Genomic DNA, 230,686 nt, shown 5'->3' on the forward strand with positions numbered 1-230,686 from the left:
AGCTTTTTTGCTACGCTAAAGAAAGAGAAGCTGTACAAGATCCGCACGGAGCGCTATCCGATGGCCGCGATGAAATCGATCATCTTCCGATATATTATGGTCTACTACAACAGGCGACGGATCTATACCTCTAATCCAGGTGGCTGGCCCCCCGCCATTTATCGCGAAAGAATGCTGTCAATGGCAGCGTAGAAACGAGATTTCTCTATGAGTGTGTTTTCAAACTGCACTTTTGTTGACAACTCCAATCTCCGATGAGGTCGAATGCTTTATTCCTAGCCTGCTCGTATGTTTTAACACTAGGGAGAATAACCTCACCGCACTTCGAGTTATGCACCCAAATCCCAAGGTCACTCACAAAATACGTATGGAACTCATCCACAGTCATGTTGTAAACCGTGACGTTCTTATGCTCCAGTTCGATACTCTCTACCTTGAGTGTATTGCCATCACTCTGAACAAGCAAGTCCCCGACTTTGAGGTCCTTAACGAATGTCCATCCCTTGCCTTCCACATAGAACGGATGGTTATAGGTCGATTCAATCGTCTGACCACCCACCTGGATGTTGTAAATCTCATCCGTCTCATGGTTAAACGTAGCCGTAACCTCTTTGTACGCTACCTCGCCAGTCTCTTCATTCTTCGAGAGAACCTTATCTCCGACTTGGATATCTTCGATATTCTTCTCCCCTTCGTTAGTTAGAACCTTGATTCAGGGAATAAAGAAGGTGGCCACTGTATTCAGCTACCACCATTGTATCATTAGCTTGCCGCTCGTTCAGGTATAGCGTCAAGTCGGTATTCGGTTTTGTTCTTCAACATGCTGTATAGAATGGTAACAAGTCTTCTCATAATGCAGATGATTGCCTGCTTCTTCTTTTTGCCTTCGCCCAATCGTTTCTCGTAGTATTCACGGAAGATAGGATTGAGCGGCTTACTTGAAGTTCTAGCGGTATGCACTTGCCTTACTGCTAGCCCCCACAGAATCTTGTTCAACACTCGATTTCCTTGCCGTTGGTTACGGTCTTTACCTCTGCCGCCGCTGCTCATTTGGCTTGGTGTAAGCCCTGCATACTTGGCTAACTTGTCAGCACTCGTAAAACGGCTTATGTCTCCGATTTCAGCCACGATAGCCGAAGCTGTAACGTCATCAATACCAGTGAAGGTATTCAGCTTGAAGTCTAGCTTCTGCATGATGTGACGGATGTTGTCCTCCACATCGTTCATCTCACGTTGAACGTCACGAATTTGGTTTACATGACTACGGACAAGGAAATCACGATACTCCTGTCCGTTCCGCTTCGTATTTCCATCAGCTTGAACACTCTCAAGGATAAGAGCAGCTTTCTTAGTCGAACATACATTGCGGCTGTTCTTCCGTAAGAACTCCGCCAATGCTTCTATGGTCACGCCCTCCAATAGATACGGTGAAGGGTACTCATGCCATACAGCTAGTGCTGTTTGACCATCCACTTCACAGAAGAACTTGCTGTAGCTTGGATAGTTATAGCTTAACTGCGTGTGAAGTTGATTTTTGAGCATGACAAGCGTATCACGCAAGCTGTACCGCCGCATGACTAGCTGCTTTAGAATCCAGTAATCATCTTGTGGGTGGGCATTCGGCAACCTGTCCAGTTCATCCAGTAACAGCTTGGCAATGTTCTCTGCATCCCAACTGTCATGCTTCTCTGTCATTGCATAGCTTTTACGCTTCCAGTTAGATAGAGCGGCATTAACCTCTTTGACAAGGAAATGATTCTCAACAAGGTAAGCGGCTAACTATGCCAGTCCGATTACGCCTTAGAGAAATCCTAGAACAGCGGAACATTAGTCAACGGGAACTTGCACGAAGAATGAATATCCGCTCAAGCACAGTAAGCCACCTTTGCTCCGATAAGGTTAATGCAGCTTACTTCGATACATTGGAGCAAATTTGCAAAACACTCGACATTCAGCTTCATGAACTCATAGTCATGGAGGATGAGTAATACTAAAGTGCAACTGGTACTTTGCTCACCACGCCGCCCAGTATGGCACAAGGTATCGTTATGACATCCTCCCATTGCTCTTCCGCCACTCTATCGAAATCCAATGTAGGACGTTGCCGCACTTGCTTCTCGATTTCCCTGCGGTAATACCCCGTTACTTGTTTCTGTTCCAGTTCGCCGCTCATCAATCCATTGACTCTTTGTTGCAGTTTCGGTTTCATCCGCTCAAGTCCAACGACTTGGGAACACAGATAAAGCCTATTGAATTGGGGCGGAAACTGGACTAGAACGCTCATCGGGATTTTCTCATCAGGCTTATACACGATTTCAAACCTCGTTAATTCGCCTTCAATTCTCACTCCTTGCCTTTGCAGCAATTCAACCTTCTTGTCATACACTCGGCAGTATCCTGCTACTTGCCGCTGATGACTTTTATTGGAGTAAAACGTCCCCTTCCTTTTCTTCATGTTCCGCCCAGTCAACGATAGGACGAACAATTCAGATAAGAGCAACGGGATGTCGAACGCTACATCAGAGCGAACATAAAGAATCTCTGTTGCATGATTCCCAATCACTGAAATCCATGACTGGAAGTGAACCAAAGAGTCAGGAGGACATTCTAGCCGAAGCGTATGCTTCCTTGCCATTCGAGCATAAACTAACTGATACGAAAGATACGCCCAATGCTTCCCCTCCCTGACTCGTACACGGTACTTAAATCCCTTGTCCTTAACATAAAACGCAGCGTTGTAGTAATCACAAAGCCGTTGACGAAGTGGATTGAAGAACGTCCAATGCACGTTCGTAAAGTCCACTACTATACGGTCAATCGAAACCTTTACTTCTTCCATGCTTAGCCCCCTGCGGAAATTTTTTAACGAATTTCCGTCTATAATTAGAGGGCAAGGCGGCTAGCCTTCACGTTGCCTTACCTGTATATGTAAACTGCTCGTCAGCAGGGTTCTTTCTTTCGCCGTAACAATCGCTGTAAAGGTCAGTTCCGTTGCGGACAATATCAAAATCCCACATTTTCCGCCGCTACTATGAATTGTCGTGCTATCCATCCAAAAAGATTCGACTTCTGACCTTTCCACCCTCTTTATCGGGACAGGGTATTGTACAGTTGCGGCTCATATTAGAAAAACCGCAAGAGAGCGAAGATAATAAAATACAGGTCAATCATGGTAGTATCTGACCATAATCAACCTGTTTGATGTAACGGTATAGCGTTATTTAGGTAACATTTGTCAAGCTAAGTGTGCGTACAAAGAGATTGCGGAATTTCTTGTACTGATCTTACGAGGGTTATACCTTATTTGATTCAGCCGCCCGATTCATTCGGCACTGGGTGGGGGCTAAAAGAAAGACCTTGAGGAATGGAAACCTCAAGGCAACAAGTGAACTTATATCATGTATTTCAATTCGTCAACACTCAAGTTATTAATAATAAAACCCGAGAGAAAATCTTGCTCATCTAGCAACACATCTAACACATCATTTACCTTCAATTTATTTTGAATTTTACTTTTGGCTAAACATACACACAGATTTAATTCTAAAATAAAGATGTTTACTCCAACAGACTCATCATAGTAATATTCATGCTTCTTCCAAATGTCTGTAGAAAAGGTGGGGTATCCTTTTGAAGCTAAAATATCTAAATGAATTTCCCTATCCTGTTTCTTAATATCACTTTTCTTAATAAAAACTGTAATTTCTTTTAACAAACCTGTCGCTGAGTCTAATGAAATGTCCATAGGTGGGAAATCCCCAAAATCGCAACGCCAATGAACAGGTCTCGAATCAAAGTGTAGAGAATCGCCCTTTATCTCAAGATTAAATAAAATCAGGTCTTCACTTACTTTTTCGAAATATTTATACCCTCGTGAGTCTAATTGATATAACTTAGATAATTTTATACTCATCCAATTCCTCCTACTTCATCAATGCGTGATAGATAACTCCAGTTTCACCATTTATCCCAATTTCCCAACCACCAACAAAGAGCCTATTATCACCATGCTTAAGTTCTTGCTTCGCAGCTAACTTTGCAGCATTCATAAAACTTTCCATAATTTCGTTTTCTGAAAGTAGCCCTCCACCTGCTTTATTAGCAGAAGTCACAAACTCACCCATATGCTTGGTTGCATTGCCTCCTACCCAAACTTCTTTCCCATTTACCTTAAGTCCATTAATTACGAATGATCTAGGAATATTTGTCCCATCAATAACTGGTTGAGTACCTTTAATTGCACTCCAGTTAAAACAACTCGTATTATGAACCCAAATCCCAAGGTCACTAACAAAGTACGTATGGAACTCATCAACCGTCATGTTGTAAACTGTTACGTGCTTATGCAGCAGTTCGATGCTCTCAATCTTGAGTGTATTCCCATCACTCTGTACAAGCAAGTCTCCAACCTTGAGGTCTTTAACAAACGTCCATCCCTTGCCTTCCACATAGAACGGATGGTTGAAAGTTGATTCAATTGTCAGACCGCCCACATGAATCTTGTAAATTTCATCCGTCTCATGGTTGAAAGTAGCCGTAACCTCTTTGTATCCAACCTCACCAGTTGCCTCATCCTTCGAGAGAACCTTATCTCCGACCTCAATGTCTTCAATATTCTTCTCCCCTTCGTCTGTGAGCACCTTCGTTCCTGCGGCAAAACAATTACAGGCTTCCAATAATTTTTTCACGGCTTTAAAACCTTTAGAAACGCTTTTACCTAACAATTTTGCACCCTTGGCTATAACCTTACCCTCAGGAAGTAAGCCGACTGCCGAAATAGCTCGATCTCCAGGTGATAGTTCTTCTTTAGTAATAGGATTTCTACCAGTAATTACCTCAGAAGCTGCTTTTGCACTACCTACTACCGGAATGAAGTCAATAATACAATCTGTCTTTTGATCCCTGCTACTAAAACCGCAATGGCCCGAAGGATCGACTTTGATTAATGGATTATTTTCTACATACGAGTACTGATTAAGCGTAAGCGGATCTTGAATTTCTCCCTGATACGTATCCTCGTTCATAAATCTCTTGATTTCCGGATTGTAATACCGCGCCCGCATGTACAACAACCCGTTATCATCGGTCATGATCCCATCTCGGCCGTCAAAAAGAAACGGATTAGTCGTATCTCCTTGCCGCAGCGTCAGTTCGCCAAATGAATCATAAGCATAGCGATCGGTTACCGCGCCTTCGATATTGCTTAATGCCATAGTATTGCCGTTCGAGTTGAAATGGTAAAGCTTGTACGAACCATCAGCCCCCAACTGACTAATAAGCTCAAGTCCATATACATAATACGTTTGCGGCTGATTGGAGCTATTTGTCTCCATAATCACATTGCTTAGCAGACTATCAACAACAAAACGTGTTTCTACTCCGGCGTACCGGCGAGAAATCCGATTGCCTTCCGCATCATAATCGTAGCTGAAACCACCGGCTGCAATCAATTGATTTCGGGCATCGTATTCAAAAGCTTGTATAGAACCCTGCAAGGGGCCGTGCAGCAGGTTGCCGTTCGCATCGAAGCTGGTTTCGTTTCCATTAAAGGTAGCCAGTCGATTATCGGCTCCATAGGTCATGGTGTCTTGAGCTACTGGAAACATCTGTTGTTCGATATCGCTTTGCTGTTCCGACAAATTACCATTCGCATCATAGCTGAGCGTATTACGCTGAATGACCGTACCGTCGGCTGCCAAATCCTGCAATCCAGTCAATTGACCGACTGCATCATAGGAGCGGGTTTCCACAGAGCCGTCCGGTCGTGTAATTTTCACCAATAAACCTTGGCTATCGTACTCATAGTGCGTTTGGTGTTGCTGCCAATCTTCCACCTGCACTAGTTGATTTGCTTCATCGTACGTATAACTGACGATTTTATTCCCCGGGTATACAATAGAAATCAAATTTCCTGCTTCATCATACGTGTATTGCACCAAATTACCATAAACGTCTGTCGATGAAGTTAATCGATCCAGTTCATCATACGTTCTTATTGTGCTGCGCGAGTCCCCGGCTTGCGATCGGGTCTCGGTAATCTGCGTAACGTTATTGTTGCTATCATACGAATAGGAAAACTCGCGTTCTGCATCCTGGGCATTTGAGCCGGCATAAGCTAAGCTGCACCACTTACAACGTATACATCTTCCAAATTACTAGAACCGATTGGACCGCCGAATCTTTTTTACTGGCAGCCAAGCCATTTTCGACTGTCCCCGTGTAGCCAAAAAAATGCACCCCCGAACGGCCGTCGGATAAACCTGGGGTTTATTCGATGGCCATTTTAAAGAGTGCACTTCACGAAACTGATCAAAATTTTAGCAGAAAGGCAGGAATACTGGCAGCAACATCCTGCACTGTATCCTTCACGATTCCCTTCATGATAAGCATTTAATTATAAACGTTAAATTCTCTGACGGACCACCAGTTGGTACCCGTGCCGGTCTGCACAACCTTGATGTAGCGTGCAGTCGTCTGAGCCACGTTGATCGTGATCAACGGAGCTGTGCCCGTGCCGCTGGCAATCGCGCTCCCCCAATTCGTACCGTCATCGGAGACGAACACCTGATAGCCGCGGGCATAATCGTTATTGCTGCCGGTGCAATCGAGCGTCAGCTTGTTAAAGGTTTTCGGCTTATTCATATCAACGATGACATATTGACCGGGAACCATGTCCTTGCCCGATGTCCAGCGAGTGGACATACTGCCGTCAAGCATGTTCGCCGGTGTGCTGTTCACAGGGGAGGTCGTCGCTGTCCAGCCTGTACGATCCAACGCCGAACCGGACGGCGCTTTGGTGTAGGCGCGGACGTAGTCGACGTACATTTTTTGCGGCAAAACCGTGTCATCGGGACTGGTCTTGCCGGTAAATGGCGTGTTCGGCCCGCCAATCGCAAAATTAAGAATCATATAAAAATTCTGGTCAAACGGGGCCGGATACGACGCGGACGGCGTAAACCAGCCCGTTTTCGTCGAAAATAACACATCATCCACGTACCAGCGAATGGCTCCCGACTCCCATTCTACGGCAAAGGTATGGTACGCGTCGGCAAACGACTGTCCGCTTGGCAACAGGTAGCTGCCGCCCGAAGACGAGTTGTTCGGCCAATCGTTACCGTAATGGATCGTGCCGGACACTTTATTCATCTGGTCGCCGCGGTTTTCCATAATATCGATTTCGCCGCTTTTCGGCCAGCCGCCGTACACGCCATCCGTCGACAGCATCCAAATCGCCGGCCACATGCCTCTGCCTTGAGGCAGCTTGGCGCGAATTTCGAAGCGACCGTATTTCCAGTCCCCTTTGTTTTTGGAAATCAGCTTGGCCGACGTGTAGGATTGACCGCTATAACTTTCTTTTTTCGCTGCGATGACGAGCGAACCGTTCTCCTGATAGGAATTGTCTCTGCGGCTCGTGTAGTATTGCAGCTCGCTGTTGCCGAAGCCGCCGCCCTGATCAATCAGGGTCCATTTCGTGGAATCCGGCGCCGAGCCGTTCGTTCCATTGAACTCATCGGACCAGACAAGCTGCCAGTTGTCGGCAGGCGTAGCCGAAGCGGTATAGGCGGGAAGCAGCGTTAATGTCAAAAGAAACAGGAGGGCAATCGAAATGTTTTTTTTCATCGTTGTACACCGTCACTTTCTTCTGTTGGAGTTAAATCGAGTTTCATTGTAGTCGTTGGAGCCTCCGCACCAGATTAGGTTTGTCCCTTCTCCAAGCACCTCCTTTTATGTTCGCGATGGAGCAACGTCGGTTTGCAGGAATGAAGAGCGTTCACTACAAACATCCAGACAGGGAATGCAATCCGCGTATTTTGGGGGCAGTTGCTTTGGTAACGCTTTCAATCTTGTGCGATAAGATTGCAAGACCGGATTGTAGCAAGCTTCTCCTCGATAATTTCCTCCTTGTTGACGTCCTCATTGGGTATTGTAATCAATATTGAAAAACCGTTTAAGAAACGAAAATGATTTTTTTGGAATATTCTTTACTAGATTTGGCTGTGCAAAATACATCTGCGTACCGCCTCCCAATCAAACAAAAAAACCATCGGGACTCTCCCCCATGGCAGCAGCTTGCAATTTTTCACTTGTATACACCGTCTTACAATTATATGATACGTACTTCCCGCCCTAGTTCCCCAACGTCAACAACTTCCCGAGCGTCACATCGATCTCCCGATACCGATACGACGGCAACACATGCAGCGCAGTCTCTCCCGTACCTCCGCCGAGCGCAATCAACAGGTCGTTATCGTAAACGGAAACCACATAACCGGCAGTCGCTGCCGCCTGAACCATGCCCTCGTCAAGTCCACACGATTCGCATTCCTTCGCATACGCCTGTATAAATCCCGACAGTTGCTCCTCTGTAGGAGCCTCATTTACAAAAGCCAACTTCATCTTCATCCCGCCTTTCGCTTCATGACCTCTATATATAATTATACATATTAATGAATAAATATTCAATTTATTTTCAAAAAATCTTTCCGTTCCTTTCTCTGCGAATCGTCTCAGGGAGCATCCCGCATCACCCTGAACGCTAAAAACGCCAGCAACCGGCAGCGAATCCACATCCGCTCGGTTGCTGGCGCTGTGCTGCGCAAGCTTATTTGGGTCAAAAAATATCCATGCTCAAATACCGTTCGCCCGTATCCGGGGCAATGCACAGCACCCGCTTGCCCGCTCCAAGTCGACGCGCGACCTGCAAGCCCGTCCATACCGAAGCGCCTGCAGACGGGCCAACGAGAATGCCCTCGCGTGCCGCCAGCTCGCGCATCGTCCGCAGCGCATCTTCGTCCGCAACCTGAACGATGGCGTCATAGACGCTCGTGTTCAAAATCGCCGGAACAAAGCCTGGACTCGTCCCGACCAGCTTATGCGGTCCCGGCTGGCCGCCCGACAGTACCGGCGAGCCCTGCGGCTCGACAACGTACACGGCAAGCTCCGGCAGCGCCGCGCGCAGTACCTCGCCCGTTCCGGTAATCGTACCGCCCGTTCCGGCTGTCGCTACAAACGCGTCGAGCCTTCCATCCGTCTGCTCAAGGATTTCCAACGCCGTCGTCTCCCGATGCACCTGCGGATTGGCCGGATTCTCGAACTGCTGCGGGATAAAGCTGCCCGGTAGCCCCGCCGCCAGTTCCTGCGCCTTGCGGATCGCTCCTGGCATCCGTTCGGCTGCCGGCGTCAGCACGACCTCAGCACCATACGCCTTGAGCAGATTGATCCGCTCCTTGGTCATATTGTCCGGCATCACCAGAATCGCGCGGTAGCCTTTGGCCGCGGCATTCATCGCCAGTCCGATGCCCGTATTGCCGCTCGTCGGCTCGATAATCGTCGCGCCCGGACGCAGCAGCCCGTCGCGCTCCGCTTGCTCGATCATGAACCACGCTGCACGATCCTTCACGCTACCGCTCGGATTGAACCGCTCCAGCTTGACATACAGCTCCGCGTCGCCGGGCTGCACCAATCGATTGACCCGAACCGCAGGCGTGCCGCCAATCAGCTCCGTTATATTGTTTACCATCCTCCGCTGCGTCATCGCCTTCAGCCACTCCCTTGTCCGCACATGAATTCCTCCTTCATTGTAGCGGGCTGAGCGGTATTGTCAAGCTCGATGCGCCGCCTTCAGCTGCTTGCGGATGAACAGCCAGCTGACCAGCGGCGAGCTGCCGATTACGAGCATTAACGTGCTGATGACCTTAGGCTGCGTGCTCCACGACACGACAGCAATAAATAACAGCGCTCCCACCACCCTGCCGGCGTTTAATCCCAGCTCGCGCAATACGACGTACTCCTCTCGTTGTCGGGCGCTTTCGGCATCCGAACCGATCAAATCAAAGACCGCCGACACCATTGGAATGGTATATAGCGGAAATACCAGCGCCACCGTCACGCCGAAAATCAACAACGTCACATAGCTCACCTGCCAGAAAAAAGGCACAATAACCGCAACCATCAGCCCCGCCCCTACCAGCATCGCCCACAGTCGAAAGCGCGGCTTTATATAGCGTCCTACCGCCCAGTAGCTGACCAATCCTACAGACGACGTCACCAGCGTAAAATTACCGAGCCTACCTTCGCTTTGCGTCGCCAAATAAACAAGCAAACCGATCATAAAGCCAAACACGCCCTCGCGTACTCCTTGGGCCGCCAGCGCAGCAAATACCCGCCGCCAAGGCGTATCCTTTCGCTTCAGACAGCGGACGGCAAGCAGCCACTCGTAGCTGCCCTCGGCCTTTCTTTTTTTCAGAAAAAAGCTGACGACGACCCCCAGCACAAAAATCCCCAGCGAAAGCGAAAAAATCAACCGATACCCGTTCACGCCGCCCAAACGCACGATCAGCCCACCCGACACCCACGGCGCAACCATCCCCGCAATGGAACTCAGCAAGCCAACCCAACCATTGAAGCGGTCGCGGCTGTCCGGATCCGTCACCTCAAAATATACGACATTAAAAGCCAGCCAGAACAAGCCGGTAGAAATGCCCTGCACCATGCCAAGCGGCACAATATAATGGACGCTAGTCGTTCCCAGCCACAGCACCAGCAGATAAAATACGGCCGACACCGCAACGCCGATCCGCAGGCAGTTCATTTTGTTGTGCTCCTTCACCCACTTGCCGGCCACCCAAAAGGTCAACGCCATCGTCAAAAACGTCACCAGCGTAAACCAGCCGATCAGTGCAAAATCATGCTTGGCCTTCCACAAATAGACCCCCACGAACGTACCGGACAACGAATTGCCGATCGTAAACAACGCATTGACCGCAAGCAATAGCATCGCTTGACCGTCCAGACGTCCCCGATCTTCCTCCGCAGACGCCACAACCGTACCTCGCCCTTCAAAATAACCGCTGCCCGCGGACTGCTTGCCCCAGCCCGGGTAAAGGCGGTGCCTCGTTGGATCGTGATGATTCATAGTAGACGTTCCCCTTTGTCCGGTATTGAAATCCTGTTTTAAGATTTCCCCATTCCGGCTTGGAATAAAGACGCCAGCCCTGATTTGGAAAATGTTAAGCACAACAAAAAAAGCCTGCAGCATACAGGACACCTGAATGACGCAAGCTTTTCATATTTACAGACAAATTATCGGTAACTCATTCCCATCAAAGCTTCACCTGAGGCTGCATCGATCACTACATTAAATTCCTCATGTTCGGTCCGGTCAGCTCCACCACGCGATGGATGAATATGTAAACCATGAAAGGAAACGATGTAAGCTGGCAATTGATGAATACGTCCGTCTTGTTCCAATTTTTTGTTCTTTCGTTTGGCTTCATCCGAAATCATCTCGTAGGAATCTTGGGTAACCAGTTGATATTCTACAGTAACACTTGTTGCATCTCCCGCTGCGCTAGGGAATGCCTCACTTGCTGATTTTATCGCGACATCTTCTTGGACAATCGGTTCGTCCATAGCTGGTTCCAATTTGAAATTCATTTGACCTAGCTTCTCTATATCGTGTTTAGTAGAAAATCCCTTGACTGCTTTCACAGTTGGATTGTCATGGAAAGCCAAAAATAAAAATGCTGCTGTAAAAAGAACAGCAAAAGTAAGAATCATACGAAAGGATTTGAACTTCATTGTTGAACTACCCCCTCTAAATAAATATGATATCAGAATCAGTTAGTATCGTGAATCCCACAAATACATTGGACCATTTTGCGTATAGTAATAATAGGAATCTTGCATTGTATTTGTATCAGTCACAGAAGTCAATGAAGGATGGTTATCCGTGGTTCCATTATAAACAACAGTTAATTGAGAAAATGAAGCTTTACTTGAAGCTCCTCCTCCAAAAGCAGCCTTAAATGCATTTCCAGTGCTACTGCTTACTTCCTCACCTACTTGAATACCGCTTGCCAAGAAACCGCTATATGAACCTACAGTTGTTGAATCAATGGTGGTTACAAAGTTTCCGCTGGAATCTTTATTAATTTTATAAATATGGCTCGAATTCGCTGCAGGTCCATAGGTACCAATAATCTCAAACCAACTGCTTGAACTGTAGCTGTACTCTGCAAAATAATGCATGCCACTTTTACTAAAAGCAGTATCGTTATAATATCTCCACCCATCTTGAACGTAAGCATATTTGCTGGACCCGCCAATCATAATTGTTGCTAACGATGTACTTTGTGCATAGGTTACTGGATAACTCGGGGTGTAAAAGCTTGTCGACGCAAAAGTAATGCCTGTCCCGCTTGTTCCGTAATTCTTGATAAATGCATTCTGACAATTGTACTGTGTGCCAGTTGTTGAACCACAATCAGGCGTATTAGCAGCTGAAAAAAGCGGAATTTGTAAAAAAATTAGTAATGTTAAATAACCCAAAATCGTCCTCATTCTTCTTTTCATTCTGATCTCCTTTACGATTGCGTAAAATAAAACGGTCATCGGGCCCATGAACTCTTAAACTTTATCACCATATTTTGTAAAAGTAAATAAAAAAATCCTCCTCCTTCAGCTTTTACTGAAAGAGAAGAATTCTATTTGCTTATGTTTCCTCTTTAATCCGATCCACCATCTTCATCCGATCCTCGTCGGACAATACCTTCTCTACCTTAAAACACGACGGGCACACGTAGACATTCAACCGAAACGGCGCCTGCAGGAACGGCGCGCCCAGCGTTTGCGACGTTTGCGGAACGAACCGCTCGCTGGCTACCGTCTCTACTCCGGCCAGCAGCAGCAGCTCATGACAGCTGGCGCACTCCGGCGCTTCCTCCTGCTCATCGCTCATTGCCTGCACAACTTCCCCGTAACGATCCAACGGCTCGTCATCGCCTTCCCAGGCGTCGGCCAGATCGGCGTCATCCTCTTCTTCATCAGCCATCTGCAGCGGCTGTCCCGTCTGCTTGACCGTCAACTGAATGCTGCGATAGTCGCTCAGTTCGTTAAAGCAATGCGGGCATTCGTCTTCCGGACCGATTTCCGGGTCCCAGACAATCTCCGTCTGACACCACGGACATACCATTTCTTCTCGTGCATTCATGCCGTTACTCCTCCGTGCTTACGCATTGTTCATCACATAATAGACGCCGATCGCCACAAAAATAAGCGCCAGCGCCAGCAAGCTCCCCCACAGGTACTTCATAATCGTTCAAAGCCCCCAACCGCAAATGATGTGTGCCGTCCGTCTTCACGTGACGCATGCGCCAACCACGTAAGACAAGGAAATCGAGATCATCATGGACAGCAAGCCAACGGCGCGGTTGTCCTTCTTGATTTCATCGTCAATTTTAAAATATGGCGTCAAAAATTCAAAAATAAAATAAGCGACCAGCAGCAGCAAAAATCCGTAACCCGCCCAGATCAGCGAACGGATCATCGTATCGTTATTCAAAATCGCAAAGCGAAACAGATTGCAAATACCAAAAATTTTACCCCCGGTCGCCATCGCTACAGACAAATTGCCAGCTTTGATCTCGGCCCAATCATTGTATTTAGTCACCATTTCGAACAGTGTCAAAAAAACGACCAGTGCGATGACTGCCACGGCAAAAAAAGCGAGTGTGCCCACATACGGATTGTTCAGCAAATCTTCCACCTCAATGTCCGTCAATTTCCTGCCCCCCTACAAAAAGGTTGAAGAGACTGGCTAACCAGTCTCTCGCAGGTGTTGGCTTTCATTATAGCATTACGGTTGTTTTTTTGCAGCCAGCTTGGCTTTCATCGCCGCCAGCTCGTCGTCTACGCCGCTGCTTGCGCCCAGCGCGTCAAGCTCGTCGTCGAGGCCGCGGTTCTTGGCGCGAATTTCACCGCTCGCTTGCGCTTCGGCTTCCATTTGCAGCACCTTCTCCGTCATGCGGTCGAAGCCTTTGGAGGCGTTGTCGACGCCGAAGCCGGACATGGCCTGGTTGATCTGCTTTTGCGCCTTCGCCGCTTCGGCGCGGGCGATGAGCAGGTCCTTTTTGTTTTTCATTTTGCTAAACTCGTCTTTCATATCGTTCAGCTGGTTGCGGAGCTGATCCGCGTTCGTTTTGGCAATGTCGTATTGGCGCTTCAACTCGTCGTAACGGGTCTGATGCTCCTTCTTGTCCTCCAGCGCGCGGCGGGCCAAATCCTCGTTGCCTTGCTCCAGCGCCTTCATCGCTTGCTCGGCGCGCTTATTTACCATTTCCTCAGCTTCCTGCGTTTGCTGCTGGAAGCGTTTCTCAATCGCGATTTGCTTGGCTACTGCCGCTTCCGCGTCATTGATGTCTTCTTCCATGTCGCGGAGAAACTGATTAAGCATCTTGACCGGATCTTCCGCTTTGTCCAGCATATCGTTGATCGAAGCCATCGTCATGTCGCGCAGTCTTTTAAAAATTCCCATTGTAAAAAGCCTCCTCTTATTATTCGTCTATGAATGAACTTGCAAGAACTCACTGTTTGTTGTCGCCGCTGCTTACACTGAATACATACGCAAGCGGGAAAGCATAGTTTCAAAAAGCAGATAACTTTTTTTCTAGGCCAATTCGACGACCGTCACCCCTACGCCGCCTTCGTTGTAGTTGCCATACCGGTAAGATTTCACATGCTTGTGGCGGCGTAAATATTCCTGCATGCCGGTCCGCAAAACCCCGGTGCCCTTGCCGTGAATCAGGTACACCTGACCGAGATTGGACATGATCGATTCGTCAAGGAACCGATCGGCCTCCATCAGCGCTTCTTCCAGGTTCATGCCGCGCAAATCCAGCTCCATGCGGACGTGTTCATCGCGCGAGCGCTTCACCGTCGGCGACGTCGCTTGCGCTTTCTTGGGCGCTGCGCCGCCGACGCGATCCAGATCGGCCAGCTTGACCTTCATCTTCATGATGCCCAGCTGCACCAGCGCTTCCGTCGCGTTCACGATCTCGACGACGTGTCCCTTCTGGCCGAGGCTCGCCACCTGTACCTCGTCACCCGGCTCGATCCGCTCCGGCCGCTTCTTCGCGGCCGCGCGCTTCTCGCGCAGCTCCGGCGCCGCTTGATCCAGCTTGCGGCGCGCCTCGATCAGCCGGTGTTCCTTGACGGAACCGGCTTCCTCCCGCGCCATGCGCCGCAGCTCGGCGATGACTTCGTCCGCCTCGCGCCGCGCCTTGGCGACCGCCTCGCGCGCGTCGCGCTCGGCCTTCTCGAGCAGCTTGTCGCGCTGCTCGTCAAGCTCCTTCTTCTGCGCCTCCAGCTCGCGGCGCAGCTGATCGGCCTCGCGCCGCAGCTGCGCTGCGGTTTCGCGCTCGGCTTCGGCGGTCAGGCGGTTCTCCTCCAGCGACGCGATCATCGATTCGACGCGCTGCTCCTCCTCGCCCACCTGACCGCGCGCGCTTTCGATGATGCGGCGCGACAAGCCGAGCCGCTCCGCAATGGCGAAAGCGTTGCTTCGTCCCGGCACGCCCACCAGTAGCCGGTAGGTTGGACTAAGCGTCTGCACGTCAAACTCCATGCTGGCGTTGATCGTGCCGGGACGCTGGTACGCATACGCCTTCAGCTCGCTGTAATGTGTCGTGGCGATCATGCGGCAGCCCATCCGATGGATGTAATCCAGAATGGCGATCGCCAGTGCCGAGCCTTCGGCCGGATCGGTCCCTGCGCCAAGCTCGTCGAGCAGCACCAGACTTTTCGGCGTCATATCGCGCAAAATGCTGATGATGTTCGTCATATGGCTCGAAAACGTACTCAAGTTCTGCTCAATGCTTTGCTCGTCGCCGATATCGGCGTAAATGGCATCGAACACGCACAGCTGACTGCCCTCTTCCGCCGGAACGAACAGCCCGGACATCGCCATCAGGCTGAGCAAGCCGACCGTTTTCAGCGACACGGTTTTACCACCCGTATTCGGCCCCGTCACAATAATCGTCGAATAATCGTTGCCCAGCTCCAAATCGAGCGGAACGACAGCGTCGGCGGCGATCAACGGATGCCGGCCACGCTTGATCTTGATGAACCCGCGATCGTTCAGCCGCGGCATCGTCGCTTTCATTTCGCGGGCCAAGCCCGCTTTGGCGAACGTAAAATCCAGCAGCACCAGTTGGTCCACGTCAGCCACAAGCTCATCGACGAGCTCGGCTACCAGCGCGGTCAGCGCACGCAGTACCTTTTCAATCTCCGCTTCTTCCTTGAGCTTCAGCTCACGCAGCTTATTGTTCAGCTGCACGACCGATTCCGGCTCGATGAACAACGTCGCTCCCGACGACGACTGGTCGTGAATAATGCCGCCAAAGCTGCTGCGATATTCCTGTTTGACCGGAATCACGTAGCGGTCGTTACGGATCGTCACCAGCGCGTCCTGCAGCATTTTCTGCACCGATGACGAGCGGATCATTTGCTCCAACCGCTCGCGGACGCGCGCTTCGCCCGTGCGCAGCTCGCTGCGCACCCGGCCCAGCTCGGGGCTTGCGCTGTCGACGATGACGGCATTTTCGTCAATACAGCTGTTGATGCGATCCTCCAGCGCCTTATTGTCGCTTAGCAGCTCGACCTGCGCCTTGAGCAGCGGCACGGCATATTCCTCGTGCAGCGCCAGCACAAACCGTTTCAGCCGCCGCGAGCCGAAGCTTGTCGTCGAAATATCAAGCAACTCGCCGGCATTGAGCATCCCACCGATCCGGGCGCGGTGCAGCGCGGCGCGGATGTCGCGGATCCCCCCGAACGGTGCGTTGCCTTTCAACCGCTCGACGTTCACTGCTTCATCGGTCGCAGCGAGCCGCAGCTTCACCTCTTCGAAATCGCCCGTAGGCAGCAGCGTTTCCACATACGCCTTGCCCAGCGAGGTCGCGGCATGATGATGCAATTTATGTAAAATCTTCGCGTAATCCAACGTTTTCAAAATCTTCGCGTTCAACTTATGTCCATCCCCTTTTCTCCCTTCTATTATAAACCAAAGCGCCGGATGTTAGCTACGGAGACAATAAGTATATGGAAAAATCCGGCGGCCATACTTCGCCCGTCGCGGGACATACTAGGTTGTGCACCTGTGTAGCGCGGAACTTAGGCAAGGTTCCGCATGCGCCGCAAGCAACATCTCTTGGGCAATCCCCTACGTTTGGACTGTGAGCTTTTCACACACTAACATGAAGGAGGTCGTCAGGATGCATTTTCTTGGACATTTGGTCAGGTTTATCGTATCCGCAGTGGTGTTGATGGTGGTGGGTTGGCTGGTGCCGGGCTTTAGCGTCGGCGGGTTCTGGAGCGCCTTTTTCCTCGCTCTGGTCATCGCTTTGGCCGCTTGGGTCATCGAAGGGGTATTCGGCAAACGAATCACTCCGTTCGGTCGGGGAATCGTCGGATTTATCGTCAGCGCGCTCGTCATCTGGGGCTCGCAATTTGTAGTCTCCGGCGTGTCCAGCAGCCTGATTGGCGCCGTGCTTGCCGCCTTGGTGATCGGGATTATCGACCTGTTTATTCCAGTCAGCACGCCGTTCGAACACGGCTTGACCGGCAGGGAAGATTAACCGATTATTGCCGAACCGATGAGCTTCATCCAAAAAGGCCGGTCTGCAGCGGTTATCCGCCGGGCCGGTCTTTTACGTGCTGCGAGCCTTCCCTAGCAGAAAATCAGGCCGTACTCTGTGATTTATATCACACTGCAGCCAAAAATGCTGAATATTGACTACGTTCTTTCACTTGTTTGACACTGCATTTCTATAAAACTTGCGATACAATAGCTACAAAGAGTCATTTCTTTTAAAATGAACTCGATAATGGAGGGGTTTACAAATGAAAAAAATTCTCGTACTCGCTGTACTGGGAGCCGCTTTGGTAGCGTCTCTGACTGCTTGCGGCGGCGCTAAAGAAACTTCCGGAGCAGCAGCCACAGCAGATGCGGGCGCAGCTTCCGGCGCACAAGAAATCACGATCAAAGCAACCAATTTCCAATTTGACCAAAAAGAATATCACGTGAAAAAAGGCCAGCCGGTCAAATTGACATTGTCCATCTCCCAAGGCATGCACGGCGTTGCGATTAAAGATCTGGACGTCAAGCTGGAGGGCAATCACAAATCCGTCACGTTTACACCGGACAAGGCAGGAACATTCCCGCTGGAATGCTCGATCATGTGCGGTACGGGCCACGGCGATATGAAAGCGGCGCTGGTCGTCGAATAATTAAAACCTCTGCATCCCACAAAAAGCAAAGCGGAACTAAGTGCCTGATCGCAGGTACGAAGTTCCGCTTTTTTATCAGATCGACTTGATCGTGGTCGAGCCTTCCTTCCACAGCTCCTGCAGCTTGCCAGCTACAGCGGGAAAGCCGTCGATGCAATAGGGGGCGAGTTGCGAGCCGCTGAGCAGCCTTTGCACCGAATCCGCCGGCCAAATCGTCATCACGTTGACGGCGATGACAAGAATTAACAGCGCCTCGACCAAGCCGAGCAGCGCGCCGCTCCAACGGTTGAGAAAATTCAGTCCAGGCGCCTTGGCGATCAGATGCAGCACCTTGCCTGCCACAGTCAAACCAAGCTTGACCACAAAAAATAACAACGCAAACGCAAGCGCATTAAACACATACGTATCCAGATGCAGACCCTTGACCACAAATTCGTATTTGGCATAGCTTTCAAAAACCGAAACCGGGAAAAGCTGACTCAAAATCGGCGCGAGATCGCGATAGAGCCAGAAAGCAACAAGATAAGCCAGCAGGAAGCCTGAGAGCGAAATGATTTGCGCGATGAAGCCGCGCCGGTATCCGATAATCAGGGCCAATGCGAGCAGCGCCAGCATGACCATATCCAGTCCGTTCAACGTCACCGCTACCTGCCCGGCCCGTCTGCTTCAACCAGTTGAATCCACTCGTTGTACTCGGCTTGCAGCTTGGCGTATTCCTCGCGAAGCTCCTGATGCTCTTCCTGCACGCGGGCCAGCTCGCGTTGCAGCGCTTCATCCTGCAAAATTTGCTGCAGCAGCTCTTCTTTTTCCGTGCGGGCGTGCTCTTGCCATTCCTCTTTTTCTTCCAGATGCTTGTACTCCAGCTCGTCTTTTTCGGAACGATGCCGCTCGACCAGCGCCTGCTGCTCCACTTGGTATTGCTGGATCAAGAGCTCGCGGTCTTGCTGCTGCTTTTTGAGAACGGTTTGCATCTGCTCCTGGTACTGCAGGCGCAGTACTTCGATACGGCGCTCCAGCTCCTGCTCCAGCGCAACCTTTTGCTGCTCCAGTTGGGCCTGCAGCGCCTCGTTCACACCAACCATCTGCTCGGCGGCTTGCGCCTGCCGGCGTTGAGCGACTTCACGCTCTTGCTCGGCCTGCGTCCGCTGGCGAATCGCAGCTTCACGCTCCTGGGCGGCTTGCTCCCACCGGCGCAGCGCAGCGTCGCGTTCCTGCTCCGCTTGCTCGCGGCCACGTACCGCCGCATCACGCTCTTGCTCCATGCGCACTGTCGCTTGCTTGGCTGCTTCGCGTTCTTCCTCCACACGCGCTGCTGCCTGCTTCGCTGCTTCAAGCTTCTGCTCTGCCCGCGCTACCGCCTGCTTCGCCTCTTCACGCTCCTGCTCCGCCAGCGTTACCGCCTGCTTCGCCGCTTCGCGCTCCTGCTCCGCCTGCGCTGCTGCTCGCTTCGCCTCTTCGCGCTCCTGCTCTGCCAGCATTACCGCCTGCTTCGCCTCTTCACGCTTCTGCTCCGCCTGCGCCGCCGCTCGCTTCGCGTCTTCGCGGTCTCGGACCGCAGCTTCGCGTTCCTCTTCCGCTTGCTCGCGCCCGCGTACTGCTGCTTCCCATTCCTGTTCGGCTAACGCCGCAGCAGCTCGCTGCTGCTCCAGCTCCTCTGTACGCTCCACCAGCACCACTTGCTGCGCATCATGCTCGGCTTTCAACTCACCCAGTAGTTGCTCCGCCTGCTCGCGGCCACGCATCGCTGCTTCCCACTCCTGCTCCGCCTGCGCTGCTGCTCGTTTCGCCTCTTCGCGCTCCTGCTCCGCCTGCGCCGCCTCTCGCTTCGCTTCTTCGCGGTCTCGGACCGCCTGCGCTGCCGCCTGCTTCGCCTCTTCACGCTCCTGCTCCGCCTGCGCCGCCTCTCGCTTCGCTTCTTCGCGCTTCTGCTCCGCCTGCGCCACCGCCTGCTTCGCCTCTTCGCGCTCCTGCTCCGCCTGCGCTGCCGCACGCTTCGCCTCTTCGCGCTCCTGCTCCGCCTGCGCTGCCGCTCGCTTCGCCTCTTCACGCTCCTGCTCCGCCTGCGCCACCGCTCGCTTCGCCTCTTCACGCTCCTGCTCTGCCCGCGCCGCCGCACGCTTCGCTTCTTCGCGGTCTCGGACCGCCGCTTCGCGTTCCTCTTCCGCTTGCTCGCGCCCGCGTACTGCTGCTTCCCATTCCTGTTCGGCTAACGCCGCAGCAGCTCGCTGCTGCTCCAACTCCTCTGTACGCTCCACCAGCACCATTTGCTGCGCTTCATGCTCGGCTTTCAACTCACCCAGTAGTTGCTCCGCCTGTTCGCGACCACGCATCGCTGCTTCCCGCTCCTGCTCCGCCCGCGCTGCCGCCTGCTTCGCCTCTTCGCGCTCCTGCTCCACCTGCGCTGCCGCCTGCTTCGCCTCTTCACGCTCCTGCTCCGCTCGCACCGCCGCACGTTTCGCCTCTTCCCGCTCCTGCTCCGCCCGCGCTGCTGCCTGCATCGCCTCTTCCCGCTCCTGCTCTGCCCGTACCGCCGCACGTTTCGCCTCTTCGCGCTCCTGCTCCGCCTGCGCCGCAGTGGCCCGCAGCTGCTCCAGCTCGGCCGTACGCTCGCCGAGCACCGCTTGCTGCGCTTCATGCTCCGCCTTCAGCTCACTCATCGCCTGCTGCAGCACGGCGTAGTCCGCCAGCGCCGCTTCCTGACGCTGCAGCTCTGCCTTCATCTGCTCCATCGCCGTGTTGCTGCGGAAGCACTCGTCGGCCATATTGACTGCCGACAGCACGGCAATCCGCTGCGAATCGAGCCGCGGATAGCTTTTGGCAATGGTAAACATCTGTTCATTCACATAATCGGCTACACGCTTGGTGTACCCGATAGTCGCGCCTTTTCCGGCGACAAGCTTATATTGACTTCCATATATGTCAACGACAACTTTCGTTTTTTCGTGTTCGCTGCTCACGTGGGGTTCCTCCCTCAGATGAAAAGGCTGGTCCTATCGAAACTAAATTCGATAAGACCAGCCTTGATTCCTGCTGCATATTCACGAAAATGCGCTATTTTCTCAGCTCTGCCGCGTATTTGCCAGCCAGCTCGGATACAACGTTCGCGTGCAGCGCAGTCACTTCCTCATCCTGCAGCGTACGGTCGGCATGACGGTAGATCAGCGCAAACGCGACGCTTTTTTTGCTAGCGCCCAGACGCTCCCCGGTGTAGATGTCAAATACCTGAATGGACTCCAGCAAGTCGCCGGCCACCTCGCGGATCGACTGCTCCATCGCCCCAACCGGCACGGCGGCGTCCACAACTACAGCCAAATCGCGACCAATCGCCGGGTAACGCGGCAGCAGCTTGTAAGCAATGGCCCCGCTCGATGCTGCAATCAGCGGCTCCAGCTCCACTTCCAGCACATACGTGTCCTCCAGATCGCGAGCCTGCTGCAGCGCGGGATGCAGCTGCCCCACCCGGCCAATCACCGGCCCGTTCAGGAACAGCTCGGCCGTGCGGCCCGGATGGAAGCTTTGCGGCGTACCGGCCGCATATTCCAGACCTTCAATGCCCAAATAGCCGATTAAACGCTCAAAAATCCCCTTCAGGTCGAAAAAGTCGACGTTTTCGGCCTTTTGCGCCCAAGAAGCTTGGCGGCGTTTGCCCGTCAGCACAATCGACAGCAGCAGCTTTTCCTGCGGCAGCGTCGTAATTTGCGCTTCGTCCGTCACAAACACCTTGCCCGTTTCAAAAATCGCCACGTCGTCGTTATTGCGGTTGCGGTTGTAGCTAACGACCTCCAGCAAATGCGGCACCAGACTCGTGCGCAGCGTCGCCCGATCCTCGCTCATCGGCATCGCCAGCGCAATCGGTTTGGCTTCAGGGTACAAGCCCGGGAAGCCCGCCGTTTGATCCGGATGGGTAAACGAATACGTAATCACTTCATGCAAGCCGCTTTGCGTCAAAATATTGCGCACAATACGGCGCACGGCCTGCTCCTTGGTCAGCGAGCCTGGCGTCGTCACCCCGGTCATCAGCGTCGTCGGAATGTTGTCATACCCGTACAGGCGGGCCACTTCCTCGATCAAATCGACATCGCGGGAAATGTCGCCGCGGCGGCTTGGCACGTGCACGACCAAGCGGTTGTCGTCTTCCTTCACATAAGCAAAATGCAAACGGTCAAAAATCGCAATGACCTCGTCCAGCGTCAGCTCCGTGCCCAGATATCCGTTGATGCGGGCCAGCGACAGCGCGATGCGCGTCGACTTGGGATCGGCTGTAGCCGATTCGACGATACCCTCGGCAACCTGGCCTCCCGCCAGCTCAGCCATCAGCGCCGCGGCGCGGTTCAACGCCGGAAGCACCGCTTCGGGATTGACCTCCTTCTCAAAGCGCAGGCTCGCTTCCGAGCGCAGTCCGAGCTGGCGCGACGTTTTGCGGACCGAGCTGCCGGCAAAACGCGCCGATTCCAGCAAAATCCGTGTCGTGCCTTCCGTCACCTCGGAATTTTCCCCGCCCATCACCCCGGCCAGCGCTACAGGCTTCACACCGTCGGTGATCAGCAGCATGTGCGGCTCCAAGGTGCGCTCGACGCCGTCAAGCGTCACCAGCTTCTCACCGGCGGCAGCAAGACGCACGTCGATGCGGCCGTTATCCAGCTTGTCGGCGTCAAACGCATGCAGCGGCTGCCCGTATTCCAGCATCACGTAGTTCGTGATGTCTACAATGTTATTGATCGGGCGGATACCCGCCGCCATCAAACGGTTTTGCAGCCACAACGGCGAAGGGGCCAGACGTACGCCTTCAATCAGCCGCGCTGCATAATGCGTACACTGCTCAGCCGCCGTAATGCCTACGCCGATGCGCTCTGCCGCCAGTACGCCGGACGAACCCGCAGCCGCGAGCGCGCCCTCTGCGTCCGGCAGCTTGACGCCGCGACCGAGAATCGCCGCAATTTCGTAGGCTGCTCCCAGCATGCTCAGACAGTCCGAACGGTTCGGCGTCAGATCCAGCTCCAGCACCTTGTCGTCAATCGCCAATACGTCAAGAATCGAGCTGCCCACCGTCGTATCCGCAGGCAGCACCAGAATGCCCTCCTGAATTTCCTTGGGCAGCAGCTTGTCGTTGAGGCCCAGCTCCTTGGCCGAGCAGATCATGCCCTGCGATTCTACGCCGCGCAGCTTGGCGCGTTTGATGCGCAGGTCGCCCGGCAGCACGGCGCCAACGACGGCGACCGGAACCTTTTGGCCGGCATCGATATTTTTCGCTCCACACACGATTTGCAGGTCTTCGCCTTGGCCAACGTCGACGACGCACACGCTCAGCTTATCGGCGTCCGGGTGCTTTTCGCGGGATTTGACATAGCCGACAACAACGTCGGTTACTCCTTTATTGCGGTCTTCGACAATATCGACCTCGATGCCGCTGCGCGTCAGCTTTTCCGCCAGTTCTTCAGCCGTAAAGCCGTTTACGTCCACATACTCCGACAACCATCTATAGGATACTTTCATCGTTTCACTCCTCCGCTCTTTTGACCGCTATACGTGCAGGAACTGCTTCAGGAACCGCAGGTCGTTCGTATAGAAATGACGTATGTCTTCAATGCCGTATTTGATCAGCGCAATCCGCTCGGGCCCCATGCCGAAGGCAAAGCCGCTGTATTCGTTCGGGTCGTAGCCGGACATTTCCAGCACGCGCGGATGCACCATGCCGGAGCCGAGAATTTCGATCCAGCCCGTATGCTTGCACGTCCGGCAGCCGTTGCCGCCACACATCATGCACGACACGTCAACCTCGGCGCTAGGCTCAGTGAAAGGGAAAAAGCTCGGACGCAGACGGATTTCGGCGTCTGGGCCGTACAGCTCGCGCACGAATTGCAGCAGCGTGCCTTTGAGGTCGCTCATCCGAATATTGCGGTCGATGACCAAACCTTCGATTTGCGTAAATTGATGCGAATGCGTCGCATCGTCGTCGTCGCGGCGGTACACCTTGCCGGGGGATAAAATTTTGATCGGCGCCTTGCCCTTGCTCGCTTCCATCGTCCGCACCTGCACCGGGGACGTATGCGTGCGCATCAGAATCTCATCGGTAATGTAAAATGAATCCTGCATATCGCGCGCCGGGTGATCCTTGGGCAAATTCAGCGCCTCAAAGTTATAGTAATCCCGCTCCACCTCGGGTCCTTCAACAATCGTAAAGCCCATGCCGAGAAAAATATCCTCGATCTGCTGCACGACCTTATTGATCGCATGGACCGCGCCTTGCGGCGAAGGTCGTCCTGGCAGCGTCACGTCAATCGTTTCCGCCCGCAGTCGGTTCTCCGTTTCCTGCTGCTGATAAGCAGCCTGCTTTGCTTCAATCACCTCTTCAATCGCCGCGCGCACGTCGTTGGCGACTTGGCCGATCACCGGACGCTCCTCGGCGCTCAGCGCGCCCATGCCGCGCAAAATCTCCGTCAGCGGACCTTTTTTACCCAAATACTTGATTCTCAGCTCGTTAAGCTCCTGTTGGCTTTGCACGCCGCCCAGCTCCTGTAGCGCCTCCACCTTCAACGCTTCCAAACGCTCTTTCATGGATACCCCTCCTGAATCGTAATCTTCGCATATGCACGCAAAAAAGGCCTTCTCTCCCAAACAAGGGACGAGAAAGCCGTGGTACCACCCTAATTAGACTGCCGCTGCAGGCCAAAGCCGATCGGATATCCCGAACGAGCCCGCCGCTTGCTTGGCGCAAGTCTCACTTCATTGCGATAACGGATATGGAATCCGGTTCCCTCTACTGGAGCCGCTTCGGCGCTACTATTGAAGCAGCGGTCATCGGCCGTTCAAAGGACTGCTCAGGAGCGAACTTCAGCAGCCTGGTTCCTGGAAGACGGCTCTCAATCTCCGGCCCTCTCTCCCTGTCAGGAAGCACTGCGTACTCTTCTCCGTCAAAGCATTTTGCTTATATGCTAGGTTTACTGTGTATTATAGGCAAGTTGCGGAAAAGATGCAAGCGGCTAAGCGCTCCGATTGGGCCACAGTTCAGCTGCCGCTGCGTCCCGTTCTCCGCTCGCGCCCCCGCCGCCATCGCAAGTAAAGCCAGCAGGCGAGGCCAACCAGCAACGGAGCCAGCAAAAACTCGCGGGCAAACGGCGCAATCAGCAGACAGCACAGCGCAGCAAGCAGCGCCGACCAGCGGCCGGCCTTGTCGTGCCAGAGCAGCTTGACGCAAGCCAGCGAAGCGAGCACATACAAGCAGATGCCCAGCGTTGTGGGCAGCAAAATCAGCTTGTCGGCTCCCAGGCTCCGCCAGTAGCTGAGCAGCAGCTCGACGGCATTGGTCGCGAACAGGAACAGCCCGGTCCGGTAAGGAAAGCCCCGGCGGTTGACGCCGCCGAGCCAGCGCGGCAGCTGCCCCTCCGCTGCCAGTGCATGGCCGAGACGGGAGATGCTGGCCACGTAAACGTTCAACGTACCGAGACAAACAATGCAAGCGACAGCCGCAGTCGCAGCAGCGGCGCTAAAACCGATCGTGCGACTCATCAGCGCGGCGAGCGGAGCGTCCGTACCGGCCCCACTTCCGTACGTATGCGTGCCGATCGTCACAACCGCAAGCAGCGTATAGACCGCACCGATAAGAAATACGCTCGCCCACGTGCTCCGCAGCACGTCCCGCTGCGGATTGCGAAATTCAGGCACCAGATGCGTAATGCTTTCCCAGCCGAAAAAAGCCCAGAAAATCAACACGCAAGCCCTCCCCGCTCCCGCCGCTCCATGAGGAGCAAATGGCGTAAACGCCGACGGCTCAAGCCGTGGCAGCGCCAGCGCAATCGTCGCCACGAGCAGCAGCAGCACCGCTCCGCTAAGCAGAAGCGATACCCCGCCGCTCACCCGCATGCCCCCGAAATTACTGAGCAGCGCCGCCAGCAGGAACAGAAAAGCGATGCCAAAGCTCCAGCCGCTCGGCAGTCCAAACGCATGCGTCACATAAGCGGCCCCGGTCAGCCCCACAACCGTTTGCCCCGTCCCGACCCACACGATAAACCACCAGCCAGCCACCGCTCCCCACACCGGCCCGAACGCATGCCGAATCATCGTCGCCAGTCCGCCGAAATGGGCAAAACGCAACGCCAGCCGGGCAAACGTATACGCAACGGGAATGCTGAGCAGCGACAATAACAGCCACGAGAGGATCGAAGCAGGTCCAGCCACCTCTGCGGTGTAGCCGGGCAAAATCAAAATGCCGGAGCCAAGCACCGCTCCCATATATAACGCAATTCCTTGCAGCAGCGTAATGCTGCGCTGAGCCGTCACGTGGTTTTCCCCGCTTTCGTACTTCCCTCGTCTTGATCGCTCTTTTCAGTTCCAGCATACCGCAGCCGCAAGCCGCTTGACCATGCATTTTATGACGAATCGTATGCATTTGCCGACATTCGCGCCACCTCAATGATCCGAACACCGGGTTCTTTACATCGGATTGACAATTACAAAAATATAATCAATATAATAAATATACTTATTGATTAATAATATCGATTAAATGTATATTTATATTATGAAAACAGAAAGGAGGTTGTTTATGAAAACGTTATTAGACTAAGACAAGCGATAACGAGCCATAAGCCGGTATAGACTCGCCTTGTTTTTAAAGCGCTTACAAAAATCATGCTTAGGAGGAAAGATGATGATTAAACACGGACTGCGCCTATTTCTCGCTTTTGCCTGCTCGCTTGCTTTGCTTGTTTCCATGCTGACGGTCCCCGTCGCTCAAGCTGCTGCAAACCCTTACAAAACACTTGTAACGCCTGGAGCTTCCAACGAAGCGTTATCCCTGATTAGCTACATGGCTGACGTCTATGGCAAAAAAACGATCTCCGGTCAATACGGCAGCGATTGGGCCGACTGGGTCAAAAGCAAAACGGGTAAAACCCCGGCCATTCTCGGTCTCGATTTCATGGACATTACCCCGGTCCGGATCCAGAACGGAGCCAATTCCCAAGATGCCAACAAGGGGATTGACTGGTACAACAACAAAAAAGGCATCGTGACGATCAGCTGGCATTGGGACGCGCCAAAAAACGTGACCGGCGAATGGTACAAAGCCTTTTATACGAATGCAACATCCTTTGACGTCAACTACGCCATGAACAACCCAAGCTCCCAAGACTACCAGCTCCTTGTCCGGGATATCGACCTTGCTGCTGAACAGCTGAAAAAACTGCAAGCAGCCGGCGTGCCGGTGCTGTGGCGGCCGCTGCACGAAGCCGAAGGCGGCTGGTTCTGGTGGGGCGCCAAAGGGCCGGAGGCCTGCAAAAAGCTGTGGAAGCTCATGTTCGACCGTTTCCAGAACGTCCATCACCTGAACAACCTGATCTGGGTGTGGAACAGCTATGACTACGGCAACTCCGCCAACTGGTATCCAGGAGACAACTATGTGGATATTATTTCTTACGACTATCCGACAGACTTCCAGACCTGGAACAATTACCAGCGTATTTTCCCCAACAAGCTGAAAATGTTCGGCGTGGCTGAAAATAGCCAGCTCCCGAATCCCGACAATTTCAATAGCCAGCCTTGGTCCTATTTTGTGACTTGGGTAGATTTTGTGAAAAATAACAACTCCGAAGACTACGTTCGCAAAGTATATAACGACGCACGCACGGTTACTCTGGAATCGCTGCCTGATCTGAAAAATTACCCGCGCGGCACCGACAATCCCCCTTCCGCCAATCTGGCGCTGAACCACACAGCAACAGCCAGCTCGACCGACGACGCAGCTCGCGGAGCCGCCAATGCGTTTGACGGCAATCCGTCAACGCGCTGGTCGTCCGCCTACAACGATCCGCAATGGGTGAGCGTCGATCTGGGAGCAGTCAAATCGGTCAATAGCGTCAGTCTAAGCTGGGAAACGGCTTATGCCAAAGCGTTCCAGATTCAAGTGTCGTCCGACAATGCCAACTGGCAAACTGTTTATACGACGACTGTGGGCGCAGGGGGCACGCAAACGCTCAATTTCCCGGCAGCAAACGCTCGTTATATCCGAATGTACGGAACACAGCGCGCCACCCAATGGGGCTATTCGCTGTATGAATTCGAAGTGTATGGAGCAGCCAGCACACCGACACCAAGTCCGACAGCAACTCCGACTGCAACTCCGACGCCGACGCCAACTGCTACACCAACAGCTACGCCGACATCGACACCTACGCCTACACCAACGGCGACGCCAACCGCGACACCTACACCTACGCCAACGGCAACGCCAACCGCGACACCTACACCTACGCCAACGGGTACGCCAGTTTCAGGCGGGTTGACGCTGCGCTCGTTCGACGGCAGCACTAATGCAACCAATAACAGCGTGTATCCGCGCTTCAAGCTGACCAATACCGGCAGCTCGGCGGTTTCGCTTTCCGATGTCAAAATCCGTTATTACTTCACGAAAGACGGGGGTCCGTCCCTCCAATTTGCCTGTGATTGGTCCAGCGGCAGCTGTTCGTCGACAACAGGCGCTTTTAGTTCGATGGCCGCTCCGACCGCAAGCGCAGATACGTATCTGGAAGTCGGCTTTACAAGCAGCGCCGGAACCTTGGGCGCCGGTCAGACCCTGGAGGTTCAATGCCGCTTTAATAAATCCGATTGGTCGAATTTCACACGAACCAACGATTACTCCTTCCTTGCCGGCGCAACTGGTTATACGGACTGGAACCATATTACCGTATACCGACAAGGCACATTGGTTTACGGGCTCCAGCCCTAGGTTTCTTCCTCCCCTTTGATTACAAAAGCTTCCATTCCACTGCTGTGGGTGGAAGCTTTTGTATAACTAACTATATCGTTTAAGCTTCTTTCAACATCCGTTATGTTATAAATAATAAATTCCAAACTCTGAATGACTCCGGTCTTACCGCCAAACATTTCACACAAAGAGGAATAATTGGGTTGACCTCTATTAAATATTTGTATTAAACCTGCAATAAGTTCTTCAAAAGAGCTCTCTGCAAATTTTTCTTTCAATAAAAGGTATCTCCCGAAAGCGCTACTTTCCTTCTTTCCTACAAAAAAAGCCCGGCTGCCGCACTCAAGCTAATCTTGAGCACGAAAACCGGGCTGCCGCTTCGCAGACGCCAAGCAGCTGTTTATTTCAAGGCGTTGCGCACCTGCTGGAGCGCATCGATCAGTTCGTCAATTTCCTGCTCCTGCAAGCGAACAGTTACATAAGCAGGCGCAATGCCTCCGTCGTTCACCTCAAGCAGCGCCGTCCGATCCTTCTCGTCCAGCTTGACAGTAAAATGGTCCCGCTCCAATACGGACTTCCAAACCATGCAACCTTCTCCTTTCATTTACCTGATCAACTATCAGGCATACCAATCATTTACGCTGTGAAAAGTCTACGGCCTGAACAGCAGGCCCTAGCCCATCTACTACTAATATACAAGAAAGGACTCCTTGTAGACCTTTTCATTATCCTCGCTGTCCATAATTCGCACCTCGGCCGTCCAATGACCGCGCAGGGATAAGTATTCGCCCGAAGCCTGATAAGCAAAAGGTACAAAACCGCCGTACGTCTCGACCTGCACACCGTCCGCATCCTCGGCAGCGGGCTCCAGCGGCACCTGAATCGGCGCTACCGACGCATTGTCTTCATAGTGCAAAATCAGCTGCACCTGCTTAGGCTTGCCCGACTTCTCCGGCATCCAGACCTCGGTTTCAAACGTGTTCGTACCGGGTGCCCGCGGAGTAATATCCGTTGACATATGCTGTGTCTCCCCCATCACATGCCAGCGCAAGGGCTCATTGGCGGGAATCGGCGCCATATACGTAATCAGACCGACCAGTACGATAATGATCGCCATGAGCGTCAGATCGAGCTTGAACCAGAAATTGAGCTGCTTTTCACGCCGCTTGTACATCGCCAGCCGCAGCAAGCCGCCCGTCAGCAAGACCAACACGACTGCGCCGATTTTGATCAGCATCAGCTTGCCCCACAGCGTATACAGCAAATAGCGCGGCGACGGTAAAAAAAGCAGGATCGACGCCGCTCCGCTGACGATCAGCACCACAATCGACCACAGCGCCATCCGCGAAAACGGCCGGAGCAGCGCGGCTGCCGCCTGCGGGCTGCTTTTGCGCTGCACCGCGAGCAACAGCAGACCGCCGGCCCAAAGCGCCCCTGCGAGCAGGTGCACCGCGTCCAGGGCGATGGTGGCTGCCTGCGGGGTGAACGAGGTAGCATGGCCGCTGAAGCATTTGGCCGCTACCAGCAGCACGGCCCAAACGAGGTCGAGCACGGCGCTGCGGCCCACGACGACAAAGCCGACGAGCGACAGCACCAGCAGCGCTAGCCAGCTGATCCCGACGCTTGTCGCCGTAAACAGCTGCACCAGCTCGCCAAACCCGCCGCCCCCGAGCAAATCCTCGGTGTGCGTAAAAATCAAAAACAGCAGCGCCACCACGTGCGCGCGCTGTAAATTCAGCGTCCAGGCGGCCAGCTCGCGCCGGGACGACGCGCCTCCGCCGCCCGGCAGGCGGAGCCAGATCACCCAGCCGCCCAGCAGCAGGACGGCTGCATACCAGAGCGCGCGCGCCATGTACTGCAGCAGCTCCGCCAGCGTGAGCTGCTGCCCCGAGGCGCCGTGCGCATGCGTCGGCTGCCCGGTGAGCACGGGCGCCTCGGCCGACGGCGGCGGGTTGCCCACGGTCAGCGGATAACTGCCGCTGACCGGATGCCCGTCCGCCGAAATCACATGATAGCTGATCACGTAGATGCCTTCGGCAAGCTTGGGCAGCGCCAGCTCAATGCCATTGTGCGTTGCGCTCATCGCCGCTTTGGCGCTGACCGCTTCCTTGCCTTTTTGATCAAAAACTTTCAAGTAAAACAGGCCGTCGTCCAGCCGTTCGTTAAAGGTTAACGTTATTCGTTCTGGTGCTGTCGCCAGCTTGCTGTTCGGGGCCGGCTGCGTATCCACAAGAAACGCGTGCGCCGAAGCAGACTGCGGCAAAGCGCCGGCTGTATAGACGAGCAGCAGCAGAAGCCCTGCAAACAGCGGCAGCAAACGCTGCAATTGCCGCTTGAGTATTGATTTGCTTGCCATAATCAGGTCAGGCTCCTTATCGGGCTAGTCCACGAGCGGCTTGCGCCCGGCAAAACCATCGTGGCGGTTATGATAGTAACGAATCCGGTCCTCGCCTTGCCGCCAGCACAGCAATACCTCTTGCCCGTCCAGCAGAGCGGGGAAATCGACGAGACCGATGTCGATGTCCTTCAGCTCGATGCCTTGCCCATGAATGCTTTGAATATGACCTCGCGCCTCAATCTGAATGAATTCAAGCTCGGCCTCCATCATAAAAAACGGGTCCGCCTCGCTGCTCCCGCCGCTTTGCCCCCGCCGTTCCTTCTGGCGGCGCAGCTCCAAGTAGCTTTCCTCGAACCGGCGCTTCAGCTCCTGCAAGGCGCGCAATTCACGGTCAATCGACGGCAGCAGCCCATTGGCTTCCTCCAGTGTAAAATACTTGGCAGACATCTTCGACACCTCCTCTTCCCCTTTTATTGTAACAAAAATGGAAATCAACTTCTAATTTCACGCACGTCCGGCCCTCGTCGCCGTTAGCCTCACGGCTCCCTCCGTAAGCATGGCGCTAGTAACAACAGTCTTCGCTGCGAGCAGCGCTTCAGCCATTCTCCGGCTCCGGCTTGCCCCCTTCAGCAGCATGTTCATGCTCATGAGCGTGCTTGTGCACGTGTACGTGATCCTGCTCATACCCGTGCTTATGCGCGTGCATCTGGCCATGCTCATGCCCGTGATCGTGCCCGTGCTCATGCCCTTCGCCGGCCGTTCCCGGCTCGTCCACATGCGTCACGGACAGCTCGGCGTAGCTGACGCCCCGCAGTACCTGAATCCGCTGCTGCAGCTCGCGCAGCTGGTGGACCTTGCCGCGGACAACGAGAATTTCCAGACATTGCGCGTGATTCAAATGAATATGCATCGTCGAAATGATTTCCTGATGGTAGTCGTGCTGCAGCTCCATCAGCGTCATCGGCAGCTCGCGAACATGATGATCGTATACCATAACGATCGTTCCCGCGACTGTCCCCTCCGGCTGCAGCGAGCTGGATGCAAGCAACGCCTTGCGGGCCAGATCGCGAATCGCTTCCGAGCGATTGTCATAGCCTTGCAGCGCGATCAAGCGATCGTACTGATCGATCAACGATTGCGGCATCGAAATGCCAAAGCGGACCAAAGCGTCCTTGTCATTCATCGCGATACTCTCCTTCCCGAGTGCCGTCCGACCGTATAAGCAACGTGGACTTCCTTCCGTCTTTGTCTACTGTATCAAAACTTCGCACCGCGGAAAACCGTTCCCGCTCAAAAAGCGCTCCCGCCACCCGGCTGCCGACACCATTCGGTCAAATTCACTCCAAACCGGCTCATCACAAAAAAAAGCCGCAGACGCTTGCTGCACGTCCCGGCTTCGTAACCTACAATTTCATCAAACGACGCACGCGCATCTCCAACTCGACGAGTGAAAACGGCTTTGTCATATAATCGTCGGCTCCCAGCCGGAAGCCTTTGACCAGATCGTCTTCCTTGCGCTTGGCCGACAGCATCAGCACCTTCATCTCGCCAAGCGCCGCTTCCGATTTGATATGCTCCAGCAGGCTGAAGCCGTCCAGACGCGGCATCACGCCATCGAGAATACAAGCGTCAAAGGATCCGCGGGCCAATAGCTCCACCGCTTCGTCGCCGTCGGCAGCCTCCACGATGTCGATGGGCAAATGCTCCAGCTTCCCGATCACAATGGAACGCAGAATCTGATCGTCGTCGACAATCAGCAGACGCTTGCGCGGTTCGGCAGCCAGCGTCAGCACAGACGCATGATTCTCCAGACCAGCCGCCACATCCAATATGCTCAGCACGCGGTTGCGTCCCTGCTGCTTGGCCTGATACATCGCTTCGTCGGCGTCGCGCGTCCATTCGCTAACCGCCATTCCGCTTTTCCAAGGAGCAATGCCCGCCGAGAACGTGACAAAAAAAGATTGACCCTCGTGCTTGGCGACCGGCTGGCTGCGCACCTTGTCCAAGACCGCCTGCACCATCGTTTGCGCCTGCTCCGCCGTCGTATTCGGCAGGGCAATGACAAACTCCTCGCCGCCGAAACGGGCCAGCAGATCCGTCGAACGGAAATTGGTTTGCAGCACGTGCGCCAAGCCCTGCAGCACCAAATCGCCAACGTGGTGGCCGTAGTTGTCGTTGATGCTTTTGAAGCGGTCGATATCGATAAACACCAGCGACATCGGCGAGGTAAAACGCTCCGCGCGCTGCAGCTCAATGCCGATCTGCAAATCGAAATACCGCCGGTTGAACACGCCGGTCAACGCGTCGCGGAAGGCCAATTGCTCGAAATTTTTGGCCCGCTTGAGCAGCCCGTAAATGCGCGCCGCCAGCTCGTCGTACTGGAACGGCTTGGTGACATAATCGTCTGCGCCAAGATGGAAGCAGCGCACCTTGTCGCCCAAATCGTTGCGGCCGGATAATACAATCAGCGGCAGCCACTTGAGCGTAGGATCGTCCTTGAGAAAATCAAACAGCTCATACCCCGACTGCGGGTGCATCATTAGATCAAGAATCACCAGATCGTAGTCGTGCTCGCGCAAAAGACGGCGCGCCGTATCCACGTCGGACGCTTCATCCACCACGCATTCGTCTAGCTGCAGCCGCCTAAGCATGTACGAGCGCAGCACCTCGTCGTCGTCAACCAGCAGCAGCCGCACCTTGAGCGAGCCCAGTAGCGACCCGCCGGCAGGGTGCTGCTGTTGATCCATCTGCAGCTCAGTCCGGCTGATCTCGAATTCCAAAGCCATCCGCTCCAGCGCCCCCGGCGTTTCGTTGAGACTGGCACGCAGCGGCGAAAGCGCAGCAATATCCGCTTCCTCGCCGCCGCCCGCTTGCGTCCATTCCCACATGCGGACGACTTCCTCGGCCAGCTTGCCGATGCGCGTATAACCGAAAATGGGCGCACTGCCCTTTAGCGTATGTACGATCCGATACAGCCGCATATAATCGCCGGCCTCGGACGTCCGGACAAGGCGTTCCATCAGCTCTCGAAGCTCCTTAATTTGCTTCTCCAGCTCGCGAATAAACAGCTTGCGTCCCTGCTGCATAATGCGCGCGTCTTTGTCCCGCTCTTCCCTGGAAAGGATTTGCTTCTCTGGATTGCTGTCGCTCATGTTTACCTACACCCTTTGCATTAAGGAAGTTGAAGCAGCTGCCTGACATTCTCCACCAGCTGCAGCGGACTGAACGGCTTGACGATATACGTCGTTACGCCAGCCTCTTTGGCTTTCTCCTTGTCCTTGTCGAGCGCCTTGGCCGTCAACAGCACCACGGGCACGTCTTTGTTCGGATTGTCGCTGCTCCGCAGCCATTCGCACACTTCGACTCCGGTTTGCTCGGGCATCATATAATCAAGAATAAGCAAATCGAACCGTTCGGCGTTCAAAAAATCGATTGCCTGCTGACCGTCTTCGGCCTCCGTAATATGGAAGCCTTCATCCGACAGCGTCTCCGTCAACAAAAACCGCAGCGCCATCTCGTCGTCGGCCAATAATATTTTCAGTTCAGCCATGCCGAATCTCCTTCATCTGTCTACTTCGCCAATTATACCATTTCAGCCTGCGGCACGAAACGGGCAATCCGCTTAATAAGACGAAAAATATTAGGGAAGTTGTCCCTCGCGTTGCGCCCGATGCTCGCGCCAGGAGCCGCTGGCAATCTGTGGGAGCCCCCGCACGTCGGCGCCTATATAAATCCAGCCTTCCTTGCCGCTGTCGCCGGCGTCGACGACCCGAACCCGCTCGTATTCATTCTCCCGGCCGGGACCGTAATAGCCCTCCAGCACATCCATTGCCCGCAGTCCCGCCTTCGAGACCTCCAGCCATTCGCCGACCACAACCGGGAGCGGTCCGGCCTCGGCTTCCCCGCACAACGTCAGCTTGGGATAAGGCCCGTAATCATATAAACGTCCGTACACGGCTCCCGGTTGCACCGACTTCACAAATGGCGACGCGACGCGATAATTGCTTTCTCCCGTCAGCAGCGTTCCATACACAAACACAGCTTCCATAGCCCCCATCACTCCTTGAATTGATTGTACTACAGCCCCTTGACGCGGAATAGAGGCTTGAGGTTGATTGTGGATCAAGAAGCATCCGCGGACAGGCGCAATCCTGCTGGCCGGGCTTTACGCACATACCACGACACACAAAAAAAGCAGCAACCTCGCGGTCGCCGCTTTATGCCTGACTTGCCGTTAATTCCCGGGTTTTGACGATAATTTTGCGGATGCTGTCTTCGGACAAGTGGAACGCCTGAATCAGCTCCATCACCGTCGAGCCGTTCTGATAAAGGCGGAAAATTTCACGATTGCGGCGCTCGATCACGAGCCGCGTCCCGTTATTTTCGCCCCAGCCGGCGCGTTTCTGCTCTTTTTTCGGAATGTATATGATTTCGCCTTGAATGTATTCCTGCAATTGTTTCAATAGGCTAGGGGGAAGAACGTCCTTGCCGTTCTTGTAACTCATGGATGAAAACCTCCTCGAATATGTGGTTGCTGTTATGACCAGTACCTACCGCCGCGAGTGCTTTCATCGCCCCTACACCTCCTATCATTGTGGAAAAATTGGAATAAAAAAAACACGATAACGTATCGTGCCTGTCGCATGTATATGTATTTGTCCATACAGTACCAGGTGAACGGTTATTCCACGAATGATATTCAGTTAAGAGACGAGCACCTCTGCGGCGGCCGCGTTTGCAATAATCATTGTGTTCATGTCTGACACTCCTTTCACCGTTAATGGATTAGAGACTCGGATTGCTTGCGTGCTAATTTTCATTATATGGAAAAAGCTTCTCGCTGTCTATACGCCGGTTCAAAAAATATGGACGGAGGCCTTGCGGCCCCCGTGTTAACGACGGTCCCCGCTTACGCGGAGACCACCTCCGCTGTTGTAATCAATTTGACCACTCCTTTCCTTGAGACTGAGCCGGCCGGCTACACTTCTATTTACGCATATCGCAGCGGCCCCTCTCAAGTGAAAGAACGACTATAACGATTTTGTATTCATGGCTGCGTCTTCACGCCGCCCGTCCGCATCGGGAAACGATTTGATTATGCGCGGTGCTAAAACCCGGCGCTGCGGGCAGCGGCTCCAGGCAGCTCCGAGAAGCTTGAGCGCTCGGAACAACGCCTCTGCCTGCTGGTCGCGCTTGCGATGTCGGCTACAATGCCGACGTTTATGACGGCGTTTATAGCAGCGTCAGCCCAGCGGCCGCACAGCGATGCCGCATTGCGCGAGCGCGGCGCGGATATCGCGCGCAAACTCCACAGCGTGCGCGCCGTCGCCGTGCACGCACACCGTCTCGGCCGCCAGCGGCACTTCCTCTCCGTCCACGGAGAGGACCGCGCCTTGGCGGACGAGACGTTCGACCTGCGCCGCAGCCTCGGCGGCGCTGGCAATCAGCGAGCGCGGCTGGTCGCGCGGCGTCAACGAGCCGTCCGCCCGATACGTGCGGTCGGCAAACGCTTCGCCGGCCGTGCGCAGGCCGGCGGCGGCTCCCGCCCGCAGCAGCTCGCTGCCGGGCGGACCGTACAGCGTCAGCTCCGCGCCAACGCTGACGACTGCAGCCGCAACCGCCGCGGCCAGATCATGGCGCTTTGCCGCCATGTGATACAGCGCGCCGTGCGGCTTGACATGCTGCAGGCTGCCGCCTTCGGCACGGACGAAAGCCTGCAGCGCCCCGAGCTGATACAACGTCAGCTCGTAGGCCTCAGCCGGCGTGATCGCCAGCTCGCGCCGGCCGAAGCCCTGCAGATCGGGCAGGCCCGGATGGGCGCCGATCTGCACGCCTTTGCGCAGGCACAGCTGCACTGTGCGGCGCATCGTCGCCGGATCGCCGGCATGAAAGCCGCAGGCGATATTGGCCGAGCTGACATAGTCCAGCAGCTCTTCGTCGCGGCCAAGCCGATATTGGCCGAAGCTTTCGCCCATATCGCAGTTCAAATCTATCGATAACATCAAAAAGTCCCTCGCTTTCTCAAGCTTCTCCGACGGCAAGCCACAGGCAGCCACCCTCCTAGCTTCTGCCAGTAGCTCCTGCTACTGCTACATGCCAACAGTCCATCACTCTCACTTCACGCCAGCGCCCTCCTGCTCCGACCTTCTGCCAGTAGCCCCTGCTACTGCTTCCTACCAACAATCCACCGCTCTCACTTCACGCCAGCGCTTGCCACGCTCCGACCTTCTGCCAGCAGCCCCTGCTACTGCTTCCTGCCAACAATCCAACGCTCTCACTTCACACCACGTTTGCTTGCTCCGACCTTCTGCCAGTAGCCCCTGCTACTGCTTCCTACCAACAATCCACCGCTCTCACTTCACGCCAGCGCTTGTCTGCTCCGACCTTCTGCCAGCAGCCCCTACTACTGCTTCCTGCCAACAATCCACCGCTCTCACTTCACGCCAGCGCTTGCCTGCTCCGACCTTCTGCCAGCAGCCCTACTACTACTTCCTGCCAACAATCCACCGCTCTCACTTCACGCTAAAGCCTTCCCGCTAAAGCCCTCCCGCTCCAGCCTCCTGCGCCCTTGCCCGCACAGCCGCGGCCAGCATGCGCAGGTCCAGCTCACGCAGCAGCAGCGCTTCCTGCGCTTCCCGCAGGCTGACTTCGCGAAAATAAACGGTGTCGCCAGGCTTCAACTGCGCAAGCAGCGGCAGGTCGGCGTCGATCACATGCGCCAGCCGCGGATAGCCGCCCGTCGTCTGACAGTCCGCCGCCAAAATAATCGGCTGCCCGTCCGGCGGAATTTGCACAGTCCCCGGCGCGACCGCCTCGGAGAGCATCTCCGCGTCCGCGCCGGGCGCAAGCGCCAGCGGCGTCCCTTGCAGCCGGCAGCCCATCCGGTCCGACTGCGGCGCGACCCGGTAGCCCGAACGGCGCCACGCGTCCACGCTTGCCGCCGTAAACAGGCCGGCCTCACGGCCCGGCAGCACCCGCAGCTCGGGTGCTTCGCCGTACGCCGGCCAAATCCGGGCGCTTGCGGCCCAGCTGGCCGCCGCCAGCGCCGCGCCTGCGCGCCAGGCCGAGGTCCCGGCCAGCGCGCCCGCAAGCCGCCGGCTCACGGCTCCCGCCGGCGCGGCCTGCACGGCGTCGCCGGCCACAAGCGGCCGACCGGCGACGCCGCCGAGGGCAGCCCGCACATACGTGCTCCGGCTGCCCAAAACCGGCTCGGCAGCAACGCCGCCGCCGAGCGCCACATACGCGCGGCTGCCAGCAAAGCCGCCGCGAAAACGCAGCTGCGTCCCGGCGCGCAGCAGGAACGGTCGCCACAGCGGTGCCGCTTCGGCCACTGCGGCCGCTGCGGCGCCGCCCGGCGGCACGGCTTCCACCCGGCAGCCGATGCCGCAAATCGCCAGCAGCACGTCTTCGCCCGCGCACAGCTCAGGTCCGAGCAGCGTCAGCTCCAGTGCCGCCGCCTGCGGCTCGTTGCCGACCAGCGCGTTGGCGACGCGGTACGCAAATCGGTCCATCGCTCCGGAGACGACAACGCCGTATTTGCGCGCCCCCCATCGTCCGCCGTCCTGCACAGTCGTCCAAAGACCGGGCTTTTGCACCTCAATACTCATCTGGAGCTTCCTCCCCGTTCGTGGAGCTTTGTTCGGCAAATTGCGCCGGTGTAATCGGTATGAAACGCACGCGGTCTCCGGCTTCCAGCAGCGACGGCGCGGCGGCGCGGGGAAGAAACAACGCCAGCGGCGTCCGGCCGATCAGGTTCCAGCCGCCCGGCGTCGCCAGCGGATAAACGCCGGTCTGGCTGCCGCCGATCCCGACGGAGCCCGGCTCGATGCGCGTGCGCGGCGTGGAACGGCGCGGCGTCGCCAGCTTGTCCGGTAAGCCGCCCAAATAAGCGAAGCCCGGAGCAAAACCGATCATATACACCGGATACTCGCAGCCGCTGTGCAGGGCGACGACCTCCTGCTCGGTCAGTCCGTGAACAGCCGCCACCTCCGGCAAATCCGGCCCGTATTCGCCACCATAGCAGACCGGCAGCTTGACCAGTCGGCCCGGCGCCGGGCCGTCATCCGCCGCCTCCCGCTCAAAGGCGTCAAGTAATTCCCGCACGTACGCTTCCGCCAGCTCGCAGGGCAGCGCGGAGCGGTCTGCAGCTTCGTACAATACCCACGGATCGTAGAAAATCGTCAAGGCTGCATAAGCCGAGGATTGTTCAATCATGCCGGGAAAACGGCGTTCTTCTATATAAGCGGCAAGTCGGCGCACCCGCTCCTGAAGCCCGGGAGCAATGACCTCTCCCAAGCGCACCGTCAGCGCCGAATCGCCAAGCGGATAAAGCTCAAATGTGCTCATACGGCTGCCTCTGCCGTTAATTTCATCGTCATCGCGAAACCTCCGTGTATCGTTTGGCGTATAAGTGGTATCACCAGAACCCTCCCGGCATCCGCGAGGGCCTGGCCAAAGGAGCTGTTTATAACATGATCGTAGCGACTACTGAAGGCATCGCCGGTTATGAGGTTACTGAGGTATTGGGCAGCACGTTCGGCGTCGTTGTGCGGGCGCGCGGCATCGGCGGCGATATTCTCGCTTCGCTGAAGGGGCTTGTCGGCGGCGAAGTTACGCAATACACGCAAATGGTCGAGGACGGCCGTCGTCAGGCAATGGACCGCATGGTCAAAAACGCCGCCGCTATGGGCGCTGACGCAATCGTCATGATGCGTTTCGACAGCGGCGACATCGGCCAGAACATGAGCGAAATTGTCGCTTACGGCACTGCCGTCCGCGTGCGCAAGTTATGATGCATTTGCTGCCTGTCCTGCTGTTTTACGGGCTTTGGGCGGCGGGCTTCATCGTGCTGCTGGTGCTCAGCTGGGTCGTATACGACAAGCGCTACAAAAGCCGCGACGGAGGCAACGCCTCCAAACCGTCCAACGGCTTTGTGGAAACGACAGAAGTATTTCTCGATCCGAAAGACGGCCTCCGCTACCGCGTCTATTACAACCCGCGAACCGGAGACCGTGAATACGTGCTCGAAAAGTAATCCCGATCCGCCGCGTCGCGCGAGACGCAAACGGCCGGCCGCCCGTCGAAGCTTGTGACGGTGCGGGCGGCTTTTTTCGAGCGCCTGCCGACATGCCGCTTCACTCATCGCCCGTACAAATGCCTATGATAAGCTTTGGAAAATACCTTTCAGGCGATTGGCTGTCGAAGGATCGGCACATTACTCAAGCATTACTTCAAACATCGCTTCCAGCGTTTACTTCAGTTCCTCCGGCTCGGCCACAACCTCCCAGTTATGATCGACGCGCGCTTCGATAACGCCGCGCTCCATGATGTAAGCAGCAATCAGCTCGGACATATCCGTTGGAATGTCGCGAATGACAGGTTTGTTTTTGAACATCAGGAAATTCCCCCCGCCTCCGGCACGGTAATTGTTCATCACCACGTCAAACTCGGCATCCGGATCGATGGGACGGCCGCGGTACAGCAGCTTGTCGACGCGCTGCCCGAACGGGCGGGCGATATTGAGCCGATATTCGATGCCTTCCCACATATCATAGTTGTAGTGCTGCGGCTTGGGCTCGGCAAACCGCGGATTGACGCGGATCGAACCGTCCCCGGCCAGCTCGAAATAAGCCGCCGATTGCTCCAGCGCCGCCCGGATGTCGCGGCCGGAAATGCGGATGACCTTGAGCGTATTCGGATAAATGTAGTTGGATACGATATCGCGCATCGTAATCTGCTCGGGAAAGCCCGGCGAGCGGTTGTCGAACAACGCCGTATTGGAAATGTCCGCTCCGGACAACTCCATCTGGACGCGGTTGATAAATTCGATCAGCGCGTTATCCTTGAGGCGGATTTGCAGCGGATCGGTTACGCGCATATTGCCCGTCAAGCGGCCGATCGGCTGGTCGAGCCATGCCTGCGTGCGCGCTTCATAAGGCGCTGCAAGCTGCATAATCTCCGCGTCCGCTTCCGCTCCCGCCGCCGGCAGCAGCTCGGTCGTCCTTCCGACGACGCGCCAGGCTCCATCCGGCTCTGTCCGCGCCAGCTGCAGCTGCGCTTTGCCGAGATACGCGCCTTGGCTGGCCGGCTGCACAATCGCCACGCCGTTCAGCTCAACGCCGGCCAGACTGCGGTGCTGATGCCCGGTTAGCAGCACGTCGATCCCCGGCACCTCCATGCACAGCCGATAGCCCTGATTCTCGCCGGTTTGCGGCTCGGTCGGCTCGCCGCTTGCCAAATCGCGCTCGAAGCCCCCGTGGTAGGCGACGGCGACGACATCGACGCGCTCCTGCTCGCGCAGCACTGGCACCCACGTTTGCGCCGCCTCCACTGCGTCGATGAACCGCAAGCCGCGAATGTGATCGGGATTCTCCCAATTCGGAATATATGGCGTCGTCAAGCCCAGCAAGCCGACCCGTACCCCCTCCGGCAGCTCCCGCACGATATAGGGCGTACCGAACAGCGGCTCGCCTGTCGTTTCGTCGACAACCGTCGCGCTCAGCCACGGAAAGCGGGATTCGCCGACGGCCTTGCGCAGCGCGTCCAGCCCGTAGTTGAACTCGTGGTTGCCCAGCACCGCGGCGTCGCATTTCAATTCGTTCAACCCCAGCACCAGCGGGTTCACCGGCTCGTTGCAAAGCCGCGCGTGATGATAGGCCAGCGGCGTTCCTTGAATCAAATCTCCGTTGTCCACGTAGATGGCGTGCGGCTGGCGCGCCCGCTCCAGACGCAGCAGCGTGGCGATTTTGGCCAGTCCCAGCTCCTGCGGCCGATTGTCGGCATAATGGATCGGCAGCATCGCGCCGTGTACATCGCTCGTTTCCAGGAAGGTGACCGTGCACGCCGTTACCGTTGTCCACTCCTTCATAGCAACCTCCTCCGCTTCCCTGCTCTATATTTTCCAGTGTACATAAACAACCTGCGATTCACAAATACTTCACATGATCCTCCCTATGCCCCGTGACGGAGCTGCATATAAAAGGTTGTTCAATTCATGATTAACGGAGGTTGTATACAACGATGCTTAACAAGCTTACCGCTATCGGCCTCACCCTGATTCTCGGGGCCGGACTTGCCGCTGCAGGCTGCGCCAAAAAGGAAGCTGCCGAAGGCGGCTACGCGCCCAAGGAGCTGAAGGTCCAGTTCGTACCGTCGCAAAACGCGGAAACCCTGGAGGCCAAAGCCAAGCCGCTGGAAAATCTGCTCAAGGACAAGCTTGGCATTCCGGTCAAGGTCAGCGTGTCAACGAACTATAATACCATCGTTGAGGCGATGGCGTCCAAGCAGGTGGATGTCGGCTTCCTGCCGCCAACCGCCTACGTTCAGGCCAAGGAAAAAGGCGCGGCCGAGGTCATTTTGCAGGCTCAGCGCTTTGGCATCAATCCGGCCAACGGCGAAAACACAACGGATCTGGTCGACTTTTACCGGGCCATGATTGTGGTCAAAGCCGATTCTCCGCTCAAGGAGCTCAAGGACCTGAAGGGCAAAACGATCGCTTGGCAGGACGTTACCTCGTCGGCAGGCTACGTCTGGCCGGCGGCGGAAATGAAAAAAGCAGGCGTCGACCCGGATAAGGACGTCAAGGGGATCACAGTCAAAGGGCATGACAAAGGCATCATGTCGGTGCTGGACGGCGATACCGACGCGGCGGCGGTTTTTGAAGATGCGCGCAATACGGTGAAAAAAGACGTGCCGGACGTGTTCAGCAAAGTTCGCGTGCTTTACTATACGCAGCCGATTCCAAACGATACGATTTCTGTCCGCGCGGATATGAGCAAGGAATGGATCGCCAAGCTGCAAAATGCGTTTATCGATATCGCCAAATCCGAAGAAGGCAGAAAAATCGTGCAGGACGTGTACTCGCACCAAGGTTATGTCGTTTCCGACGACACAAAATTCGATATTGTCCGCGAATACGGCAAAGCCGTCGGCGGTAAATAAGCTTGATTGGACGGCAAATGCGTCCTTCTCCGGCCTCCTCGGGTCGGGGATTTTTGCCATTTTTTTTGGTTTTGTGTAACGAATACTCACCTGAACTTGTCATAGTATAGTAGAGAGGTGAATATTTGATGTTTGAATGGCTCATCATTTGTAAAGAAAAGGTCAGGATCACTTGTGGGAATCACAGTATGGTTGGAACCATTTCGAGTTATTACAAAGCCTTCCAGCTCATCAAAATCAACAACGTGCTGATCCCGATCGAACACATCCGCGAGATTGAGGTGCTCAGCGAATCGCAGGACGAAACCGTTGCAGCGCCTGCCGGCAAACGGCAATTGGCAAAAGCGTACAAATAGCCCCAGACTCCCCCCGTATTCGGGCGGCTGACACCTGCAAGGTGAAGCTCCCGGCACGGGGGGAGTTTTTTTGCGCTTTGGGAATCCTACAGACAAGGCTCGTAAAAAAAAGCTGTTGCCACCTATTCAAATTTGAGTATAATTACAAATAGTTATTCAAATTTGAGTATATTTCGTCAGGAGAAAGGAAGTTTCGCTACAATGGATGCCAAAAAAAGCAATATTAATCTCGTCATTGCCGGCTTGCTGCTCGGCTTGTTCATGGCGGCGCTCGATCAAACGATCGTTTCGACGGCCATGACCAAAATTATCGAGAAGCTCGGCGGTCTCGACAAATTCGTCTGGGTGTACTCGGCTTACATGATCGCAATGGTTGTGTCGACGCCGATTTTCGGCAAGCTGTCCGATATGTACGGACGGAAAAAGTTTTTCCTTGCCGGTCTGCTGCTGTTCATGGTCGGTTCGATTTTATGCGGTACGGCGCAAAACATGGAACAGCTCATTGTGTACCGCGCCATTCAGGGGATCGGCGGGGGTTCGCTGATGCCAATTGTGTTCACGATCATCTTTGATTTGTTTCCGCAGGAAAAGCGCGGCAAGATGATGGGCTTGTTCGGCGCCGTGTTTGGCGTGTCCAGCGTGTTCGGTCCGATTATGGGCGGCGCCATTACCGATAACATCAGCTGGCGCTGGATTTTCTACATCAACGTACCGATCGGCATTTTGTCGTTCCTGTTTATTTGGCGGGCGTATCATGAATCGAAAAATACCCGCAAGCAAGTCATCGACTGGGCTGGCGCCATTTTGCTGACCGGGGCGATTTTGTGCCTGATGTTCGGCCTGGAGCTTGGCGGTACCGATAACTGGGCTTGGGATTCGGTGAAAACAATCGGCCTGTTCGTTGGTTCCGGCGTGCTGCTGATTGCCTTCTTGCTCGTCGAACGTGTTGCGAAGGACCCGATCATCAAGCTGGATCTGTTCCGCGGCCGGCTGTTCACCAGCAGTATGATGATCAGCATGCTGTACGGCGCGGTGATGATTGCCGGAGCGACCTACATTCCGCTGTTCATTCAAGGCGTCTTCCACAAAACGGCTACGCAAACGAGCACCGTACTGACGCCGATGATGCTGGGCGTTGTGCTCAGCAGCCAAATCGGTGGACGCGTCGCAGGCAAATTCCAGTTCCGCACCGTCATGGTTGTCTCCGCGCTGACGCTGCTGCTTGGCACGTACCTGCTTGGCTTTATGATGGATACGTCGACCAGTCGTTTGGTCATTACCTTATACATGGTCGTCATCGGCCTCGGTATGGGCGTTTCCTTCTCGTTGCTGAACATTTCGACGTTGAACGCCGTACCGCCGCAATACAAGGGCACGGCTTCGTCGCTGATTACGTTCTTCCGTACCATCGGCTCCGCGCTTGGCGTCACGGTGTTCGGCACGATGCAAAAGCATTCGTTCCAGGAAAGCGTCGCGGCAATGCCGAACAGCAATCCGCAGATGGCTGCGCAAATCAAAGGCGGTCAAGCACTGCTCGATCCGGTCGTGCAATCGCATATGGGCATCCCCAAAGCCGTCATTGACATGCTGCTCGGCAAGCTGGCCGACTCGATTATTTTCGTTTTCCAATGGTCGGTGCTGCTGCCGGTCCTCGCGCTGGTGTTCGCGCTGCTGATGGGCCGCGCCCGTCTGCAAGCGGCTCCGAAAGGCGGACCTGGCGGTGCAGGCGCACCGCAAAGCGACAACAAGCCGGAACCGTCGTTTCATTAAGGAGCCGCGGCCATGTCCATGCGATTGCTGATTCTCGGGCTGTTGATGGAGCGTGAGCAGCATCCGTACGAGATGCGGCAAACGATCAAAAACCGCAATTGGAACGAATGCTTCAAGCTGCGCGACGGTTCACTGTATTATGCCGTCGACCAGCTGCGCGAGGAACAGCTGATCGAGGTATCCGAGGTTGTCGCCGTTCCCGGCGAGAAGCGGCCGGATAAAACCATTTACCGGATTACTCCGGCCGGCAAAGCGGCTTTTTTAGAGCTGATGTACCGGCAAATGGATCAAAGCTCGTATCCGCAGCAGCCGTTTTTTCTAACGTTGCCGTTCATTCGCCACAGCGAGCCGGAGAAGGTCAAGGCACTGATCGCGGAGCAGCTCGAAGCCTGCCGGCAGCGCGTCGAGCGGACGAAAGCGCTGCTTGAGCTCAAGAAGGCTTTTCTACCGCGCGGCTCGGCGATGATGATTGAAGGCTTCGTGCATTTCGGCGAGGCCGAGGCTGCCTGGCTGGCGCAGCTGCTGGAAGAGGCGCGGGCTGGCACGCTGTTTCAAGGCAGCCAATGGACGCTGGAGCAAATTCAAGCGTATATGCAGACCGCTACCGAACACGCCCAACAGCCGAAATAACGGCTGGCAACACAAAATGGCTGCTCCTGCAAGCAATTGGCAGGAAGCAGCCCTTTTTGGCTTGGAGCGGCGACGCCGGCACGCGCCTGCTCCCGCCATCCGGGAGTCGCGCGCGGCGAGCGGGTTAGACCAGCTTTTTACGCAAATAGGAAGAAGCATAGTCGATGATCGTTACCGTGACGATAATACCGAGTACGATGATGCCGACACGCGGCCAGCCGCGGGCCTCCAACGCAAAGATCAGCGGCGTGCCGATCCCGCCCGCACCAACGATGCCGAGGATCGCTGCTGAGCGGACGCTGATTTCAAAGCGGTACAACGTAAACGAAAGGAATTCGGGCAGCACTTGCGGGAGATCAGCGAACCACAAGGTCTGTATCCGGTTGGCGCCGCAGGCGGTGAGCGCTTCGGCCGGGCCGCGGTCCATATTCTCAATCGCTTCGGCATAAAGCTTGCCGAGCATGCCGATCGAATGCAAGCCCAGCGCCAGCACGCCGGCGAACGGACCGGGACCTACCGCCTTGATAAACATAACGGCGAGCACCAGCTCGGGAAAGGTGCGAATGAAGGTCAGGACGATTTTGCCGGAACCGGAAATCCAGCGGCTCGCGCTCATATTGACTGCGGCCCAGAACGCAAACGGCAGACAAAGCACGGCGGAAATGAACGTGCCGAGTACGGCGATCGCCAGGGTATCGAGAATGCCGCGCAGCAGATCCTCGCCCTCCGGCAAATAGACGTAGCTCCAGTCGGGATGCAGCAGCCCGCGAAAAATTGCAGCGGTAATGTCGCCGGCGTTTTGCTTGATTGACGTAAATTCGACGCCGCGAATCGCCCAAATGTAGACCAGCGCCGCCAGCAAAGCGGCAAGCCAGAAGCGGACGCGCTGCCAGCTCCATGTGCGCAACGGGAGTTCGCCTTTCATAGCCACCTCTCCCTGATCGTTTGACTGATGTAATCGATGAGCAACACGACCAGAAACGTCGCGAGCACAATCGTTGCCGTGTTGTCGTAGCGGAACTGATTGAGCGAGCGCTCCAGCAGAAATCCGATGCCGCCGGCGCCGACCATCCCGAGCACCGCGGAAGCGCGCACGTTGACCTCAAACGTATATAAAAAATAGCTGATAAACGAAGCCGTTATTTGCGGCACGACGCCGAAATGTATCCACTGCAGCCGATTCGCACCCACCGCCGTCATCGCTTCGAGCGGTCCCGGGTCGATGGCTTCAATCGATTCGTACAGCAGCTTGGAGACGATGCCGAAGGAAAAGATGAGCAGCGCCAGCACGCCGGCCAGCGGACCGATGCCGACCACGGTGACGAACAGCGTCGCATATAGCAGCTCGGGCATGGCGCGCAGCAGATTGAGGATGAAGCGCGCGGGTATATACAGCGCCGGATACCGCGACACGTTTCGCGAAGCGAGCAAGGCGACGGGAACAGCCAGCAGCGCCCCGGCGGTTGTGCCAAGGATAGCCATTTGCAGCGTTTCCAGCATCGGGCCGAGCACCGTCGGCACATACGCCCAATGCGGCGGCAGCATGTCGCCCAGAATAACGAAAAATTGATCGGCGTTGACGATCAGGCCGGTCAGGCTGGCGTCGGTGCGGTAGGCGCTGCCGACCAGCAGGATCAACACGAGCAGTGCGTTCAGATAAAGCTTGATCCGGTCCGGACGGCGCGCAGCGGTTGCTTTCATCACGCTTGCCCTCCTGCCAGCAGCTCGCTTTCGGCTATGGGCCGTCCGTAAATATCGGCAAATACGGCGTCAGTGGCCGCTGCGGCCGGGCCGTCGAAGACAACCGCTCCGGCGCGCAGCCCGATAATGCGCGTCGCATATTCGCGGGCCAAATCGATGAAATGCAAATTGACGATGGTCGTAATGCCCAGCTCGCGGTTGATCCGCTGCAAATCGTCCATCACCTGCCGCGTCGTCAGCGGGTCCAGCGAAGCGACCGGCTCGTCGGCCAAAATGATCTTGGCTTCCTGCGCCAGCGCGCGGGCAATCGAAACCCGCTGCTGCTGCCCGCCGGAAAGCTGATCGGCGCGAACGAAAGCTTTGTCACGGATATTCACCCGCTCAAGCGCCTCCAGCGCCAGCTTGACGTCAGCCTGCGGGAACAAACCGAGCACCGTGCGCAGCGTTGAATGGTAGCCGACCCGCCCGGACAGCACATTGCGCAGCACCGTGGAGCGTTTGACCAGATTAAAGCTTTGAAAAATCATCCCGATATCGCGGCGCATCCGCCGCAGCTTCGCTCCCGAAGCCCGAGTGATCGATTGTCCGTCGATCTGAATCTGTCCATCCGTAATTTCATGCAGCCGATTGACGGCTCGCAGCAGCGTCGACTTGCCCGCACCGGACAAGCCGACCACCACGACGAACTCGCCGGGTTGAATGGTCAGCTGAATATTGTTAAGCCCGACCGTACCGTTCGGATAGATTTTGGAAACATGCTGAAATTCAATCATGCTCTGGCCGTTCCTCCCGTTCGATCCAAGGTGCCTTTCCTTTGGCTAGAATCCCCTTAACGAAAGCTTCATATTCGAACGGAGCGCAAACGAAAGACGCGGCGCGGGATGCGTGTGGGAGGGTTACGTACTTTGGAAAAAAAGAAGCAGAGCCGCGGCATACCCACAGCTCTGCTCATGTTGCGAAAACGGCTCCAGCCGCCTGTTTGCTTTTTCCCTTATAGCTTGGCGCTCCAACGCTCCTCCAGCCGCAGCCATTTCCACAGCCCGACGGACACCGCCCAGGCCACAATGAACACAGCCACCAGCACATAACCGAGCGAACCGAAATCCAGCTCGCCGAGCCAGGTCCAGAATGCCCCTTGCAGTCCAACCCGTTCGCCGATGACCTGACCAAGCTCGATGACGCCCACGATCAGCGCCGCAATCACTGCGACAGTCGTAACCGTCAAGTTGTAATACAGCTTGCGCGCCGGCGTCGTGAATGCCCATTTGTACGCCTTCGACATAAACATGCCGTCAGCCGTGTCCCACAGGCTCATGCCAGCAGCAAACAGCAGCGGCAGCGACACGACGCCGACGAACGGAACCGCGTCCTTCGCCGCGCTGGCCGAAATCGCGATCAGGGCAATTTCACTGGCCGTATCGAAGCCGAGTCCAAACAAAAAACCGAGCGGATACACGTGCCAGCTGCGGCGGATAAATGCAAAAAACGGCTTGATCAAACGGGTAAAAAATCCGCGCGCCTCCAGCAGCCGCTCAAATTCCTCTTCATTTTGCTTGCCTTGCCGATATTGGCGGAACAGCTTGAACAGTTGGAGCAAAATAACGAGATTCAGCAGTCCGATCAGCACGAGGAACGCGCCCGACACCGATGCGCCAATCACGCCGCCCACCTCCGACATCCACGGCAGCTCGCGCTGCGCCCACTGCACGGACAAAGCCGTTGCGACCGCCATTACAAACACGACCGAGGAATGCCCCAGCGAAAAATAAAATCCGACGCCCAGCGGGCTCATCTTTTGCTGCACGAGCTTGCGCACCGTATTGTCGATGGCCGCGATATGATCGACGTCAAACGCATGACGCATCCCCAGCGTATACGCCAGCAGGCCAAGTCCCCAAAACGTCGGCATTCCCGGCGCCACGCTGATCAAGCCGGCCAAGCCGAGCACATGCAGCAAACCCACTACAATCACATAACCGGCCCAGCTGCGCTTGTCGCGCATCAGTTGCTTCCACATCCCAAGACTCCCCCTGTCTTTGTCTCTGCGTTCATTGCTGTTTTTCCAATTTCGCACAATTCGTAGCACGATTATTACATAATGTAGCACAACTTGAGTAGCTTGAGAAGAGCCTATCGCGCTCAAGTACACAAAGCAGACAAACTTCCTTATAATGAAGATGGACGAACGATCACTTAAAGGAGATTCCGCTATGTCTCTTCGCACATTAAAGCTGTTTACCGTGCTGGTGCCGGTTTTCATTATCGGCGGCTTCGAGTACGTGCGGCATGAATTTTTACTGTATTATTTGACGATGGAAGCCGGAAATTTTGTAATCACCATTATTACGCTGGTGCTTTCTTATTGGTTCGCGACCTGGATGTTTGAGAAAATCAAGCGCATCAACGACCGGCTGACCGAAGGCGAAGCGCGGCGCGCCGTCTATGAGGAGCGGGAACGGCTGGCCCGCGAGCTGCATGACGACTTGGCGCAAACGCTGTTTTTTCTGAATGTTAAATTGAAGCAGGGCGAGCTGGAAGAAGCGAAAGCGGCCGTATCCGAAATCGACAATTCCTTGCGTCAGGCGATTTTTAACCTGCGTACGCCGCCGGAGGATGGCGTCGCCTTCGCTTCCCGGCTGAATAAATGGCTGCAGGATTGGCAAGCAGCGTCAGGTATCGCCGTGGCGACGCAAATCGAAGTCACGCCGGACGCCTTCCGGGCTGCCGAAGAGGTGCAGCTGTTCGGCATTGTGCAGGAGGCGTTCACGAACATCCGCAAGCATTCGCGGGCGCGTCATGCGACGATCCTGCTCACGGCGGCTCCCGGAAGCTGGCGTCTGCGTATTGCCGATGACGGCTGCGGGCTGGGCGAGCCGGGCAGCGCCCGCAAAACGTACGGCACAGAGCTGATGTCCAAGCGCGCCGCCGAGCTGGGCGCAACGCTTGCGATCGGCCAAGCCCCGGACGGCGAGAGCGGAACCGTGGTGTCGGCTGCGTATCCGGCGGCCGCGGCACATCAGACAGCGGAAGGGAGCAAACGGGCATGAATCCTGTTTACCGCGTGCTGATTGCCGACGATCATCCATTGGCGCGCAAGGCCGTGTTCAGCCTGCTTGCCGCGGACCCGGCCTTTTATGTCGTCGGCGAAGCCGTTCACGGCGAAGAAGCGCTGCTGCTGTGCGGCGAGGTGCAGCCTGATCTGGTGCTGATGGACATTCACATGTCGCCGGTCAACGGTCTCGAAGCGACGCGTCGCATCAAGCAGCGCTTTCCGCACATCCGTATTGTCATGCTGACGGTGTCCGACGATGTCGCCGATTTGTTCACTGCCCTGCAATTCGGCGCCCAAGGCTACCTGCTCAAAAATATGGACCCTGACGAATGGCTGACCTATCTGCATGCCCTGCTCGACGACAATTCCGACGTCGCCCGCGGCATGGCCGACCGGCTGTTTCACCGCTTCCGCGCCCCGCAAAGCAGCGCTCCCGACGGGCCGCATCCGGGCATGCTGACCAGCCGCGAGCAGGAAATTGCCGCTTCCGTCGCCGCCGGACTCAACAACCGGCAAATCGCCGAAAAGCTGCTGATTTCCGAGCACACCGTTAAAAATCATATGAAAAACATTCTCGACAAGCTGCAGCTCGAAAATCGCGTCCAGCTTACCGCCTTCGCGATCAAATTCGGTTTGACACAGAAAGGTCAAAACTAGCCGGCAAAAATAGCCCACTTGAGCCATACTGCCAAGCCCGATCTTCGGGTAAGATGTACAACATGAGCAAAATTGACGAAAAGGGGCTATGACCTATGTTGAAAAAATGGTTGCTGCAAGCCGGACTCGTATTGGCCGGATTGATGCTGCTTAGCGGCATCGCAAGCGCACACGTTGTTGTTTATCCAAAGGAAACGACACAAGGCACTTATGAGAAATTCACCGTTCGCGTGCCGTCGGAGAAGGATTCCGCTACGACCAAAGTACAGGTTAAATTCGATACGAACGAGGTTGCCGTTTCGCGCTTCGAGCCGAAACCGGGCTGGACCTACGAAATTTCCAAAGACGACAGCGGCAAAATCAACGGCGTCACCTGGACGGCAACGGGAGACGGCCTGGGCAGTACGGAATTCGGCGAATTCAATATGCAAGGCAAAGTCGGCGACGCCGCGACGCAAATTACCTGGAAAGCGTACCAGACGTACAAGGACGGCAGCGTCGTTGAATGGGTCGGCGCAGACGGCTCGGATAAACCGGCTTCGGTGACGATGGTAAAAGCCAAACCGGCCGGCGCGGCTTCCGACGGCCACGACCACGGCGCAGCGAGCAGCAGCGCTGAAGCCAGCGGCTCCGGCAGCTCGACAGCCGCACTGGCGCTCGGCATTGCCGGCGTCGTACTCGGCGCGCTGGCGCTGCTGGTTGCGCTGATGCGCAAACGCGCTTAACGATACCGATGCCGCGCAAAAAAGCTTCCCGATCCGCGAAACGCTCGCGGAGGGGAAGCTTTTTTCGTTGCTGCAGGCTTTTATGCGCCTGGGTATCTGGCACCGCTTGGAGCGCATACCGCCTACTCAACAGCCGCTGCGTCTTTCACAGCCGCGCGGTCGCCACAGCGCACCGCATCTGTAGCCATGCCGTTGCACCGCCGTCTCCGCCCGTGCTTGCTCTAGCGCTGGGCAATCACGATATCCCACTCCTGCACATGGCAGTGGCGCGCGCCGTGCACGACGAACGGGTCGGCTTGCGCCAGCGCAGTCGCTTCTTCAAGCGAATCGGCGATGTAAACGACCAAACCGCCGGAGCCGTCGGTGAACCGGCCGTTGGCAAAAATCTTGCCCTCGCTGCGGCGGGCATCCAGATACGCCAAATGAGCCGGACGATGCTCCTTGCTCAGCTCCTCATCCTTCATCGGCAGCAATACTGCAAAATACGCCATCGTTTACGCCCTCTTTCTCTCATAGATTAGAAATCGATAATCATACGGATTGCGCGCATCGCGAATGCCCGGCTCCTCGGAAACCAGCGTCCAGTCGTCCAGATTCAACTCGGAAAAATACGTATCCGCTTCGAATTCATGATCGATGCGCGTCAGGATCAGCTTGTCCGCTTGCGGATACGCCGCGTGGAACACTTCGGCCCCGCCGATCACAAATAGCTCCGCCGCTGCGCCCACCCGCTCCTCGGCCTCGGCCACGCTTTGCACCGTTTCACAGCCGACAGCAGCAAACTCCGTGCTGCGCGTCAAAATCAGATTGCGCCGGCCCGGCAGCGGCTTGCCGATGGACTCGTACGTTTTGCGTCCCATTACAATCGGGTGGCCCATCGTCGTCCGCTTGAAAAATTGCAGGTCCGCCGGCAAATGCCACGGCAGCCGGTTCTCGCGTCCAATCGCGCCGCTGCGGTCCATCGCTACAATAAACGTAATGCTCATCGCTTTCTCCTCCCCGCTTATACCGCCACCGGCGCTTTGATCGCCGGATGCGGATCATAGCCCGTCAGCCCGATGTCTTCGACCTCGAAATCGAACACCGAGCGCACCTCGGGATTGAGGCGCAGCTCAGGAAGCGGACGCGGCGTCCGTTCCAATTGAATGCGAATCTGCTCCAGATGATTCGTGTAAATATGGGCATCGCCAATCGTATGCACAAATTCCCCCGGCGCAAGCCCGCACTCCTGTGCGACCAGATGCGTCAGCAGCGCGTAGCTGGCAATATTAAACGGAATGCCAAGGAACGTATCGCCGCTTCGCTGATACAGCTGGCAGCTCAGCTTGCCGGCCGCCACATAAAACTGAAACAGCGTATGGCACGGCGGCAGCGCCATCCCCGGCACGTCCTCGGGATTCCAGGCCGAGACAATCAGCCGGCGCGAATCGGGAGTCGCTTGGATCATCCGCAGCACATCCTGCAGCTGGTCGATCACGCCCCCGCCCGTCGTTTTCCACTGACGCCACTGCTTGCCGTACACGTCACCCAGCTCGCCGTAGGCCGCAGCAAAGGCATCATCGTCGAGCACCCGCCGCTTGAACAGCTCCATCTGCTCCTGATACTGTTCGTTGAACGCTGCATCCTGCTGCGAACGCAGTCCGAAGCCGCGCATGTCCGGTCCCGCATAGTCCGGGCTTTCAATCCAGCGCTGGAACGCCCATTCGTTCCATATATTATTGTTGTGCCGCAAAAGGTAGCGAATGTTCGTATCGCCCTTCAAAAACCACAGCAGCTCGCTGACGATCAGCCGGAACGGAATGCGCTTGGTGGTCAGCAGCGGGAAGCCCTCCTGCAGATCAAACCGCATCTGATAGCCGAACGTGGAAATCGTTCCCGTCCCGGTCCGGTCCTCCTTCCGCTGGCCCTGCTCCAGAATATGCCGCAGAAGCCCGAGATAGGCAGCTTCGCTTTTGCTCATGTGTGTGCACTCCCATCTTTTCAAACCATCTATCCATTATACCAGCAACACGCGACGCGAAGAAAGAGGCGGCACCCGCCTTCATTGGCTTGTACGCCGGTTGTCAGGTGTAGTACAGTTATTCCAATAAGCAAATGAAGCGGAGGTTGACGTACATATGAACGCACGCAAAAAAATTCCCGCCCTCACCGCTACGGTCGAGGCGGTCCTGATGACGACGGATGCCGCATCGTTCGTCACGGCCCGCCAGCCGCATATTGCGGTCGAGCTGGCCGGCATTCCCGGTGATCGCCACTACGGCCTGCTGCGGCCAGCCGATTCGCGGCAGACAATTTACCGGCGCGGCACGCTGATCGCCAACCGCCGGCAAATCAGCGTCGTCTCGGCTGAGGAATGCGCGCTGATCGCGGCCCGACTGGGCATTCCGCACGTGCTGCCGGAATGGCTCGGGGCCAATCTGGCGCTGAGCGGATTGGCCGATTTGACCCAGCTGCCGCGGGGCGCCCGGCTGCTGTTTCCCGACGGCACGGGACTGGTCTGCGAAGGCGACAATCCGCCTTGCATCGGACCGGGCCGCGTGGTGGAAGCTCAGTCCGGCGTGCCGGGACTGAGCCAGCGGTTTGTCCGCGCCGCCGGTGGCCGGCGCGGCATCGTTTGCTCCGTCGAACGCGAGGGCGTGATCGCTGAAGGCGATCTCGTCAGCATCGTGTTCGACGGAGTGCCGCAGCCCGCGCGCGAATAGCCGGCAGGACCGGCCCTGGGGACGGTCCTGCCGGCTGTCACGCGTGGGCGGCGGGAGGTTTGGCGCAGCCGGGCCGGGCCGCCAGCCGCAGGGCGGCGGGGGCAGGCCCGCGGATTGAGCCGGAGCGCGGCCGGTCGGTCGGCGGCGCTGCGTTACGGGCGCGGACCGAGCCGGCCGGCCGAGGACGGGCGCTAATCCGGCGTCAGGGCTGCTTGGCCCTGACGTGCAAGCTGCACAGCGCCGCTGCTTGCGGCAGCCGGAATCCGGCGTGCGCGTCAGTTGCCGGATGGGCAGTCCGCCGAAGCGACCTGCCCGGCTGCCCACCTGCCCGCGCTGCCCCGCAGGCTTACACCGCGTTGTCCCGCAGGCCACACCGCGCTGCCTCGTACCGCGCTACCCCGCGCAGGCTAAAGCTCCAGCGCTTCGCCAGGCTTGAGCAGTTGGCCTGCGATGCCTTTTTCCGCCAAGGCCCGTACGAACGCCTCGCCATCCTGCGAGATCAGGTTGAAGGTATTGTAATGAACCGGCACGACCCTCTTCGCCTTCAGCCATTCGGCCGCGATCACGGCATCGTCCGGCCCCATCGTAAACAAATCCCCAATCGGTAAAAACACCAGATCGATATCAAACTTCTCGCCAATCAGCTTCATGTCGGAAAACAAATTCGTGTCGCCGGCATGCAGAATCGTCAAGCCGTCCCATTGAATCAGCAGTCCGGCTGCCATGCCGCCGTAAATAATCTGCTGCTGCTCATGCAGCACGATGCCCGAGCTGTGCAGCGCCGGCACCATGTGCACCTCGGCGAAGCCAAGGGAGATTTTGCCCCCCATATTCATATCGCGCGTGCGCACGCCCTGCCAGCTCATGTAGGTGGCCAGCTCGTGAATCGCAATCAGCGTCGCGTCGTTGCGTTTGGCGATTGAAGCGGCGTCTTGAATATGATCGGCATGGGCGTGGGTCAGCAGCACATGCTGGACCTTGACCTGATCCGGGTTCACGGCGGCTGCCGGATTATCCGACAGGAACGGGTCGATGATCAGCGAATGCTCGCCTTTTGTCAGCTGTACGCATGAATGACCGTGGTATTCTACTTTTAACATATAGCTCCTCCTTAGGGTAAATAAGCTTCGTTATTGGCTGTTAAATGGAGCGGAACGCAACCTGCCCCGGCAAAAACACCGTTTCCACGCTCGGGAACAGCCTGCGCAGCAGATCGACGGCGTACTGCATGCCGGCTTCTTCGCTTTTTTGATGACCGATAATCAGCAGCGCCTTGTCCAGCCCGAGCGCAACCGCATCGCGCACATATTCGTTCGTCTCCCATTCGTGCGTTTCTCCGGCCACCATCAGCTCGATGTCGTAGTCGCGAAACTCCTGGATCTGCCGTTCGCCGCCGGGAGCGCCGGGAAACAGGCTGATGCGCCGTACCTCCAGCTCCGGAGAGCCGATCAAGCGCAGCGAATCGATGTCCAGCTTGCTTTTGATATGCGCCGCCACGTCCTTGACCGCAGTCGGCTTCTCCAGAACGACCAGCCGCGGATGCGCCGGATCGGCCCAAGCGCTCCAATCGAGCGCTTGCAGCATACCGTGACCGATGCCGTCCGGCTCGTAGCGATCATGCACATAATCGTGAAAACGGAACACGGCAAGGCCCGAATCCTCAATCAGCTTCTTTTTGCCTTCGTAAACGGGATCGCCCTGCAGCCAATCGGTTTCATCCCTGTGATTAAAATAGGTTGGCTCATGTGTAACCAGCAGCTGCGCTCCGGCATCGACCGCCATTTTCAGCACTTCGTAGGTCGCGGTAAAGGTGACGGCGATTTTGGTGACAGGCGCGTCGGGATTTCCGTATTTAAGCGTATCGACCGTGTTCTCGACGGGCTCGGTATCGTTGACCGGATTCAGCAGGCGGTTCACAATCTCTTGAACAGTGACAGTCATAGGGAAGCCTCCTTGAACGAATGGGGATGGTAACGCATTCACTTTACTATTATACCGCGTTAGCGCCATAACTTGAAAGGGTGCGGGGAAGCAAGCGCTCGCTTACAATAGAGGATAGGGGTATTTTTGACAGGAAAGGGGATTGACTTTATGAAGCCTTACCGCCATAATCGGCCCACAGATTATGTTCAACACCAGCGAAGCCGCGTCGTTCGCCGCAAAAGCCGGATCGCCCGCCGCATCGGCTGGACCGTTGCCCACACAGGCTCGCTGACCAAGGGCAAAATCCATTGCTCCTGCCCGCACTGCGCTGTAAAAACGAAATCGCACGGCCTGCCCAAATCGCAACAAGCGCGATTGGCAAGCTACGAGGAGCAGCTATCGGATCGTGGGCTTGAGGGATGAAAATAGTCTGAAAGCCGCTTTTGCGGGCCAACGCCCTGAGCCGGGCGTGTATTGCCAGGCGTGCGCTGCCTAACGCAGCTTCGTCTGAGGCGCGGCCTGGCTGTGACGCAGCGTTTATTTCGTCCCGTTACCCGTTCTAGCTCTCGTTCGTAATCCCAAACGGCACATGCGCCGACGGATACGTGCTCGACACGCCTTCAATATGGCCAAGCTGGTCGTCGAAAAAAATATGCGGTCGGAAAATTTTCATAATCCGCCCCTTGTCGATCCCGCCGAGGAAAAACGCCTCGTCAATGCGGATTCCCCAATTGCGCAGCGTCGTGACGACGCGCTCGTGCGCCGGAGCGTTGCGGGCCGTGGCAATCGCAATCCGGATGCGCGGGACATAGCCGGGGTCGCGCCGTTTGCGCTCCCATTCCTGCTGCTGCAGCCGGGACACGCCGGCAAAAAATTTGAACAGCGGGCCGGGCGGCAGCACCTCGTCCGCTTTGAGCTTTTCGCTTTCGTGAAAGCCTTTCATCCCCCGACTCTGATAGACCGCTTCCGCCGAATCGTCGGCAATGATGCCGTCAAAGTCAAAAGCAATCCGCAGCTCCGGCTCCGCCTCGTCGTCGACAAACTGCGTCGGAAACACCCGCGCCGCCGGCAGGCCCATGCGCATGGCCGCCCGCACATCGTCCGAGTCCGCCGACAAAAACAGCGAAGCGTTAAACGCTTCCATATATACAAAAGGATTCGAGCCCGTCACGAAAGCGGCCCGCGAAATCGGCAGCCCGTAATACTCGATCGATTTGAACACGCGCAGGCCCGTATCGGGGTCGTTCCGGGACAGCAGCACCACCTCGACCGGCCGGTCCTCGCCCTCCTGAGCGCTGATTTGCAACAGCCGCTTGATGCACGGGAACGCCACGCCCGGCTCCAGCACGACGTGCTCATGCTCATGCTGGTATTTGCGGTACTCCTCTTCGCCTTTTTCCCGAAACACTTTGTCGGACGCCTCCAGATCAAACAATGCGCTCGACGCTACCGCTATCACGAATTTTTCTTCTATTTGAAAGGCCATTGCGTCTTCTCCTTTATGTGCATCTCCATTCAGTTGTTCGATGTACTCATTCGCTTATTGCGTTGAAAATCCTTCCAGCAGCGCGACTCCCCTGCGCCAGCGGTTGCCGTGCAGCTTGGGGTTATGGAGAATGGAGTGCCTGCTGCCCCTGTCGGCAACCGTTTCCGGCGCGGGCAATGGCGTTTGTTATAAGCAGCAACAGGCATGGCAAAAAGCCCCGCGCCCAAAGGCACGGAGCCGTGTTCCAGCGAACGCCCGTCGGGCGGCTCATGGATGGATGTCAGCCAAGCATCGTCCGGGCTGTCAGCCAAGACCTGGCTCAGCGCTTAGATGGATGTCAGCAAGCACCGGGTCAGCCGGTCGGTCCGTCAACCCGTGCCCGGTACGGCGCGCCAACTGCCGTATGCGGTGACATCCTCGGCTTCTTCAGCGGCATACGCCTCGCAGACGAAGCCCGGAACCTCCGCCCCGTCGGACAGCCGGACCTTGCCGATGCCCAGCGGCGCGGGGATAGCGGCCGTGAATGCCCCGAGCTGCGCCAATGGCATCTCCCACACCTCCAGCCGGATCGACGCGCCGCCTTCGCGCGTTTGGATCAGGCCGGGCTTGGACGGCGTTGTCGGCAGCTTGACGAGCCGGTAGAGCGGCGCTGTTGCGGCTTCGCGCACGAAGCGCGCCCCGCTGGCGAGCATCTGCGCCTCTAGCGGAAAACCGCGCATGTGCAAGCCGCAGACCGCGACCGGCGTCGTCGTTGGCGGGCCGGGCGCAGCGGCGGCTGCGGGCGAAGGCACGGATGACGCAACCTCATGTGCGGATGGGTTCGCCAACGTGGGCTGTGGCGCGGCCTCATGCGCGGATGGGCTTGCGGGTGCAAACTGTGGCGACAACGACTCTGGCACGGACGAATGCTCCAGCGTGGGCTGTGGCGCTACCTCATGCACGGCTGGGCTTGCGGGTGCAAACTGTGGCGACAACGACTCTGGCACGGACGAATGCGCCAGCGCGGACGAATGCTCCAGCGTGGGCTGTGGCGCGACCTTATGCGCGGATGGGCCAACGATGCCAACCGCAACGGCGGACAACGAGCGCTGCATGCTGAATGCTTGAGCGACGCTGCACAGCAGCCCTTCCTGTCCGGCCAACGCAAACAGGGTAATGCCGTAAGGCGTTTGCGGCGCAGCTTCACCGGCCGGCACTGCAACCGCGCATAAATCGAGCAGGTTGCAGTGATTCGTATAACGGCCCATATCCCGATTCGCACCGATCGGATCGCGCGCCACCTGCTCGCGCGTCCACGTACCGCCGCACGTGGGCAGCACCAGCACCGCGCCGGCCAGTAGTCGGCGCGTTTGCAGCTTCAGGCCCTGCAGCCGATGCTGGGCCTGAAACAACGCAGCGGCGTCATAGGAGCGTCCGCCCGCCGCTGTCCCGGCTCCCGAGCGCAAAATCCGCTCGGTCACCTCCAACGCCGCCCCCGGCCGGGCGGCGATAAATTCGCCGAGCCCCGCCCAGCGCTCGGCCACCCACGGCCCCTCGTACAACAACGAGGCGGCCTCGTCCAGCCATTGCGTATCGATATACGCAATGGGCAAATCCAGCTGCTGCAGACGCTCGACAGCAGCCAGCCATGCGCTGCGGTACTCCGCAGCGAACGGTCCATACGTCGCCGGGGGCTCCTTCGGCAGCAGCAGCCTGCCGGGCGGCTCCGGCTCCGGCAGCGGCACGCAACGTGACCACGGGTCGGCGTCGTGCGGACCGCGCACTGCCTGATCGACGACCAGTACGTCGTCGAGCTCGTGCGCGAATACCGTGACGCAGTCCAAGCTGGCGCAAGCGGGCACCACCCCCAGCGTCGGCCAGGCGCCGACGCTCGGCTTCCACCCGACGAGGCCGTTCAGCGCCGCGGGCACGCGGCCCGAGCCGGCCGTGTCGGTGCCAAGCGCAAACGCCGCTTGCCCGCGAGCCACGGCTACAGCCGAGCCGGAGCTGGAGCCGCCGCTGATCAGCTCCGGCCGCAGTGCGTTGGCCGTCTCGCCGTACGGACTGCGCACGCCGACCAAGCCCGTGGCGAACTGGTCGAGGTTCGTTTTACCGACCGGAATAGCGCCTGCAGCCAACAATCGCTCGACGACAGCGGCATGCGTCTTCGGCTCATAAGCATACTCGGCACAAGCAGCCGTCGTCGGCAGCCCGGCCTGATCCAGATTGTCCTTGATCGCAAAAGGAATGCCCCACAGCGGCGCTTCCGTCGGATCAAGCTGCTTTAACCGCTCCAGATACGGCTGAATATGCGACCAGTCGGGCGCAAGAATCCATATGTTATATGCGTAGTCCTGTACGGAACGACTTATAATTTCAGCAATAACCTCTTGCGGCGTCAAAGCGCCGCTTGCGTACAACGCTCGCAGCCCGGAAATCGTCAACGTGAACGGAATCAAGTTGCTTTTCATCCTGCCGCCACCTCCTCCTCCGCTGCCGCAGGCAGCTCGCCGATGCCGGCCAGCAATTGTCCGGCATGCACCTGATCGCCCGGCTGCACGCATACCGTCAGTACGATGCCGTCGCAGGGCGCGTGCTGCGGAAACTCCATTTTCATACTTTCAAGAATCGCCAGCTTGTCGCCCTTACGCACCGTCTGGCCCGGCGACACCAGCACCTGCCAGACGCTGCCGGGCATGATCGAACGCACAGCCGCCGCTCCCTCCGGCAGCTCCTCGGGAGCCGCATCGCCGGACATCTCCTGCTCCGATACGTACTCGGCCAGCCCCATCCGCTTCCAGCTTTCCCGCTCAGCGGCGAACGCTGTTTGCTGCCGCGTGCGGAACGCGTCTGCACTTTCCTGAATATCGTCCAAAAAGCGCACGTATTCGCCCAAATCAAACGTCGTCTCCGTAATATCCGCTTCAAACCTGCCGCGCAAAAAATCGTCCCGCAGCCGCAGCAGCTCGTCGGCTTCCACCGGATAAAATTGAATCTGATCAAAAAACCGCAGCAGCCACGGCTTCCCCGGCACAAAGCTTCCCGTAGACCGCAGCCGGTTCCACATCTGCACCGTTCGCCCGACGAACTGGTAGCCGCCTGGTCCCTCCATCCCGTACACGCACATATACGCTCCGCCGATGCCAACGGCATTTTCCGGCGTCCACGTCCGGGCCGGATTATATTTGGTCGTCACCAACCGATGCCGCGGATCGACCGGAGTCGCTACCGGAGCGCCGAGATACACATCACCAAGTCCCAACACCAGATAATTGGCTTCAAAAACGATGCGCTGCACATCATCCACATGCTCCAGCCCGTTTACCCGGCGGATAAATTCCAGGTTGCTCGGGCACCAGGGAGCGTCCTGACGAACATTTTGCTGGTAGCGCTGAATGGCCAGCTGTGTCGCCGGATCGTCCCATGACAAGGGTAGCCTGACAATGCGCGACGGCACGCGAATCGACTCCAATGGCGGCAGCGACCGATCAATCTCCATAATACGCGCCGCTGCTTCACGCACCGTCATTCGCGCCGGATCGAAATGAATTTGCAGCGAGCGGATGCCCGGCGTCAGTTCGAGAACCGGGAACCCGCCGTCGGCTTGCACGGCCTGCATTAGCGCATGCACCTGAAAGCGGAGCAGCAAATCCAGCTCCATATCGCCGTATTCGACCAGTAAATTCCGATCTCCGCAGCAGCGGACCGTTATCGGAATCGCGCGACTTGCCCGCTCGACGGCTAACAAAGGATAATCCGGCCGGGACGCCAGCTCCGGCAATGGCTCGGGGAGCCGCACTACGGGCAACGCTTCTTTGGACATATGCTCTTTCGAAAGCTGCTGCTTCGATTTCTCCGCGTCCGGCAGTTGGCCCTCAAGCACTTTCATCACCGAATCCCATCTTATTTCGGGCTTCCCTTGCTCCGACTGCACCGTCTCCGGTAGCTCTCTCGCCACCACCTGCACTTCCGGCAGTATGTCCTCCACCCGTCCGTCTCTTGTTAACCACGCTTCCTGCAGCGCTTCGTCCGGGAGCCCCATCCCTTCCGCAGCGCCAACAGCTTCCAGCCCTCCGTCCGTATGGACGCCTGCCGGATATGAGCCTGCCGCCCATCTTTCGATCGCGGCAAGCTGCTGCTCTTGCAGCTCGCGCAGCGCCTCGGCCTGCTCCAGCGTCAGAAGCTGGAAACGCACCTTATCTCCGGCATGCAGTTGCCCCAGCTTCCAGAACTCGGCCGATGCCGTCGTCACCGGACAAACGAACCCGCCCAAGCTAGGACCGTCCGGTCCAAGTAAAATCGGCATATCGCCGGTCAAATCCAATGTACCGACCGCATACGCGTTATCGTGAATATTCGACGGATGCAGACCGGCCTCGCCGCCGTCTTCCCGCGCCCAGCAAGGGGCCGGACCGATCAGCCGCACGCCGGTGCGCGAGCTGTTGAAATGAACCTCCCACTCGGTTGTTGTCAATTGCGTCAAATATTCCGGCTGCAAAAATTCCACCGTACAGTGGGGGCCGGGTATAACGCCAATGGTCCAGTCGCGGGTCAGCTGCGGGCGGTCAGCCAGCGGCAGCGACCACGAACGCCCAGCCGGCTCCGAGCATAACGCATCCAGCGCCGTATCCGGCACCGCATCTATCGCTCCATCCATCTCCGCATCCAGCACCACATTCATCGCCGCATCCATTGGTTCATCCAGCGTGGCATCCAGTGCAGCATGTGTCGTCACATCCCTAGCTTCATCCAGCGTCACATTCATCGCTTCATACGTCGTCGCCGCATTCATCTCTTCATCTATCGACTCATCTGTCGCATCCAGTGCCTCAACCAGCGCCATATCCAGCGCCTCATTCATCGTCCCATTCATCGCAGCACCAGCCGCAGGAACGCCGCCAGCGGGCTCGGCTTCATCCGCCTTCGGCCTGGCGTCCGACCGCCCGCCTTGCGGCCTTGCGCCGCTCACACGCTGCGGGACAGCGCGCACCGCCAGCACGTCGCCCGGCCGCAAAGCGCGTCCGCCGTGACCGCCGAAGCCGCCAAGCGTGAACGTCGAAGCGCTGCCGAGCACCAGCGGCATATCCAGGCCCCCCTCAACCAGCAGGTACGCGCGCATTCCGAGCTGCGCTTCGCCTAGGCGCAGCGTCTGGCCGCGCCGGGCCTGCACCGGCGTATACACCGGAACCGGCTCGCCGTCCAGTTCCGCCCCCATGTCCGCGCCAGTCAGACAAAATCGCAGGTCGCTGCGAAATACATAAGCGCCGCCGCGCAGCGTCAGCTCCAGACCGCTAGCCCGCTCCTCATTGCCGAGCAGCCGGTTGCCGATGCGCATCGACCAAGGATCCATCGGTCCGCAGGGCGGCACGCCGACATCCCAGTAGCCGGTACGGCCCGGCCAATCCTGTACGGTCGTCTGCACACCGCCGTCCAGCACCTCCAGCGCGCGTTCGGCCGGTGCAAAATCGCCCAGCATCCGCGTATACACCTGACCGGAGCGGCAGTCCGGATCGTCAAGCAACGCCTGCACATACGACAGATTGGTCGTAACGCCGTACAGCCGTGTCTGGGCCAGCGCCTGCCGCAGCTTGTCGAGCGCAGCTTCGCGCGTGTCGGCGTGCACGATGATTTTGGCCAGCATCGGATCGTACAAGGTCGTGATCGTCATGCCGTCGCGCACCCATGTCTCCACGCGCACATCCGGCGCAAACATCGCCTGATCCAGCTGTCCGGCGCTCGGACGAAACTGCTGCAAGCAATCCTCGGCATAAATTCGCACCTGCACGCTATGCCCGGCAGGCTCGCGTACCCGCTCGTTCAGTCCCCGCAGCTCGTCGGCCGCTTCGCGCACCATCCATTCGACCAGATCAATGCCCAGCACCTCTTCCGTGACGCCGTGCTCGACCTGCAGCCGGGTGTTCACCTCCAGGAAATAAAACGCATGCGTCTTTGGATCGTACAAAAATTCCACGGTCCCCGCACTGCGGTAACCGACCTGCTCGGCCAGCCGCCGGGCGGCAGCGAACATCATCTTGCGCACCTCGTCCGGCAGCAGCGAAGCCGGGCTTTCCTCCAGCACCTTCTGATTGCGCCGCTGAATCGAGCAATCGCGTTCGCCAAGCGTCGTCACTTCGCCGAACCGATTGCCGAAAATTTGCACCTCGACATGCCGCGCCCGAACGATATATTTTTCCAAAAACATCCCGCCGTTTTTGAAATTCGCCTCCGCTAAGTGGCGCACGCCGTCGTAGGCAGCGCGCAGCTCGGCTTCATCGGCGCAGACGCGCATGCCAATACCCCCGCCACCGGCCGTGCTTTTGAGAATGACCGGATACCCGATTGCGGCCGCCTCGCGCACCGCATCCTCCAGCTCGGCGATCAGCGCCGTTCCCGGCAGCATCGGCACCCCCGCTTGGCCCGCCAGCTCGCGCGCCGAATGCTTGAGGCCAAACATCTCCATCTGCTCGGGCGTCGGCCCGATGAACACCAGTCCGCTGTCGCGGCAGGCGCGGGCAAAATCGGCGTTTTCGCTCAAAAACCCGTAGCCGGGATGAATCGCCTGCGCCCCGGTCGCAAGCGCCGTCTGTAAAATCAGCTCAGCGTTCAAATAGCTGCTTTTGGCCGCCCCTTCTCCAATCAGCACGGCTTCGTCCGCTTGATCGACATGCAAGCTGTCCTGATCGGCTTCTGTATATACAGCTACCGAAGCGATGCCGAGCTTGCGCAGCGTGCGCTCAATGCGCACGGCAATCGCACCGCGATTGGCAATAAGCACCTTGGTAAACATGGTAGACGCCCCCTTTTTCCGTTCATCTGTTCCCCGCCGCCCTGCCTGCCTATCCGTTCCAGATGAGCAGACGTATCGGCGTCGGATTGTAGGCATTGCACGGATTGTTCAATTGTGGGCAATTGCTGATCAGCGCCGTCGTCCGGCACAACGACTCCAGCTCGACATAGCAGCCCGGCGCAGACACGCCGTCCGCGAACCGCAGCCCGCCTTCTTCCGTAACCGGCACGTTCATGAAAAAATTGATGTTCGGCGCCAAATCGCGCTTCGTATAGGCCCCGCCGTATGTAGCGAGCTGCAGCATGAACGTGTCCCGGCAATTGTGCATCGCTTCCTTGTCAAATGCATAACGGACGGTATTGCTTTGCGCCGAGCACGATCCGCCGAGCGTATCGTGACGTCCGCATGTATCGGCGACGATACGCAGCAGCGGCTTACCCGATTCCGCCAGCAGCGTGGAGCCCGCCGTCAAATAAATGCGGCCTTGCGCAGCGATTGTCGCCTGCACGCTGTAATGATCCTCCGGCTGCTCCGCATCGTAAAACAGCGTATCGGCAGCCTGATTGCCCTCCAGATCGACGATGCGCAGCACCTGCCCTGGAGCCAGCTCATGCATCCATCCTTCTCCTGCCGGCAGAATACGGTCGTAGACCGCTTCTTCCGGCCGACGCAAGCTTTCTGTGCGATGAAATGGTGTCATTGTTAATCCCCCTCGCGAATTAGGTCCGGTCCGAGCCGAGCAGCGTGTAGTAATTCCATGTATTTTCAAAAGCCCTGCGGTTTTCCGGTCGAAAATGCACACAGTAATCGTCGTCAGCCGTCTTATCGGCCGGCAGCACCTCCAGCCTGACCGGCACGGACGGATACGCCGGGCGCGGGTCGAGCGGATGCGGCGTGTTCGACACAACCAGCAACGCGTCCATTTCCGTGCGCAAGGTAACGCTCGCGCCGGCCGGACAATGATCCTCGATGAAACGCATCGCTCCCTGCTCATCGCAGCAGATTTTGGAGAACAGATTGACAACCGGCATCCAATCGCGTTGGCTGAGCCCGTGGCGCACCAGCTCCACCGTCACATTCTCGCGGCCGGAGCGCAGCCAATCGTTGCGCTGCCGCTGAAAGTCGGTCGCGCCGTATTTGGCCTCGGTGCCCTCCCGCGTCGTGCAGCCGCCCAGCGGATCATGCCAGCCCAGGCTATCCTCAACGATGCTCGCCAACACGCGCCCGTTATCGCTCATCAGCACATGCCCGCGCGTCAAATGCGCCGTATGCTGGGCCTTCAGCGTATCGGGCATATTGTAGCGCTCGCTCCGGTCGTGGCTACTGTAAAGCAGCAGCGACACATTCGCGCCCGCCTCCAGCGCCGTGAACCTTACCAGCCGGCCGCGGCCGATCTGGCCCGACCATTTTCCCCCGGGCGTCAGGGTTGATGTCCATCCGTTTTCCATTCCGCTTCACTCCTTTTGGCTGATCAGATGCAAAAAGGGAGACATCACAAGACGAAATTCGTCTTCATGACATCTCCCAGGCTTTTATCCTTCCGTGTCACTCCTGCCTATGGACAGAAGCGGTTTACTCTTGGACCTGACCCGGTGTGCAGCCGGCGGAACCCTAGTAAACATATGATATTCATTTATGTAAATTAAGGTAACATCAAAATCCAAATTCGTCAATCGATTTTCGAAAAAATGACGAGTTTTCAGCGGAATTCTTTTCAAATACCCGCTTTTACGTTATATTATGTGACATATAAACAGACAAAAAAGCCCCGTACCCCAAGATGGGGGACGAGGCGTTGCCCAATGCAATTAGAACGTAGCGGCAAGCTCTTTCGCGCGCTCGATCGCTTTTTCCTTGATTTCCTGCGCTTTATCCGGCTGAGCGGCCATACCCTCGACAAAGATCGGCTGAATGTCCGTAATGCCGTGGAATTGCAGCACCTTGCTCAGATAGCTGAAGCCGTTCTCGAATGCAGCTGCCGGTCCTTGGGAATACACGCCGCCGCTGGCTTGTACGTGAACCGCTTTTTTGCCTTGCAGCAGACCTACAGGACCTTGCTCGGTGTATTTGAATGTTTTGCCGGCTACGCACACGGCGTCGATGTAAGCTTTCAGCACCGGAGGGAAGGAGAAGTTCCACATTGGCGAAGCAAAAACGTATTTGTCGGCAGCAGCGTATTGGTCCACGATTTGACCAAGGCGGCCCACTTTTGCTTTCTCGGCGTCGGACAGTTGATCAAATGTTGTGCCGGAGGCCAGCTTGCCCCAAGCGCTGAACACATCGCCGTCGATTTGCGGGATTTCCGTGTCGAACAGATCGACGTGAACGACTTCATCGCCCGGATTTGCTTCTTTGTATGCGTCTACGAACGCTTTGCCTACAGCCAGACTGAACGAGGTTTGGTGATCGTGAGGATGTGCAGTGATATACAATACAGTTGCCATGTACTTCCTACTTCCCTTCTCAAAATGGAATTTTTCATTACTGTTTTATTATAACTTATTTTTAGCCAATTTCAAATCCATACTTACTTACTTTATTAATGTTTGTTTCATATGACCACCGGCATGGCGAATTTCTCAGCCTTTTGTAGCTTTTCTCACGCCGTTCTTTTTATTCAGTCGAAAAAAAAAAAGCTTCTCCCGCACAATCGGAAGCGGCTGACGGAAAAAGCCTTAATGACAGCGCGCGGCGCCTGAATGAGCCCCGTTAACGATCAACGGGATGAATATTTTACCTACGAAAGTGTCGAAGCGGTTAGCGTTGCCTGATCGCCCGCGGCATCCTTTTGTTTTTGCGACAAAATCTCGCTTTTCATAAACCAGCAAATGACGAACGTAATAACGGCAATGACCAGTCCAATGACATACATATGTTGAAACGCCTCGGCGAAAACCGTGCGAACGCTCAGCAGCACGTCAGACGGCAGGTCCGCCGGAATCCCGCCGTTAGCGATACTGGAAGTAACTTCAGCCGGCACGCCCTGTACGCCGCGCAAGCCTCCGGTAATCGAAGTCGCCAGCATGCTGCCAAAAAAGCTGAACCCGACCGTCGCGCCCAGCGACTGGAACACCTGCACAGTCGATAGCGCTACGCCGCTGTCGTCTTTGCGGACCGATTCCTGCACGATCAGATTGTCGCCGGCGAACAACACGCCGATGCCCAGACCGAGGATAAAGAAGCTGACAATCACATACATCAGCGACGTTTGCACGCCAAGCTGGGTCAGCAGCGCAAAGCTGATGATCGGCAGAATGAACGAAACGATAAACACGTTGCGATAGCGCAGCTTCGTCAGCGTAAAGCCGTTGGCCATACTGGCCAAAATACCGCCGAGCATCATCGGCAGCGTCATATAGCCGGCTGCGGTCGGGCTTAGCCCCATCACATTTTGCGCATAAAACGGGAAGGACGACAAGGCGCCGATAATGCCGAGGCCGACCGTAAAGACGAGCGCCGACAGCACCACCACGTTGCGGTTGCGGAACAGGTGCAGCGGAATGATCGGTTCCTTGACTTTGGATTCGATCCACACAAAGGCGGCCAGCAGCGCAAGCCCCAGGACGATCAGACCAACCAGCATCGGAGAGCTCCAGGCATAACCTTTGGTTTCCTTGAGCACGGGGGTCAGCAGCAGCGATACCAGCGCGCCGATCAGCACCAGCGCCCCGCCCCAGTCAATGGAAGGACGGCTGTGGCCTTTGGTTTCGACCATGCCTTTGGCCATAATCAGCGCCGAGACGATCCCGACCGGAATGTTGATGAAAAATACCCAATGCCAGCTGATCTTGTCGACAAGAACGCCGCCGACAACCGGACCAAGCAGCTGTGGCACGAACATGACCGGACCGAGGAACGCCTGGATTTTGGCCCGCTGCTCCAACGGATACGTGTCGCCGAAAATCACCATCGCCAGCGGCATCAAGCCGCCCGCCCCGATCCCTTGTACGGCGCGGCCAATCAACAATACCGTCATCGACGGCGCCAGGCCGGAAATGATCGAGCCAAGCATGAACAGCCCCATGCACAGCATGTAAATTTTCTTGTGGCCGAACAGATCGGCCAGCTTGCCCATAATCGGCATAAAAGAGGTCATGGCCAGCATGTACACCCCGGCCACCCAGCCGTACAGCGGCAAGCCGTGCAAATCGCGGATAATCGACGGCATCGCCGTCGTGACCACCGTCTCGTCAAGCTGGGCAAAAATCATCCCGATCATCAGACCGATCAGCACCAGCGTTTTATTGTTTTCCTTCACCTTGCTTCACCTTCTTTTGCAATATCTAACCGCACCGCTCCGTGCTCCGGTTCCGGCCGGTCTTTTTCCCATTTCCGATTATAGCACTGCACGCAGCACGACGACGTCCGTCCGCAGACGGAGACCGTTGCCGTTCTCCGGCCTATTTCATGAACTAGTTCAGCATATTTCCTCCATTTCTTCCGCAGCTCCCCTAATTTCAGTTAACCTAAACATCAAAAAGTCGCCACTATAGTAGAGGCGACCTCAAGTTTAACCCTATTTTTTCTAGTTCACCGCAAGCTGCATGCATGCTTACTTGAGCACCTTATGAGTTGCTCGTATATGCGACTCAATATCTCGTATTCGTTAGCCTTGCTTGAAGTAATCATATTATGCAACTCGCGAAGCTTCAGCGGATCTTTGACGAAGTCCATGTCACGAAATTCACTTTCTTCCAGGGCTTGTTTCAAAAAAATTAATCGAACCGTGTCCAGTTCCTTCTCAACCCTAGCATATTCCTCGACCAAGCGTGCAAAGTCTTCAGACACCTTGTACTGTCTGCTAATGTATAGAAATCTTTCTTTAAGAGCCTTTGCATGCTCGCTCATAAAATGAATCGCATTGTAATTCACCTGCACGGCATAATTCCCGCGGATATTTTCTTCGAAAATACGTAACATCTGTTCATATACTTTAAAACCGGAAACAACCGTGTCCGCACTGGCGATGGAAAAAAATATTTTCTTCCGATCAGGCACAGCCTGCAAATATTTACCCAATTCAGCTACAAAATTAGACAATTCGAACTCATAGTCCATAAAAAAATGACGTAACCGAATCGTTTGAAGCGCATCGACCAAATATTCCGGGGCATTCAGCACGCCTTCCTTAAATGCGCGGGCAAACCCTTCGTAGGAATAGGTGAACTGGGTGTATACACCGTTTCGGTCGTAACCGACCACCAGCAACTTTGCTTTGTCGTCATCATAACCATACACCAACGTTTCATGAATATAATGCTTGTGCATGTAAGAAGACGTCTCCGATAAATAATATTCATCCACAGCAAACACATTGACGCCGAAGCCATCTTTAATAGATTGCTTGATAAATGAAATTATGTCCATCTCCCGCATTTCGTCAAGCGTATAAGATCTTCGATCCAGAATATCGCCAAAAAAACGGCTGGAATCCAGAAAATCGATTCTAAAAAAGTTCCCACCCCAGCATTGCGAATATACATTCACAAAATGCTCGTAGTACCAGCCTGTTAATCGCGGCTCCGCCAATATAAAACACAGCGGATAAGCTACATTGGGGTACACTGTAATTTCTTTATGATGATGAATGGAAATTGTTTTGCTGCCCATATCCTTTCACTCCTTTGTTTTCGCCGTTGACAATAAGAATGCCGATGGTTAAAAGTGCCAACGAAATCAAAACCACATAATGAAATGGTTCTCTCAGGAAAAGAGAAGATAACATTACGCCAAACAGCGGAATTAGCGATAAGTACATCGAAACGGAACCTACTTGATTGTGTTTCATCAAATTATTCCATAACACGAAGCTGGCCGCAGAAAGCAGCGCCAGATACAACAAGCACAAAAATGAGTAACCGTTAAAAACAAACGGCAGTACGCCTGCCCGGACAGCTCCAAAAATGATCAAGAGCATACCGCCAATTAACATTTGATAGGCAGTTATATAGAATACGTCGAGTGTAGCCCCTTCCCGTTTGGCCTGAACATTTCCCCATGCTCCGAAGAACATCGCAATCAGCAGCAGTATTCCTCCGCGATTCATCAGGTCATGCAGTTCAGCGTTCTGATAGTTGCTAAGCAAGATCGCACAGAATCCAATCGCAATACCGATCAGCTTGCGGATGGACAATTGATCGTTTTTATACACAAAGTGGGCTACCAGAATTTGAAAAAAGGAAGTTGTCCCTGCGATGATCGACGCATTGGTACCGCTGCTGAAGGTGATCCCCAAATAAAAAAACGTGTATTGCAGCACGGTTTGTAGCGCGGACACCTTCAAAATAGCTTTCAGCGATCCCCGCTGGTATCGCACCGCTTTGCGAAAAAACAACATAACCGCAAAAATCAGCAGCGCGGCTATCGCAAATCGATAACCCGCAAAAACAAGCTGCTTGGCCGAATCCGTTTTTTCAATAGATAGTTGCTGATAGCTGATTTTGATGAGCGGGAACGCACTCCCCCACAAAAAAGTCGCCAATAGTGCAATGAAAACTTTACCGAACGGGTGCGTAAACACATTCGTTTTGTTCATAAGCGCCTTCCCCACCTAACTGCTTGCGCTGCTGTAGTTTTTTAATCCCCATAGCCAAAGCTTCCTGGTCAAATACAAAAATAAAATTGCAGCGACTCCCCCCCACACGATGTACAGAGCCGATAAATTTTGCAACAGCACCATAGGCGGAAAATTAGAAATAATAAAAAGCGGAAACAGAAATATGCCCACCCGTTGAATCCATTTGCCATAAACCGTCATCGGCATATTATTAAAATCCCAAATGGCGTGAGAAAGCTCCGTAACGGCACTGGAGTTTATTAACCAAAATGTAAATATCTGAGGAATCAATGTTACGCAATACGTCAATACAACCGAGCATACCATCATCAAAACATATAGCCCGATCGTAGGCATCGAAATGGGAATATGCAGTTGATTCCATGCATAAACGATCATCGCTAGTCCTGCCACCACATTGGGTATAGGCATCGCTACGTTCACATACCTGAGCGTCGCCATAAACTGTAAGGAAACCGGCTTCGTGATAATAAAATCCAGACCGCCCTCGCGAATATAGCTGGAAATGCTCATAAAGTTCGTTAAAAATAAACCTACATATACACCGTTCATAAGAATGTAGGTGCCCACGAATAAAAAAATCGCTTGCGGCGGCAGGCCCACAAAGTGGACCCCTGATTTATAAACTACAAACCCATACAGAGCCGCAGCAAAAGTATAACCGATTTCGACCAATATATTGGTAACAAAATTAAAGCGAAACTCCAATTGGGCCACGACGCAATTTTTTATAAAAAAAAGATATACGCGTATATGTTTCCATATTTCTTTGAGCGAAATGTTCATGCTACCCTCCGATCGCGATATATTTTTTCGTTCCTGCCCGCCAAATTAAAGACGAAGATAACGTCAGAATAATAATCCAGATCGCTTGGACTGCGATTCCATAAGCAATTTCTTCTAAAGGGATTTTTCCATTAAGCACATTAACAGGAAAATAAATCAGGTAGCTGAAAGGCAGCGCACTCAGAACCTTGACTGCACTCGCCCCAAAAATATCCAGCGGGAACATGCCGCCGCTCAGCACCAAAATAAAAATCCGCAACGCTTCAAACAAAGCCGTAACCTCGCCAAGCCAAAAAGCCGTGATGCTGATTATATAAAAAATCAGAAAGTTCAACAGAACAGACAGCACCAGAGTAGCAATAAAAAGAAGCATATTACGACCAGCCAAATGTAGATCCAGATAAACATTTAATATGAACAATATGACTCCTATTAGCAGCAGGGTCATCGTAAAATAAACGATTTTTTGGCCGAGAAAACTAAAGAGACGAAATTGAAAATAATGGATGGGCTTGACGATGAATTTATTAATTCCCCCGTTCTTGATATCCTCGGCTACGTCATATTCGAATCCTGTTCGTACAAGCTTGGCAACCAGAGTAGCCATAATCGTGTAAGAAATCAGTTGAGCGTAGGTATACCCGTAAACAGTATCGCCCGAATTGTTATTGAAAATCGCCGTCCACATATAGTATTGAATCAAAATCGGGAAAATCCCGCTGACCATGCTAATAAGAAAATTCACACGGTATTCCAGCGAGCTCAGGACTCCAAGCTGAAAGCTTTTAAGATACTTCTTCAAACTTTCCACCTTCTATATGCTTTTGTTGGTATAGCAGAGATATTCCCTCCTCAAGCGGGATATCTTCGATATTAAAATCGATTACAGGAAGTCCTTCCAAAAGCCGAATTGAAGTGGCCTTCAATTCTTGCTTATCCACTTCAATCACCGCGTTCAATCCGTCGAAGCTTTTCACCTCTCCGAATGGTCGCAGGCGCTCCACAGCCACAGGCTCCGAGAAGCTTAACTGGATCGTCTTGACCTTCTCGAACACGGCATTAATTTGGCTGATACTCCCGTCGTAAACCATATTGCCTTTGTTAATGACCATGACCCGCTTGCATAAATCTTCGATATCCTTCATGTAATGGCTGGTTAAAATAATCGTCGTTTTCGTTTGTTGATTGTGGTATTTGAGGAAATCACGAATATTTTTTTGAGAAACGAAATCAAGTCCGATTGTAGGCTCATCCAGAAACAGCACCCGTGGCTGATGAATCAGCGCGGCGATAAGCTCCATTTTCATCCGTTCTCCCAGAGAAAGTCTTCGGACCTGGACCTTGAGCAACTCCTTGACGTCAAGCAGTTCGACAAGCTCATTCAATAGCCTGTCATACCTCTTGTCTTCAATTTCAAAAATATGCTTGTTCAACAAAAACGATTCGTTGGCTGGCAAATCCCACCACAACTGATTTTTTTGGCCCATGACGATCGAAAATATTTTCTTGAAATCTTTTTTCCGCTCCCAGGGCACATACCCCATAACCGTGGCCTGACCGCTTGTAGGAAATAAAATACCCGAAAGCATCTTGATCGTCGTTGTTTTCCCCGCGCCGTTCGAGCCTAAAAAACCAACGACTTCTCCTTCTTCAATTTCGAAAGATATATTTTTTACGGCATCCCGCACTAAAACTTCTCTGTTGAGCAAGTTCTTGAGCGAGTTTTTCAGCCCCACTTCCTTTTTGTAGTAGGTATATTGCTTATTCAACCCTGTAACGCTAATCGCAGCCATTTCAGCCATCCTCCGTTCTACTTTGCTATATACCCACCGTCTACGACAAGATCCTCGGCCGTAATAAACGACGCATCGTCGGAGGCCAGAAAACAGACTGCGGCGGCTACTTCATCAGGGCTACCTTGACGTCCCAGGATGTGAAGATGTGAAATCCGCCGATTCACAATTTCGGGGTCCAAATCACGATTTTCACAGTACTGTAACGCGGACTCCGACTGGATGTAGCCCGGGCAGACACTATTCACCCGAATATTATATTTAGCCAAATCAATAGCCCAACACTTGGTCAATCCCCGAACGGCGAATTTGGTTGCGTTATAGGTGGCGAAATTGGGCTGTCCAATCATCCCGCTAATCGATGACACGTTCACAATTGATCCGCCTTCACCTTTCATTAACGGCACACAATGCTTGGTGACCAACGATGTTCCTGCCACGTTAACCCCATTAATATAATTCCAGTCTTCCGCATTGGCTTCAATTCCTTTAAACACAAAGACGGCGGCATTATTCACGAGAATATGAACACGCCCGAGTTGCCTTTCTATTTGCGAGAATACGGCTTGCAGCTCCTCCTCTTTGGTTATATCCGCGCGGAAAAAGAAAACGGATTGCTCCGTTTCCTTCGAAATGGATTCGGCCGTAAGCTGGCCCTCCTCCATAAGATCAATGATGCAAGTGATGCAGCCTTCTTCGCTTAATCTTGCGGCAATAGCCCTGCCCAGCCCCTTTGCCGCCCCCGTCACCACAGCTACTTTTTGTGCAAGCCCTCTCATCCGCAGATCCTCAACTTTAAATTAGATTTTGATTGCGCAGCATAAACTTCAAGTTTTCTTTGCGCACTTCGCTTAACGCATGCAACGGATTTCTAACGGTATCCGATTCAATAATGCCCATCAGGTGCAGACTTGTTTTGAAGCATTGAATAAACTCATTGCGAATGGCTCCCGTAACGATAGCTTGTGGAGCAATACGCTGATCATGAAGCTTTTGCGCTTCTTCAAATCGATGCTCCTGCACCAGACGGAAAATATCGGACAGTGCTGCTGCTTGCAAGTTGCCTGCCGCTGTCGTCAGACCAACCGCTCCGGCGTATAGCTCTGGCATAATAAGCAAATCTTCTCCGGCAAATACGCTGACTTCTCCGCTCAAAGCCGTATGATACTCCTGCACTTTATTTACTTTCGGCGTCGTTAATTTGATATATTTCATTGTATCCGTCCGGTGCCGGACCTCCTTAATTACGCTGATTGGCACTTCAATCCCGCCGCCGCCGTCATACACCATTAAATCTACGCCGCCTTGAGCGCCAATGATCGAGAAATGGTTGATCATCGCCTCATCGGTAGGATGAATATAATAAGGCGGAGGAACCAACACGGCTGATGCGCCGTTCTCACCGGCAACACGAGCTATCTTCGCCGACATTTCAGCAGATGGAGAAGCTACGCCAACAATTAAAGCGCATTGGTCCTGAATCCGTTCCGCTGCGATTCGAATGACCCGCTCCTTTTCAGCATCTGTAAGACTGAAAAACTCTCCGGTCGTCCCCAGCACGATAATGCCGTCCGCCTTTTGTTCAAGAATGTAATCCAGCAATTGAATCAAGCTTTTTTCGTCAATTTCACCATTTTTGTTGAATGGAGTTACAATCAGCACATTATTTCCTTTTAAATGCATATCAAAGCTCTCCTTTTTATTTGAAATCAAGCGCATGTTCTGGATGATTATGTAGTGGATAGGGGTACAATCTTGCCTTTACCCGCTTCTGCGGAGGCCAAGAACTGCTCAATGGCTTGGCTATCCGCCAATGAAAATGACTTTGTCAGCAACTGCTCCAAACGATAAGGTGTTGCTTCTACAATCCTTAAAGCCATCGGGAAATTTCGGTCCAGCGTCTCGGACAAGCCCCGAACCGTTAGCTCCTTTCGGCAAATTTCCCAGAAATCAAATGCCTTGACCGGCTGAGTGGGAGCAAACGCGCCAAACTCAATAACCACACCGCCTTTGGCAGCAGCTTGAATCGCTTTTGCAAAAGCTTCCCCATGACCGGTACAGTCAATGACCGCATCAAATTGCTCGGACAAGTCCTGCGTTTCTGCGAGATTGATCAGCTTCTCCCTGGATACGCCGGTTTTTTCCGCCAACCTTAGTGCCTCGGGGTTGATATCTGCCAAGGAAGCATGCAACCCATAATGCTCTGCGGTGACGAAATTACTGTAGCCAGCAGCCCCCGCGCCTAGAATCAAGCATTTACCGATCTGGCTCAACTGCTTGACTTCGGTAATTTTCTCTACTGCGCCTACAGCGCAAGCGATAATTTCTGTGAAGATGGCACGATCATCTTCAATCGCTTCTTTGACTTTAAACACCTTGCTTCCAGGCTTTAAATCCAGAAACTGGGCAAATCCACCGTTCAATTCGGGATGTTTGGAGTCAGAGAACGGGGTAAAGCCATATACAAAGCGATTTTCGCAAAAAGCTTTTTTAAGAATGCAGTTGTTACAGAGGCCGCAATTAATGCCGGGGGCAAGAATGACTCTGTCCCCTACCTCAACCCGGTCACCCAGAAGTGTCTTCGGATTATCCAGCTTCCGTATAATTCCGACTACTTCATGACCAAGCACAAACGGCTCCGATTCTCCAAGCTTGCCTTGATAAAGATGACGATCGGTTCCGCAAATTCCCGTCTGCAAAATTTCCAGTACATTCTCTCCGCGGGATTCAATCTCCGAAGCGACGACTGTGCCGGTTCCTGTCATAATCAATGCCGTGGTCATATGATCAACCTTTCCAAAGGTTATTTAATCTCTGCATCGCAATATGGATTTGTTCCAAAGGTACGCTCAGTGAAAAGCGAACATAGTCATCTCCCGACTTGCCGTACGCCCTCCCTGGTATACAAGCGATTCCGCACGAAGTCAGCAGTTGCTCGCAAATGTAACCGGCCTCGCTCCCTTGCGGAACCCTCGCCCATACAAACATTCCCGCCTCCGGGTCGTACACGTCAAAGCTCGTTTGCCGCAATCCCTGAACCAGCGCTTCCTTACGAAGCCGATACGTGTTGCGCATATCGTCCAATGCGTGTACAGGAAGCCTCAAGGCTGCAGCCCCGGCCTTCTGAAAGGGCAGGAAAATTCCGGCATCTGTATTCTGTTTCATCGCAAGAACCTTGGCGATTACCGCCGCATTCCCGACCAGCATACCGATTCTCCACCCGCAGACATTAAACGACTTGGACAAAGAATTCATCTCGACAGCATGCTCCTTGGCGCCCGGCACATTCAAGATGCTGAGCGGACGGTTAGCCCCGTAGTAAATTTCTCCATACGCCAGATCATTGCATACACAGAAGCCATACTTCACTGCAAGATCCAGCAGACGTTCATAAAAATCAAAAGGGGCCGTAGCTCCTAACGGATTGCTCGGATAATTTACATAAAACAACTTTGTCCGTTCCAAAACGGAGCTCGGAATCGATGCCAAGTCGGGTAAAAAGCCATTGTCTACACTCAAAGACAACGAATAGATCTCCGCGTTCGCGATTTGCGCACTGTAGCGATACGTGCTGTAGCCCGGCTCGCACACGATCACTACATCCCCCGGCTCTATATTCGTCAAGGACAAATAATGCGCGCCCTCCTTCGAGCCGTTTAAAGCAATAACTTCTCTGAACGGGTCCAGTTCGACACCGTAGACGTTCTGATAACGTTGTGCAACCGCGTATCGAAATTCGTCGGTTCCGCTGGATTCCCCGGTTGGGTAACGGTGATTGGCGGTTTGAAAAATTTCATCCCGAACGATGTCCAGCAATAACCTCGGCGGTGGCAGGTCGGGATTGCCAACCGTAAAGTCAATCACATCCAGTCCCTGACTACGGGCGTTCTGAACGAGCTGCATCATCTGCACGGAAATATAGGGAGGGCTCTGGTCATTACGAGACATGCCCGGAATCCACCTCGCTTTCTAGGCATTCAACTCGATCTTTACCTTGCTAAATAAGCTGGCAATTTCGTGAGGGCTTTTTACCAAAAAGTCGGGTTCGAAGCCGATTAATTGTCTGGCTGGGGTCACTCCCCAACTGACCGCGCAGCTTCGCACACCTGCTCGCTTGGCTGCAATCAGATCATTGGGAGCATCCCCTACCATGATGGTTTGCTCCGGTACGGCCTGTATATGTCTCATCGCAGCAATCAGCGCATCCGGCTCAGGCTTAGGACGTTCCACATCATCGGCGGCCACAACGGAAAGAAAATAATCATCCATTTTCAATTTCTGCAATATCTCCACTGTTCTGCTTCTATCTTTTCCCGTCACTACTGCCATTTGATATTGATTGGCCCGCAGCAGCCTTAACAAAGCCATAATGCCGCGATGAGGACGGATAAACCCGACAAGATGACGACTGTAGTACTGGAAATGCTCTTTCATGACCAAAGGCAAATTCATTTTTACCATAATATTTTCAAAAGAATCTCCCATATGCGTCAGATATTCCTCAACGGGGGGAACCCCATCGCCCACTACCTTGTGATAGCTCAACGTAAACGCCGTTTTGATAACATGCTCCGAATCAATTAAAACCCCGTCCAAATCAAACAAAATATACTGCATGATCTCCCCCGCTCGTTTCCGAAATTTGATGTCCCATCTAGGCTCTTTTTACAAATCGGTAACCGTTGATTTCATAACCCAATTCCTTATAAAACCTATGCGCCTGCTCTTCACGGCCAAAACCGCTGACCAACCACGTCCCGATACAATGCTTCTCCGCAGCCAACTGCTCGGCAAAATGCATCATAAACTCTCCGAGTCCTTGGCGGCGGCATTGTTCGTTAACCACAATAAGCGAAACTTCCCCAAAACGGCTGAAATCCTCGATGTTTTCTCGGAGACGGAACGCCAAAGCCCCTTTCACTTCTCCCTGCTCCTCGCACACATACAGAAATTCAATCGGACTTTCCTTCACGAATGCAAGCCGTCTGTCAATATCATCGAGGAGTAAATCATGCCCCACAAGCTGCTCAAAAAGCTGATGCAACACAGCCGCGTCTCCCAACGCAGCTTCACGCATGGTTCTGCTAAGCGTCATATCTTCTCTCTACCCTCTCTTTTTTTGTTGCAAATAGGCATTCATATCCGCCACTGTAGGAAACATTTCAAAGCTCAACATATCGTTGTCAAAACGAATCTGGAGCTTTCTTTCGATCTCGACAACAAGTCGGATAAATAAAAACGAATCAATTCGCAAATCGTTTACCAACTGATCGCTTTCCTTAACTTCATCCTTTTCAGAAATTTTGCGAAAAATATCAATTAACTGATTTGTTATCGTGTCAGCACTCATCATTATCCCTCGCTTTTTGCGTTTATTAGCCCAATTAAAGCGTCCGTGTTCACTTTCCCTATGGCTGTTCGTGCGATATGCGGGATCGGTATGATTTGTTTGGGCCATTTGACTCTTTCAAGCCGAGCCTGCAAGTGACGCATCATCGGTTCCATATCCACATTCAGACCAGAGTTACTTAATTGTACAAACGAATAAATCTGTTCTTCACCGTTGACCTCATGGCCAATCGTTACAGCATCTACGACACAGTCCAATTCAAGCAAGCGTTCATCGATTTCATTGGGATTGATTTTGTAACCGGCTTTGTTGATCAGCTTCTTTTTACGATCGGATAAAAACAAGTAGCCTTCTTCGTCCACAAAGCCTATATCTCCCGTGTTAAACCATGTGCCGTCGAACACTTCAGCAGTCAGTACGGCACTTTTATAATATTCCTTGAAAAGAAACGGACTCCGAACGATAATCGTTCCTTCCTCATCCAAACGAACCTCGCATTGCGGAGATATCTTGCCTACCGAGCCCCTTTTATAAGGCGTTTGCATTGTATAATAGGCAATCAGAAGCGCTTCCGTAGAACCGTAGTTTTCCAGAATCCTTGTTTCAAATTCATGTTCAAACCGCTTTAACAGCTCCTCGTGAAGCTTGGCAGAACCGCATAATACGTAATGGAGATATCCCGCAACTGGCAATTCGTACCGGAATTTCATCGTTAAAAGCGCTGTCAGCATAGAAGGAACAGCAATCAGCACGTTACCGTGAAGTTCATGCAGCAGACGATCGAACTGTCCGCAAACCCGCGCATCAAATGAAGGGGTCAAAATTACCGAGCTGCCGAACAAAAAGGGAAGCAGCAGGCTGTAGCACCATCCATCCGCATGGGAAATCGGCATCGACTGGATGATCCGCGTTTGGGGTCCGAACGCCAACGCTCCACCGTATTCATAGAAATCCTTTAATACTGCGCCATATCTCATCACCACCCCTTTGGGTCTGCCTGTTGTTCCTGAAGTGAACAAGATTGCGACAGGGTCGTCTTCATCCAGCTCAACATCCTCAGCTTCCGCCTCCGCGTTGCCTTCTGTTGCGTATTCCGTGCAACAGACCTGCAACGACTCCCATCTGAGACCAAGCGCTTCCCATCGCTTACTATCTGTTACACAAACAAATTTTGCCTCGGTCAGCTCTAAGATGTACTGAATCTCCTCCCGCCGATTCGAAGTCTGAATAGGCACCGCAACCGCTCCTATAAGCAACAAAGCATAATGGCACAAGATAAACTCAGGCTCATTATCCATGAAAATGGCAACCCGGTCGTACCTGGCTATCCCTTTTTGAACCCATGCTTGGGATAGCGCCAAGCTCCGCCGGTAGACCTGCTCATAGGTCAAGGCGCTTCCATCAACTGGATCGATAAGGTAGGGGGATTCTCCAAATTGCCTAAACCGTTCTTTGATCAGCTTCATGTATCCTTGCCTCCGCTCTGAACACGATATCTGTAAAGTATGAGCTGAACGAATCGCATACTCGCGGCATTTCATTCAACGAAAAAGAGCAGACGCCGCTTCCTTTGTCCATAAACAGATACGCCCGATTTACCGTTGAAGCAAACATTCCCTTGCAGATGGCGTAGCTGGAAATAGGCGTTTCCTTAGGCGTGCTGACGCTGACCAGCAATTCCCTGCCGGAAGGGATCGGCAAAGGACTTTCCAAGGTGTATTCCTGCCAGCCCTCCGCGCCCTCGAAGGTAATCTCGATGGGGCCTAGAAGCAATCGTTCGGCTTCCACATCCCACAGCTGAAGCGTTCTCGTTTCCGTACCCGGGCCTGTTTTATAAAATTTGATCTGCTCGATCGATCCAGTTGTCAGTGCATAGAACTTGGTACCCAAATTTAGGGTCTCCGCAGTTTGCAAAAACGCAACGGGAAACTCCGTCGTAAAGAGGCTTTCGCAATCCGGAAACTCAGCCTGGTCCATCGAGATTTCCGTAGAGCAGCCGTCTGTAAAGTAAGCAATATCATACGTGCGCTCCAAAATCGCCCCCCGGCATTCGTCGAACACCGTCACTTCGGTATCGCAGATCGTAGAACCTCGAAACTCCATATGCAGCACTCGACGATCCTCGATGTACCGTGCTCTTGTAACGCCCGATTCATAAAGCGACAGTGCATAAGCCGCAGCATCATCCAGCGTGACAAAACGTGGCTGAAACTGCGATAAATTGGATACGATACTGGCTATAATTTCCCGCCATGCATCCGGTGTAAGATTAGCAATAAATTCACCACGCCAGGAATCTTCGTGAGTAAACAGATTGCCGAGAATTTTGCTTTCATAACATCGTCGCAAAATGGCACAACCTTTGATAATCGCCTCTGTTGTATCCGTATACTGACGGTTGTCGGCTCCGTAACGGAACCATTCGTACCCGTTGACATCGCGTATTTCAGACAGGACGTTAAAAAAATCTTCTGCTTCTTTAAGCCATCCCGCATAATAAATAGGGCGATTACAGGACTCCCCGGTCCAAGGCGTTCCGTCAGTTCCCATCAGGTGATCGCGGTAGGGCCCCATCCGGAGCCAAGCGTTGCTGCGGCTTCCGACTCCTCCGCCCGTGTCCAACGGATAGGCCAAGCCCGTGTACTTCACTCCCAAATCTTCCCTCAATACAGGTAGAGCCGCTCGCGCAAGATCATAGGCATGAGGCAAAAAATAGGACGATAAAGGAAAGCTCACGTTATGCTGTTCAAACCAGCTTTTAACTGCAGCCCGGATTCCCTCCGTCGAATGGTTGGCATTACGGTACACAATTCCAAAGAGGTCAATCCCGTGAAACTGTGCCGTTGCTTGTCCGGACATCACCAACTGCTCCAGCTTCTGGGCTGCCAAAGTTGAAATATCATCATAGAAAAAACCAAGCCACGGCTTAAACCCATATTCATGGGCAATTTCCACCCATCGAAAAGGATCGTTGGCATACTCGCCATGATCTCCAACGCAATCGTCAATGCGAAGTGTGGCAAAGTTCGGGATCGTACGCAGCATAAACGGCTTCTTCGCAGCCCACACCAAACTCCTCCACAGCAAATCGTCCAAACCCCACACAGGCCCCCGGACTTGAGGAACCATCCAATCAGAACCCATCCATTGCACAATTTTCCCTCTGCCCGCCAAGCCAGCAATCAAATAAGGCCATTCACCGCAATGAAGCAGAACCGTACTTTCGTCCAAAGCGGGTGGAGCCAGGCAAGGAACATTCACAAGCGCATCGGGATTCACCCTGTTTTTCAATTCCACAGTCTCCCCAAGCGGGTGCAGCGAAGTAATGTAATGCACGCTGGAAGCAAAGCGCAAAACATCGGCGGGTGCGGTCGACCAGGAAAGCGAAGCGTGTACATCATACAGGCTTCTATCCGGATCGAAGCTCACTATGCCGACTCCGTTGGCCAAGCATGCCCGAACCACAGCCTTCTCATCGTCCGTCCAACGATGGAGTCCTTGGGCGTTGATATCGGGATGTGCGATAATGAGCAAGGCATATTGAAGCGCCGAATGATCCAACTGTTCGGTCGCCCTGTCTACAACCTGATAGGTGAGACCGAATACTTTGAAGTATGGAAATACATGCATCTCGGCTTGAGCGTAATCGTGTGCGGATGAGTTTACGACAACCAAAGCTTCCATCAACATGCTGTCACCTCTAAGCATTAAGCGGGAGCAAGTTGACGGCAAGCTTCGCTAATCACTTCAGCGTAAATGGCAACTACTTTATCCATATCAGCCTCAGAGATATGAAGTGGAGGAAAGAACGGAATGCAATTGCCAATAGGTCGAACGATGATTCCCTTCTCCATCAGCCTACCGCATAGCTTGCGAGCATGCGGGTATGGGGTTTTGGACACTTTATCGAGCACCAGCTCCACGCAGACCATGTGGCCGCGGCCTCTGATATCCCCTACCAGCTCCAAATCCTTGAGCTTGTCAAACCGGCTAAGCAATGCATGCTTACGCTCGGCTGGCGGGTCAAGAAGCTGCTCGCGCTCCATTAGCTCGATATTGGCAATCGCCGCAGCGCAGCTTGCAGGATGCCCTCCCGTTGTATAACCATGTTGGAAATAGCTTCCTTCCTGCAGGAACGGCCGATAAATCTCGTTTGTAGCCAACACAGCCGATAAAGGCAAATATCCGCTGGTGATGCCCTTGGAGCAGACGAGCATATCCGGTGTGATTCCCCATTCGGAAATAGCAAACGTCGTACCCGTCCTGCCAAATCCCGTTGCTACCTCGTCGATAATAAGCAAAATATTATTTTCGTCACAAATTTGGCGAATCATCGGCCAGTACTGCTCCGGCGGAATGATGACGCCCCCCAAACCCTGAATCGGTTCGGCAATGAAAGCCGCGATTGTGCTCTCATCTTCGTGAGCGATAATTTCTCTTAAATAGGCGGCGCATTGCATGGCACAGTTATGCGCAGTTTGACCAAAGGGACAACGGTAACAGTTCGGCTGCGGCATATGCACAAAGCCCGTAAGCAAAGGTTCAAAATGCTTCTTCTCGCTTGCAATGTGACTGGCGCTCAAAGCACCAAGCGTACCACCGTGCCAAGCGCTATTGAGTGAAATAACCTTATATTTTCCCTCTCGCTTATTCAGCTTCCAATAGGCGCGCGCCAACTTGATAGCCGTTTCATTTGCTTCCGATCCCCCGTTACTGAAAAAAACCTTTTCCAGTCCCCGCGGCGAAATTTCCACCAATTTCTTAGCCAATCGGATAGCGGATTCGTAGGAATATCCATTTAAAGCGTAGAAATCAAGCTCGCTTAATTGGTTATGAATACTGTCGATAATCTCTGCTCTGCCGTGACCGACATTCACGTTCCAGAGTCCAGAAATTCCATCAATGTATTCGTTACCATCGCTATCGTATACATGCCAATCCTTAGCCTTGACAATAATCCTCTGCTCATCTGCATAGTTGGCCATTTGCGTGTACGGATGCCACAAATATTCCAAATCCCATGCCTTCAACTGTTCAAAGTTAGTCACGATGCCCCTTCTTTCATTAAAATATCAATTTTTATAATCGGTAATGTATATACCACAAAAAAAATCTAACAGAAATATCCATGTAGATATATGATATATTTTATGAAAATTGTAATTATTTTTACGTTTTTCATACATCATTACCGTTAAACGAACCTACCAGCTATCCAGATTTCTTTTCACAGAAAAAACCTCAGAAAATACAGGGGTTATCCCCTACATATTCCAAGGTTTTCCATGAGGTATAGCTGTATATAAATGCAAAAAAATTTACAGCTTCAAGCGGTAAAACGGTTTGTTCTCCAGCCCGCGGATCGGCTGCGTCCACGCTTCGCCCGGTGGCGTCGTGTCCAGTGTGTCCTCGACCATCTGCAGCTTGGCATCCAGCGTATCAATGTAGTGCAAAGCGACGGCTTCCGCCAGCTGCGGCTGCACCGGACTGCCCCACTCGCCCAGATTGTGGTGGGAGAGCACGAGATGCTGCAGCGCAAGCACCGTGTCCGACGTCGTGTCGATGCCGGTATGAATCGCCGCTTCGACAATCCAGTTGGCGGCCATGCTGATATGACCGACGAGCTTGCCGTGCGTGCTGTAATCACTGACCACGCCGTATTGCGACACCATTTCCTCCGGCTTGGCGATATCGTGTAAAATGATGCCGGCCTTCAGCAAATCCGCATTCAGAAACGGCCGCTGACGGCACAAAAACTCGCCCAGCTCCAGCATCCGCACCATATGATAAGCAAGTCCGGCGTAATAAGCGTGATGATGCATTTTGGCGGCGGGCGCATGCAGCAGCTTCTCCTGCACCTTGCCGATGCAATACTCGACAATGGAACGAATCTTGCTGTCGCCGATATCGGCTGCGGCGCGTACAATCACTTCCCGCAAATGCTCGGGATCGAGCGGCGCGCTGCGGATGAAATCGGTCATCGAAACGCGATCCTCCTCACCCGTCTTGCGGATGCGGACCACCTTGACCTGCAATCTTTCGCGATAGGTCTGCACAATGCCCTTCACCTTGACCAGACACATCGGATGAAACGTTTCTTTCTCGGCGGGAGATACCTCCCAATATTTAGCAGATATTTGCCCTGTAGAGTCAGCCAGCACCAGATCGAGAAAATCCTTGGGCGGCGTCGCATTCGTCTGCTTGATTTCCATTTCCTTAATCAAATAATAGCCGACGAAATCTTCGCCTTCGGCCAAATGCTTAATCGTTGTCACGTCGTTTCACCCCGCTCCATTCTACACGGAAAATCCTGCTCTGCCAACCGCGCAGTGGAAAATTGTTCCCGAAGCCAAAGAAATAGGAGCCTGCTGCGGCTCCTGGTACTTACCGACCTTGAGTGCGGTATTTGCTTTGGAAAAGATGTAATGTGGTCGATTACCTATACACTAATTTGTTCTTTTAAATAATATTGGAGTATTTTTCTCTATATATGTAGCATATGTAACCAAAAAACAAATACAGTACCTTACCCGTGGTGTGACCCACGATTATAATAATTAAGGACGAATTTGGATTCGAGTTTTTGGTTGAAGTGGAATAAGTTGGTTCATATAAGTTCTAACAACCCTGTCGTACAGATTACTTACTTTCGGCGCTCTAATACTAACAACTAGAGCATAGGGTATCGGCTTAGGGTCATCTTGAGGCATTCCCTCGTATCTATTATGATAATATATATCAAAACAAGGATCTTTTAATGTGCTTGATTGAAACCGTTAGGATGCTTTGAGACAAGGCTCCCATTTATGACCTTCTTCTCTCAATTCGAACTCACTTATTTTCATGTTTTTTGCATTGAAAAATGATTTAGTAGCAGCATGGGCAGACACTTTCCCATCATCGTAAGTTTTAAACTTGTCAGCGTTAGGTCTGAATGCGATTTCCAAGCCAGCTCTTGTATAAGCATTGGGAAAACTAGGATCAACTTCTGGAGAAATTACCAAAGTCGCATCAATAGTGACGAACCCAGTTAGATCACCATCTGGAAGAGGAACTGGTGCCCTCAAATGCTCTTTAACGGGTAATTGACCTTGAAATATTACTAATGCTTCATCATCATCACAAGTTATAAGGCGATCATAATCTGTTTCAAGTCTCCCCCAACCTACTTCAACTGAGCTATGTGTACCTCTATCTGCACGATGTAGTAACAGTGCCCGCAAAGCCATTGCTCCAAAATCATCTCCCAATTGTGCTTTTATAGCAACAGCAGTACGAAGCGCGTATGGGGCAGCAAAGCTTGTCCCAGCCACACCTGCGGCACCGACTCCACCGGTACGAGATGTCAGAACGAAAAAAGGATTATTATTGTCTCCACCAAATACAACGCCATCCGGTTTCACAACTCCTGGTCGACGACCTGGACCAATACAGCTATATGCCGCCCTCTTCCAAATTGGAGATCTATCATTGTCACAGGAACCGATACAAAGAACATTTACAGCATCAGACGGAGGTTGAACTCGATTCAAACCACTAATTGAGTCCCGTTGTCCAGCATTGCCAGCTGCTACCGTAGCAAATGTAATACCTCCTGATAGACGAGTATCAAGGTCAGAAGTCCACCTAGTCACGTCATCATCATCCACAGGAATGTCAGGACCTAAGCTTACATTCATAAAATCGTATGGTTGATTCGCTTTCCTTGCACTATCTAAAACCTCAAGTAAGCGATCTAAAACATCATAGTATTCAAAATCGCCCCCTGTACCTGTCTGATCATCTAATACACGAACATGATCAATATGACATAATGGACGCGAAGCTGTATTTTGAATATTCAATGGGCCAAACAAAAGCGCCGAAGTAACATTTAATCCATGTTCCATGAGCTCGGGTACAGGATTTGCAAGAGAAACAGGCTCAATATAGTTAACCCAAGGCGTAACTGGATTGTTTTGCGGTAACCCTCCATCAAATATAACGACACGCAAAGATGGGTCTAAGACCACTTCGTTTGGTAAATTCACTTGATAATATTGATTACTTCGAGTAGGCCCAGGGTGTAAAGGACGCATAGTTGGCATAGCTCGAACAACTCTAATAAAAGAGAACATTGCCAGCTTCTTGGCGATATTTTTATCCGCATATACGGGAATGAAGGTAAGCCCCTTTGTTTGTTTCGCTCTTTGAAAAATCGCGCGTGCTCCTAGTTTCGTAGCATAGTCCATAAACTGCTCAATTATTGCAGGATTTTCTGTATCATGCAGTACAACCTCCAATACTAAATCGTTTGTTGTATCTGGTAAGGCCTTTATCTTTTGCTCTGACGAAAATGCTGATAGTTCCTCAAAATGCGTTAAATGTTTGGAAACATTCGAGAAAACCCAACTACTTAAATTTCCGGACCATGAAGAAAATGCTTTCCGAGACCCCATTACTAATAACTCATCTGTTATCGCCTCCTCTGGATGCTTCGTTATCCCCCACTCACGTGGTTTAATTTTTTTCGTTCTCCCCCCGACAGCTCTAAGTCCCACACTATTGAGTAAGTCGGATGGAAATTCGCTTTTTGAAACGTACCTAGGATGCAATGTTATTACCGCGGTGACTTGATCGTTAGGACAAGCTTCTGAAGGTAAGGTTTGAAACTGATTATTTGCAGCTTTTAACCATGTACTCATTTGCGCTTTGGCTGTATCAAAATCATACGGTGGATTTTTGTCTCCCCCACCCGATTTAATTGTTACAGGAGCTGTAAGCCGCTCTCCATATCCAAGGAGGAAATTATTCTCTCTGGCCACTCAGTTTCACCTTACCCTTCGAATATATATCCTATTTTTTTCTGCCCAAGTACTTCCTCAACGTATCTCTGGACACACCAGTTATATCGGAAACACGTCGCTGTGACAAACCCGTATCTAACAATTTCATCGCAATCGTTAATTTTTGCTCCCGTTCTGCATTTAAAATTAGTCTAGCTAAAAGCTCCTCCATCATAATTTCTAATGGTTTCTTCTGGACGACACTCTCTCTCCTTATTGAATTAATCAGTCTAACCACTTCAGCATACGAATTGCCCTCCAGTACGGTCGACAGCACCTCAACCAAAATTTCCCCCTGCTTTGTAAGATCAACTATTAAAGATTTTATTGTTGTATTTAATTCGTTCGATGACGGATGCGGAAAAATTACCACCCGCTCAAAACGCCTCCACACAGCTGGATCAAGTAATTCAGGGTGATTAGTGGCAGCAATCAGTATCCCATTTGCAGGCCAATCATCGATTGCTTGCAACAAGACTGTTACCAGCCTTTTTAGTTCTCCGACTTCTGAATCGTCATTTCTTCGTTTCGCAATTGCATCAAATTCATCTAAAAGTAATACAGAAGGCGTCTTTTGAGCATAGTTCAACACTGCCCTTATGTTATTTCCGGTCTTACCTAAAAAACTACTCATTACAGCAGCAAGATCCAAAGTAAGTAATTGTCTTTCGAGGAGTGAGGAGAGCCAACGTGCTGCTAATGTTTTACCTACCCCCGGAGGGCCAACAAACAATATTGACCGCGTGGGAGCTAACCCCATCTCCATTAATTCATTTTCATGCTTTCGCTCTTCAATCACTGAAACAAGTTCCCTATTTACAATTTCGGGCCAGACAGGCTCTTGATCAAACACAATTGATTCTCGTCTAAGTAACTCTAACTTACTATCCACATCTATTGGAACCGGCTGTGGCTTAATATCCCTAACTGCAATACCATTCTTCTCCTCGTATTGAGACAGAAGCTTTTTTATTGCTTCTGCGCTTTCTGGATTGGCCTTTATAAGACTTCGAAGATTTTTCCGAGCTAGCGCCACAACTTCTTGGGGTCGCCCTTCTAATGCCAACCGCAACAGATGGACGTACTCACCTACAAATGAACTCATTTTAGTCCACCTTTCATCCCTTGTTCTACTTATATTATACTTTCACACGGACTAAATTATAATACAAAATAGATTATTAGTCCACAAAATTGTTCGCAATTTTGTTCGTACATATTTCAATTACTAGAATTAAATCGAGAGAAGGGTGAGAATGGACGTAGTAAACATCTCATGCCTCTTTATTGAATCCAACCTGCTGTGAGATAATGCTTCTATATTAATCCGACTGAGGAACTATTTAATAAAGTGTAGGTAAAGCAATGTCAAGAAAAGATGGACAAATACAAATACATGCAATAATCCAACTAATCATTCAAGGGTAATCAGAGCAAACTTTTCTCGTGTGCTGGATTAGGCTTTCAAACAGAAACAGAACATAATCGAAGTTCCAATTCATTAACATGAAGTAAAAAGTAAATGGGGATTTCTCTACGTGGAGGTGAAATGGATAAAGATATATGAAAATGAAGTTATTTCTTTGATGAATTTACGATAAGAGCAGTAAAAAACGAAGAACGAGACACAATAAAAGAAATTTATTGGAAAAATGGCAGTATGAAAAGACCGGCAAGCAGACATTTAGCATACCGGTCCAGTACAGAGCTTGTTTTCCTTTCAATCGAAATCGTATCTTTGTTCCTTAAAAGGATCGCCATACATGTGATAGCCGTTGCGCTCCCAGAAGCCCGGCTTGTCTTTGCTCATGAACTCGATGCCCCGCAGCCACTTGGCGCTTTTCCAGAAATACAGATGCGGCACGACCATGCGAACTGGATAACCGTGCTCAGGCGTCAGCAGCTCGCCGTTGTGCTTGATGCCGAAAAACGTAGTCTCGCGCAAAAAATCGTCCAGCGGCAGGTTCGTCGACCAGCCGTGCTCGGCATGCAGCATGACATGAGACGCCTCGGGCAGCAGCTTGACCTGCTCCATCACCGTCGCCACAGCGACGCCCTCCCACACATTATCCAGCTTGGACCACGTTGTAACGCAATGAATATCGTTGCGAAACTCGCGGCGCGGCAGCGCCATGAACTGCTTATACGAAAGCTGAACCTCATGATCCACCAAGCCAAAAATACGCAAGTCCCATTTGCTCATATCGCGATAATACGGCACCGAGCCGTAATGCAGCACAGGAAAGCCCTGCGTCAGCGTCTGTCCCGGCGGAATCCGGTCCTTCTGTTCCTGCGGTGTATCTGCAGCAGTCATACGTTCCCTCCTGGCTCAGTCGTAATCGACAAGCGCCTTGTATTCCTCAGCGCTCAGCAGCCCTTCCAGACTTCGCGGGCCGGCAATCGTCAGCTCGAACATCCAGCCTTCTCCGTAGGGGCTTCGATTGATTTGTTCAGGCGCCCCTTCCAGGGTGCTGTTCACCGCCGATACGACACCGGACACGGGAGAAAAAATATCGGAAACGGTTTTAACCGACTCCATGCTGCCCGCAGGATCGGAGGCCTGCAGCGAAACTCCCTGCTGCGGCAGCTCCACGAACACAATATCGCCCAACAAATCCTGAGCATGGTCGGTGATGCCGACCCGCACCAAGGTATCGGACAGCTTTTGCACCCATTCATGTTCCCGGGTGTACAGCAATTCGCTATGCACATCACTCATCGCTTTTGGCCTCGCTTTATCGGCAAATTTTGCTTTTAGCTTAATTCAACGCCAACCCCAAAGTCAAGGCCGCCGGGCGGGACGGCTGTGCGCGGCAAAACCGCTGACCGCAAACAAGCACCGTACGCAAAACGGGCGAAAAAATGATCGTTCAGGCTGAATCCGCCAGTGAACGCCGTACAGTGAAAGACATCGGTTCAGCTTCTGAGCGGCGCTTGTCAACGTTAATCGAACTGAACGCGCTTCCCGCGGTGAACAGCCCGCGCCGTACCTATCCAGTCGCAGGCGAGGTACATAAGCGCTCTGCGCTTGCCGCCCTCTATCCGGCATACGCCATAAAGTGACTGCCGGACCCATTAGGGCAGCAGCCATTTTTTTTCATCCATTTATGAACAGGTATGCTTACGGACACAACCGTTCAACCAGTCGGTGCGATTCGAGCACCAGATCGGCTCGCACGCTGCATTGCTCCGGCCGTCCAAGGCAGCTCAGCACATGGTCGACGATCCCGGCAAAGCCGCGGCGCTGCAAGACGGTGTCCCAGTTGCCAAAGGTGCGGATACGCGGCGCGCGGTCTTTTTCATAAAAAACCGCCGACTCCAAATTGGTTACCTCGACGGCCCGGCCGCCGCCGTGCAGCTCCAGCTTTTCCAAATCGACGCCCGACAGCCGCGCCATGCTGAAGCTGCCGTTGGCCGCTCCCATCGCTACGCTGCCGGATGCATGCAGCAGCCGCCCCTCCCGGTCTGCGCGCACGTCCGCCGCTCGCAGCTCGCAGGGCGCTTCACTGAGCCATTGCAGCAGGTCAAGCATGTGAATCAGGTCGTCGTACAGCGTTGTTTTGGCAGTAGTCGACTGCTGCTTGACTCGATGCTTGACGACAGCGCACCAATCGAAGCCCCCGGCCTCCCGCAACCACTCGCGGGCTTCGCCGTACAGCGGAGCGAACCGGCGATTAAAGCCAACCGCCAGCAGCCGCCCCTTGCGCTCGGCCAACGCAGCCAGCTCCACCGATTCTTTCCATTCATTGGATAAGGGCTTATCGACGTATACGTCGACGCCCGCTTCCAGACATCGGCTCGCCAGCTCAAAATGCGTTGGCGTCGGACTGTGCAGGAAGACAGCGTCCAGCCCTAGCGCCAGCAGCTCCTCCAGCCGGGTCGTTCCCACCGGAATGCGATATTTGGCTTGCAACCGTTCCACGGTTGCCGCCGATCTGCTCATCAAGCCGGCAAGATCAACGCGCTCCTCGGCGGCGAGCAGCGGCAGGTATACTTTTTGCGCGATATCTCCAAGCCCGATCAGGCCAATTCGTATGCGGTCCATGCGGTTGCCGCTCCTTTCCATATTGTGCGTACTGCCGGCCAAAATCGCGGGCTTCCGCGAAGCCGCAGCTTCCACACCATCGCCTTCCTGTGATAAAATAAGGGCTGTTCCACGAATCTATCAAGTCAGGCGGATGAGGCACATTTTTATGAAAACCAAAACTTATGGTCTGTTATGCAGCTCGCTGCTGTTTGTCATTTTGCTCGTCTTGACGTTTATTTTCAAATCGGTTCCCCTGCTGTACGCGACCACGGTGTGTCCGCTGCTGATCGTGCCGTTTATGCCCGATATCCGCTCCGCCCAGCTGATTCGCATGAGCCGCTCCGACGCCTCTGTGCGCATTATTCACGTACAGGGCCGGGAGCCCGGACCGTCCGATCTGTTTGTCATCCGGCTGCAGCCGGGTTACATTCAATGGGAGCGCGACTATTTGTATTTCGACGTTCGTGATGCGGTGACGTATTCGGCGCTGCCGCAGCAGGAGCAGGAGCTGGCCGCTTCGATGGCCGTGCTGCCGTTCGATCTCAAGCCGCACCGGCGTTATCCTTACAGAGTTGGCATTTCGCTGGCCAATCTCAAAACGCGCACCGCGCAGCTGGCCATAACGACGCAGGAAATCAATCGTCTTGTGATCCGTACCAGCGATTTGATGGAGCTGACGGGACGGCGGCGCTCATCTTCCGCTGCGGCCGGACGCAGCCTGCGCGCCTAAACCCATCCAAGCAAGGAAAAGTCACCGTCCGCGGCGGGTCCGCGGGCGGTGACTTTTGTGCGTTCTAGGGCCGATCCAGCACATACGCGGCCAAGGTGCGAACCATAACGCCTGTGCCGCCCTGAGGCTCGATGCCTTTGGCGCTCCACAGCCAGGCCGTACCGCCGGTGTCCAAATGAATCCACGGCAGCTCGTCGGCAAACGTACCGATAAACAAGCCGCCGGTAATCGCACCGGCCCAGCGGTCGCTGGAGGTCGAGTTGCGGATATCGGCCACATCGCTTTTGAGCATGTCGTGATATTCGGGATAGTTCGGCAGCTGCCAGACCTTCTCTCCGGCGCGCGCCGCTGCTTCAAGCAGCGGCTTCAGGAAGGCGTCGTCGTTCGTCACTGCGCCTGTCGCCACATCGGCGAAGCAGACCAGCACGGCTCCGGTGAGCGTCGCTACGTCGATCAGCCGCGTAGCGCCCAACTCGCGAGCGTAAGCGATGCCCTCCGCCAGCACAATGCGGCCTTCGGCGTCGGTATTGAGCACCTCAACAGTGCGTCCGTCGTATAGCGTGACGACGTCGCCCGGCCGGTAGGCGGTGCCGGAGTTCATGTTCTCCGCGGACGGGATGACCACCGTCAGGTTGATGCGCGGGCGCAGCTCGCCGACGATCTGCAGCAGGCCCAGCAGCGTTGCTGCGCCGCCCATGTCGCTGATCATCTCTTCCATGCCCGCGGCTTTTTTGAGCGAGACGCCGCCGGTGTCGAAGGTGATGCCCTTGCCGACGAGCCCCAGCACGTCGGCGCTGCCCGGATCGCCCTCGTACCGCAGGGCGATCATTCGCGGCGGGTTGGCGCTGCCCCCGCCGACAGCCAGCAGCCCGCCCATGCCGCGGGCTGCGAGCTCGCGCTCGTCCAGCACTTCGCAGGCGAAGCCCAAGCGCTGGGCGAGCAACACGGCTTCTTCGGCAAGAGAAGCCGGCACAAGCTTGTTGCCCGGGAGATTCGTCAGATCCCGGGCATAGTTCGTCCCCGCCGCGACCGCACGCGCGCGGCGGATCGCCGCCGCCAGCGCCTCGGCGGCAACAGCTTCGGCTGCGGCGGCTGCGCCCGCTGCCGTGGCTTCGCCGGCGCGCGGTTGCGCCGGCGCTGCTGCGGCGCCCGTGCCGGGGGCGCCGTCCGCGCGGCTGCTGACCGCTGTGCGGGTCAGCAGCGCGGCTTCGCGGAGCTCGGCCCGATCGGGCCGCTCCGCGTCGCTGCGCCGGTACGCCGCCCTGCGGTACGTACCGAGCAGCAAACCCTCCGTCAGCGCGCCCGCCGCTGACGCCTCATCCACGCCGGCCGGCAGCGCCACGGCCAGGCATTCGATCCGCAGCGCCAGCGCCCGGCGCGCGGCAAACACCGCGGCTGCGCGTTGCGCGTCGCGCGTAGCGGCGGGGCCTAGCCCAGCCGCCAGCACGTACGCACAGGGCAGCAGCCCGTGCGTCGGCAGCGCCTCCACCTGCCCGGAGGCGCCGGTAAACACACCCTTCTCGCGCAAGCGCTGAAGGGTGGCGTCAAGCTGCGGCTGCCCCAGCCAGCCGCTGCCGCTGCGCAGCTCGTCTTCGGTCAGCAGCACAACGACGGCTTCCAAGCCCGGGTCGAGCTGCGCCAAAGGCGCCAACGCGCTGACCGTCATGGCGGTCGTTTCCAGATCCCACATAAGATACGCTCCTTATCGGTTAATAATAGGAAGCCGCTGCCTGAATCACCTGCTGCATCGGCAGATGGTACGGACATTTCGACTCGCAAAGCGGCTTTTCCTTGCAAGGCTCGTAATCGGCGCAGGATAAAATCCGGTCCTTTTGTTTTTGATAGAATCCGTCGCCCTTGGGCAACAAACCGAATGTATCGCGGATTTTGCTCGAAATCATCACATCGGGAATGGAAATTTCCAGCGGACACGAGCAGTAATTACAGCGACGGCAGTTGTGCTCGCTCAAATCGACAGCCAGCCGCTCCAGCTCGTCCCGCTCACCAGCGTCGATCTCCCGCTGCATCGCGGCGATATTCTCCTTCACCTCGGCCACGCTGACCATACCCGATATCGTCACATGCACATCCTGACTGAACGGGTAGCGGAGCGCCCGGTCGACCGGCTGAATAAAGCCCCCGGAGAGCGGCTTCATCGCCACCTTCATCATGTTCAGCGCCGTTGCCGCGGGGATCAGCTCGTCCAGCGCAAAACGCTGCGCCAGGCTCAAGTGAAACAGCACCTGCTTGAATTCGCCTTTGGCCACCCATTTGGCGAGCAAATCGGGCCGGTGACCCGTAATGCCGATAAACCGCACCTTGCCTTCGCGCTGCGCTTCGAGAGCCGCCTGATAAGCGCCGTTTTCCCCCATGATCGTGGCAAACTCCTGCGGATAATTCACGTAGTGAATTTGCAAAATGTCCACATAATCCGTCTTCATCCGCGTCAAGCTGCGTTCGATTTCCGATTTGGCCGTAGCGTAGTCGCGCGCGCCCGTTTTGGTCGCCAGCATATACTCCTGACGCCTGTGGGAGATGCTGTTGCCGATGATTTCCTCGCTGTTGCGGTAAGCCGCAGCTGTGTCTATATAGTTAATGCCATTGTCCAATGCGTAGTTGAGCGCTTCCCGGGCTTGTTCGAACGGTACGCCGGGCAAATTCATCGCCCCGAAGCCAAGCGAGGAAACCTGATAACCGGATTCCCCAAAAGTCGTGTATCTCATCCACCTACTCCTCCTCTAACCTCTATGTCCTGCCACGATAAAACGGAATCAAAGCAATATCACATATGACTGTATTGTAATACAGTTACTGCGGATTTGCCATGCTTGCGCATGCCGGCGCCCGGTCCCGCACAGCACGGCGCTGACCGCCCTCACGCGGAAAACGCCGTGCTTGATTCTTCCCACCGCGCGCAGCTCCCCGAACGCAGCCCGGCCTTATGGCGGCTGTCAGCCCATCTTGGAAGCTTGCACACTCTGCCGCCTTCGCCCTTTTTCCAATCCGGCAGCAACAATGTGCGCAGTCTATGTGTGAGTGTGCCGCGCAACGCGGCCCTTGCAGCCCAGCAACAAACAGGCTGCTTCGCCGCGAGTCGCTTGCGCCCGCTTGAAGCAGCCTGTTCGTTTTAAAAATTTAACTGCGCGTTTGACCGGCTATGCCGTCCAGCCAGCCTGCCGGCCAACCGAAGGCGCGTGTACCACCTGCGGCCGGACCGTTTGACGAGCGGCCCGCTGCTCCACCCCGATCATCACCGGAATCGCCGCTGCGGCCATTCTTGTTTGTGCTATTGGCCGGATCGTCCTTTTTCCCGCCTTGGTCGTCGCTGCCGTTATTGCCGTTTTTCCCGCTGCCGCCGTTATTGCGGTCCGGCTTGCCGTTATCCTTCGCGCCGCCCTTACCGTCCGCCCCCGCTTTCGGCGAAGGCGTCGGCTTGAGTGTAGCGGTACCGGGCTTGCCTGGCTTGGGCGTTGGTGTCGTTTTGGGCGAAGGCGAAGCCGGTTTGCCATTTTTACCGTTCGATTCGCCGGAGCCGCTGTTTTTGCCGCTGCCATTGTCCTTGTTGTCATCCCTGCCCTTGTTATTGTCGGCATTGTTGTTATCCGATTTGCCGTTGGGCCCCTTGCCGTTGTTTTTGTCGGAATGATCGTTACTGCTTCCCGGCCCCTTGGGGTTGTTCCTGCCGTTATCGGATTTGCCGTTGTTACCGTTGTTGCTGTTGTTGCGATCTCCGATACCGCCGATGCCGCCAACGCCCGCGCGGTCGTTGCGGTCTTCTCTGGCGTTCTTGTCGTCCGGCCCGCTTTGGCCGTTGTGTCCGTCGGCCTTGCCGGTTTGCGGCGAAGGATTCGGTCCCTTCGTCGGTTTGCCGCCCTTCCCGTTATTGTCCTTGGCGTCCGACTTGCCTGTACCGCCGTTTTTCTGGGCCTGCTGAAGCTTTTCGGTCAGTTTGCCGGATTTCTCGTCGTCGAGCAGCTGCTTGAGGCTTTTTTTGCTGATCGGCTGATCCGGCTTGATCAAGCTGCCGATGCCGCCGTTTTCCTTGGCCAGCTCGTGGACCGACACCGACTTGATATCGTCAATCGACACATCGACGCCGCTGTTCACGGCGCTCAGATAAATGGCGTATTTGCCCGCCGATACGCCGCTGGCCTGAGCCTCCTGGCGAACCTCCTGCGGAGCGGCAAACGCCGTCACTTCATAATGGCTCGCTTCGGCCGGATGAGCCTCTTCGATATGTTTGGCCACCTGCTCCTTGAGCTTGGCCGCCAGCGCTTCGTCATCCACGGAGCTGCGGCTGGCCACCAGCGTGCTGCTGATGATAATGTCGCCTTCGCCCTTGGCGAGCGGTCCCTGCTCAGCTTTGTCGAGAATGGCCGCGGTAACTTCCTGAACGCTTCGGCCCTTATAATCCACCGCCTGAATCAACTCGCTGCCATCGCTGTTAAGACCCTGCAGGTCCTGAACGATTTCCTGATTGTCGATGCCCAGCTCCACGCTCGGATTGATGTCGATCGATACGTACGCCACCACCTGTCCGCTTGCCGGTCCGCCCGTCAGCGCCGTAATCAGCACGAAGCATAATACGACGGCAGCGACCAGACCGGACGTGATTGCCAGCTGCGGCTTTCTGAACCTCGCTTTGACCGGCGCGGTATAAAGAATTTCTTCCCCGACCTCGCAATTGCGCGTCTGTCTGGGCAGCTTGTCAAAGCGCCCCTCGGGACTCATGACCACGATGTAGCTGTCCGTCAATTCCATGACAATGCCTTTATTCATGCGCCTCGCCCTCCTTTCCTCGAAATTAATCCTCACGGATATGTAGGTAGTCCCGCAAATACGGATACGGTCCGTTATAAATGAGCGCTACCGCAATCAAATACTTGCGGTTGCGCTCCAGCGTCTTGCGCGACACCTGCACCCGCTCCAGCAGCTCCTTGATCGGTAGCTGCCGCTTGGCCAGCAGCGTACGCATCAGCTCGGCGTCCTCGGACAACGTCCGGGCAATTTGAAACAACAGCTGGCGCGAATCGTCATGCTTGGGCGACGCCTCGGTCAGCTCGGAAAAGCTGATGCCGAATTCCTGCAGACAGCGGCTGAAATCGATGATTTCGCTGCGCCGCTCCTCTGCGCCCTTTTGCTTCTCATAGGCTTCGATCGCCTGATGCACCTCAACCGGATTCATCAGATTGCTTTCCTCGTCCTCCTGATCAAATGCGCTGTAGGGCACCTGGCCCTGAAACCGCTGCTCCTTGCGCACATAGTCGATCAGCCGGCGGCGGATCACCGTCTCGGCAAAGCCGAGAAACGAACGTCCCGCTTCCTGAGAATACTGGTTCAGCGCTTCATTAAAAGCAGCAAGTGCAATGCTGAATTCGTCGTCGCGCGCCGGATCGATGTATCGTTTGCAAAAACGGCTCGTCACCTTGGCCACATAAGGCTGATAGTCCGCAATCAGCTGATTGCGAAGACGCAAATCGCCCTGCTGAATTCGCAGCACCTGCTCCTCCAGGGGCGAAGAGGCGTCAGACTTTTCGGACGGCCGTTTGCCGAAAAACTTTTTGAAAAGTACCAGCAGCACCGTTCCACCTCACAATATAGTAGTTTCGTGAACCCGCTTGCGGATTCGGGGGTACGCCTATTGTCCTAGACTGAAAAAACGAAAAAAAGTTGCAAACGTCCTTCGTGCAACTGCTCTCAAATAGAAGGCCACCCGCCTCCTGGAAGAGAACGAGTGGCCGAGCTTGGCGTTATCAGGCTTTTTTGGAAGCTTTTTTATTCTTCAATTTGCTGCGCCGCGTGCTGAGCGTCTGCAGCCGCTTCATCAGCTGCTCTTCCCACTCCGCATCGCTTAGCGATCGGGCTACGGACAGCAAATCAAGCGCCATGTCGATTTGATTTCGCACGATATCCAGCGGCTCTTCGCCTTCATGATTGACGCAATTTTCATAGAGCAAATGGTCTTTACCGTCGACGTATTCGACAAAATCAACCTCAAACGCCCCGTCCCCATGCGCATATTCGGCGAGAATTTCGTATTCGCTTTCCACCAGATAATGCACTTCAATACGGTGACATACCGGGCAAAATAAAATAGGCACGTTATGGATTTGCGTGCGTATATGCTTCAGGGTGCCTTTCGTTCCGATCATGCTAGCTCCACAGCAAAAACTCATGGAACATCCCTCCTGACGTTACCCGGTTTATCGAATGTTATTCGGCAAATGCTAGGGAAATTCCTTTTTTGAAAGGGAAGAAGATTTTAACAACGGACGCATAATTTACAGCTCCTGCGCAAATGCTGAAACAGTCACGCTATCCGAAAAGGAGGAACGCCCTTGAAATCGCTGCCCGCGGCCGGGTATGAAGTACCCGACCGCTACGAAAAAGACCTGCTCCATCTGATGGTCAAGGACGCTCATTCGCTTTATGCCTATTGGGAGGTCAGCAATCGCCGACGCTGGCTGGTGTCCCAGCATTTTGAATGCGACTACGGGGCCATGCCCAAGGCGCTGCGCATTTACGATGTGACCGGTGCCTACTTTAACGGCAGCAACGCCCATTCGCAGTTCGACATGATCACGACGCCGGAGGCGAATAACTGGTACATACACGGCTTGTCCGCCGACAGGACCTACGTAGCCGATTTAGGGACGTATACGCTGGAAGGCGAATTTATTCCGCTGCTGCGCTCCAATTGCGCCGCAACGCCCAAGGATACCGAAGCCGCCTGGGGCGAGCCGCTGCAGAGCGTTGTCCCCGAGGTGACGGACGGACACGCGCACGGACGGATCGTTCCGCATTTTTTTGAAAACTTTCAAGCTTATTCTCCATACGCGAGGTGAGGACAGATGATGAATCGAATTAAAGCGAAGCCGGAGCTTAAAGGCTATCTGGCGCTCGTACTTCACGCCCACCTCCCGTACATTCGTCACCACGACCGTGACGACTACATGGAGGAGCGCTGGTTCTATGAAGCGATGACGGAAACGTATTTGCCGCTGCTGGAAGTGATGGAACGGCTCGTCGCCGACAAGGTCGACTTTCGCCTGACGTTCTCGATGACGCCGACGCTGCTGTCGCTGCTGGGCGACCCGCTGATGCAAAACCGCTATCGCGACTATTTGACGAAGCTGATCGGACTGGCCGACAAGGAAAAAGCACGGCTGGCCGACAATGCGCAGCTGCTGCCGCTGGCTGTCATGTACGCCGATCGCTTTCGTCAGCTGCAGGCGTTGTTTGAAAGCTGCAAGGGCCATGTCATCAGCCGCTTCAAGGCACTGCAGGACGCCGGACTGATCGAAATTGTCACTTCAGCGGCGACCCACGGCTTTCTGCCGCTGATGAAAAACGAAGAAGCGATTCAAGCGCAAATCGCCACGGCCGTTCGCGACTACGAGCGCCATTTCGGCCGCAAGCCGCGCGGCATCTGGCTGCCGGAATGCGGCTTTACGCCAGGCGTCGACCGCATCCTCAAGCAGCACGGGATCGACTTCTTCTTCTCGGACTCGTCTGCCGTGGCCTATGCGACGCCGCAGCCGAACCGCGAGCTGTACGCGCCGCTGATGACGCCGTACGGCGTCAGCGCCTTCCCGCGCGATCCCGAGTCGGCCAGTCAGGTCTGGAGCGCAACCGACGGGTATCCCGGCGACTTCAATTACCGCGAATATTACCGTGACATCGGCTGGGACCTGGGCTGGAACGACATCGCGGAATGGGAATACATCCGTCCCTACGTGCTGCCCACCTTCGAGCGCGTCAACACGGGGATTAAATATTATCGCATTACCGGCAAGGGCAATCATCGCGAGCCCTACAATCCCGATTGGGCGCAGGAGCGCGCCGCCGAGCATGCCGGTAACTTCATGTACAACCGCCAGTCGCAAGCCGAGCACTGGCATCGCTGGTTAGACCGCAAGCCGATCATCGTCTCGCCCTACGACGCCGAGCTGTTCGGTCACTGGTGGTATGAAGGCCCGGTCTGGATCGAAATGCTCTGCCGCAAAATATTCCATGATCAGCACACGCTGAAAATGATTACGCCCAGCGAATACCTCCAGGAGTATCCAGTAGCCGACGTCGGCAAGCTCAATGAATCGAGCTGGGGCCGCAACCACTCGGCCGAAGTGTGGCTGCAGGGCAATAACGACTGGATTTACCGCCATCTGCACCAGGCCGAAGAACGGATGATTCGTCTCTCCGAACGCCATGAGCATGTGACTGCGGCCGGAACGGCGGACGCCGGACTGCTCAAGCGGGCGCTGAACCAGGCGGCGCGCGAGCTGCTGCTGGCGCAAAGCAGCGACTGGGCGTTCATCATGGATTCCCAGACCGTCGTTGATTACGCGGTGCGGCGGACGAAGGACCATCTCGGCTGCTTTCACCATCTGTGCGACCAGATTGAACGAGGCGGGCTCGACGCAGAGCTGATAACCGCTTTGGAGGACAAGGATAACCTGTTCCCGCAGATCGACTATCGCGACTATGCGCCCGTTAACCGGCTGTCGCCGATTCCGATCATTCCGGAGCGCAGTCAATGGGAGGCGCTGCTCGCGGAAACACAGCACCGTCCGAACATCTTCATGCTCGCATGGGAATACCCGCCCAAACATGTCGGCGGTTTGTCCCGCGCCGTGCACGAGCTGTCCGAGGCGCTGGCCGCCAAAGGCGAAATCGTCCACGTCATTACGACCTCCCACTTCGGAGCGCCGTATTTTGAGAAAATGAACGGCGTATATGTCCATCGCCTGCCGATCGACTGCTCGGGCGATACGCATTTTTACAATTGGACGTTCGAAATGAATCTGGCGATGATCGACCATCTGGTGCGCTGGAAGGAAGCCGGCGGCCGCATCGACCTGCTGCACGCCCACGACTGGATGGTCATGCACACCGCCCGCGAGATCAAGCTCAGCTACGGTATCCCGCTCGTGGCCACGATCCATGCCACCGAATGGGGACGCAATCAGGGCAAGCTGTACAACGAGCTGCAGCGCAAAATCCACCATCTGGAATGGCGGCTCACCTATGAAGCCGACCGCGTCTTTGTGTGCAGCCAATATATGAAGGATCAGGTTCAGCATATCTTCAGCCTGCCGCATGACAAGGTGCTGGTGTATCCGAACGGCATTCATGTGCCGCAAGCACCGGCCGCCGCCGGACCGCGGCCGGAGTTTTTGCGCGACAACGACCGCGTCATTTTCTACATCGGCAGGCTTGTATTCGAAAAAGGCGTGCAGGTGCTCATTGAAGCGATGCCGCGTATTTTGGCCGAGGTCCCCGACGCCCGGCTGGTCATTGCCGGTTCCGGCCCGATGGAGCACGAGCTGCGCGAGCGGGCGGCGCATCTGGGCGACCGCGTCTGGTTTACCGGCTTTGTCGACGACGCCTATCGCGCCAGATTGTATGCAGCCGCCGAGGTTTGCGTCATTCCAAGCCTGTACGAGCCGTTTGGCATCGTAGCTCTGGAGGCAATGGCCTGGCGCAAGCCGTTGGTGCTGTCCGATACCGGAGGACTGGCGGAAATTATCCGTCACGGCGTAGACGGCTACAAGGCCCTTCCGGGCCATGTAGATTCGCTCGCCTGGCATGTAAGCGAAATGCTGCTTAACCGCGAGGCCTGCGCTGCAATGGCCGAAACCGCCTATCAGACGCTGCTTATGCACTACCAGTGGAACCGAATCGCCACGAACATGCAAGACGAATACCACAAGCTGGCCTACATCCAGCCCGAGTGGGTCGCAAGCAAATAACGGCAAGGAGGAAACCTGAATATGAAGGCTGTTATTATGGCCGGAGGCAAAGGGACGAGACTTCGTCCCTTGACTTGTCAACTGCCCAAACCGATGGTGCCGCTGATTGGCCGGCCGTGCATGGAATACATTGTCGAGCTGCTGAAAGAACACGGCATCCGCGACATCGCCGTCACGATGCAATATATGCCGGAGGTGATCCGCAATCATTTTGGCGACGGCCGCGAGCACGGGGTCAATATGGTTTATTTTGAGGAAAAAATCCCGCTGGGTACGGCCGGAAGCGTCAAAAACGCCCAGACCTTCCTCGACGATACCTTCATCGTCATCAGCGGCGACGCCCTGACCGATTTCGATCTCGGCGCAGCGCTCGCCTTTCACCGGGAAAAACGCGCCCAGGCGACGCTGGTGCTGACTCGCGTCAGCCATCCGCTGGAATACGGCGTTGTGATGACCGACGAGGCCGGACGCATTGTGCGATTTTTGGAAAAGCCGAGCTGGGGCGAGGTGTTCAGCGATACGGTCAATACCGGCATCTACATCCTGGAGCCCGAGACGCTGCAGCGCGTGCCGGAAGGCAAAGAATTCGATTTCAGCCAACAGCTGTTCCCCGAGCTGCTTGCAGAGCCCGACGCGCTGTTCGGCTATGTCAGCTCCGGCTACTGGTCGGATATCGGCAATCTTCAGCAGTACCGGCAGACGCAATTCGATATGCTGGACGGCAAGGTCAAAGTGTCCATTCGCGGCACCGAGCTTCAGCCCGGCGTCTATGTCGGCGAGCAGGTCGAAGCCGCTCCCGGCGTCAAGCTGGTCGGGCCGGCGTATATCGGCGATCACAGCAGACTGGAGGACGGCGTCGTGATCGGCGAATATTCGATTATCGGGCGGCACAACCGGCTGGCCAAGGGCAGCGTGGTATCGCGCAGCGTCGTCTGGGATCACAACCACATTGCCGAAGGCAACGAGTTGGCCGGGTCTACGCTGACCAGCCGCATTATCAGCAAGGAGTCCTCTTATTTCGGCGACGGCTCGGTCGTTGGCAACCGCGTCGTGATCGGCTCCGGCAGCCGCATCCAGCCCAACGTCAAAATATGGCCGAACAAGCATATCCGTGAAAATACACGGCTTCATACTTCCTTCATTTGGGGAGACCACTCCGCCAAAACCTTGTATAAAACGCGCGGCGTCAGCGGCATGCCCAACGTCGAGCTGACGCCCGAGCTCGCCTCGCGTTTCGCTACCGCCTACGGCGCCACGCTGGCTGCGGGCAAAACCTTGACCGTCAGCTCCGCTCCGCACGAATTCGCCCGGCTGCTGAAGCGCACGGTCACGGCCGGACTGCAATCGGTCGGCGTACACGTCATCGATCTTGGCGACGCCATCGCTCCGGCAGCGGCTTTTGCCATCCGCAACCTCGGCGCCTCCGGCGGCGTACACATCGGCTGGTCAGGCCGGGAAAACGAGCCGGCCTGTCTGGAATGCCTCGACGCGGAAGGACTGCCGATTGCCAAATCGGCTGAACGCAAGGTCGAGAACAGCTTCTGGCAGGAGGATTACGGCCGTGCTCCGGTGGACAAGATCGGCAGCTATCGGCAGGAAAACGGCTGGACCACCGCCTACGTGACGGCGCTGGCCAAGGAAGCCGCTTGCGAGCGCAGCGGCGCGGGTGCAGGCGTGGGCAGCGGTGAAGGCAACGGTTCAGGCGCGGGCAGCAAGTCGCTACGCGTCGTTGTTGAAGCAAGCCCTTGGTTGCAGCAGTCTACAGTGCCGTTCTTCGAGCTGCTGGGCGTGGAAGCGATTCACGTCACCGCCGCCAGTCTGCAGGAGCCGCTTTCGGCATTCGTGCCGCTGTCCGGCGCACACCTTGGCCTTTCGCTCAAGGACGATGGGCGCAGCCTGCGGTTGATCAGCGAGCAAGGCAGGGCAGTGGATGAAGATATGCAGACAGTCTTCCTGTACCTGTCCTATCTTCACAGCCGCCCGGGCGCTACTATCGGTGCGCCGGTAAGCGCCCCGCATCTGCTGGAGAGCTTGGCCGAAGGGCTCGGCGCGCGCATTGTGCGCACAAAGGAGCTGGCCCGCTCCGTGCTGGAGGCGACAGCGGAAGCGAACCTCCACCCTCTTTTCGACGCGCTGTTCGCTTCGGGGCTGGTGCTGCTCCATCTGGAGCGCACGGGGCTAGCGTTCTCCGAGCTGCTGGCGCTGCTGCCATCGTTCCACCTGCACCGCGAGCGCATCGACTGCCCGTGGGATTTCAAGGGCCAAGTGATGCGCGGGATGATGGAACGGACCAAGGACGAACGCGTCGAACTGCTGGATGGAATCAAAATTTTCCATGACGACGGCTGGGTGCTGCTGCTTCCCGACGCCGACGATCCGGCCTTCCAGGTCGTGGCCCAATCAATCAGCCCTGAAACGGCGCAAGCGCTTGTCCGCCCCTACCGCGAGCAGATTCTAAATACGCTGCATTAAGCATACACATAGATCGAAAAATCCGTTTCCGCCCGGTTTTTCCCGGCAGCGGATTTTTCGATTCTCATAATGAAGGGGAGAACGGCATGCACATCCTTCCGATCGGGTCCAGACAAATCGCCTTCGTGCAGTACGACGACCAGGCCTCGCAGATGATCGTGCAATATCATACCGGGCTGACGACATCCTATCGCGATATCCTGCCGGCGGATTACGCCAAAATTGTCGCTTCGGCCAACCGCTACGATTCGCTCCTCAGATTGACGGAAGCGCGGCTTTCCGAAAGCCGGGCGTTGCTTCCCCCGCTTACATAATAACCGGCGTCTCCACTTGTCAAGTGGAGATTTTTCGTTTCAGCGGAGCTATGCTACAATGATGCTCAAAACCTATCCATATCGAAGAAAAGGTGAATGTGCATGTACTCCGCCCCCCGCTCTTCCGATGAGCACGATGCGCTTGTTCTGCTTGTCCAAAGCCCGCTTACGCTGTTTGCGTACTGGCATCTCACCCCGCTGCGAGAACAGCTCCTGCTGGAGCATTTCGGCGTCCCGTGGCGCGGCTTGTTGCCTTGTCTGCGCTTCTACGACATCACCGGCCTTGCCCGCTTTGACGGCAGCCAGGCATTGGAGCTGGCCCATGCGGCGCTGCCGGACGGCGGCTCCTGCTTTTTCGGCGGATTTGCTCCGGGCCGCCGCTATACGGCCGATCTCGGCGTCGTTTCGGCGGAGGGACGGTTTGTCGCGCTCTTGCGCGCTCAGCCCGTGCTGATGCCGGAGCCGGAGGGCGGTGGCGGCAGCTTGCGGAACCATAGCCACGCCGACGAATGCAGAGGGCTGCGGGAGAGCGACGGCGGAGATGCGGAGCGATGGCTGGCGGCAATCCGTGGCGGCGGGGACGGTGGAGACGGGAGCGGTAGCGGGAGCGGGAGCGGTAGCGGGAGCGGTAGCGGGAGCGGGAGCGGTAGCGACAGCGGCGGCGGCGCGAGCCTGCGTGACCCTAACCACGGCAGCGGCCGCAGAGGACCGCAAGAGAGCGACGGCGGAGATGCGGAGCGATGGCTGGCGGTGATCCGTGGCAGCGGCTGCGCGGCCCGGTGGCTTGTGTGGAACAACGGCTGCGGCTTGGCTATCGGAGCGGGGGAGGGCACGCCTGCAACGGATGCGAAATCGGGGTCAAAGGGTTGTTTTACGATGATTTCACCTGAGAATTACAAGCAATTTTCGGCCTATTCCGTGTATGCTCACCGGCTGCCGGAAGAAGGTTACGGAGGCGATACGTAAATGAGCTCGATCGTTCGCGGCAGCATCGCATTTGTGCTGCACGCTCATCTTCCTTACGTGCGGCAGGCCGACCGAACCCCGGCGCTGGAGGAGCGTTGGCTGTACGAAGCCGTCGCTGACACGTATTTGCCGCTGGTCGACATGTGCGACCGGCTGCTCGCCGACGGCGTCCGCTTCCGTCTGACGTTATCTGTGTCGCCGACGCTGCTCGCCATGCTGGACGATCCTGAGCTGATCGGCCGCACGCGTCGCCATCTGGCATCGCTGCACCGGCTGGCGCAATCGGAGACGCTGCGCTTGTGGGGCGACGCCGCATTCACGCCGGCAGCGCAGATGTACGAGAGCCGATACCGCCGGCTCCTCAAGCTGTACGATCGCCTCGACGGCGATCTGATCGGCAAGCTGCGCGAGCTGCGGGATAGCGGCTGTCTGGAACTCATCGTCTGCGCAGCGACGCATGCCTTCCTGCCGCTGACCGCCAGCGCAGCAGCGATCCGGGCGCAGCTCGGCGCAGCGGTGGCGGAGTTCCGCCGCCACTTCGGCGACGCGCCCGCAGGGGTCTGGCTGCCGGAGTGCGGCTACACGCCGGCGATTGAACCGCAGCTGGCTGCGCTCGGGCTGCGGTATTTCATCGCCGCCGATCACGCGCTACCGGCGGCGGCAGCCCTGGGACGCCCCGTGCTGACGCGCGGCGGGGCGTGCGCCTTTCTCCGCGACCCGGAGTCCGCGGAGCAGGTATGGAGCGCCCGGACCGGGTATCCGGGCGCGGCGGAATATCGCGACTACTATCGCGATATCGGCTTTGACCTCGGCCGCAGCGGCGGGGCCGAGTGGGACTACATCAAGCCCTATCTGCTGCCGAACGGCGAGCGCCTGGCAACGGGCTTGAAGTATTACCGCGTCACCGGAGCCGACGCGGCAGAGAAGGCGCCCTACTGCCCCGAGGGCGCAGCGCGCAAAGCCCGGGAGCATGCCGGGCATTTTGTCGCCGCAAGGCGCGCTCAGGCGCGCCGAATGACCGCGCTCGGGGCCGATGCTGCTGAGCCGAACGCTTCGCGCTCGCTTATCGATCCCTCTGTGGGCCCAAGCTCGGCTCAAGCTCCTCCCAGCCCTTGTGGCGAGCCGCCTGTCATCGTCTGCCCCTACGATGCGGAGCTGTTCGGCCACTGGTGGTTTGAGGGCCCGCTGTGGCTGGAGGCGGTATTGCGCGAGTTGGATCAACCGACGACGCAAATTGACGTAGTTCTGCAAACAACTACGCTGAATGAATATAGGAAGCTTCATCCACCAGCTGCAGACCGGCCTGTGGACCTGCCCCCGTCCAGTTGGGGTCGGGGCGGCTTCGCCGAAGTCTGGCTGCAGCCGTCCACGGCTTGGGCCTATCCGCTGCTCCATGCCGCCGAAGAACGCATGACGCAAGCAGCAGCCGCTCATCCCGATCCCCAGCGGTTGCCGGAGCTGACCCGGCGGCTGCTTGACCAAGCCGGTCGCGAGCTGCTGCTAGCCCAGAGCAGCGACTGGACCTTCCTGCTTGATGCCGGTTCCTTCACCGGCTATGCCAAAGAGCGGATTCACCGGCATCTGGAGCATTGTCATACGCTGCTGGATTTTGCCGCCGGCTCGCCGGTACGCGGTCAGACACGTGCCCCGGCCAACGCGCAGCCGGAGCCGGGCTCATCTGCGTCCGACAACAGGCGCACACCGCCCCCGAGTCCGCTCGATGCCGCCCGCTACGTGCAGCGGCTGGAGCAGGAGGCTCCCCTGCTGCCCGATTTCAGCTATTCGCTGTTTCATCCTGTTGCAGCGCTTGCGGAAGCTCCTGTGCCTGTCCAAAAAGCCCGCTTCACAGCAATCGCAGCGTCGGCAGCCGACAGCGGCAGCGCGATGGAGCCAGCCGACGCGCCGCATCTTGCAGCGCAAGAGCCCATCTCCCACTCACCGCAACGCCCCCTGCACATTCTAATGCTAGCCTGGGAGTATCCGCCGCACGTAATTGGCGGGCTCGCCCGCGCCGTCTGCGATCTGTCACAGCAGCTTGCCGCTGCCGGACACGACGTTCACGTCGTTACGTGCCGATCCGGCGCAACGCCTGCTTACGAGCTGGCCTCAGGCGTTCATGTTCATCGCGCGGAGGTGCTGCAATCCATGCAAGCCGTCTCTTTTTTGGACTGGGTGCTGCAAATGAATCTCGCCTTCGCCGACACGATTGCCGAGCTGGTCGCCCGCGGTCAAAAGTGGGACGTCGTGCATGCCCATGATTGGCTGGTGTTTTATGCAGCTCACGAAAGCAAGATGCGGTTCGGGCTCCCGCTGGTCGCAACGCTGCACGCTACGGAGTTTGGCCGCAATCAAGGCCGGCTGACTGGCGAGCTGCAGCAGCGCATTCACGCGCTCGAAGCCCGGCTGACTGCCGAAGCAAGCCGCGTGATTGTTTGCAGTAACGCAATGCAAGAGGAAATTGCCCGCTTGTTTCAGGTGCCATCCGCCAAAATCGCCCGTATTCCAAACGGAATTAAGTTGCCAAGCTCGTTGATGCAACCGAAAAACCCGGGTAAAAACGATTCGGACAGTTCTAACCAAGCAGCTTCATCAGGTGTTACAGGCTCGATCAACCCAATCGGCTTCACAGCTTCACCCGACGTCATCAGGCCGGCCCAACCTACCAGCTCCAACGCTTCACCCGACGTCATCAGACCGGCCCAACCTACCAGCTCCAACGCTTCACCCAACGCCTTCGGACCGGCCAACCCTGCCGACTCCAACCATCCCGCCGCGCCCACCGGCCACCTTCGCCCTCTGGACGGCACAGCCGCCCAGCGTCCGGCAGCAGACGCATCGCCTCACAGCGCGCCCCGCCCGCTGCTGGCCGAGCTGCTCGCCGACGCGGCCCGAGCCGGCGACCGGCTGCTGCTGTTCCTCGGCCGGCTCGTGCACGAAAAAGGCGTGCACGTCCTCCTGCAAGCGCTGCGGCTCGTGCTCAAGCGCCATCCGAACGCGCGCCTGCTCATCGCCGGCGTCGGCCCGGCGCTGGAGGCGCTGCAGGCTCAAGCAACGCCACTCGGCAGCCGCACCGTCTTCCTCGGCTTTGCCGATGAAGAGGATAAGCGCGCGTTGCTGGCCGCTGCCGAGCTGTGCGTGTTTCCGAGCCTCTACGAGCCGTTCGGCATCGTGGCGCTGGAGGCGATGGCCAGCGGTACGCCGCTGATCGTCTCGAACGTCGGCGGCCTCGCGGAAATCGTCGAGCACGGCGTAACGGGCTGCACCTTCTCTGCAGGTGATGTCTCCGCGCTGGCGCTGGCCATCGTCGAGCTGCTGGACGAACCCGAACGCGGACGCCTCATGGCCGAAGCAGCCCGTCAGACGGTGCGGGAGCGCTTCAACTGGGCAGGGATTGGCGAGTGTACAATCGAGCTGTACAAGGCAGCTGCGGCCGGAGCTTTTTGACAAAAAATGCTTTTTTGCGACATGCATATTCGTCCTTCTGTCGTCCCATCCTAAAAGGATGAACTGCCGTGATTCCCGGTTTTTTATCGCAAATATCGACAGTAAGCGTTACCATAGAGATATTTTCAGAATATTTTCAAAGAAGCCATTGATTCCTTGGCAAGAATTAGGTAACCTAGTGGCAAAGCCTTCTGTACATCGCGTGTCAAACAACTGTACATAAGTGCATAGAGACTATAGACGATAACGTCGACAAAGAGTGGGGAAGTGATCTATTGCCTAGACATCTGGTCATCGGAAACGGAAAATTTCTTATTAATCTGGATCAGCATTCCTATATGCGCGATCTGTATTACCCTTACGTGGGCCAACTCAACCATATCGGCGGCTACCAGTGCCGTGTGGGCATTTGGGTGGACGGCGCCTTCGCGTGGCTGAACGCTCCCGAATGGCAGTTCAATCTGGCTTACGTCGAGGATTCCCTCGTCACCGAGGTGACGGCGACTCACCCGGAGCTGGGCATTACCCTGCTCATCAACGACGGCGTGCACCAGCGTGAAGACATCTATCTCAAGCGTATCCGCATCACGAATCACCGTAACACCGTGCGCGAGGTCCGGATGTTTTTCAACCAGGATCTGCTGATCAACGAATCCGAGGTTGGCGATACGGCGGCTTATTATCCGGCCACCAATACCGTGTTCCACTACAAGAAAGATAAATACTTCATGTTCAACGGCAGCACCGGAACTGAAGGCATTTTCCAATACTCCACCGGGGTCAAAAGGTTCTACAACGCCGAGGGCACCTGGCGCGACGCCGAAGACGGCCACCTGATGGGCAATGCCATCGCTCAGGGCTCCGTCGACAGCACGATCAGCTTCCGCCTGTTCGTTCCGCCGGATTCCCACCAGACGCTTTATTACTGGATGACGGCCGGCAAAACGCTGGAAGAAGTCAAAAAGCTCGACAGCTATGTCAAAGACAGCCACCCGGGCAAGCTGCTCGACCGTGTCACCGTTTACTGGCAGCGCTGGGCGAACAAGGACGCCGAACGCGATTACGGCGACCTGCCGCAAGAGGTGGTTCGCCTCTACAAGCACAGCCTGCTGATCGTGCGCACGCAAACCGACATCCACGGCGCGATTATTGCCGCCAACGATTCGGACATCATGCAAAGCAACCGTGACCATTACAGCTACATGTGGCCCCGCGACGGCGCGCTGATCGCTTACGCCATGTCGATGGCCGGCTATCAGGGCATGGTGATGCCATTCTTCAATTTTTGCGCCAATGTCATTTCGCCGGACGGCTATCTGCACCATAAATACAATCCGGACGGTACAGTGGGCTCCAGTTGGCATCCTTACATTCACGCCGGCCGTATGCAGTTGCCGATCCAGGAGGACGAAACCGCACTCGTGCTGTTTGCGCTCTGGCAGGACTTCCAGCGGCACGGCAGTCTTGAGTTCGCGCAGTCGCTTTACCGCAGCCTGATTCGCAGCGCAGCCCGCTTCATGTCGACGTACATCGATCAGGAGCTGAATCTGCCCAAGCCAAGCTACGATCTGTGGGAAGAGCGCTACGGCATCTTCACGTTTACTGCCTCGGCCGTTTACGGCGGTCTGATCGCTGCGTCCAACTTCAGCAACCTGTTCGGCGACGAAGAGCGCAGCAACCGCTACAAGCATACCGCGGAAAAAATCAAAAACGGCATGCTCCAGCACCTGTGGGATGAAAAAGAAGGCCGCTTCGTTCGCGGTCTGTATCTGGAAGACGGCGAATGGGTCAAGGACATGACGCTGGAAAGCTCGGTATACGGCATTTTCGAATTCGGTGTCTTGCCTGCCGACGACGAACGCGTCGTTTCGACGATGCGCGCCAACAAAGCCGGCCTGACGATCAAAACCGACATCGGCGGCTCTGCACGCTACCACCACGACTATTATTTCCAACGCTCGACCGATATCGAAAAAGTGCCCGGCAACCCGTGGATCATCTGTACCCTCTGGATTGCCGAGTGGGAAATCGAATCCGCCAAAACGCTGGAGGAGCTGGAGACGCCGCGCCGCACGCTGGAGTGGGTCGTCAAGCACTCGATGGAAAGCGGCATTTTGCCGGAGCAGCTTGATCCGTTCACCGGCGATCCGGTATCGGTAGCGCCGCTCACTTGGTCGCACGCGACCTATGTGCTGGCTGTCGTCAAATACGTCAACAAATACAATCAACTGCTCAAGCAATCTTAATCCAACGTATCGCCAAAAAGCTCCAGTCCCGCCTCGTGCGGAATTGGAGCTTTTGCTATTTGTTTGTTACCTGCGCGCTTTGTTGCCTATTTGCCGGAAGCCCCCGTATACGCCTCATAGCGTTCAGCGCTCCATAGCGCCTCCAGCTCCTCCGGCGACGTCAGCTCCAGCGTGAACAGCCAGCCCTGCGTATAGGGCCGCTCGTGCAGCCAGAACGCCTCGCCCCGCTCCAGCGCCGTGTTGATCGAGCTTACGCGCCCGGAAAGCGGCGTACGCAGCTCGTATTCCCTCTCGGCTGTCTCGATGTACCCGACATAGCTGCCAGCCGCCAGCGTCTCGCCGGGTACCGGCAGCTCAACGAATATCGCCAGCCCCCGCTCGGCTGAAGCGCTTTCGGTCAATCCAACGACGGCATGGCCTTCCTCGTGCCGCACCCACATGTGCGTCGGCGTATACCTGTATGCTGCCGGAACCTCCATCATCGCTTTCCCTCCTTGCGTCCACCGCTATCCCTGTAATGAACAAAAGCCCCTCCCCCCGCAAAGGCTGCGGGGCCGGAGGAGCTTGTCTGCTATTACAAATTAACCTGCAACGAGGTTTTTGTCGCCTGGCTTCCAGTTCATCGGGCACAGACCGCCGGATTGCAGAGCTTGCAGCACGCGAAGCGTTTCGTCTACGCTGCGGCCTACGTCGTTGTGGTTAACCACTTGGTATTTCAGCTCGCCGTGCGGATCGATGATGAACAGACCGCGCAACGCGATACCTTCTTCTTCGATCAGAACGCCGTAGTCGCGGGACACGGATTTCGTGATGTCCGCTGCCAGCGGGAAGTTCAGTTGGCCAAGGCCGTTCGCGTCAATTGGCGTGTTGATCCATGCTTTGTGCGTATGTACGCTGTCGATCGATACGCCGAGAATCTCGGTGTCCAGATCCTTGAATTGAGCGGCTGCCATGCTCAGCGCCGTAATTTCCGTCGGGCACACGAAAGTGAAGTCCAGCGGATAGAAGAACAGCACCAGCCATTTGCCTTTATAGTGGGACAAGGACGCATTGCCAAAACCCGTACCGTCGCCCAAAGCCGTTTCCATTGTAAAATCAGGAGCGTGTTTGCCTACCAAACGTTCTGCCATTTGTACAATTCCTCCTCGAATCTGTTTTCTTCGTTTAAAATGGTAACATTCGCCTAATAGAAAGTCAATAATTAGATCGAATATTAACTGATAATTATTATTAACTTATAAAAAGCCTCTGACACCTCGCAACACCGCTGCTCGGAGAGAAAAAGCTGCGCTTTTTCCGCTCCGCATGCAGCCGCGTCCCGTGCGCCAAAGGCTTGAGTTTGCGTATATCGCTGGCAAGCTGTCGACTGCGGACCGCTTACTTGCGGATCGCGCTGACGATCAGATCGCCCATTGCTGTCGTGCCGATCGCTTTGCTCTTGTCAACGGCGATGTCGCCTGTGCGATGACCTGCGTCCAACACTTCCTTCACCGCGTCTTCAATCGCTTGCGCCGCGTCGTGGTAGCCGAATGTCAGACGGAACATCAGCGCTACCGACAGAATCGTTGCGATCGGGTTGGCGATGCCTTGACCGGCAATATCTGGCGCAGAGCCGTGTACAGGCTCGTAGAGGCCGAAGCTGCCTTCGCCGAGGGACGCCGACGACAGCATGCCGATCGAACCCGTCAGCATCGCCGCTTCGTCGCTCAGGATGTCGCCGAACATGTTTTCGGTGACGATGACGTCAAAGCTGGACGGACGGCGCAGCAGCTGCATCGCGCAGTTGTCGACGAGCACATGCTCCAGCTCGACATCCGGATAGTCGGCGGATACGCGCACGACGGTTTCGCGCCACAGGCGGGACGTTTCCAGCACGTTTGCTTTGTCGACCGAAGCCAGCTTCTTGCGGCGGGTGCGGGCGATTTCGAACGCTTGACGCGCAATGCGCTCCACTTCGTTCACGTTGTATACGCATGTATCAACCGCTTCTTCGCCGTTCGCGCCTTCGCGGCGGAACTTCTCGCCGAAGTAAATGCCGCCCGTCAGCTCGCGCACAACGATCAGGTCCGTGCCTTCCAGCACTTCCGGCTTCAGCGTCGAAGCTTCCTTCAAGCAGTCAAAAATAACCGCTGGACGGATGTTCGAGAACAGGCCCAGCGCTTTGCGAATGCCCAGCAAGCCGGTTTCCGGACGCAGCTCCTTCGGATTGTTGTCCCATTTCGGACCGCCTACAGCGCCCAGCAGCACCGCGTCTGCGGATTTACAAATTTGCAGTGTATCTTCAGGCAGCGGCGTGCCCTTTTCATCGATTGCGATACCGCCGAACAACGCGTGTTCGGTTTCAAAACGGTAGCCAAACAGCTCTTCCGTACGTTTCAATACTTTTTCCGCTTCCGCTACGACTTCCGGACCGATTCCGTCGCCGGCGACAACGGCAATTTTTTTCACTTCAGCCATTGGTTTCGTTCACTCCCTGTTTGAATGTACTAGATCTATTTGTAACATATTTCATCGTTTGTTTCAAAGATATAAAATCTATTAATTTTATAGGTTTTTCCTATCAAAAAACCTTGCCCGCCGGCACCGCGCTCCGGGAGTGGCCCACGGTAATCCGGCTGCAGCCCGCCAACGGAAGCCTCCGGTCGACCGAAGGCCGCCGAAGGTTCGCTGGCCTTTTTAGACGTTTTGCAAAAACTGCTGCATCGCCGTGTTCAGCTTCTGCATGCCGAGCACCGTGCTGGCTTCATCGGTATGCGTATAATTCAAGCGCATCGTGTTATGCTGCGGATTCTCGGCAAAAAATGTCGCCCCCGGCACAAACGCCACGCCTTCCTTGACCGCTGTCTTCAGCAGCTCGTCGGCGCGGACCGACTCCGGCAGCTCGACCCAGAAGAACATTCCGCCTTTAGGCTCGGTCCACGTCACACCCGGCCATGCCTGCTCTTCCAGCAGCTTGGCCATAAACTTCATGCGTTGGCCATAATGATGACGAATCAGCGCAATATGGGCATCGAGGTCAAAATGCTCCAGCAAATGATACAGCGTCTGCTGATCGATGGTGCTGGAATGCAAATCGGCCGACTGCTTGAACCGCGCCATGTGGCGGATCAGCGTCGAATCGCCGATGACCCAGCCGGTGCGGAACGCCGGCGCAACCGTTTTCGAAAAGGTGCTCGTGTACACGACATGCCCGCCTTCAGCATCACCCGCCAGCGAAAATAACGTCGGATACGTCTCGTTTTCGCTGAACTGGATTTCGCCGTACGGATCGTCTTCGAGGATCAGCACGTCTGCGGCGCGGCACAGATCCACGACGCCTTGACGCCGCTCCAGGCTCCACGCCCGGCCCGCCGGATTCGAGAACGTCGGAATGGCGTAGACGAGCTTAGGCTTGTGCTCGGCGATTTTGGCGGCCAGATCGTCCAGCAGCATGCCGTCGTTATCGCTGTCGACCGAGCGAATGATCGCGCCCCGGGCCTGAAAGACCTGAATCGCGGCCAGATAGGTCGGACGCTCGACGAGAATGACGTCGCCTTCGTCGATGTAGACACGGGTCAAGAGGTCAATCGCTTGCTGCGAGCCGGTCGTCAGCAGCATCTGATCGGGCGTCACGTGCATGTTTTTGGCAGCCATACGTTTGCATAGGCTTTCGCGCAGCGGCTTGTAGCCTTCGGTCAAGCCATATTGCATGGCCGACTTGCCTTGGGCAATCACGCGTTGGAACGCTTCGCCGACAGCGTCCAGCGGAAAAAACTCTTCGGCCGGCAAGCCGCCCGCGAACGAAATGATCGAACTGCCCCCTTGCGTCAGCTTCAAAATCTCGCGGACCGCCGAAGATGAGAAACCTTCCAGCGATTTGGAGAATCGAAAATTCATAAATGGGCGCTCCCTTCAGTCAGAATAAGTGGAACAAGGAGTGCGCGGAATTTCTTCCGTTCACTCCCTGCGGGAAGCCAGGCTATAGCCGGCCGGTTATCTTATTACTTCTTGATCCAGTGCATCAGCTCGCGCAATTGTCCGCCAACGACTTCGATCGGATGTTGAGCTTCATTGCGACGAGTCGCCGTCATGAACGCATTGTTCGATTGGTTCTCCAAGATGAAGTCGCGAGCGAATTTACCTTGCTGAATGTCGGTCAATACAGCTTTCATTGCTTTTTTCGTTTCGTCCGTGACGATGCGAGGGCCTGTTACGTAGTCGCCGTATTCAGCCGTGTTGCTGATGGAGCTGCGCATCGAAGCGAGTCCGCCTTCATACATCAGGTCGACGATCAGCTTCAGCTCGTGCAAGCACTCGAAGTAAGCCATTTCAGGTGCGTAGCCGGCTTCCACCAGCGTTTCGAAGCCTGCTTTGACGAGGGCGCTTGCGCCGCCGCAAAGTACCGCTTGCTCACCGAACAGGTCGGTTTCGGTTTCTTCACGGAACGACGTTTCGATCACGCCTGCGCGCGTGCAGCCGATGCCTTTGGCATAAGCCAGACCGATTGCTTTGGCATTGCCTGTAGCGTCTTGCTCGATCGCGATCAGGCCAGGTACGCCAAAGCCTTCCACATAGGTACGGCGTACCATGTGTCCAGGGGATTTAGGCGCTACCAGCAGTACGTCCGTACCTTCCGGAGCGACGATTTGACCGAAGTGAACGTTAAAGCCGTGGGAGAACATCAGCGCTGCGCCCGGTTTCATGTTAGGCTTGATGGCGCCGTTGTACACTCTTGCTTGCGTTTCGTCCGGCATCAGGATTTGGATCACGTCTGCGCGGGCTGCCGCTTCTTCAACGGATACGACTTCGAAGCCGTCGTTTTTCGCTGTGTTCCAGGAACGGCCTTCACGAAGACCGATGATGACGTTCAGGCCGCTGTCGCGCAGGTTTTGCGCTTGAGCGTGGCCTTGGGAGCCATAGCCGATCACCGCGATTGTTTTGCCTTTCAGTACGCTTAAATCTGCATCGTTTTCGTAATACATCGTCACTGCCATTGGAAATAAATCCTCCTTTGATTAGATGAATCCGTTTTATCTACCCCTTGAGTGGGTGTTTCAACGATTTACTCTGCTAATTGTTTATAGCGTTAAAGAGTACCTTCGCTGAAAGCCCCACTCAAGGGGGCTTGGCTAACGTAAACCTAGCGGACCGAGCCGCGAATCATCGCCGTGGCGCCGGTGCGCGACAGCTCGCGGATGCCGTACGGACGAAGCAGCTCGACCATAGCATCTATTTTATCCGAATCGCCGACAACTTGCACGATCAACGAGCTCGGACCGATATCGACGACAGCGGCGCGGAACGTTTCGACGATACCGAGAATTTCCGGGCGCATGGTCGGCTCTGCGTTAACCTTGATCAGCGCCAGCTCGCGGGCAACCATCGGATTCGCGCTCAGGTCAACGACCTTGATCACGTCGATCAGCTTGTACAATTGCTTGGAGATTTGCTCCAGCGTATTGTCGTCGCCCGTCGTGACGATGACCATGCGGGAAAGTCCGGTTTCTTCGGACTCTCCCACCGTAATGCTTTCAATATTGAAGCCGCGGCGGCCAAAAAGACCCGACACCCGCTGCAAAACACCCGGCTGATTGTTTACAAGAACCGATATTGTGTGTCTCATCATTCGGCATCCCCCATTAACATATCGCTGATCGTATTGCCCTGCGTCACCATCGGATAGACGTTCTCGCCCTTCCGCACGACGAAGTCAATAACGACCGGACCTGGAGTGTCGAGCGCTTCCTGCCAAGCTTTGCGCGCTTCTTCCTTGTTGGTCGCGCGCAGGCCCTTAACGCCGTACGCTTCCGCCAGCTTCACAAAGTCCGGGCTGCCGGCCAGGTCGATGTGGCTGTAGCGGTTGTCATAGATGATTTCCTGCCACTGGCGCACCATGCCAAGCACCTGGTTGTTGATGATGACCACCTTGACCGGGATGTTGTTGATCGCGCAAATCGCCAGCTCCTGCGCGCACATCTGCATGCCGCCGTCGCCGTTGATCGACACAACCAGCTTGTCGGGGTTGCCCATTTGCGCGCCGATCGCCGAAGGGAAGCCGAAGCCCATCGTGCCAAGGCCGCCGGACGTGACCCACGATCTCGGATTTTTGAAGCGGTAATATTGCGCCGCCCACATTTGATGCTGGCCTACGTCGGTTGTAACCACCGCTTCGCCCTTCGTCGTTTCATTGATCATCTCGATCACGAATTGCGGCTTCAGTTCCTCGTCGGAATCCTTGTAGCGCAGCGGGTACTCGCGCATATTCGCTTGAATCTGGGCGATCCATGCTTCGCTTTGCGCCTTTTTCGCTTTCGTGTTGGCATATTGCAGGACGGCTTTCACATCGCCCACGCAAGGGATGTCGGTTTTGACGTTTTTGCCGATTTCCGCAGGATCGACATCGATGTGAGCGATCTTCTTCGCTTTCGGCGCGAAGCCGTCCAGCTTCATCGTTACGCGGTCGTCAAAACGCGAGCCGATCGAAATCAGCAGGTCGGCGTTTTGAATCGCCTGGTTGGCCGTATACGTGCCGTGCATTCCCGGCATGCCCATCCACAGCTCATGCGCGCTTGGGAAGCCGCTCAGGCCGAGCAATGTCGTCGTAATCGGAATTTGCGTCTTGTTGACGAACTCCAGCAGTTCAGCGCCCGCATCGGCGTATACAACGCCGCCACCCGCAATGATAACCGGACGTTCGGCTTCTTCAATCGCCTTGAGCAGCTTGTCGACCTGCAGCTTGTTCGGTTGCACCGTCGGGTTGTAGCCGCGGATGCTGACCTCGGTTACCGGCTTGAACACCGTCTTATGCGCCGATACGTCCTTCGGAATATCGATCAATACCGGCCCTTTGCGTCCAGTGTTGGCGATATGGAACGCTTCGTGAATCACGCGCGGCAAATCGTTGACGTCGCGAACGAGATAGCTGTGCTTCGTAACCGGCATCGTGATCCCGGTAATGTCCGCTTCCTGGAAAGCGTCCGTACCGATGAACGACGTTGCCACGTTGCCCGTAATAACGACGAGCGGCACCGAATCCATATACGCCGTAGCGATACCTGTGACAAGGTTCGTTGCTCCCGGACCGGACGTAGCGATACATACGCCCACTTTGCCTGTGGAACGGGCATAGCCGTCGGCTGCGTGGATCGCGCCTTGCTCGTGCCGCGTCAGCAGGTGATTGAAATCGGAGAAGCCGTGCATCGCATCGTAAATGAACAGCACCGCACCGCCCGGATAACCGAAGACGCATTCCACGCCCTCCAGCAGCAAGCTGCGCAGCAAAATTTCCGAGCCTGTAATCAGATCGGGCTGCTGCCACTTCGCAATCAATTCTTCTTTAGACCGTTTCGGTTGTGTCTCGACATTCATAGTGATCCTCCTCTCAAAAAGTAAGTTCCATTGTCGCGAGCGTTATTCAATCAAAAAACCCCTTCCTCCCGGACGCAAAGCAAACGCGTCTAACGGGACGAAAGGGGTTAGATCTTCCGTGGTACCACCCAAATTTGCCGTAAGCTTCGCAGCCCACAGCCTTAGCAGGTACGCTAACGTCATGCGTTATGCATACCCTCAGCACGATAACGTGTGCTACTCCGATTTTCCCTACTGGGCAAGCGGCGCCGGCGTACCGACCAAGCCTTTCAGGAAAACAGCTCCGAGGTGACTTCGTTTCAAGGGATTACGGCGACGGTTTCAGCAAGCCCATCGCTCTCTGCGCATAAGTGCCCTTACAACTTCTTCCTCATCACAGCCGATTATCCATTGTTCATGACAACTTAGAATCTGGTTTAGAAATTATTATAGCACTCCACGGGCAATAGTCAATAGCGGATTGCGTCAGACCTCAGGTGCCGTGCAATCAAAACCATATGCAAAGCATCCTTCAACCGCCGGTGGCCTTTAATTTTACTGCGGCTGGACGCTTTTGCAGGATGGCGGTTTCCTTTTTCGAACAAAAAAAACCGCCCGCATCCGAAGATGCAGACGGTTATCGCGCAAGTTACGCGTTTACTTTTGTTTTTGCCGCAGTAGCCAGGTCGGAGAACGCTTTGGAATCGTTCACGGCCAGGTCGGCGAGGATTTTGCGGTTGATGTCGATGCCAGCCAGCTTCAGGCCGTGCATCAGTTTGCTGTAGCTCAGGCCGTTTTGGCGAGCTGCCGCGTTGATCCGCACGATCCACAGCTTGCGGAAGTCGCGCTTCCGTTGACGACGGTCACGGTACGCGTACAGCAAGGATTTCATCACTTGCTCTTTCGCGGTTTTAAATAATCTATGTTTGGAACCGAAATAACCTTTTGCCAGCTTCAAAATTTTCTTGCGACGATGAGCGCGAATAAAACCGCCCTTGACTCTTGCCATTGTCAACTACCTCCCGAAATGTATGAATAAATGTTGCTGCGTATGTGTATTAGATGTTGGCCAGCTGTTGTTTCAGGCGACGCACGTCTCCTGGAGCCATAACCGGGTTCGTAGCCAGAACGCGCTTTTGGCGGCCGGATTTGCCGGACAGCAGGTGATTTTTGTACGCTTTGTATCTTTTCACTTTACCGGTGCCGGTAATTTTGAAACGATCCTTTAAGCTGCTGTGAGTTTTCATTTTTGGCATGGAATGTTCCTCCTAATTGAATGAATCGCCTCAAGATGTAGCTTTTGGCGTTAAAATCATGATCATGCTACGTCCTTCGAGCTTCGGCGCGCGCTCCAGCGAGGAGATTTCGGCCGTTTCCGTTGCAAGGCGGTCCAGCACTTTCTTGCCGATTTCGGCATGGGCGATTTCGCGGCCTCTGAAACGGACGCTCGCTTTGACTTTGTCGCCGTCGGACAAAAACTTCACTGCATTGCGCAGCTTCGTTTGAAAGTCGTGCTCGTCGATCGTTGCGCTCAGGCGAATTTCCTTGATGTCGACAATCTTCTGATTCTTGCGCGCTTCCTTCTCCTTCTTCTGCAGCTCGTAACGATACTTGCCGTAGTCCATGATGCGGCATACGGGCGGTTTCGCCGTCGGAGCGACGTTCACGAGATCCAGGCTGGCGTCGGCAGCAATTTGCATAGCTTCGCGGATCGGCTTGATGCCGAGCTGTTCTCCGTCCGCCCCGATCAGGCGCACTTCTTTCACGCGAATCTCGTCATTAATCATATGGTCCTTGCTAATAGTGTTCCACCTCCACAAATAGGTCCCTTCGCGGGCTTCTCTGTTGTAAGCAATAAAAAAGATGCGGGCGCATATGCCCACATCTTCATCGATCACAGTTTCCAGTCAGAAACGTGCTTCACTGTCGTGATGAATTATCGCAAACCAGCCAACACGCGTCGGGCAGGTGAGAAGCGGGCGCTTCTGCTTACACCTGAATTAATATATCACTTTCAAAAGGCGTTGTCAACCGCTTTTATCCGGCTTGCTTGCTGTTCATTTCCTCCAGACGAATGACGCGCGTGTGCTGCGTGTGGCTCCACTTTTTGTTGTTTTGCGTGAAGAACGCATACAGCGTAATCGGCGACCAGGAGAACATGAAAATCGGGTACAGCAGCAGGTACAGGAACGTTTTGCGCGGCGCCTTCTCGATCAGCATGGACAGCGGCAGCAGCACATAAACGCCGATCGTCAGCGTGTTAAACAGCACCGGGTTCGTATCGAACAGCAGTGTGATGTGCGACCAGGCCGGCGTAATGGATTTGATCCAGAACAGCATGGTCACAATCGCGCCGAAAAAGAAGTTGTACACGTTGGCGGAATAAATCGCCGCGTCGATTTTGGTCCAGCTGCCTTCCTTGATCCCCTGCCACAGCAGCGGGAAAAAGTAACGGCGGGCCACCTCGAAGTGGCCTTGCATCCAGCGCAGACGTTGTCGGGCCGATGCTTTGAAGGTCAACGGCTTCTCGTCGTATACGCGGGTATCATAGTTGAACGTCGGCTTGACGCCGAGCTGAACGCAGCGCATTGAGAACTCCAGGTCTTCGACAAGGCTGGTCGCTCCCCAGCCGATCTGCTTGAGCAAGCTCGACTCGAAGCACATGCCTGTACCGCCCAAATAGTTGGCGAGGCCCAGGTTCGTGCGGGGCATTTGCCAGAAACGGTTGGCGAAATAGTATGAAATCGCGTACGAGCCGGTAATCCAGGAGTCGTTCGGATTTTTGGTATCGAGATAAGCTTGAATCACACGCGAGCCAGCGCACAAATCATTGTTCATGTGAATCAAATAATCCGGGCTGGCGAGGTTGTCGGCATCAAACATGACGACGGCGTCGTATTGGCGCTCGCGCTTCCACAGCTGCTTGAGCATCCACTCGATGGCGTAGCCCTTGCCGCGCAGGCTCGTATTGTGGCGTTCCATTGCGAACACACCTTTGCTGCGGGCGATGCCGGCCGTGTTGTCCGTGCAGTTGTCGCAGATGACAAAGATGTCGTAAAGCTCTTTCGGGTAATCCAGTTCCTTGAGATTGTCGATCAAGGCTCCGACGACCTGCTCTTCGTTATGAGCGGCCACGAGCACGGCGAACGATTTTTGCGGCGCAAACTGCTGCTTGTTTCGCGGACGGTACCATCCGAAAAACGTCAGGAACAGCTGATACGCGCCAACAAAAGCCAAAGCGATTTGCAGCACCAGCATGATTTTCTCCAGCATGAAACAAAGTCCCCCTTCTCTTGTGTGCATCAAAGTGTTCTCTCTGTAGCTTTGTATGCGTTATGTACCTCTGAACTGCCGATGTTGATTTTCCTCTCTTTCCCTGCGTTTGTCAAAGTTCATGAATTCGCAAAAAACGCCCATTCGGCGAAAATAACCGAAAACAGGAAAAACGTTCGTGCAAGCTCTTGCATTCGGTGCGCCTTAGTCCTGTTTTCATCGGTTTTCATTTTATGGTGCGGCAAAAATTCACCAATTTGACGAACCTGAGAGTACGGGCTTTATTATAATGCACTTCATTGGGCAAAACAACTCAAAATGGAAAAATAAGGATGATTCCTATGGAAGACCTTCCTCAACGTCGCTATACCGTTCGCAGGCCGGAATCTCCGTAGGTCCGTACGTTTTACGAAAAATGCCGCTACCGTTAACGTACCCGAAATCATTGGCCTGTAAACTGAAAACAAACGGGCAAAGCTGAGAAAGGGGATTCGACTATGCATAAAATAACGGGACGGCTTCAGCGCTGGGAGCAGCATTCCTTCCGCTTCGTCAATCAGCGGCTGCGCCATGTCTGGCTGGATCGCTTGTTCACTGCCGTCACGCATCTGGGCGGCGCAAGCTGCACGATTGCCGCTTCGCTGAGCCTGGCCCTGCTCGGCACGGGCCCTCTGCATACAGCCGCGCTGCAAGCCGCCGTAGCGCTGGCCGTCAGTCATCTGCCGGTAGCGGTGATGAAAAAAGCGTGCCGACGTCCCCGGCCCTACCTCGTTCTGCCGGGAACGCACACCGGCGCCAAGCCGCTGAAGGACTATTCGTTTCCGTCCGGCCATTCCACAGCCATCGCTTCGGTCGTGCTGCCATTCGTCGGCGCGTTCCCGATGCTCGGTCCGGCGCTACTGCCGCTGGCGCTGCTCGTCACGCTATCACGCATCTATCTCGGCCTGCACTATCCGTCGGACTGCCTGGCCGGCAGCGCAATCGGGACGCTGGCCGCTTGCGGTACCGCCGCCCTGTGGGGTTGAGCTCCGGCGGAACGGTCGCAGCACGCGGAGGCATTCCTTGGCGCGCGGTATTTAAGCGCGAACCTGCGGGCCGCAAGGCGACTGTCAGCCCCGGCACACCGGCAACGTCCGGCGGCAGCCCGGCAAGGCTCGGCAACGCACGATAAGGCGGCCACATATCGCGGTAGCTCAGCGCGGCAAGCGGCGGCTGTCCCCGTGCGCAACGCGGCATGCATCAAAGCATCAAAGCACGCATCACGACAGACCGCCCGGCGCGACAAAAAAAGCCGGCACCTTTGGCCAGCTTTTTACGCATAAACGCTTATTTTCTGTTCGTTAAAGCCTCCAGATGCGCTTCAAGCGCTTTCGCCCCGATGACGACCTCGCAGCGGTGAATGTTCATGCCTTGTCCGGCGAACTTGGTTTCGTATTCGGTCATCACATGGTCGGGATGGATGCCTTCGGCGTGCAGATTCAATGAAATGTTGCGCATCCGCAAGCCCATATCGGAAAACGAATTCAGCGAAAACTCGAACAGCGACTGCGAGTCGGTTTTCAGATGAATTTCGCCGTTTTCATTCAAAATTTGCTTATATTTATCGACAAATCCGCTATGCGTCAATCTGCGGCGAGCGTGCTTTTTCTTCGGCCAAGGATCGCTGAAATTCAGATAAATCCGCTCCAGCTCGCTGTCGGCAAACGCTTCCTCAATCGTTTCGATGTTCAGCAAAGCAAGCCGCAAATTGCCGATGGCCGCTTCACCCTCTTCGCCTTCAACGCCGTGCGCAGCGCGCGCCTTTTCGCTCGATTTGCGAATCAGCTCGTCATACATATCGATGCCGATGAAATTGATGTGCGGATATTTTACGCTCATCTCGCTGATAAACCGCCCCTTGCCCATCCCCAGCTCGGCATGAATCGGGTTGCCGTTGCCGAACAGCTCGGCCCATTTTCCCTTGTAAGCTTTCGGGTCAAGCACGACGAGGTTTTTCTGCCGCTCGATGTCTTCCCGTATTCCTTTTCTTCCCCGCAAACGCATCTTTAAGTCCTCCTACGAACGAAACTATCGAATACAAATCATAGTCGATTTCGCAGGAAAAATCAAAGCTTTTACACTTCGAGCGCTTCGTAGGGAATCGTTTGCGCCGCATGCGGCAGCAGCTTGCGCTCCAGCGTGCGCAGCACCTTGCGTTTGGCCTCGGCCGACAAGGCCGGCTGCCGGCTGAATTTGACACCAGCGCCCAGGGCCAGCGCTTCCTTGACCGTCAGCTCGACGGAAACGGTTTCCGTCCCGCCTGTTATAGCTAGGGGATTGCTCATTGCGTTCACTCCTTTCCGTGCTTCAGATGGTTTTCGATAGGAATAGTGTGCGCGCGCCGCGGCTGTCGTATGTGTGGGAGTTTTCTGAAAATGGCGGCTTCGCCTGAAACAAAGAAAAGAGCTAAGCCCACAGGGAGCTTAACTCTTTTTTTCAACTCAAGCTTATTTGTGCATTTCCCGTTCCCGGCCATTGTTGCTGCTGCGCAGTCCGATCAGACCGAGCAAGCCGAGCAGGCCCAGCCAGCCCCAGTTCATTCTGGTCGAGTCTGTTGTGGTTGTGCCATAGGTCCGGTAAGAATTAGTACTATAATTGCCGGTTCCTGTCGATTTGATTTTTTCGCCAGTTGTGCTCATCCGGTCCAGCATGTTGTTGCTGTACCCTTTGATGTTGTTCATCATAGCGCTTGGCGTAGCTGTCGGCGTGGTTGCGCCGGTATTCGGGTATACGCGCCCTGCGCTTGTTCCCGTCGTTGCGTCATAATTGCTGCCGGTATACGTGGTAGGTGTTGTTGTCCCTGTCCCAGAGGCGCCTGTCGGATACATGCCTGTGCTGCTTCCGTTATAGGTGTTCGTTGTTCCGTACGTGCCGGTGGTGTTGGTCGTGTAGCCTCCAGCCGTTCCCGGCGTTCCGACCATGCTGGAGCTGCCATTGGAATAACCGCTCGTCGTGCTGCCCATCATGTTCGTCGTGTTGGCGGATGCGGCGCCGGCGGCCCCAACCGTCAATGCTGTCGTCAAAGCAGCGGCCATCGTAAACATACGAAGCTTTTTCATGATCAAACCCCTCTCGGTGTAATGTGGTGCACCGTTATATTGCTCCGGGGTCCGCTCTTTTATCGGGGAACTTGCTGGAAAGGCAGGGGTCGCTTTCAGCCGGTATTTTCGCTACAATAAAGAGGGAAAGGAGCTGCTTCATGACGGCGACAACATCAAGCGCCCCGCTGCTTTGGGGGGACAAGCGTTTTCATACATGGAATTACGAGATGCGGGAACACTTCGGGGAAAAGGTTTTTAAGGTCATGCTCGATGCAGGCTTTACCTGCCCGAACCGCGACGGAAACATTGCTACGGGAGGCTGTACGTTCTGCAGCGCGAGAGGCTCGGGCGATTTCGCCGGCAGCCGCCGCGACGATCTGGTTACCCAGTTCGCCAATATCCGCGATTTGCAGCACAAAAAATGGCCGGACGCGAAATATATCGGTTATTTTCAGGCTTATACGAATACGTATGCGCCTGTGCATGTGCTGCGCGAATATTATGAAGTGATTTTGCAGCAGCCCGGAGTGGTCGGGCTTTCGATTGCCACCCGCCCCGACTGCTTGCCGGACGATGTGGTGGACTATTTGGCCGAGCTGAACGAGCGGACCTATCTATGGGTCGAAATGGGCCTGCAAACCGTTCACGAGGAAACGTCGCGGCTGATCAACCGCGCGCACGATACGGCTTGTTATATCGATGCCGTTGCCCGGCTGCGCAAGCATAACATTCGGACATGCGCCCATATTATATACGGACTGCCCGGCGAGACGCACGAGATGATGCTCGATTCCGGACGAGCTGTTGCGGCAATGGACGTGCAGGGAATCAAGATTCACCTGCTGCACCTGATGCGCAAAACGCCGATGGTCAAGCAATATGAGGCCGGACTACTGCGGTTTCTGGAAAAAGACGAATATGTCAACCTCGTCGTCGACACGCTGGAGGAGCTGCCGCCGGAGATGATCGTGCACCGGTTGACCGGAGACGCGCCGCGCGATCTGCTGATTGGCCCGATGTGGAGCTTGAAAAAGTGGGAAGTGCTAAACGCCTTTGACGCCGAGCTCAAACGCCGCAATACGTGGCAGGGCAAGAAATACGTTCGTTAGAAAATAGAAGGAGGCTCGCGTCATTTATGGGTTTCGTTTCCGTTCTCAGCTTTGCGCACCAGTTGCTGGCCCAGCGCGTACAGCCCGGCGACACCGTCATTGACGCCACGCTGGGCAATGGCGTGGATGTGCTGGCGCTGGCCAAGCTGACCGGCCGCACGGGGAGCGTGCACGGCTTTGACATTCAGCAGACGGCGCTCGAACAAACGGCGCTGCGACTGGCGAAGGAGCTGCCCGACGCCGCTTCCTTTGTCCAGCTTCACCTGATCAGCCATGCCGAGATGGAGGCTGCCGTTCCCGAGCCGCTGCACGGGCGGATTGCAGCCGTCACCTTCAATCTCGGCTATTTGCCGGGCGCCGACACGGCTACAATCACGACGCCTGCTTCAACGCTGCCGGCGCTGGAAGCCGCGCTTCGGCTCGTTCGCAAGGGCGGCCTTGTGACGATTGTGCTGTACGTCGGCCACCCCGGAGGCGCAGAGGAAGCCGCGGCTGTCGAGCAGTGGGCGGCTGTGCTGCCGGCCTCCAACTTTCAGGTGCTGCGCTACCAGTTTGCCAACAAGCCGCAAGCGCCGTATATGCTGGCGATAGAAAAAATGGTGTAAATCCATCCTGCTAACCGATTGTGAGGAATCTTTGTGATTCGTATTTGTTTGCCGTGGCCCGAAAACCATATCGCTGAAGCGCTGCAACCGTATGCCGAGTTGTGGCAATTCGACGTCCGTACAACGGCAGAAGGCTATTGGCTGCTGCCTGAATATATGTATGCCAAGCATGGCATCCAAGTAGAGCGTGAAGACAGTCACTGGTGCTTTTTCCGTGAAGCGGATGCCACAACCTGGGAGGATTTCCTGCTGATGCACCTTACGCATCACCTTGCCGCTGAACGCGGCCTGCAGCTCGAATACCGCTCCGCGAGCAGAACCCGCTTCCTCAGCGCCTCTCCCGAGAGCTTTGCTACATTCGAAAGCTACGTCAATAAGGTGCTCGAAAAAGACGCTGGCCTCGTGCGCGATATGAAACGCAATTGGCTTTACGCTCATCGGACGCGATACAATCGCTAATGCCGTCTTCTATGAAGACAGCCAGCAACGCGTCATTCCGGTCTGGCTTGCAGTCAGCGGGCTTCCGTTACAGGCATATCGACAAACAAGGACCTCTTTCCATGTGGATGGAATCGAGGTCCTTATTGTGTATTAGCTCCGCACCCCCAACAGCCCTACAGCGCTGCCGTCTCCGCCAGCGGCAAGGTGTACCACGCAGCCGTGCGTTGCCCGTCCGGCGGGAAATGCACGATCAACAGCACCGGCGCATCCGTGTCCAGCTCTCCGCTGCTCAGATAGCGCTCCAGATCAAACGGCAGCCGCTCAATCATCACATGCTTGTGCAAATCCTTCTCGCCGATGTTCAGCTCGCGGAAGCCGCCGCTGGCCAGCTCCGGCCGCTCAGCCAGCAGCTTTAAATACGCGCTTTGCTCCGCCTTGTCCAAAGTGAAATCCCACCAGATTTTGCGCGGCTTGTATTTGTGTCCGAGGAAATAATCCAGCTTCATCAAGCTGGTGACGATCTCCATGCCCGTCGTGCCGCGGTGCGCCAGAAAGCTCAACAGACGCGTGAACAGGTCTTCGAGCTGATGGCCGATTTTTTGCCAGCCGCGCCCCTCCCAATAATCCCCGAACTCCTGAAAGAAATCGAACGCCGAAGCAAACTCGCGCGCGATCAAATAGTTCATCGTATGGTCCATACGGTGCGCGTTCCAATATTTCTCCAGCACATCCTCCACCCGCTTGATGCGAATCAGATCGGTAAACGGTAAAATGTCGTTGCCCAAAATTTCATACGGCGCATGATCCATATATTGATAGCCGTATTTCTCGGCGTCCTTGCGCATGCCGGTGCCGCGCAGCATTTTCAGGAAACCGAGCTGCAATTCTTCCGGTCCAAGCGCAAACACATCGTTAAACGTCTTGCGGAACGAACCGTAATCCTCCTGCGGCAGTCCGGCGATCAAGTCGAGATGCTGGTCGATTTTGCCACTTTCCTTGACCTTGGTCACCGTGCGCGTCAGCTTGGCGAAATTTTGCCGGCGCTGCACCAGCTCATTGGTCAGATCGTTCGTCGATTGCACGCCGATTTCGAAACGGAACGTGCCTGGCGGCGCATGCTCGGCCAAATAATCCAATACCTCGGGTCGCATGATGTCGGCGGTAATTTCAAACTGGAACACGCAGCCCCGATGGTTGGCAATTAGAAACTCAAAAATCTCCATCGCATAATCGCGCTTGATGTTAAAGGTCCGATCGACGAATTTGATCAGCTTCGCCCCGGAATCGATCAAATACAGCAGATCGCTTTTCGTTCGCTCCATATCAAAATACCGCACGCCCACCTCAATGCTCGACAGGCAGAATTGACAGGAAAACGGACAGCCGCGGCTCGTCTCGAAATAAACGACGCGATTGGCCAAGCTTGGCAAATCCTCCGCAAAACGGTGCGGGGTCGGTATATCGTCCAGCTTCAGCTTAGGCCGCCCCGGATTGAGGATGATCTCTTCCCCTTTGCGGTAGGCGAGTCCGTACACAAAATGATACTTGCGCGTCGTCGACAGCTCCTGCAGCAAATGATGCAGCGTCTCTTCGCCTTCGCCCATGACGATGAAATCGACCTCCGGCAGACGCCGCAGCCAATATTCGGTGTCGTAGGACACCTCGGGACCGCCGAGGACGATGATCAGCTCGGGGCGAATTTTTTTGATCATGCGGATAATGCCGATCGTTTCTTCAATGTTCCAGATATAACACGAAAACCCGAGCACGTCGGGCTGCTTCTGGTACAAGTCGGACACGATGTTCATTGCCGGGTCCTTGATCGTATACTCCACGATATCAACGTCAAAATCGCCGCTGCAAAACGCTTTTAAATAGCGCAGGGCCAGCGACGTATGAATATACTTGGCATTTAATGTAGAAACAATAACCTTCATATGTAAGGAAAACCTCGTTCTCTATCGGTCTGGTTCCCTTATTTTACACGGAAAAACCTTGGAACACAAAGGAACAGACTGCCAAACGGCTATAAAATCGGATCATCGTCCAAATGCGGCGCCTCGTAAGGAACCTGCAGCAGCGACGTTTCTTCAATCGCCTGCTTCCAGCGCTCGGCCTGCGCATACAATTGCTCCTCCACCCGGCTGATCTGCGACTGCACGTGCAACAGGTCTTCTCCTCCTGCTTGAAGCGCCTTGTGCAGCGACGACCGCTCCTCCATCCACTGGGCCAATTGGTACAACAGCATGCGAATTCCCCCATTATGTATCCTTTTGCCAACAATATGCCCGAAATTTGGCCGGAACATACGTAAGGAGTTTTCTTCTGCCGCAAATTGACTTACAATAGTAAGAAGATGAATTTTACAGATGGGGAGAGGATATATGATGGATCGATCCGAAGGATTCGGACTATTTTTGGAAAAATTGAGAGGCAAGCGTTCGTTGCGCGAGGTGGCGCAAAGCAGCGGACTGTCCCACGCCTATATTCGCGATCTGGAGCTGGAACGGAACCGCTCCACCAACGACAAGATTCAACCGTCCCCGGCTACGCTGAAAAAGCTGGCCGCCGCCTACAATTACTCGTATACCGAGCTGCTGGTGCGGGCCGGATATCTGGAAGAAACCGTCGCTGTTGGCGACAGCTTCGATTTCGAGCTGGACGACATGCTGTACGTCGAAGTCGGCAAGCGGGAAGTGATCTATCATAGCGCGCAGCAAGCTTATGCGCATTCGATTGAATCGCTCGTTGATTTCTCGGACATGCTGGAGACGCTGGCCGACAAAGGCTTCAAGAAGGTCGATTCCAACGTCTTCGTCAACTTCAATCAGGTCCGCCGCTACATTGCCAAAGAAGGCAAGGTATACTTCGATCCGCAATGCAAAGGAAAATCGGTTGCGATCCCGGCGCTTGTCCAGCTGAAATATCGTCGGTTGCTGGAAAACATCTCTGCATCCGGCGGCGTGACCAGCGAATCGTTAGCTTCCTTCGGCGAAGGCACGCCAGCGCTGGAGCACTAGCTCGATTCCCATTCGCGCTTGACCGAGATCACCAGCAGAATCGCTGCTGCGGCGCAGAGCATCTGGAACGGCATCATGAAGTTCCACATCGTTTTGGGACCGAGCGTTCGCAGCAATACGCCGCAGAGCACAACAGCGATAAACATGAAGAAACCGATATTGCTTTTGTTAAAGGAAATTTTCGTGTACGGCGCGAGAAACGTAAAGCCGAATCTGCTTTTATACAGCACCAGCACCAGCAGCAGCTTGGCCGGAAGCGTCAGCAGCACCTGCACGGCGAGCGCTTCGGGATGAATGGGCGTTTGCAGACTTGTAAATACGCCCTCGGTGACGGCTGTAGCCAAAGCGGCTGTAGACGCAAGCGCCGACAACACATAACCGGATAACGAAATAATCAGCGAAGACACAATCGGAAATCGCAGCGAGAAGGTCAGCAGCATGCCTGTCGAAAAAATATAGACAATCGGGCCGAATATATGAGCGACCAGCGCTCCGGCGATTGCGAACAGGAGGATTTCTCTCAAGTAGGGTCTGACTTTTTGACGATACAGCATCAGGGAAATCAGTATGATCGGAAAGTAGTCCAGAAACGAAAGCGCAATGGAGATCAAGGAGTTCAAATCGTGTCACCCTACCTTTTTACTAGACTTGGGAAAGCTTACAACTTGATCATACTACATTTTTTAGCGAAAAAACGCGCTTCGTCCCGAAATGCCACTTCCCCGTCCCAAGTTGACACCCTACCATTTCAATGCCAGAGGTGCACGTATGAACCCGACCTACTCCGTTGTGATTGTCGAGGACAATCCTTGGATAGCCAAGCTTTTAAGTGAATACAGCGAACGCTGCGGGCTAACCGTGCTGCAGGTCGTCCCCTGCGGAGAAGATATCATGAGCTGCTACGAGCAGTTGAATCCCGACTTGATGCTGGTGGACATCGGTCTGCAGGGTGAAATGGACGGGATCACGACCATCCAAACCTTGCGCGACAAAGGCTTCCACAGGCAAAAAATCATTATGGTCAGCGGCACGACGAACATTGAGCATATTTTGACCAGCATGAACGAGCTCGGGTCCTTGTATTTTTTGTCCAAGCCCGTGTTGTTTCCGAAGTTCGAAGCGGCGATTCAAAAAGCCGTAACGGAAATCGAGCTCGACCGGAAGCGGCAGGAGCCCGGCGAAACCGCGACGTGGATTACGGTCAAAAATCTCAAGGTCGAGGTGCCGATTCTCGAGCAGTCGATTGTTTTTGTCGAAAAAGAAGAGAAACGCTCGACGCTGATTTACCTCGTCAACGGGGAGATCATCGAGGGCAATACGAGCTTGTCCGATATTTTGGCCCAGGCTTCGCCTTGTCTGTTCAGTCCGTATAAGGGCTATCTGATCAATTTGAAGCACGTGATGTCCTATGAAAAAGAGCGCGGCTTGCCCGGCTCCCGCCGTTATCTGATCCATCTGCAGCACACGCCGAACAAAATTCCGCTCAGCCGCATGGTGCAAAAGGAGTTCGCCCAGCTGCTTTATGAAATGAGCGGCAAGCGTTGAGGGTGTGAATCTGACAATAATGCACAGATAAAAAAGACGTGACTGACGCCGCGATCCATTCGAATCGGGCATCTGTTCACGTCTTTGTCTTTTCAATACCAAGAGGTGGACAATGCGCTCCAGCTTTGCCCCCCATCTTTCGTTTCCATAAGCAGATGTTTGTTATCTTTCATAAATACGGCCCATCCGGACGTGCTGTTGATAAAGTCGAATTGGTCGATCTTCTCAGAAGCGGCTGTAAATATAGGCGTCCAGGACGGCATACTTTTGTATAGTGTTGTCCGGTCCGTGCATAACCAGCCCTCCGATAAAGACACAAAATCATATTGAAGTTGAAATGCATCGGGAGAAGCTTCTATATCAGGTCCTTCTGTCCATGATTGTCCGCGGTCCGTTGTCTGGAAGAAAATAATTTTAACCTGATTGGTTCCCGGCATATCGTAATATACAGGCAATATTCCTTGCTGTTCATTAAGAAAGGAAGGCGACAGTACGGTAAGATGGGGACTCCCTTCGATCGGCTTGCTGAGCATAAGTTTTTGAGCCTTCCACGTCTTCCCCCCGTTATCTGTTCGATATAGGGTTGGCTCGGAGGCCGCCATACTGACTCCCATAAAACCAACTTGTCCATTGGCAAAAGAAGGTGCGGCTTTCTCTCCGTCCATCGGAATACCGCCGCCCTCGACGCTTGAGATCATCTCCCAGCTCGAACCGGCATTCTCTGTACGATAGATTTCATCAATTGCATATCCCAGTCCAGTTTTTTTATTCACATACACCCAGCCTTGTTGCTCATCTGCGAAAGAAAAACCAGTCACCACACCGTCAACTGACAAAGTCTTTCCGGCGTTCCAACTCACTCCCCCGTCCGCGGTTGTATAAACGGCTATACCCTGATCCTGCATCTGAATAATCCAGAAGCGATCCGGATTTACATACGCAAATAAAGTGTCCAGAGAAGTTATCTTGTCTGAGCTTACCGGAAAATCGCTATTTGGCGTAACATCCTGCCAGTGCTCCCCTCCATCATGCGTCATCAGCAATTGGAGCTGATTGGTGTTTGCGGGATTGGAACCAACTGCCCATGCAGTCTGCGCATCGTATCTATGAATCCGGTAATTGAAATCTCGAGTCGCTTTCGGTGCCTCTTCCTTTGAAGCAGTCGGACTGCTATCAGGAACTGTAGAGCTGGGTGTGTTTGCCGTACAGCCCAGTAAACTGCCCCATAATAGAGCCACCGTGCATACGCGGAACATCCACCTAACCGTTTTGAACAATGTGATCGGCCCCCTACGCTTAACTTGCATTGAATATTCTGGATTCATAAAACCAATTGCTTTTGGAGCGAGCGTTTGTATTGTAATCACGATACTTATAGATCAACCTTAAAATACTATAATTTCTTATATTTAAAAATAATAATATTAATAAACATTTTATCTCTATCTTACAAAAAAAACCGTTTCAGCTTTAAAGCCAAAACGGTTTTTTAGATTGAAGCCCTCTACACCATTTCTGCACTCCTGTCTACTCCCACTTAAACGTAAACGAAGCGATCAGGAACGCGACAATCATCCAGCCTGCGAGCAGCAAGGCTTCTTGCCATACGCCGGTGAAGCCCACGCCCACATTCATGACCTGACGCAGCGCCGAGGTCAGATGCGAAATCGGCAGCAGCTTGACGATCGGTTGCAGGAAGGCCGGCATATCCTTGATCGGGAAAAACACGCCGCCGACAAATAGCATCGGGAAGGAAATGAAGCCGGCAATCGGGCCGGCGCTTTCCGGCGTTTTTGCCAGACTCGCCACGATAAAGCCGATGGACATAAAAGCCAGCGTGCCGAGAATAACAAAAAACAGCAGCAGCAGCCACGAGCCGTTCACCTGCGTATGAAAAATCAACGCGCCGACCAGCAGCACGATCACGGCCTGCAGCCCGTTCATCACCAGCCGTGCCGTAATTTGCGCCGCAATGAACGTTCCGGGCTTCAGCGTTGTGCTTTGCAGCCGGCGCAAAATGCCGCGCTCGCGCCAAGAAGCGATTTGCCCGGCCACCCCGTTCAGGTTGTTGGACATGATCATCATCGCAACGATACCGGGCACGAGGAAATCGATGTATTTCAAATGCAGCGCCTGCACGCCTTCGGCTTGAATGCCGATCACCGGCTTGTAATGGGTCAACTGCTTGCTGATCCCGTCGACCACTTGGCCAAGCGTCGCTTTGCCAACCTCCAACGTAGTCAGATTCGTTTCGTCAAAATAGGCCTTGACGCTGGCCGTTTCGCCGCCTCCCTCTGCTTTCGTCACGGCTTCGCCGTAGCCTTGCGGAATGACGACGACCATTTGCGAGTCGCCGTTTTTCAGCTCGTCGAGCGCTTTGGGCTCATCGGTTGCTGTGGTCAGCTTCAGCGCCTGACTTTGCGTCAGCGCCGCTACCAGCTGCGTCGAGGACGGCGAGCTGTCCAGATCGATCACCGTGCCGCCAAGCGACAAGCTGCTGCCGTTGCCGAGAAACGAGCCGAGCATAATCATGAAAAAGATCGGAAAACCCAACGACCAGAACAGCACCTGACGGTTGCGGGCAAAAATCCGCAGCTGGGCCAGCGTTAATTGCCGGTATGCGCTCATTGTTCCCTCAAGCTCCTTCCCGTCATATGAATAAACACGTCCTCCAGCGTCGCTGTGCGCGTCTGCAGCTCATTCAGCCGAATCCCCCATTCGGGCGCTTGGCGGATCAAGGCGGTCAGCGACGTTTGCAGATCGTCCGTATACAAAATAAACACTTCATTGCGGTAATCCGCCTGCTTGACTGCTTCGATACCACCAAGCAGCGCCAGCAGCTGCTCCGCCTTGGACGCATCCACCTGCTCCTGCTCCGGCAAGCGAAACTCAATCGCATTCTCCGATTGCAGACTGCGCACGAGATTGCGCGGCGTATCCAGCGCGATGACCTGGCCCTGATCCATCAGGCAAATCCGATCGCACAGCACATGCGCTTCGTCCATATAATGCGTGCTGAGGACAATCGTTTTGCCGCGCTCCTTCAGCCGCAGCACAATATCCCACAACGTCCGGCGCGCCTGCGGATCGAGTCCGGTCGTCGGTTCGTCGAGAAACAGCACCAGCGGGTCGTTGACGAGCGCAAGCGCAATGGCCAAGCGCTGCTTTTGCCCACCGGACAGATGCTTGACGCGGCCGTCGGCTTTTTCCAGCAAAATCATATCCTCCAGCAGCGGCTCAATCGGCACCGTTTTCGGATAAAAGCTGGCGTACATGCGCACGATTTCCCGCACCGTCAACAGGTCGAACAGCGACGTCGATTGCAGCTGCACGCCGATGACCTCTTTGACCTTGCCAAGCTGGCTGCGCGTATCGTAGCCCGCAACCTTGGCCGTGCCGCCATCGGGCTTGCGCAGGCCCTCGATCATTTCCATTGTGGTCGTTTTGCCCGCGCCGTTGGGCCCGAGCAGGCCAAACACCTCGCCTTTGTTGACCGTAAAATGAACCCCTTTCACCGCTTGAAAATCGCCGTATTTCTTGATGAGTCCCTCTACTTCGATTACAGCCTCCGCTGCTGCCACATGCCCACCTCTTTTATGAACAAAATTGAACCGCCTGCGGCGCCGCCATTGCGACTTCGCAACGTTGCGCCGTTCTGCACCTTTCCCCCCGGTGCACATTTCCTTACTGGAACAGACATCCTTCCATATTATAGCATTGGCGGCTGTGCGATGCACTTGCGGGGCGAGGGGTGCGGGGGGATGGTAGAGCGGGGGGCGCGGGCGGTGATAGAGGGAAGCGCTTTGCGTTGTGGTGGCGCTTCGATGGGAGATTTGAAAGATGCGCTGCGCGGGGGCGACGGGCTGAGGGGCGGTTCACAGGTGCGCTGCGCGGGGGCGGCGGGCTGACGGGCGGTTCGGGGATGCGATTCGCTGCCAAACACCCTACGTGGGAATCGCTTTGTGCTGAGCAATGACCGGGCGGCTTCCGCTCCCCTGCCGCGCATGATATAGTGGATAAAAAACGGGAATAAGGCGGTATACAGAATGGCGGACCACAACCAGCGAAAGAACGGGCAAGGACACGGACAAGCACGCGAAAAAACGAACGGGCCGGCAAGCGGAGCGCAGCGGCGGATTAAGGAGAAAATCCGACAGCAGGAGGATGCTGAGAAAAGCACGCCAGCAGCCGGGAAAAACGGAACCGGAACGAAGAAACGGCATGTAAGCGGAGTTGGCAAGCCGCGTGGAGTTACTGTATCGAAAGCACCGGGAGACGCGGGAGCGACGAGTCGGCGCGGGGCTTCTGCATCGAATGCGGGAGTAGACGCAAGAGCTACGAAACAGCGCGGAGTAAGTGCTGACAACCAGCCTAGGGCTGGCACGCGGACGCATATGGGGACGCGGCCGGAAGCTGCGGGACCGACGGGACAAGATCGGAGCGGAGCTGCCCAAAAGCGTGGAGCTACGGCGCGGACCAATCCACAAGCACGGCTGAGAGACGAGGAATCGACGAGACGAGATCGGAGCGGAGCTGCCCAACAGCGTGGAGCTACAGCGCGGACCAGTCCCGGGGCACGGCCGGGAGACGAGGAATCGACGAGACGGGATAGGAGCGGAGCTGCCCAACAGCGTGAAGCTACGGCGCGGACCAATCCACAAGCACGGCCGGGAGGTGCGGGAGCAAGTGAAGTTCGAGCGGGCAAGTCGACTGTTGGAAAATCACAAGCAGGCGCAAACGGGGCACAACCTGAGCGGGGCCGGAACGAGCGGAGTGGTCACCGCGAGAAAAATACACCCGGATATTCGCAAGACGGTGAAGCGGTGCAGGCACCCTTTTCACGCAACCGCACTACACAAAATGCCGCGCCGAGAGACGGGCAACCGCTGGCCCAAACGAACAAGCCGGTTGGTCGCAGCGCTCGACAGCAACAAGCCGGAGCACGAGGAGCTTCCTTGCATGCGAATCGACAGGACGAGCAGACGCGCCAATCGGAACGATCCTCCTCCTCTCCCTCCTACCGGAACAACGCCAAACCCGTTGCCCGGCAGCGGGATTTTGCAGGCAGCGATTCGGGAAAGGCATCTGTTGACAAGGCTCCAATCGCCAATATCTCTACAGCGGAGGAAATTAAAGTCGGCGACATCATAGCCGTTACGATCAAACGCATCGGGATTAATGGCGAAGGCGTGGGCTATTTTCGGCGCAAAACGATTTTTGTCCCCGGCGCGCTGCCCGGCGAGGTCGTGCGAGCCAAAGCGGTCAAGGTCGAAAGCAGCTACATTCAGGGGGCTTTGACGCATATCGAAAAAAGCTCCCCCGACCGCGTCGCGCCCCCCTGCCCTGTCTATCTCGAATGCGGCGGCTGCCAGCTTCAGCATCTCAGCTACGCCGGTCAGCTTGCCGCCAAGGAAGCGCTCGTGCGCGAGGCTTTTGAGCGCTATACGGGGATTCGCGAGCTGCCCTTGCGGCCGATTCTCGGCATGGACGAGCCCTGGAGCTATCGCAATAAGGCTCAGTTGCAGGTCGGTCGGCAGAATGGCCGCACGATTACCGGACTCTATGCGGCGGGTACTCACCGGCTTGTCGACATCAGCGGCTGCCCGATCCAGCATCCGGGGCTCAATCGCGTCATGCGCGAGGTCAGCCGGATCGCCGACGAATTGGGCGTGCCCGTGTACGATGAGCGCAAGCGCAGCGGCGTGCTGCGCACCGTCGTCGCCCGCATCGGGTGGCGCTCGCAGCAGGTGCAGCTGACGCTCGTCACCGCTTCTGCGGAGCTGCCGCAGCGCGAGGCGCTTGTCCGGCGCATCCGTCAGGCGCTGCCGGAGGTGGTGACCCTAGCCCAGAACGTGCATCCGGGCACGGATTCGCTGATTTTCGGCGACGAGACGAAGATCCTGTGGGGGCGCGATCAGCTCGATGAGGAGCTGGGCGAGCTGCGCTTTGCTTTGTCACCGCGGGCGTTTTTTCAGCTGAATCCGTCGCAGACGGTCAAGCTGTATGACGCGGTGAAGGAAGCCGCGGCCTTGACCGGCCGCGAAACGGTTGTCGACGCCTATTGCGGCACAGGCACGATTGGCCTGTGGCTGGCGCCTATGGCGTCGGAGGTTCGCGGCATCGAGTTGATCGAGGATGCCGTGGCTGACGCTCGGCGCAACGCGCAGCGAAGCGGGCTGGGGAACGCCCGCTTCTATGCCGACCGCGCCGAGCGGTTGCTGCCGCAGTGGGTCCGCGAGGGCTTCCACCCCGACGTTGTCGTGGTGGACCCGCCGCGGACCGGCTGCGAAGCCGCCCTGCTTGGCGCGTTGGTTGACGCCAAGCCGCAGCGTTTGGTTTATGTGTCTTGCAATCCTTCGACCTTGGCGAAGGATTGCAAGACCTTGCTTGAGGGTGGCTATCGGCTGGAGTGGGTGCAGCCGGTGGATATGTTTCCGCAGACGGCGCATGTGGAGTGCGTAGCATATTTAAGGGGTGTCCATTGTCGGACGCTCTTCTTTAGAGTGGTTCCGCCCCTTACATGATGTTATATTGTGCTACAATTGAATCAAATACCGTTATTGATAATGGGAAGGTGAAGCCCTTGGATAAATTTAAAGATCTGGAGAAATGGATTAAGCTAACCGGAGACCGCGCCAAGTTGGATGCAAAAGCTAATGACACATACATCGTATATAAAACGACGGACGGCCAAATCGTGAAGGAATACAACAATGGCAATATTGTCCCCGTCGCCGATTCGGATTGCTGATGCCCTTGCCTATTGGCTTCCGTGATGGCTACACAAATTAATTTGAACAACCAAATACATGGAGGTCGCCTCAAATGCCACCATATTTTTCAGTACATTATTCATTTCCATATTCAATCTTCACTCCCAATTTTGTAGGTGACATGTACAACACCGTATTTCGCAGCTTCCCTTTTCGATCCGGATATTGGATCTCAGAAAATCATACACTCGAAGAAATAGTCAACTGGAATACTTCCCTTCTTGAGAAGAAATTCAAGTTGGGATTTGACCAGCATGTGAAGCATGATTATAGGCAAATTCTTTTATATTCGGAGTTATATAGCCATCTTCGCTTATTTTTTATGTACCGATCCAACGAAATTGAGTTACATCTGATTATCCCTGAAAATGATATATTGTTGGATGATGAGTTTTTAAGATACGACAGCTCGAAGGTCCTCCCTTTGCTAGATCTTTCCTTGAAGATATGGAATTCTTTTGGAGTCAATACTATTCAGACCTATCACGAGTTAGGCGCACCGATCAGTTATAAAAAAATCATGCAGGGTCAGCCACCATCTACTGCTCCCTTCAGCATACTGCCTGAAATCAACAATCAATTTAAAAACAACCTGGACGACAAATTCTTTGTGAAGGAATTAAATCAGGGTATGTTATTATTTGAAAAAGATCACTTCTATGTGGTTGGCGATTCCGCATGGCTGGAGCGGTAACGAAGCATTGCGTAGCCAATACGCAAACTTATTTACCCACGATCACAGACTTCTACTGAAATTTTTTGGAGCTTAACTTAGCCCATCCATAACCCCCTTAAATTTTAACATAATTAAAAGCTTACGACCCAAAGCAAGGCCGTTCTTCCAAGGACGGTCTTTGTCGCGTCAAATGGGGCAATAGAGTACTTGACATATCCACCTTTTTTGTATTAGTGTATTAATTAATTAGTACAGTAATACTGTAACTCCATTGGAGGAAGCTATGGAATTTAATCAGAAGGAACCGATTTATGCGCAAATCATCGATGATTTTAAGACCAAGTTTATTCAGGGTACGTATGGTTTGGGTCAAGAAATCCCCTCCCGGCGGGAATTCGCCAAGCAATTGGGCGTGAATCCGAATACGGTGCAGCGGGCTTACCGGGAAATGGAGGAGATGAAGCTGATTATGACGGCCAGAGGTCAGGGAAGCTGTATGACTACTGATGAACGGATGCTGGAGTCGCTTCGCGAAGAGGCGTTGGCGGCCAGTCTGGATCAATGCATAGGGATGCTGCGCTCTTTTGGAAAATCAAATGAAGCCATTCTGGACATTGTCCGAACGTATTTGGAAAGGGGAACGGTTCATGATTAAAGTAGAGCATGCGGGAAAAATTTTTGGCGGCAAGCCGGCCTTGAATGATGTTTCTTTTACGCTGCAAGAAGGTCAAATCGTCGGTCTGCTGGGAACGAACGGTGCCGGCAAATCGACGCTGCTGCGAGTAATCGCCGGATTGCTGCGGCTGGATAGCGGTACGGTGCTGATTGATGACCTCTCCCCTTCCCTGACGTCCAGAGGCCTGCTGACCTATCTGCCTGACGTCAATGGCTGGTACTCCTGGATGAAGGTATCGGACTGCATGCGATACATGAAGGATATGTACAGGGACTGGGATGAGCAAAAAGCGAGGGCGCTGCTGGATTTTTTCGAATTAAGTCCGCACGTCCTTGTGAACAAACAATCGAAAGGCACGTTAGCCAAAATCAAGCTGCTGCTGGCGCTAAGCCGCCAAGCGAAATATTTGCTGCTGGATGAACCCTTTTCAGGCATCGATCCTTTCGCCCGACAGCAGGTTGCGCAGGCCATTGTGGAGGATTTTATGGAGGAAGGTCAAACGATTCTCGTCAGCACGCACGAGCTTGCGGAGGTGGAGACGCTGCTGGATGAGGTGTTATTTTTGCATGACGGAAGGCTGCTGCTCCAGGGCAATGTCGAAAGTCTGAAGCAAGCGAACAACAGGTCTTTGCTTGATCTATTGAAAGAGGTGTATGCACATGAACGCGTTTAGCCGCTTGATCAAAACGGAGCTGCGCAACCGCAGAACCTCGATTGTGGTTACCCTTGCAGCGATGCTGCTGATTCACGCCGCGATCCTCCTGCTGCTGGCTTCCGTTGATTTTCCCGATGAAGCGATGTCGTTTATTTTGAGCCTGGATGTCGCTGTCTTTGTGCTTTTCTTACTCCCTCCGCTGCTGCACAGCTTTACTACATGGAAAGAGGAATGGAAGCAGCAGGCGATTTACCAGTTGCTGACCTTGCCTGTCCCACGCTCCTATCTGCTTCTATCCAAATATGTATCGCTGCTGCTGGAAACGTTGTTATTGTCCGGGGTGATGGTCGCGGGCCTTAGCTTGCAAAATCTGGTCAACGGCGGCTTGCTGTTCAGAGCCGAGCCTTTGTATGCATGGAATGTTTCCAAATTCGTATTTATGGGAGAGCTTGTTCTGTTTGCGACAAGTCTCATTTTTCTCAGTTTTGTCAGCCTGTTGCTTGGTACAACGGTCCGCCGTTTTTCCCATACGCTGAGCTTTGCGGTTTTTGTTGTCGGGTTGCTCGTGGTGATCGTCTCCCTTTCGAACCTGCCTCCTCTCTTGACCTTGATCGGACTTTGCCTGCTGTTCTATGGAGCCAGCTTATATGTGTTGGACAAAAAAGTAGGCGTTCATTGAAAAAAAGCCCGCTTCCATAAGCGCTCGACTCTAGTCAAGCTGCTGCCGTCGAAGTTCAATTTATAAATGTCCGGCATGTCGAGTTGCCAAAAACAAACAAAGGCCTGTGAGCCGCCGTTCCTTTGTGGGATCGGTGAACGCACAAGCCTTTTTTCAACTTAAATCAGCTCTGCTTTTTGCAGCAATCGCTGTACGATGACGGCTGCTTCCGCCCGGGTAATGACAGCTTGAGGAGCCAGTGTGGTCTGACTTCGGCCCACGACAAGCTCCGCCTGCATCACACGGGCGACGCTGTCGGCAGCCCATGAAGACAGTTCATCCGCATCGGTGAACGGACTCAGCAGTTGTCCAGCTTGTAAGGAATCCCAATCAACTGCAAAACCGCCCGTAAGCTGCATCGCTCTGGCCAGCATGACCATTGCCTGCTCGCGAGTAAGGGTCGCAGACGGACGGAATGCGCCGTCTTCAAAGCCGCTGATAAGGTGGTAGGCATAAGCGGTCTGCACAGCAGCGTAGCTCCAGTCGGCCGGCGACACGTCTGTGAACGCAGGCGTCTGGCTTTGAACCAGCTTGAGTCCAAGTCCCCGAACGAGAGTGGCTGCAAATTCGGCGCGCGTCACGGCATGGTCAGGGCGGAACAGCCCTTGCTCATCGCCCAGCGCAATCATTCTGGCACCCAGATCGTTGACGGTTGCATGCGCCCAATGCCCGGCTGCGTCCCGGAACTCCAGCGGATGCCACACCAGCGCGTAGGTGCTGTTGGTCAGGCTATGGATGCGCGCCACGTAAGCGCCGTCGACAACTTCGACCTGCGTCGGTACATGACGAATCGTTCCATCCGGTTCAGCCACGACGGCTGTTGTGATCTGATTCGGGTCCACGCCATCCGGGATAGCGATGGTCCGCTCTACATATTGCGTGAAGCTCGTGATCTCGAATGCTTGTCCTTGATGATCTACCCAACTCACCGAAAAATCAACCGGAGGCGCAGCAAGCGTAAAGCGGCCCGCTTGTGCGGCTTCCTCCACCTGCTTGCGCTTGCTTTCCGGGCTGGCGGCGATTTCGACTTGCAGCTCTGTACCCTGAAGCTCCGCGTCGCCGCCGTTACCCGCAGTCAAGCCGTTCAGCTCATGCGCCGGAAGCTGGTAGGAGGCGTAAGCGGTTTTGAATTCCAGCGTTGCGTCAAAGTCCTTCATTTTTTGCAAAATCTCGCTGCTAACGCGGGCTCTAGCTACGTCCGAGCCCTTGCCACTAACAATGGTGACGAGCGCATGCCGGCCTTCCGCCGTCAGCTTGTCGGTGATTTTTTGCTGATCGAGCTCAATGGTAGTAACCGTGCGTCCATCGACGACTGTCGTGGTCGCTGTGCCTGTTTTTTCGGCTTTGCCGTTTACATAGATGTCAATGCCTTCGCTGTCATGCGACGACTCGACAGGCGTGACGACTGTGCCCGTATCGGCTGACGAGCTGCTGCGATCGCGATGTATCGTAATGGCATAATAGCGGACGGTCACGCCATCCTCTGCCGTCACCTGCACATACACAACGGTAGCTCCGCCCGCTTTGAGCGCAATAGTCCCGCCGTCCGTGACCTCAGCGGTAATATCGCTATCCGAATACAGCTTGAACGTCGCGCCGGACGCAGCAGTGATTTGCGTTGCAGCCAGCTTCGCTTGTACATTCGCAACCTTCACCGACCATGTGTAGGCGTTGCCTGCCGCGCTGCCGTCACCGCCGCCCGGCGCCTTGTCGGCCCGGCCCAGGACGCTGGTCAGCCCCGCATCGCTGCTCGGCGCCGGACCGCGATTCACCGTCACGGCGTAATGCTTCACGGTCACACCGTCCTGCGCCGTTACCTGCACATATGCTACCGTCGCACGGCCCGCGGTCAGCGGAATCGTCCCGCTTCCCGTAATCTCCGCTGTGTAGGCGCTGTCGCTAAACAGCTTGAACGTGGCATCCGCAGCAGCTGCCAGATGCGCAAGCCCCAGCTCAGGCTGGCTGTAAGGCACGTTCACCGTCCATGTCGCCGCGTTCATCGCTAAGCTGCCATCGCCGCCGCCCGGCGCATGGTCCGTTTGGCCCGCAACGCCGGTCAAACCGGCATCGCTGCTCGGCGTCGGCGCGCGATTGACCGTTACCGCATAATAGCGCACCGTCACGCCGTCTTGAGCCGTCACCTGGACGTAAATGCCGGTTGCTGCGCCCGCAGTCAGCGGAATCGTCCCGCTTCCCGTTACTTCCGTCGTAAAATCGCTGTCTGCATACAGCTTGAACGTTGCATCGGCTGCCGCTGCTAGATCCGCTCGGCCCGCTGTGGCTTGCGGATTCAGCACGTTCACCGACCACGTCTTGGCGCTGCCCGCCGCGCTGCCGTCGCCGCCGCCCGGCGCGTTGTCCGCTTGACCAAGCACGCTCGTCAGCCCGGCATCGCTACTGATGGAGGCCGCGCGATTCACCGTCACCGCATAATAGTTGACGGTCACGTTATCCTGTGCCGTAACCTTCACATAAACGGTCGTCGCTCCGCCGTCCGGCAGCGGCACCGTTGTGCTTCCCGTCACTTCCGCGCTAAAAGCGCTGTTGGTATACAGCTTGAAGCTGGCATAGGTCGCTGCCGTTACACTGGACAGCCCGACTTCGGTTTGAGCGTTTGGCACATTCACCGACCACGTCACGGCACTTCCCGCCGTACTTCCACCGCCGCCGCCCGGCGCGTTGTCCGTTTGACCAAGCACGCAGGTCAGTCCGGCGTTGCTGGACAAAATCGTCAGCTTGCGAATCTGGTGATTGTACGTGTCGGCAACATAGATGCTGCCGCTGCTGTCCACAGCCAAGCCGTATGGATTATTAAATGAATCGTTAATGGTATAAATGTTGCCAGTTGCCGCATCAATCTTGCGCACGCGGTTATTAAGCGTATCGGAAACGTACACGTCGCCGTTGCTGTCTGCAGCCGCACCGGAAGGAAGGCTGAGCCAAGACGTGTTGGCCGGCACGCCTTCCCCGCTATTTCCGTTGCCTCCGGCAATCGTGCTGATCTTGCCGTCAGCGCCCACTTTGCGCAAACACTGGTTACCACTATCGACAATATAAAATACGCCGCCAACGCCTAATACCACTTTATAGGGGTTATCCAGCTTGGCCGCCGTTGCTGCATTCCCGTCGCCGCTAAAGCCGTTGCTGCCGGTACCCGCTACTGTGCTGATCGTTCCCGACGCGTTGACCATGCGAACACGGTGGTTGTAGGTATCGGCAATGTACAGGTTGCCGCTGCTGTCCAGCGCCAGGCCGGAAGGACCGTTCAACTGCTTCGTGGTCGCTTGGCCGCCGTCGCCGTCATAGCCGCCAACGCCCGTACCGGCAACCGTACTGATTTTACCGTCTGATCCTATCTTACGTACGCGGTTATTATTCGTATCCGCAATATACACGTTGCCGTCGCCGTCCAGAATTACCTCGGTCGGACTGTATAGCTGTGCCGTTGTGGCCGTGATGCCGTCCCCGTTATAACCGGAAACTCCCGTACCGGCAATCGTGCTAATATTCCCGGTGCTGCTGTCCACCTTGCGGACCCGATGATTTTCCGTGTCAGCAATGTAAATATTACCGTTACCGTCCACAGCTACGCCCGAGGGCGTGTTGAGCTTCGCTCCGGTTGCACTTCCACCATCGCCGTTATAGCCGGAGATTCCCGTACCGGCCAGCGTTGTAACTCCGTAAGTAACAGCCGCCTGTGTAACTACAGGAAGCCCTCCCTGTACAATCAACAGCAGTACTCCGAACAACGTCAGCATTCGTACATACAGTGGTTGGGTTCGCATCTCGCTGATTTCTCCTTCACTCAGGTAGTTATTCAGACCGTGCCTGCAAACAAAGCGTGCTGCATTCGACACCGATGCCCGTTTGCCGGCCTGCCCTGCTGCTTGTATTGTACACCCCCGCGCTGAACCGATTCTGAGCATTTGGGGAAATCATTTTTTATAAATAGACCTCCAGTCGATCTCCAAGGATCTCTTGCAAACGCGGCAGAACCGTCTGACGAAAATGCGCCTCCTGCTCCTTGCTTATGTGAATATAAAGCACCATGCCGTCATGCTCGTCATGCTCCAGACCATGCTCTTCGGTGTACCACAGCATGTAGCTGTACGCTTCAATGTCCTTGTCCGGAGAAACGATGACACCATCGAACCACCACCCTGTCCGCTCAAGCGCTTCCCGGATATCGGCTATCGTATTAACGCGATACCACAGTATATTTTTCAGATGGTGCGGCTTTTCATCAGGCCACAGCCAGACAGAGTTACAAGTGCGCAATCGGCTTTTTACAAAGGACTGCGTCGCTTCGTCCAAGTCCTCCAAGGTATACGTCATCAACGATTGATGCACCACCGTGCCCATTTCCAGCAGCAATTGCTCGTCCAGTTCCGCGAAATCCGCTCGTCTGAATAGAGCCAGCAGCCTGTCCATCAGGCTCTGGTGCATCCGCGGTTCACTGCCTGGCGCATGGTGCCGCAGCAGAATTTCCTTAACCTTTTGACTAATGATCTGGTCCGGATCAAGCACGATATCGGCATGAAAACTTTTCGCATCTCCCAGTAATACGTCAGCCTCGCAAATTTCCAGCGCCCGGTCCCAGTTCGCATAGGAGAAAAGCACATCCTCTCCGGCATCGGGAAATGCCCGCACAATCTCAGCCATCTTCTCAAAGACGCTCGGGCCAAAACCCAGCTCATAGCCCATTTCCAATCGGCAGGGCCGTTGATTCAGACACAGCTTCACAGCTTGCTCCCTCCTTCTCCCGGTCTGTTTGTCCGCCGTGCAGCGGATAAGCGGCATCGCCTCCTCTACCCTTTCCATTGCGCCACCCCGATTCCCTCTAAAAAGGAACAGACGCCAAGCGCACAAAAAACCCGACCTAAGGTCGGGCCGGGCATTACGGCAGCATCGCCGATATTCAACTCACCTTCGCCTGCAAGCTTTCCAGCAAGCTTTCCATAATCGTCCGCTCCTCTTGAGCCAGCTCCCGCAGCTTGTCCATCGCCTGCTCCAGCATTTTGCGATTATTGGAAATGCGGCATTTCAAGACGAGATTGCGCAGCGACTCGTAGCCCCGGGACAGCTTGACGTAGCTTTGCGCATACCGCTGCAGCGATTGGGGGAACATGCCTTCCATATATTCCAGCCGTTCCACCATCAACCGCTTATGCTCCATTAAAATATGAATCGGCACGACATTCACGTAAATATTACCGGCAGCCATCTGCGCCAATGCCGACAGGCAAGCGTCATATACATCGAACCCGTAGACCAGCTTATTGCTCTCGTGGGCACGGATATCAAAAACGTTATTTCCCTCCTTGCGCGAATACAAAAAGTTTTCCAGCTGATGCACAATGACGGACACGTCAAACGCAATGTCGGTATCGCGATTGTCGCTGATCCGGTACATATAGAAGCAATCCTCGTAACGCGGATACTGATAATTATTATCATAATAGGCTTTCTCCAGCTCATCGATCGCCATCGTCCGTTCGTTGAACTCGCCGTTATCCGCATACCCCAGAAAATACACCTCGCGGGTATCGTGATTGTAGCCGTGCAGCAAAATCATATGGTTGAAATTAATGTTGCGATTCCTCGCAATCGTGTGCGGCACATACACTTCATTAATATACGTATAGACATAATAGCCTTTGGCCAACGAATCGACGACGAGCTTTTTGAAGTCCATCCCGTTATCTTGAATGAAACTGCGATTGATGACCTGATATTCGAAAAAGGGCGCCAGCATCGACCAGTTATAGCCGAATTGATCCGGCATATAAAACGTCACCGGGTAAGCGGTTTCACCATTAGAGACAAGCTGGATAAAATTCATATGCCGCCAAGGGGTCGCTTTGGGACAAGTATCCAGCACGGCCATTTGAAACGCATGATGCAAGTAGCCTCTTACGCTCGGATTCGCGGAAACGGGTAACTTGATTTCCAAACAAATCTCTCCTTTTATACGATTTCGTTAATGCGGTTATGGAAATACAGACATTTTCTACAAAATCATAGCATAGAAAGCAATTGCAATTTTTGCGCAAAATTGACCGTTTCTTTCGCATTTTTGACATTTCGCGTGGATGCCCCGCTGCGACCAATCCCGCTCAAGCCCCTGACGGCAAAAAGACCGCGCGCTTTCGACAAGCGGCGGCCTTCCTGATGTGCAGCGTCGGCTGCGCGCTGCTTAATGCTTCAACCGGATGCTGCGCAGCAGCGCATCCAGCGGCTCCTTGACCTCGTCGCCACGGTGTACGTGCTCGACCAGCTTGCCCAATCTTTCGATTTGATGCCCGTAATCGTACATCGCCGCTGCGACCACCGACAGTCGCAGCAGGCCGGCAGGCTCGTCCTTGTAACGCTCGAACAGCTCGGTCAGGAACCGCTCGTTCTCCGCCTCCATCTCCAACTCGTCGATGCTGTCGGCTTTGAGCTTATCGTCGAAGCGCAGCAGCACATGCTCATGAAATTTGATCAGCTTCTCCATATGTCCGTCGAACCGCTCGTCCGTCCCCGCAGGGCGCGGCGATGGAAAATAATGCTCTTCAACCGCTTCCAGCACCTCCAGCCCCTTGTTCATGACCAGCAGCTTCTGCTTGTACACCACCAGCTCGCGCACCTTGCCGAAGCGGGCGCCCTTGAGCTTCTGCACCTCTTCCTCCATCAGCCGGTATTTATCGGTCAGCCCGTGCAGCGCGGCTTGCAGCCCTGTCTTTTCCTCGCGGAACACACTCTCCTTCATCTCGTTGGAAATAGCCGTGCGCAGCAGCAGCGACAACGTGCCGAAAGCGGCATGAATTTGCGCAGAGAACTGCGCCTTGGGCTTCGGCGGGAAAAACAGCAGATTGACCGCAAACGCGCAGCCGATCCCGATCAGACTGAGCAAAAAGCGGTTCAGCGCAAACTGCCACTGGCCGGACGCCTCCATAACGGCGACGACGGTCACGAGCGTCAAGCCAATCGTCTCCTCCATCCGCATCCGCAAGCAGAGCAGAATGACCAGAATGCACACAATACCAATGGCAATCACATTGTTGGAAAAAAACATCCCGGCCAGCATCGCCAGCGCTGCTCCGAGCACATTCGTCTGGAGCTGATCCAGAAAATAACGCCAGGAGCGATAGATCGAGGGCTGCATGGCAAAAATGGCGGCCACGGCCGCAATCACCGGCGGGGTAAACGCCAGCCAAGCGCTCAAATATAAGGATAAAGCGACGGCAATGCCCGTTTTCCAGATGCGCGCGCCAAAAACCATGAGCCTGCCTCCTTATCTCCGCTTAACGGATCGTTCTTATGTCCTATCTTACACAGCCTGCGGGCGGGATGCAAAGCATGGGCAGCTACACAGGTTTGACAGCCGCCGTACGGCCGGCACCGCGCTCCGGGTACGCTCCGGCAGGAAGCGAATGCCAGGCCTTTGAAGAACATTTTGGAAACCGTTATAATGCTAATCATACATGAGAGCCTACGCGCGCAGCCTGGGGCTCGGTTCGGCGCTTGCCGGCGGGCTGCCGGCGCATACTAGAGCGCCTTTGCACGTTGCGTGGGACCGTTGTCCGCGCCGGGAACGCCGGTCGCTGCGCCTACATCCCACATGCCCCCTGAAAGGAGCTGCCGCCGGACATGAATACTTATTGGCTCCGACTGCTTGCGAGCTTCATTCTGATTACGCTGCTGCCGGTCGGCTGGGTGGTTGCGCAGCTGCGTGACTCGGGCAACGACATTCCGTTCGCAGCGGCTGACGGAGTGATGGATTTGCGCGCAAGCTGGAGCGAAAGCGGCAAGGTGAAGCTGAACGGTATGTGGCTGCTTTATCCGGGCCAGCTGCTGACCGGCGCAGAAGCCGCTTCGCCAGCGGAACAGCCCGTCCCCGCGCGCGTACCCGGCGTCTGGAACGGGCTGCCGGCGATGAGCAAGGGACTGGGCACCGCAACCTACCGGCTGCGCCTGCTGCTGCCCGAGCATGCCGCAGGCATGTACGGCATTCGCGCCACCAGCATCCGGACATCGGCGCGTATTTACGTCAACGGCGAGGAAATCGGCGGCAGCGGCTTTCCCGGGCTGAACCGCCTCTCGACGACGCCGTCGAATGTGCCGTTCGCCGCCTATTTCCGTCTGGACCGGCCCGTGGCCGACATTACGGTGCAGGTAGCCAATTACAGCTATGCTTCGGGCGGGATTATTTACCCGATCTGGTTCGGCACGCAAGAAGCGATCATCCGCAGCCGGGAAATCAACCTGTTCGCCTATTGGCTGACAGCGTGCGGCTTTCTGATCCCGGCATTGTTCCTGCTGCTGTTCTTCCGGCTGCGCCGACGCGAGGCGCCGCTGCTGCAGCTTGGCGGTTTTTGCGTATGCAGCCTGCTGTACGTGCTGACGCATGGGGAGAAAGCGGCGCTGGCGCTGCTGCCGACGCTCGACTACGACGTGGTGCTGCGCATTCAGCTGATTATCTCGGGCTACATTTATTATTTTTTGGCCCGCTATGTAGTTCAGCTGTTTCCGGAATTCGGCGTTCGGACGATCGACCGGCTGCTGCTGGCGATTGCCAGCGGGCTGACGCTGACCGGACTGGCATTGCCGCCCTATCTGTTCTCGCGCGGAGAAACACTGTTGCTCGCTTGCGCGCTGGGCTCGATCGCTTACCTGCTTTATGTGCTGCTGCGGGCCGTGCTGGCCCGCCGTGCGCAGACGCTCGCGCTCACCGTCAGCATCCAGAGCGTGCTGTTCATGCTCGCTGTCTATTTGCTGCAGGGCTTCGGCAAGCTGGAGGATCAGACGTTGCTCCCGTATGCGATTATCATTTTCAGCGGCTCGCAGGCTTATTTGATCGTCTCGCGCTTCAGTGTGCTGCTCGCTCACGCGCAACGGCTCTCGGAACGGCTGCTGCGGCTGGATGAGCTGAAGGACGAATTTATGCTCAGCACGTCCTATGAGATTCGGGAGCCGCTGCGGGGGATTGCCAATCTGGCCGCTTTGCAGGAGCGCCCGGAGGAGGAAAACGGCCGGATACGGCTGACCATGATTAACGGCATCGCCCGGCGGCTGGCGTATCTGGTCGATGACCTGATCGATTTCAGCTTGCTGAAAAACGGAGAGACGGCCTATCGGCGACGCGCTGTCCATCTGCAGCCCATTCTCCGCAGCGTCATCGACCTGTATCCGTTGCAGGAATCGGCCGCCTGGAGCCGGGACACGTTGCCCGACGGATTGCCGCCGATTCTGGCCGACGAACGGCGCATCGGGCAAATCATCCACAATCTGGTCGCCTACGCGAGCCGCCATGCGCGCGGAGCGAACGTCCGCTTCGACGCCTATGCCGATAACGGCCGGGTGACGCTGGAGATGACGGCTCCGGGCCTGCATCGGGCACTGCAAGCCGAGCGGGAGCCGGCGGAGTTTTATCCGACCGACGTCACGGCTTCCGAATCGGCGGAGCGGCTGCGGCTGACGGTCACCCGGCAGCTGATCGAGCTCGGCGACGGCGTCTGGAGCGCCGAAGAAGCCGCGGACGGACCGTCGGTGCTGCGCATCGCCTGGCCGGCGGCCGAGCTCGACGCCAGCGGCGAGCCGGTCGCGCCAAGCAGCCGTCCGCAGCCGGTTCGGTCGGGCAGCGCCGAGCACAACGCGCGGACGGAATGGGGGCGGCTGACAAGCGAAGCCAGCGGCCCCACAAGCGCGGCAAGCGCCGAACGGTCCGAACGTGGGTCGCTGCTGATCGTCGACAACGATGCGCTGGACGCGTGGGTGATGGGCCACTTGCTTGCTGACGCCGGCATCTCCATCCGCTTTGCCGCCAGCGGCGCAGAAGCGCTGGCGCTGCTTGCCGGCGCCAGCGCCTTCGATCTGGCGATCGTCGATCTGATCATGCCGGATATGTCCGGCCTGGAGCTCGTTCGACGCATCCGCGAGCACACAATGCCGGCCGAGCTGCCGATCCTGCTACTGTGCGAAGGACGGCGGCCGGAAGAAGCGCTGGCCGGCTTCGAAGCGGGAGCAAACGACATGCTGATCAAGCCGTATGATGCCGCCGAGCTCAAGGCCCGCGTAGCGACGCTGCTGCAACTGCGAAGCTCGATCAAAAATCTCGTGCGCACCGAGACGGCCTTCCTGCAAGCACAGATCAAACCGCATTTTCTATTTAATGCGATCAATACGATCATGACGGTATGCCGTCTGGACCCCGCACGGGCCGAGGAGCTTCTGCTGGAGCTCAGCCGCTATTTGCGCGGCAGCTTCGACTTCGCCAATCTGGCGCAGCGCGTGCCGCTGAGCAGCGAGCTGGAGCTGGTCCGCTCGTATTTGGCGATTGAAGCGGCCCGCTTCGGCGACCGGCTGCGCGCCGAATTCGACATCGCCGGCGAGGAGCGGATTCTCGTGCCTCCGCTGTCGATCCAGCCGCTTGTCGAAAACGCCGTCCGACACGGCATTTTACGCAAGCCCGAAGGCGGCACCGTCCGCATCCGCGTCAAGCCGTCGGCTGCGGGCTGGCAAGTCGCCGTGGAAGACGACGGCGTCGGCATGCCCGGCGGGCAGCCGCCCAAGCCCGGCGGCGCAGGCGGCGTCGGCTTGACCAATATCAGCCGCCGGCTGCGGCTGCTCTACGGCGAAGCCTTGCACATCGACAGCCATCCGGGCAGCGGTACCCGGGTGAGCTTTATCATACCGGAGGCGATCCAGCATGAAAGCGATATTGATTGACGACGAGCGCCCGGCGCTCCTGCAGCTGGAATGGCTGCTGGCCAAAGAACCGGACATCGAAGTGACCGGCTCGTATCAACACGCCGCAGACGGGCTGAAGCATCTGGCCCGGGAGCGGGTCGAGCTGGTATTTCTCGATATGGAGATGCCCGGTATGAACGGTCTGGAGGCCGCTGAGGCAATCGCCGCTCTGGACGAAGAAATCCGCGTGATCTTCGTGACGGCGTACTCCTCCTATGCGCTGGAGGCGTTTAAGGTCAACGCGCTTGATTACGTGCTCAAGCCGATTGATCCGCAGCGCTTCGCCAAAACGCTGGAGCGTGTCCGCAAGTCGCACGCGCGCGCAGTACCGCCTCCGCACGACGCCACGGCTTCTACAGCCGCTGCGACCGCTGCCGAAGCCGCGGCACAAGTAGCGGCCAAGCCCGAACTGGAGATGCTCGGCCAATTGCGCATTTCAGCGGCAAACGGCCAGTCAGCCGGCAAATGGCGCACGCTGAAGTCGAAGGAGCTGTTCGCTTACCTGCTGCACAATCGCGGCTTGTGGCTGGCCAAGGACGCGCTGCTGGAGGAAATCTGGCCGGCGTTCGAGCAGGACAAGGCGCTTGTCCATCTGCATACGGCCGTATATCAGGTTCGGCGCATGCTGCGTGACACCGGCCTCGGCGCAACGCTTGAGTACTCACTGGAAAGCTACCGGCTGCAAGGCGACGAGCTGTCCATCGACGCCGATCGGTTCCAGCAAGCAGCCGCAGCCGCAGCGGAAGGCAAGCAAAGCGATGCCGAGGCGGCGAAGGCGTGGGCGCTGTACAACGGGCATTATCTCGACAAGGAAGATTATGCCTGGGCCAAGCCCCGCCGCGAAACGCTGCTGCAAAGCTATATTGCCCTGACGCTGCAGCTGGTCGCGAGCGAACGGGCGAACGGCGCGCCGGAAGCGGCGCTGCGGCGGATCCGCCGGGCCTGCGAGCTGCACCCGTATTCGGAGCGCCTGACGCGCGAGCTGCTCGCCTGTCTCGCCACAGCCGGCGATATGGAAGCGTTGCGGCGCAGCTACGCCGCTTTTTGCAAGCTGATCGCCGATGAGCTGGGCAGCGAGCCATCAGCCGATTTTCAATTTTACAGCTGCCAACTGCTGGAGCGCATTGAGTAGCCGCCCGCGCGCAGGGCCGATTGGCCCTGCGCTTTGCCTCTGCGTTCTGCCACTGCGCTTGGCCCCGCGCTTTGCCTCTGCGTTCTGCCCCTGCACTTGGCCCGCACTTTGTCCCTGCGCTTTGCCTCTACGTTATGCCCCCGCACTTTACCCCTGCGCTTTGCCTCTGCGTTCTGCCCCTGCACTTGGCCCGCACTTTACCCCTGCGCTTGGCCCCCGCACTTTGCCCCTGCGCCCTCCCCCTGCACCGGCGTGATCAACACGATGTCTGCGAGCGGCCCGGATCGGCTGCGCAGCTCTTTTTGCCTACAAGGTAATTTTCCCCATCCCTCCAGCTCTCCGCGCCTGTTTGCCCGCGCGCACCCATTGCCGGTAACGGCTTTGCCTATTCTCCTGCAAATAACGATCATGAAATTTCCCGAAAAAGTCGCTTCTCCCCCGATTTTCCGCCGTTTTGCTCAGAATCCGTTCAACGCCTCCTGCTATAGTTACCTTGTAAGCCATTGACATTGTTCGACAGGGGGATGGAAGGTTTTATGAAGATCAATCAAACAGTAAGCAGGGTCCTGCATGTCATGCTCGCTATTGCACTCGTGCTGCCCGGCCTGATCTGGATGCAGGGAACAGCGCGCGCATCCGGCACAACTTGGCGTGATATTACGTCAAATGCCGACGCCAATCCCAGAAGCTTGGCTCAAGCCAACGGCAAGCTGTATCTGCTTTACAGCACCGGCAAAAAAATTCTGCAAAGAGGTCCAAGCGACAGCAATTGGTCCAAGCTGGCCGATCTTCCGGCCAATCAGTTCACGGCACCGATCGAGCTGGAGTTTCATGGCAACGATATGTACATTATCGACCAAGGCGATGTAAATGCGCATCCGCTGATCCCCTCCAAGCTGATGAAAAGCAGCGACAACGGCCAAACGTGGACCGCGGTAACGGAGCCTGCAGGCGGTTTTAACACGATCAACGGCACGTCGCTCCATACGCTTTTTTTCGACAACAACGACAATTTGTACGTTGCGGACTACATGAACATATACAAGCTGGATACAAACGGAAATTGGAGCAAAATCGACCCGTATCCCGAGGATTCAAATTATACTTACCGCTTCGCGAACGCATCGACCGACGGAACCGGCAAGCTCTACAGCGTGATAACCAAAATTTATAAAATGATGCCGACGTCCGGCCAAACAGCCGCCATCTACAGCTACGACGGCACGTCCTGGACGCTGGTCAATGCGCCCCTTCCGGGCAGCAACATGATTCTGAGCCACGATGCCAGCGGCAATCTGTATGTCCGCCAGGGCCCCTATAACTTTTTCCTGACGCCCCATAAGAATATTTACTCCTTTAACGGAGCTGCAATAGATTTGGAAGCCTACACTGACACCTTCTGGTGGACAAGCGCCGGCATGGTGTTCGACGGCAGCTACTACTATATTGCCGATACCAATACGGACGGCAAAATTCAAACGACGAATCCGACGTTCGGCGACGTCAAGCCTTCACCCACGCTAACTGCTGATACAACCGATAACGATACGGCCCACGCGCTGGAGCTGACATTTACGGACGACGCCGACTGGCGTGCCGCCGTTACCGACGTTTCGATCAAGCGAAACGGCACGGTCACCAGCTCCGTCTATGCGATGCAAGCCGGCGTATTGACGTTGACCGGCATTACAGTTCCCGGCGATTACTACGTCCAGATCAAAGCGAGCGGATATGCAGACGCAACCGTCAACCAGCACGTAGACCTGACGCCATCCGTATGGTATGACATCACCTCCGACCTCGGCTTGCAGGCCCCGATTCTGACCGTGAACGATGCGGTTTACGCCATGCAGGCGGCTGGCACAGGTTTCAGCTACCGCTTCCCTGCGGATATCGGTTGGAGCACGCAGGAGTGGCCGCAGGGACGGTTTGTTTTCCCGTATTCGTTCATAACCCGTGGCAGCAACTGGTACGTCACTGATTTTAACGGCGTACGAAGAATCAATATCAGCAATGATCGCGGAGCAACCTGGACCTCTTACGACATGCCGCAAAATCTCTCCACAACGGGAATTTTGACAGCTTCTACAGTCAGCCCGACGGGAGCGATCTATCTGTTTGACGGCAAGAACGTAACCAAGCTTAGCGAAAATCACAACTGGTCGCAAATTCCGGTCTTCCCGGATGACAACGGCTACAAATTTAATTACACGGGCATTGCCGTGGACAGCTCCGGCCAACTGTTTGCCAACATCGGCAAATCCAATCCGTTGCTGCCGCTAAATAACTCCGCCAAGCTGTACAAATACGATGAAATCAACGAACAGTGGGTATTCGTAGCCGACAGCCCGAATGCCATGATGCAGCTTTACAGCGATGCGGACGGCGGTATGCACGCCGCGCCGATGATGGCAGCTTTCGGCGAAACGCCGCCTCTTTTTGCCTACAAAATTGATGAAACCGGCTTTACGCAAACAGCGACCTTGGACAATCTGGAACAGGTCCGCTACGGCCTGGCCTATGAAGACGGGTACTACTATACGGTCGACGCGAACTTCACCACCATCCGGACAACCAATCCGAACTTCTCGACCGGACTCGACGCTCCAGCCCTGACTGCAGACACGTCGGACAATGACGATCTGCATCCGCTGGCGCTGACGTTCACCGACGATGTCGCCTGGCGCTCCCAGATCACAGCCGTAACGATCAAAAAAGACGGCTCCGTCATATCGGCGAACTATCAAATGACGCCAGGCGCGCTGCAAATTTTGCAGCCACTGCCGGCGGGCACCTATACGATTGAAATCACATCCACCGGCTACAAAAAAGTGTCCGTGCAGCAAACCGTGCTTATTACTTCGCCTGCACTGATTGCGGACCGATCGCAAAACGATACGAAGCATAATCTCGACATGACGTTTACCGACAATACCGCTTGGCGCGCTGCCGTAACGGCTGTGGAATACAATGGAACGGTCGCAGACAGCAGCATGTACGAGCTGACAGCGGGCAAGCTGACTTTCTTCGCCGGCAAGCTGCCGGTCGGCACGCACCAAATTGTGGTGAAAGCCACAGGTTATCCTGACGCTACGGTTACACAGGCCGTAATCCGGCCAAGCACATCGTCACCGGCTGCGACCAGCAACAACCAGGAGATCATCAAGATCGACGTGCGCGGCGGCTCCAAAAGCGGCAACCTGGTGTCGCAAGCCGAAATTATCCGCACCACCGATGATAAAGGCAAGAAAAACGATCAAGTCAGCCTGACCTCCGAGCTCGCGGCCAAGGCGGTCGCTGCGATGGGCTCGACAGGCTCCGGACAAGCCGTGATCGTCGTCCCTGACGACAAGGACGAAGTCGCCTCCACGCAAGTAGCGCTGCCTCATGACGCGCTGCAAAAGCTAAGCGACGCCGGTATCGGCTTGACGATTGAAACACGCGGTGCGAAGATCGAAATTCCGGTAACTTCGCTAATGGCAGCAAGCGACGATCTGATCTTCCACCTCGTTCCGCTCAAGGAATCCTCGGAGCAGCAGGAGGTTGCCGAACGGGCCAAAGCCAACAGCAATTCTTCGCTGAAGCCAGCGACCGTCATCGGCAGACCGATGGCAATTGAAACGAATCTGCAATCGCATCCGGTTACGTTGACACTGCCGCTCGGTACTTATCCGGCTGAACGCATCGCCGGCCTGCACATCTATATTGAGCACAGCGACGGGACGAAAGAATGGCTTCAGGGCGAAGCAGCCACTGATGACAACGGCGCTTCCGCCATCCGGTTTACAGTGAGCAAATTCAGTACGTTCACCGTGATCGAATCCGAGGATGCCGCTGTGCAGCAGCAAGCTTATATTGTCGGCTACGAGGATGGTTCTTTCCGTCCGGAGCAAGCCGTTACCCGCGGGCAGCTCGCAGCCATGCTGTCCAGATTGTACGGAAGCACAGCAGTTGATACGTCCGGCGTGCCGGCCTATACCGATCAGACCAGTTTCCCTGCATGGGCTTCGGACGCGATCCGCCAAGTGACCGCACTCGGCTTGATGGACGGCTACGAAGACGGCGCCTTCAAGCCCGAACGCGCCGTGACGCGGGCCGAAGCGGCGACCATTGCCGTTCGGGCCGCCAAGCTGAATGCAGCCACGCAACAGGCGACAGGCTTCAGCGATACGGCCGGCCACTGGGCCGCAGCGCAAATCGACGTTGCCGCAGCCGCAGGGCTTGTAGACGGCTACAGCGACGGACGCTTCCAGCCTGACCGCACGCTGAATCGCGCCGAAGCGGTCACCCTGCTCAACCGGGTAACCGGGCGCGCTGCGTTGAACGATCAGCTGCCGCGTTGGTCGGACGTGCCGACCGCGCACTGGGCGTTTGGCGCCATCCAGGCAGCCAGCTTGAACGGGGAACAGTAATCGCTTTTTGCAAGCAATGATGTATGAAAATGGCCTTGGCCGGGATATCCCGGTCAGGGCTTTTTCGTCTTGATATTTCTCTCTTCGCGCCCATCTTTTTCCTGATATAATGAAAAGCAAAGCAGCTCTTGCGCTTTCGTTATCGAAAACTAGCAAGTCAGGAGGAATATCGACGCATGAAAGTCAAGCGAGTCGTATGCAATATCGAGACGCCGGAGCCTGCAGCGGCCAAGCGTTTTTATCACGACATTCTCGGTCTCGATTTGCGGATGGATCACGGCTGGATTGCCACTTATGGCGCGCCGGAGCTGATGGAGATTCAAGTCAGCTTCGCCTCGGGGGGTGGCTCGGACACGCCTGTACCCGCTTTATCGGTCGAAGTCGACGATTTGGCTGCCGCGCTGGAGCGGGTTCACCGCGCAGGTATTCCTGTGGAATACGGGCCTGTGGACGAGCCTTGGGGCGTACGGCGTTTTTTTGTCCGCGATCCGTTCGGCAAGCTGATTAATATTCTCAGTCATTTGTAAGGTACGGCGCTGCTTGGCAAACGCATCAAGTATGATGTTTAGCTTGCGGGAACAAGGATTTTTGCAGTGATCCAAAGAATGGATTAACATGACTATTTTCAAAGGGAGCGATCTTTATGTTCTTGTCGGATCGGATTCGTCGAAACGCGATGGTTTTGTTCAGCCTGACGGCTTTGCTGCTGGTCAGCATGCCGGGCCTCGTCCAAGCCCAAGGGTCTGATAATCTGGCCTTGAATCCCGGAGGAAGCGGCTTTCCCGAGTTGTCGGCCTCCTACACATGCGGCTGCGACAGTGTGTGGAGTACAGTGAACGGCATTTACTCCTACACGGATAATCCGCGCGACCGCTGGACGAATTATGGATCGCCGAATGCCAGCGATTGGATTGCTGTTGATTTTGGAGCGCCCCAATCGTTCAATCAGGTCAATATCTACGTGTTCGACGACGGCGGCGGTGTCCGGCCTCCGGCCAGCTACGAGGTGCAAACGTGGGATGGCAGCGATTGGACGCCTGTCCAGAACGCGGTAAAAACGCCTGCGACGCCCGGGGCCGCATTGAATACGGCTAATTTTGACCCGGTGACGGCGACGAAGATGCGCGTCGTGTTCACCAATGGCGCTGCCTATAGCGGCGTCGTGGAGCTGGAGGTTCTTGACGCCGGACAGCTCTCCTATGCCGATGTGGCCGCCATATCCGCCTTCGGCAACGCGGCGGGCGATCAGATCACGCTCAAGCTCGATACGCCGATGAAGCCGTACAGCGTGCCGGATGCAAGCTTGTTCGAATTGATGCTGCCCGATCAGCCGCCTGTTACCGCAACCGAAGCGGTATATGACGAAGCCGATCCAGAAGGACGAACCGTGCTTCTACGCTTCCCTTCCCCGGTTCTGGACGGGCAGCCGCTGGCTTCGGTATCCATACAGGCCGGGGCTCTGCAGTTGGACGACGGGGCCTGGAATCATCCTCTGGGGCCGATTGGCGTGCTGACCTTCCATACGCTGGATCAGACAGGCGATGCCAGATATGCGATTGACGATATCGTGCGCTTAATCGGCGACAACGGTGTACAGCCGGACGTCAACGCCGATGCGATGTTTGATCAGACGGATATCCGTCTGCTGCTGGAGCAGCTACAGCCGCTGCCGAACGTGCCGGACACGGATTAGGGCGTTTTATCCAAAGGAGGTTTTTTGTCTGTTTTTAATTTCGCTTCACTACAAGCAGCCGCTGGAGGAGGTCGAGCGTCATCTGGACGCGCACATTGCCTTTCTGGAGCGGTACTATGCCTCCGGCCATTTCCTCTGCTCCGGCCGCAAGCAGCCGCGCACCGGCGGGGTAATTCTTATGCGGGCCTCAGGGCTTGAAGAAGCGGAGCGGATTATGGCCGAGGATCCTTTTTATACCCATAAGATTGCCGAATACCAGCTTACGGAGTTTATCCCCAGCAAATGCGCTCCCGGTCTCGAAGCCTGGTTTCTGGCAGACAACGGCCATGCGTCCTAGTATTCCCTACCGCGGGTTGTCGCTGGCTGTCGTGCTGCATGTTACTCTAACTCCGGCCCTGCTAAACTCAACCTATTACTTTCTGAACGGTGCCGATACTGCGCCTGGCGACGCTTCCCTCGCGACCGGCCTGATTTGGGAGCTGCTCGGTCTGGGCCTCCTGGCGTTTACCTTGCGCAAACAAGGTCGCTCGTTGAAGCAAATCGGCTTTACATGGAGCAAAAGCGATCCGTTGCATGCTTTGCTGATCTATGGCGCTTATTATGTCGTAACGCTCGCTATTACTTACGTCAGTCCACAGCTGCTGCACGCCGCCCCGCAAAATGCGGAAATATTCGCATCGAAGATTACGGTCGTATATGGGCTCTACATGCTGGTCAATCCGTTTTTCGAGGAACTGCTCGTTCGCGCTTATGCCATCGTCGAATTTCGTTATTTTTTCAAAAAAGAAGAGCTTGCCGTTCTCGCCAGCACGCTGATACAAACCTCCTATCATCTGTATCAAGGTGTTCTTTCGGCGCTGATGCTGGGGCTGCTGTTCTTTCTTTTTTCGATTTATTTTGCCAAAACACAGCGGATTGTGCCCGTCATTCTTGTTCATCTGTTTCTCGACATTAGCGGGATGCTATACTACGGACAATGAACGCAACGAATCGCCGGCCCGGTCACGCTTTTGCTGCACAAAAAGGTCGCCCTCTCGCAGTTTCAATGAACTGTGAGGGGCGACCTTTGTCGTGCCTTCAGGTAATTAGATCAGATCGGATTTTTGCAGCAAACGCTGCACCAGCGCCGCCACTTCGGCTCTGGAAACGAACGCCTTCGGCGCCAGCTCCGTGTCGCTGCGGCCGGATACGATGCCTGCCTGCAGACACTCGGCAATGCCGGAAGCGGCCCATGCTGCTGCCTGATCAGCATCCTGATAGCCGTTCAGCAGACTTGTCGATGCTTGCTCGCTTGAGATGCCGGCCAGCTTCATCGCTTTGGAGATGATCGTCATAGCCTGCTCGCGGGTAATCGCGTCCATCGGACGGAAGGTGCCGTCTTCAAAACCGCTGATCAGGTCGTACGCATAAGCGGTCTGCACAGCGGAGTTGTACCAGTCGGCCGCGTGTACATCGGAGAATGGTGAAGCTGCGGCTTCCAGTTTCAGGCCAAGTCCCCGTACAACGATCGCTGCAAATTCAGCGCGCGTAATGTTTTGATCCGGGTTGAACAGGTCGTTGCCGATTCCGCTGATGACCAGACGCGAGCCCATATCGTTGACGGCTGCTTGGGACCAGTGCGACGCCACATCCTTGAATGCCACCGGATGCCAGACAACGGAATAGGTGCTATTGGTCAAGCTCTTGACTTTCGCCGCATAGCTGCCGTCCTCGTTCTTGATGATTTTGGTCGGTACGTGACGAACCGTACCATCCGGGTCAATGACGACGCCGGTCGTAATCCGCTGCGGGTCCACGCCGTCCGGCAGGGCAATGGTGCGCTCGACATACGTGTTAAATTGAGAAACATCGACTGATTTCCCAGCGTAGGTACCGCTGATGTTGAAATCAAGCGGCTGGGCAACCAGCGTCAACTGATTTTGCGATGCCGCATTGCGAACAACTTTGAGCGTTTCATCCACAGGCTTGGCGATTTCGATATGCACCTTGATATCTTGCAGATTAACATTGGTTCCAAGCTGCTGCGAAACGGCGCTAATGTTGATTTGTCCGGCAGGCAACGTATACACAGCCTGATCGGTTTTGATTTCAACAACCGCCTGCTTCTGCTCCATGTTCTTCACCATTTGTCCGTCCAACTCGCCGATGACGATGTCGGAGTTGCTAGTGACCGGAATCGTGACGACCGCATGCTGACCTTCTGCAGCAAGCTTTTCATCGAGCTTTTTTGGATCAAGTGTTACGACCGTTACGGTTTGATTGCCTTTTTTCTCCGTAGTGATCGTACCCGCATCCTGCGGTTTGCCGTTCACCAGCACTTGCGCGCTGTTTGGCGTACCTGTACCTGTGCCTGTTGCCGGTCCATTAGGTACAGTCGGATTTTTCGTAACAACTGTAATTTCATTGGAAGCTGCGCTATCGCCGCCGGGACCCACCGATTTGACGATAAAATAATACGGCGTGCCGTTCAGAAGGCCTTGCGCTGTGTAGCTGTACGTAGTGCCGGTAACTGTATCCAGCGCTGCTCCGTACGAACCGGAGGTCATGCTTTTGAAAATTTTGTAGCTTGTCGCTCCAGAAACGCCGGCCCATGTCAGATTCGCTCTGCCGCTGGCTGTCGTGCCCAGCTGGATGACCGGAGCGTCCGGAGCCGGAAGTGAAGAGTCGCTCACCGTGATCGTCAGCGTTTGCGTCGCTCCGGCGTTGAAGTTCAGCGTCAGCGTTACCGGACCATTCGTTTGCGCCGCCAGATAATCTTTGCTGATCGTGATCGTCGAGCCGACCAGCGTGTAGTCAGTTCCCGATACTAACGGCGTCACTCCGTTCACGATGCTGCTCAGCGTATTGCCGTTCAGCGTCACCGTTGTAGTCACATTCTGGTAGTGACCTGCAGACGTGTCGGCCGTGTTTTTATCAAACGTAGCCGTTGTTGGGCTAATTGTGCTATTGCTTGGCGTCGAATCGCTCACCGTAATCGTCAGCGTTTGCGTTGCTCCGGCGTTGAAGTTCAGCGTCAGCGTTACCGGACCGTTCGTTTGCGCGGCCAGATAATCTTTGCTGATCGTGATCGTCGAGCCGACCAACGTGTAATCAGTTCCCGATATTAACGGCGTCACTCCGTTCACGATGCTGCTCAGCGTATTGCCGTTCAGCGTCACCGTTGTAGTCACATTCTGGTAGTGACCTGCGGATGTGTCGGCCGTGTTTTTATCAAACGTAGCCGTTGTTGGGCTGATCGTGCTGTTGCTTGGCGTCGAATCGCTCACCGTGATCGTCAGCGTTTGCGTCGCTCCGGCGTTGAAGTTCAGCGTCAGCGTTACCGGACCATTCGCTTGCGCGGCCAGATACGCTTTGTCAATCGTGATCGTCGAGCCGACCAGCGTGTAGTCAGTTCCCGATATTAACGGCGTCACTCCGTTCACGATGCTGCTCAGCGTATTGCCGTTCAGCGTCACCGTTGTGATCACATTCTGGTAGTGACCTGCAGACGTATCGGCCGTGTTTTTATCAAACGTAGCCGTTGTTGGGCTGATCGTGCTGTTGCTTGGCGTCGAGTCGCTCACCGTAATCGTCAGCGTTTGCGTCGCTCCGGCGTTGAAGTTCAGCGTCAGCGTTACCGGACCATTCGCTTGCGCGGCCAGGTACGCTTTGTCAATCGTGATCGTCGAGCCGACCAGCGTGTAATCAGTTCCCGATATTAACGGTGTCACTCCGTTCACGATGCTGCTCAGCGTATTGCCGTTCAGCGTCACCGTTGTGATCACATTCTGGTAGTGACCTGCGGATGTATCGGCCGTGTTTTTATCAAACGTAGCCGTTGTTGGGCTGATCGTGCTGTTGCCCGGCGTCGAATCGCTCACCGTGATCGTCAGCGTTTGCGTCGCTCCGGCGCTGAAGTTCAGCGTCAGCGTTACCGGACCATTCGCTTGCGCGGCCAGATACGCTTTGTCAATCGTGATCGTCGAGCCGACCAGCGTGTAGTCAGTTCCCGATATTAACGGTGTCACTCCGTTCACGATGCTGCTCAGCGTATTGCCGTTCAGCGTCACCGTTGTGGTCACATTCTGGTAGTGACCTGCGGACGTATCGGCCGTGTTTTTATCAAACGTAGCCGTCGTTGGGCTAATTGTGCTATTGCTTGGCGTCGAATCGCTCACCGTGATCGTCAGCGTTTGCGTCGCCCCGGCGCTGAAGTTCAGCGTCAGCGTTACCGGACCATTCGCTTGCGCGGCCAGATACGCTTTGTCAATCGTGATCGTCGAGCCGACCAGCGTGTAGTCAGTTCCCGATATTAACGGCGTCACTCCGTTCACGATACTGCTCAGCGTATTGCCGTTCAGCGTCGCCGTTGTGGTCACATTCTGGTAGTGACCTGCGGACGTATCGGCCGTGTTTTTATCAAACGTAGCCGTTGTTGGGCTGATCGTGCTATTGCTTGGCGTCGAATCGCTCACCGTGATCGTCAGCGTTTGCGTCGCTCCGGCGTTGAAGTTCAGCGTCAGCGTTACCGGACCATTCGCTTGCGCAGCCAGATAATCTTTGCTGATCGTGATCGTCGAGCCGACCAACGTGTAATCAGTTCCCGATATTAACGGCGTCACTCCGTTCACGATGCTGCTCAGTGTATTGCCGTTCAGCGTCACCGTTGTGGTCACATTCTGGTAGTGACCTACGGACGTATCGGCCGTGTTTTTATCAAACGTAGCCGTTGTTGGGCTAATTGTGCTATTGCTTGGCGTCGAATCGCTCACCGTAATCGTCAGCGTTTGCGTCGCTCCGGCGCTGAAGTTCAGCGTCAGCGTTACGGGACCATTCGCTTGCGCAGCCAGATAATCTTTGCTGATCGTGATCGTCGAGCCGACCAACGTGTAGTCAGTTCCCGATATTAACGGCGTCACTCCGTTCACGATGCTGCTCAGCGTATTGCCGTTCAGCGTCACCGTTGTGGTCACATTCTGGTAGTGACCAGCAGACGTATCGGCCGTGTTTTTATCAAACGTAGCCGTTGTTGGGCTAATTGTGCTGTTGCTTGGCGTCGAATCGCTCACCGTAATCGTCAGCGTTTGCGTCGCTCCGGCGCTGAAGTTCAGCGTCAGCGTTACCGGACCATTCGCTTGCGCGGCCAGATACGCTTTGTCAATCGTGATCGTCGAGCCGACCAGCGTGTAGTCAGTTCCCGATATTAACGGCGTCACTCCGTTCACGATGCTGCTCAGCGTATTGCCGTTCAGCGTCGCCGTTGTGGTCACATTCTGGTAGTGACCTGCGGACGTGTCGGCCGTGTTTTTATCAAACGTAGCCGTTGTTGGACTAATTGTGCTGTTATCGAACGCTGAAGCTACCCCGTGCAAAACAAACAATTGGTTAAAGTCATCATAGATACCAATGTGATTTTCGTAGCCGCTAAATAAAATGGGAAAAAGGGTAACCGACCCGTCCTCAATAACTCCATTAAATGCAGAAATCGAGCTTCCGTCATTGGCAACCTCTGCCGCAGCTACGAACAAATTACTATCAATTCGATAAAACAGAAAATGGCTGGAAGCCGATTCAAGCAAACCACCCGTACCATCAGCCGCTTCATCATACGTAGGTATAACGGCAGTTCCCACAGCAGCACCGTTGGAATCAAACTCCTGAATCGTCAAATTGTCGCCGTCCACAAATAACGCGGCATAATTCCCGTCTGACAAGCCGATTACTTGAAGAGGCAACGAAATGTTAGCCATATTAGCCGAAGCATTCAGGTTAAATAAGCTCGTATGGATCGAGCCGTCGTTGTTATAGATGGTCGCGCGATCATATGAATATAAAGTCGTCGGACTCGCCGACTGATAATGCCGGGATACGACCATAAACGTCCCGTTATGATTTGTGCCAATGCTGTAAACGTTTGGCGCTCCTTCAGCCGGGTCGCGATTGTCGCTGATCGCGGTTTTCGCTACGATTGTGGAGCTGTCCGGATTCATGATACTCATGTAAAAGGCCGAATCGTCAGCCACAAACCACATGAACACCACGTTGCCGTTGGATAACTCCACCGGAGTAGTCTCTGTTGTCTTGTGAACCGCCCCATCGTCGTCAATCGCCGTGGCGGTTGTTTTTACTTGCAACGACGAATCCAGCACGATGAAAAAATTGCCGCTGCCCTCTTTTTCCCAAGTAATCAACGTATCTTGCGTGCCGCTGAGGTAAATCACCTTCATGGCATCAGGACTGCCCGCATCGGCGCCCATCTGACTGTCCAGAACTGCGCTGTCAACGTCTGCGCCGGTTTTATCTATAATCTGATACGTCGTATGTCCAGCATCCGAGTACAAATAGCCGGTTTTACCTCCTGGCAGCGAAACCGCGCTGTGAACTCCATAATTGAGCGGAACCTGGACCGCACTGTCAAAATCCACATCTCCTGAAGACGCATACGCCTCCTGAACAGCGGGAAGGAATGGAACCCATCCCGAAACGACGATGAGTAAGCTCATCCAAATCGTCAAGCTCCTCATCGCAAATGATTTTGCTTTCATTCTTTGCACCTCATCCTGCAAGTTTTTTGTATGTCGCACCTTATCTTACTTCGACAAATAGTGCCAAAGACCTGCAAATCATAAACTAACTTCCTTATCAAACTACTTGTAGGTTTTTCCAGCAGAAAAGGCTGCGAGAATTTTTCTTACAAAAGCTGCTCTTCAAAAAGCTTGTCATTCTTTTTGCATTTCTGTTATTATCAAATTGTTAATATCTAATTGTGTAAAAGGTGATAGCTATGACACTCCCCGTCCCTCGTGACCGTAACGGAATGAGCGAGGCCGAATTTCTTGCCCAATATGACGCTGCCCGCTACGCTCGTCCGTCGGTGGCCGTCGATATGGTTGTGCTGACCGTTGCCGATCAGGCCCAGCCCAACTACCGCAAGCTGCCTGCTAAAAAATTGCAACTGCTGCTCATCCGCCGCGGCGAGCATCCATATCTTGGCCAGTGGGCGCTGCCTGGCGGTTTCGTGTCCGTAGACGAAAGTCTGGATGAAGCTGCACGCCGCGAGCTGCACGACGAAACCGGCATTGCCGACATTTATCTCCAACCCCTCGCTGCATGGGGCGAGGTGGACCGCGATCCGCGCACCCGTGTCATCAGCTGCTCCTACCTGGCGCTGGTGGACAGCACGCAGCTTCCCCTGCAGGCCGGAACAGACGCCGCCGACGCCCAGTGGTTCCAGCTTAGCTGCACGCTCGTCGAGCAAACAACAACACAGCTGCCCACGGGCATGCAGACGAACCGTCTATATCTCATCGAGCTGACCGGCTCTGCGGAAGAGGCTTGTCCGCTCCCATTAACTGCGGAGGTCCGGCGAGTCGATACCGCCGAAGGCAAACGGCGCAGCAGCAAGCTTGTCATCGAAAGCTCCAACGGCTTGGCCTTTGATCACGCTAAAATAATCTACGCCGCCACAGAGCGGCTGAAACAGCAAATCGAGCATACCGACATCGCTTTTCAATTGATGCCTGAGCGCTTTACGTTATCCGCTCTGCAACAGGTATATGAAATTATCGGGGGTAAGGAGCTGCTCGCTGCCGCCTTCCGTCGAAAAATCGCTCCGCTGGTGGAAGAAACGGACGCCACTACTCGTGACGCTGGACACCGGCCGTCGCGACTGTATCGCTTTAATCCATTTGCCATACAAAAGGAATTCTTATGAAAAGAGTGAACCCGTCATGGAATCATTTACTTACTTTTGGCGGACGGAATCGCCGTTTTCCCAATGGCATCCTGCCGTATTCAAGCTTGAAGATCAGACCTTCAACTGCGCTGAGCAGTATATGATGTATGCCAAGGCCAATCTTTTTGGCGATAATGCCATTGCCGAACGCATTTTGCGCGCCCGCTCCCCGATTGAACAGAAAAAGCTGGGCCGCAGCGTAAGCGGCTTTCAACAGGATCTGTGGGCAAGCCGCTGCAAAGCCATTGTCTACACCGGCAACTATGCAAAATTTACGCAAAACGAGCATTTGCTGGCCGCTCTGTTAAGCACGCAAGGCACAACGCTTGTCGAGGCCAGCCCGGACGACCGGGTTTGGGGAGTCGGACTGAGCGAAGACGACCCGGCCATTTGCGATCGACGCACCTGGAAAGGGACGAATTGGCTCGGGGAAGTGTTGACCCAACTGCGTGAAGACCTGATAGCCAGACGTTGAAACGTTGGTTTCTCAGTCTGGAACTGTAATCAAAGGAGAGGATGAATATGCATCCCCAGCAGCAGCGCGGCATTCATGCCGCCATTGCCCAAGATACCATGAATAGGCTGGAGCAAGGCTTCTATATGAACAACGCTGGCATTTCCGTCAGCATCGCCGACGCACAGCAGCGCGCCGTGGCTGGCTCGAGGCTGTATCGTCCGGCCGAGCTCGACACCGTGCGCAGTGACGCTATCGCCGCACTAACAAACCGCGCCCCACAGATCGAGGTCACCGGCGAAACGACGCTCGAAGCCGCTTACCGTCGCATCGTCGTCGAAGCGGCCGGTTCCACAGCCTGCCTGAACTTCGCTTCTGCCAAAAATCCCGGCGGCGGCTTCCTCAGCGGCAGCCAAGCTCAAGAGGAAAGCCTGGCCCGCTCCTCCGGTCTCTATCCGTGCATCGCGCAGATGGAGGAAATGTACCGATATAACCGACGCTTGTCCACTTGTCTGTACAGCGACTATATGATTTATTCGCCGGATGTGCCTGTTTTCAAAAACGACCGCGGCGAGCCGCTGTCCGTTCCTTACGCCGTATCCTTCCTAACAGCTCCGGCTGTCAATGCCGGTGTCGTGCGCGAGCATCAGCCGGAGCTGGAAGCGCGCATTCACGCCGATATGCTCGAGCGAATCCGCAAGCTTCTGGCCGTGCTCTGGCAGCAGGGCGCAGACTCACTGATACTTGGCGCTTACGGCTGCGGCGTATTCCGCAATCGCCCAGCCGATGTCGCCGGCTACTTCCGGCAAGTGCTCCTTGACGAACGCTTTGGCTCCCTGTTCGGGAACATCGTTTTTGCCGTCTACGACAAGTCGCCTCAGCGCTCTACGCTGCATGCGTTCGAACGCGCCTTCGGCCTCGACGATGATCGGCGGGTTCACGCAGCGACTACGCCATAGACGCACAAACAGGCAACCGCATCCGGCTGCCTGTTTGTTTGCGCCTCGCTGCCTTGCCCCTGCAACAGCAAGAGCCTATACCTGCTCCTTGAGCAAAAATGCATTTCCGTCCTCGTCCCGGAACGTCGCATATAAGCCCCATTCGAGCTCCCGCGGCTCGCCTTCGAACTCTACGCCCCGCTCCTTCATTTGTGCATACGTCAAACGTATATCGCTGCAGGCAAATACAATCGACGGCTTCAGCTCGGCCCAGTTGCTCATCCGGCTTTTCGGATAGATCACCAATGCCGTCCCGGCACCCTGCGGCGCAACCTCCAACCAGCGCATCCCGGCTCCCAGCGGAATGTCGCTCACCAGCTTGAAGCCGACCTTTTCCGTCCAAAAAGCTTTGGCCCGCTGTTGGTCCTCCACATAAATGGCCACGGTAGCCATGTGTGCAATCACAGCTTCTCCTCCTTGTGCCTAACATGTACGTGCTTATACCACTATTATAGCGGTTTTATCCGCAGCGCGGTATGCGGCAGGGACGGCTTGGAGTTGCTCAAGGCGGGGCGCGGGCGAACAGCTGCCGCCACACAGACAAGAAGGCCCTCTTTCGGAAAGCTGAAAAAGCATCACGACTTTTTTTCGGAACGGGCTTTCGTCCATTCTTTGCGGGGGCATTCTTCATATGTTGTGGTATGGAAGGAGGGATTTACATGAGCTGTGGCTGCGAAGTGAAAGGTCCGTACACCAACACGGCGGTTATCCTCGTACTGTACATTTTGCTCGTTATCGTGCTGAGCACATTCGGCTTCGGCCTGTAAGTCACGGTACGCGCGTGCGGCGCAATGCCAGGTAGGGCGGTCGGAGCTTGCGGGCTCCGGCCGTTTTTCGTTTCGTTCATTTTCGTGAAATGAGAATTTATAAAAACCCCTGTATGCGCTATAATGGTACCAAGAAGCCTTGGGGGGGCCTCTCACCTTACCTGGAAGGATGAAGATAACGAACATGAATATACCGATCTTGAGCATAGTCGTGCCTTGCTATAACGAAGAGGAGGTATTGCCGGAAACCGTTCACCAGCTCAGCCTTGTTTTATCGGGTCTGATTCAGGACAAGCTCGTGTCAGCCGACAGCAGCATCCTATTCGTTGACGACGGCAGCAGGGATAAGACTTGGGAATTAATAGAGCGCTTTCATCAATCAAACCGCTACGTCACCGGGCTGAAGCTCGCCCGCAACGCCGGACATCAGGCTGCTTTGCTGGCCGGGCTCATGCAGGCCAAAACGTATGCCGATTGCATCGTGTCGATCGACGCCGACCTGCAGGACGACGTAGAGGCCATTCGCGAATTTGTCGTCAAATTCCACGAAGGTTACGACATTGTGTATGGCGTGCGCCAAAGCCGGCAGACCGATACAGCGTTCAAGCGAATGACCGCGCAGGGCTTTTACAAGCTGATGACGCGCATGGGTGTCAAAATCCATTACAATCACGCCGATTTCCGCTTGATGAGCCGCCGCACGCTGGAGGAGATGGAGAAGTTTCAAGAGGTCAACCTGTTCCTGCGCGGCATTGTGCCGCTGCTCGGCTTTCCTTCGACCACAGTGTATTACGACCGTAAGGAACGCTTTGCGGGGGAATCGAAATATCCGCTCAAAAAAATGCTCGCTTTCGCCTTCGACGGAATTACGTCGTTCAGCGTCACACCGATTCGTTTTGTTACGCTGATGGGCTTCATTCTGTTCGCGCTCAGTCTCGTGGCAGCGTTGTATGCCCTGATCGGCAAGCTGCTTGGCGCAACCGTCACCGGCTGGACCTCGCTGATTGTCTCGGTCTGGTTTATTGGCGGCGTACAGTTGCTGGCGCTAGGTTTAATTGGCGAATATATTGGGAAAATTTATAAAGAAGTCAAGCGCAGACCGCTGTATGTGATCGAAAAAGAGGTGCTGACCGACGCGCTCCAGCTCGCAGCCGCAGATCGCCGTCCCGCGTCCGCTGGCGCGAGATAACCATGAGTACGCTGCGCAAGCTGGTCACGGGCAGCTTTGCCCGCTTTTTGCTCGTCGGAGTGTTCAACACGCTGGTCGGCCTGTCGGCCAGCTTTCTTTTTTTCAACGTCTTCGGGCTAGGCTATTGGGCTTCCACCTTTGCAGGCAACACGATTGGCGCTGTCGTCAGCTATGCGCTGAACCGCAGCTTCACATTCCGCTCAACGGCTAGCGTCGCCAGCAGCTGGTGGAGGTTTGCGCTCGTCATTCTAATTTGCTACGGCATCTCCTACGGCGCGGGCATGGTACTGGCGAAAGCCGCAGGCGCGCTGCTGCCCGACGTGAGCGCCAAGCTACTGCATAACGGCGCCATTCTCGTCGGCAACGGCCTGTACGTCATTTGCAACTACGTTGGCCACAAATATTTCACGTTCCGTCGCAAGGAGGAGCTGCCTGAACGGGGAGCTTAGCATGAAAAACAAAATGACCTGGGAATGGCTGCCGCTGACCGCTGCTGCCTTGATTCTGAGCTTTATGCTGCTGCTAAAGCCCATTGTCGGCGTGGCGGACAACGGCGATTTCCTGCGGATTATGGGCACGGCGGGCTTGGCCTATCCCGATCAGACGGAAGCCCGCGCCGACCAATATTTCGCCTTTATGCATCGGCAATTCGCCTTTACAGATTTGGGCGCAGGCGGCTACGTCTCAGCGGAGGTCGCGCTGGTGACGGCGGTATCGCTGATCGGACGGGCGCTAGGCAGCCAGCTGTTCGATATCCGCCTCCTCTCCGTTGTATACAGCATACTGCTGCTCACGGCGTTTGCCATGCTGCTGCGCCTGCGGCTGCTCGCTTCGCCAGCAGCCCGGCTCGCTTGCGCCGCTGTGTTTCTGTTGATGTTTCTGGACGTCGGCTACACCGCCTATTTTAACTCGCTGTTCGGCGAACCGATGTCGCTGGTCTTCCTGCTGCTGACGCTTGCCGCAGCGCTGCGGCTGGCCGAGCAGCGGCCGCCCCGGCTCGGCACGCTTGCCAGCTTTGCGGCGGCTGCCGTTTGCCTGACCGCAGCCAAGCTGCAGAATGCACCGGCCGGACTGCTGCTCGCCGGGCTGGCGCTGCGGCTGTTGCCGCTCTCCGCCGTGCCGGCATGGCGCCGCTGGAGCGCGGCCGTCCCGGCGTTGCTTGTTCTGACAGCCGGCATCATGTACCTCAAGGCGCCCGCCGAGCTGAAAACGATCAACCAGTATCAAGCCGTCTACTACGGAATCCTCAAGGATTCACCGACGCCCGGGCAGGATTTGCGCGAGCTGGGCCTGGATCCCAAGCTGGCCGTGCTGCAGAATACGAACTATTTTACGCCGGACACACCGATACCGCAGCAAAGCGCGGAGCTGATGCAATCGTTTTATCCGCATATCAGCCACGGCAAAATCGCCTGGTTTTACGCAACCCATCCGGCCCGTTTCCTGGACAAGCTGCAGGTGACCGCCACGAACGCCATGACGATCCGGCCCGGCTATCTCGGCAATTACGAAAAAGCCGAAGGCTTGGCGCGCGGACAGCTCTCCTCTTCGTTCGCCGTCTGGAGCGAGCTGAAGCGGCAGGTGCTGCCCCATTCGTTTGGCGCGCTGCTGATTTTTGGCGTGTTGTATATGCTGGTGCTGCTGGCCGTGCGCACAGGGGCCCGCTCGCGCAATGAAGCCGCCGTCTGCGATACGCTGCTGTGCGTCCCCTTGATCGCTGCTGCCGCCTTCGTTGTACCGCTGATTGGCGACGGCGAAGCCGATATGGAAAAGCATTTGTTCCTGTTCAACGTCTGCTACGACGTGATGGCGGCAGTCTCACTGATCTGGCTGGTCCATCAAGCTGTTAATTTATTACGCCGTCGGGCATTCTAAGCTCGAAGAGGTGATGCCGCATGGCAAGAAGAAGCCGAAGGGCTGCCGTTCCGGGAGCGGAAGGCAGTCTGAATCAGTTGAAGGCACAAGTGATGCGCGAGCAGGGCTATGAAGTCAATCCGGAAAGACCCGATCTGGTCAAATATGAAGTGGCCCGCTCGCGGGGCATTCCGCTCCAGCCGGGGTACAACGGACAGCTGCGCGCCGAAGATGCCGGCAAGGTCGGCGGGCCAATTGGCGGAGCGATGGTTCGCGAGCTGGTCCGCATGGCGCAGCAGCAATTGGCCGAGCGCAACGGACAGCTGCCGCCGCCTAGATAATTCGGGACCGCTGCCATAATCGCGCGACAAGGCTCATAGGCTGTAAGGAAGCTAACTAATCCTTATCGTAAAGCAGGTGAAGCCGATGAAACCGCAAAGCCCGCGGGTCAAGCCTGACTGGAAGGGATTGCAGGCGCAAGCCGGCGACGTGCTGGGCGCGGATTTCTGGCAGGATATCGCTGCCGTGATTCCGGTGTCCGGGCCGCGGATCGACATGTTCGCCAATGCGTGCGAGCTGGTGATCGTGATTGAGCTGCCAGGCCTCACTTCACCCGAGCTGATCAAACTCGTCCAGCAGGAGCGCGAGCTGGTCGTTCGCGGCTCGATCGTCCGGCCTTACGGCGTAACCGACGAGCAGATGCTGCTCTCGGAGCGTTTCTTTGGCACGTTCGAGCGGCGCATCCAGCTGCCGCGCAACGCAGCCCCGCAAGCGATGCGGGCGCATTACGGCAACGGCCTGCTGATTATTCGCATGCCCGTGGCCGAAGAAGCGGCGGAAACGCCGGTACCGATTCATTTTCGCTGACGTCCGGCTGTTGCCGGGCGTTTATTTTTTACCGACGCGACGAAAGATTCCCTGATCCCCCCATATACTAATAAAGCGGGCTGCATCTTTGCGCTGCGCTCTGCAGCGATGAATCTGCCTGCGGCCATGCGTTGCGCCGGGCTGATTGGCTGCTAACTGCTTGCTTGTCCGATCCATCCGCTTACCCCTGAAAAACATTTAACGGAGGGAAATGCCTATGACGCGTATTCGGTTCCAATCGTTTCAAGTTGATTTGCTCGGCGATGCGTCGGCTATCAATAAAGGCAACAATCGTATTTTTGACCGTACGCATTCGGATAAATCCAATCAAGGGCTAGGCTCGGTTGAAGGGCGCGGCAATATCGTTGCCCGCGGCTATCAGGTCGTCGTCGACAACGATCAGTTCGACCTCGTACACCCGGATCGAAAGAAGTGAACTGCTATGGGGTTTTCGTTATGGTCGAAAAAAAACGCCGTGCAGCGCGTAGAGCCACGCCATGCGGCAAAAACAGATGCGGCGCGCAGCGGCGGTGGCGCGGGGCCGGGCGATTCTGCTGCTGTGCCTCGCGGGGCGCAGGCACCGGAGCCGGGCTGGGCTCGCGGCGGCGGTGGCGCGGGGTCGGGCGATTCTGGCGCGGAGCCTCGCGGGGCGCGGGCGCCGGAGCCGGGCTGGGGACGCGGCGGCGGTGGCGCGGGGGCGGGCGATTCCGCTGCTGTGCCTCGCGGGGCGCGGGCGCCGGAGCCGGGCTGGGGACGCAGTAGCAGTAGCGGTGGCGGTGCGGGATCGGGCGATTCTGGCGCGGAGCCTCGCGGGGCGCAGGCGCCGGAGCCGGGCTGGGCTCGCAGCGGCGGTGGGGGATCGGGCGATTCCGCTGCTGTGCCTCGCGGGGCGCGGGCACCGGAGCCGGGCTGGGGACGCAGCAGCGGCGGTGGCGCGGGGTCGGGCGATTCTGACGCAGAGCCTCGCGGGGCACGGGCGCCGGAGCCGGGCTGGGGACGCGGCGGCAGCGGCGGCGAGACCGGACCAAGCGCGACGTTCAGCAGCAAACGGGCAGTGGGCTTGGGCGGCGGCTCCAGCGGATCAGCAAGCTCAGGCCCAAGCAGCGGCAGTCAGGCTGCATCCTCTGGCGGCACACACAGCCATAACCCCCCGAATGCCCCGTCGCCCCACGGCGCGGCAGCGCTGGACAAATTGGAAGCGCGGCTCAACAAGCTGGAGCGCCAGCTGTCCGAGCTGCTTACGCGCGCGCCGGAGCTGCACATCGAGGCGCTGCATATTCACCAGCCTGTGCTGGAGAATCTGACGTTCCGCCTCGACCGTCTCGACATTCGCGAGTTGAGCGGCGCGCTCAATCTCGGCAACAATTTCGGCGGCGGTCCCGCACCGCCGAAATCGGCCACCAGCGGCGCAAATGCCGCTGGTGCTGACGCCGGTATGGCTCCGGTCGTCGGGCCCAATGTTGGCCCGACGACCGTCGGCACCGGCGCGCCGCCGCGCGGCGGCGGCGAAGCGCCCTCGCGGAGCGCGGGCGCAGCTCCGGTCCCGTCCGACGACGGGACCGCGGCACCGGGCGGCGGGACGCCAGCCGCCCGCGAGCCGCGCGATGCGCCGTCAGGCCGCATCGCCGATCCGGCAGCGGCCGCTGCTTCGCACGCGGCCGAGCGCACACGGCCGCCACAGCCTGCGGCCGATCCTGCGGCGCCGATCCACGCGGCCGATCCCGTGCCGCCCGCCGGCTTCCGCCGCACCGGCAGCGGGCTTCGCTACACCATGAACGCCCCGCCTCGAAAGGAGGTGTAAGCGCGATGTCATCGTTCATGTCGCCCAACTTTTTTATCGGCTCAATTCGCATCGGTTCCGTGGAAAGTGCGTCCTGCATCAACATGGGCAATAACTGGCCCACCGCTTTCGAAAGCAATCAAAAAACGGTGCAAGGCTTCGGCTCCGTCGCCGGAGACAACAACCAGCTGACCGGGACGCGCGCTTTTTTGAATGATGCCGACTTTCTCGATATGCTGAACCTGAGCGATTTCGAAATTCCCGACTGGCTGCAGCAGATCATTGCCAATGCCGCGGCGCAAAGCGGCGTGCCCCCCGCTCCCTCGGTCGAAGGCGCAAACGGCGAACCGTCCGCCCCCACTTCCGAAGGCGACTAGCCCAAGACCGCTGAGCCGCGTTTCCTGTTGCTCTGCTGCCCCGCCTCTGCGGGTACCCTTCGCACGCACAGCCCACCGTTTTCACAACCGCATTACATGAACGCCCCTCACCCGGCATCGCAGGCTGCAGGCCGGAGCGCCAACAGCTCCGAGCAGCTTCCTACAATGGCATCGGCTGGACAGTAGCCTAGCACGTTCTCACCTGTAATCGCCCGGCAGCCGCCCGTCGCGCCGCCTATTTTAACGGTCCACAATAAAGTCACCGCCGCTGATCGGCGAATCAATCGCATCATTGTCATAAATGACATTGATGTTGCTGACCACATGGTTCTCCTCGCCGGATACCGAGCCGAGACCAAAATTATTTTTGCTGTGCGTCGACCAATTCCATTGTGTATTTGTACCGACAAACACCCCGGATGCTGAAGTAATATCGTTCACCTGAATCCGGTCAAAATGAATCACCAGCTCGCCGCCGCCATCCACTAGTCGTTGTTCCATCGTCTACACCTGATTGTTGACGGCCGGTTTAAAGTCCTGATCGTTAATCGGCGCATCGATAAAGTCATTATCGTAAATCACATTCGCCACATTGGCCGTGAACGCTGCGCCGATATTTTCGCCGTAGCCGTAGTTGTTCTTGCTGTGGGAGTCCCAGCTGGATTGCGCATTCTCCCCGATTCCGACAGTGGCGTTCGTATTCAAATTGTTCACATTGATCATGTTAAAAACGATTGAAGTCGGCATAGCTCACTCCTCACTCCTGCCCCGCGCCATACGTACGGCCACCTGCCTTCACGTCAGGGCAAGCGTAGTCAAAGCATGTGTAGTAGCCTATGCAAACAGCCGCAGATCGGTGCCCCGTTGCAAAGAAAAAGAGACCCCGCCCTCTCAGGCAAGATCCCTCTTCCATTTCCGCGGTTACCACCAGAATCCAGGGCCCGCTCCGTAGCCAATACCGCCACCGAAGCCGCCTCCATAACCAAATCCGCCACCGTAGCCATAAGGACCGTAGGCATAAGGCGCCGTTCCGATCGCCAGCAAGTCGAACAAAACCAGCGGAATGATCGCTTTGGTCTGCACGTTTTTCCCTTTTTTCGGTGCGAGAATCAGTGTATCTCCTTTAATTCGAACGAGCTTGCCGGAAACGGTCGAGCCGTCCTTTTTCAGCGCTACCACCTGTCGACCAACGAGCTTTTTCACATCTGCTTTCGTGATCAGGGAAGACACAAGCTTCCACCTCCTTTGAGTTTCAGCAAGGATACATTGCTCTACACTATACGCCGTATTTCCTGCTGACGCTTGGACCTTCGCCCGACCCTCGCGCAAATCAGGCGCGTTCGCGGTCTGGTTGCAGTCAGGACCATCAGACCGGCCTGCTTTCGTCCTTATGTCTAAAATTACCGCATCACCTGTTTAAAATGAGGTATCCTTTCTTTGACGTTTGCATCACCGAAAGCGAGTAACTCTGCTGATTTCGGCGCCTTAACTCTGGATATATGAATACCATTCAGACAATTTTCACACCAAATACTCAAAAATCCAATTCTGGATGACGGATCTCCAACATATTGAAAATCAATCTTATCGCTTTCACATTCTGGACAATAACGAATAGGATTGGGATCTGGATTACCGGATAAATCAACAGTTAGCTTTAACCAAGCAGGGAAATCACCCATATTTTCCACCTCACTTTGTTGGAATTGCATCCTAACAAAAATTAGGTTAATCGTTGGAAGTGACCACATTCAATCTGATTCGCGTATTTCTTCAATTCGTTTCATAACCGTCTTATCGTTTATGAGTGACTTTTTATCAGCATTACGATTCAAAAGTTGTTTTTTCGGGAAACTGTCCATTTTCATTATACAGGCATCTTGCTAATCTCTGAGCCGCTCTATTGAAATAAAATTTTGAATCGTTGTGAGCGTTCTCAACTGGCTCAATTTCCTGTATAGTTTCTTCCTGTTTATTTAGTTCAATTTTTCCCATCGCTTGTTCATTTGGGCCAAAACGATAAATAACCTTTTCATCGTCTTCATACTCTTTTAGCAATAATACAAAAGAAGCCACTGAAATCCCTCCTAAGGTCTCCCACCCTGCCCGAATTTTCAGACGCAGAATGTGCCGTCTCATAGTTCGTTTTGAAAATCCCCTCAAATTTGGATTCGAATATCTCATGATTCAAATCAGGCGCGTTCGCCTTTGGTCGTAGTTAGGATCATCAGATCGGCCAGACCTCTGTCCCCAAAAACAAATAGCTTTGCTGATTCAGGCACCCTAGCTCTGGATATATGAATACCATTCAGACAATTTTCATACCAAATACTCAAAAATCCAATCCTTGATCCTGGTTCTCCCACATATTGAAAATCGATCTTTTCACTTTCACATTCGGGGCAACGATGAATATGATTGGAATCTGCATTGCCGGAGAAATCCTCAGAAAATTCTGCTAGCAGCAATGCCATTAAAATCGTAGTCACCTTTTTACAACCAGCTTCACTAGAACCAACTAAACTGTGCCCATCAAATTCAAAGGAATATCATTTACCCTAACAAAAATCAGGTCAATCATGGTAGAAACTGACCATAATCAACCTGATTCGCGTAACGGAAAGGCGAAAAACTTTACAGCGCTATTTAATCCTATTAATCCGACAGCTTCGCAATAAAATCCTCAAATATCTTTCGTGTTGCCACACCACACCGTGGTAGTATTTCTTCAATTCGTTTCATAATTGACTTATCGCTTGAGAGTAACTCTCTATTATGTGAACTAACCATTACTCTCAATGAATCAACACACGTTGTAAATAATTCTTCATCGGCAACAGTCGATAATAAAAGTAAACTTTCTATTACCGCCTTATCATTCATATCACTGTCAACACAATACGCGTATCGAACTTGCCAGTCAATCGGCTTTAAAAGAACACAATGTAATAATTGTTCCCAATCTCTCTCCTTAAATTCTTCCAGAATCTCTCTGGCAATTGAAAATCCTTCATCATACCAGTAATCTACTGTAAATTCACCAGATAAATAATCATCGAACTCTTCAAACATTTCAACATCCTCCCTGAAATGAAATCCAGTACAAAATCTGTCTGTAATCAATGGAATCCGGGTAGTAGTGCTGTTGCTCCTCCACCTGTTGGATAACCGCTAATTACATGATCACCAATTTTAATAACTTCAATCTGTACTCCATCAAGAATGCCCCTGTGTAATGTGGCGCCATCCCTTATTCGTTGACCAATCATTGGCGTATCGCCTATTTGGGCAATATGATCAAGAATCTTTTTATCGGGCCATGATTCAGGGAATATCGTACTTGTCTTAATTTTAGAAAGATTGCCATCTGGAAATTGTGTTGTAAATTTTACTTTCTTTGTTCCGTCAGTGTTTATTGATACCACTTCTACGGCATAATTGGGATGAGTATTTGTGATCTCCGGTGAATGCCCGCCAATCAATTCGTTTTTAGCAAGATCTTTGCGTTGACCTAATAGGATTTTTTCTTTCATCTCATCGCTGATTACCGTTTTATAAGAACTCCCCACACTCTCCCCAACCCGCGCCCCATCCTTCACCGCTTCCTCTGCGCCAACAACCGCTTTAACCCCTTTACTGATGCCTTTGGCAATCGGCTTGGCGACCGCGGGGGCGATCAGTGCCGCTCCGGCCAAACCGTAGTCCCAGCCGCCGAGCTCGCGGCCTGTCACCGAGTCCTTGCCTGTGGAGAGGTCAACAACGGCTTTGATCGAGCCGACGATCGGTGTCAGATCGAGCACCAGCGATTCCCAGGCCCGCGCCTTTTCGCGAGATTCCTCCTCGACCACCTTGCGGCCGATCACATATCCGGTCATCGCCTCCAGGTTCTGCGGGTCCAGCGGCTGGAACGTTCGCGGATCGTAGCCCATCTGCATGACATACAGGAAAAACGGCGTGTAGTCCACAGGCATCATCAGCAAAATATCGCCGGGCAGGTAGTTGCCTCCTTGCCGATTGTACACAGCGACCAACTCCTGCAGCCTGTCAAAATCCATCAGCGTCCGATTACCCTGTCCGTCGATATAATACACCGTATGGCTGCCCGGATGCTCCCGCTCGTAGCCGCCAACCATCGCCTTGAATGCTTGCGGGTTGCGCTCGGTCAGCTCCGTCGATTCCTCCGCCGTGCGGTAGGCCCGCTGCTGTGCCGCCTGATCGATGCTCGCCCGCAGCTGATCGCGCAAATTCGCCGGCACCTGGTCCCAATGAAGACCCGGAATGTTGTATTTTTGCTGCTCGGCGTTGGCGATACTGTCCAGCAATTGCTGTTTCATATTGTCCGGCACTTTGGACCAGATCAGGCCCGGAATGTCCGGATAAGAAGACGGCAGCGACTGCCGCTCCAGCATATGTCGCGCTTGGCTGGCCAAACCGTCCTCCATCCGCTGATAACGGTCCATCGCTTCCTGCATACAAGCATACAGGCTGGCCAGCCGCTGCTGCAAGCCGTCCACGTCGCGTTGCGCTTTATTGAGCCGCCCAGAAATGCCCCGACGCGCCGAGATGCCGACCTCCAGCCCATAGACCAATAGCCCCGCACCGCTGCGAACTTCATTCATACATCCCTGCTGCCGGCCTGCATCCTGCGTCAAGCTACGAATCACGTCAATGTCTACCTTCAGCTCACGAATAACTCCACCTTCGTTTCAATTATATATTACGATATTGTAAAATATATTCAACATTTAGAACTAGTTTCCTGCAAGAAAGTCGCAACAAAAAAACAACCTCTCTCTCCGCCAAGCAGCAGATGAAGATGAGGTTGTTCCCAAGGATTCCACCGTACTAACACCAGCAGACGTCCTCCTTATGGCGTTGCTTACGCCTTGCGCAGCTTGCCCAGCTCGGAGGTAATTGCGTCAATTTCGCTAATGCTGAATTTGTCCTTGCTGGCGACCATTTCGTACAAATCCTTTAAATCCTCGTAAGCCTCCGGCTTCAGATTCGCGCCTTTGATCGAACCGCCCGTGGCCATACGCAGCTTTTTCTTGATTTCCTCAAACATAAATTCAATGTTCTCTTCGGAAAATTGGGATAAATCCATCGCTTCCGTTCATCCTTTCCTTTGGCGCAGCCTGCCCTTATTGTAGCATTGACACGTGCGCTCCGCAAAAAAACAGCCGACCTACAGCGATACCGCTGCCGGTCCCGTCCCGGAAACCAACGGCGGACGCGGCGAATCCGCTGCCGTCAGCCCCAGACTGCGGCAAATCAGCCGCACATGCTCCTCGGCGAGCTTCCGCACCTCTTCATAGCTGATTTTGAAATGAATCGAATACGAAATAAAGCCGTGCAGCGACATAAATACGTTCCAAGGCAGCATATATTTGTTCTCAGCCAGCTCCTCCTGATCCTTGAGCACGCATTTAAGCACAGCCGCGAACAAATCGAGACATTGCGCCTGCTCGGTCCGCGAATAGCGCAGCAGCTCCGGCTCCTGAATCATGAACATCATCTCGTAATGATTCGGATTGTTCAGCCCGAACCAGATGAACTCCAGCATCAGCTTTTGCAGCAGATTGACGCTATATTGCTCCTCACGCTGGACCATTTCGCGCTGTCGTTTGAGCAGGATGCTGAAATCATCCTTGATCAGCGCATAGAACAGCTCCGCTTTTTCCTTAAAATGATAATACAGCGCTCCGTGACTGTATCCCATCGCCTTGGCAATGCTCCGCATCGTCAAAGAACGGTAGCCATGCTGGTAAAACAGCTCCCGCGATTCCTCCAGAATGCGTTCCCGGCTCAGCTCCTGCGCAACCGCTTTTCTTGCCATACGATCCCTCCGTCTTTATCGTGATGTAGATGCACAGCCTCGGCCCTGTCACGGCAGCTCCTTATGCGCCAGATAGGCGTCTTCGCCAATGGTAAGCTCCGCTTGCCCCTGCGTCAAATCCGTCAGCCACACCGTCAGCGCATCCGCTTCCTCGGACAAAGGCAGACATTCGACGCAAACCTTGTCCGTAAAGCTGGTTTCGCCAAGCAGCAAACCGCGGCCGCGAAGCTCATTTTCCAGCTTGCCGTACCACGTATAGTCCACCTCGACGAGAATCCGGCGGTGGCTGACCATATAAACCGGCTGCGCTGCTTCGATGCCGGTAACCGCCCCGTCGGTATACGCACGGATCAGCCCGCCCGCTCCCAGCATGATCCCGCCAAAATAACGGGTGACGACCACAGCGACATTTTTCAGCCCCTGATGCTTAATCACTTCCAAAATCGGCTTGCCGGCCGTACCGCTCGGCTCTCCGTCGTCCGACTGCTTCTGGATCTGATCGCGCTCGCCGATCACATAAGCGGAGCAGTTGTGCGTGGCTGTCCCGTGCTGCTTTTTGATCTCGCCAATAAAGCGCAACGCTTCTTCCTCGCTGGCGACCGGCCGGGCATGTCCGATGAAACGCGACCGTTTGATCACGATTTCCGCTGCTCCATACGCTTGAACCGTTTTATAAGCTGGCATATCCAATCCTTGTCTCCATGTTTTCTTCATTCTATCGTACTTTGGAACGCTTCCACAATATCATTCCCACACTTCCTAGACATTTCTTGGGAAAAAATCAAAATTCGCGACCGCTGCCGCACGAGCGCGCCCTTCTGATCGGAGCGGCCCGCACCGCCGCCCAAGCGCAAAAAAGCCTACCCCCAGGTAGGCTCAATCGCAAAGCGTCTATTGCTGCAAGCGGGCTTCCAGCTCCGCTTTTTCCTTCTCGTAGCCCGGTTTGCCAAGCAGCGCGAACATGTTGCGCTTATAGGCTTCTACACCCGGCTGATCGAACGGATTCACGCCCAGCAGGTAGCCGCTGATGCCGCAGGCTTTTTCGAAAAAATACACCATATAGCCGAACGTGTACGGCGTCATATCGGCCAGTGTCACGATCAGGTTCGGCACGCCGCCGTCGGAATGCGCAAGCATCGTGCCTTCGAACGCCTTCTTGTTGACGAAATCCATCGTCTGGCCGGACAGGAAGTTCAAGCCGTCCAGATCGTCGGCATCGGTGCCAATCGTAATTTGCTCAGGCACCTGCTCGACTTGAATGACCGTTTCGAACAAAATGCGGTTGCCTTCCTGCACGAATTGGCCCATCGAATGCAGATCGGTGGAGAAATCGACGGAGGCCGGATAGATGCCCTTGCCGTCCTTGCCTTCGCTTTCGCCGAACAGCTGCTTCCACCACTCGGATACAAAATGCAGCGACGGCTCGTAGTTGACGAGAATTTCGATCGTTTTGCCTTTGCGGTACAAGGCGTTGCGGACAGCCGCATATTGGTAGCTGGCGTTGTCAGCCAGGTTCGGGTTGCTGTAAGCCGTGCGCGCGTCGGCTGCGCCCTGCATCATCGCTTCGATGTCGATGCCGGCTGTGGCGATTGGCAGCAGACCTACCGCTGTCAGTACAGAATAGCGGCCGCCTACGTCGTCAGGAATGACGAACGACTCGTAGCCTTCCTCTGTCGCCAGCTTTTTCAAAGCGCCCTTGGCTTGGTCGGTCGTGGCGTAGATGCGCTTGCGCGCCGCTTCCTTGCCGTATTTCTTCTCCAGCAGCTCGCGGAAAATGCGGAACGCAATCGCCGGCTCCGTCGTCGTGCCCGATTTGGAAATGACGTTGACGGAGAAATTTTTCCCCTCCAGCAATTGCAGCAGATGCGTCACGTAGGTGGAGCTGATATTGTTGCCGACGAAATAAATTTCCGGCGTCTTGCGCTTGTCCTGAGGCAGCAAATTATAGAAAGAATGCGACAGCATCTCGATCGCCGCACGGGCGCCCAGATACGAGCCGCCGATGCCAATGACGACCAGCGCGTCGGAATCGGATTGAATTTGCTTGGCAGCCGCTTGAATGCGGGCGAACTCTTCACGGTCGTAATCGGCGGGCAGATCGACCCAACCTACGTAATCGGAGCCGGCTCCGGTCTTGTTGTGCAGCTGATCGTGAGCAAGCTTTACCTGCTCGGACAAATAGTCCACTTCATGCTGCGAAAAAAACGATAAAGCTTTGCTGTAATCAAACTTTAAGGTATGGCTCAACTTTCTCTCCTCCAACACTGTTTTTTCCCTTTTCCTAGCATACTTATTTGATCGCTTAATTGCAAGCGAAGTCTGACATTCACACGAAAGTTTCGACGTGATAGAATGGAAAGAGTTGAACCAAACTAATGCCGAGGTGATTGAATGAAACGCATCGCATTTATCGGGCTGGGCACGATGGGCAAGCCGATGGCCGCGAACCTGATTCACAAGGGCTACACCGTTACCGTATATAACCGCACAGTGGAAAAAACCGAAGAACTCGTCCGGCTGGGAGCCGATACCGCGCTCACACCGGCCGAAGCGGCGCACGGCGCCGATGTGCTGATTACGATGCTCAGCAACGATGAAGTACTGCTCGACACCTTCTACAGCGAGCATGGCGTGCTGAGCGGGCTGCACCCGGCGCTGAGCGTTATCGATTGCAGCACCGTGTCGCCGCAAACAAGCCGCAGACTGGCCGACGAGCTTGCTGCGCATTACGTCGACTTCCTCGACGCGCCGGTTACCGGCAGCAAGCCGGCTGCCGAAGCCGGTACGCTGACGTTTATGGTCGGGGGTAGCGAAGAGGTGTTCGATGAGCACCGCGACGTGTTTGCGGCAATGGGCAGCAAGGCGCTGTATCTGGGGCCGTCGGGCTCCGGCTCATACGCCAAGCTTGCGCATAACACAACCGTGGGCATTAACGCCATCGGCTTGATGGAAGGATTGGCCATTGCCGTCAAAGCTGGCGTGAAGCCGGACCAATTCCTGGAAATTGTCCGCTCTGGCGGCGCAAACAGCAAGCAAGCCGAGCTGAAGGGCGACAAAATTCTCGATCGCGACTTCAGCAACCAGTTCTCCCTGAAGCTGATGCTCAAGGACCTGCTGCTTGCCGCACAAGCCGGTGGCTCGTTCCAATTGCCAACCCCCACACTGCACGCAGCGTCCAGCGTATTCCAGATGGGGCTCAGCAAAGGACTGGGCGACCTCGATTTAAGCGCCGTTATTCAGGTCTACGAAGACTGGATGCACGAGACGGTCGAACGCCCCGCTTCCGCTTCCGCAGCTAACGCCGCTGCCGACCTGAAACCGTCCACGCCGCTGTCCGGCCGCGAACGCCGCCGCGATACGCGCGTCAGGCTGAACATCAAGCTGCTGCTGTCGATCTACCAATGGGAGCAGGAGGGCTCGTTCTCCGGGCAAAATATCGAAGGGACGCTCTACGACCTGTCGGAAAGCGGCTTGCAGATTTCCTCTGACTTCCCGCTGGCCCAGGACATGTTCATCGTCATTCACTTTCCGCAGGAAGCCGAGCTGCCGCCGATTACCGCGCGCGTCATCCGCATCGAAGCCAAAGCCGAGCAATTCCGCTACGGCTGCATGCTGTCCGGCCTGCCGCCCTATGTGCGGATCAAGCTGGAGCAGTACATTCAGGATCATATCGAATACGCGCTGTAGATCAGCGTAAGAAAAAGCCTCTCGCAGTCGCCCTAACGGCGGTTGCGGGAGGCTTTTGTTCGTTCGTACACATCGGCCGGAGCCGGAGTTGGTTCCGTCTACTCGCTGATATACGAGCAGATGTAGTCGCTCACTTTGGAAACTTCGAGCTTGAATTTCGTGTTAGCAGGCACCGTGAATTCGCCTTGACCGCTAATTATGGTCCACTCAGTTGCGCCTGGCAGCAGCACCTTCAGCTCACCGGCTTGAATTTCCATAATCTCTTTCGTATCCGTACCGAATTCGTATTCGCCAGGCAGCAAAATGCCGAGCGTTTTTTTCGTACCGTCGGCAAAAACAACCGTACGGCTCGTTACTTTTCCGTCAAAATAGACGTTGGCTTTCGTCAATACCGTTACATTTTCAAAGCTGGACATGGTTCGTAAATCCCCCTCTATAATAAGTAGCACGGCAGGCCGCTTGGGCCCGCCCTCGCCATAGTTGCGATTAGGAAAGCAGAGCCTTCACGCGCGCCGCGACATTCTCCGGCGTAAAGCCGTAGTTTCTCATCACCAGATCACCTGGCGCCGATGCGCCGAACGTGCTGATGCCCAGAATGTCGCCTTCGTCGCCCGTATAGCGTTCCCAGCCGAGCGGGTACGCCATTTCTACAGCCAGACGCTTGCGGACGTCCGGCAGGATGACCGAGTCGCGGTATTCCTTGGACTGCTTCGCGAACAGCTCCAGGCTCGGCAGGCTGACGACACGCACGTGGATGCCTTCGGCTTGCAGCAGCTTTTGCGCCGCTACCGCCAGCTGAACCTCGGAGCCCGTCGCCAGAATTTGCGCATCCGGCTTGCCGTTGGCTGCATCGGAGATCACGTAGCCGCCTTTGCCGAGATTCGCTTTGGCCAGCTCCGCGGAGCCTTCGAGCACCGGCAGATTTTGCCGCGTCAGCACCAGCGCAACCGGACCGTCCTGATTCTTGAGCGCAAAACGCCAAGCTTCAGACGTCTCATTCGCATCTGCCGGACGCAATACCGTGATGCCTGGAATGACGCGCAGCGCAGGCAGCTGCTCGATCGGCTCGTGCGTCGGGCCGTCTTCGCCTACGGCGATGCTGTCATGCGTCAGCACGTAGATAACCGGCAGCTTCATCAGCGACGCCAAGCGGATCGAAGCGCGCAGGTAGTCGGAGAAGACGAAGAACGTAGCGCCGTAGACGCGCACGCCGCCGTGCAGCGCCATGCCGTTCATCGCCGTCCCCATACCGAATTCGCGCACGCCGAACCAGAGATTGCGGCCGGCATAGCTGCCCGGCTGGTAGTTGGCTTCGCCTTTGATCATCGTGTTGTTCGAGCTGGCCAAGTCGGCGGAACCGCCGATCAGCTGCGGCAGCTTGCCGGCAATCGCGTTGATCGCATTGCCCGAAGCGGCACGCGTCGCCAGTGGCTTATCGGCCGGCGTGTACGTTGGCAGCGCCTCTTCCCAGCCCTCCTGCAGCTCGCCGGCCACCGCGCGGCTGAACTGCTCGCCCAGCTCCGGATACGCGGCCTTGTAGCCCTCCAGCAGCACGTTCCAGGCTTGCTCGGCCTGAATGCCGCTTTCCTTCACTTTGCCGTAGTGCTCGCGCACCTCGACCGGCACGTGGAAGCTTGGCTCCAGCGGCCAGCCGTACACGCCCTTCGTCAGCTTCGTTTCCTCGACGCCAAGCGGCGAGCCGTGCGGACCGACGTGACCGCCCTTGCCGCCCTTGTTCGGGCTGCCGAAGCCGATGGTCGTTTTCACTTCAATCAGCGTTGGACGCGTGGTGTCCGCTTTCGCTTCGGCAAGCGCCCGCGAAATCGCCGCCAGATCGTTTTGCTCCTCAACGCGCAGCACCTGCCAGCCGCAGGCTTCGAAGCGCAGCTGTACATTTTCCGAGAACGCCATATTCAAGTCGCCGTCCAGCGAAATATCGTTGGAATCGTACAGCATGATCAGCTTGCCGAGCTTCAAATGGCCGGCCAGGGATACCGCTTCGGCCGCTACGCCTTCCATCATGTCGCCGTCGCCGCAAAGCGCATACGTGTAATGATCGACAAGCGGGAAATTATCCTTGTTGTACGTATCGCGCAAATGCGCTTCCGCCATCGCCATACCGACCGCCATGCCAACGCCTTGTCCAAGCGGTCCCGTCGTTGCGTCAACGCCCGGCGTATGCCCGAATTCCGGGTGGCCTGGCGTTTTGCTGTCCCATTGACGGAAATTTTGAATCTCTTCCATTGGCAGATCGTAGCCGCACAGGTGCAGCAGGCTGTATAGCAGCATCGAGCCGTGTCCGGCCGAAAGCACGAATCGGTCGCGGTTAAACCACTGCGGATTCGCCGGATTATGCTTCATATGTTGAGTCCACAGCACATAGGCCATAGGAGCCGCGCCCATCACGATACCCGGATGGCCCGAGTTAGCTTTCTCGATCGCATCGATGCCGAGCGTGCGGATCGTATCCACAGCCAATTGCTCGATAGACTTGTTCGTCACTGTCATTTGTTCATGTCCCTCCTAAGTCTTGTTTCAAGCCTGACCGTCTTGTCGCCTTCTCCGGCAGGCCTTACTTCTCGCTTGCACCATTGTACCACTTGCTTTAAGGCTTTGCCACAATAAACCGTCAAATGCAGCGCATCCCGTTCCATGCAAAAAAACAGCCCCGCTCCGGCCGGCAAACGCCGAACCCCTGCAGGGCTGCCGCTACTTAATTGAACACAACCGTTTTGTTATTGTGCACGATAATCCGGTCCTCGACATGCCACGCAACGGCGCGGGCCAGCACGATCCGCTCGATGTGGCGGCCGATCCGCTTCAAATCCTCGACATTGTCGCGATGGCTGACGCGCTGCACGTCCTGCTCGATGATCGGACCGCCGTCCAGCTCATCCGTCACGTAATGCGCCGTTGCGCCGATAATTTTCACTCCGCGGTTATGCGCCTGCGCATACGGCTTGCCGCCGACAAACGCCGGAAGAAACGAGTGGTGGATGTTGATGATCCGGTTGGCGTAACGCTCGATGAACGACGGCGACACAATCTGCATATAGCGGGCCAAAATAATCGTATCCACGTCCTCGCCCACGACCTCCAGCTGCCTGCGCTCCGCCTCCTGCTTCGTTTCGGCCGTTACCGGAATATAATGATACGGAATGCCGAACGGCTCCACCAGCTCGCGCATATCCGGATGATTGCTGACCACCATCGCAATGTCGGCGTTCAAGTCGCCTGCGCGCCAGTGCCATAGCAGCTCCAGCAAGCAGTGATCCTCCTTGGAGACGAAAATCGCCAGCCGCTTCTTATAGCTGGCCTGCGACAAGCTCCACGCCATGCGAAAGCGGTCGGCCACCACGCCAAAATCGCGTTTAAGCCCCTCCAGCCGCTCTTCCAGCTCCGGCAAATCAAACTCGATGCGGATAAAAAACATCCCGCCCTCCGGGTCCATCGTATATTGATCCGATTGAACAATATTGGCCCCGCATTCAAATAAAAATTGCGATACTGCCGCCACAATGCCCGGCTGATCCGGACATGAAATCAACATTCGCGCCCGATTGGCCGCTGCTTGTCCGCTGTGCCCCGGCGCGCTGCCTGCTACCCGATTCATGTTCACCCTCCTGCCCAAAATGACGCGCTGCTTGCGCGCTTCCGATCCTATGGCCGTTTGACCGGCAATCGGCCAGCTTGTCCGCTTACGCGTTTCTTAACGCCGCTTCGCCGGCCAGCCATACGGTCAGCCGCTGATTGATTTGCTCCTCGCTTAATTCGGGGAACAGGCGCTCTTCCTGCAATATATCGTACAGTCGTTCCATCGGCTCGCGGCCGTCGGCTTTTTTCGCCTTGGCGTCGTTCTTGAGCAGCTGCCAGATGTTCAGAACATACTCGCGATGATGAATCTCCTTCTTGGCCATCAGATGACCGATCCGCTCCACATCGGTCAAGAACTCGCCGCCGAAGCGCCCCTGCAGATTCCCCGACAATAAAGCGATTTCCGCCTCGTACATCGGACGCTCCTTGTTCGCTTGCTTGCCGATCCACGGTGTCTCCAGAATCATCGGCAGGTGCCGCAGCTGCTCGTGGCCGACGATGCGATTCATCGCTTCAAAGCCGATCCAGCCGGAGCCGACCGGAGCATGGCGGTCCTTGGACGCGCCGCGCGCATTTTTGCTGTCGTTCAAATGCAGCACCGCGATTTTGTCCACGCCAACGACCTTGTCGAACTGCTCCAGCACGCCGTCCAGATCGTTTACGATATCGTAGCCCGCGTCATGAACGTGGCATGTATCCAGACACACCGTCAAGCGGTTGTTAAATTCAACCTTGTCCATGATTTCGGCGATTTCCTCAAAGCTCCGGCCGATTTCCGAGCCCTTGCCGGCCATCGTCTCCAGCGCAATGTTCACTTGCGTATCCATGACGCCGGCCAGCACCTCGTTCAGCCCTTCGGCGATGCGGTTAACCCCGTACTCCGGGTCCATATCCGTGTAAGCGCCCGGATGCAGCACGATATTGCGTACGCCAAGGTAATCCGTGCGACGAATTTCTTCCTGCAGGAAGCTTACGGCCAACTGGTACGTGTCGGGCTTGTACGATCCAAGATTAATGATATACGGCGCATGCACGATGATTTCGTCGATCCCGTGCTTGTCCATCAGCGCCCGGCCCTCTTCGATATATTGCGTTTCAATCGGCTTGCGGCGCGTATTTTGCGGCGCCCCGGTGTATATCATAAATGTGGAAGATCCGTAGGAAATCGCTTCTTCCGCTGCATTTAACAACCCTTTATCGGAAAAAGAAACGTGGGAACCCATTTTAGGCATTTATGCTGCTCCTTTGCATTTGGTCATTTCCCTCCTATTTTACAAGGAAAGTCGCCAGAAATCTAGAAATAAGGTATAATTCTTATTGGAATTCAGCACTTGAAGAGGTGACCGATCTATGGCTCCAACCGGGTTTATGTGGTTTATTTTATTTTGGGTTTTCGTCCTGCTGTTCTTTATGTCCGTCGGCGGCTACTTCATGTTCCGCAAATTCCTCAAGGTGCTGCCCAAGGAAGACGGCAAATCGAAGCTCGACTGGCAAAATTATTACGTCGATCACTCCCGCCATCTGTGGACCGACGACTCCAAGCAGCTGCTTGACCAGCTCGTGTCCCCGGTGCCAACTCCTTTCCGCGATATTGCCAAGCACTCCATTGCCGCCAGAATCGGCCAGCTGGCGCTGGAGGAAGGTGCGTCCGAAGTATCTCGCGACCACTGCATCAAAGGCTATATTCTTGCTACGCCGCGCCGCGACTACAAGAGCTTGACCAGCTTTTTGGACAAGCAGGAGATTGACTACAGCGCCTACAAGCATCTGCTGAGCTAGGCCGCAGCCCCCTTGGGGCTTTTTTTCTGTCCTTCTGGCACTTGAGCCAACGTTGTCTCCTCTGGCCTATCTCGCCCGCGACAACCGATATCGGCCCACTCCCCGGGAAGGACTAACGGAAGATCCCGTGGACGTATCGACTTGCGAATGGCTGGACAGCTTGACGGTCGTGTCCAAAGACGGGCTTGCGGGCAGCCGGCCAGCATGGGCCGAGCGTTCAAACGCAATCGCCGTCGGCGCGCCCGCAGGCTCGGCGGGCTTGACCGCACAAACATCGCAAAGCCCCAGCGGGGTCGTAATTTTATAAAAACCCGTTTTAAATACCAGCTCCGCTTGATCGCCGGTGACAATCCGGCCGCAGCCGACACAATACACTTGAACATCCTTTTGCATACGATTCCCTCCCGAAATGTGCTTCCATGTCGTAAGCTGTAACACTTTGTATGTCTACGACCGTGATGTGTAACGATATGCGGCCAATCGGGAAAAGATGACTCTTTCTCGAATTCTAGCGGCAGGTTACCCGCAAGAACTGCCAAAACCATGCCGATTTCGCGAAAATTGCGGAAAAATCTGCTTTTTTTCATTTTCCTGCACCGCGGATCACTGGTATAATACGTTTATCAATACGGAAATAATGTTATTACTCTTTGATGGAAATGTGAGGAAGCTGAGCATGATCAAATACGGGGAGCGAATTGCCCAGCTGCGTGAGAACAGCGCATTGACCCAAGAGGAATTGGCGGGCAAGCTGGGCATTTCCCGAGCGGCGCTTTCACACTACGAAACGTCCCGCCGGGAGCCCGATTACGATACGATCAACAAAATCGCTGCTTTTTTTAACGTCTCCATAGACTACTTGTTAAGCAGCACCGGCAGCGAGCCCGCTCCAGTCAACCAGCCGGCACGTCACGTAGCGGAGCTGTTGGAGCTTACCGACGAGCAAGCCATCGGAAAATGTGCATTTGCTATTGACGGCCGCCGACTGACAGCCGATGAAGTCAGACGTTTCATAGCTTTTGTCCGCGACGAGCGGGCCTTGAAATCTTGATCTTGGATCGACAACCTTCCATTACATGGATATACAAAAAACGGCTGCTCCGCTCACGAGAACGGAAACAGCCGTTTTCTACTACAAACCTCTTACGCTTGCGTGTCCGGAAGGATGTCAAGGAAGTCCAGCAACACCTGACGTTCTTTATCGCGAATAACAGCCACCTTGTCGAGCAGCTGATCAACGGTCGGATTGTCCTTGCGCGTGCGATGGCGCTTGAGAATCATGCTGCGCAGCACCTGCGTCGCCAGCGTCACCTCCCGGTACGCCTCCATCACCGGAACAACGCGCTCCGCGTCAACATGTCCGTGATCGCGCATATATTCCATCCGCCTCAGCATACATTCCTTGTGCTCCATCATCGTATGGATAGGCAAATAGGAAATCAGCTCGCCGGTCTCCTTCGCTAGACGCAAATCATCCATATAACGATCATAAATTTCCATGCCAAATAGACAATCCAGTGGATTGGCGACCATCCGATAACGCGTCGACGTATTGCGCGAATACACATAATCCTCTAACAGCTCGCGCACCAGCACCAGATCAAATTCATACGTGGTATTGAACTTTTCGTGCAACAGGAAAATATCGTGCTGATACTCATGCTGCGTCGGCGCCTGGTATCCCTCCATAAACTGCTCGAACGTAATACGCGCCGTTCCAAAATGATTCGCTTGGGTCATGCCGACGGCATCAAGCTCCCGCGTTTCCAGGTCATAGCCGTAAATCATAATATCATGAACGTAATGCCAGCGCTGATAAGTCAAAAAGGGTACATAGAATTCATCCACATACGCATAAACATATTTACCGCTGTCAATGCACTTGACGATAAAATCAAACAAATCCATCCCCAGCATCTCGATCGTGCCCCGCGTAAGCTTCTCTGCATACAAGGGCGGAAACGGATGATCCCACAAGAAATACTCGTAAAAGTTGACCGGAAAGCTTCCCCGATCTCCTTTATTGCAAAATAATTGAATGTAATTACTGAAAAACCAAGCCTCGAAACGCTGCTTGTCCGAAATGATCGACTGCGGCAAGCTATGATGCAATTTCCCCACAAGCTGGGTCGGGTAAATGGGCAATTGTTTGGCGCTCACACCATCATCCTCCTGATTAACATACGATTAAGTTCTACTATGGACGTTTGCCAGCAGCGTCTCCTTCCTCCACCAAAAGATAAAACGTTTTCCGTCGACAGGAAGAGACTTCCTTCGACACTCTTAATTCTACCAGCAACGCTTCCTGCTTGTAAACGAAAACAGGAAAACGATTTACGATTTTTAACCAAAATCTCTCCATTTTTATCCAGATATTTCGTGCAAATCAAGCCTGTCCATGTCAGGTCTATTTCAGAGGTGATCCTCATCCTGCTCATTGAAATTCCGCTACGAAAAATGACCCCGTTTTCCACACGTTTGTGGAAACTAAGGTCACTTGATGCCTATACGCTTCGCATACTCATGCCCTGCATCTCGAAGTGGCTTAAACCCTCTGTAGTAACGCGGTCATACTGATATAAATGATTCTCTTCGATCAGGCAGATCAACTTATCAGCGTAGCCGGCTGCCGCCATGCCAGCAATATCCTGTATCATTGTGCAAGCCTTGCGATAATCCATTTCATACAACAATTGAGAATATTCCGGGGAAGTGCTTAAAGACTTGGCATAATCGTGTACACTGCCTTCCCAGTCTTTATAAACACGAAAGTTTTTCAAAACTCGTACCCATACGCCGTCTACAAATTCCAAAGTCGAACGTTCCATACATCTGTCTTTTAGACCGAATATATTATTACCATAGACGCTGTTTCCCCATTTGCTCTCTATAATCGCTTGAGCGACGAGTACGCTGGCCAGAATACCATATCGTTGCATCGCTTGCATGGCTGAAGGCATTATTTGGTGCAGGAAATCTTCCTTTCGCATGATCCATCCCCTTTCAAGTGGAGGTGAGGCTCGCAGCCCTTCATTCTGATAGCAAAGAAGTTATTTTGCAAATGCAAAAGGTGCTTGAAAACGAACTCCCGACATATACGGAGCGGCCGGCTGCGCCCGGGGAATTTGGCCTGCTAATGCAATCGTGAGTTCACCTGTTGCTTGTCCTTTCTCAGCTCTAGTTTCCGTAATTCCAGAAATAGACAAATCGATCCCTTCAGTCACAGAAGTAAACTTGATTTGATTCGCTAGTGCAATCATGAGCTTATCTACTGCATATTGATAGCTATCGGCATCTTCCGCGCATATACGAGCTGAGAAACGCTTAACCAGCCGGGATACCATGCCGACCGCCGCATTAAGCTCCCTTCCCGTACATTGCCAAGAAACACTCGGCCGACAGCTCCCCTGAAAGCCGCGATAAACCCTCCATCCTTCTCCTAACGTGAACTCTGTAAACCTGACCAGCGTCTCCAGCCACTCTTCGACAACCTCTGAAACCTGGCTAACCCTGACCAAACAGCTCATAACATGTCGGCCTTCCTCCTCTAAGCGTTCAGGAGCAGGCAGTGTTACCATATTCACTGTGTAAGAACGACCGTTTACTTTAATAATGCCTGATGTGGGCTCAGTCAACATTTTCACAAGCTCCCATATGCGATCGTATGCTCTAGTCTGCGACTGGCTGCACACGGTAATTGAAAGACAGCAGCTGGATTCAGATACGTCAAGAACCGGCAACTCCCCGCCGAGCTCCTCCAGCAAAATCGCTTCGGCTGCCCCAACCGGAAGAAAATCTGTAAAAAGAAATCGGTCTACCAATGATGAATTGGCCTGCTTCAAATAAACGGATAACTCTTTTGCAATTTTAATCTTCATCGCTATCAACCTTCCTCTGCCCATTCCATCTTACTTGCTACGCCAAAAATGTTTTTAATTTCGAAACATTTTCTTCAAAAAAACGTTGTTCCTTTGCACAGATCGGTCTGCTGCAATACTGTCGTACGCCTTCCCAATGTCCCCACACACATCCTTTGCAACGTTTCGGCTGCTTGAGTACAACTGGCTTTATTTCTCTTCTCTTCATACGATCTGCCTCCTGATCCATGATATTGTTAACCCGATTGCTGACAGCCGGCGACTTCAAGTCCAAGCAAATAGGCCAGCTTGCTCATCGCTCTGGATTTGATTCTTCTGTAAGTACGCTCGCTAAGCTTCAATTCATGACACAGCAGGAAATCATAGCAGGTTTCCCTGCTCAAATATTTCCGGATAACAATCTCCTGCTCGATGCTCTCCAGACAGGCAAGCGCCTGATCCACCTTCTCGCAAATGTGCGAAAGCCGGTCGTCCGCGGTGCGGTAAACCGCTTCTCCCTCCCGAACCTGATTGCGGCTGTTCATATGGGAGGAAGCGTTCGTCAAGTCGGACAGACGTCTGACTTGCTGGCGCAGCTTGAAGACTTTGACCTGCTCCAGAATCCATTCAACTCTTCTGCGTGTTGCGGTACGGTCCAAAGTCTCCGGGTTCAACATTGTAATAGGGTCCATTTCTCATACCACCATTTCCTTATTCTGACGTTTTGTGCTTCTAAACAAATTCTACTCAAAATCGTTTAATTTTTCAACACAAAATGTTGTGAAATCCCAAACTTTTTTTCTCACAACCCCTTGTGTTTCGACAATCAAAACAGTTATAATAGAAATCAGGTGATGAAGCCATGAAAGATATGATCGAATTCGGGAACCGAATCAAACGTCTCCGGCAGCAGCAAAATTTCTCTCTGCGTGAGCTGGGAGAGCGCTCCGGCATCAGCTATTCCTTCATTAATTCAATTGAAAATAACAGGTTCAGTCCTTCCAGGGAAACCGTTATTGCACTGGCAAGAGCGCTCCCCGGCTCCGATATGAACGATCTGCTATTATTGGCCGGATTTGCTCCGGAAGAAGACGAATTTACTTCGGCACACGCTTCTGATGCCGCTAAAGCAGACGATCCTGAGGTCAGCCTGTTTTTCAAGGACTTTCAGAATGCTCCCAAAGAGCGACGGGATGAAATGCTTCGATTCTGGCACTTCATTAAGCAGCAGCAGCAAGGCCGCACGCCGGACAGCCAGCAATAAGCAAGAACAAGCCCTCGCGGGCTTTTCTTTATACAAAATATACGAACATATATTCTCTTTCAAGAGGTGATCTATGCTTTTCTCTTATCAGCCGACTCCTCTGGAACAGTGGATTAACCAGTTATTTGAACAATTGGACGTAACGTCTCCAGAGCATTTGAATATCGGTTATCTGTCCGGCAAGCTGAATATTTGGGTCTACTACATGGATATGGGCAGCATGGCCGTTGAACAGAACGGGCTGTTCTCCATCAATATTGATCGACGTTTATCCCGGCAGGAACAATGGGAGGATTTTCTTCACGAAATCTGTCATGTGCTGAGGCATGCCGGCAATCAAATGCATATGCCGACACCGTATCTGGAATGGCAAGAACAGGACGCAGGCAATTTTCAGCTCTATGCCGCCCTGCCCTTCTCTATGATTCGGCAGTTGATCCTGCCCGAACGCCAAAGCGAGGCCGTAGAACTGTTAACCGAGGAATTTAATGTGACCCCGCGGCTGGCCGTAACCCGGCTTGAACAGATTCAACGGCGCAGATTGCAGGGAATTCTGGATCAGGAATTTTATGATACCGCAGTGCGAAAACCACGTAAATACGACTCATCCAATTGGTCGGAGCAGACTCGACTTGTCATGGATAAGCTGGATCGGCTGCGACAACGGAAGGGAGGGCGATGATCATCGCCAAGTTGTCCGTATTTTATGATTTTTTTGAAGAAGGATTACGTCCGCAAACCTTATTCGTCCGCTTTGCCGACGGGGAATTGGATTGGAGCAAGTCCATGCTTTATATTCCCGTACAAGCTCCTTTTCAGAAAATGGAGAGCGAGGATATGGAGGAGCTTGATATCGGACTTGGCGTTGAACTTGATGACCTTACCATTAATCGGCGTTATCCGCAACGCTTTGGCATCAACTTGAAGGCGCTGGCTGCACGCCATGCCAGTCGCGAGATTCCTCTGGAACGTATCCGGCAATTAATTGTACGGATTTGCGACATTGAAGAAACGATGCAAACTGAACCCAACTCTCTTTACAGACGTTCTGCTACATAAGAACTCGTCTTCTACATGCTTATGGCTAACCGTGCTTTATACAACTGAATTTTAGGTTTAAAGCTACAGTTCCGGGTATTTAATTTGCCGTTCTTCAAATACGTTACGGATAATTCCTATGGCATTCATAACCCGCGGAAATCCTATGTATGGAATACAATGAAGCGCTACCTCCACGATTTCTTGCGGCTCAAGTCCGACGTTTAGCGCCGAGCCGACATGTACGCTCAGTTCCTTCTCACAATCTCCTTGGGTAATCAGCGCTGTCATCGTCACGATCATCCGCTGTTTCAGATCAAGTCCTGATCGCGAGTAGATATCGCCATAAGCGAACTCTACAATGTATTTGCACAGATCGGGTGAAAATTTCATTAATTTTTGAATCGTTTGTTCACCTTTGCCGCCTGTAACTTCAGACAGCTTATCCCAGCCTTTTTCAAACATAAGCTCGCTTCCCCTTCAGTGTTCATTAGCTTGCTTTCCTATAAGCAGCCTGCATAGCAAGTATACAATAAAAAAGGAAAGAGCAGCTATTTCGCTGCTCTTCCCATGTGTAAAATGATCATCCTAAGCAAATGTCCGATTCCGATTCCTACCAGGCAAAATCCGATTGGCAGCCACACCGGACCCAGCGTCACTCCGAATAGCTTCCATTTGGCTGAATAAACCACGCCTAGTGTCGCGAAATATGCAGCCGCTATATAGGGCAAATAGACATAGGGTTTATTTACAGCTGCAGCATCGCGATAGGCGTCATAAATGGCAAACATATACAAACAAGGATAGAACATGAGCCATTGATAATTGGTTGCTTGAATGGCTTGCCTTGTATCTCCTTGAAAGCTGAAGATAATGAGGTCATTGAGATGGGCGTTCATATTCACCACAAACTCCAGACCTATAAACAGCAAACCCTTCACATATTTTTTGTTTAATATTTGACCGAATCCGGGGAGAGCGATACTCCACAATATTTTTTCGATCTGCCACTGTCTCTCCATAAGGGTTATCCATTTCGGACTCAGGATTTATTTTGAATTAAATTTTTGCGATTTTCGGATTGCGGCGGTTCCTCCATCCAACCGTGCTCAGTCATTATTTTTCCACCCTTTTTAGCGTAAAACATAATATCTTTGCCCAGCATCATCATTCGTGCCGGCAAGTCGCTTCTCAAGCTGAATGCGGAGCCAATCACACTGCTGCCCAATCCAAAATTCGTCAGCAAGCTCGTCAAATACATCATCAATTTGTCCGAAAAAGGAGAAACCGTCGAGGTCGTTGCCTTACCAAGCCAACTTGCCGGCGGCTGAATGTCACTTTTCGTCAACACTTCGCTAAGATTTGACACAATCTTTTGGGCCAGCGTGGCGCCTTCTTGAAAATACTCACGTACGTCCTGATGGGCAGCCGCCTGCGCGAATCCGTTCATCATTTGTATGCCAATGATATTCGTTTCCACCGCCTGATACAGATGGGCAATTTCAATCGCATTCAAAGGCCGGTTTTCCGTAAACCAATTAAATCCGCTCATATAATTTTTATCTTTCACAAATTCAACTTTTACGGGCATCGAAATGTAGGGAGGACGAACCAGAATATTCGCTCGCAACAAATAATCCGTCGTTCGATTATATATTTCTTGCGCTTCCTGAGTAAAGCAAGTCTGCAGGCTGCGAACATCTTCCCGATACGACATGCTTGAATGCAGGCCATACAGTCCGATTTCCACTTTGGCGATCGCACGCAGCCACATTAAATCAAAATGAGGATCAAATAAACGTGGAACGCCCAACACAATGTCTGATTCGTCAAAACCGACAGGAAGCACGGCATCCTCCGACTGAAACAGCCCTTTGAGTCGTTGAAGGTGGGTAAGCAGATGCGTATACGCTTGCTGCAAGATGTCCTTGGCCTGGGGATCCTCCGCTTTCTCAAGCCAAATCTTCATAAATTGAAGCATCAATGTTTTTTCTTGATAGGCCATCCATACCGTAGCCAGTTCGGTAGCCGATATCGGCATTCTGATCTCGGACATGCTGAACATTCCTCCATAAGTACACAATTGTGCTCGATAAGGATAAGATGTCCCTATTCCTCCAATCTATTCAAAGAAAAAAGCCGCTCCCCGGGACGGATCGACCTGGGAAACAGCTTCATTCATTCAACTTATGATCAGATCTTGATATCCAAGAAACTGGAAAGACCCGATGGTTGCTGCATCGTTCTAAGCTGCCTGGCTGGATCGTTTTTCACTTCATTCACCATCGATTGTACTACCTCTTGCGCAATGTTTTTCCCGTTTTGAATGGAAGTGACAATGACGCCGGAAACTGGAATGCCTCCTACTTGAAATCCCATTGTTATTCCTCCTGAGCCGTCGCATTTAGGGCCATTATGATTTTAACACTATCACACGATGTTGAAAAAATCCATAGGAATTAGGGAGCAGTTCTATCCGCCAATCGCCGCAAAATCAGGCAATCAGCAAAGAACCGCAAAACTCTATTCTTCCGCGGTTATGGCGGGAATCACGATTGTGACCCTCACGCCTTGCTTGGGCCGCTCGCTGTAGATCAAACCGTATTTGTCTCCGAAATGCAGCTGAATCCTTTTTTGCACATTGACGATTCCATAGCCCTTGCCTTTTTCTTCACCGCGCAGAATCGCTGCAATTTGCGCCAAGTTCGCTTTGCGATAACCGTTATCATCAATCGTGATCACAATCGTCTGCTCCTGCAACGCTATCGAAATCCACAACTGTCCGTCTTGATTCATGTTCTTGATCCCGTGCACAATTGCATTTTCAATAATAGGCTGCAATACGACTTTGGGAATCAGAAAGTTTCTGACTTCCTCCTGTACATCCCAATCTACCTGGAAGCTGTAATCGTAACGGAACAGCTGCAAGCGCAGATACGCTTCCGCATGATTGATTTCTTCGCCGATGGATATCAAAAGCTTACCCTTGCTGAGCCCGATACGCATAATCAAGGACAAATCCTTAATCATCGCGGCGGAGTCGGCTGCTCCCTCCAGCATCGTGCGCCAGTAGATGGATTCCAGCGTGTTGTATAGCAGGTGTGGATTGATTTGCGTATGAAGTATGGACAGCTCGATTTCCTTGTGCTCCAGCTCCAGCTCGTATTTCTCATAGATGGTTTTGTTCAAGCGGTTCGTCATTTCGACAAACAAGTTGTTCAGCAACACAATTTCGTTCTTGCTGTTCGGCTTGAGCTGAATCGATAACGGCATGCCTGGCTGATACAAATGCGTTACGCGGGCAAGCTTTGAAATTGGCTTTAGAATCGAATGAATGAAGTACACACTCAATACAATCAGAATGACAAAATAAATAACCATGATGAGATCGATCCAGCGCTGCACGGCTACATGCTCGCTAATGATCGAATCAACGGGCACCTTGAGAACCAGCTTGGTTCCGGTGGCTTCGCTTGCATGGATGACATACATCCACATCTTGCCTTCTTCCGTCACTTTCACTACGCCTTGCCCGGCTGACTGTCCTTGATCGGGAAGCTGCGCAAATTTATCGCCAATCTGATATTTGCTCATGCTGCTCGATAGAATCAGATTGTCCGCATCCAGCAGCAGCACTTCGGCTCGCTTGAACTTGTCGAACAGCACGAAATCCTGCTGGTATTGATACTCCAGACCGGATAAAGCCAAATAGCCAATTACGGAATTGCCATCCACTGTACTGTTTAACTGCCGGAGATAGGCGACGGTTTTGAATTCATTCGGATTGTTCCCGAAGCGGGTAATTACACGGACGATCCCTTTGCCCTTTGCCCTTTCCGCTTCCTCGAACCAGGTCAGCTTGGACATGCTGGTGTAAAACACACCTTTGTTCAGCAAATCCGTTGACGGCACAAATGAATACAAACCATTGCTATCCTGGAAAAAAAACGAATAATTGAAATGCGACGAGTTGGTCGAATATTTTCTCAAGTATTCGTCTACTGCGTTAAACTTGCCGAATCGTTCATATTCGGATGAAGAAGGCAGCTGTTGAAGCTGCTGAATCTCTTGAGAAATCATAATCTTCTCCGTCTTCTCATCCAGATCCGAATTCTCACGATCCAATGTCAGATGATTGGCTCGTACCAGCTGCAGCAGTACGCTCCCGACCTGCTCTTCCGTGATGGATTCCACCTTCTTGCTGATAAAGCCATCCAGCAGCAAAATCGGGATAACGACGAAGGCGATCAGAAGAACGATAAATTTCCGCATCAAATTCATATTGTAGAACAATTTGAACATGATGACAGTCAGTCCTCTCCGTGTGTGAAATCTGTCTAGGGTCGTTACAATTTTACGAACAAAAGGGTACGGCAATCAGAGCGGACTCTGCTTGTGCACCCTTTTCCCCTTATCCTTTGACGCCGGATACCGATAATCCTCTAACAATAAACTTTTGGAACGTAATAAAGAACAGAATCGGCGGCGCCATCGCCATCGCGAGAATAGCAAAACGTATACTCCACGGAATAACCGATTGCGGATATAAGACATAGCGGTAAATACCGGTTGCCAGCGGATACATGTTTTTCTCCGTCATGACAATGCTTGGCCAGTAGAAGTCATTCCAGGTTGTCGAGAACGAAAGAATGAGCAGCGTCCCGATAATTGGCGTAGACAGCGGTACTGCAATTCTCAAGAACGATTTCAGTTCGCTTGCCCCATCAATCCGGGCCGCTTCCAGAATTTCCTTGTGGATGCCGTCAAAGAAGCTTTTCAGCAGCACCAGATAAAAAGCATTGGTTGCCGCGGGCAGCCAAAACGCCCAATAGGTGTTAGTCAATCCGAGACTTTGGAGGTTCAAGAAGTTCGGAACGATGTACGTAGCCGGCGGAATCAGCAGCGTTGACAGGAAGTACAGCGTCACCCATTTCTTGAAGGGAACCCGCAAATGGGACAGCGCGTAAGCAGCCAGCCCGATGAAAATGACGGAGAAGGCGATGTTACCCAGGTAAATAAAAACTGTATTCTTCAGAAAGGTACCGAGCGGCAAATTAAAATCAGTCCAAGCCGCGATGTAATTATGCCACAACCATTTTTCCGGCAAAAACTTTGGCGGGAACGCGAAGAATTCTTCCCTCGTTTTCAAGGAACTGAAGAACGTATCCAGAAACGGATAAATCATGGTGACTGTCATCAGCAGAATTAACAAACACATGAAGAAGTAGCCAATCTTTACAGAGGGCTTTTTAAAATCATAAGGGGATATTAATCCACGGTCATTGGACTTCACGCCGCATCGCTCCTCCGTTGCAGAAGATTGTAAATAATCGAAAGGAATACCAAGAAGAAGAACATGATGCTGCCCATCGTGCTCGCTTTGCCAAATTCAAATTGCTGGAAGGCCGTATGGTTCAACCACAGCAGGTAAGTCAAGGTAGCATTGTTAGGGCCGCCATCCGTCATCTGCAGTTGAGCCTGGAAGCCTTGGGATGTAGCGATCACCTGGAGCATCAGAAGCAGCGCCATTTGCGTTTTGATGCTTGGCAGGGTAATGTATCGAATTCGCTGCCAAACGCCGGCTCCGTCGATTTCTGCTGCTTCATAATGGTCTTTCGGGATACTTACGATAGCTGCTATATAGATCAAGGTAGCGGAACCGAAGTTTTGCCAAGTCTCCATCAATACGATCGAGACCATCGCCATATGCGGGCTGAAGAACTCAATCTTCGACAACCCAACGTTAGTCAGGAATTTATTGATCGGACCCACGGGATCGAAAAACCACATCCACATCCCGTACAAAACGATGGCCGGTACGGCACTTGGCAAATAACCGACGATTCTTGCAAAACCTTGAAACCATTTTAACTCGGAGACCGAGATTGCGATCAAAGGCGGGACCCAGAAGCCAAACACAATACCCAGGAACATGTAGTAAAACGTATTTTTAATGGAAATCCAAAACAGCGAATCATGGAAAATGCTTAGATAGTTCTCAAATCCCACAAAGGTGTTGCCATCCATAAAGTCGACATTGTAAAAGCTGTACACAATGCCTTTCACGATTGGAACCCATAAAAAGATGAAAAACAAAATAATTTCAGGAATTACGAAAAGGGTGCCCCACAAATACCAGTTGATCCTCTTTCGGACAGTTGAATTCGTTTGCACATTGAGCTGCACCTCCAAAGTACCTCACTCCTTATCCTTCAGTTTATACTATATACTTTAACTTATATTAGAAAATTATGAATGGCTATTATTATTTTGATTATGTGCAATGTTATGTTCTAGTTGTAAAGTCCTAGAAAAACAATTCGGGCCAATAGCCGCCGACAAATCAGCAGCTATGACCCGAATGGTAAACGTCAACCTATTCGATTTTAACTTTGTCGAATACTTCGGTTTGGACCTTGTTGGAAGTCTCTTCGAGCGTTTTCTTCAGATCCACGTCTTTCGTTGTGAAGATCTTCTGAATCACGTTCGCCATTTCGGCATAGTATTTTTGGCCTTCGTATTGAGCTTCAGGCTTACCATCCCACAGGCTGACCAGCTGTGGATCGTATTTGAAGACGTTGTCTGGATATTTGCCCAGAACGTCTTGGTATTTTTTACCGAAATCGGAGTCATCGTTCCAGTAGTTGATTGGTTGCGGAATGTAGATCCGGTTTTTCGTTTTTCTGTCTTGGATTTCTTTTTCAGTGGACGTCAGGAACTCATCCGTGAAGTACTCGTCAACAACCCAGTTGAATGTCGCTTGTTGTTGATCTTTGTCGCCTTTAGGGTTGATAACTTTGTAGTTACCGCCGAGTACGCCAGTATGTTTAGAGCCTTTTGTGACCGATGGAATTGGATATACAACGATATCGTCTTTGCTGATGCCGCCTTCGTTGATGGCTGTATCAGCTGCGTTACCGCTTCCGCACATAACCATCGCGCCGCGGCCTTGAGCAAATGCGTTCAGCGCATCGCCGTAACCGAGTGCCCAGTTTTGCGGGATCAGGTTCTCGTCTTTAAGCTTTTTGTAGAATTCCAGCGCTTTCAGACCAGCGTCGGAGTTGAATGTAGCAACAACTTTGTTGCCGTCGAGCTTTTGAACGTCGCCGCCGGCAGCGTACAGGAAGTTCGTCCAGTTCCAACCAGCTTCAGTACCTTTACCCATCGGGATAAAGCCTGCGATACCTTTAGCCGGATCGTTGACTTTCTTCGCTGCGTCGATCAGATCGTCCCAAGTCCAATCCATTGGAGGAAGCTCTACGCCTTTGTCGCGGAACAGCTTTTTGTTCAGGGTGATCGTCATGACGTAACCGTCAACAGGCACGCCGTATGTTTTACCGTCAACTTGGAATGGCTTGGACAGCAGCGGGTTCATGTCCTTCGCATGGGACCAGCCGTTCATCCAATCGGTCAGGTCGGCGATCCATTTTTTGTCAACGAGAGCTTTACCTTCTGTTGCATAAGTGGTGTATTCGGAAGGAGCGTTGTTAGCAGCCATTTTGATGCCGATTTCTTGCGGGTTGTACTGCCAATCGTCCGTTTTAACTGTTACGTTAGGGTTTTTTGCTTTGAAGCGATCGATTCTCAGGTTGAGCTGATCGTTCTTTTCTTTTTGGTCCGGCTTGAAGCCTTGAACTGTGATTGTGACGTCTTTCTTAGCTGCTTCTGTTGGAGCAGCCGTTCCTGCCGGCGTGGAAGCTTCCGGGCTAGGAGAAGAAGCGGAGTTAGAGCCGCAACCTGCGAGAATGACGGCCAGAGCAACACAGCTGACTACCGAAGTTGTAAGTCTCTTTTTCACTTGTGTGATCCCCTTTCAAAATATGAATACGTTGTATTTACATTTTTTATTATAAGAGGATTCGGGGTAGTCAGCGATGTGTGCTGTTACGCATATGATGTCTCAAATTACTGTACAATTGGCACTACAAAGGTTAATTGGCATTGCTCAAATTTTTCAGTTCACTGATGTTAATACCGAAGTATTTTTTGAAAATCTTGCTGAAATGCTCCGGCGATTCGTAGCCGATATCCTCGGAAATCTCGTAACGGCGCTTGTCCGTCGTCAGGATCAGCCGCTTGCCTTCGTCCATCCGCAGCTTGGTCACATAGTCCCAAATATTCGTGCCCATCACCCGTTTGAACAAATAGCTCAAATAGTTCGGGCTCAAATGCACGGAGTCGGCGATGTCCTGCAGCTTCAAGCCTTTATTGCAGTAATTTTGCTCAATATATTTCTTCGCTTCATAGACAAACCGATTGTTCGCCTCGTCGATTTGATTCTCGCTCGTTTCCTCGTTTTTATATTTCCCGATATCTCCAATATAAAACGCATAGTGGCCTTTGTTCGTTTCTCCCCAGCTCAGCGACTTCACGGCTTCGTTATAGATCGACGGCCATTGCGGAACCCCTTTTTGAATGCTGCTGATGCCGATTACGCTGCGGATCTTGAGATACGTTTCCAAGTTGTTATGCAGGATTTGCGCAATCATCAGCAACTGGTTCGCCCGTGAAGCGTCGCGCTGCTCATCTTCCGTCAGCTGCAATATCAGCGAAAAGGTGGAATTATAGTTGTAAAAAATCAGATGATCCCACTCGCGAACAGTCTCTTCAATAATGTTGAACGAAGCGTATTTCATCAGGTTGCGGTCCTTGAGCGTCAAAATCTCCTGATCGTTCACCCCGCCCTTATCCAGATAGAGCTTGAGCGTAATGACACAGAAATAGGCGCCATTAATGCGGTAATCCAGCTCCTTGAGCAAGTCGTCCACCTCGGACTCGTCAATCGTCCCTGTGACCAGCTCGTTCAAAATATCGTTTTGGTTAAGCGTGGCGTAGTCGGCCTGTTTTTTCTGCTCGGTGAAGTGCTCCAGCGTTTCGGATTTCGTCTTTTTCTCCACCAGCAGATTGCGGGCAACGCCAACCAGCCGGTCCGGCATGACCGGTTTGACGAGGTACTCCTTGGCGCCGAAGCGAATCGCCTTTTGCGCATATTCAAATTCGCCGTGGGCGGATAAAATGACGATCGGCAGCGACGGATTTTCCAGATAGATGCTTTCGATCAGCTCAATGCCGTTCATTTTCTCCATCTGGATGTCCGTGAACACCAGGTCGATCTGCTCCAGCCGCAAAAAGTCGAGCGCTTCAAACCCGTTATGGGCAATAAACACCTCGGAAATTTGCAGATTGGAGCCTAGCAAAATGGCGGCAATCCCTTTACAAATCATAGGCTCGTCGTCTACGACTAATATGTTGTACATGGTTGTTCCCTCCCGCTATTCATCTGGTTTCGTGTGATTCGGAATCGTGATTACAGCGCGGATGCCCTCATGCTGGCCCAGGCGGTAGCTCAAGCCGTACGGCTCGCCGAAATGAAGCCTGATTCTTTTATGCACATTGATGATGCCATAGCCTTTGTTTTTGTATTGTTCATTGATAATCGCATTCAGCATCTCCGGCTCCGGTCGTTTGTAACCGTTATCTTCGATGGCAATTTCAACGACCTCGCCGACGATTTGCACGGAAATCCACAGTTTACCGTCGTTTTCCATATTTTTAATGCCATGAATAATCGCATTCTCCACAAGCGGCTGCAGCACTACCTTGGGGATCGTCTGCTGTCTGGCGGCCTCTTCAATATCCCAGAACACCTCAAATTGAAAATCGTATCGCTTGAGCTGCAGTCGGATGTACGCTTCTGTATGCGCCATTTCCTCGTTGATCGTGATCAGCATTTTGCCGCGGCTCAGCCCGATGCGCAGCAGCATCGACAGGTCCTTGATCATTTCCGAGGAATGCTCAGCATTCTCGACGATCGTCCGCCAATAAATCGAGTCCAGCGTATTGTACAATAAATGCGGGTTGATCTGCGAATGCAGGAATGACAGCTCGATTTCCTTTTGCCGCAGCTCCAGATCGTATTTCTCGTGAATCATCCGATCGAGCCGGTTGGTCATTTCGATCAGCTTATTGTTTAGCAGCAAAATTTCGTTACGGCTTTCCGGCGCATAACGCGCGCGCTGGGCTTCCCCCGGCTCGTAATCAAAGGTCAGACGCGCCAGGCGCGACAAGGGCTTGAGGAAGGAGCGAATGAAATAACTGCTGACCAGCAGCAAAATGATAACGTACACAATCATCAAATAATGAATCAGCTTTTGCAGCACCTGCTGCTGGCCGGTCAGTGAATCCAGCGGAATTTTGACCAGAATACTCGTCTTGCTTTCCTCGCTGCGGTCAACCGCATACAGCCAGGAATGCTTTTTCTCTTTGGCAATGAAGACGCCCGAGCCGATATGGTCCAGCTCCTCGGGTATTTGTTCCACCGCCCCGACCATCGATTCCCCAACGTTGGAAAGCACTTGATTTTGCTCGTTCAGCAAATAAATCTCCATATTGTCAAAGGTGTTCAGCGCCCTGAGCAGCGTCTGGAACCGCAGTTCGAGATTAGCCACAATCAGTACGCCCAGCGTGGAATCTCCCGTGTAGATGCTGTTCATATCGCGGATATACATAGTGGAATTGTGCGGCACAGGACGTTCATTCATCTGTTCAATGACGAGTATCCCCTTGCCCTTGGCATCCCGCGCCGCTTGATACCATTTGAACTGGGACAAATGCTCCGCATAGAATACACCATTGTTCGAATAATCTACAAACGGAAAAAAGGAAAACAGCTTCGCGCTTTCCGGCAGCAAAAACATGTAACGGACCTGATTGTCCGTATAGCGATTGATATAGCTGTCCAGGCTTTTATGCCTTTCCAGACTGTCGTTCTCGTTCTGAACGTTGGCGATGCTCTGAACCTCTTGCGAGATCATGATCTTTTCCGTCGCCTCGTCGAGATCGGACAAAATCCGATCTACCGACACGTGATTCATCTTCATCAGTTCGAGCGTCGCGCTTCCCATCTGGTCCGTGGCGGTCGATTCTACCTTTTGCGAGATGAACCAATCCAGACACAGAAGCGGGACCAGAATAAAAATCATCATGAGAATGAGCAGCTTCTGGATCAGCTTTAAATTCGAGAACCATCTGCGCATATCGACATTCAGTCCTTTGTTTTTCAATCTGAGTCTGAAAACAACCGCAGGGCTACTGATAAAGTAGCCCCTGACGGTCAAATGTGAGGCCGATAAACCGTTAATACGTGAACTTATCGACTGATTTTTTTAGGGAAAGCGACAAGTAATCCAGCTTCTCGGACAACTCCTCCAACTGGTTGCCTACGTTCAACTGCTCCTCGCAAAGCGACGCCACCTCCTGTGAGGAAGCGGACGATTCCTGCGCCACCATGCTGACATTCGTCATGGCCGTGCGCAGTGCGTGCTGCGACTCATCCAGATGCTGGATCGATGTCGTCACCGTGCCAAGCAAATGAATAAAGCCTTCCATCCGTGTTTCCACTTGACTGAAAATATGCTCCGTATCGCGAACAGCCTGCACTTGATCTTCAAAAACCGGGAATACGGCTTGAATTGAGGTTAACGTGAGATCGACCTCCTCATGAATCTGGTCAATAATGCCGCCTACCAGATCGATCGACTTTTTCGACTGCTCCGCCAGCTTGCGAATTTCTTCGGCAATGACCATGAACCCCTTACCGGCTGCGCCAGAGCGTGAGGCTTCGATGGAAGCATTAAGTGACAGAATGTTTGTCTGCTTGGTCATCGCCGTCAGCACATCGAGAATTTTTTGAATCGAGGACGTGCTGTTCTTCAGCTTGGTGACGTTGCCGCCCATCAGCCGAATCTGCGTTTCCGTATTGGTAGAGTTCTGTGTCAGCTTCGACATAAATGTCGCGCCTTGCTCGCTTGCCCGCTGTACCTCGGCTGCCGAGCCGCTCATCTCGTCGTTCGACTTCTTGAGCAGATTCATATTCCTTCCCAGCTCCATCGAAAGACGATTGCCCAGATCCGCTTCATAGGAAAGTCCAGCCGCGCCTTTGGCGATTTCTTCTGTGGAAATGGCAATTTCCCGGGCAGAGGTTGCGGTCGCTTTGGAAGCGCTCATGATTTCCTGAGCCTTACCATGTAATTCTATCACAGACTGACTGGTTTCTTGTACAAGTAATTGAATTTGTGCCATCATTCGGTCAAAGCTTGCACCCAGCACGCCGATTTCGTCCTGCCGCTTGAAGTTGGCGCGAATGTTCAAATCGCCGCTTTCGCCGCGGCTCATCAAGTCGCTTAACGCTGCCAGCGGACGGCTGATTCTGCGGGCCATCAGGAAGCCGATGATCGCTGCGCTCAGCGCCGCAATCCACAGCGAGTTGATCGTGACCAGCAAGATGCGGTCGGCAGCGTTGACAAGCTCAGCCATCGGCGTCATGCCGACGATCACCCATCCGTTAATGGGCGATTTGTAGCTTTGTACGAGCATTTCGCCCAGAGCGCCGATCTCCAGCGTCTTATTGCTGTTGTCGGCGGTCATAAAATCGCCCGGCAGCGGGTTCGCGTAAGGCAAGCTCCATTCGGCTTTATTGACGGAAGCGATGACCGCCTGCTCAGACGAAAGCAGATAGACCTTGCCTGAATCGCCAAGCGTAATTTTACCGATTTCCTCGGCCAAAGACGAGGTACGAAACTCAATCATACAAACACCCAGCGGGTCGCCGTTTTGAATGTCCGATACGACTTTAGCGATGCCGAATGTCGGCTCCGTGCTCTCGGTGTAGGAGGCTGTAGCCGTAATCAGCCATTCCTTGCCCGCCTGCGCATCCGCGATCACTTTATCGACGATTTGCGGGTTCAAATTGATCCGGTCCTGGCTGGTCGCCATCTTCTCCCCGTTCATGGACACTATGGTGATATTCGTAATCGACTTGTCGGCGTTCGATTTGCGGGAAAGGAAATCGTGAAGCGCGTCCTTCGTCTGAATTTTATCATATTCAGCCGTCCGGCTGCTCATCAGCTTGGTCAAGTCCTCTTGTACCACGGTATCGATCGTCAATTCAGTCGCCATCTGCCCGTATTGCGCAAACAACAAATCAAATTTACCGCCGGCTTGCTTGATCGTTTCGTTGGAGGCGTTCGCAACCTTATCATGGACGATCCCCCTGGAAATCGAATAGGAAAACAACCCGACAATGCTCACAAAAATCACGTTACTCACAACAAATCCAAGAAAAAACTTGGTCCCCATCGACTTGAATGAAAGCTGCCGAATATACCCCGCGAGCGCGATCAGCCCTTGACCGAGTTTACCGAGCCACCCTCCCCGGCGTATGCGCTGCTGCAAATTCTTTAAGGGTTCCCGTAGCCTTCTGACTTTCCACATAGTGTGTGCACCCCGTTTGAATTCATGATTTTGAGAGCTTTTGTACAACGACTTTATCATACTGCTCTATGTCTTCAAATGCGTATTGTTACGAAAATCATGTCGAATCCTATGATCGCTGCCGGCAACCTTCACCAGCTCCGATCATTCACAATAGTTATAAACAGTTCTGGAAAAGGGATGCATGACTTGCAGCAAGCGCCAGCTTCCCGCCCATAAAAAAACATCCCGCCACCTCGATGGATGACGGGATGCTTGCATGTCAGTTGTCCGTATTACGCGGACCTGATCAGTTGATCAGTTGCATCGCTTGCAGCATGCGGGAGAGGATCACAACGGACTGGGCGCGTGTTGCCAAATCTTGCGGAGCCAATCGGTCATTGTCGACGCCTTGCATGATGCCGTTTGCGATCACTTGATCGAATGCTGCACTCGACCAGCTGCTGATTGCCGAAGCGTCCTTGAAGCTTGCCGTTGCGGAGCTGTCCGCGCTAGCGACAAGCTGCGAACGCAACTGCAGCGCTCTGGCGATCATGACAGCCATTTGCTCGCGCGTAATCGTTTGTTGCGGTTTGAACGATTGATCGTCGAAGCCTTCGATCAATTTGTATTGAGCTGCTGCCTGCACGCTGTCATAGAACCAGTCGCCGGCTTTTACGTCTGTAAACATTTGCGAAGCGTCTGCATCCTTCGTCAATCCGAGCGAGCGGACGAGCAGCGCAGCGAATTCTGCACGAGTTACATGATCTTCCGGAGCGAATTGGTCGTCGGTTTTACCGTTGACCACCAGCTTGGAAGCGAGCAGCTCAATGTCTTTCTTCGCCCAGTGAGCGGATACGTCGCTGAACGATTTGCTAGATTGTGCCACTGCGTAGATGCTGTTGGTTGTGCTGTTGATCGTTACCGTTGTTTGGCCATTCTCGGAAGAGAATACAGCCGGTACGTAACGGAATTCTCCGGTTGCCGGATCGTAAACAACAGCTGTTGCCGTATTGCTGTCCACGTTGCCGTCAATCGTGATCGTTCTTGTTACGAAATTACTGCCAAAACGTTTGATTTCGATCGACTTGTCGCCCGATTCAAGCGAGACTTCAAAGCTCACAGGCGTATCCAGCATTTTCAGACTACGGTCGGACGCTTTGCTGTTGATTTCATCAGCTTGCGTCGAATCGACTTTGTCGATCGTGACCGAAAGCACGCCGTTTTTCGTATCGCCGCCGATAATCTTGCTCAGATCAACCGGAAGCGTATAGCTGGCATTTTGGTGCTGAATGACAACTTGAGCGTTCGGAATCGAGCTAACCGCGCTGCTCAGGTCGGCCAGATTCAGTTGAACCTTCGCCGGACCGTTTGTTGTATTCGTGTTGATGACAATTTTTTGCTCTTTGTTAGCTGCAGCGTTTGTGATGATGTTTTTGTCTACTTTCACCACAGTTGGTGCAGGCTTCGTCGTAGGTGCAGGCGTTCCGCTTGGCGCTGGAGTTTCTACTGCCCCTCCGCCACCGGCTCCGCCGTTACCAGGGAACGAATCTTTCGGGAAATTCGTGCTGGCGAATCCGCGGCCAACTTCGTTCAGCTTCAGATTGGCGCCTGCATTATTGGCGATATCGGCCATTTTGGCATTGCGGATAATGACGTTATTGACGTCGACTTTTCCGCTTACGCCGCTGCTGACTTCGAGACCGGACAGACCGGAGCCGTCGGATACGATGTTTTCCAGCTTGACCTGGTTCACACCCATCGTGCCTTGTACCGCAATACCGGCATAGGTGCTGTCCAGCGCGATGTTGTTACGAATGATGATCGGGCTGTCAATCGCTTTGGTGTCGGCATAAACTTCGATCGCGCCGAAGTTGATGTTCAAGCCTGCGTCGCGGCTGCCTGTGCGAATCAGGGTGTTGCGTTCAACAAGCGTTGTGCCGTCAAAGGCAGACAGCGGGCTGAAACGGGTCGATACCGTAATACCGGAACCCAGACCAATCGTATCAACCAGAACGTTATCTTGCATTTTATTGTCTTTACCGCCGAACAAAATCATGTTGTTGGCCAGCCAAGGCAATTGGACGGTGTTGAAGCGGAACGTATTGTTATACGTAAAGTCGCTTTCAAAGCCCTCGTTCAGTCGGGACCACATGGCCAAGCCGTCATCGCCCGGATAACGGACGTTGGTTTGCTCTACCATACTGTTTTTCGTATTCGAGCTGAAGTTCATGCCGTCCGCCATCGTGTTGCGAATGCGCAGACCGCCTACATAAAACTCGTTCGTATATTTGCTGCTGTCAAAGCCGGAGTCGGCTGCCGGTCTAGCAATCCACATACCTGTTTTCGTATGCTCGATCCAGACGCTTTGTACCGTCGAGCCCGGACCAAACGCGCCTTCGAAGCCGTTCGTGTGCGCTTCGTCATCACGGATGTTCAGGTTGCCGTCAATGGCCAGATCATATACGCGAATATTGTTGCCCAGACCATAGAACTTGGCTTTGTTCAGCGTCGTGTACCACATGCCCGCGCCGCGAATCATCACGTCGTCAAGCACCAGTACGTCGCCGCCGTTATCCAGTTCAAACGAGCCTGCCGGGAACCATACGCCTTTATTTTGAGCTTTGGCTGCTGTTACAGCATCCTTGAAGGCTTGCGTATCGTCGTTGTTATCGTCGGCCACTGCGCCGTAATCCGTTACCGACAGATAGCCGGCAGGCATCGTGTAAGCGGCGGTTGGCGCCGATTCCAGATCAACGAGGTCAACAATGTAGTAGTCTGCTGTGTTGCCGCCATCTTTTTGCAGCTTGATCGTCGCGCCAGCCGGCACGTTGCCGATCATCGTATGAATTTCGTCAAAGAAGCGGTGCGCGCTGCCTTGCGCCGGATCTTTGGACCAAGGATAGTTGCCATACTCCCAAGCGTAATGCGAAGTCAGCTCCAGATCCTTCACTTTCACATCGTTTACGTACAAGCCCAGCGTTGCGTTGATGCCGTTGCCTTCCGGAGCATCCGGAATCGAATAGCGCAGCACGAGCGAGTTAGCGTCCTTCGCTGTCGTAAACTGTACATATTGTCCGGTTTGATCCAGCTTCACCGCTTGACGGCCGGAAGCTTCGTTGGCTACTTCATGGTAGACACGGTTCGGACCGATCAGCGTACCGTTCGTATTGGCTTGCTCCAGCTCATACGTCGTGTACGTTGCCGTGGCACCGCGGTACGACTTATTGACGATGTTATGAACCGTCAAATTGTCGAAGTTGATGCCGCCTGTGTCTGCACCCGTCATTTCGAGGGAGACGGAGTTATAGCCTGCGCGCAGTGGCAGGGAGACATCGGCATTCGCCCATGTGCCGCTGCTGGTTGCTGCCAGCGAAAGCTGTTGCACCGGCAACCCGTTGACGAACACGGAAATCGTTTTGGTGGCGCCGGTCGGATTCGCATAATGCACCGTTGCTGCATACGTGCCGGCATCTTGCGATGTAACGGCCAATACGGCGCGTGCGCCTGTGCTTGCAAAGTGGTTCAGATAGCCGCTGCCAGTGGCGCCGATAGCTGCTGGAGCAATCTGTACGCCGCCGCCGATGAAGGCTTGCTCGGCTTCGTAGACAGCATCTGCCGGCTGCGCTTCAAATGTCCAGAGCGAATCCTCAAGCTGGCTTGTAATAACGCCTTGCTTGGCTGCGCCGTAGACATAAGCTTGCGAATTGGCGGCATTTTTGATTCTTTCATAACCGAGGTAATCTTCGACTACCCATTGGTTGTTAGCAGATGTCGCTTTTGCTTCGAGAGCTGTGGAAAGGCCGTCAGCGCTTCCGTCAGTGCTCAGCAGTTGGCCGTTGAGTCGGTTTTTCAACAGCTTGCGGCCGTTGAAATCCTGCAGCAGCCATTGGGAAGCCAGCTCGCTTGGCGCCGCACTGCCCGATTTCACCGTTGTGCCGTCGGCCAGCAAATATTCGCCGGACACTTTGTTTTTGATCCGAATATAGTTGGTATCGTCGAAAGCTGGCGTGCTTGTTTTCAGGTTGCGGTCCGGTTCGGCCGGCAGTGTTGTCGTGTAATTGCCTGTAACCGGTTCAAGCACCCATTGCATCGTATTTTGGCTATCCGGATACAAACCGCGTTCCGCATAACCTAAAGAATTTTGAACATTGAGATACTCGTCTTTGTAGCCTTCTTTATTACTGCGAATAAAGAATGTTGTGCCGCTTGGCGTAGCATCTACGGTCCATTCGGAAGCTGCTGCGTCATTCGACAACGGCGCGCTCTCCACGTATTGATAATTGACATCCAATTTCACATAATGTCCGCTTGCTACGTTTTTAATTTGTTTGGCTCCGTTGCTGTCTTGAATCACCCATTGCGAGTACCCGTCGGTTTGAGCCGGAGTACCGTACATGACGACTCCGTTGCGAGCCTCATAGAGATATTGACCATTCGCCGGATTTTTAATCCGTACGTTACCTGTTGGAAGTTCTACCGGCAGATCAGGAGCTGTCGTAAATTTAAACTCCATTGCGTCCTTATCTTCCACAGGAATATTTTTGTTGCTTTGCGCATAGTCGATGCTGTCTTTTACGTTAATATAATGCTCTCCGGTCCACGCACTTTTAATCGTTTTGTATCCGGAATCCGGTCCATCCTCAACGGTCCACTTCGGACTGGCCCAAGTTGAGTAGATTTCCATGCTCGGCAGTGCAACAGGAAGGTTTGCAGCTGGATCGATTCCTTCCATGGCGATATAGTGTCCCGTAGAACGGTTATGGAGGTAGGCCCAGCCCCCTTGATCCTCAACAGCCCAGTGAGCGATCGGGTCCAAAGAATCGATATCGCCGTATTTTACTTTGCCATCTTCTTCATAGAAATATTTGCCGTTCAACTTGCTCTGAATCAAGTAGAAAGCGGCGCCGTCAACGACCGGCTGGAATCTCCAGCGCGGGCTGCCCCATCCTCTGTTGATCTCGTTGTACTCGGCATATTTGTTCAAATTCTGCAGGTTGATGTATTTTTGATGGTTTTCGTCGCTGTTGCTGTCATTCACGCTGTGAATGAGCTTGGAGCCGCCATCAAGCGATTCAATTACCCACACAGCATCTGTCCAGCTGTTATCTACATCGCTGACTTTCAGATGCCCGTTGGACATGTCGTGCATGTTGATGTAATGACCTGTAGCACGGTTCTTGATCCGCTTGCGGCCATTGAATTTCTCAACCAGCCACTGGCCATGCTGATCATTGGCCTTTACGTTACCGTACTTCAGCTCGCCATTCTCGTCTTCATACAAGAACAAAGACTGCCATTCGCTTTGAATACGCACGTATTGATCTACGCCGGCTACAAAGCTTGGATCTTCAAACACCCATTGCGCCGGATTCGAATCGGGATTAATGACCATCGATTGAGCGAACTGCAGCTCATCTTGAACGTTCAGATATTCATTTGAATATACAGCGCTTTGCACCGTCACATAGTCATCATAAATGTTGGAAGCTTTCACGGCCCAACGGTCGTTTCCACCGCTGCTTTGATTGCCGGCTAGCGCAGCTACCGCGGAAGCCGACAGGTGATCGCCGGCAGATGTCATATAATTGCCGGTCCCCAGGTTTCTGAACCGCTTCTTACCGTCAAAATCCTCGACGATCCACTTGTATACTGCACTAGATACCGTATTATTCAAGGAAGTGTATTTAACAATGCCTTGATCTTCATACAGGTACTTATCACTTACATTCTCAGTCGTGTAGTTGGCAATGCGCACAGCAGGCACATCGGCCGCCAGCTCGATTTTCCACTGGCTGTTCGCGTTCGTGTTGGTTCCAGGCCAGTTGTTCGAACGGGCAAAAATGTCCGTTTCAAATTGCGTATTTAACCAATTGCCTGAATCCAAAACACTGGTAATCGTTACCCAGCCATCACTGGTGCCGGGAGCAATCGTCCATTGGTTGGCTGTAGTATTGGCCATAGGCTGCGTCTCGATCGCCGCCCATGCACGATCAACGTCGTGGGAGATATATCGGCCCGATGCACGGTTCTTCAAGCGAACCTTTTGAGTGCCGTTGCCTTGGTCCGTTACGACCTCCATGTACCACTGTGCAGTCGGGTCGTTTGCTGCTTTTTTCCCGAATGCCACTTTGATTCTGTCGCCATCGTCTTTGTCCGGCAGCGCTTCGTACAAATATTGGTCGGTTCTGAATTTATTTTCGATAAGAACCAGAACGTCCTGCGTCACCGGCTCAAAACGCCATTGCGGGCTCTCAAAAGCAGGATTGATATCGCTGCTGACTTCTGCGAAGCCAAGCTGGTCTTCCTGGTGAATAAAGTTATTCAGCGAAGGCGTCGTGGCGCTTTTCATGGTCACGTAGCCCGCGCGAGTGGCGGTTTGAATCATCCACTGAACAGCCGTTGTACTTCCACCGCTAATATCTACGGCCGTCAGCATATCTTTTCTTTTGGTAATGTTTGCCATCGAGATGGCATGACCGGTCGCACGGTTTACAATTTGCTTGTTTCCGTTGCCGCCTGGTGCGTTTTTAATATACCATTGCGCAGACTGGTCGTCTCGACTCGGGAATCCATATCGAACAACGCCTGATGAATCCTCGTACAAAAAATTGTTTTTCCATTTGTTCTGGATACGCATCGGCTGGTTCTCATCTACACTGACGCCGCCACCGCCGTCCGCATACGCGATCAGCTGAAACGGAATCAGGAGCATAATGGTCATGCACAGAGCTACCCATTTCCTGAAAAGCTTCATACTTCTACCTCCGTCTTTTTAATAACTTTGCTTCGTGCCAGTGCTTGGCCGGGATGAAATCCAAAAGCCCCCTCTCCTTGAATAGAGAGATTTCACCCAATGAATAAAGTATATGAATGCGCTTTATCGCAGACAATGTGCGTTGTTAAGATAATCGTGTCCAATATTACAACCGCTCGTAAAATAGAACCGTATTCGCTGCAGCGAGGTTGAAATATGCTAAAACTATCCAAAAGAGCTTGTAAATTCTCGTAGTATTGGAAAAAACTTTTCGACCTTCGTGCCCCGGACAACAAAAAAAGCTACACGGCCGCAACCGCATAGCTTTTGCTTTTATTTAAAATCCTTCCATGTAAAATCTGTCGATAAAATCCCGACCGCCTGCTCGCGCGGCTGCCAGCTGGTTCCCGTCGCCGCATCGGGCTTCCGGTAACACACGAGATTGCGATGGAGGCCGAAGGCCCGGCAAACACCCGGCCGTACAGCATGGATACCGCATCGATCGTTCGTCTGGTCGTAAAAGATACACGTGCCGTAAAAGCGCGTTTGATTTTCCAGCTCCTGCCGGCTTTTGCCCGGCATCGCTCTTACTTTTTTCCTGATCGCCTTCAATTCCTGCTCCGTCACGGGCACAGGGCCGCAGCACATGCCCTTGCATCCGCTGCACGGCAATACGTCTTTGGCATCCGCAGACTTCACGGCTTTCACCTCTCAAAACTGGTGTATACTTCCATCTAACATGTAATCTTATCAATCTTTATATCATTTATCAACCTGCTCGTACCGAGGGGAGAGCGGGCCGTTCTCTACTGAAAGAAGCTGCAGCAAGTCTCCTCTACAGCACAAAAAAAACTCCGGGCCGACAACCGGCTCGAAGCTTTTCTCCGTAAAAAAACAAAAAACCTTATAACAGGATAAGGTTAAAAAACGAATGCGGTCGGAGGGATTTGAACCCTCACGCCTTGTGGGCGCCACCCCCTCAAGATGGTGTGTCTGCCGTTCCACCACGACCGCTTGTTGGGATTGAAAGTGAGCCATGTAGGACTCGAACCTACGACACCCTGATTAAAAGTCAGGTGCTCTACCGACTGAGCTAATGGCTCTCAAAACTATCAAAAAAGAATGACCCGTAGGGGATTCGAACCCCTGTTACCTCCGTGAAAGGGAGGTGTCTTAACCCCTTGACCAACGGGCCTGAATCGATCGCCTTTTTGACGACAAAAGTTATTATAGCGGAATCGACCTGTAAAGACAAGCACAAATTATGGAATATTCCGGGCCGATTGTGCTATGCTGAAACAAATTGCCTACGAACGAGGTGCACCTGCTTATGCTGCTTTATCATATGGAAAAAGAAACGATTCGCGAGGAAGCCCCCCGCCTGCCCGCCCCGAATGAGGTGGCGTGGATACGCCTGGAGAATGCTTCGCCGGAAGAAGTCCAGCGCGTGCTCGGCGGTTTGTTTCAGTGTCATCCGCTGTTGATCGAAGACGCCATCAAGCTGAACCAGCGCCCCAAGCTGGACAGCTATAAAAACAACGCGTTGCTGACATTTTTCGCTGTAACCAAGGAACTGAAGTCACGGGAAATTGCCATCGTCATTGGTCCCAACTACTGCATTACCGTTTCGCGGGAGCCGGTCGCGTTCCTCGACCAGCTCTACGAAGAGATGCTGCAGGTTGAAGGCCGCATGGAGCATGTCGGTGCGATTCTCCACGCCCTGCTGGACCGCTGTGTCGACGATTATTCGCAAATCATCAATGCCATCGAAGACCGCGTGGACAAAATGGAGCGGGCCGTCTACCGCAACCCGGCTGTGCGCATCGCCCAGGAAATCTTTCAAATGAAACGCACGATGCACAAGCTGCGCCGCGTCATTATTGAAGAGAAATCGCTGGTCAGTCAGATCAGCCACCGCACGTTTCCCTACACCCGGCAGGATGACGATGTCTATTTTGCCGATATTTACGATCATATTTCGCGAGTCGTCGATTCGCTGGACATTTTTCGGGAGTCGCTGGCTGGCCTGCTGGAGCTGCAAATGAGCCTCAAATCGGACCGGATGAATGAAATCATGAAAACGCTGACCCTGGTAAGCACCATTTTTATGCCGTTGACGTTTATCGTTGGCGTATATGGCATGAACTTCAAGATCATTCCCGAGTTGAACTGGAATTACGGCTACTTGTATGTATGGCTGCTGATGCTGATTATCGGCGTGCTGATGTGGATGTTTTTCAAAAAAAAGCGCTGGTTTTAGCCCCCGCAACAAACGGAAGCAAGGAAAAAGCCTGCCGATATCATCGACAGGCTTGTCATACGGAGAGAGAGGGATTCGAACCCTCGCACCACTTGCGCAGTCTAACCCCTTAGCAGAGGGTCCCCTTGAGCCACTTGGGTATCTCTCCATGGCTCCCCGAACAGGACTCGAACCTGTGACAACTCGATTAACAGTCGAGTGCTCTACCAACTGAGCTATCAGGGAATGAACAATTTTTATTTTAGTACGAAGGCGGCTGCAAGTCAAGTGTATACGATTTCAATTTGCCCCTGCACTTCCCACAGGCATATTTGCGCACGTCCAGCTTGCGCTTACGGTAATACTCCGTCTTGCAATCGACGCACTCCAACCGATAGCGGTAAGGCTGCGGCTTGGACGCCGTTGGCAGCGACAAGCAGAACCGGCTCCCGCCTACCTGCTGCAGCAGCGTTTTGAAATCCTGATCGCGATGCCTGTAACCCCGTTTGAGCAAGTGCAGATGGTAATGACACAGCTCGTGCTTGATGATTTTCTCCACTTCATCGCGGCCAAACGATTCCCACTGCACCCAACTGATTTCAATATCGTGCGATTTGGTAAAATATCGTCCACCCGTCGACCTTAGCCTGCGGTTAAACCGCGCTTGGTGCACAAAGGGCCGGCCGAACGAGGTGAGCGAGATGTGCTCGACCCACTTCTGCAGCTCCAGATCGTCCATGAAGACCTTCGCCCCTTTTAGAAGTTCTCACTTGAATTTGTACCGTATGAACGGCTATACTGTCAAGTAGAAAACATACGCGAGCTGCACAATTCGCAAAGGGGACCGAAACTCATTATGCCACAAATGCGCTACGCTATACTGAAGCTGGAAGATCAGCTTGAGTTTGTCGAAATGCCCTCATCTTATATGTACCAGTTAACCGCCTTGAATCAACGGCTGCACAAGGAACTGGACAAGCTGACCGCCGACAATGTGCCGCGGCTGCCGCGCGTCATTGCCGAGTGTAATGATCTGGAGCTGATTGGCGCAGGCTTCGTCCTGACGCAAGGCTTGGATTACATCAATCGGCTGGAGCAAGCTTTTGCCGCCATCCAGGAAAAGGCTTATCCGCTCATTTCCCTGCTGACTGAAATTCGGGCGCTGCAAGCCCAGTTGGAGCAATGGTACGAGGAAGAATGGCCTGTCTAAGCCAAAAATCCGCAGCGTAATCTGCGGGTTTTTGTTGCGGTTCGAAGGGACCTGCACCTGAGCCCCCCTTATCGCCATACAATAAGGTACACAGGCAAAGGGAAGGAGATGGGCGCATGCCGCAATGGCTTTGTAATCAACTGATGCGAGCCTTCCAGAATAAAAATCGCAGACAAATCCGCTTGCTGAACGACAGCTGGTTTTTTTACCGGACCCGCCGCTCGCAGGAGGATTGGGCGGATTCGGCAAAAAATGAAGAATCGAATCGGCACAAGCATTGACATTCATCCATAATTGGTATATAAAGTAAATAGATGTTGATTCGGCGTGAAGCACACTCCGGGGCAGACTTGATTCTGCCGGGGGTGTGTTTTTTTGCGCGCTTATCTATGGAAGGGAAGGGATCAAGATGAATATACAGGTGAGCCGGTTTATAGCGCAGCAGGAGCTCCAATTAGCCGCTCGTGGCAGGAGCGGCCAGCCGCTTGGACAAGCGGGGGTACGCTTTTTGGAGCATATCTGGGGTCCGATGTTTGATTTTAAGTTTAACGGCTTAGTTTGGAACGGCTATTTCGAAGCCGGGCATGCCGGCGGCCCTGATCCGTCATGCAGTGAATTTGCCTTTGAGCGGGTTGGGCGCAAGCTGCTCGTGCAAGTGGACGAACCGCCGCGCTGGCAGCACGACACCGGCCTCTTTGATCGCGATGCCCAACTGTTACGGAGCAACCGTCTGCTGTTGGAGGGCTGGCTCCCGCTCCGCTTCTCCTGGCAGCAGCTGTGGCGCCGCCCCTATGAATGCAGGGAGCTGCTTTACAAAGCTGTGCTCGGGAGCGCCAAGCCCGGCAGCGCCCATACAGCCTGGTGCTGGCGAGAACGCCCGGCTGAATACGGCGCCCTGTCGCCCGACGAGCTTGAGCTATGGCATAAGCGCAAAGCCGTCGTTCTGGAGCTGGCAGCAAGCCGCCGTGGTCGCGTAAGGCCGCGTGAGGTAGCGGCGATCTTCAATATCAGTAGCCGGGTTGCCGCCGAATGGCTGGTGCGCTTCACGCTGGAGGGACATTTATCGGCTATTGCCGGACCGAGTCAGATCACTGTTTTTGTGCTCCCAGAACTCAATGGAACCGCCCCGTGAGCACGCCAAACAGGGCGCTAGCATTCGCCTTGGAGCGGAGAAGCAGACGCCCTGCCTGGCAAGATCAGGATTGTGACGAGCTGTGGAGCCAATCCGCCTTCAGTCCATGAGTCTTACGGTTTTTTCATCGTCAGACTGACGCGACCTTTCTTGGCATCGACGCCCAGCACCCACACCTTCACGATATCGCCAACCGAGACAACATCCATCGGATGCTTGACGAAGCTGTCGCTAAGCTGAGAAATATGTACCAGACCGTCGTTTTTGATCCCGATATCGACGAACGCGCCGAAATCGATCACGTTGCGCACGGTGCCGGTCAGCTCCATGCCCGGCGTCAAATCCTCGAGCTGCAGCACATCTGTACGGAAGATCGGCGCCGGTACCTCTTCGCGCGGATCGCGTCCCGGACGCTGCAGGCTGTCGAGAATATCGCGCAGTGTCGGAACACCGACGCCCAGCTTCACGGCCAACTGCTCCGGCTGCAACGTTTGGAGCAGCCCGCGCAGCTCCTGCGAGCCCAACTGGGACAATTCCAGCCGCAGCTCCTTGAACAGCCGGTCCACGACCTCGTAGGATTCCGGATGAATCGGCGTATTATCGAGCGGATTGACTGCGCCGGGGATGCGCAGGAAGCCGACGCATTGCTCAAACGTTTTTGCACCCAGACGCGGCACCTTGGACAGCTCCTTGCGATTGGCAAACTTGCCGTTCTCTTCACGATATTTCACGATATTTTTGGCAAGGGTGGCATTAATGCCCGACACATAAGACAACAGCGACGGCGAAGCCGTATTCAAGTCGACCCCGACATGGTTTACCGCCGACTCCACGACAGCTTTCAAATTCTCATCCAGCCGCTTTTGCGAAACGTCATGCTGGTATTGGCCAACGCCAATCGCTTTAGGCTCGATTTTGACCAGCTCGGCGAGCGGGTCCTGCAAGCGGCGGGCAATTGAAATGGCGCTGCGCTCCGCAACGTCCAGCTCCGGGAATTCCGTCTGCGCCAATTTGGATGCCGAGTAGACGCTGGCTCCGGCTTCGCTGACGATTAAGTATTTGAGCTTGCGCTCTTTAATTTCGCCAATCAGCTCAGCGACGAATTGCTCGGTTTCTCGCGAAGCCGTGCCGTTGCCGATAACGATCAGCTCCACGCCAAATTTATTGATCAGTTGCTTGAACTTTGCCTTCGCTTCAGCCACTTTATTGTTCGGCGGCGTCGGATAAGTCACGGCGATTTCCAGCATCTTGCCCGTGTCGTCAATAACAGCCAGCTTACAGCCTGTCCGGTACGCAGGATCGACCCCCAGCACCACATGGCCCTTCACCGGGGCTTGCAGCAGCAGATTGCGCAGGTTTTCCGCAAAAATTTTAATCGCCTGCTCTTCCGCCTTTTCGGTCATTTCCCCCCGCACCTCGCGTTCGATGGAAGGAGCGATCAGCCGCTTGTAGGCGTCTTCAATCACAGCCAGCAGCACGTCCTTCACAACCGACGGACCTTTGATTACCTGCTTGGCCATATACTCGTGAATACGCTCGACCTGGGCCTCCAGCGATACCTTGAGCACTTCCTCGCGCTCTCCGCGGTTAATGGCGAGAATGCGATGCGGCGGCAGCTTGCGCACCGGCTCCTGATAAGCGTAGTACATTTCATAAACCGATTCCTGCGCGGCGTTTTTAGCTTCCGTGCGCAGCAAGCCGTGCTCATGCGTGGAACGGCGCACCCAAGCGCGAATTTTGGCGTCATCGGCGATCTGCTCGGCCAAAATATCCATTGCGCCTTGAATCGCTTCTTCAGCGCTGCCCACTTGCTTGTCCGAATCGATGTAGCGCGCTGCTTCGGCGTCCAGCGAGCCTTGACGCGGCTGCTTGCTAATCCATTCAGCCAGCGGCTCCAGCCCCCGCTCCTTGGCCACGCTGGCCCGCGTCTTGCGCTTTTGACGGTACGGCCGGTACAGATCCTCAAGCTCCTGCAGCTTGGCCGCCTGCTCAATCGCGCTGCGCAGCTCGTCGGTCAGCTTGCCTTGCTCGTCAATCAGCCGCACAACCTCCAGCTTGCGGTCTTCAAGATTGCGCAAATAGTGCAGCCGCTCTTCAATGTCGCGCAACTGATTCTCGTCGAGCTCGCCGGTCATTTCCTTGCGGTAGCGGGCAATAAACGGAATCGTGTTGCCTTCGTCCAGCAAACCGACCGTTGTTTTGACCTTGCCGGCAGCAAGCTTGAGCTCCGCTGCAATTTGCTTGAGGATTCGTTCTTGAATCAGCGCCTTTTGCTCATCCGTCAACTTGACGCGCTCCGTCTCCTCCGCTCTTTCCGCATCGCCCGCCTGAGAGCGAGACGCAGCCGGCGCCGATCCGCCCACCCCCTCTTGGGCCCACAGCGGTTCATTTGCATCATGAATCATAACGATTCTCCAATCTGTATCATATTTAATAACGACGCAATCCAAACAAAAAACGAGGGATCGATCCATCGCCCTCGTCTGTTCCAGATCCTATTAAAATTCTATCAGCCCTACGCTAATTTGCAAAGCTTCGTCAACCTTGCGCATCGTCTCTTCATCCAAATGCGTAATCTTGTCTGTCAGCCGCTGCTTATCGATCGTGCGGATTTGCTCCAGCAGAATGACCGAATCACGGTCAAAATCATGCGTCTCCGCGTCGATTTCTACGTGCGTTGGCAGCTTCGCCTTTTGAATTTGCGCCGTAATCGCCGCTACAATCACCGTTGGACTGAAGCGGTTGCCGATATCATTTTGAATGACCAGAACAGGACGAACGCCTCCCTGCTCCGAGCCGACGACTGGTGAAAGATCGGCAAAAAACACATCGCCACGTTTTACAATCACTTTCTACACCCCGCTTACTAAGCGATCCAGCGTAGTATCCGCTTCTTCCTCCGCTTGAAAGGCTTCCGACGCCATACTGAGATTGATTTTTGCCATCTCCATATAGCCGCGCTGCATCGACTCACGCAAAGTTCGCTTTTTTCGTTCGATTAAATACAGCTTCATGGCCTGACGGATGAACTCGCTGCGATTGGAATTTTCCTTCTCCACGATCCCATCGACTTCCTGCAATAAATGGTCGGGCAAACTGATCATGATCCTTTTCGTGTTATGCACATTGTTCACCTTTTCTCGCACCCCCAGCACAATACAAGACAATATTACCATTATGGCATGATCGGAACCAATTTATACAATGATATATATGCTTGCGATATATCCTTAATACTTACTATTCGCTAGCCTGTTCAGAAAATCCTCTCAATTCTATGGGGAATTGGCATGGTAAATCCGACCAGCGGCTAGAAGCGGTGCCGCATCAAGGGATTGATCGCATCGTCACGCCGCCCGTTGCGTACATACACGCGGGCAACGCGGTGCGAGATCATACAGGTCACTTCATAATTGATTGTGCCAAGCTGCTGCGCCACCTCTTCAGCTGTAATGCGCAACCCGCCCTGCTCGCCGATCAGCACCACCTCGTCGCTGCGCTCGACCCCCGGCACGTCCGTGACGTCAATCATGCATTGGTCCATGCAGATTCGGCCGACGATGGGCGCTTGATGTCCGCGAATCAGCACCTTCGCTTTGCCGGTCAGCATCCGCGAAAAGCCGTCGGCATACCCGATCGGCAGCGTAGCAATCCGTTCCTCGCCCTTCGTATGATAAATCGTGCCGTAGCTAACCCCCGACTGCGGAGGCAACGTCTTCAAATGAACGATGCCCGTCTTGAGACTGAGCACCGGCTTCAGCTCAATGCGCTGCGCGTTCACTTCTTCGGAAGGATACAGGCCGTACAGGCTGATGCCTAACCTCACCATATTGCAGGTCAGCTCCGGCAAATCGATCGCCGTCGCGCTGTTGCCGGCATGCAAATAAGGGAACTCCACGCCTTGCGCCCGAAAATGCTCAACAATCCGCGTAAAGCGACGGTATTGCTCATGCGTATACGATTTATCCGTCTCATCGGCATTGGCATAGTGGGTGAACAGCCCCTCCACCTCGACATGCCGCAGGCTCAGCGCGGCCTCGATGAACGCAATGGCTTCCTCCTCCACGTGCAGCCCGAGCCGTCCCATCCCCGTATCCAGCTTGATGTGAATTTTCAGCTTGCGCCCGTCCTCCGGCATATTGGCCTCCGACTTCTGAAGCGCCGCCAGCACCTCCGGACTGTACACGTTTACCGTAATCCCCAGCTCGCGGGCAATCTCAAGTCCCTCTGCAGGCGTATAGCCCAGCACGAGAATGGGCGCTGTGATGCCGGCATTGCGCAACTCCAGCGCTTCGTCCAGAAAAGCTACGCCCAGATAATCGATTCCCGAATCGATCACCTCTTTGGATACACCCACAGCGCCATGCCCGTAGGCATCCGCTTTGACTACCGCCATCAGCTTGATAAAAGGCGGCAGCACCCGCTGAAACTCCTCTATGTTGCTGCGCAGCGCGTCGAGCGATATTTCCACCCATGTAGGCCGATAAAAAGCATCCACGTCAGGTCTTCCCTTCTTGTTCGATTGCAAAGGACAAGGGAAGACACCGCTCGAGCTTCGAGCGGGGCTCCCCTCCTGTTTTTCGTATCCGTACGGATCGCTAACCCCTATGTTAAGCCTTAGAAGGAAAAACTGTCAACGTCGGATTCACACAGCCGATCCGCAAGCTATTTGCCGGACTGGCCTTGCACCGCCATCGCCACCTTCAACATCTCCTCCTGCGGCAAATCCGCCGTCGACAAGCGATATTCCACCCCGTCGTACGTCCAGCTCAGCGTCTTTTTCTCATCCCCGGTCAGCACAGCCAGCGTGTAGCCCAAGTCGACCACCTCGCCCGGCAGGAACGATACGGTTTGCGCCTGCGGTCTGACCTCGATCAGACTGTAGTTGTATTTGCCTTTGTAGCGCAGCAGCACAGCCGGGTCTTCATTCAGCTTGATATCGGTCATATCCTGCTTGACGACATCTTTGGGCGTATAGGCGGGCTCAATAATGCCAAAGCTCATTTTGCCGCTGTCTGAAGCCGAAGCGGTCGCTTGACCTGCCGTCGTATCCGTTTTGGTAGAGCCTGCCGCTGCTGTACCGCCGCCATCCTTTGCAGCCTGACCGTCAGCGCCGTCGAGAACGCCGTCCACATCAGCCAGTGTAGGCAGCGTGCTGACATCCCAAGCCGTCATATTGCGCTCCATATCGAAGGAATCCTTATCAAATTTGACCCCGAACTTAAATTTTGTAAAATCCACCATGACCATCACGTTCTGATTGGCGTCGGATACCTCGACGTGCTGCGGGGCAAGGTCCTTTTTGTTCAACCAGATTTTTTGCCGGGACAACAGCTCGTTCTGGTAGTTCGCCGCGACATCGAACACATACGCTTCATTCTCCGTCGTAAACTGGCGTTCTTTATCGGCGAGAATGCTTTTGGCCAGCGATTGGTACAAATAAACCTGACCTTGATTTTCCGGCCAATCGCTTTGAAAGCGGAAGCTTTTCTTCAGATGCGGCGTCAGCACAAATACGCCTTCCTCGTTGCGCAGCACAATTTGCGTGATGTCCTTTTGCGCGTTGGTCAACGCGATCCGGTAAAAATGCGGATTCATATACGAAACCTCGACCTGATACTCCTGCGGCTGCTGTCCGGTATGCAGGACCATCCGGCCCGCTCCCTCGTAGCTGTCCAGCTTGCTGATCACATGATCCAAATCCTTGACCACCGCTCCTGAATCCTTCATTCCACACCCTGCGAGCAATACGGCTAAGCACACTGCGACAACTGCCATCCATGTGACCCGGCGCATTCGATCATCCCCTCATCATCAAAATAAACATGAATTAGTACATGCATATGAGGAGACTTGACCGATTATGCAGACAAGATCACGCTTGGCCCGTCACGCGGGGGCCTTGACGTATATAATCCTCGGGCGGGCGCCCGATTTGCGCTTTGAAATCCTTAATGAAATGGGCTTGGTCAAAATAACCCAGCTCGATCGCCAGCCCGGCCGAATCGGCCTCGCCCCGCTCCAGCCGCTCTGCCGCCTCCTGCAGCCGGAAGCGCCGGATGACCCATTTCGGGCTGACGCCGACATAACGGTGAAACAGCCGCTGCAGCGTGCGGATATTCAACCCGTAACGCTCGACCAGATCCTCGACGCGTTGCAGCGTCCGATCCTCAATCACCGTCTGCACGATCCGTCCGGCGAACTCCGCCTGCGAATCCGGCTCGGGCTGCCGCGCCAGCAAGAAGCGTTCGGCCAGTCCGGCCATCTCGGCTTCATCGTCAAGCGCGAGCAGCCGTTCCCCCAGCGCTTCGGCCTCGGCTCCGAACACGTCGCCAAGCGGCGCCGTCTTTCCGGTAAGCGCTGCGGCCGGCTGCCGCGAGAACGGGTAAAAACCGCCGGGCCGGAACTTGACGCCCAGCACCAGACCTTCGCCCTCCAGATGGCGGACATAAGGCTGTCCGGGCACGCCGTAAATCCCGCAAAACGTGCGGGTGCGCTCATTTTCAAAAGCGATATTGAAGCTCGGGTAAGACAACACGATTTGCCGATAGGGCTCTTCGCCGCGCAAATCCCAGCGAACCGCCCAATAATGCTCGATCCACACAGCAAGCTCGGGAGCAGGCTCGAAGCGGGACAAGGCAAATTTGCGCCTGCCGGCTTCCGCTTGCAAAATGCCTTTATCCGACGCTTGTGACAAAGGTTTCATACGCGCGTTCATCTCCTTAACGCCGTTTTGGCGGCTGTCGCTTTTTTACAATACGGATCGCTATCGGTTATTCTACAATAAAGCCAGATAGCCCGCTCACGGGCCCATCCACTGCTCAATCAAAAATTGGAGGTTAACGATGGATCTCAAATATGTGCTTTATATTAACGCCAAGCCGGAAGAAGTATGGAACATTTTTGTAACCCCTGAAGGGACGAAAGCGATTTTCTTCGGCTGCGTGCTCGACACGACCTTTGAAATCGGCGCGCCGTACCGCTATGTCGGACCTGGAACCGACGGCGACGAGACCGTCCATGTTTACGGCAATGTGCTGGAATACGTGCCCAACAAGCGCATGAGCTACACCGAGCACGCCGGCCCCTCTTACCGCGACAATCATGCCGAGCTGCAAACACGCGTCACGCTGGAGCTGGAGACGATCGGCAACTGCACAAAGCTGACGCTGATCAATGACCAGTGGCCGGACAACCATCCTTCCTATGAAAGTACGAAAGAAAGCTGGCCGATGATTCTCAGCAACGTCAAGACGTATGCCGAAACAGGACACACGTTGGATTTTGGCTGGTAATGCAGCGCCATTTGCGCCCGGAAGCTTCCGGGCTTTTTGTTTGCCTCATTATGGCAGCCTGTCGAGAATCCGCACCATCTTCCCCGCGGCAAAATTCAAATCCTCCAGTTGCTCCTCATCCAGCTTGTCCAACCGCTCGCAGAGCAGCTTGTACAGCTCCGCCCAACGCCCGCTCGCTTCGGCGCCGCCCTGCTCCGTCAGCAGCAGCTTGACGGCGCGGCGGTCCGTTTCGTCCTTCCGCTTGAGCAGATAGCCTTTTTGCTCCAGCTTCTGCAAGAGCGGCGTCAGCTGCTGCTTGGAAATCCGCAAGCTGTCCGCAAGCTGCGTCACTGAGCTGCCCTGCTCCGTCTGATAAAGCTGCTCCAGAATGTGCAGCTGCAGGTGCGTCAGCTCCGATGGCTTTTTCGCGCCCTGCGCGTGCGGATCAGGCTCCGTCAGCTTCGTATAGAGCAAAGGCAGCAGTTTCATGAAGCTGCGCGCAATATCATCAATCGGCTTCCCCATCGTACACCTCCGATACCCTTGACATATAGTAAATAAATATTTATTATAATCATTAAATATAGTGATAAAATCACATATATATTAAATAATTATTTACTAATATTGTACCACATTGTATATCAAAACGCGAGACGCGCCACGAAGCATTTCGGCTGCGCCAGCGTTCCCAAGGAGGGTGTCCGATGCAAGAAAAGCCGTCTGGTTACGTGACCGTTCAGCAGCGCAGCAACAGATGGGTACTGATCGATGCGCAAGGCCGGCCGTTTGTGTCCAAAGGCATTTGCCATGCGACGCACCGCGGCGAAAAAGAACCGGCCACCGGCCGCAATCCGTACCGCGAAGCCGTGGAGCAGCAGTATCCGGACCCGGCAAGCTGGGCGGCGGATACCGCCAAACAATTGCGGCAGCTTGGCTTCAACTCCGCTGGATTATGGTGCAGCGAGGAGTTGCTCAACGAGCGGCTTTACCATATCGCCATTTTGCCGCTGGCCCGCGAGGACTGGCAGACCGGCACGGTCGACGACTATTTCTGTGCGGAGTTCGTGGAACACGCCGATCGGATAGCTCGCGAGACGATAACCGGGAAGGGCTACGCCAGCGATCCCGGCCTTATTGGCTACTGCACGGGCGGCGAGATGCGCTGGGGCCCTGACTGGCGCAGCCCGCGTTCCATCGTCTTCGATTATTTGAATTTTGCCGCCGATCGCCCCGGCAAGCAAGCCGTCATCGGCTTTTTCCGGGAGCTGTACAAAGACGATATCCGGCTGTTCAACAAGCATTGGAAGCAGCGATTTACCACCTGGCGGGAGGCGCTGGCCGGACAAAGCTACCGCAAACGGAGCCAAGCAGCCAAGGTGCATGAAAATGAAGTGCTCGGCCGCATCGCCAAGCGCTATTTCCGGATAGCCGCGGAAACGGTGCGCCGTTACGATCCCAACCACCTGCTGCTGGGCGTGCGTTTTCTATCCAGCTTGACCCCGCGTTGCGTCGTCGAGGCTTGCGGCGACTATGTTGATGTCGTGACCGTCAATCATTACCAGCTGCTGCTCGGTATGGAGAAGCTGGGGCCGTATCTGTCGGGAACTGTGCGCACCGGCAGCTTTCTCGAGGAATTTCACCGCTTGACCGGCAAGCCGCTGCTGGTCAGCGAGTTCGGCTATCGCGTTAAGGAGCGAGGTACGCGCCGGCGCTACAGCCCCGTCGGCTTTCCGACGTTTCACAGCGATCGAAGCCGTGGCAAAGCTGCGCTGCGCTTCATCCGCGGACTTGCTGGAACGCCGTATAC

Annotated in this window: 210 protein-coding genes, 5 tRNA genes, 1 pseudogene and 1 riboswitch (1 of these 217 cut by a window edge); of the genes and pseudogenes, 67 read left to right on the forward strand and 149 right to left on the reverse strand. The window is 54.6% G+C overall.

Translation table 11 applies throughout. The annotated features are described in order from the left end of the window. Positions 1-192 (forward strand): IS3 family transposase (locus tag B5M42_RS10645; protein WP_230632848.1); only part of this gene is annotated, 192 nt, incomplete at its 5' end. 13 nt (positions 193-205) lie between these two features. On the opposite strand, the gene B5M42_RS10650 is transcribed toward B5M42_RS10645, so the two are convergent. Continuing rightward, positions 206-712, reverse strand: a complete 507-nt coding sequence (locus tag B5M42_RS10650; RefSeq protein ID WP_329959303.1) for a polymorphic toxin-type HINT domain-containing protein — start codon at positions 710-712, stop codon at positions 206-208. Between the two features lie 50 nt (positions 713-762). Then, positions 763-1,767, reverse strand: a pseudogene (locus tag B5M42_RS10655) (IS110 family RNA-guided transposase); the annotation flags it as partial. A gap of 14 nt (positions 1,768-1,781) precedes the next feature. Between B5M42_RS10655 and B5M42_RS10660 the strand changes: the two are divergent. Then, positions 1,782-1,988, forward strand: a complete 207-nt coding sequence (locus B5M42_RS10660) for a helix-turn-helix domain-containing protein (protein ID WP_134754430.1) — start codon at positions 1,782-1,784, stop codon at positions 1,986-1,988. A gap of 2 nt (positions 1,989-1,990) precedes the next feature. On the opposite strand, the gene B5M42_RS10665 is transcribed toward B5M42_RS10660, so the two are convergent. The 13 genes from B5M42_RS10665 to B5M42_RS10725 form a co-directional block, all read right to left on the reverse strand. Beyond that, the gene (locus B5M42_RS10665) at positions 1,991-2,839 is read right to left on the reverse strand and encodes a replication initiation factor family protein (RefSeq protein WP_134754432.1); all 849 of its coding nucleotides are present in this window, start codon (positions 2,837-2,839) and stop codon (positions 1,991-1,993) included. A 552-nt stretch (positions 2,840-3,391) separates the two neighbouring features. Continuing rightward, complete coding sequence (locus B5M42_RS10670; protein ID WP_134754434.1) at positions 3,392-3,913, reverse strand: hypothetical protein; 522 nt, start codon at positions 3,911-3,913, stop codon at positions 3,392-3,394. 10 nt (positions 3,914-3,923) lie between these two features. Continuing rightward, entirely contained in the window at positions 3,924-5,906 is a 1,983-nt protein-coding gene (locus B5M42_RS10675) for a polymorphic toxin-type HINT domain-containing protein (protein WP_134754436.1), read from the reverse strand. A 484-nt stretch (positions 5,907-6,390) separates the two neighbouring features. Continuing rightward, on the reverse strand, positions 6,391-7,620 hold the full coding sequence (locus tag B5M42_RS10680) for a family 16 glycosylhydrolase (protein ID WP_134754438.1): 1,230 nt from the start codon (positions 7,618-7,620) through the stop codon (positions 6,391-6,393). Between the two features lie 507 nt (positions 7,621-8,127). Further along, on the reverse strand, positions 8,128-8,397 hold the full coding sequence (locus B5M42_RS10685; RefSeq protein WP_134754440.1) for a hypothetical protein: 270 nt from the start codon (positions 8,395-8,397) through the stop codon (positions 8,128-8,130). Positions 8,398-8,611: 214 nt separating this feature from the next. Beyond that, complete coding sequence (gene cysK, locus B5M42_RS10690; RefSeq protein ID WP_134754568.1) at positions 8,612-9,535, reverse strand: cysteine synthase A; 924 nt, start codon at positions 9,533-9,535, stop codon at positions 8,612-8,614. Positions 9,536-9,601: 66 nt separating this feature from the next. Next, complete coding sequence (locus B5M42_RS10695) at positions 9,602-10,915, reverse strand: MFS transporter (protein ID WP_134754442.1); 1,314 nt, start codon at positions 10,913-10,915, stop codon at positions 9,602-9,604. Between the two features lie 167 nt (positions 10,916-11,082). Further along, on the reverse strand, positions 11,083-11,580 hold the full coding sequence (locus B5M42_RS10700) for a hypothetical protein (protein ID WP_134754444.1): 498 nt from the start codon (positions 11,578-11,580) through the stop codon (positions 11,083-11,085). 42 nt (positions 11,581-11,622) lie between these two features. Next, positions 11,623-12,354, reverse strand: a complete 732-nt coding sequence (locus B5M42_RS10705) for a hypothetical protein (RefSeq protein ID WP_134754446.1) — start codon at positions 12,352-12,354, stop codon at positions 11,623-11,625. 139 nt (positions 12,355-12,493) lie between these two features. Continuing rightward, positions 12,494-12,991, reverse strand: coding sequence for a hypothetical protein (locus B5M42_RS10710; protein ID WP_134754448.1), 498 nt, complete (start codon positions 12,989-12,991; stop codon positions 12,494-12,496). Between the two features lie 147 nt (positions 12,992-13,138). Next, positions 13,139-13,561: a DUF350 domain-containing protein gene (locus B5M42_RS10715; protein WP_134754450.1), complete on the reverse strand. Its 423-nt coding sequence runs from the start codon at positions 13,559-13,561 to the stop codon at positions 13,139-13,141. A 75-nt stretch (positions 13,562-13,636) separates the two neighbouring features. After that, a complete protein-coding gene (locus tag B5M42_RS10720) occupies positions 13,637-14,314 on the reverse strand; it encodes a PspA/IM30 family protein (protein WP_134754453.1) in 678 nt (225 codons plus the stop codon). A 132-nt stretch (positions 14,315-14,446) separates the two neighbouring features. Next, positions 14,447-16,801 (reverse strand): endonuclease MutS2, encoded by a 2,355-nt coding sequence (locus B5M42_RS10725; RefSeq protein WP_134754455.1) that lies wholly within the window; start codon positions 16,799-16,801, stop codon positions 14,447-14,449. 247 nt (positions 16,802-17,048) lie between these two features. On the opposite strand from B5M42_RS10725, the gene B5M42_RS10730 reads away from it, so the two are divergent. Together B5M42_RS10730 and B5M42_RS10735 are read left to right on the forward strand one after the other, a co-directional pair. Continuing rightward, positions 17,049-17,411: a phage holin family protein gene (locus B5M42_RS10730; RefSeq protein ID WP_134754457.1), complete on the forward strand. Its 363-nt coding sequence runs from the start codon at positions 17,049-17,051 to the stop codon at positions 17,409-17,411. 265 nt (positions 17,412-17,676) lie between these two features. Then, entirely contained in the window at positions 17,677-18,063 is a 387-nt protein-coding gene (locus B5M42_RS10735; protein ID WP_134754460.1) for a cupredoxin domain-containing protein, read from the forward strand. Between the two features lie 75 nt (positions 18,064-18,138). Here the strand turns inward: B5M42_RS10735 and B5M42_RS10740 are convergent, their stop codons facing one another. The 5 genes from B5M42_RS10740 to B5M42_RS10760 all read right to left on the reverse strand — a co-directional run bounded on the left by B5M42_RS10740 (position 18,139) and on the right by B5M42_RS10760 (position 26,340). Beyond that, entirely contained in the window at positions 18,139-18,699 is a 561-nt protein-coding gene (locus B5M42_RS10740) for a CvpA family protein (protein ID WP_134754462.1), read from the reverse strand. Positions 18,700-18,707: 8 nt separating this feature from the next. Beyond that, on the reverse strand, positions 18,708-21,020 hold the full coding sequence (gene zapA / locus B5M42_RS10745) for a cell division protein ZapA (RefSeq protein ID WP_134754464.1): 2,313 nt from the start codon (positions 21,018-21,020) through the stop codon (positions 18,708-18,710). A 94-nt stretch (positions 21,021-21,114) separates the two neighbouring features. Next, the gene (gene pheT, locus B5M42_RS10750; protein WP_134754466.1) at positions 21,115-23,556 is read right to left on the reverse strand and encodes a phenylalanine--tRNA ligase subunit beta; all 2,442 of its coding nucleotides are present in this window, start codon (positions 23,554-23,556) and stop codon (positions 21,115-21,117) included. A 27-nt stretch (positions 23,557-23,583) separates the two neighbouring features. Then, entirely contained in the window at positions 23,584-24,618 is a 1,035-nt protein-coding gene (pheS, locus tag B5M42_RS10755; RefSeq protein ID WP_134754468.1) for a phenylalanine--tRNA ligase subunit alpha, read from the reverse strand. Positions 24,619-25,068: 450 nt separating this feature from the next. Then, complete coding sequence (locus tag B5M42_RS10760; RefSeq protein WP_230632850.1) at positions 25,069-26,340, reverse strand: APC family permease; 1,272 nt, start codon at positions 26,338-26,340, stop codon at positions 25,069-25,071. A gap of 367 nt (positions 26,341-26,707) precedes the next feature. Between B5M42_RS10760 and B5M42_RS10765 the strand changes: the two genes are divergently transcribed. Continuing rightward, positions 26,708-28,786 (forward strand): glycosyl hydrolase, encoded by a 2,079-nt coding sequence (locus tag B5M42_RS10765; RefSeq protein ID WP_134754470.1) that lies wholly within the window; start codon positions 26,708-26,710, stop codon positions 28,784-28,786. Here the strand turns inward: B5M42_RS10765 and B5M42_RS10770 are convergent. From B5M42_RS10770 to pxpB, 12 genes are all read right to left on the reverse strand, one after another. Continuing rightward, positions 28,783-29,043, reverse strand: coding sequence for a hypothetical protein (locus tag B5M42_RS10770; protein ID WP_134754471.1), 261 nt, complete (start codon positions 29,041-29,043; stop codon positions 28,783-28,785). The genes B5M42_RS10765 and B5M42_RS10770 overlap by 4 nt on opposite strands. Positions 29,044-29,165: 122 nt before the next feature. Next, positions 29,166-29,351, reverse strand: a complete 186-nt coding sequence (locus B5M42_RS10775) for a hypothetical protein (protein WP_134754473.1) — start codon at positions 29,349-29,351, stop codon at positions 29,166-29,168. A gap of 102 nt (positions 29,352-29,453) precedes the next feature. Next, on the reverse strand, positions 29,454-31,121 hold the full coding sequence (locus tag B5M42_RS10780; protein WP_134754475.1) for a copper resistance CopC/CopD family protein: 1,668 nt from the start codon (positions 31,119-31,121) through the stop codon (positions 29,454-29,456). A gap of 24 nt (positions 31,122-31,145) precedes the next feature. Further along, positions 31,146-31,550 carry a DUF2203 domain-containing protein gene (locus B5M42_RS10785; protein WP_134754477.1) on the reverse strand — a complete coding sequence of 135 codons (405 nt, stop codon included), beginning with the start codon at positions 31,548-31,550 and terminating at the stop codon, positions 31,146-31,148. Positions 31,551-31,698: 148 nt separating this feature from the next. Next, positions 31,699-32,286 (reverse strand): nickel-responsive transcriptional regulator NikR, encoded by a 588-nt coding sequence (gene nikR, locus B5M42_RS25310; protein ID WP_167690040.1) that lies wholly within the window; start codon positions 32,284-32,286, stop codon positions 31,699-31,701. Positions 32,287-32,506: 220 nt separating this feature from the next. Beyond that, the gene (locus tag B5M42_RS10795; RefSeq protein WP_230632851.1) at positions 32,507-34,255 is read right to left on the reverse strand and encodes a diguanylate cyclase; all 1,749 of its coding nucleotides are present in this window, start codon (positions 34,253-34,255) and stop codon (positions 32,507-32,509) included. A 20-nt stretch (positions 34,256-34,275) separates the two neighbouring features. Then, positions 34,276-34,653: a response regulator gene (locus tag B5M42_RS10800; protein WP_134754481.1), complete on the reverse strand. Its 378-nt coding sequence runs from the start codon at positions 34,651-34,653 to the stop codon at positions 34,276-34,278. 90 nt (positions 34,654-34,743) lie between these two features. Further along, complete coding sequence (locus B5M42_RS10805) at positions 34,744-35,151, reverse strand: gamma-glutamylcyclotransferase family protein (RefSeq protein ID WP_134754483.1); 408 nt, start codon at positions 35,149-35,151, stop codon at positions 34,744-34,746. 169 nt (positions 35,152-35,320) lie between these two features. Further along, complete coding sequence (locus tag B5M42_RS10810) at positions 35,321-35,608, reverse strand: CD3324 family protein (RefSeq protein WP_134754485.1); 288 nt, start codon at positions 35,606-35,608, stop codon at positions 35,321-35,323. Positions 35,609-36,346: 738 nt separating this feature from the next. Further along, a complete protein-coding gene (locus tag B5M42_RS10815; protein ID WP_134754487.1) occupies positions 36,347-37,105 on the reverse strand; it encodes a LamB/YcsF family protein in 759 nt (252 codons plus the stop codon). A 534-nt stretch (positions 37,106-37,639) separates the two neighbouring features. Then, on the reverse strand, positions 37,640-38,710 hold the full coding sequence (locus B5M42_RS10820; RefSeq protein WP_134754489.1) for a 5-oxoprolinase subunit C family protein: 1,071 nt from the start codon (positions 38,708-38,710) through the stop codon (positions 37,640-37,642). After that, a complete protein-coding gene (gene pxpB, locus B5M42_RS10825; RefSeq protein WP_134754491.1) occupies positions 38,700-39,449 on the reverse strand; it encodes a 5-oxoprolinase subunit PxpB in 750 nt (249 codons plus the stop codon). The genes B5M42_RS10820 and pxpB overlap by 11 nt, the downstream gene beginning before the upstream one ends. A 125-nt stretch (positions 39,450-39,574) precedes the next feature. Between pxpB and B5M42_RS10830 the strand changes: the two genes are divergently transcribed. Together B5M42_RS10830 and B5M42_RS10835 are read left to right on the forward strand one after the other, a co-directional pair. Further along, positions 39,575-39,895, forward strand: a complete 321-nt coding sequence (locus B5M42_RS10830; protein WP_134754493.1) for a YbjQ family protein — start codon at positions 39,575-39,577, stop codon at positions 39,893-39,895. Further along, the gene (locus B5M42_RS10835) at positions 39,892-40,137 is read left to right on the forward strand and encodes an HD family phosphohydrolase (protein ID WP_209280740.1); all 246 of its coding nucleotides are present in this window, start codon (positions 39,892-39,894) and stop codon (positions 40,135-40,137) included. The genes B5M42_RS10830 and B5M42_RS10835 overlap by 4 nt, the downstream gene beginning before the upstream one ends. 216 nt (positions 40,138-40,353) lie before the next feature. On the opposite strand, the gene B5M42_RS10840 is transcribed toward B5M42_RS10835, so the two are convergent. Then, positions 40,354-41,970: a bifunctional metallophosphatase/5'-nucleotidase gene (locus B5M42_RS10840; RefSeq protein ID WP_134754495.1), complete on the reverse strand. Its 1,617-nt coding sequence runs from the start codon at positions 41,968-41,970 to the stop codon at positions 40,354-40,356. Between the two features lie 152 nt (positions 41,971-42,122). Here B5M42_RS10840 and B5M42_RS10845 point away from each other — a divergent pair, with 152 nt between their 5' ends. The 4 genes from B5M42_RS10845 to B5M42_RS10860 all read left to right on the forward strand — a co-directional run bounded on the left by B5M42_RS10845 (position 42,123) and on the right by B5M42_RS10860 (position 45,799). Then, a complete protein-coding gene (locus B5M42_RS10845) occupies positions 42,123-43,043 on the forward strand; it encodes a phosphate/phosphite/phosphonate ABC transporter substrate-binding protein (RefSeq protein ID WP_134754497.1) in 921 nt (306 codons plus the stop codon). Positions 43,044-43,171: 128 nt separating this feature from the next. Next, on the forward strand, positions 43,172-43,399 hold the full coding sequence (locus tag B5M42_RS10850) for a hypothetical protein (protein ID WP_134754499.1): 228 nt from the start codon (positions 43,172-43,174) through the stop codon (positions 43,397-43,399). A 201-nt stretch (positions 43,400-43,600) separates the two neighbouring features. Further along, a complete protein-coding gene (locus B5M42_RS10855; protein ID WP_134754501.1) occupies positions 43,601-45,169 on the forward strand; it encodes an MDR family MFS transporter in 1,569 nt (522 codons plus the stop codon). A gap of 12 nt (positions 45,170-45,181) precedes the next feature. Beyond that, positions 45,182-45,799: a PadR family transcriptional regulator gene (locus tag B5M42_RS10860; RefSeq protein ID WP_134754503.1), complete on the forward strand. Its 618-nt coding sequence runs from the start codon at positions 45,182-45,184 to the stop codon at positions 45,797-45,799. 124 nt (positions 45,800-45,923) lie between these two features. Here B5M42_RS10860 and phnE (B5M42_RS10865) read toward each other — a convergent pair whose 3' ends face one another. From phnE (B5M42_RS10865) to B5M42_RS10880, 4 genes are all read right to left on the reverse strand, one after another. After that, positions 45,924-46,724: a phosphonate ABC transporter, permease protein PhnE gene (phnE, locus tag B5M42_RS10865; RefSeq protein ID WP_167690042.1), complete on the reverse strand. Its 801-nt coding sequence runs from the start codon at positions 46,722-46,724 to the stop codon at positions 45,924-45,926. After that, positions 46,721-47,500, reverse strand: coding sequence for a phosphonate ABC transporter, permease protein PhnE (phnE, locus tag B5M42_RS10870; RefSeq protein ID WP_134754505.1), 780 nt, complete (start codon positions 47,498-47,500; stop codon positions 46,721-46,723). Before phnE (B5M42_RS10870) ends, phnE (B5M42_RS10865) begins: the two co-directional genes overlap by 4 nt. Then, on the reverse strand, positions 47,500-48,273 hold the full coding sequence (gene phnC / locus B5M42_RS10875; RefSeq protein WP_134754507.1) for a phosphonate ABC transporter ATP-binding protein: 774 nt from the start codon (positions 48,271-48,273) through the stop codon (positions 47,500-47,502). Before phnC ends, phnE (B5M42_RS10870) begins: the two co-directional genes overlap by 1 nt. Before the next feature lie 218 nt (positions 48,274-48,491). Further along, positions 48,492-49,517 carry a HoxN/HupN/NixA family nickel/cobalt transporter gene (locus B5M42_RS10880; RefSeq protein WP_230632852.1) on the reverse strand — a complete coding sequence of 342 codons (1,026 nt, stop codon included), beginning with the start codon at positions 49,515-49,517 and terminating at the stop codon, positions 48,492-48,494. Positions 49,518-49,710: 193 nt separating this feature from the next. On the opposite strand from B5M42_RS10880, the gene B5M42_RS10885 reads away from it, so the two are divergent. The 3 genes from B5M42_RS10885 (at position 49,711) to B5M42_RS10895 (ending at position 51,934) form a co-directional block, all read left to right on the forward strand. Further along, positions 49,711-50,547 (forward strand): sensor histidine kinase, encoded by an 837-nt coding sequence (locus B5M42_RS10885; protein ID WP_134754509.1) that lies wholly within the window; start codon positions 49,711-49,713, stop codon positions 50,545-50,547. Then, entirely contained in the window at positions 50,544-51,209 is a 666-nt protein-coding gene (locus B5M42_RS10890; RefSeq protein WP_134754511.1) for a response regulator, read from the forward strand. The genes B5M42_RS10885 and B5M42_RS10890 overlap by 4 nt, the downstream gene beginning before the upstream one ends. 95 nt (positions 51,210-51,304) lie before the next feature. Then, positions 51,305-51,934, forward strand: coding sequence for a YcnI family copper-binding membrane protein (locus tag B5M42_RS10895; RefSeq protein ID WP_209280741.1), 630 nt, complete (start codon positions 51,305-51,307; stop codon positions 51,932-51,934). A gap of 221 nt (positions 51,935-52,155) precedes the next feature. Here the strand turns inward: B5M42_RS10895 and B5M42_RS10900 are convergent, their stop codons facing one another. The 3 genes from B5M42_RS10900 to B5M42_RS10910 are packed head-to-tail and all read right to left on the reverse strand — an operon-like array spanning position 52,156 to position 53,894. Beyond that, entirely contained in the window at positions 52,156-52,425 is a 270-nt protein-coding gene (locus tag B5M42_RS10900; RefSeq protein ID WP_134754513.1) for a YciI family protein, read from the reverse strand. A gap of 3 nt (positions 52,426-52,428) precedes the next feature. Next, positions 52,429-52,920, reverse strand: coding sequence for a dihydrofolate reductase (locus B5M42_RS10905; protein WP_134754515.1), 492 nt, complete (start codon positions 52,918-52,920; stop codon positions 52,429-52,431). Between the two features lie 17 nt (positions 52,921-52,937). Continuing rightward, positions 52,938-53,894: a thymidylate synthase gene (locus B5M42_RS10910; RefSeq protein WP_134754517.1), complete on the reverse strand. Its 957-nt coding sequence runs from the start codon at positions 53,892-53,894 to the stop codon at positions 52,938-52,940. A 157-nt stretch (positions 53,895-54,051) separates the two neighbouring features. Here B5M42_RS10910 and B5M42_RS10915 point away from each other — a divergent pair, with 157 nt between their 5' ends. Next, positions 54,052-54,636, forward strand: a complete 585-nt coding sequence (locus tag B5M42_RS10915; RefSeq protein WP_407946121.1) for an MOSC domain-containing protein — start codon at positions 54,052-54,054, stop codon at positions 54,634-54,636. 407 nt (positions 54,637-55,043) lie between these two features. Here B5M42_RS10915 and B5M42_RS10920 read toward each other — a convergent pair whose 3' ends face one another. Further along, complete coding sequence (locus tag B5M42_RS10920; RefSeq protein WP_134754519.1) at positions 55,044-55,736, reverse strand: metal-dependent hydrolase; 693 nt, start codon at positions 55,734-55,736, stop codon at positions 55,044-55,046. A gap of 40 nt (positions 55,737-55,776) precedes the next feature. Beyond that, complete coding sequence (locus B5M42_RS10925) at positions 55,777-56,577, reverse strand: Nif3-like dinuclear metal center hexameric protein (RefSeq protein ID WP_167690045.1); 801 nt, start codon at positions 56,575-56,577, stop codon at positions 55,777-55,779. Between the two features lie 150 nt (positions 56,578-56,727). Here B5M42_RS10925 and B5M42_RS10930 point away from each other — a divergent pair, with 150 nt between their 5' ends. Then, positions 56,728-56,982, forward strand: a complete 255-nt coding sequence (locus B5M42_RS10930) for a hypothetical protein (protein WP_134754523.1) — start codon at positions 56,728-56,730, stop codon at positions 56,980-56,982. A 136-nt stretch (positions 56,983-57,118) separates the two neighbouring features. Here the strand turns inward: B5M42_RS10930 and B5M42_RS10935 are convergent, their stop codons facing one another. The 28 genes from B5M42_RS10935 to B5M42_RS11070 form a co-directional block, all read right to left on the reverse strand. Beyond that, on the reverse strand, positions 57,119-58,045 hold the full coding sequence (locus B5M42_RS10935) for a 5'-nucleotidase (protein ID WP_134754525.1): 927 nt from the start codon (positions 58,043-58,045) through the stop codon (positions 57,119-57,121). A 368-nt stretch (positions 58,046-58,413) separates the two neighbouring features. Beyond that, a complete protein-coding gene (locus B5M42_RS10940; protein ID WP_230632853.1) occupies positions 58,414-60,495 on the reverse strand; it encodes an allophanate hydrolase in 2,082 nt (693 codons plus the stop codon). Next, a complete protein-coding gene (locus B5M42_RS10945) occupies positions 60,492-64,811 on the reverse strand; it encodes an ATP-binding protein (protein ID WP_230632854.1) in 4,320 nt (1,439 codons plus the stop codon). Before B5M42_RS10945 ends, B5M42_RS10940 begins: the two co-directional genes overlap by 4 nt. Before the next feature lie 49 nt (positions 64,812-64,860). Further along, positions 64,861-65,511: an urea amidolyase associated protein UAAP2 gene (locus tag B5M42_RS10950; protein ID WP_134754527.1), complete on the reverse strand. Its 651-nt coding sequence runs from the start codon at positions 65,509-65,511 to the stop codon at positions 64,861-64,863. 19 nt (positions 65,512-65,530) lie between these two features. Further along, on the reverse strand, positions 65,531-66,259 hold the full coding sequence (locus tag B5M42_RS10955) for an urea amidolyase associated protein UAAP1 (protein ID WP_134754529.1): 729 nt from the start codon (positions 66,257-66,259) through the stop codon (positions 65,531-65,533). A gap of 71 nt (positions 66,260-66,330) precedes the next feature. Further along, positions 66,331-66,437, reverse strand: a riboswitch (guanidine-I (ykkC/yxkD leader). 182 nt (positions 66,438-66,619) lie between these two features. Next, positions 66,620-67,255, reverse strand: coding sequence for an FMN-dependent NADH-azoreductase (locus B5M42_RS10960; protein ID WP_134754531.1), 636 nt, complete (start codon positions 67,253-67,255; stop codon positions 66,620-66,622). Between the two features lie 293 nt (positions 67,256-67,548). Beyond that, the gene (locus B5M42_RS10965) at positions 67,549-69,069 is read right to left on the reverse strand and encodes an MDR family MFS transporter (RefSeq protein ID WP_230632855.1); all 1,521 of its coding nucleotides are present in this window, start codon (positions 69,067-69,069) and stop codon (positions 67,549-67,551) included. 272 nt (positions 69,070-69,341) lie between these two features. Next, positions 69,342-70,421 (reverse strand): hypothetical protein, encoded by a 1,080-nt coding sequence (locus tag B5M42_RS10970; RefSeq protein ID WP_134754533.1) that lies wholly within the window; start codon positions 70,419-70,421, stop codon positions 69,342-69,344. Beyond that, positions 70,387-71,346, reverse strand: coding sequence for a DMT family transporter (locus tag B5M42_RS10975; RefSeq protein ID WP_134754535.1), 960 nt, complete (start codon positions 71,344-71,346; stop codon positions 70,387-70,389). Before B5M42_RS10975 ends, B5M42_RS10970 begins: the two co-directional genes overlap by 35 nt. A gap of 15 nt (positions 71,347-71,361) precedes the next feature. Further along, entirely contained in the window at positions 71,362-72,174 is an 813-nt protein-coding gene (locus tag B5M42_RS10980) for an ABC transporter permease (RefSeq protein ID WP_134754537.1), read from the reverse strand. A gap of 1 nt (position 72,175) precedes the next feature. Continuing rightward, positions 72,176-72,976, reverse strand: coding sequence for an ABC transporter permease (locus tag B5M42_RS10985; protein WP_134754539.1), 801 nt, complete (start codon positions 72,974-72,976; stop codon positions 72,176-72,178). Further along, positions 72,960-73,967: an ABC transporter ATP-binding protein gene (locus B5M42_RS10990; RefSeq protein ID WP_134754541.1), complete on the reverse strand. Its 1,008-nt coding sequence runs from the start codon at positions 73,965-73,967 to the stop codon at positions 72,960-72,962. The genes B5M42_RS10985 and B5M42_RS10990 overlap by 17 nt, the downstream gene beginning before the upstream one ends. Positions 73,968-73,984: 17 nt before the next feature. After that, a complete protein-coding gene (locus tag B5M42_RS10995; protein ID WP_134754543.1) occupies positions 73,985-74,746 on the reverse strand; it encodes an SDR family NAD(P)-dependent oxidoreductase in 762 nt (253 codons plus the stop codon). 16 nt (positions 74,747-74,762) lie between these two features. Continuing rightward, on the reverse strand, positions 74,763-75,650 hold the full coding sequence (locus tag B5M42_RS11000) for a dihydrodipicolinate synthase family protein (RefSeq protein WP_167690047.1): 888 nt from the start codon (positions 75,648-75,650) through the stop codon (positions 74,763-74,765). 47 nt (positions 75,651-75,697) lie between these two features. Further along, positions 75,698-76,750, reverse strand: a complete 1,053-nt coding sequence (locus tag B5M42_RS11005) for a zinc-dependent alcohol dehydrogenase (RefSeq protein WP_134754547.1) — start codon at positions 76,748-76,750, stop codon at positions 75,698-75,700. 4 nt (positions 76,751-76,754) lie between these two features. Beyond that, positions 76,755-77,915 (reverse strand): aminotransferase class I/II-fold pyridoxal phosphate-dependent enzyme, encoded by a 1,161-nt coding sequence (locus tag B5M42_RS11010; protein WP_134754549.1) that lies wholly within the window; start codon positions 77,913-77,915, stop codon positions 76,755-76,757. Between the two features lie 21 nt (positions 77,916-77,936). After that, positions 77,937-78,584 carry an HAD family hydrolase gene (locus tag B5M42_RS11015; protein WP_134754551.1) on the reverse strand — a complete coding sequence of 216 codons (648 nt, stop codon included), beginning with the start codon at positions 78,582-78,584 and terminating at the stop codon, positions 77,937-77,939. Positions 78,585-78,621: 37 nt separating this feature from the next. Next, entirely contained in the window at positions 78,622-79,062 is a 441-nt protein-coding gene (locus tag B5M42_RS11020; RefSeq protein WP_134754552.1) for a GNAT family N-acetyltransferase, read from the reverse strand. 9 nt (positions 79,063-79,071) lie between these two features. Continuing rightward, positions 79,072-79,317, reverse strand: coding sequence for an acyl carrier protein (locus B5M42_RS11025; protein ID WP_209280742.1), 246 nt, complete (start codon positions 79,315-79,317; stop codon positions 79,072-79,074). Between the two features lie 2 nt (positions 79,318-79,319). Next, entirely contained in the window at positions 79,320-80,783 is a 1,464-nt protein-coding gene (locus tag B5M42_RS11030; protein WP_167690052.1) for a class I adenylate-forming enzyme family protein, read from the reverse strand. Next, complete coding sequence (locus B5M42_RS11035; RefSeq protein ID WP_167690054.1) at positions 80,758-83,001, reverse strand: DUF4082 domain-containing protein; 2,244 nt, start codon at positions 82,999-83,001, stop codon at positions 80,758-80,760. Before B5M42_RS11035 ends, B5M42_RS11030 begins: the two co-directional genes overlap by 26 nt. Before the next feature lie 23 nt (positions 83,002-83,024). After that, positions 83,025-84,365: an aminotransferase family protein gene (locus tag B5M42_RS11040; protein WP_134754556.1), complete on the reverse strand. Its 1,341-nt coding sequence runs from the start codon at positions 84,363-84,365 to the stop codon at positions 83,025-83,027. 270 nt (positions 84,366-84,635) lie between these two features. Next, a complete protein-coding gene (locus tag B5M42_RS11045) occupies positions 84,636-85,592 on the reverse strand; it encodes a 3'-5' exoribonuclease YhaM family protein (RefSeq protein ID WP_134754557.1) in 957 nt (318 codons plus the stop codon). 501 nt (positions 85,593-86,093) lie between these two features. Next, positions 86,094-88,121: a S8 family peptidase gene (locus tag B5M42_RS25510; RefSeq protein WP_134754558.1), complete on the reverse strand. Its 2,028-nt coding sequence runs from the start codon at positions 88,119-88,121 to the stop codon at positions 86,094-86,096. A 31-nt stretch (positions 88,122-88,152) separates the two neighbouring features. Next, positions 88,153-89,247 (reverse strand): AAA family ATPase, encoded by a 1,095-nt coding sequence (locus B5M42_RS11055; RefSeq protein WP_134754559.1) that lies wholly within the window; start codon positions 89,245-89,247, stop codon positions 88,153-88,155. Between the two features lie 615 nt (positions 89,248-89,862). Continuing rightward, positions 89,863-90,456: a sulfite oxidase-like oxidoreductase gene (locus B5M42_RS11060; protein WP_134754560.1), complete on the reverse strand. Its 594-nt coding sequence runs from the start codon at positions 90,454-90,456 to the stop codon at positions 89,863-89,865. Positions 90,457-90,471: 15 nt separating this feature from the next. Next, positions 90,472-90,861, reverse strand: coding sequence for a glycine cleavage system protein GcvH (gene gcvH, locus B5M42_RS11065; protein WP_134754562.1), 390 nt, complete (start codon positions 90,859-90,861; stop codon positions 90,472-90,474). A gap of 402 nt (positions 90,862-91,263) precedes the next feature. Then, positions 91,264-92,187 (reverse strand): Gfo/Idh/MocA family protein, encoded by a 924-nt coding sequence (locus B5M42_RS11070; protein WP_134754564.1) that lies wholly within the window; start codon positions 92,185-92,187, stop codon positions 91,264-91,266. A 148-nt stretch (positions 92,188-92,335) separates the two neighbouring features. On the opposite strand from B5M42_RS11070, the gene B5M42_RS11075 reads away from it, so the two are divergent. Continuing rightward, complete coding sequence (locus B5M42_RS11075) at positions 92,336-92,899, forward strand: hypothetical protein (protein WP_134754566.1); 564 nt, start codon at positions 92,336-92,338, stop codon at positions 92,897-92,899. Positions 92,900-92,963: 64 nt separating this feature from the next. On the opposite strand, the gene B5M42_RS11080 is transcribed toward B5M42_RS11075, so the two are convergent. The 5 genes from B5M42_RS11080 to B5M42_RS11100 form a co-directional block, all read right to left on the reverse strand. Continuing rightward, complete coding sequence (locus B5M42_RS11080) at positions 92,964-94,589, reverse strand: leucyl aminopeptidase (RefSeq protein ID WP_230632856.1); 1,626 nt, start codon at positions 94,587-94,589, stop codon at positions 92,964-92,966. Between the two features lie 19 nt (positions 94,590-94,608). Next, on the reverse strand, positions 94,609-95,622 hold the full coding sequence (locus B5M42_RS11085; protein ID WP_134755437.1) for an aldo/keto reductase: 1,014 nt from the start codon (positions 95,620-95,622) through the stop codon (positions 94,609-94,611). A gap of 412 nt (positions 95,623-96,034) precedes the next feature. Then, positions 96,035-97,678 (reverse strand): anti-sigma factor domain-containing protein, encoded by a 1,644-nt coding sequence (locus B5M42_RS11090; protein WP_134755435.1) that lies wholly within the window; start codon positions 97,676-97,678, stop codon positions 96,035-96,037. Between the two features lie 25 nt (positions 97,679-97,703). Next, on the reverse strand, positions 97,704-98,480 hold the full coding sequence (sigI, locus tag B5M42_RS11095; RefSeq protein ID WP_134755433.1) for an RNA polymerase sigma factor SigI: 777 nt from the start codon (positions 98,478-98,480) through the stop codon (positions 97,704-97,706). A gap of 172 nt (positions 98,481-98,652) precedes the next feature. After that, the gene (locus B5M42_RS11100; RefSeq protein ID WP_134755431.1) at positions 98,653-99,075 is read right to left on the reverse strand and encodes a hypothetical protein; all 423 of its coding nucleotides are present in this window, start codon (positions 99,073-99,075) and stop codon (positions 98,653-98,655) included. A gap of 162 nt (positions 99,076-99,237) precedes the next feature. Between B5M42_RS11100 and B5M42_RS11105 the strand changes: the two genes are divergently transcribed. The 7 genes from B5M42_RS11105 (at position 99,238) to B5M42_RS11135 (ending at position 112,093) form a co-directional block, all read left to right on the forward strand. Continuing rightward, entirely contained in the window at positions 99,238-99,744 is a 507-nt protein-coding gene (locus tag B5M42_RS11105) for a DUF4912 domain-containing protein (protein ID WP_134755429.1), read from the forward strand. Between the two features lie 6 nt (positions 99,745-99,750). Continuing rightward, on the forward strand, positions 99,751-102,651 hold the full coding sequence (locus B5M42_RS11110; protein ID WP_134755427.1) for a 1,4-alpha-glucan branching protein domain-containing protein: 2,901 nt from the start codon (positions 99,751-99,753) through the stop codon (positions 102,649-102,651). Positions 102,652-102,672: 21 nt separating this feature from the next. Beyond that, positions 102,673-105,123 (forward strand): sugar phosphate nucleotidyltransferase, encoded by a 2,451-nt coding sequence (locus B5M42_RS11115; RefSeq protein WP_134755425.1) that lies wholly within the window; start codon positions 102,673-102,675, stop codon positions 105,121-105,123. A gap of 86 nt (positions 105,124-105,209) precedes the next feature. Beyond that, the gene (locus B5M42_RS11120) at positions 105,210-105,437 is read left to right on the forward strand and encodes a hypothetical protein (protein ID WP_134755422.1); all 228 of its coding nucleotides are present in this window, start codon (positions 105,210-105,212) and stop codon (positions 105,435-105,437) included. A gap of 102 nt (positions 105,438-105,539) precedes the next feature. After that, positions 105,540-106,403 (forward strand): DUF4912 domain-containing protein, encoded by an 864-nt coding sequence (locus tag B5M42_RS11125; RefSeq protein WP_167690146.1) that lies wholly within the window; start codon positions 105,540-105,542, stop codon positions 106,401-106,403. After that, positions 106,404-109,847: a 1,4-alpha-glucan branching protein domain-containing protein gene (locus B5M42_RS11130; protein ID WP_134755418.1), complete on the forward strand. Its 3,444-nt coding sequence runs from the start codon at positions 106,404-106,406 to the stop codon at positions 109,845-109,847. A 275-nt stretch (positions 109,848-110,122) separates the two neighbouring features. Next, a complete protein-coding gene (locus B5M42_RS11135; protein ID WP_134755416.1) occupies positions 110,123-112,093 on the forward strand; it encodes a glycoside hydrolase family 15 protein in 1,971 nt (656 codons plus the stop codon). A gap of 86 nt (positions 112,094-112,179) precedes the next feature. Here B5M42_RS11135 and B5M42_RS11140 read toward each other — a convergent pair whose 3' ends face one another. The 11 genes from B5M42_RS11140 to B5M42_RS11190 all read right to left on the reverse strand — a co-directional run bounded on the left by B5M42_RS11140 (position 112,180) and on the right by B5M42_RS11190 (position 122,692). After that, positions 112,180-112,575, reverse strand: a complete 396-nt coding sequence (locus tag B5M42_RS11140; RefSeq protein ID WP_134755415.1) for a glycine cleavage system protein H — start codon at positions 112,573-112,575, stop codon at positions 112,180-112,182. 99 nt (positions 112,576-112,674) lie between these two features. Continuing rightward, a complete protein-coding gene (locus B5M42_RS11145) occupies positions 112,675-113,223 on the reverse strand; it encodes a peroxiredoxin (protein ID WP_134755413.1) in 549 nt (182 codons plus the stop codon). A 247-nt stretch (positions 113,224-113,470) separates the two neighbouring features. Then, positions 113,471-114,550, reverse strand: coding sequence for a 3-isopropylmalate dehydrogenase (gene leuB / locus B5M42_RS11150; protein ID WP_134755411.1), 1,080 nt, complete (start codon positions 114,548-114,550; stop codon positions 113,471-113,473). 219 nt (positions 114,551-114,769) lie between these two features. Then, the gene (locus tag B5M42_RS11155) at positions 114,770-115,969 is read right to left on the reverse strand and encodes an aminotransferase-like domain-containing protein (RefSeq protein ID WP_134755409.1); all 1,200 of its coding nucleotides are present in this window, start codon (positions 115,967-115,969) and stop codon (positions 114,770-114,772) included. A 104-nt stretch (positions 115,970-116,073) separates the two neighbouring features. Continuing rightward, positions 116,074-117,066 (reverse strand): ketol-acid reductoisomerase, encoded by a 993-nt coding sequence (ilvC, locus tag B5M42_RS11160; RefSeq protein ID WP_134755407.1) that lies wholly within the window; start codon positions 117,064-117,066, stop codon positions 116,074-116,076. 146 nt (positions 117,067-117,212) lie between these two features. Next, positions 117,213-117,698, reverse strand: a complete 486-nt coding sequence (ilvN, locus tag B5M42_RS11165; RefSeq protein WP_134755405.1) for an acetolactate synthase small subunit — start codon at positions 117,696-117,698, stop codon at positions 117,213-117,215. Further along, a complete protein-coding gene (ilvB, locus tag B5M42_RS11170) occupies positions 117,695-119,440 on the reverse strand; it encodes a biosynthetic-type acetolactate synthase large subunit (protein ID WP_134755403.1) in 1,746 nt (581 codons plus the stop codon). The genes ilvN and ilvB overlap by 4 nt, the downstream gene beginning before the upstream one ends. A 628-nt stretch (positions 119,441-120,068) precedes the next feature. Next, positions 120,069-120,428 (reverse strand): 50S ribosomal protein L20, encoded by a 360-nt coding sequence (gene rplT, locus B5M42_RS11175; RefSeq protein ID WP_134755401.1) that lies wholly within the window; start codon positions 120,426-120,428, stop codon positions 120,069-120,071. Between the two features lie 49 nt (positions 120,429-120,477). Beyond that, positions 120,478-120,675, reverse strand: coding sequence for a 50S ribosomal protein L35 (gene rpmI, locus B5M42_RS11180; protein ID WP_134755399.1), 198 nt, complete (start codon positions 120,673-120,675; stop codon positions 120,478-120,480). A gap of 30 nt (positions 120,676-120,705) precedes the next feature. Continuing rightward, a complete protein-coding gene (gene infC / locus B5M42_RS11185) occupies positions 120,706-121,206 on the reverse strand; it encodes a translation initiation factor IF-3 (protein WP_134755397.1) in 501 nt (166 codons plus the stop codon). A gap of 250 nt (positions 121,207-121,456) precedes the next feature. After that, entirely contained in the window at positions 121,457-122,692 is a 1,236-nt protein-coding gene (locus tag B5M42_RS11190; RefSeq protein WP_134755395.1) for a glycosyltransferase family 2 protein, read from the reverse strand. A 497-nt stretch (positions 122,693-123,189) separates the two neighbouring features. Between B5M42_RS11190 and B5M42_RS11195 the strand changes: the two genes are divergently transcribed. Next, entirely contained in the window at positions 123,190-123,717 is a 528-nt protein-coding gene (locus B5M42_RS11195) for a phosphatase PAP2 family protein (RefSeq protein WP_134755393.1), read from the forward strand. Positions 123,718-124,018: 301 nt separating this feature from the next. Here the strand turns inward: B5M42_RS11195 and trmB are convergent, their stop codons facing one another. From trmB to B5M42_RS11210, 3 genes are all read right to left on the reverse strand, one after another. Further along, the gene (gene trmB / locus B5M42_RS11200; protein ID WP_134755391.1) at positions 124,019-124,735 is read right to left on the reverse strand and encodes a tRNA (guanosine(46)-N7)-methyltransferase TrmB; all 717 of its coding nucleotides are present in this window, start codon (positions 124,733-124,735) and stop codon (positions 124,019-124,021) included. A 71-nt stretch (positions 124,736-124,806) separates the two neighbouring features. After that, positions 124,807-125,016, reverse strand: coding sequence for a hypothetical protein (locus B5M42_RS11205; protein WP_134755389.1), 210 nt, complete (start codon positions 125,014-125,016; stop codon positions 124,807-124,809). A gap of 162 nt (positions 125,017-125,178) precedes the next feature. Then, positions 125,179-125,790 (reverse strand): hypothetical protein, encoded by a 612-nt coding sequence (locus B5M42_RS11210; RefSeq protein ID WP_134755387.1) that lies wholly within the window; start codon positions 125,788-125,790, stop codon positions 125,179-125,181. A gap of 140 nt (positions 125,791-125,930) precedes the next feature. Between B5M42_RS11210 and B5M42_RS11215 the strand changes: the two genes are divergently transcribed. Genes B5M42_RS11215 through B5M42_RS11225 form a run of 3 tightly spaced genes read left to right on the forward strand, consistent with a single transcriptional unit; the run spans position 125,931 to position 127,945 of the window. After that, on the forward strand, positions 125,931-126,881 hold the full coding sequence (locus tag B5M42_RS11215; protein ID WP_134755385.1) for a TIGR01212 family radical SAM protein: 951 nt from the start codon (positions 125,931-125,933) through the stop codon (positions 126,879-126,881). 26 nt (positions 126,882-126,907) lie between these two features. Further along, the gene (locus tag B5M42_RS11220) at positions 126,908-127,486 is read left to right on the forward strand and encodes a class I SAM-dependent methyltransferase (protein ID WP_134755383.1); all 579 of its coding nucleotides are present in this window, start codon (positions 126,908-126,910) and stop codon (positions 127,484-127,486) included. A gap of 33 nt (positions 127,487-127,519) precedes the next feature. Continuing rightward, positions 127,520-127,945, forward strand: a complete 426-nt coding sequence (locus B5M42_RS11225) for a hypothetical protein (RefSeq protein ID WP_134755381.1) — start codon at positions 127,520-127,522, stop codon at positions 127,943-127,945. A 155-nt stretch (positions 127,946-128,100) separates the two neighbouring features. On the opposite strand, the gene B5M42_RS11230 is transcribed toward B5M42_RS11225, so the two are convergent. Both B5M42_RS11230 and B5M42_RS11235 read right to left on the reverse strand, forming a co-directional pair. Beyond that, the gene (locus tag B5M42_RS11230) at positions 128,101-129,864 is read right to left on the reverse strand and encodes a B12-binding domain-containing radical SAM protein (RefSeq protein WP_134755379.1); all 1,764 of its coding nucleotides are present in this window, start codon (positions 129,862-129,864) and stop codon (positions 128,101-128,103) included. A gap of 89 nt (positions 129,865-129,953) precedes the next feature. Next, positions 129,954-130,175, reverse strand: a complete 222-nt coding sequence (locus B5M42_RS11235; protein WP_134755377.1) for a hypothetical protein — start codon at positions 130,173-130,175, stop codon at positions 129,954-129,956. A 169-nt stretch (positions 130,176-130,344) separates the two neighbouring features. Here B5M42_RS11235 and B5M42_RS11240 point away from each other — a divergent pair, with 169 nt between their 5' ends. Beyond that, positions 130,345-130,947: a helix-turn-helix domain-containing protein gene (locus B5M42_RS11240; RefSeq protein WP_230632857.1), complete on the forward strand. Its 603-nt coding sequence runs from the start codon at positions 130,345-130,347 to the stop codon at positions 130,945-130,947. Here the strand turns inward: B5M42_RS11240 and B5M42_RS11245 are convergent. Continuing rightward, positions 130,944-131,567, reverse strand: coding sequence for a hypothetical protein (locus tag B5M42_RS11245; RefSeq protein ID WP_134755373.1), 624 nt, complete (start codon positions 131,565-131,567; stop codon positions 130,944-130,946). The two genes, B5M42_RS11240 and B5M42_RS11245, sit on opposite strands and share 4 nt — an antisense overlap. 148 nt (positions 131,568-131,715) lie before the next feature. Here B5M42_RS11245 and B5M42_RS11250 point away from each other — a divergent pair, with 148 nt between their 5' ends. Next, the gene (locus B5M42_RS11250; RefSeq protein ID WP_167690144.1) at positions 131,716-132,492 is read left to right on the forward strand and encodes a LytR/AlgR family response regulator transcription factor; all 777 of its coding nucleotides are present in this window, start codon (positions 131,716-131,718) and stop codon (positions 132,490-132,492) included. A gap of 92 nt (positions 132,493-132,584) precedes the next feature. Here the strand turns inward: B5M42_RS11250 and B5M42_RS11255 are convergent, their stop codons facing one another. From B5M42_RS11255 to B5M42_RS11265, 3 genes are all read right to left on the reverse strand, one after another. Then, positions 132,585-133,769 carry a WD40/YVTN/BNR-like repeat-containing protein gene (locus B5M42_RS11255; protein ID WP_134755369.1) on the reverse strand — a complete coding sequence of 395 codons (1,185 nt, stop codon included), beginning with the start codon at positions 133,767-133,769 and terminating at the stop codon, positions 132,585-132,587. Between the two features lie 250 nt (positions 133,770-134,019). Beyond that, positions 134,020-135,120 carry an ABC transporter permease gene (locus B5M42_RS11260; RefSeq protein WP_134755367.1) on the reverse strand — a complete coding sequence of 367 codons (1,101 nt, stop codon included), beginning with the start codon at positions 135,118-135,120 and terminating at the stop codon, positions 134,020-134,022. Continuing rightward, positions 135,117-136,073 carry an ABC transporter ATP-binding protein gene (locus B5M42_RS11265; RefSeq protein ID WP_230632858.1) on the reverse strand — a complete coding sequence of 319 codons (957 nt, stop codon included), beginning with the start codon at positions 136,071-136,073 and terminating at the stop codon, positions 135,117-135,119. The genes B5M42_RS11260 and B5M42_RS11265 overlap by 4 nt, the downstream gene beginning before the upstream one ends. A gap of 1,374 nt (positions 136,074-137,447) precedes the next feature. On the opposite strand from B5M42_RS11265, the gene rlmD reads away from it, so the two are divergent. The 6 genes from rlmD to B5M42_RS11295 all read left to right on the forward strand — a co-directional run bounded on the left by rlmD (position 137,448) and on the right by B5M42_RS11295 (position 141,951). Beyond that, on the forward strand, positions 137,448-139,016 hold the full coding sequence (rlmD, locus tag B5M42_RS11270) for a 23S rRNA (uracil(1939)-C(5))-methyltransferase RlmD (RefSeq protein ID WP_230632859.1): 1,569 nt from the start codon (positions 137,448-137,450) through the stop codon (positions 139,014-139,016). Between the two features lie 59 nt (positions 139,017-139,075). Then, positions 139,076-139,243, forward strand: coding sequence for a hypothetical protein (locus B5M42_RS11275; protein WP_209280756.1), 168 nt, complete (start codon positions 139,076-139,078; stop codon positions 139,241-139,243). 74 nt (positions 139,244-139,317) lie between these two features. Next, positions 139,318-139,959, forward strand: a complete 642-nt coding sequence (locus B5M42_RS11280; protein ID WP_134755363.1) for a hypothetical protein — start codon at positions 139,318-139,320, stop codon at positions 139,957-139,959. A 265-nt stretch (positions 139,960-140,224) separates the two neighbouring features. After that, positions 140,225-140,596: a GntR family transcriptional regulator gene (locus B5M42_RS11285; RefSeq protein WP_134755361.1), complete on the forward strand. Its 372-nt coding sequence runs from the start codon at positions 140,225-140,227 to the stop codon at positions 140,594-140,596. Then, complete coding sequence (locus B5M42_RS11290; RefSeq protein WP_134755359.1) at positions 140,589-141,290, forward strand: ABC transporter ATP-binding protein; 702 nt, start codon at positions 140,589-140,591, stop codon at positions 141,288-141,290. The genes B5M42_RS11285 and B5M42_RS11290 overlap by 8 nt, the downstream gene beginning before the upstream one ends. Next, positions 141,277-141,951, forward strand: a complete 675-nt coding sequence (locus tag B5M42_RS11295; RefSeq protein WP_167690142.1) for an ABC transporter permease — start codon at positions 141,277-141,279, stop codon at positions 141,949-141,951. Before B5M42_RS11290 ends, B5M42_RS11295 begins: the two co-directional genes overlap by 14 nt. A gap of 158 nt (positions 141,952-142,109) precedes the next feature. On the opposite strand, the gene B5M42_RS11300 is transcribed toward B5M42_RS11295, so the two are convergent. From B5M42_RS11300 to B5M42_RS11315, 4 genes are all read right to left on the reverse strand, one after another. Continuing rightward, complete coding sequence (locus B5M42_RS11300) at positions 142,110-145,775, reverse strand: S-layer homology domain-containing protein (RefSeq protein ID WP_167690140.1); 3,666 nt, start codon at positions 145,773-145,775, stop codon at positions 142,110-142,112. Between the two features lie 157 nt (positions 145,776-145,932). Next, a complete protein-coding gene (locus tag B5M42_RS11305; protein WP_134755353.1) occupies positions 145,933-146,733 on the reverse strand; it encodes a hypothetical protein in 801 nt (266 codons plus the stop codon). A 175-nt stretch (positions 146,734-146,908) separates the two neighbouring features. After that, entirely contained in the window at positions 146,909-147,943 is a 1,035-nt protein-coding gene (locus B5M42_RS11310) for a PCRF domain-containing protein (protein WP_134755351.1), read from the reverse strand. Positions 147,944-148,186: 243 nt separating this feature from the next. Next, the gene (locus B5M42_RS11315) at positions 148,187-149,254 is read right to left on the reverse strand and encodes an FUSC family protein (protein WP_134755349.1); all 1,068 of its coding nucleotides are present in this window, start codon (positions 149,252-149,254) and stop codon (positions 148,187-148,189) included. 368 nt (positions 149,255-149,622) lie between these two features. Between B5M42_RS11315 and B5M42_RS11320 the strand changes: the two genes are divergently transcribed. The 7 genes from B5M42_RS11320 (at position 149,623) to B5M42_RS11350 (ending at position 160,938) form a co-directional block, all read left to right on the forward strand. After that, the gene (locus tag B5M42_RS11320) at positions 149,623-152,700 is read left to right on the forward strand and encodes a histidine kinase (RefSeq protein WP_134755347.1); all 3,078 of its coding nucleotides are present in this window, start codon (positions 149,623-149,625) and stop codon (positions 152,698-152,700) included. Beyond that, on the forward strand, positions 152,681-153,853 hold the full coding sequence (locus tag B5M42_RS11325) for a response regulator (protein WP_134755345.1): 1,173 nt from the start codon (positions 152,681-152,683) through the stop codon (positions 153,851-153,853). Before B5M42_RS11320 ends, B5M42_RS11325 begins: the two co-directional genes overlap by 20 nt. Before the next feature lie 536 nt (positions 153,854-154,389). Then, positions 154,390-158,265, forward strand: a complete 3,876-nt coding sequence (locus B5M42_RS11330; protein ID WP_167690138.1) for a hemoblobin-interacting domain-containing protein — start codon at positions 154,390-154,392, stop codon at positions 158,263-158,265. Positions 158,266-158,441: 176 nt separating this feature from the next. After that, complete coding sequence (locus B5M42_RS11335; RefSeq protein WP_134755341.1) at positions 158,442-158,792, forward strand: VOC family protein; 351 nt, start codon at positions 158,442-158,444, stop codon at positions 158,790-158,792. Between the two features lie 116 nt (positions 158,793-158,908). Then, on the forward strand, positions 158,909-159,958 hold the full coding sequence (locus tag B5M42_RS11340) for a discoidin domain-containing protein (protein WP_134755339.1): 1,050 nt from the start codon (positions 158,909-158,911) through the stop codon (positions 159,956-159,958). Beyond that, a complete protein-coding gene (locus B5M42_RS11345; RefSeq protein ID WP_230632860.1) occupies positions 159,879-160,295 on the forward strand; it encodes a YciI family protein in 417 nt (138 codons plus the stop codon). Before B5M42_RS11340 ends, B5M42_RS11345 begins: the two co-directional genes overlap by 80 nt. After that, positions 160,285-160,938, forward strand: a complete 654-nt coding sequence (locus B5M42_RS11350) for a CPBP family intramembrane glutamic endopeptidase (protein ID WP_134755337.1) — start codon at positions 160,285-160,287, stop codon at positions 160,936-160,938. Before B5M42_RS11345 ends, B5M42_RS11350 begins: the two co-directional genes overlap by 11 nt. A gap of 105 nt (positions 160,939-161,043) precedes the next feature. Here B5M42_RS11350 and B5M42_RS11355 read toward each other — a convergent pair whose 3' ends face one another. Then, on the reverse strand, positions 161,044-166,440 hold the full coding sequence (locus B5M42_RS11355; protein WP_230632861.1) for a X2-like carbohydrate binding domain-containing protein: 5,397 nt from the start codon (positions 166,438-166,440) through the stop codon (positions 161,044-161,046). Positions 166,441-166,721: 281 nt separating this feature from the next. Here B5M42_RS11355 and B5M42_RS11360 point away from each other — a divergent pair, with 281 nt between their 5' ends. The 3 genes from B5M42_RS11360 to B5M42_RS11370 are packed head-to-tail and all read left to right on the forward strand — an operon-like array spanning position 166,722 to position 169,085. Beyond that, a complete protein-coding gene (locus tag B5M42_RS11360) occupies positions 166,722-167,651 on the forward strand; it encodes an NUDIX hydrolase (protein ID WP_134757695.1) in 930 nt (309 codons plus the stop codon). 16 nt (positions 167,652-167,667) lie between these two features. Then, complete coding sequence (locus tag B5M42_RS11365; protein WP_134757697.1) at positions 167,668-168,147, forward strand: NADAR family protein; 480 nt, start codon at positions 167,668-167,670, stop codon at positions 168,145-168,147. Between the two features lie 47 nt (positions 168,148-168,194). Further along, entirely contained in the window at positions 168,195-169,085 is an 891-nt protein-coding gene (locus tag B5M42_RS11370) for a TIGR02452 family protein (protein ID WP_230632862.1), read from the forward strand. A gap of 75 nt (positions 169,086-169,160) precedes the next feature. Here B5M42_RS11370 and B5M42_RS11375 read toward each other — a convergent pair whose 3' ends face one another. Then, entirely contained in the window at positions 169,161-169,529 is a 369-nt protein-coding gene (locus B5M42_RS11375) for a VOC family protein (protein ID WP_134757701.1), read from the reverse strand. 254 nt (positions 169,530-169,783) lie between these two features. Here B5M42_RS11375 and B5M42_RS11380 point away from each other — a divergent pair, with 254 nt between their 5' ends. The 9 genes from B5M42_RS11380 to B5M42_RS11420 all read left to right on the forward strand — a co-directional run bounded on the left by B5M42_RS11380 (position 169,784) and on the right by B5M42_RS11420 (position 175,958). After that, entirely contained in the window at positions 169,784-169,891 is a 108-nt protein-coding gene (locus B5M42_RS11380) for a sporulation protein YjcZ (protein WP_134757703.1), read from the forward strand. 184 nt (positions 169,892-170,075) lie between these two features. Then, a complete protein-coding gene (locus B5M42_RS11385; RefSeq protein WP_134757705.1) occupies positions 170,076-171,080 on the forward strand; it encodes a glycosyltransferase family 2 protein in 1,005 nt (334 codons plus the stop codon). A 2-nt stretch (positions 171,081-171,082) separates the two neighbouring features. Next, entirely contained in the window at positions 171,083-171,529 is a 447-nt protein-coding gene (locus tag B5M42_RS11390; RefSeq protein WP_134757707.1) for a GtrA family protein, read from the forward strand. A 1-nt stretch (position 171,530) separates the two neighbouring features. Continuing rightward, positions 171,531-172,955, forward strand: a complete 1,425-nt coding sequence (gene wsfD, locus B5M42_RS11395) for a glycan biosynthesis hexose transferase WsfD (RefSeq protein WP_134757709.1) — start codon at positions 171,531-171,533, stop codon at positions 172,953-172,955. Between the two features lie 20 nt (positions 172,956-172,975). After that, the gene (locus B5M42_RS11400) at positions 172,976-173,275 is read left to right on the forward strand and encodes an alpha/beta-type small acid-soluble spore protein (RefSeq protein WP_134757711.1); all 300 of its coding nucleotides are present in this window, start codon (positions 172,976-172,978) and stop codon (positions 173,273-173,275) included. A gap of 85 nt (positions 173,276-173,360) precedes the next feature. Further along, the gene (locus B5M42_RS11405; RefSeq protein WP_134757712.1) at positions 173,361-173,801 is read left to right on the forward strand and encodes an Hsp20/alpha crystallin family protein; all 441 of its coding nucleotides are present in this window, start codon (positions 173,361-173,363) and stop codon (positions 173,799-173,801) included. Between the two features lie 217 nt (positions 173,802-174,018). Beyond that, complete coding sequence (locus B5M42_RS11410; RefSeq protein WP_134757714.1) at positions 174,019-174,237, forward strand: hypothetical protein; 219 nt, start codon at positions 174,019-174,021, stop codon at positions 174,235-174,237. A gap of 6 nt (positions 174,238-174,243) precedes the next feature. Continuing rightward, positions 174,244-175,602 carry a hypothetical protein gene (locus B5M42_RS11415; RefSeq protein ID WP_230632863.1) on the forward strand — a complete coding sequence of 453 codons (1,359 nt, stop codon included), beginning with the start codon at positions 174,244-174,246 and terminating at the stop codon, positions 175,600-175,602. Positions 175,603-175,607: 5 nt separating this feature from the next. Continuing rightward, a complete protein-coding gene (locus tag B5M42_RS11420) occupies positions 175,608-175,958 on the forward strand; it encodes a hypothetical protein (protein ID WP_134751526.1) in 351 nt (116 codons plus the stop codon). Positions 175,959-176,198: 240 nt separating this feature from the next. On the opposite strand, the gene B5M42_RS11425 is transcribed toward B5M42_RS11420, so the two are convergent. The 12 genes from B5M42_RS11425 to B5M42_RS11480 all read right to left on the reverse strand — a co-directional run bounded on the left by B5M42_RS11425 (position 176,199) and on the right by B5M42_RS11480 (position 184,041). Then, positions 176,199-176,459: a hypothetical protein gene (locus tag B5M42_RS11425; RefSeq protein WP_134751525.1), complete on the reverse strand. Its 261-nt coding sequence runs from the start codon at positions 176,457-176,459 to the stop codon at positions 176,199-176,201. Positions 176,460-176,462: 3 nt separating this feature from the next. Beyond that, complete coding sequence (locus tag B5M42_RS11430) at positions 176,463-176,705, reverse strand: spore germination protein (RefSeq protein ID WP_134751523.1); 243 nt, start codon at positions 176,703-176,705, stop codon at positions 176,463-176,465. A gap of 174 nt (positions 176,706-176,879) precedes the next feature. Beyond that, on the reverse strand, positions 176,880-177,188 hold the full coding sequence (locus B5M42_RS11435; protein WP_134751521.1) for a 50S ribosomal protein L33: 309 nt from the start codon (positions 177,186-177,188) through the stop codon (positions 176,880-176,882). A 170-nt stretch (positions 177,189-177,358) separates the two neighbouring features. Beyond that, positions 177,359-177,640, reverse strand: a complete 282-nt coding sequence (locus B5M42_RS11440) for a hypothetical protein (RefSeq protein ID WP_134751519.1) — start codon at positions 177,638-177,640, stop codon at positions 177,359-177,361. Between the two features lie 142 nt (positions 177,641-177,782). Then, complete coding sequence (locus tag B5M42_RS11445; RefSeq protein ID WP_134751517.1) at positions 177,783-178,034, reverse strand: hypothetical protein; 252 nt, start codon at positions 178,032-178,034, stop codon at positions 177,783-177,785. Positions 178,035-178,150: 116 nt separating this feature from the next. After that, positions 178,151-178,447 carry a hypothetical protein gene (locus B5M42_RS11450; RefSeq protein ID WP_134751515.1) on the reverse strand — a complete coding sequence of 99 codons (297 nt, stop codon included), beginning with the start codon at positions 178,445-178,447 and terminating at the stop codon, positions 178,151-178,153. Between the two features lie 166 nt (positions 178,448-178,613). Further along, positions 178,614-179,030 (reverse strand): hypothetical protein, encoded by a 417-nt coding sequence (locus B5M42_RS11455; RefSeq protein WP_134751513.1) that lies wholly within the window; start codon positions 179,028-179,030, stop codon positions 178,614-178,616. Between the two features lie 47 nt (positions 179,031-179,077). Next, positions 179,078-180,577, reverse strand: a complete 1,500-nt coding sequence (locus B5M42_RS11460) for a pre-toxin TG domain-containing protein (protein ID WP_134751511.1) — start codon at positions 180,575-180,577, stop codon at positions 179,078-179,080. A 260-nt stretch (positions 180,578-180,837) separates the two neighbouring features. Then, complete coding sequence (locus tag B5M42_RS11465; RefSeq protein ID WP_134751509.1) at positions 180,838-181,062, reverse strand: DUF1128 domain-containing protein; 225 nt, start codon at positions 181,060-181,062, stop codon at positions 180,838-180,840. 81 nt (positions 181,063-181,143) lie between these two features. Then, on the reverse strand, positions 181,144-181,794 hold the full coding sequence (locus B5M42_RS11470) for a TetR/AcrR family transcriptional regulator (protein ID WP_134751507.1): 651 nt from the start codon (positions 181,792-181,794) through the stop codon (positions 181,144-181,146). Positions 181,795-181,842: 48 nt separating this feature from the next. Then, positions 181,843-182,478 carry a YigZ family protein gene (locus tag B5M42_RS11475; RefSeq protein WP_134751506.1) on the reverse strand — a complete coding sequence of 212 codons (636 nt, stop codon included), beginning with the start codon at positions 182,476-182,478 and terminating at the stop codon, positions 181,843-181,845. A gap of 207 nt (positions 182,479-182,685) precedes the next feature. Then, the gene (locus B5M42_RS11480; RefSeq protein ID WP_134751504.1) at positions 182,686-184,041 is read right to left on the reverse strand and encodes a glucose-6-phosphate isomerase; all 1,356 of its coding nucleotides are present in this window, start codon (positions 184,039-184,041) and stop codon (positions 182,686-182,688) included. A gap of 144 nt (positions 184,042-184,185) precedes the next feature. On the opposite strand from B5M42_RS11480, the gene B5M42_RS11485 reads away from it, so the two are divergent. After that, positions 184,186-185,481, forward strand: a complete 1,296-nt coding sequence (locus B5M42_RS11485) for an NAD(P)-binding domain-containing protein (protein WP_134751502.1) — start codon at positions 184,186-184,188, stop codon at positions 185,479-185,481. Positions 185,482-185,579: 98 nt separating this feature from the next. Here the strand turns inward: B5M42_RS11485 and ppnP are convergent, their stop codons facing one another. From ppnP to B5M42_RS11510, 4 genes are all read right to left on the reverse strand, one after another. Beyond that, the gene (ppnP, locus tag B5M42_RS11495) at positions 185,580-185,897 is read right to left on the reverse strand and encodes a pyrimidine/purine nucleoside phosphorylase (protein ID WP_134751500.1); all 318 of its coding nucleotides are present in this window, start codon (positions 185,895-185,897) and stop codon (positions 185,580-185,582) included. 70 nt (positions 185,898-185,967) lie between these two features. Then, positions 185,968-187,989, reverse strand: a complete 2,022-nt coding sequence (tkt, locus tag B5M42_RS11500) for a transketolase (protein WP_134751498.1) — start codon at positions 187,987-187,989, stop codon at positions 185,968-185,970. Between the two features lie 205 nt (positions 187,990-188,194). Further along, entirely contained in the window at positions 188,195-189,094 is a 900-nt protein-coding gene (purU, locus tag B5M42_RS11505) for a formyltetrahydrofolate deformylase (protein ID WP_134751496.1), read from the reverse strand. Between the two features lie 85 nt (positions 189,095-189,179). Then, positions 189,180-190,307, reverse strand: a complete 1,128-nt coding sequence (locus B5M42_RS11510; RefSeq protein WP_134751494.1) for a deoxyribonuclease IV — start codon at positions 190,305-190,307, stop codon at positions 189,180-189,182. Positions 190,308-190,425: 118 nt separating this feature from the next. Here B5M42_RS11510 and B5M42_RS11515 point away from each other — a divergent pair, with 118 nt between their 5' ends. After that, on the forward strand, positions 190,426-190,854 hold the full coding sequence (locus tag B5M42_RS11515; RefSeq protein WP_134751492.1) for a DUF2621 domain-containing protein: 429 nt from the start codon (positions 190,426-190,428) through the stop codon (positions 190,852-190,854). Positions 190,855-190,920: 66 nt separating this feature from the next. Here B5M42_RS11515 and B5M42_RS11520 read toward each other — a convergent pair whose 3' ends face one another. Next, positions 190,921-191,247 carry a hypothetical protein gene (locus tag B5M42_RS11520; protein ID WP_134751490.1) on the reverse strand — a complete coding sequence of 109 codons (327 nt, stop codon included), beginning with the start codon at positions 191,245-191,247 and terminating at the stop codon, positions 190,921-190,923. Positions 191,248-191,530: 283 nt separating this feature from the next. On the opposite strand from B5M42_RS11520, the gene B5M42_RS11525 reads away from it, so the two are divergent. Beyond that, complete coding sequence (locus tag B5M42_RS11525) at positions 191,531-191,905, forward strand: helix-turn-helix domain-containing protein (RefSeq protein ID WP_134751488.1); 375 nt, start codon at positions 191,531-191,533, stop codon at positions 191,903-191,905. Between the two features lie 92 nt (positions 191,906-191,997). On the opposite strand, the gene B5M42_RS11530 is transcribed toward B5M42_RS11525, so the two are convergent. From B5M42_RS11530 to B5M42_RS11550, 5 genes are all read right to left on the reverse strand, one after another. Then, positions 191,998-193,014: a hypothetical protein gene (locus B5M42_RS11530; protein ID WP_134751486.1), complete on the reverse strand. Its 1,017-nt coding sequence runs from the start codon at positions 193,012-193,014 to the stop codon at positions 191,998-192,000. A gap of 344 nt (positions 193,015-193,358) precedes the next feature. After that, positions 193,359-193,844 carry a glycoside hydrolase family 73 protein gene (locus B5M42_RS11535; protein ID WP_134751484.1) on the reverse strand — a complete coding sequence of 162 codons (486 nt, stop codon included), beginning with the start codon at positions 193,842-193,844 and terminating at the stop codon, positions 193,359-193,361. Positions 193,845-193,904: 60 nt separating this feature from the next. After that, positions 193,905-194,732 (reverse strand): hypothetical protein, encoded by an 828-nt coding sequence (locus B5M42_RS11540; RefSeq protein WP_134751482.1) that lies wholly within the window; start codon positions 194,730-194,732, stop codon positions 193,905-193,907. A 37-nt stretch (positions 194,733-194,769) separates the two neighbouring features. Beyond that, complete coding sequence (locus B5M42_RS11545) at positions 194,770-194,940, reverse strand: hypothetical protein (RefSeq protein WP_230632864.1); 171 nt, start codon at positions 194,938-194,940, stop codon at positions 194,770-194,772. A 28-nt stretch (positions 194,941-194,968) separates the two neighbouring features. Beyond that, a complete protein-coding gene (locus tag B5M42_RS11550; protein WP_134751478.1) occupies positions 194,969-195,403 on the reverse strand; it encodes an ArpU family phage packaging/lysis transcriptional regulator in 435 nt (144 codons plus the stop codon). 170 nt (positions 195,404-195,573) lie between these two features. Between B5M42_RS11550 and B5M42_RS11555 the strand changes: the two genes are divergently transcribed. The 3 genes from B5M42_RS11555 to B5M42_RS11565 all read left to right on the forward strand — a co-directional run bounded on the left by B5M42_RS11555 (position 195,574) and on the right by B5M42_RS11565 (position 197,034). Further along, entirely contained in the window at positions 195,574-195,975 is a 402-nt protein-coding gene (locus B5M42_RS11555) for a helix-turn-helix domain-containing protein (protein WP_134751476.1), read from the forward strand. A 73-nt stretch (positions 195,976-196,048) separates the two neighbouring features. Beyond that, on the forward strand, positions 196,049-196,657 hold the full coding sequence (locus tag B5M42_RS11560) for an ImmA/IrrE family metallo-endopeptidase (RefSeq protein ID WP_134751474.1): 609 nt from the start codon (positions 196,049-196,051) through the stop codon (positions 196,655-196,657). Then, complete coding sequence (locus tag B5M42_RS11565) at positions 196,654-197,034, forward strand: hypothetical protein (protein WP_134751472.1); 381 nt, start codon at positions 196,654-196,656, stop codon at positions 197,032-197,034. The genes B5M42_RS11560 and B5M42_RS11565 overlap by 4 nt, the downstream gene beginning before the upstream one ends. 63 nt (positions 197,035-197,097) lie before the next feature. Here B5M42_RS11565 and B5M42_RS11570 read toward each other — a convergent pair whose 3' ends face one another. The 16 genes from B5M42_RS11570 to B5M42_RS11645 all read right to left on the reverse strand — a co-directional run bounded on the left by B5M42_RS11570 (position 197,098) and on the right by B5M42_RS11645 (position 218,216). Then, positions 197,098-197,478 carry a carboxymuconolactone decarboxylase family protein gene (locus B5M42_RS11570; RefSeq protein WP_134751470.1) on the reverse strand — a complete coding sequence of 127 codons (381 nt, stop codon included), beginning with the start codon at positions 197,476-197,478 and terminating at the stop codon, positions 197,098-197,100. An 86-nt stretch (positions 197,479-197,564) separates the two neighbouring features. Continuing rightward, entirely contained in the window at positions 197,565-198,035 is a 471-nt protein-coding gene (locus tag B5M42_RS11575) for a hypothetical protein (RefSeq protein WP_134751468.1), read from the reverse strand. A 20-nt stretch (positions 198,036-198,055) separates the two neighbouring features. Beyond that, positions 198,056-199,069 (reverse strand): DUF3231 family protein, encoded by a 1,014-nt coding sequence (locus B5M42_RS11580; RefSeq protein WP_134751466.1) that lies wholly within the window; start codon positions 199,067-199,069, stop codon positions 198,056-198,058. 137 nt (positions 199,070-199,206) lie between these two features. After that, a complete protein-coding gene (locus tag B5M42_RS11585; RefSeq protein WP_134751464.1) occupies positions 199,207-199,392 on the reverse strand; it encodes a hypothetical protein in 186 nt (61 codons plus the stop codon). 144 nt (positions 199,393-199,536) lie between these two features. Further along, positions 199,537-201,315, reverse strand: a complete 1,779-nt coding sequence (locus B5M42_RS11590) for a sensor histidine kinase (protein WP_134751463.1) — start codon at positions 201,313-201,315, stop codon at positions 199,537-199,539. 109 nt (positions 201,316-201,424) lie between these two features. Beyond that, positions 201,425-202,231: a carbohydrate ABC transporter permease gene (locus tag B5M42_RS11595; protein ID WP_134751461.1), complete on the reverse strand. Its 807-nt coding sequence runs from the start codon at positions 202,229-202,231 to the stop codon at positions 201,425-201,427. A gap of 71 nt (positions 202,232-202,302) precedes the next feature. Further along, positions 202,303-203,199 carry a carbohydrate ABC transporter permease gene (locus tag B5M42_RS11600; protein WP_230632880.1) on the reverse strand — a complete coding sequence of 299 codons (897 nt, stop codon included), beginning with the start codon at positions 203,197-203,199 and terminating at the stop codon, positions 202,303-202,305. A gap of 190 nt (positions 203,200-203,389) precedes the next feature. Further along, positions 203,390-204,811, reverse strand: a complete 1,422-nt coding sequence (locus B5M42_RS11605) for an ABC transporter substrate-binding protein (protein WP_134751459.1) — start codon at positions 204,809-204,811, stop codon at positions 203,390-203,392. A 133-nt stretch (positions 204,812-204,944) separates the two neighbouring features. Then, entirely contained in the window at positions 204,945-206,270 is a 1,326-nt protein-coding gene (locus tag B5M42_RS11610; RefSeq protein WP_134751456.1) for a response regulator transcription factor, read from the reverse strand. Between the two features lie 15 nt (positions 206,271-206,285). Then, positions 206,286-208,049, reverse strand: coding sequence for a sensor histidine kinase (locus tag B5M42_RS11615; protein ID WP_134751454.1), 1,764 nt, complete (start codon positions 208,047-208,049; stop codon positions 206,286-206,288). 100 nt (positions 208,050-208,149) lie between these two features. Continuing rightward, positions 208,150-210,120: a methyl-accepting chemotaxis protein gene (locus B5M42_RS25515; protein WP_167689757.1), complete on the reverse strand. Its 1,971-nt coding sequence runs from the start codon at positions 210,118-210,120 to the stop codon at positions 208,150-208,152. A 454-nt stretch (positions 210,121-210,574) separates the two neighbouring features. Beyond that, positions 210,575-217,021, reverse strand: a complete 6,447-nt coding sequence (locus tag B5M42_RS11625; protein ID WP_134751450.1) for an S-layer homology domain-containing protein — start codon at positions 217,019-217,021, stop codon at positions 210,575-210,577. Between the two features lie 333 nt (positions 217,022-217,354). Further along, positions 217,355-217,720 carry a YkgJ family cysteine cluster protein gene (locus B5M42_RS11630; protein WP_329959289.1) on the reverse strand — a complete coding sequence of 122 codons (366 nt, stop codon included), beginning with the start codon at positions 217,718-217,720 and terminating at the stop codon, positions 217,355-217,357. Positions 217,721-217,953: 233 nt separating this feature from the next. After that, a tRNA-Leu gene (locus B5M42_RS11635) sits at positions 217,954-218,035 on the reverse strand. A gap of 16 nt (positions 218,036-218,051) precedes the next feature. Then, a tRNA-Lys gene (locus tag B5M42_RS11640) sits at positions 218,052-218,124 on the reverse strand. Positions 218,125-218,144: 20 nt separating this feature from the next. Further along, positions 218,145-218,216 (reverse strand) — tRNA-Glu (locus tag B5M42_RS11645). Between the two features lie 135 nt (positions 218,217-218,351). Between B5M42_RS11645 and corA the strand changes: the two genes are divergently transcribed. Then, positions 218,352-219,281, forward strand: coding sequence for a magnesium/cobalt transporter CorA (gene corA / locus B5M42_RS11650; RefSeq protein WP_134751448.1), 930 nt, complete (start codon positions 218,352-218,354; stop codon positions 219,279-219,281). A gap of 60 nt (positions 219,282-219,341) precedes the next feature. Here the strand turns inward: corA and B5M42_RS11655 are convergent. From B5M42_RS11655 to B5M42_RS11665, 3 genes are all read right to left on the reverse strand, one after another. Continuing rightward, positions 219,342-219,429, reverse strand: a tRNA-Ser gene (locus B5M42_RS11655). 1 nt (position 219,430) lies between these two features. Next, positions 219,431-219,506 (reverse strand) — tRNA-Asn (locus B5M42_RS11660). A 16-nt stretch (positions 219,507-219,522) separates the two neighbouring features. Further along, the gene (locus tag B5M42_RS11665; protein ID WP_134751446.1) at positions 219,523-219,999 is read right to left on the reverse strand and encodes a SprT family protein; all 477 of its coding nucleotides are present in this window, start codon (positions 219,997-219,999) and stop codon (positions 219,523-219,525) included. Between the two features lie 117 nt (positions 220,000-220,116). Between B5M42_RS11665 and B5M42_RS11670 the strand changes: the two genes are divergently transcribed. The 3 genes from B5M42_RS11670 to B5M42_RS11680 all read left to right on the forward strand — a co-directional run bounded on the left by B5M42_RS11670 (position 220,117) and on the right by B5M42_RS11680 (position 221,602). Continuing rightward, positions 220,117-220,470 (forward strand): hydrolase/acyltransferase, encoded by a 354-nt coding sequence (locus tag B5M42_RS11670; RefSeq protein WP_134751443.1) that lies wholly within the window; start codon positions 220,117-220,119, stop codon positions 220,468-220,470. Positions 220,471-220,586: 116 nt separating this feature from the next. Next, the gene (gene cmpA, locus B5M42_RS11675) at positions 220,587-220,751 is read left to right on the forward strand and encodes a cortex morphogenetic protein CmpA (RefSeq protein ID WP_134751441.1); all 165 of its coding nucleotides are present in this window, start codon (positions 220,587-220,589) and stop codon (positions 220,749-220,751) included. Positions 220,752-220,978: 227 nt separating this feature from the next. Then, complete coding sequence (locus tag B5M42_RS11680) at positions 220,979-221,602, forward strand: hypothetical protein (protein ID WP_134751439.1); 624 nt, start codon at positions 220,979-220,981, stop codon at positions 221,600-221,602. Positions 221,603-221,715: 113 nt separating this feature from the next. Here the strand turns inward: B5M42_RS11680 and B5M42_RS11685 are convergent, their stop codons facing one another. The 6 genes from B5M42_RS11685 to B5M42_RS11710 all read right to left on the reverse strand — a co-directional run bounded on the left by B5M42_RS11685 (position 221,716) and on the right by B5M42_RS11710 (position 228,308). Beyond that, positions 221,716-224,007, reverse strand: a complete 2,292-nt coding sequence (locus tag B5M42_RS11685; protein WP_134751437.1) for a Tex family protein — start codon at positions 224,005-224,007, stop codon at positions 221,716-221,718. A gap of 93 nt (positions 224,008-224,100) precedes the next feature. Next, positions 224,101-224,451 carry a type II toxin-antitoxin system PemK/MazF family toxin gene (locus tag B5M42_RS11690; RefSeq protein ID WP_134751435.1) on the reverse strand — a complete coding sequence of 117 codons (351 nt, stop codon included), beginning with the start codon at positions 224,449-224,451 and terminating at the stop codon, positions 224,101-224,103. 3 nt (positions 224,452-224,454) lie between these two features. Then, on the reverse strand, positions 224,455-224,778 hold the full coding sequence (locus B5M42_RS11695; protein ID WP_329959290.1) for a CopG family ribbon-helix-helix protein: 324 nt from the start codon (positions 224,776-224,778) through the stop codon (positions 224,455-224,457). A gap of 134 nt (positions 224,779-224,912) precedes the next feature. After that, entirely contained in the window at positions 224,913-226,100 is a 1,188-nt protein-coding gene (gene alr / locus B5M42_RS11700; protein ID WP_134751433.1) for an alanine racemase, read from the reverse strand. Positions 226,101-226,267: 167 nt separating this feature from the next. Next, complete coding sequence (locus tag B5M42_RS11705) at positions 226,268-227,332, reverse strand: outer membrane lipoprotein-sorting protein (RefSeq protein WP_329959291.1); 1,065 nt, start codon at positions 227,330-227,332, stop codon at positions 226,268-226,270. A 145-nt stretch (positions 227,333-227,477) separates the two neighbouring features. After that, entirely contained in the window at positions 227,478-228,308 is an 831-nt protein-coding gene (locus tag B5M42_RS11710; RefSeq protein ID WP_134751427.1) for a helix-turn-helix domain-containing protein, read from the reverse strand. Positions 228,309-228,447: 139 nt separating this feature from the next. Between B5M42_RS11710 and B5M42_RS11715 the strand changes: the two genes are divergently transcribed. Beyond that, entirely contained in the window at positions 228,448-228,897 is a 450-nt protein-coding gene (locus tag B5M42_RS11715; RefSeq protein WP_134751425.1) for an SRPBCC family protein, read from the forward strand. Positions 228,898-228,945: 48 nt separating this feature from the next. Here the strand turns inward: B5M42_RS11715 and B5M42_RS11720 are convergent, their stop codons facing one another. Continuing rightward, complete coding sequence (locus B5M42_RS11720; protein WP_134751423.1) at positions 228,946-229,401, reverse strand: MarR family winged helix-turn-helix transcriptional regulator; 456 nt, start codon at positions 229,399-229,401, stop codon at positions 228,946-228,948. 182 nt (positions 229,402-229,583) lie between these two features. On the opposite strand from B5M42_RS11720, the gene B5M42_RS11725 reads away from it, so the two are divergent. Next, a protein-coding gene (locus B5M42_RS11725) for a glycoside hydrolase 5 family protein (RefSeq protein WP_134751421.1) crosses the window boundary here: on the forward strand, positions 229,584-230,686 show its 5' portion. It continues 157 nt past the right edge of the window; 1,103 of the gene's 1,260 nt are visible here — the first part of the coding sequence; its start codon is at positions 229,584-229,586; the stop codon falls past the right edge of the window.

The sequence above is a fragment of the Paenibacillus athensensis genome (assembly GCF_004514475.2).
In the GTDB taxonomy this organism is placed as follows: Bacteria; Bacillota; Bacilli; order Paenibacillales; family NBRC-103111; genus Paenibacillus_AL; species Paenibacillus_AL athensensis.

What these genes read in the sequence shown, in the direction of transcription:
- B5M42_RS11715 (WP_134751425.1), top strand. Translation starts at nt 228,448, where the DNA reads ATGGATCTCAAATATGTGCTTTATATTAACGCCAAGCCGGAAGAAGTA.
- B5M42_RS10900 (WP_134754513.1), bottom strand. Translation starts at nt 52,425, where the DNA reads ATGGCGTATTTTGCAGTATTGCTGCCGATGAAGGATGAGGAGCTGAGC.
- B5M42_RS11360 (WP_134757695.1), top strand. Translation starts at nt 166,722, where the DNA reads ATGACACTCCCCGTCCCTCGTGACCGTAACGGAATGAGCGAGGCCGAA.
- B5M42_RS10805 (WP_134754483.1), bottom strand. Translation starts at nt 35,151, where the DNA reads ATGGAAGCTGTGTTTGTGTATGGAACGCTGCTGACGGGAGAAAGCAAT.
- B5M42_RS10905 (WP_134754515.1), bottom strand. Translation starts at nt 52,920, where the DNA reads ATGAGCATTACGTTTATTGTAGCGATGGACCGCAGCGGCGCGATTGGA.
- B5M42_RS10785 (WP_134754477.1), bottom strand. Translation starts at nt 31,550, where the DNA reads ATGTCTGCCAAGTATTTTACACTGGAGGAAGCCAATGGGCTGCTGCCG.
- pheS (WP_134754468.1), bottom strand. Translation starts at nt 24,618, where the DNA reads ATGAAAGAGCGTTTGGAAGCGTTGAAGGTGGAGGCGCTACAGGAGCTG.
- B5M42_RS10765 (WP_134754470.1), top strand. Translation starts at nt 26,708, where the DNA reads ATGATGATTAAACACGGACTGCGCCTATTTCTCGCTTTTGCCTGCTCG.
- ilvC (WP_134755407.1), bottom strand. Translation starts at nt 117,066, where the DNA reads ATGGCAGTGACGATGTATTACGAAAACGATGCAGATTTAAGCGTACTG.
- B5M42_RS10895 (WP_209280741.1), top strand. Translation starts at nt 51,305, where the DNA reads ATGTTGAAAAAATGGTTGCTGCAAGCCGGACTCGTATTGGCCGGATTG.
- B5M42_RS10730 (WP_134754457.1), top strand. Translation starts at nt 17,049, where the DNA reads ATGCATTTTCTTGGACATTTGGTCAGGTTTATCGTATCCGCAGTGGTG.
- B5M42_RS11140 (WP_134755415.1), bottom strand. Translation starts at nt 112,575, where the DNA reads ATGATGGAGGTTCCGGCAGCATACAGGTATACGCCGACGCACATGTGG.
- B5M42_RS11020 (WP_134754552.1), bottom strand. Translation starts at nt 79,062, where the DNA reads ATGACGCTTAGCAGAACCATGCGTGAAGCTGCGTTGGGAGACGCGGCT.
- B5M42_RS10880 (WP_230632852.1), bottom strand. Translation starts at nt 49,517, where the DNA reads ATGTGGAAGCAACTGATGCGCGACAAGCGCAGCTGGGCCGGTTATGTG.
- B5M42_RS10830 (WP_134754493.1), top strand. Translation starts at nt 39,575, where the DNA reads ATGATCGTAGCGACTACTGAAGGCATCGCCGGTTATGAGGTTACTGAG.
- B5M42_RS11400 (WP_134757711.1), top strand. Translation starts at nt 172,976, where the DNA reads ATGGCAAGAAGAAGCCGAAGGGCTGCCGTTCCGGGAGCGGAAGGCAGT.
- B5M42_RS10815 (WP_134754487.1), bottom strand. Translation starts at nt 37,105, where the DNA reads ATGTTATCGATAGATTTGAACTGCGATATGGGCGAAAGCTTCGGCCAA.
- B5M42_RS11075 (WP_134754566.1), top strand. Translation starts at nt 92,336, where the DNA reads ATGAAAACCAAAACTTATGGTCTGTTATGCAGCTCGCTGCTGTTTGTC.
- cysK (WP_134754568.1), bottom strand. Translation starts at nt 9,535, where the DNA reads ATGACGCAGCGGAGGATGGTAAACAATATAACGGAGCTGATTGGCGGC.
- B5M42_RS10950 (WP_134754527.1), bottom strand. Translation starts at nt 65,511, where the DNA reads ATGACACCATTTCATCGCACAGAAAGCTTGCGTCGGCCGGAAGAAGCG.
- B5M42_RS10925 (WP_167690045.1), bottom strand. Translation starts at nt 56,577, where the DNA reads ATGACTGTCACTGTTCAAGAGATTGTGAACCGCCTGCTGAATCCGGTC.
- rpmI (WP_134755399.1), bottom strand. Translation starts at nt 120,675, where the DNA reads ATGCCAAAAATGAAAACTCACAGCAGCTTAAAGGATCGTTTCAAAATT.
- B5M42_RS11560 (WP_134751474.1), top strand. Translation starts at nt 196,049, where the DNA reads ATGCTTTTCTCTTATCAGCCGACTCCTCTGGAACAGTGGATTAACCAG.
- B5M42_RS11595 (WP_134751461.1), bottom strand. Translation starts at nt 202,231, where the DNA reads ATGTGTTTGTTAATTCTGCTGATGACAGTCACCATGATTTATCCGTTT.
- B5M42_RS11455 (WP_134751513.1), bottom strand. Translation starts at nt 179,030, where the DNA reads ATGTTTGAAGAGTTCGATGATTATTTATCTGGTGAATTTACAGTAGAT.
- B5M42_RS11670 (WP_134751443.1), top strand. Translation starts at nt 220,117, where the DNA reads ATGCCACAAATGCGCTACGCTATACTGAAGCTGGAAGATCAGCTTGAG.
- B5M42_RS11290 (WP_134755359.1), top strand. Translation starts at nt 140,589, where the DNA reads ATGATTAAAGTAGAGCATGCGGGAAAAATTTTTGGCGGCAAGCCGGCC.
- B5M42_RS11380 (WP_134757703.1), top strand. Translation starts at nt 169,784, where the DNA reads ATGAGCTGTGGCTGCGAAGTGAAAGGTCCGTACACCAACACGGCGGTT.
- B5M42_RS11100 (WP_134755431.1), bottom strand. Translation starts at nt 99,075, where the DNA reads ATGAGTTTTTGCTGTGGAGCTAGCATGATCGGAACGAAAGGCACCCTG.
- B5M42_RS11110 (WP_134755427.1), top strand. Translation starts at nt 99,751, where the DNA reads ATGATGAATCGAATTAAAGCGAAGCCGGAGCTTAAAGGCTATCTGGCG.
- B5M42_RS11350 (WP_134755337.1), top strand. Translation starts at nt 160,285, where the DNA reads ATGCGTCCTAGTATTCCCTACCGCGGGTTGTCGCTGGCTGTCGTGCTG.
- B5M42_RS11220 (WP_134755383.1), top strand. Translation starts at nt 126,908, where the DNA reads ATGGGTTTCGTTTCCGTTCTCAGCTTTGCGCACCAGTTGCTGGCCCAG.
- B5M42_RS11465 (WP_134751509.1), bottom strand. Translation starts at nt 181,062, where the DNA reads ATGGATTTATCCCAATTTTCCGAAGAGAACATTGAATTTATGTTTGAG.
- B5M42_RS11015 (WP_134754551.1), bottom strand. Translation starts at nt 78,584, where the DNA reads ATGCAGTATATTTTGTTTGATTTGGACGGGGTTTTAATTGATTCGGAG.
- B5M42_RS10665 (WP_134754432.1), bottom strand. Translation starts at nt 2,839, where the DNA reads ATGGAAGAAGTAAAGGTTTCGATTGACCGTATAGTAGTGGACTTTACG.
- B5M42_RS10860 (WP_134754503.1), top strand. Translation starts at nt 45,182, where the DNA reads ATGTCCATGCGATTGCTGATTCTCGGGCTGTTGATGGAGCGTGAGCAG.
- B5M42_RS11325 (WP_134755345.1), top strand. Translation starts at nt 152,681, where the DNA reads ATGAAAGCGATATTGATTGACGACGAGCGCCCGGCGCTCCTGCAGCTG.
- leuB (WP_134755411.1), bottom strand. Translation starts at nt 114,550, where the DNA reads ATGGCTGAAGTGAAAAAAATTGCCGTTGTCGCCGGCGACGGAATCGGT.
- B5M42_RS10735 (WP_134754460.1), top strand. Translation starts at nt 17,677, where the DNA reads ATGAAAAAAATTCTCGTACTCGCTGTACTGGGAGCCGCTTTGGTAGCG.
- B5M42_RS11425 (WP_134751525.1), bottom strand. Translation starts at nt 176,459, where the DNA reads ATGGAACAACGACTAGTGGATGGCGGCGGCGAGCTGGTGATTCATTTT.
- B5M42_RS11565 (WP_134751472.1), top strand. Translation starts at nt 196,654, where the DNA reads ATGATCATCGCCAAGTTGTCCGTATTTTATGATTTTTTTGAAGAAGGA.
- B5M42_RS11485 (WP_134751502.1), top strand. Translation starts at nt 184,186, where the DNA reads ATGAAACGCATCGCATTTATCGGGCTGGGCACGATGGGCAAGCCGATG.
- B5M42_RS11120 (WP_134755422.1), top strand. Translation starts at nt 105,210, where the DNA reads ATGCACATCCTTCCGATCGGGTCCAGACAAATCGCCTTCGTGCAGTAC.
- B5M42_RS10670 (WP_134754434.1), bottom strand. Translation starts at nt 3,913, where the DNA reads ATGAGTATAAAATTATCTAAGTTATATCAATTAGACTCACGAGGGTAT.
- B5M42_RS11090 (WP_134755435.1), bottom strand. Translation starts at nt 97,678, where the DNA reads ATGAATAAAGGCATTGTCATGGAATTGACGGACAGCTACATCGTGGTC.
- B5M42_RS11010 (WP_134754549.1), bottom strand. Translation starts at nt 77,915, where the DNA reads ATGTCTCGTAATGACCAGAGCCCTCCCTATATTTCCGTGCAGATGATG.
- B5M42_RS11535 (WP_134751484.1), bottom strand. Translation starts at nt 193,844, where the DNA reads ATGCGAAAGGAAGATTTCCTGCACCAAATAATGCCTTCAGCCATGCAA.
- B5M42_RS11005 (WP_134754547.1), bottom strand. Translation starts at nt 76,750, where the DNA reads ATGACCACGGCATTGATTATGACAGGAACCGGCACAGTCGTCGCTTCG.
- trmB (WP_134755391.1), bottom strand. Translation starts at nt 124,735, where the DNA reads ATGCGTTTGCGGGGAAGAAAAGGAATACGGGAAGACATCGAGCGGCAG.
- B5M42_RS11710 (WP_134751427.1), bottom strand. Translation starts at nt 228,308, where the DNA reads ATGAAACCTTTGTCACAAGCGTCGGATAAAGGCATTTTGCAAGCGGAA.
- infC (WP_134755397.1), bottom strand. Translation starts at nt 121,206, where the DNA reads ATGATTAATGACGAGATTCGCGTGAAAGAAGTGCGCCTGATCGGGGCG.
- ppnP (WP_134751500.1), bottom strand. Translation starts at nt 185,897, where the DNA reads ATGTCCAGCTTTGAAAATGTAACGGTATTGACGAAAGCCAACGTCTAT.
- B5M42_RS10795 (WP_230632851.1), bottom strand. Translation starts at nt 34,255, where the DNA reads ATGAGCGACAGCAATCCAGAGAAGCAAATCCTTTCCAGGGAAGAGCGG.
- B5M42_RS11705 (WP_329959291.1), bottom strand. Translation starts at nt 227,332, where the DNA reads ATGAAGGATTCAGGAGCGGTGGTCAAGGATTTGGATCATGTGATCAGC.
- B5M42_RS10710 (WP_134754448.1), bottom strand. Translation starts at nt 12,991, where the DNA reads ATGAATGCACGAGAAGAAATGGTATGTCCGTGGTGTCAGACGGAGATT.
- B5M42_RS11625 (WP_134751450.1), bottom strand. Translation starts at nt 217,021, where the DNA reads ATGAAGCTTTTCAGGAAATGGGTAGCTCTGTGCATGACCATTATGCTC.
- B5M42_RS11230 (WP_134755379.1), bottom strand. Translation starts at nt 129,864, where the DNA reads ATGAAGGTTATTGTTTCTACATTAAATGCCAAGTATATTCATACGTCG.
- B5M42_RS10660 (WP_134754430.1), top strand. Translation starts at nt 1,782, where the DNA reads ATGCCAGTCCGATTACGCCTTAGAGAAATCCTAGAACAGCGGAACATT.
- B5M42_RS11000 (WP_167690047.1), bottom strand. Translation starts at nt 75,650, where the DNA reads ATGCATTTAAAAGGAAATAATGTGCTGATTGTAACTCCATTCAACAAA.
- B5M42_RS10705 (WP_134754446.1), bottom strand. Translation starts at nt 12,354, where the DNA reads ATGAAAAGAAGAATGAGGACGATTTTGGGTTATTTAACATTACTAATT.
- tkt (WP_134751498.1), bottom strand. Translation starts at nt 187,989, where the DNA reads ATGACAGTGACGAACAAGTCTATCGAGCAATTGGCTGTGGATACGATC.
- B5M42_RS10980 (WP_134754537.1), bottom strand. Translation starts at nt 72,174, where the DNA reads ATGAACATTTCGCTCAAAGAAATATGGAAACATATACGCGTATATCTT.
- phnE (WP_167690042.1), bottom strand. Translation starts at nt 46,724, where the DNA reads ATGAAAGGCGAACTCCCGTTGCGCACATGGAGCTGGCAGCGCGTCCGC.
- B5M42_RS11520 (WP_134751490.1), bottom strand. Translation starts at nt 191,247, where the DNA reads ATGCAAAAGGATGTTCAAGTGTATTGTGTCGGCTGCGGCCGGATTGTC.
- B5M42_RS11370 (WP_230632862.1), top strand. Translation starts at nt 168,195, where the DNA reads ATGCATCCCCAGCAGCAGCGCGGCATTCATGCCGCCATTGCCCAAGAT.
- B5M42_RS11385 (WP_134757705.1), top strand. Translation starts at nt 170,076, where the DNA reads ATGAATATACCGATCTTGAGCATAGTCGTGCCTTGCTATAACGAAGAG.
- B5M42_RS10810 (WP_134754485.1), bottom strand. Translation starts at nt 35,608, where the DNA reads ATGAGTTACAAGAACGGCAAGGACGTTCTTCCCCCTAGCCTATTGAAA.
- B5M42_RS11210 (WP_134755387.1), bottom strand. Translation starts at nt 125,790, where the DNA reads ATGAAAAAGCTTCGTATGTTTACGATGGCCGCTGCTTTGACGACAGCA.
- B5M42_RS11665 (WP_134751446.1), bottom strand. Translation starts at nt 219,999, where the DNA reads ATGGACGATCTGGAGCTGCAGAAGTGGGTCGAGCACATCTCGCTCACC.
- B5M42_RS11315 (WP_134755349.1), bottom strand. Translation starts at nt 149,254, where the DNA reads ATGGTTTTTGGCGCGCGCATCTGGAAAACGGGCATTGCCGTCGCTTTA.
- B5M42_RS10820 (WP_134754489.1), bottom strand. Translation starts at nt 38,710, where the DNA reads ATGAGTATTGAGGTGCAAAAGCCCGGTCTTTGGACGACTGTGCAGGAC.
- B5M42_RS11540 (WP_134751482.1), bottom strand. Translation starts at nt 194,732, where the DNA reads ATGAAGATTAAAATTGCAAAAGAGTTATCCGTTTATTTGAAGCAGGCC.
- B5M42_RS10990 (WP_134754541.1), bottom strand. Translation starts at nt 73,967, where the DNA reads ATGGCTGCGATTAGCGTTACAGGGTTGAATAAGCAATATACCTACTAC.
- B5M42_RS10800 (WP_134754481.1), bottom strand. Translation starts at nt 34,653, where the DNA reads ATGGCTGAACTGAAAATATTATTGGCCGACGACGAGATGGCGCTGCGG.
- B5M42_RS11440 (WP_134751519.1), bottom strand. Translation starts at nt 177,640, where the DNA reads ATGGGTGATTTCCCTGCTTGGTTAAAGCTAACTGTTGATTTATCCGGT.
- pxpB (WP_134754491.1), bottom strand. Translation starts at nt 39,449, where the DNA reads ATGAGCACATTTGAGCTTTATCCGCTTGGCGATTCGGCGCTGACGGTG.
- B5M42_RS10960 (WP_134754531.1), bottom strand. Translation starts at nt 67,255, where the DNA reads ATGGCAACTGTATTGTATATCACTGCACATCCTCACGATCACCAAACC.
- B5M42_RS11335 (WP_134755341.1), top strand. Translation starts at nt 158,442, where the DNA reads ATGAAAGTCAAGCGAGTCGTATGCAATATCGAGACGCCGGAGCCTGCA.
- B5M42_RS11115 (WP_134755425.1), top strand. Translation starts at nt 102,673, where the DNA reads ATGAAGGCTGTTATTATGGCCGGAGGCAAAGGGACGAGACTTCGTCCC.
- B5M42_RS11260 (WP_134755367.1), bottom strand. Translation starts at nt 135,120, where the DNA reads ATGAGCGCATACCGGCAATTAACGCTGGCCCAGCTGCGGATTTTTGCC.
- B5M42_RS11410 (WP_134757714.1), top strand. Translation starts at nt 174,019, where the DNA reads ATGACGCGTATTCGGTTCCAATCGTTTCAAGTTGATTTGCTCGGCGAT.
- B5M42_RS10935 (WP_134754525.1), bottom strand. Translation starts at nt 58,045, where the DNA reads ATGGCCTTTCAAATAGAAGAAAAATTCGTGATAGCGGTAGCGTCGAGC.
- B5M42_RS11300 (WP_167690140.1), bottom strand. Translation starts at nt 145,775, where the DNA reads ATGCGAACCCAACCACTGTATGTACGAATGCTGACGTTGTTCGGAGTA.
- B5M42_RS11280 (WP_134755363.1), top strand. Translation starts at nt 139,318, where the DNA reads ATGCCACCATATTTTTCAGTACATTATTCATTTCCATATTCAATCTTC.
- B5M42_RS11340 (WP_134755339.1), top strand. Translation starts at nt 158,909, where the DNA reads ATGTTCTTGTCGGATCGGATTCGTCGAAACGCGATGGTTTTGTTCAGC.
- B5M42_RS11320 (WP_134755347.1), top strand. Translation starts at nt 149,623, where the DNA reads ATGAATACTTATTGGCTCCGACTGCTTGCGAGCTTCATTCTGATTACG.
- B5M42_RS11055 (WP_134754559.1), bottom strand. Translation starts at nt 89,247, where the DNA reads ATGAGTTCATTTGTAGGTGAGTACGTCCATCTGTTGCGGTTGGCATTA.
- B5M42_RS11575 (WP_134751468.1), bottom strand. Translation starts at nt 198,035, where the DNA reads ATGGAGAGACAGTGGCAGATCGAAAAAATATTGTGGAGTATCGCTCTC.
- B5M42_RS10780 (WP_134754475.1), bottom strand. Translation starts at nt 31,121, where the DNA reads ATGGCAAGCAAATCAATACTCAAGCGGCAATTGCAGCGTTTGCTGCCG.
- B5M42_RS11085 (WP_134755437.1), bottom strand. Translation starts at nt 95,622, where the DNA reads ATGAGATACACGACTTTTGGGGAATCCGGTTATCAGGTTTCCTCGCTT.
- B5M42_RS11190 (WP_134755395.1), bottom strand. Translation starts at nt 122,692, where the DNA reads ATGCTGGAGAAAATCATGCTGGTGCTGCAAATCGCTTTGGCTTTTGTT.
- cmpA (WP_134751441.1), top strand. Translation starts at nt 220,587, where the DNA reads ATGCCGCAATGGCTTTGTAATCAACTGATGCGAGCCTTCCAGAATAAA.
- B5M42_RS11720 (WP_134751423.1), bottom strand. Translation starts at nt 229,401, where the DNA reads ATGGGGAAGCCGATTGATGATATTGCGCGCAGCTTCATGAAACTGCTG.
- B5M42_RS10700 (WP_134754444.1), bottom strand. Translation starts at nt 11,580, where the DNA reads ATGAAGTTCAAATCCTTTCGTATGATTCTTACTTTTGCTGTTCTTTTT.
- B5M42_RS11515 (WP_134751492.1), top strand. Translation starts at nt 190,426, where the DNA reads ATGGCTCCAACCGGGTTTATGTGGTTTATTTTATTTTGGGTTTTCGTC.
- B5M42_RS11585 (WP_134751464.1), bottom strand. Translation starts at nt 199,392, where the DNA reads ATGGGATTTCAAGTAGGAGGCATTCCAGTTTCCGGCGTCATTGTCACT.
- B5M42_RS11235 (WP_134755377.1), bottom strand. Translation starts at nt 130,175, where the DNA reads ATGCTGTTGTACCAATTGGCCCAGTGGATGGAGGAGCGGTCGTCGCTG.
- B5M42_RS11590 (WP_134751463.1), bottom strand. Translation starts at nt 201,315, where the DNA reads ATGTTCAAATTGTTCTACAATATGAATTTGATGCGGAAATTTATCGTT.
- B5M42_RS11125 (WP_167690146.1), top strand. Translation starts at nt 105,540, where the DNA reads ATGTACTCCGCCCCCCGCTCTTCCGATGAGCACGATGCGCTTGTTCTG.
- B5M42_RS11205 (WP_134755389.1), bottom strand. Translation starts at nt 125,016, where the DNA reads ATGAGCAATCCCCTAGCTATAACAGGCGGGACGGAAACCGTTTCCGTC.
- B5M42_RS11405 (WP_134757712.1), top strand. Translation starts at nt 173,361, where the DNA reads ATGAAACCGCAAAGCCCGCGGGTCAAGCCTGACTGGAAGGGATTGCAG.
- B5M42_RS11155 (WP_134755409.1), bottom strand. Translation starts at nt 115,969, where the DNA reads ATGAATTTTCGATTCTCCAAATCGCTGGAAGGTTTCTCATCTTCGGCG.
- B5M42_RS10835 (WP_209280740.1), top strand. Translation starts at nt 39,892, where the DNA reads ATGATGCATTTGCTGCCTGTCCTGCTGTTTTACGGGCTTTGGGCGGCG.
- B5M42_RS11250 (WP_167690144.1), top strand. Translation starts at nt 131,716, where the DNA reads ATGAACCCGACCTACTCCGTTGTGATTGTCGAGGACAATCCTTGGATA.
- phnC (WP_134754507.1), bottom strand. Translation starts at nt 48,273, where the DNA reads ATGATTGAATTTCAGCATGTTTCCAAAATCTATCCGAACGGTACGGTC.
- B5M42_RS11695 (WP_329959290.1), bottom strand. Translation starts at nt 224,778, where the DNA reads ATGGTAATATTGTCTTGTATTGTGCTGGGGGTGCGAGAAAAGGTGAAC.
- B5M42_RS10910 (WP_134754517.1), bottom strand. Translation starts at nt 53,894, where the DNA reads ATGAGCAAAAGCGAAGCTGCCTATCTCGGGCTTCTGCGGCATATTCTG.
- B5M42_RS11145 (WP_134755413.1), bottom strand. Translation starts at nt 113,223, where the DNA reads ATGGCAGAACGTTTGGTAGGCAAACACGCTCCTGATTTTACAATGGAA.
- B5M42_RS10930 (WP_134754523.1), top strand. Translation starts at nt 56,728, where the DNA reads ATGAAGCCTTACCGCCATAATCGGCCCACAGATTATGTTCAACACCAG.
- B5M42_RS11615 (WP_134751454.1), bottom strand. Translation starts at nt 208,049, where the DNA reads ATGCGCAGATGGTTCTCGAATTTAAAGCTGATCCAGAAGCTGCTCATT.
- B5M42_RS10890 (WP_134754511.1), top strand. Translation starts at nt 50,544, where the DNA reads ATGAATCCTGTTTACCGCGTGCTGATTGCCGACGATCATCCATTGGCG.
- wsfD (WP_134757709.1), top strand. Translation starts at nt 171,531, where the DNA reads ATGAAAAACAAAATGACCTGGGAATGGCTGCCGCTGACCGCTGCTGCC.
- B5M42_RS11030 (WP_167690052.1), bottom strand. Translation starts at nt 80,783, where the DNA reads ATGAAGCTGATCAAAGAACGGTTTAGGCAATTTGGAGAATCCCCCTAC.
- B5M42_RS10970 (WP_134754533.1), bottom strand. Translation starts at nt 70,421, where the DNA reads ATGGGCAGCAAAACAATTTCCATTCATCATCATAAAGAAATTACAGTG.
- B5M42_RS10940 (WP_230632853.1), bottom strand. Translation starts at nt 60,495, where the DNA reads ATGAAAAGCAACTTGATTCCGTTCACGTTGACGATTTCCGGGCTGCGA.
- pheT (WP_134754466.1), bottom strand. Translation starts at nt 23,556, where the DNA reads ATGAAAGTATCCTATAGATGGTTGTCGGAGTATGTGGACGTAAACGGC.
- ilvB (WP_134755403.1), bottom strand. Translation starts at nt 119,440, where the DNA reads ATGAATGTCGAGACACAACCGAAACGGTCTAAAGAAGAATTGATTGCG.
- B5M42_RS11345 (WP_230632860.1), top strand. Translation starts at nt 159,879, where the DNA reads ATGCGATGTTTGATCAGACGGATATCCGTCTGCTGCTGGAGCAGCTAC.
- B5M42_RS10885 (WP_134754509.1), top strand. Translation starts at nt 49,711, where the DNA reads ATGTCTCTTCGCACATTAAAGCTGTTTACCGTGCTGGTGCCGGTTTTC.
- B5M42_RS11025 (WP_209280742.1), bottom strand. Translation starts at nt 79,317, where the DNA reads ATGAGTGCTGACACGATAACAAATCAGTTAATTGATATTTTTCGCAAA.
- B5M42_RS11460 (WP_134751511.1), bottom strand. Translation starts at nt 180,577, where the DNA reads ATGAATGAAGTTCGCAGCGGTGCGGGGCTATTGGTCTATGGGCTGGAG.
- B5M42_RS10855 (WP_134754501.1), top strand. Translation starts at nt 43,601, where the DNA reads ATGGATGCCAAAAAAAGCAATATTAATCTCGTCATTGCCGGCTTGCTG.
- B5M42_RS11525 (WP_134751488.1), top strand. Translation starts at nt 191,531, where the DNA reads ATGATCAAATACGGGGAGCGAATTGCCCAGCTGCGTGAGAACAGCGCA.
- corA (WP_134751448.1), top strand. Translation starts at nt 218,352, where the DNA reads ATGCTGCTTTATCATATGGAAAAAGAAACGATTCGCGAGGAAGCCCCC.
- B5M42_RS11330 (WP_167690138.1), top strand. Translation starts at nt 154,390, where the DNA reads ATGAAGATCAATCAAACAGTAAGCAGGGTCCTGCATGTCATGCTCGCT.
- B5M42_RS11035 (WP_167690054.1), bottom strand. Translation starts at nt 83,001, where the DNA reads ATGGAAGCTTTGGTTGTCGTAAACTCATCCGCACACGATTACGCTCAA.
- B5M42_RS11510 (WP_134751494.1), bottom strand. Translation starts at nt 190,307, where the DNA reads ATGCCTAAAATGGGTTCCCACGTTTCTTTTTCCGATAAAGGGTTGTTA.
- B5M42_RS10975 (WP_134754535.1), bottom strand. Translation starts at nt 71,346, where the DNA reads ATGAACAAAACGAATGTGTTTACGCACCCGTTCGGTAAAGTTTTCATT.
- B5M42_RS11685 (WP_134751437.1), bottom strand. Translation starts at nt 224,007, where the DNA reads ATGATTCATGATGCAAATGAACCGCTGTGGGCCCAAGAGGGGGTGGGC.
- B5M42_RS10695 (WP_134754442.1), bottom strand. Translation starts at nt 10,915, where the DNA reads ATGAATCATCACGATCCAACGAGGCACCGCCTTTACCCGGGCTGGGGC.
- B5M42_RS10840 (WP_134754495.1), bottom strand. Translation starts at nt 41,970, where the DNA reads ATGAAGGAGTGGACAACGGTAACGGCGTGCACGGTCACCTTCCTGGAA.
- B5M42_RS10845 (WP_134754497.1), top strand. Translation starts at nt 42,123, where the DNA reads ATGCTTAACAAGCTTACCGCTATCGGCCTCACCCTGATTCTCGGGGCC.
- purU (WP_134751496.1), bottom strand. Translation starts at nt 189,094, where the DNA reads ATGAATCGGGTAGCAGGCAGCGCGCCGGGGCACAGCGGACAAGCAGCG.
- B5M42_RS11285 (WP_134755361.1), top strand. Translation starts at nt 140,225, where the DNA reads ATGGAATTTAATCAGAAGGAACCGATTTATGCGCAAATCATCGATGAT.
- B5M42_RS11130 (WP_134755418.1), top strand. Translation starts at nt 106,404, where the DNA reads ATGAGCTCGATCGTTCGCGGCAGCATCGCATTTGTGCTGCACGCTCAT.
- B5M42_RS11365 (WP_134757697.1), top strand. Translation starts at nt 167,668, where the DNA reads ATGGAATCATTTACTTACTTTTGGCGGACGGAATCGCCGTTTTCCCAA.
- B5M42_RS11295 (WP_167690142.1), top strand. Translation starts at nt 141,277, where the DNA reads ATGAACGCGTTTAGCCGCTTGATCAAAACGGAGCTGCGCAACCGCAGA.
- B5M42_RS11390 (WP_134757707.1), top strand. Translation starts at nt 171,083, where the DNA reads ATGAGTACGCTGCGCAAGCTGGTCACGGGCAGCTTTGCCCGCTTTTTG.
- B5M42_RS11470 (WP_134751507.1), bottom strand. Translation starts at nt 181,794, where the DNA reads ATGGCAAGAAAAGCGGTTGCGCAGGAGCTGAGCCGGGAACGCATTCTG.
- B5M42_RS11430 (WP_134751523.1), bottom strand. Translation starts at nt 176,705, where the DNA reads ATGCCGACTTCAATCGTTTTTAACATGATCAATGTGAACAATTTGAAT.
- B5M42_RS11080 (WP_230632856.1), bottom strand. Translation starts at nt 94,589, where the DNA reads ATGTGGGATCTGGAAACGACCGCCATGACGGTCAGCGCGTTGGCGCCT.
- B5M42_RS11070 (WP_134754564.1), bottom strand. Translation starts at nt 92,187, where the DNA reads ATGGACCGCATACGAATTGGCCTGATCGGGCTTGGAGATATCGCGCAA.
- rplT (WP_134755401.1), bottom strand. Translation starts at nt 120,428, where the DNA reads ATGGCAAGAGTCAAGGGCGGTTTTATTCGCGCTCATCGTCGCAAGAAA.
- B5M42_RS11550 (WP_134751478.1), bottom strand. Translation starts at nt 195,403, where the DNA reads ATGGACCCTATTACAATGTTGAACCCGGAGACTTTGGACCGTACCGCA.
- B5M42_RS11060 (WP_134754560.1), bottom strand. Translation starts at nt 90,456, where the DNA reads ATGACTGCTGCAGATACACCGCAGGAACAGAAGGACCGGATTCCGCCG.
- B5M42_RS10915 (WP_407946121.1), top strand. Translation starts at nt 54,052, where the DNA reads ATGAACGCACGCAAAAAAATTCCCGCCCTCACCGCTACGGTCGAGGCG.
- B5M42_RS10775 (WP_134754473.1), bottom strand. Translation starts at nt 29,351, where the DNA reads ATGGTTTGGAAGTCCGTATTGGAGCGGGACCATTTTACTGTCAAGCTG.
- gcvH (WP_134754562.1), bottom strand. Translation starts at nt 90,861, where the DNA reads ATGAGTGATGTGCATAGCGAATTGCTGTACACCCGGGAACATGAATGG.
- B5M42_RS11415 (WP_230632863.1), top strand. Translation starts at nt 174,244, where the DNA reads ATGGGGTTTTCGTTATGGTCGAAAAAAAACGCCGTGCAGCGCGTAGAG.
- nikR (WP_167690040.1), bottom strand. Translation starts at nt 32,286, where the DNA reads ATGAATGACAAGGACGCTTTGGTCCGCTTTGGCATTTCGATGCCGCAA.
- B5M42_RS11215 (WP_134755385.1), top strand. Translation starts at nt 125,931, where the DNA reads ATGACGGCGACAACATCAAGCGCCCCGCTGCTTTGGGGGGACAAGCGT.
- B5M42_RS10955 (WP_134754529.1), bottom strand. Translation starts at nt 66,259, where the DNA reads ATGGAAAACGGATGGACATCAACCCTGACGCCCGGGGGAAAATGGTCG.
- B5M42_RS10685 (WP_134754440.1), bottom strand. Translation starts at nt 8,397, where the DNA reads ATGAAGTTGGCTTTTGTAAATGAGGCTCCTACAGAGGAGCAACTGTCG.
- B5M42_RS10720 (WP_134754453.1), bottom strand. Translation starts at nt 14,314, where the DNA reads ATGGGAATTTTTAAAAGACTGCGCGACATGACGATGGCTTCGATCAAC.
- phnE (WP_134754505.1), bottom strand. Translation starts at nt 47,500, where the DNA reads ATGAAAGCAACCGCTGCGCGCCGTCCGGACCGGATCAAGCTTTATCTG.
- B5M42_RS11610 (WP_134751456.1), bottom strand. Translation starts at nt 206,270, where the DNA reads ATGTACAACATATTAGTCGTAGACGACGAGCCTATGATTTGTAAAGGG.
- B5M42_RS10920 (WP_134754519.1), bottom strand. Translation starts at nt 55,736, where the DNA reads ATGTTAAAAGTAGAATACCACGGTCATTCATGCGTACAGCTGACAAAA.
- B5M42_RS11355 (WP_230632861.1), bottom strand. Translation starts at nt 166,440, where the DNA reads ATGAGCTTACTCATCGTCGTTTCGGGATGGGTTCCATTCCTTCCCGCT.
- B5M42_RS11475 (WP_134751506.1), bottom strand. Translation starts at nt 182,478, where the DNA reads ATGCCAGCTTATAAAACGGTTCAAGCGTATGGAGCAGCGGAAATCGTG.
- B5M42_RS10995 (WP_134754543.1), bottom strand. Translation starts at nt 74,746, where the DNA reads ATGAGAGGGCTTGCACAAAAAGTAGCTGTGGTGACGGGGGCGGCAAAG.
- B5M42_RS11420 (WP_134751526.1), top strand. Translation starts at nt 175,608, where the DNA reads ATGTCATCGTTCATGTCGCCCAACTTTTTTATCGGCTCAATTCGCATC.
- B5M42_RS10680 (WP_134754438.1), bottom strand. Translation starts at nt 7,620, where the DNA reads ATGAAAAAAAACATTTCGATTGCCCTCCTGTTTCTTTTGACATTAACG.
- ilvN (WP_134755405.1), bottom strand. Translation starts at nt 117,698, where the DNA reads ATGATGAGACACACAATATCGGTTCTTGTAAACAATCAGCCGGGTGTT.
- B5M42_RS10850 (WP_134754499.1), top strand. Translation starts at nt 43,172, where the DNA reads ATGTTTGAATGGCTCATCATTTGTAAAGAAAAGGTCAGGATCACTTGT.
- B5M42_RS11545 (WP_230632864.1), bottom strand. Translation starts at nt 194,940, where the DNA reads ATGAAGAGAAGAGAAATAAAGCCAGTTGTACTCAAGCAGCCGAAACGT.
- B5M42_RS11580 (WP_134751466.1), bottom strand. Translation starts at nt 199,069, where the DNA reads ATGTCCGAGATCAGAATGCCGATATCGGCTACCGAACTGGCTACGGTA.
- B5M42_RS10945 (WP_230632854.1), bottom strand. Translation starts at nt 64,811, where the DNA reads ATGTTTACCAAGGTGCTTATTGCCAATCGCGGTGCGATTGCCGTGCGC.
- B5M42_RS11195 (WP_134755393.1), top strand. Translation starts at nt 123,190, where the DNA reads ATGCATAAAATAACGGGACGGCTTCAGCGCTGGGAGCAGCATTCCTTC.
- B5M42_RS11555 (WP_134751476.1), top strand. Translation starts at nt 195,574, where the DNA reads ATGAAAGATATGATCGAATTCGGGAACCGAATCAAACGTCTCCGGCAG.
- B5M42_RS11570 (WP_134751470.1), bottom strand. Translation starts at nt 197,478, where the DNA reads ATGTTTGAAAAAGGCTGGGATAAGCTGTCTGAAGTTACAGGCGGCAAA.